Source organism: Micromonospora sp. NPDC049366, from assembly GCF_044466625.1.
GTDB lineage: Bacteria > Actinomycetota > Actinomycetes > Mycobacteriales > Micromonosporaceae > Micromonospora.
On the sequence record NZ_JBITMV010000010.1, the window covers coordinates 56980 to 235679 of the forward strand.

Annotated in this window: 167 protein-coding genes, 1 tRNA gene, 1 other RNA gene and 1 pseudogene (1 of these 170 running past the window's edge); 93 read left to right on the top strand and 77 right to left on the bottom strand. The window is 73.1% G+C overall.

All coding sequences use genetic code 11. The features are described from left to right. Positions 1-940, top strand: partial view of an iron uptake transporter deferrochelatase/peroxidase subunit gene (gene efeB, locus ACIBTV_RS16010; protein WP_396705469.1) — the 3' portion only. Its footprint begins 338 nt before the window's first position; the window shows 940 of its 1278 coding nt (coding positions 339-1278); its start codon lies off the left edge, out of view; it ends in the stop codon at positions 938-940. A gap of 27 nt (positions 941-967) precedes the next feature. Here the strand turns inward: efeB and ACIBTV_RS16015 are convergent, their stop codons facing one another. Continuing rightward, entirely contained in the window at positions 968-1999 is a 1032-nt protein-coding gene (locus ACIBTV_RS16015; RefSeq protein WP_396705470.1) for an RDD family protein, read from the bottom strand. Positions 2000-2040: 41 nt separating this feature from the next. Between ACIBTV_RS16015 and ACIBTV_RS16020 the strand changes: the two genes are divergently transcribed. Beyond that, positions 2041-3114, top strand: a complete 1074-nt coding sequence (locus tag ACIBTV_RS16020) for a stage II sporulation protein M (RefSeq protein ID WP_396705472.1) — start codon at positions 2041-2043, stop codon at positions 3112-3114. Here ACIBTV_RS16020 and ACIBTV_RS16025 read toward each other — a convergent pair. From ACIBTV_RS16025 to ACIBTV_RS16045, 5 genes are read right to left on the bottom strand one after another with little or no spacing between them, the layout of a single operon-like run. Beyond that, positions 3105-4415 carry a DUF58 domain-containing protein gene (locus tag ACIBTV_RS16025; RefSeq protein ID WP_396705474.1) on the bottom strand — a complete coding sequence of 437 codons (1311 nt, stop codon included), beginning with the start codon at positions 4413-4415 and terminating at the stop codon, positions 3105-3107. The genes ACIBTV_RS16020 and ACIBTV_RS16025 overlap by 10 nt on opposite strands. Beyond that, positions 4412-5404 carry an AAA family ATPase gene (locus ACIBTV_RS16030; RefSeq protein WP_396705476.1) on the bottom strand — a complete coding sequence of 331 codons (993 nt, stop codon included), beginning with the start codon at positions 5402-5404 and terminating at the stop codon, positions 4412-4414. Before ACIBTV_RS16030 ends, ACIBTV_RS16025 begins: the two co-directional genes overlap by 4 nt. Further along, on the bottom strand, positions 5401-6819 hold the full coding sequence (locus ACIBTV_RS16035; protein ID WP_396705478.1) for a DUF4350 domain-containing protein: 1419 nt from the start codon (positions 6817-6819) through the stop codon (positions 5401-5403). The genes ACIBTV_RS16030 and ACIBTV_RS16035 overlap by 4 nt, the downstream gene beginning before the upstream one ends. Further along, positions 6816-7472 (bottom strand): DUF4129 domain-containing protein, encoded by a 657-nt coding sequence (locus tag ACIBTV_RS16040; protein WP_396705480.1) that lies wholly within the window; start codon positions 7470-7472, stop codon positions 6816-6818. The genes ACIBTV_RS16035 and ACIBTV_RS16040 overlap by 4 nt, the downstream gene beginning before the upstream one ends. Then, positions 7469-8308 carry a hypothetical protein gene (locus ACIBTV_RS16045; protein WP_396705482.1) on the bottom strand — a complete coding sequence of 280 codons (840 nt, stop codon included), beginning with the start codon at positions 8306-8308 and terminating at the stop codon, positions 7469-7471. Before ACIBTV_RS16045 ends, ACIBTV_RS16040 begins: the two co-directional genes overlap by 4 nt. Positions 8309-8516: 208 nt before the next feature. Here ACIBTV_RS16045 and mtrA point away from each other — a divergent pair, with 208 nt between their 5' ends. The 5 genes from mtrA (at position 8517) to hpf (ending at position 14402) form a co-directional block, all read left to right on the top strand. Further along, positions 8517-9206: an MtrAB system response regulator MtrA gene (mtrA, locus tag ACIBTV_RS16050; protein ID WP_091591928.1), complete on the top strand. Its 690-nt coding sequence runs from the start codon at positions 8517-8519 to the stop codon at positions 9204-9206. 13 nt (positions 9207-9219) lie between these two features. Continuing rightward, the gene (gene mtrB, locus ACIBTV_RS16055) at positions 9220-10977 is read left to right on the top strand and encodes an MtrAB system histidine kinase MtrB (RefSeq protein WP_396705484.1); all 1758 of its coding nucleotides are present in this window, start codon (positions 9220-9222) and stop codon (positions 10975-10977) included. After that, on the top strand, positions 10974-12785 hold the full coding sequence (locus ACIBTV_RS16060) for an LpqB family beta-propeller domain-containing protein (protein ID WP_396705486.1): 1812 nt from the start codon (positions 10974-10976) through the stop codon (positions 12783-12785). The genes mtrB and ACIBTV_RS16060 overlap by 4 nt, the downstream gene beginning before the upstream one ends. 5 nt (positions 12786-12790) lie before the next feature. Then, a complete protein-coding gene (locus ACIBTV_RS16065) occupies positions 12791-13501 on the top strand; it encodes a ComF family protein (protein WP_396705488.1) in 711 nt (236 codons plus the stop codon). A gap of 250 nt (positions 13502-13751) precedes the next feature. Next, positions 13752-14402: a ribosome hibernation-promoting factor, HPF/YfiA family gene (gene hpf, locus ACIBTV_RS16070; protein WP_396705491.1), complete on the top strand. Its 651-nt coding sequence runs from the start codon at positions 13752-13754 to the stop codon at positions 14400-14402. Positions 14403-14483: 81 nt separating this feature from the next. Here the strand turns inward: hpf and ACIBTV_RS16075 are convergent, their stop codons facing one another. Continuing rightward, positions 14484-15593: a GNAT family N-acetyltransferase gene (locus tag ACIBTV_RS16075; protein ID WP_396705493.1), complete on the bottom strand. Its 1110-nt coding sequence runs from the start codon at positions 15591-15593 to the stop codon at positions 14484-14486. Next, positions 15590-16783, bottom strand: coding sequence for a GNAT family N-acetyltransferase (locus ACIBTV_RS16080; RefSeq protein WP_396705495.1), 1194 nt, complete (start codon positions 16781-16783; stop codon positions 15590-15592). Before ACIBTV_RS16080 ends, ACIBTV_RS16075 begins: the two co-directional genes overlap by 4 nt. 169 nt (positions 16784-16952) lie before the next feature. Here ACIBTV_RS16080 and secA point away from each other — a divergent pair, with 169 nt between their 5' ends. Continuing rightward, the gene (secA, locus tag ACIBTV_RS16085) at positions 16953-19877 is read left to right on the top strand and encodes a preprotein translocase subunit SecA (protein WP_396705497.1); all 2925 of its coding nucleotides are present in this window, start codon (positions 16953-16955) and stop codon (positions 19875-19877) included. 465 nt (positions 19878-20342) lie between these two features. Here the strand turns inward: secA and ACIBTV_RS16090 are convergent, their stop codons facing one another. Both ACIBTV_RS16090 and ACIBTV_RS16095 read right to left on the bottom strand, forming a co-directional pair. Continuing rightward, complete coding sequence (locus ACIBTV_RS16090; protein WP_396705499.1) at positions 20343-20939, bottom strand: Rv3235 family protein; 597 nt, start codon at positions 20937-20939, stop codon at positions 20343-20345. 100 nt (positions 20940-21039) lie between these two features. Then, on the bottom strand, positions 21040-21267 hold the full coding sequence (locus ACIBTV_RS16095; RefSeq protein WP_091591914.1) for a helix-turn-helix domain-containing protein: 228 nt from the start codon (positions 21265-21267) through the stop codon (positions 21040-21042). A gap of 216 nt (positions 21268-21483) precedes the next feature. On the opposite strand from ACIBTV_RS16095, the gene ACIBTV_RS16100 reads away from it, so the two are divergent. Further along, on the top strand, positions 21484-21993 hold the full coding sequence (locus ACIBTV_RS16100) for a DUF6912 family protein (protein WP_396705501.1): 510 nt from the start codon (positions 21484-21486) through the stop codon (positions 21991-21993). Between the two features lie 16 nt (positions 21994-22009). Here the strand turns inward: ACIBTV_RS16100 and ACIBTV_RS16105 are convergent, their stop codons facing one another. Further along, on the bottom strand, positions 22010-23107 hold the full coding sequence (locus ACIBTV_RS16105; RefSeq protein WP_396705503.1) for a hypothetical protein: 1098 nt from the start codon (positions 23105-23107) through the stop codon (positions 22010-22012). Between the two features lie 338 nt (positions 23108-23445). On the opposite strand from ACIBTV_RS16105, the gene pruA reads away from it, so the two are divergent. From pruA to ACIBTV_RS16150, 9 genes are all read left to right on the top strand, one after another. After that, positions 23446-25074 carry an L-glutamate gamma-semialdehyde dehydrogenase gene (pruA, locus tag ACIBTV_RS16110; RefSeq protein WP_396705505.1) on the top strand — a complete coding sequence of 543 codons (1629 nt, stop codon included), beginning with the start codon at positions 23446-23448 and terminating at the stop codon, positions 25072-25074. A gap of 211 nt (positions 25075-25285) precedes the next feature. After that, complete coding sequence (locus tag ACIBTV_RS16115; RefSeq protein ID WP_396705507.1) at positions 25286-25801, top strand: PadR family transcriptional regulator; 516 nt, start codon at positions 25286-25288, stop codon at positions 25799-25801. 121 nt (positions 25802-25922) lie between these two features. Further along, positions 25923-27044 carry a peptide chain release factor 2 gene (gene prfB / locus ACIBTV_RS16120; RefSeq protein WP_396705508.1) on the top strand — a complete coding sequence of 374 codons (1122 nt, stop codon included), beginning with the start codon at positions 25923-25925 and terminating at the stop codon, positions 27042-27044. Positions 27045-27162: 118 nt separating this feature from the next. Next, complete coding sequence (gene ftsE / locus ACIBTV_RS16125) at positions 27163-27843, top strand: cell division ATP-binding protein FtsE (protein WP_091591903.1); 681 nt, start codon at positions 27163-27165, stop codon at positions 27841-27843. A 67-nt stretch (positions 27844-27910) separates the two neighbouring features. Then, entirely contained in the window at positions 27911-28786 is an 876-nt protein-coding gene (gene ftsX, locus ACIBTV_RS16130; RefSeq protein ID WP_396705511.1) for a permease-like cell division protein FtsX, read from the top strand. A gap of 154 nt (positions 28787-28940) precedes the next feature. Continuing rightward, positions 28941-29420: an SsrA-binding protein SmpB gene (gene smpB / locus ACIBTV_RS16135; RefSeq protein ID WP_396705514.1), complete on the top strand. Its 480-nt coding sequence runs from the start codon at positions 28941-28943 to the stop codon at positions 29418-29420. A gap of 104 nt (positions 29421-29524) precedes the next feature. Next, positions 29525-29900, top strand: a transfer-messenger RNA (tmRNA) gene (gene ssrA / locus ACIBTV_RS16140). A gap of 191 nt (positions 29901-30091) precedes the next feature. Beyond that, a complete protein-coding gene (locus ACIBTV_RS16145) occupies positions 30092-30562 on the top strand; it encodes a hypothetical protein (protein WP_396705517.1) in 471 nt (156 codons plus the stop codon). A gap of 118 nt (positions 30563-30680) precedes the next feature. Next, complete coding sequence (locus ACIBTV_RS16150) at positions 30681-31646, top strand: hypothetical protein (protein WP_396705519.1); 966 nt, start codon at positions 30681-30683, stop codon at positions 31644-31646. A gap of 62 nt (positions 31647-31708) precedes the next feature. On the opposite strand, the gene mdlC is transcribed toward ACIBTV_RS16150, so the two are convergent. Continuing rightward, positions 31709-33304: a benzoylformate decarboxylase gene (gene mdlC / locus ACIBTV_RS16155; RefSeq protein ID WP_396705521.1), complete on the bottom strand. Its 1596-nt coding sequence runs from the start codon at positions 33302-33304 to the stop codon at positions 31709-31711. Positions 33305-33641: 337 nt separating this feature from the next. Between mdlC and ACIBTV_RS16160 the strand changes: the two genes are divergently transcribed. The 4 genes from ACIBTV_RS16160 to ACIBTV_RS16175 all read left to right on the top strand — a co-directional run bounded on the left by ACIBTV_RS16160 (position 33642) and on the right by ACIBTV_RS16175 (position 35696). Continuing rightward, positions 33642-34232, top strand: coding sequence for a YqgE/AlgH family protein (locus ACIBTV_RS16160; protein ID WP_396705522.1), 591 nt, complete (start codon positions 33642-33644; stop codon positions 34230-34232). Positions 34233-34346: 114 nt separating this feature from the next. Beyond that, a tRNA-Ala gene (locus ACIBTV_RS16165) sits at positions 34347-34419 on the top strand. A gap of 167 nt (positions 34420-34586) precedes the next feature. Further along, positions 34587-35081, top strand: coding sequence for an SRPBCC family protein (locus ACIBTV_RS16170; RefSeq protein WP_396705524.1), 495 nt, complete (start codon positions 34587-34589; stop codon positions 35079-35081). Positions 35082-35252: 171 nt separating this feature from the next. Next, positions 35253-35696 (top strand): heme-binding protein, encoded by a 444-nt coding sequence (locus ACIBTV_RS16175; RefSeq protein WP_396705526.1) that lies wholly within the window; start codon positions 35253-35255, stop codon positions 35694-35696. A 41-nt stretch (positions 35697-35737) separates the two neighbouring features. Here ACIBTV_RS16175 and ACIBTV_RS16180 read toward each other — a convergent pair whose 3' ends face one another. Together ACIBTV_RS16180 and ACIBTV_RS16185 are read right to left on the bottom strand one after the other, a co-directional pair. Continuing rightward, on the bottom strand, positions 35738-36199 hold the full coding sequence (locus ACIBTV_RS16180) for a GNAT family N-acetyltransferase (protein WP_396705528.1): 462 nt from the start codon (positions 36197-36199) through the stop codon (positions 35738-35740). 107 nt (positions 36200-36306) lie between these two features. Continuing rightward, the gene (locus tag ACIBTV_RS16185; protein ID WP_396705530.1) at positions 36307-37512 is read right to left on the bottom strand and encodes a low temperature requirement protein A; all 1206 of its coding nucleotides are present in this window, start codon (positions 37510-37512) and stop codon (positions 36307-36309) included. Between the two features lie 124 nt (positions 37513-37636). Between ACIBTV_RS16185 and ACIBTV_RS16190 the strand changes: the two genes are divergently transcribed. Next, entirely contained in the window at positions 37637-39472 is a 1836-nt protein-coding gene (locus tag ACIBTV_RS16190; RefSeq protein ID WP_396705531.1) for a glycoside hydrolase family 15 protein, read from the top strand. A 70-nt stretch (positions 39473-39542) separates the two neighbouring features. Here ACIBTV_RS16190 and ACIBTV_RS16195 read toward each other — a convergent pair whose 3' ends face one another. Beyond that, on the bottom strand, positions 39543-40397 hold the full coding sequence (locus ACIBTV_RS16195; RefSeq protein ID WP_396705533.1) for a helix-turn-helix transcriptional regulator: 855 nt from the start codon (positions 40395-40397) through the stop codon (positions 39543-39545). A 99-nt stretch (positions 40398-40496) separates the two neighbouring features. On the opposite strand from ACIBTV_RS16195, the gene ACIBTV_RS16200 reads away from it, so the two are divergent. Then, entirely contained in the window at positions 40497-41261 is a 765-nt protein-coding gene (locus ACIBTV_RS16200) for an SDR family oxidoreductase (protein ID WP_396705535.1), read from the top strand. A 39-nt stretch (positions 41262-41300) separates the two neighbouring features. Here the strand turns inward: ACIBTV_RS16200 and ACIBTV_RS16205 are convergent, their stop codons facing one another. Together ACIBTV_RS16205 and ACIBTV_RS16210 are read right to left on the bottom strand one after the other, a co-directional pair. Then, positions 41301-42092 (bottom strand): MBL fold metallo-hydrolase, encoded by a 792-nt coding sequence (locus tag ACIBTV_RS16205; RefSeq protein ID WP_396705537.1) that lies wholly within the window; start codon positions 42090-42092, stop codon positions 41301-41303. Positions 42093-42096: 4 nt separating this feature from the next. Continuing rightward, positions 42097-42891, bottom strand: coding sequence for an alpha/beta hydrolase (locus ACIBTV_RS16210; RefSeq protein ID WP_396705539.1), 795 nt, complete (start codon positions 42889-42891; stop codon positions 42097-42099). A 146-nt stretch (positions 42892-43037) separates the two neighbouring features. Here ACIBTV_RS16210 and ACIBTV_RS16215 point away from each other — a divergent pair, with 146 nt between their 5' ends. Beyond that, a complete protein-coding gene (locus ACIBTV_RS16215) occupies positions 43038-43601 on the top strand; it encodes a sigma-70 family RNA polymerase sigma factor (protein WP_396705541.1) in 564 nt (187 codons plus the stop codon). Next, a complete protein-coding gene (locus ACIBTV_RS16220; protein WP_396705542.1) occupies positions 43602-44216 on the top strand; it encodes a hypothetical protein in 615 nt (204 codons plus the stop codon). Positions 44217-44310: 94 nt separating this feature from the next. Here the strand turns inward: ACIBTV_RS16220 and ACIBTV_RS16225 are convergent, their stop codons facing one another. After that, positions 44311-44433 carry a 50S ribosomal protein L36 gene (locus ACIBTV_RS16225; protein WP_091591861.1) on the bottom strand — a complete coding sequence of 41 codons (123 nt, stop codon included), beginning with the start codon at positions 44431-44433 and terminating at the stop codon, positions 44311-44313. A 101-nt stretch (positions 44434-44534) separates the two neighbouring features. Beyond that, positions 44535-45530, bottom strand: a complete 996-nt coding sequence (gene mgrA, locus ACIBTV_RS16230; protein ID WP_396705544.1) for an L-glyceraldehyde 3-phosphate reductase — start codon at positions 45528-45530, stop codon at positions 44535-44537. Between the two features lie 97 nt (positions 45531-45627). Here mgrA and ACIBTV_RS16235 point away from each other — a divergent pair, with 97 nt between their 5' ends. The 4 genes from ACIBTV_RS16235 to ACIBTV_RS16250 all read left to right on the top strand — a co-directional run bounded on the left by ACIBTV_RS16235 (position 45628) and on the right by ACIBTV_RS16250 (position 50196). Next, positions 45628-46125 carry a hemerythrin domain-containing protein gene (locus ACIBTV_RS16235; RefSeq protein ID WP_396705546.1) on the top strand — a complete coding sequence of 166 codons (498 nt, stop codon included), beginning with the start codon at positions 45628-45630 and terminating at the stop codon, positions 46123-46125. Between the two features lie 50 nt (positions 46126-46175). Then, the gene (locus ACIBTV_RS16240; RefSeq protein ID WP_396705548.1) at positions 46176-47642 is read left to right on the top strand and encodes a magnesium chelatase; all 1467 of its coding nucleotides are present in this window, start codon (positions 46176-46178) and stop codon (positions 47640-47642) included. 2 nt (positions 47643-47644) lie between these two features. Beyond that, on the top strand, positions 47645-49597 hold the full coding sequence (locus ACIBTV_RS16245; RefSeq protein WP_396705550.1) for a VWA domain-containing protein: 1953 nt from the start codon (positions 47645-47647) through the stop codon (positions 49595-49597). Positions 49598-49731: 134 nt separating this feature from the next. Continuing rightward, complete coding sequence (locus tag ACIBTV_RS16250; protein ID WP_396705552.1) at positions 49732-50196, top strand: hypothetical protein; 465 nt, start codon at positions 49732-49734, stop codon at positions 50194-50196. A gap of 23 nt (positions 50197-50219) precedes the next feature. On the opposite strand, the gene ACIBTV_RS16255 is transcribed toward ACIBTV_RS16250, so the two are convergent. After that, complete coding sequence (locus tag ACIBTV_RS16255) at positions 50220-51215, bottom strand: GlxA family transcriptional regulator (protein WP_396705555.1); 996 nt, start codon at positions 51213-51215, stop codon at positions 50220-50222. A 52-nt stretch (positions 51216-51267) separates the two neighbouring features. Between ACIBTV_RS16255 and ACIBTV_RS16260 the strand changes: the two genes are divergently transcribed. After that, positions 51268-52575, top strand: coding sequence for an MFS transporter (locus tag ACIBTV_RS16260; protein WP_396705557.1), 1308 nt, complete (start codon positions 51268-51270; stop codon positions 52573-52575). Between the two features lie 6 nt (positions 52576-52581). On the opposite strand, the gene ACIBTV_RS16265 is transcribed toward ACIBTV_RS16260, so the two are convergent. The 3 genes from ACIBTV_RS16265 to ACIBTV_RS16275 form a co-directional block, all read right to left on the bottom strand. Further along, positions 52582-53310, bottom strand: coding sequence for an RICIN domain-containing protein (locus ACIBTV_RS16265; RefSeq protein WP_396705559.1), 729 nt, complete (start codon positions 53308-53310; stop codon positions 52582-52584). Between the two features lie 68 nt (positions 53311-53378). Next, the gene (locus ACIBTV_RS16270; protein ID WP_396705560.1) at positions 53379-53663 is read right to left on the bottom strand and encodes a DUF427 domain-containing protein; all 285 of its coding nucleotides are present in this window, start codon (positions 53661-53663) and stop codon (positions 53379-53381) included. Positions 53664-53753: 90 nt separating this feature from the next. Then, positions 53754-54224 carry an aminoacyl-tRNA deacylase gene (locus tag ACIBTV_RS16275; protein WP_396705562.1) on the bottom strand — a complete coding sequence of 157 codons (471 nt, stop codon included), beginning with the start codon at positions 54222-54224 and terminating at the stop codon, positions 53754-53756. 95 nt (positions 54225-54319) lie between these two features. On the opposite strand from ACIBTV_RS16275, the gene ACIBTV_RS16280 reads away from it, so the two are divergent. The 8 genes from ACIBTV_RS16280 to ACIBTV_RS16315 all read left to right on the top strand — a co-directional run bounded on the left by ACIBTV_RS16280 (position 54320) and on the right by ACIBTV_RS16315 (position 63168). Then, positions 54320-55720 carry an FAD-binding oxidoreductase gene (locus ACIBTV_RS16280; RefSeq protein ID WP_396705564.1) on the top strand — a complete coding sequence of 467 codons (1401 nt, stop codon included), beginning with the start codon at positions 54320-54322 and terminating at the stop codon, positions 55718-55720. Next, entirely contained in the window at positions 55717-57060 is a 1344-nt protein-coding gene (locus ACIBTV_RS16285; protein WP_396705566.1) for a class I SAM-dependent methyltransferase, read from the top strand. The genes ACIBTV_RS16280 and ACIBTV_RS16285 overlap by 4 nt, the downstream gene beginning before the upstream one ends. A gap of 94 nt (positions 57061-57154) precedes the next feature. Then, positions 57155-57712: a helix-turn-helix domain-containing protein gene (locus ACIBTV_RS16290; protein ID WP_396705568.1), complete on the top strand. Its 558-nt coding sequence runs from the start codon at positions 57155-57157 to the stop codon at positions 57710-57712. Beyond that, positions 57705-58586: an SRPBCC family protein gene (locus ACIBTV_RS16295; RefSeq protein WP_396705570.1), complete on the top strand. Its 882-nt coding sequence runs from the start codon at positions 57705-57707 to the stop codon at positions 58584-58586. The genes ACIBTV_RS16290 and ACIBTV_RS16295 overlap by 8 nt, the downstream gene beginning before the upstream one ends. 407 nt (positions 58587-58993) lie before the next feature. After that, positions 58994-59971, top strand: a complete 978-nt coding sequence (locus ACIBTV_RS16300; protein ID WP_396705572.1) for a CHRD domain-containing protein — start codon at positions 58994-58996, stop codon at positions 59969-59971. A gap of 110 nt (positions 59972-60081) precedes the next feature. Next, a complete protein-coding gene (locus ACIBTV_RS16305) occupies positions 60082-60315 on the top strand; it encodes a zinc-ribbon domain-containing protein (protein ID WP_396705574.1) in 234 nt (77 codons plus the stop codon). Between the two features lie 265 nt (positions 60316-60580). After that, positions 60581-61681 (top strand): hypothetical protein, encoded by a 1101-nt coding sequence (locus tag ACIBTV_RS16310; RefSeq protein ID WP_396705575.1) that lies wholly within the window; start codon positions 60581-60583, stop codon positions 61679-61681. Continuing rightward, complete coding sequence (locus tag ACIBTV_RS16315; RefSeq protein WP_396705577.1) at positions 61678-63168, top strand: hypothetical protein; 1491 nt, start codon at positions 61678-61680, stop codon at positions 63166-63168. Before ACIBTV_RS16310 ends, ACIBTV_RS16315 begins: the two co-directional genes overlap by 4 nt. A gap of 25 nt (positions 63169-63193) precedes the next feature. On the opposite strand, the gene ACIBTV_RS16320 is transcribed toward ACIBTV_RS16315, so the two are convergent. After that, positions 63194-64117, bottom strand: a complete 924-nt coding sequence (locus ACIBTV_RS16320; protein ID WP_396705579.1) for a S41 family peptidase — start codon at positions 64115-64117, stop codon at positions 63194-63196. A 96-nt stretch (positions 64118-64213) separates the two neighbouring features. On the opposite strand from ACIBTV_RS16320, the gene ACIBTV_RS16325 reads away from it, so the two are divergent. The 3 genes from ACIBTV_RS16325 (at position 64214) to ACIBTV_RS16335 (ending at position 68158) form a co-directional block, all read left to right on the top strand. Next, positions 64214-64768, top strand: a complete 555-nt coding sequence (locus ACIBTV_RS16325) for an ArsR/SmtB family transcription factor (RefSeq protein ID WP_396705581.1) — start codon at positions 64214-64216, stop codon at positions 64766-64768. Between the two features lie 160 nt (positions 64769-64928). Next, positions 64929-67349, top strand: coding sequence for a putative bifunctional diguanylate cyclase/phosphodiesterase (locus ACIBTV_RS16330; protein WP_396705583.1), 2421 nt, complete (start codon positions 64929-64931; stop codon positions 67347-67349). A 50-nt stretch (positions 67350-67399) separates the two neighbouring features. Then, on the top strand, positions 67400-68158 hold the full coding sequence (locus ACIBTV_RS16335) for a MerR family transcriptional regulator (protein ID WP_396705584.1): 759 nt from the start codon (positions 67400-67402) through the stop codon (positions 68156-68158). Between the two features lie 52 nt (positions 68159-68210). Here ACIBTV_RS16335 and ACIBTV_RS16340 read toward each other — a convergent pair whose 3' ends face one another. After that, positions 68211-69491, bottom strand: coding sequence for a serine hydrolase (locus ACIBTV_RS16340; protein ID WP_396705586.1), 1281 nt, complete (start codon positions 69489-69491; stop codon positions 68211-68213). Positions 69492-69651: 160 nt separating this feature from the next. On the opposite strand from ACIBTV_RS16340, the gene ACIBTV_RS16345 reads away from it, so the two are divergent. After that, positions 69652-69936: a putative quinol monooxygenase gene (locus tag ACIBTV_RS16345; RefSeq protein ID WP_396705588.1), complete on the top strand. Its 285-nt coding sequence runs from the start codon at positions 69652-69654 to the stop codon at positions 69934-69936. Between the two features lie 129 nt (positions 69937-70065). Here ACIBTV_RS16345 and ACIBTV_RS16350 read toward each other — a convergent pair whose 3' ends face one another. Continuing rightward, positions 70066-71616 carry a gluconokinase gene (locus ACIBTV_RS16350; RefSeq protein ID WP_396705590.1) on the bottom strand — a complete coding sequence of 517 codons (1551 nt, stop codon included), beginning with the start codon at positions 71614-71616 and terminating at the stop codon, positions 70066-70068. 448 nt (positions 71617-72064) lie between these two features. Between ACIBTV_RS16350 and ACIBTV_RS16355 the strand changes: the two genes are divergently transcribed. From ACIBTV_RS16355 to ACIBTV_RS16370, 4 genes are all read left to right on the top strand, one after another. Then, complete coding sequence (locus ACIBTV_RS16355) at positions 72065-73177, top strand: hypothetical protein (protein ID WP_396705592.1); 1113 nt, start codon at positions 72065-72067, stop codon at positions 73175-73177. A gap of 203 nt (positions 73178-73380) precedes the next feature. Beyond that, entirely contained in the window at positions 73381-74532 is a 1152-nt protein-coding gene (locus tag ACIBTV_RS16360; protein WP_396705594.1) for a hypothetical protein, read from the top strand. Positions 74533-74803: 271 nt separating this feature from the next. Continuing rightward, positions 74804-75289, top strand: coding sequence for a hypothetical protein (locus ACIBTV_RS16365; RefSeq protein WP_396705596.1), 486 nt, complete (start codon positions 74804-74806; stop codon positions 75287-75289). Between the two features lie 109 nt (positions 75290-75398). Beyond that, positions 75399-76715, top strand: coding sequence for a hypothetical protein (locus ACIBTV_RS16370; protein WP_396705598.1), 1317 nt, complete (start codon positions 75399-75401; stop codon positions 76713-76715). 421 nt (positions 76716-77136) lie between these two features. Here the strand turns inward: ACIBTV_RS16370 and ACIBTV_RS16375 are convergent, their stop codons facing one another. Then, positions 77137-77571 (bottom strand): VOC family protein, encoded by a 435-nt coding sequence (locus tag ACIBTV_RS16375; protein WP_396705600.1) that lies wholly within the window; start codon positions 77569-77571, stop codon positions 77137-77139. Positions 77572-77578: 7 nt separating this feature from the next. Continuing rightward, positions 77579-77947, bottom strand: a complete 369-nt coding sequence (locus ACIBTV_RS16380) for a VOC family protein (RefSeq protein ID WP_396705602.1) — start codon at positions 77945-77947, stop codon at positions 77579-77581. Positions 77948-78168: 221 nt separating this feature from the next. Between ACIBTV_RS16380 and ACIBTV_RS16385 the strand changes: the two genes are divergently transcribed. From ACIBTV_RS16385 to ACIBTV_RS16400, 4 genes are all read left to right on the top strand, one after another. Then, complete coding sequence (locus ACIBTV_RS16385) at positions 78169-79446, top strand: RNA polymerase sigma factor (RefSeq protein ID WP_396705604.1); 1278 nt, start codon at positions 78169-78171, stop codon at positions 79444-79446. A 77-nt stretch (positions 79447-79523) separates the two neighbouring features. Next, positions 79524-79895, top strand: coding sequence for a YciI family protein (locus ACIBTV_RS16390; RefSeq protein ID WP_396705606.1), 372 nt, complete (start codon positions 79524-79526; stop codon positions 79893-79895). Positions 79896-80100: 205 nt separating this feature from the next. Then, positions 80101-82245, top strand: coding sequence for an MMPL family transporter (locus ACIBTV_RS16395; protein WP_396705608.1), 2145 nt, complete (start codon positions 80101-80103; stop codon positions 82243-82245). Positions 82246-82301: 56 nt separating this feature from the next. Further along, positions 82302-82850, top strand: coding sequence for a hypothetical protein (locus tag ACIBTV_RS16400; RefSeq protein ID WP_396705610.1), 549 nt, complete (start codon positions 82302-82304; stop codon positions 82848-82850). A 16-nt stretch (positions 82851-82866) separates the two neighbouring features. Here the strand turns inward: ACIBTV_RS16400 and ACIBTV_RS16405 are convergent, their stop codons facing one another. The 5 genes from ACIBTV_RS16405 to ACIBTV_RS16425 all read right to left on the bottom strand — a co-directional run bounded on the left by ACIBTV_RS16405 (position 82867) and on the right by ACIBTV_RS16425 (position 89801). Beyond that, positions 82867-85941 carry a DUF3427 domain-containing protein gene (locus ACIBTV_RS16405; protein ID WP_396705612.1) on the bottom strand — a complete coding sequence of 1025 codons (3075 nt, stop codon included), beginning with the start codon at positions 85939-85941 and terminating at the stop codon, positions 82867-82869. A 76-nt stretch (positions 85942-86017) separates the two neighbouring features. Next, positions 86018-87097 carry a macro domain-containing protein gene (locus ACIBTV_RS16410; RefSeq protein ID WP_396705614.1) on the bottom strand — a complete coding sequence of 360 codons (1080 nt, stop codon included), beginning with the start codon at positions 87095-87097 and terminating at the stop codon, positions 86018-86020. After that, complete coding sequence (locus ACIBTV_RS16415; RefSeq protein ID WP_396705616.1) at positions 87094-87783, bottom strand: DUF4433 domain-containing protein; 690 nt, start codon at positions 87781-87783, stop codon at positions 87094-87096. Before ACIBTV_RS16415 ends, ACIBTV_RS16410 begins: the two co-directional genes overlap by 4 nt. Positions 87784-88038: 255 nt before the next feature. Next, complete coding sequence (locus ACIBTV_RS16420; protein WP_396705618.1) at positions 88039-88554, bottom strand: flavoprotein; 516 nt, start codon at positions 88552-88554, stop codon at positions 88039-88041. Continuing rightward, entirely contained in the window at positions 88551-89801 is a 1251-nt protein-coding gene (locus ACIBTV_RS16425; protein ID WP_396705620.1) for a helix-turn-helix transcriptional regulator, read from the bottom strand. The genes ACIBTV_RS16420 and ACIBTV_RS16425 overlap by 4 nt, the downstream gene beginning before the upstream one ends. Before the next feature lie 275 nt (positions 89802-90076). Between ACIBTV_RS16425 and ACIBTV_RS16430 the strand changes: the two genes are divergently transcribed. From ACIBTV_RS16430 to ACIBTV_RS16440, 3 genes are read left to right on the top strand one after another with little or no spacing between them, the layout of a single operon-like run. Next, a complete protein-coding gene (locus ACIBTV_RS16430) occupies positions 90077-90331 on the top strand; it encodes a hypothetical protein (protein ID WP_396705622.1) in 255 nt (84 codons plus the stop codon). Further along, positions 90328-90579 carry a DivIVA domain-containing protein gene (locus tag ACIBTV_RS16435; protein ID WP_396705624.1) on the top strand — a complete coding sequence of 84 codons (252 nt, stop codon included), beginning with the start codon at positions 90328-90330 and terminating at the stop codon, positions 90577-90579. Before ACIBTV_RS16430 ends, ACIBTV_RS16435 begins: the two co-directional genes overlap by 4 nt. After that, positions 90576-90839: a hypothetical protein gene (locus ACIBTV_RS16440; RefSeq protein WP_396705625.1), complete on the top strand. Its 264-nt coding sequence runs from the start codon at positions 90576-90578 to the stop codon at positions 90837-90839. Before ACIBTV_RS16435 ends, ACIBTV_RS16440 begins: the two co-directional genes overlap by 4 nt. A 528-nt stretch (positions 90840-91367) precedes the next feature. Here the strand turns inward: ACIBTV_RS16440 and ACIBTV_RS16445 are convergent. The 6 genes from ACIBTV_RS16445 to ACIBTV_RS16470 all read right to left on the bottom strand — a co-directional run bounded on the left by ACIBTV_RS16445 (position 91368) and on the right by ACIBTV_RS16470 (position 96314). After that, complete coding sequence (locus ACIBTV_RS16445; protein WP_396705627.1) at positions 91368-92555, bottom strand: hypothetical protein; 1188 nt, start codon at positions 92553-92555, stop codon at positions 91368-91370. Continuing rightward, positions 92542-93075, bottom strand: coding sequence for a SigE family RNA polymerase sigma factor (locus tag ACIBTV_RS16450; protein WP_396705630.1), 534 nt, complete (start codon positions 93073-93075; stop codon positions 92542-92544). The genes ACIBTV_RS16445 and ACIBTV_RS16450 overlap by 14 nt, the downstream gene beginning before the upstream one ends. Before the next feature lie 136 nt (positions 93076-93211). Then, positions 93212-93925: a DUF998 domain-containing protein gene (locus tag ACIBTV_RS16455; protein WP_396705632.1), complete on the bottom strand. Its 714-nt coding sequence runs from the start codon at positions 93923-93925 to the stop codon at positions 93212-93214. A 94-nt stretch (positions 93926-94019) separates the two neighbouring features. After that, positions 94020-94334 (bottom strand): GYD domain-containing protein, encoded by a 315-nt coding sequence (locus ACIBTV_RS16460; RefSeq protein WP_396705776.1) that lies wholly within the window; start codon positions 94332-94334, stop codon positions 94020-94022. A gap of 222 nt (positions 94335-94556) precedes the next feature. Continuing rightward, complete coding sequence (locus tag ACIBTV_RS16465; protein WP_396705634.1) at positions 94557-95714, bottom strand: low temperature requirement protein A; 1158 nt, start codon at positions 95712-95714, stop codon at positions 94557-94559. A gap of 96 nt (positions 95715-95810) precedes the next feature. Beyond that, entirely contained in the window at positions 95811-96314 is a 504-nt protein-coding gene (locus tag ACIBTV_RS16470; RefSeq protein ID WP_396705636.1) for a DUF6194 family protein, read from the bottom strand. A 101-nt stretch (positions 96315-96415) separates the two neighbouring features. Between ACIBTV_RS16470 and ACIBTV_RS16475 the strand changes: the two genes are divergently transcribed. The 6 genes from ACIBTV_RS16475 (at position 96416) to ACIBTV_RS16500 (ending at position 103822) form a co-directional block, all read left to right on the top strand. Then, positions 96416-97099 (top strand): TioE family transcriptional regulator, encoded by a 684-nt coding sequence (locus ACIBTV_RS16475; RefSeq protein ID WP_396705639.1) that lies wholly within the window; start codon positions 96416-96418, stop codon positions 97097-97099. Between the two features lie 83 nt (positions 97100-97182). Next, complete coding sequence (locus ACIBTV_RS16480) at positions 97183-98511, top strand: AAA domain-containing protein (protein WP_396705641.1); 1329 nt, start codon at positions 97183-97185, stop codon at positions 98509-98511. A gap of 115 nt (positions 98512-98626) precedes the next feature. After that, positions 98627-99154, top strand: a complete 528-nt coding sequence (locus ACIBTV_RS16485; RefSeq protein ID WP_396705643.1) for a DUF6244 family protein — start codon at positions 98627-98629, stop codon at positions 99152-99154. A gap of 167 nt (positions 99155-99321) precedes the next feature. Next, a complete protein-coding gene (locus tag ACIBTV_RS16490; protein ID WP_396705778.1) occupies positions 99322-99723 on the top strand; it encodes a hypothetical protein in 402 nt (133 codons plus the stop codon). Positions 99724-99738: 15 nt separating this feature from the next. Next, positions 99739-100200 carry a SitI3 family protein gene (locus ACIBTV_RS16495; protein ID WP_396705645.1) on the top strand — a complete coding sequence of 154 codons (462 nt, stop codon included), beginning with the start codon at positions 99739-99741 and terminating at the stop codon, positions 100198-100200. A gap of 265 nt (positions 100201-100465) precedes the next feature. Next, complete coding sequence (locus ACIBTV_RS16500) at positions 100466-103822, top strand: ATP-binding protein (RefSeq protein ID WP_396705647.1); 3357 nt, start codon at positions 100466-100468, stop codon at positions 103820-103822. A gap of 31 nt (positions 103823-103853) precedes the next feature. On the opposite strand, the gene ACIBTV_RS16505 is transcribed toward ACIBTV_RS16500, so the two are convergent. Genes ACIBTV_RS16505 through ACIBTV_RS16515 form a run of 3 tightly spaced genes read right to left on the bottom strand, consistent with a single transcriptional unit; the run spans position 103854 to position 106291 of the window. Beyond that, positions 103854-104708, bottom strand: coding sequence for an ABC transporter permease (locus tag ACIBTV_RS16505; protein ID WP_396705649.1), 855 nt, complete (start codon positions 104706-104708; stop codon positions 103854-103856). After that, positions 104705-105718: an ATP-binding cassette domain-containing protein gene (locus ACIBTV_RS16510; protein WP_396705651.1), complete on the bottom strand. Its 1014-nt coding sequence runs from the start codon at positions 105716-105718 to the stop codon at positions 104705-104707. The genes ACIBTV_RS16505 and ACIBTV_RS16510 overlap by 4 nt, the downstream gene beginning before the upstream one ends. An 18-nt stretch (positions 105719-105736) precedes the next feature. After that, positions 105737-106291 carry an NADPH-dependent FMN reductase gene (locus ACIBTV_RS16515; RefSeq protein WP_396705653.1) on the bottom strand — a complete coding sequence of 185 codons (555 nt, stop codon included), beginning with the start codon at positions 106289-106291 and terminating at the stop codon, positions 105737-105739. Between the two features lie 136 nt (positions 106292-106427). Between ACIBTV_RS16515 and ACIBTV_RS16520 the strand changes: the two genes are divergently transcribed. Continuing rightward, complete coding sequence (locus ACIBTV_RS16520; RefSeq protein WP_396705655.1) at positions 106428-107027, top strand: GNAT family N-acetyltransferase; 600 nt, start codon at positions 106428-106430, stop codon at positions 107025-107027. A 112-nt stretch (positions 107028-107139) separates the two neighbouring features. Here ACIBTV_RS16520 and ACIBTV_RS16525 read toward each other — a convergent pair whose 3' ends face one another. Both ACIBTV_RS16525 and ACIBTV_RS16530 read right to left on the bottom strand, forming a co-directional pair. Continuing rightward, on the bottom strand, positions 107140-107991 hold the full coding sequence (locus tag ACIBTV_RS16525; RefSeq protein ID WP_396705657.1) for an aldo/keto reductase: 852 nt from the start codon (positions 107989-107991) through the stop codon (positions 107140-107142). Positions 107992-108146: 155 nt separating this feature from the next. After that, positions 108147-108701: a DUF1697 domain-containing protein gene (locus ACIBTV_RS16530; RefSeq protein ID WP_396705659.1), complete on the bottom strand. Its 555-nt coding sequence runs from the start codon at positions 108699-108701 to the stop codon at positions 108147-108149. 86 nt (positions 108702-108787) lie between these two features. On the opposite strand from ACIBTV_RS16530, the gene ACIBTV_RS16535 reads away from it, so the two are divergent. Next, entirely contained in the window at positions 108788-109831 is a 1044-nt protein-coding gene (locus tag ACIBTV_RS16535; RefSeq protein ID WP_396705661.1) for a hypothetical protein, read from the top strand. 292 nt (positions 109832-110123) lie between these two features. Here ACIBTV_RS16535 and ACIBTV_RS16540 read toward each other — a convergent pair whose 3' ends face one another. The 3 genes from ACIBTV_RS16540 to ACIBTV_RS16550 are packed head-to-tail and all read right to left on the bottom strand — an operon-like array spanning position 110124 to position 112563. Further along, positions 110124-110873: a hypothetical protein gene (locus tag ACIBTV_RS16540; protein ID WP_396705663.1), complete on the bottom strand. Its 750-nt coding sequence runs from the start codon at positions 110871-110873 to the stop codon at positions 110124-110126. A gap of 2 nt (positions 110874-110875) precedes the next feature. Then, positions 110876-111670, bottom strand: a complete 795-nt coding sequence (locus ACIBTV_RS16545; RefSeq protein ID WP_396705665.1) for an ABC transporter permease — start codon at positions 111668-111670, stop codon at positions 110876-110878. Continuing rightward, positions 111667-112563, bottom strand: coding sequence for an ABC transporter ATP-binding protein (locus ACIBTV_RS16550; RefSeq protein ID WP_396705667.1), 897 nt, complete (start codon positions 112561-112563; stop codon positions 111667-111669). The genes ACIBTV_RS16545 and ACIBTV_RS16550 overlap by 4 nt, the downstream gene beginning before the upstream one ends. 133 nt (positions 112564-112696) lie before the next feature. On the opposite strand from ACIBTV_RS16550, the gene ACIBTV_RS16555 reads away from it, so the two are divergent. The 3 genes from ACIBTV_RS16555 (at position 112697) to ACIBTV_RS16565 (ending at position 115243) form a co-directional block, all read left to right on the top strand. Next, positions 112697-113947, top strand: a complete 1251-nt coding sequence (locus ACIBTV_RS16555) for a sensor histidine kinase (protein ID WP_396705669.1) — start codon at positions 112697-112699, stop codon at positions 113945-113947. Continuing rightward, the gene (locus ACIBTV_RS16560) at positions 113926-114627 is read left to right on the top strand and encodes a response regulator (protein WP_396705671.1); all 702 of its coding nucleotides are present in this window, start codon (positions 113926-113928) and stop codon (positions 114625-114627) included. The genes ACIBTV_RS16555 and ACIBTV_RS16560 overlap by 22 nt, the downstream gene beginning before the upstream one ends. A gap of 220 nt (positions 114628-114847) precedes the next feature. Next, positions 114848-115243, top strand: a complete 396-nt coding sequence (locus tag ACIBTV_RS16565) for a hypothetical protein (RefSeq protein WP_396705673.1) — start codon at positions 114848-114850, stop codon at positions 115241-115243. A 97-nt stretch (positions 115244-115340) separates the two neighbouring features. Here ACIBTV_RS16565 and ACIBTV_RS16570 read toward each other — a convergent pair whose 3' ends face one another. Next, complete coding sequence (locus ACIBTV_RS16570) at positions 115341-116129, bottom strand: D-Ala-D-Ala carboxypeptidase family metallohydrolase (protein ID WP_396705675.1); 789 nt, start codon at positions 116127-116129, stop codon at positions 115341-115343. Positions 116130-116437: 308 nt separating this feature from the next. Between ACIBTV_RS16570 and ACIBTV_RS16575 the strand changes: the two genes are divergently transcribed. Together ACIBTV_RS16575 and ACIBTV_RS16580 are read left to right on the top strand one after the other, a co-directional pair. After that, positions 116438-117079: a DUF6642 family protein gene (locus ACIBTV_RS16575; protein ID WP_396705677.1), complete on the top strand. Its 642-nt coding sequence runs from the start codon at positions 116438-116440 to the stop codon at positions 117077-117079. A 91-nt stretch (positions 117080-117170) separates the two neighbouring features. After that, a complete protein-coding gene (locus ACIBTV_RS16580) occupies positions 117171-117635 on the top strand; it encodes a PPOX class F420-dependent oxidoreductase (RefSeq protein WP_396705679.1) in 465 nt (154 codons plus the stop codon). A gap of 31 nt (positions 117636-117666) precedes the next feature. On the opposite strand, the gene ACIBTV_RS16585 is transcribed toward ACIBTV_RS16580, so the two are convergent. Continuing rightward, the gene (locus tag ACIBTV_RS16585) at positions 117667-118308 is read right to left on the bottom strand and encodes an NAD(P)-dependent oxidoreductase (RefSeq protein WP_396705681.1); all 642 of its coding nucleotides are present in this window, start codon (positions 118306-118308) and stop codon (positions 117667-117669) included. An 83-nt stretch (positions 118309-118391) separates the two neighbouring features. After that, on the bottom strand, positions 118392-119624 hold the full coding sequence (locus ACIBTV_RS16590; RefSeq protein WP_396705683.1) for a serine hydrolase domain-containing protein: 1233 nt from the start codon (positions 119622-119624) through the stop codon (positions 118392-118394). 74 nt (positions 119625-119698) lie between these two features. Between ACIBTV_RS16590 and ACIBTV_RS16595 the strand changes: the two genes are divergently transcribed. From ACIBTV_RS16595 to ACIBTV_RS16610, 4 genes are all read left to right on the top strand, one after another. Then, the gene (locus tag ACIBTV_RS16595) at positions 119699-120292 is read left to right on the top strand and encodes a pentapeptide repeat-containing protein (RefSeq protein ID WP_396705685.1); all 594 of its coding nucleotides are present in this window, start codon (positions 119699-119701) and stop codon (positions 120290-120292) included. A 298-nt stretch (positions 120293-120590) separates the two neighbouring features. Next, positions 120591-121442 (top strand): hypothetical protein, encoded by an 852-nt coding sequence (locus tag ACIBTV_RS16600; protein ID WP_396705687.1) that lies wholly within the window; start codon positions 120591-120593, stop codon positions 121440-121442. A gap of 138 nt (positions 121443-121580) precedes the next feature. Next, positions 121581-122018: a nitroreductase family deazaflavin-dependent oxidoreductase gene (locus ACIBTV_RS16605; RefSeq protein WP_396705689.1), complete on the top strand. Its 438-nt coding sequence runs from the start codon at positions 121581-121583 to the stop codon at positions 122016-122018. A 91-nt stretch (positions 122019-122109) separates the two neighbouring features. After that, positions 122110-122436, top strand: a complete 327-nt coding sequence (locus ACIBTV_RS16610; protein WP_396705691.1) for a hypothetical protein — start codon at positions 122110-122112, stop codon at positions 122434-122436. Between the two features lie 57 nt (positions 122437-122493). Here the strand turns inward: ACIBTV_RS16610 and dacB are convergent, their stop codons facing one another. Both dacB and ACIBTV_RS16620 read right to left on the bottom strand, forming a co-directional pair. Next, entirely contained in the window at positions 122494-124077 is a 1584-nt protein-coding gene (gene dacB / locus ACIBTV_RS16615; RefSeq protein ID WP_396705693.1) for a D-alanyl-D-alanine carboxypeptidase/D-alanyl-D-alanine-endopeptidase, read from the bottom strand. Positions 124078-124161: 84 nt separating this feature from the next. Continuing rightward, complete coding sequence (locus tag ACIBTV_RS16620; RefSeq protein WP_396705694.1) at positions 124162-124893, bottom strand: MIP/aquaporin family protein; 732 nt, start codon at positions 124891-124893, stop codon at positions 124162-124164. A gap of 124 nt (positions 124894-125017) precedes the next feature. Here ACIBTV_RS16620 and ACIBTV_RS16625 point away from each other — a divergent pair, with 124 nt between their 5' ends. Next, positions 125018-126091 carry an FAD-dependent oxidoreductase gene (locus tag ACIBTV_RS16625; RefSeq protein WP_396705696.1) on the top strand — a complete coding sequence of 358 codons (1074 nt, stop codon included), beginning with the start codon at positions 125018-125020 and terminating at the stop codon, positions 126089-126091. A gap of 186 nt (positions 126092-126277) precedes the next feature. Then, positions 126278-126559, top strand: a complete 282-nt coding sequence (locus ACIBTV_RS16630) for an adhesin (RefSeq protein WP_396705697.1) — start codon at positions 126278-126280, stop codon at positions 126557-126559. A gap of 6 nt (positions 126560-126565) precedes the next feature. On the opposite strand, the gene ACIBTV_RS16635 is transcribed toward ACIBTV_RS16630, so the two are convergent. The 4 genes from ACIBTV_RS16635 to ACIBTV_RS16650 all read right to left on the bottom strand — a co-directional run bounded on the left by ACIBTV_RS16635 (position 126566) and on the right by ACIBTV_RS16650 (position 130396). Further along, positions 126566-127660 (bottom strand): beta family protein, encoded by a 1095-nt coding sequence (locus ACIBTV_RS16635; RefSeq protein ID WP_396705699.1) that lies wholly within the window; start codon positions 127658-127660, stop codon positions 126566-126568. A 168-nt stretch (positions 127661-127828) separates the two neighbouring features. Continuing rightward, a complete protein-coding gene (locus ACIBTV_RS16640) occupies positions 127829-128344 on the bottom strand; it encodes a PepSY domain-containing protein (protein ID WP_396705701.1) in 516 nt (171 codons plus the stop codon). Positions 128345-128426: 82 nt separating this feature from the next. After that, positions 128427-129704, bottom strand: coding sequence for a sensor histidine kinase (locus ACIBTV_RS16645; protein ID WP_396705703.1), 1278 nt, complete (start codon positions 129702-129704; stop codon positions 128427-128429). After that, positions 129701-130396, bottom strand: coding sequence for a response regulator transcription factor (locus ACIBTV_RS16650; protein ID WP_396705704.1), 696 nt, complete (start codon positions 130394-130396; stop codon positions 129701-129703). Before ACIBTV_RS16650 ends, ACIBTV_RS16645 begins: the two co-directional genes overlap by 4 nt. Positions 130397-130498: 102 nt before the next feature. Between ACIBTV_RS16650 and ACIBTV_RS16655 the strand changes: the two genes are divergently transcribed. From ACIBTV_RS16655 to ACIBTV_RS16665, 3 genes are all read left to right on the top strand, one after another. After that, positions 130499-130981, top strand: a complete 483-nt coding sequence (locus ACIBTV_RS16655; protein ID WP_396705706.1) for a septum formation initiator — start codon at positions 130499-130501, stop codon at positions 130979-130981. Positions 130982-131289: 308 nt separating this feature from the next. Beyond that, positions 131290-131679 carry a cupin domain-containing protein gene (locus ACIBTV_RS16660; protein WP_396705708.1) on the top strand — a complete coding sequence of 130 codons (390 nt, stop codon included), beginning with the start codon at positions 131290-131292 and terminating at the stop codon, positions 131677-131679. Positions 131680-131752: 73 nt separating this feature from the next. After that, positions 131753-133549, top strand: coding sequence for a glycoside hydrolase family 15 protein (locus tag ACIBTV_RS16665; RefSeq protein WP_396705710.1), 1797 nt, complete (start codon positions 131753-131755; stop codon positions 133547-133549). A 90-nt stretch (positions 133550-133639) separates the two neighbouring features. Here ACIBTV_RS16665 and ACIBTV_RS16670 read toward each other — a convergent pair whose 3' ends face one another. Continuing rightward, the gene (locus ACIBTV_RS16670; protein WP_396705711.1) at positions 133640-134830 is read right to left on the bottom strand and encodes a threonine synthase; all 1191 of its coding nucleotides are present in this window, start codon (positions 134828-134830) and stop codon (positions 133640-133642) included. A gap of 14 nt (positions 134831-134844) precedes the next feature. After that, positions 134845-135897, bottom strand: coding sequence for a DNA polymerase ligase N-terminal domain-containing protein (locus ACIBTV_RS16675; protein WP_396705713.1), 1053 nt, complete (start codon positions 135895-135897; stop codon positions 134845-134847). Between the two features lie 95 nt (positions 135898-135992). On the opposite strand from ACIBTV_RS16675, the gene ACIBTV_RS16680 reads away from it, so the two are divergent. From ACIBTV_RS16680 to ACIBTV_RS16690, 3 genes are all read left to right on the top strand, one after another. Next, the gene (locus ACIBTV_RS16680) at positions 135993-136781 is read left to right on the top strand and encodes an aldo/keto reductase (protein WP_396705714.1); all 789 of its coding nucleotides are present in this window, start codon (positions 135993-135995) and stop codon (positions 136779-136781) included. Positions 136782-136910: 129 nt separating this feature from the next. Beyond that, positions 136911-137066 (top strand): hypothetical protein, encoded by a 156-nt coding sequence (locus ACIBTV_RS16685; RefSeq protein WP_396705716.1) that lies wholly within the window; start codon positions 136911-136913, stop codon positions 137064-137066. Continuing rightward, the gene (locus ACIBTV_RS16690; RefSeq protein WP_396705718.1) at positions 137066-138034 is read left to right on the top strand and encodes an N-acetylmuramoyl-L-alanine amidase; all 969 of its coding nucleotides are present in this window, start codon (positions 137066-137068) and stop codon (positions 138032-138034) included. Before ACIBTV_RS16685 ends, ACIBTV_RS16690 begins: the two co-directional genes overlap by 1 nt. Positions 138035-138087: 53 nt before the next feature. Here the strand turns inward: ACIBTV_RS16690 and ACIBTV_RS16695 are convergent, their stop codons facing one another. After that, complete coding sequence (locus tag ACIBTV_RS16695; RefSeq protein ID WP_396705720.1) at positions 138088-139200, bottom strand: cellulose binding domain-containing protein; 1113 nt, start codon at positions 139198-139200, stop codon at positions 138088-138090. A gap of 363 nt (positions 139201-139563) precedes the next feature. Between ACIBTV_RS16695 and ACIBTV_RS16700 the strand changes: the two genes are divergently transcribed. Continuing rightward, positions 139564-140670 carry an FAD-dependent monooxygenase gene (locus ACIBTV_RS16700; protein ID WP_396705722.1) on the top strand — a complete coding sequence of 369 codons (1107 nt, stop codon included), beginning with the start codon at positions 139564-139566 and terminating at the stop codon, positions 140668-140670. A 141-nt stretch (positions 140671-140811) separates the two neighbouring features. Beyond that, the gene (gene ctaD, locus ACIBTV_RS16705; protein WP_396705724.1) at positions 140812-142569 is read left to right on the top strand and encodes a cytochrome c oxidase subunit I; all 1758 of its coding nucleotides are present in this window, start codon (positions 140812-140814) and stop codon (positions 142567-142569) included. A 402-nt stretch (positions 142570-142971) separates the two neighbouring features. Here the strand turns inward: ctaD and ACIBTV_RS16710 are convergent, their stop codons facing one another. The 4 genes from ACIBTV_RS16710 to ACIBTV_RS16725 are packed head-to-tail and all read right to left on the bottom strand — an operon-like array spanning position 142972 to position 148866. Then, positions 142972-144219: an MFS transporter gene (locus ACIBTV_RS16710; RefSeq protein ID WP_396705726.1), complete on the bottom strand. Its 1248-nt coding sequence runs from the start codon at positions 144217-144219 to the stop codon at positions 142972-142974. Positions 144220-144259: 40 nt separating this feature from the next. Beyond that, positions 144260-144841 carry a nicotinamidase gene (locus tag ACIBTV_RS16715; protein ID WP_396705727.1) on the bottom strand — a complete coding sequence of 194 codons (582 nt, stop codon included), beginning with the start codon at positions 144839-144841 and terminating at the stop codon, positions 144260-144262. Positions 144842-144884: 43 nt separating this feature from the next. Further along, positions 144885-146171, bottom strand: a complete 1287-nt coding sequence (locus ACIBTV_RS16720) for a nicotinate phosphoribosyltransferase (protein WP_396705729.1) — start codon at positions 146169-146171, stop codon at positions 144885-144887. A gap of 16 nt (positions 146172-146187) precedes the next feature. Then, on the bottom strand, positions 146188-148866 hold the full coding sequence (locus ACIBTV_RS16725) for a LuxR C-terminal-related transcriptional regulator (protein ID WP_396705730.1): 2679 nt from the start codon (positions 148864-148866) through the stop codon (positions 146188-146190). Positions 148867-149098: 232 nt separating this feature from the next. On the opposite strand from ACIBTV_RS16725, the gene ACIBTV_RS16730 reads away from it, so the two are divergent. The 11 genes and pseudogenes from ACIBTV_RS16730 (at position 149099) to rdgB (ending at position 158592) form a co-directional block, all read left to right on the top strand. Then, positions 149099-150628 carry a hypothetical protein gene (locus ACIBTV_RS16730; RefSeq protein WP_396705732.1) on the top strand — a complete coding sequence of 510 codons (1530 nt, stop codon included), beginning with the start codon at positions 149099-149101 and terminating at the stop codon, positions 150626-150628. A 148-nt stretch (positions 150629-150776) separates the two neighbouring features. Continuing rightward, positions 150777-151067 (top strand): ATP-dependent Clp protease adapter ClpS, encoded by a 291-nt coding sequence (gene clpS / locus ACIBTV_RS16735; protein WP_091591611.1) that lies wholly within the window; start codon positions 150777-150779, stop codon positions 151065-151067. Between the two features lie 2 nt (positions 151068-151069). Continuing rightward, positions 151070-151570 (top strand): DUF2017 domain-containing protein, encoded by a 501-nt coding sequence (locus tag ACIBTV_RS16740; RefSeq protein ID WP_396705780.1) that lies wholly within the window; start codon positions 151070-151072, stop codon positions 151568-151570. A gap of 48 nt (positions 151571-151618) precedes the next feature. Then, positions 151619-152107 carry a Mov34/MPN/PAD-1 family protein gene (locus ACIBTV_RS16745; RefSeq protein WP_396705734.1) on the top strand — a complete coding sequence of 163 codons (489 nt, stop codon included), beginning with the start codon at positions 151619-151621 and terminating at the stop codon, positions 152105-152107. A 61-nt stretch (positions 152108-152168) separates the two neighbouring features. Then, positions 152169-152468 (top strand): annotated as a pseudogene (locus ACIBTV_RS16750) (MoaD family protein); the annotation flags it as partial. 160 nt (positions 152469-152628) lie between these two features. Then, positions 152629-153594 carry a PLP-dependent cysteine synthase family protein gene (locus ACIBTV_RS16755; protein ID WP_396705736.1) on the top strand — a complete coding sequence of 322 codons (966 nt, stop codon included), beginning with the start codon at positions 152629-152631 and terminating at the stop codon, positions 153592-153594. Between the two features lie 356 nt (positions 153595-153950). Continuing rightward, positions 153951-154691, top strand: a complete 741-nt coding sequence (locus ACIBTV_RS16760; protein ID WP_396705738.1) for an MBL fold metallo-hydrolase — start codon at positions 153951-153953, stop codon at positions 154689-154691. 125 nt (positions 154692-154816) lie between these two features. Continuing rightward, the gene (locus ACIBTV_RS16765; protein ID WP_396705740.1) at positions 154817-155962 is read left to right on the top strand and encodes a glycosyltransferase family 4 protein; all 1146 of its coding nucleotides are present in this window, start codon (positions 154817-154819) and stop codon (positions 155960-155962) included. Continuing rightward, the gene (locus tag ACIBTV_RS16770) at positions 155959-157143 is read left to right on the top strand and encodes a glycosyltransferase (protein WP_396705742.1); all 1185 of its coding nucleotides are present in this window, start codon (positions 155959-155961) and stop codon (positions 157141-157143) included. Before ACIBTV_RS16765 ends, ACIBTV_RS16770 begins: the two co-directional genes overlap by 4 nt. A gap of 109 nt (positions 157144-157252) precedes the next feature. After that, complete coding sequence (gene rph, locus ACIBTV_RS16775) at positions 157253-157978, top strand: ribonuclease PH (protein WP_396705743.1); 726 nt, start codon at positions 157253-157255, stop codon at positions 157976-157978. Beyond that, complete coding sequence (gene rdgB, locus ACIBTV_RS16780) at positions 157975-158592, top strand: RdgB/HAM1 family non-canonical purine NTP pyrophosphatase (protein WP_396705746.1); 618 nt, start codon at positions 157975-157977, stop codon at positions 158590-158592. The genes rph and rdgB overlap by 4 nt, the downstream gene beginning before the upstream one ends. A gap of 66 nt (positions 158593-158658) precedes the next feature. On the opposite strand, the gene hutH is transcribed toward rdgB, so the two are convergent. From hutH to ACIBTV_RS16810, 6 genes are all read right to left on the bottom strand, one after another. Further along, a complete protein-coding gene (gene hutH, locus ACIBTV_RS16785) occupies positions 158659-160194 on the bottom strand; it encodes a histidine ammonia-lyase (RefSeq protein ID WP_396705748.1) in 1536 nt (511 codons plus the stop codon). Beyond that, complete coding sequence (hutI, locus tag ACIBTV_RS16790) at positions 160191-161402, bottom strand: imidazolonepropionase (protein ID WP_396705782.1); 1212 nt, start codon at positions 161400-161402, stop codon at positions 160191-160193. The genes hutH and hutI overlap by 4 nt, the downstream gene beginning before the upstream one ends. A gap of 53 nt (positions 161403-161455) precedes the next feature. Continuing rightward, a complete protein-coding gene (locus tag ACIBTV_RS16795) occupies positions 161456-162814 on the bottom strand; it encodes a formimidoylglutamate deiminase (protein ID WP_396705750.1) in 1359 nt (452 codons plus the stop codon). Positions 162815-162908: 94 nt separating this feature from the next. Beyond that, on the bottom strand, positions 162909-164105 hold the full coding sequence (locus ACIBTV_RS16800; RefSeq protein ID WP_396705752.1) for an allantoate amidohydrolase: 1197 nt from the start codon (positions 164103-164105) through the stop codon (positions 162909-162911). Then, positions 164102-165757, bottom strand: a complete 1656-nt coding sequence (hutU, locus tag ACIBTV_RS16805; protein ID WP_396705753.1) for a urocanate hydratase — start codon at positions 165755-165757, stop codon at positions 164102-164104. The genes ACIBTV_RS16800 and hutU overlap by 4 nt, the downstream gene beginning before the upstream one ends. Before the next feature lie 13 nt (positions 165758-165770). Further along, positions 165771-166622: a MurR/RpiR family transcriptional regulator gene (locus tag ACIBTV_RS16810; protein ID WP_396705755.1), complete on the bottom strand. Its 852-nt coding sequence runs from the start codon at positions 166620-166622 to the stop codon at positions 165771-165773. Positions 166623-166805: 183 nt separating this feature from the next. On the opposite strand from ACIBTV_RS16810, the gene ACIBTV_RS16815 reads away from it, so the two are divergent. Further along, positions 166806-168089: a hypothetical protein gene (locus tag ACIBTV_RS16815; protein ID WP_396705757.1), complete on the top strand. Its 1284-nt coding sequence runs from the start codon at positions 166806-166808 to the stop codon at positions 168087-168089. Positions 168090-168197: 108 nt separating this feature from the next. On the opposite strand, the gene ACIBTV_RS16820 is transcribed toward ACIBTV_RS16815, so the two are convergent. From ACIBTV_RS16820 to ACIBTV_RS16855, 8 genes are all read right to left on the bottom strand, one after another. Next, positions 168198-170018 (bottom strand): hypothetical protein, encoded by a 1821-nt coding sequence (locus ACIBTV_RS16820; protein ID WP_396705759.1) that lies wholly within the window; start codon positions 170016-170018, stop codon positions 168198-168200. Positions 170019-170243: 225 nt separating this feature from the next. Next, positions 170244-171833: a DUF6541 family protein gene (locus tag ACIBTV_RS16825; RefSeq protein WP_396705761.1), complete on the bottom strand. Its 1590-nt coding sequence runs from the start codon at positions 171831-171833 to the stop codon at positions 170244-170246. 166 nt (positions 171834-171999) lie between these two features. Beyond that, positions 172000-172866 (bottom strand): glycosyltransferase family 2 protein, encoded by an 867-nt coding sequence (locus ACIBTV_RS16830; RefSeq protein WP_396705763.1) that lies wholly within the window; start codon positions 172864-172866, stop codon positions 172000-172002. Beyond that, on the bottom strand, positions 172866-173777 hold the full coding sequence (locus tag ACIBTV_RS16835) for a glycosyltransferase family 2 protein (RefSeq protein WP_396705765.1): 912 nt from the start codon (positions 173775-173777) through the stop codon (positions 172866-172868). The genes ACIBTV_RS16830 and ACIBTV_RS16835 overlap by 1 nt, the downstream gene beginning before the upstream one ends. Beyond that, complete coding sequence (locus ACIBTV_RS16840; protein WP_396705767.1) at positions 173765-175219, bottom strand: O-antigen polymerase; 1455 nt, start codon at positions 175217-175219, stop codon at positions 173765-173767. Before ACIBTV_RS16840 ends, ACIBTV_RS16835 begins: the two co-directional genes overlap by 13 nt. Next, positions 175216-176304, bottom strand: a complete 1089-nt coding sequence (locus tag ACIBTV_RS16845; protein WP_396705768.1) for a glycosyltransferase family 4 protein — start codon at positions 176302-176304, stop codon at positions 175216-175218. Before ACIBTV_RS16845 ends, ACIBTV_RS16840 begins: the two co-directional genes overlap by 4 nt. Beyond that, positions 176301-177143, bottom strand: a complete 843-nt coding sequence (locus ACIBTV_RS16850; protein ID WP_396705770.1) for a glycosyltransferase — start codon at positions 177141-177143, stop codon at positions 176301-176303. Before ACIBTV_RS16850 ends, ACIBTV_RS16845 begins: the two co-directional genes overlap by 4 nt. A 1-nt stretch (position 177144) precedes the next feature. Beyond that, entirely contained in the window at positions 177145-178314 is a 1170-nt protein-coding gene (locus tag ACIBTV_RS16855) for a hypothetical protein (RefSeq protein ID WP_396705772.1), read from the bottom strand. Between the last annotated feature and the right edge of the window lie 386 nt (positions 178315-178700).

The window sequence follows — 178700 nt, forward strand, 5'->3', positions numbered from 1 at the left end:
CGAGGCCCCGCCGGACGACACCGGCGAGGCGCTGGGGTTGCCCCCGTCGCAGCTCACCCTGACCATCGGCTTCGGGCCGACCCTGTTCCGCGACGCCGACGGCCGGGACCGGTTCGGCATCGCCGACCGCCGGCCGACCGCCCTCGCCGACCTGCCGCGCTTCCCCGGCGACGCGCTCCAGCCGCAGATCTCCGGCGGGGACCTGTGCGTCCAGGCTTGCGCCAACGATCCGCAGGTGGCGGTGCACGCCATCCGCAACCTGGCCCGACTCGGCATGGGCGTGGTCAGTGTCCGCTGGTCCCAGCTGGGCTTCGGCCGTACCTCGTCCACCTCGCGGGAGCAGGCCACCCCGCGCAACCTGTTCGGGTTCAAGGACGGCACGGCCAACCTGAAGGCCGAGGACGCCGACCTGCTGCGCGACCAGCTCTGGGTGCAGCCCGGTGACGGGGCGGACTGGATGACCGGCGGGACGTACCTGGTCACGCGCAAGATCCGAATGCTGATCGAGACGTGGGACCGGACCCCGCTCGGCGAGCAGGAGGAGATCGTCGGGCGGACCAAGGGCAGCGGCGCCCCGCTCGGGCAGGGCGACGAGTTCGACGAGCCGGACTTCGCGGCGCGCGGCGACGACGGCCGGCCCCGCATCCCCGAGCACGCGCACGTCACCCTCGCCCACCCCACCCGCAACGGCGGTGCCCGGCTGCTGCGCCGGGGCTACAACTTCGTGGACGGCTCGGACGGCCTGGGCCGGCTGGACGCCGGACTGTTCTTCATCGCCTACCAGCGAGACCCGCGCAAACAGTTCGTGCCGATCCAGACCCAGCTGGCCCGGCACGACGTCATGAACGAGTATCTGCGGCACGTCTCCAGCGGCCTCTTCGCCTGTCCGCCCGGCGTCCGCGACGGCGGCGACCACTGGGGGCGTTCGCTCTTCGGGTGAGCCGTCAGCCGGCCGGAGAGCGGGCGGTCACGCGTGTGGGCGTACCACCGGAGGGTCGGCCTCGCTCGGCGCCGCCGCCGGGCGCAGCAGCGGTGGGCCCGGCGGGGCCTGCGGGGACGGCGGCCGGGTCACGGCCGTGACCTCCGGAGCGGCCGGACGGATCGCCTCGACCGGCGGGGTGGGCGACAGCTCCGGCCACAGCGCCGCCGTGACCGCCCGGTCACGGTGGATGCGGTGCAGCGCCCGGCGGTGCCGCTCGCCGAGGACCGCGGCCAGGTAGACGGTGTCCGGGGCGGTCAGCGGCGGGGGTGGGGTGATCACCGCCGCCACCTCGGCCCACAGGCCGCGACCCAGCCGCGCGCGGGCGGGCTCGGCGAGCTGGTGGACGCGCGCCAGGTATTGCCGCGCGGCCAGGGCCAGGCCGTCGTCGAGCCGGCTGAGGTCCAGCGTGTACGCCCAGCCGACCAGCGGCGGCACCGCGGTCGGGACCGGTCGCCACAGCGCCGCCGCGCGGGTGTGGATGACCAGCGTGCCGGCGACCAGGTCACCGAGCCGCCGACCGCGCCGGTCGGTCAGCATCACCGTCACCCCGGCGACCCAGCTCAGCAGGGGCAGCACCAGGCCGGGCCACTCCACGGCGACCCCGACCAGGGCGCGGGTCAGCGACTGGCGCAGCCCGACCGGCCCGCCGTCGACGCTGACCACCCGCAACCCCACGGCCAGCTTGCCCGGGGTACGGCCGTCGTTGAACCGCTCCCAGAGGACCGGATAGCCGACCAGCACGAGGATCGTCGAGACCGTGGCCGTCGCGCCGTTGAGCGCCGCGTCGACCACGCCGATCGGCAGGGCGGAGAGAACCAGCCCGACCAGCATCGCCAACCCCAGCGCGACCATGAGCTGGCAGAGCACGTCCACCAGCAGGGCGAGCACCCGGGAGCCGAGGCGGGCGACCCGGACGTCCAACTCCACGGCCTCGCCGCTGACCAGCCCGGCGTCGCTCCAGGGGAGCGTACGGGCGGTCGGCCGGGTCGCTGCCGGCGACGGTGGTTGCGCGGTCACCCCGACAGTGAACACTATGATCGCCGGGACGGGGGTGGGGCGTGGATCTCGACGCGTACGTCGCGGAGCACGGCGGTCAGTGGCGGCGGCTCGAGCAGCTGTGCCGGCGCCGCCACCTCGACGCGGCCGAGATCGACGAGCTGGTCGCGCTCTACCAGCGGACGGCCACCCAGCTCTCCACGCTGCGCAGCCGGTCGCCGGATCCGGCGCTGGTCAGCCAGCTCTCCCACCTGGTGCTGCGGGCCCGGGCCCGGCTCACCGGTCGGCCCCGCGCGTCCGTGGCGACGGTCACCCGCTTCCTCCTGGTCGGCTTCCCCGGCGCCGTCTACCGGGCGTGGCCCTGGTGGTGCGGGGTGGCGAGCGGATTCACCCTGCTCAGCTTCTTCCTGATCTGGTTCGTCGCCGGCAACCCCGACACCGCCGCCGCGTTCATCGGCGAGGACGCCGCGGCCGATCTGGCGGAGTCGGGCTTCGCCGGCTACTACACCGAGTCCTCCGCACCCACGTTCGCGTTCCACCTCTGGACGCACAACGCGTGGGTCGCCGCCCAGTGCCTGGCCGCCGGCGTGCTGATCGTGCCGGTGCTCTACCTGCTGTGGCAGAACGCGCTCAACATCGGCGTGGTCGGCGGGGTGATGGTCTCCTACGACCGGGCGGACGTCTTCTTCGGACTGATCACCCCGCACGGGCTGCTGGAGCTGACCGGCGTCTTCGTGGCCGCCGGGGTGGGGCTGCGTACGGCGTGGGCGTGGATAGCGCCGCCGGTCGACCTGACGCGTGGGCAGGCGGTCGCCCGGGCGGGGCGGTCCGCGATCCTGGTCGCCCTGGGCCTGGTCGGACTCTTCGCGGTCTCCGCCCTGGTCGAGGCGTTCGTGACGCCGGCCCCGGTGCCGGTCGCGCTGCGCGTCGGCATCGGCGCCGGGGTCTGGCTGGCCTTCCTGGCGTACGTCCTGGTCCTGGGCCACCAGGCCACCCACCCGCCCACCCCCACCCCCGAACCGGCCTCTGACCCTGACCCCGTTGATCATGAAGTTATCGCCGCGACACCCGAGGTGGCGAGCGATGACTTCATGATCAACCCGGGTCCAGGGGCAGGGCGCGGGGGTCAGAGTTGAGCGTGGGACTTCAGGCGTAGGTAGGCGTCGGCGAGGGTCGTCGCCAGGGCGCCGGCCGGGGCGTCGACCACCGTGACCCCGTGCCGGCTCAGCGCGGCTCGGATCCGGTCCCGCTCGGCCAGCGCGCGCCAGCCGGCCGCCGCCGCGTACGCGTCCTCCACCCGGGCCGGGGTGCGGGTCGTCAACGCCGACAGCACCGGGTCGTGGGTCGCCGCGATCAGCACCCGGTGACGTGCCGCCAGCCGGGGCAGCACCGGCAGCAGCCCCTCACCGAGCGCGCCCGCCTCCAGGGCGGTGAAGAGCACCACCAGGCTGCGCTGCCGCTGCCGGCGCAGCACCTCACCGGCGATCAGCTCGAAGTCCGTCTCCACCATCGCCGGCTGGAGCGGGGCGAGCGCGTGCACCAGGCGGGGCAGCAGCGCCGGCCGACCGGTGCCGGTGACCGTGGCCCGGACCGCCGTGTCCGCGGCCAGCAGGTCGACCCGGTCACCCGCGCGGGAGGCCAGTGCGGTGAGCAGCAGCGCCGCGTCGATCGCCGTGTCCAGCCGGGGCTCGTCGCCGACACGTACGGCGGAGGTGCGCCCGGTGTCGAGCACGCACACGAGCCGCCGGTCCCGCTCCGGCCGCCACGTACGCACCAGCACGTCCGACTGCCGGGCGCTGGCCCGCCAGTCGATCGACCGGACGTCGTCGCCGACCACGTACTCGCGCAGCGTGTCGAACTCGGTGCCCTGCCCGCGCCCCCGGGTGACCTGGAGGCCGTCGATCACCCGCAGCCGGGCCAACTTCTCCGGCAGGTGCCGGCGGGAGTCGAAGCGGGGCAGCACTCGCAGCGTCCACGGTGGCGTGGCGGGCCGCCCGGCGCGCTGCCGGAACGCGAGCCGCAGCGGCCCGTAGGAGCGTACGGTCAGCGCGACGGCGGGCCGGTCACCCCGTCGGGTGGGGGTCAGCCGGCTGGGCAGCAGCACCGAGTCGCCCGGCTCGACGGTGAGCAGCCGCCGGGGCGGCGTGTCCGCGACGGCACCGGCCGACGGCACCCACGCGTCCCGCACCTGGGCGCGCAGCGTACGCCCGGAGGTGTTGGTGAGCCGGAGCGCGACGGTGGCGGTGCCGCCGAGCCGGACCGCACGGTCGCCCTCCCGGTCCGCGACGAGATCGCGGGGTGAGACGGCCAGCAGGCGGTCCACCAGCACCAGGGCCAGCACCGCGCCGGTCATCACCAGCACGCCGGCGAACGGCGACGGCCACAGCGGCAGGGTCAGCGCCCCGACCGCCAGCAGCAGCGCCGCCCGCCAGGTCATCGCGGCGTCGGCACGGTGGCGAGCACGGTGTCCAGCACCGCGTCGACCCCCACGCCCTCCAGTTCGACCTCGGGACGCAGCCGCAGCCGGTGCCGCAGGGTCGGGCGGGCCACCGCCTTCACGTCGTCCGGGATCACGTGGTCGCGGCCGGCCAGCCAGGCCCACGCCTTCGCGGTGCCGAGCAGGGCGGTGGCGCCGCGCGGCGAGGCGCCGAGCTCCAGGGCGGGGGTGCCACGGGTGGCCCGGCACAGGTCCACGATGTAGCCGAGGAGCGGCTCGGCCACGTGGACCCGGCCGACCGCCGCCCGGGCGGCGGCCAGGTCGGCCGCGCTCGCCACCGGCTGCACGCCGGCCGCCGTGAGGTCCCGCGGGTCGAAGCCGGCGTGGTGGGCGCGGAGCACACCCAGCTCCTCGTCCCGGTTGGGCAGCGGCACCGTGAGCTTGAGCAGGAACCGGTCCAGCTGCGCCTCGGGGAGCGGGTAGGTGCCCTCGTACTCGACCGGGTTCTGGGTGGCGGCGACGATGAACGGGTCGGGCAGCGGACGCCGGGCGCCCTCCACCGAGACCTGCCGCTCCTCCATCACCTCCAGCAGCGCCGACTGGGTCTTCGGCGGGGTCCGGTTGATCTCGTCGGCGAGCAGCAGGTTGGTGAAGACCGGGCCCTCGCGGAAGGTGAACGCGGCGGTGCGCGGGTCGAAGATCAGCGAGCCGGTGACGTCGCCGGGCATCAGGTCCGGGGTGAACTGCACCCGCTTGGAGTCCAGCTCCAGCGCGGTGGCCACGGTGCGGATGAGCAGCGTCTTCGCCACCCCCGGCACGCCCTCCAGCAGCACGTGCCCGCGGCAGAGTAGGGCGATCACCAGGCCGGTGACCACGGAGTCCTGGCCGACGACCGCCTTGCCGACCTCCGTCCGCAGCCGGTGCAGGGCGGCGCGGGCGTCGTCGGGGCCGGTGGTCGGCAGCTCGGTGGTTCCGGTGGGTCGGCTCACCGGGGTCCTCCTTCGGTCGGGTCGGTGCCGGGCGGTGCCTCCGCGACGGTACGGGTGATCCGGTCCAGCGCCCGGGCCAGGTCCAGGAGCTCCTGGTCGGTGGCCGGGTCGCCGCCGTACAGCAGCTCCTCGGTCGGCCCCGGGCCCTCGCCGGTGCGGGCCGCCACGGCGGCGGCCACCCGGTCGGGCGGGGCGTCGGCCGGCAGGTTCAGCCGAGGCAGCACGCGGGTGAGGGTGGCGGCGCGCAGCGTCCGGGCGGCCGGGCCGCGGGCACCCGCGCGCCGGTAGAGCTGGGCCCGACCGAGCACGGTCTCGGCGGATCGTACGGTCACCGGCAGTGGCTCCGGTGCGGGCGGCCCGAGCCGGCGGGCCCGCCACAGCGCGGCCAGCAGCAGGACCAGCACGAGCTGGGTCAGCAGCGCCCAGAACCAGAGCGGGAAGGCGTCCCAGAGCGGGTTCGGCGTGTCCCGGTCGGGCCTGTCCGCCGAGCTGCGGTCCCGGTCGCCCCGACCGGACGACCCGTCGGCGTTGGTCGGCGCGTCGGGCGTTCCGTCGCCGCCGTCCGACCGGCCGTCGTCGCCGGCACCGTCGTCGTCGCCCGGGCCGTCGGAGCCCGGCTGCTCGGCGGGCGTGTTGCCGCCGGGTCCCGGGACCGGGCGGCGAAGGTCGAGCCAGATGACCCGACCGCGTACGCCGAGCAGGCCCACGGCCAGCGGACGGTTGTCATGCTCGTCGATCCGGTCGTTGCGGAACGGGTCGTCCGCCCCGACGACGACGGTCTCGGACGAGCCGGCCAGCCGGGCCACGCCGGCGGAGAAGCAGAGGTCGACGGTCGGGGCGTCGGACGCGTACCGCTGGCGCTCCACCGCCGCCCGGCGGACCGTCTCCAGCTCGGGCAGCGGGCACGGCCGCCCGTCGGTCTGCGGGCCGACCGCGCGGGCCGCCCAACGCCGCTCCGCCCGGGTCAGCGGCAGCCCCACCCGGCTCAGCACCGGCCGGGACGGGTCCACCAGCACCAGCCGGGTGTTCGCGGGCAGCCCGTTGAGGGCGCCCACGACGTCCGGGTGCAGCTGGCCGGGCGCGGGCACGAAGAGGGTGGCCGGTCCCGCGCGGGTGGCCAGCAGGGCCTTCGTGTAGTCGGTCTCCCGCTGCACGGTCACGCCCCGCTCGCGCAGGGCCTCGGCCAGCCGGCTGCCGCCGTGCTCCCCGGTCTGGACGGGGGAGAGGTAGCCGGGGCTGCCCGGGTCGGCCCGGTCCACCGCCCGGGTGACCAGGCTGGTGACGATCAGCGTGGCGACCAGCCCGAACGGAATGACCAGCCGGTGCCAGCGCCGGCGCCGGGCCGGGCGGGCGACGGCGGGGCGGTCTGGACCGGGCGTGGCGCCCGCGCGGGCCGTCGGGGCTGCGGCGGTCACGGTCGGTCCTCCCGGCCTGCGGCCTGCTGCGGGACGACGACGGCCGGGGCGGGCGCCGGGCCGTCCGGTGTCGGGGCGGTCGGGTCGGCGAGCAGGCGGCGCAGGTCGGCGGCGAGGTCCCGCATCCGCTGGTCGTGGTTCGCGGAGGCGGGCCGCTGGGCATACCAGAGCTCCGCGAAGATCTCGCCGGCCGCGGCGACGGTCGGGCCGGTGGCCGGCCGGTTGCGCGCCGCGGTCGTGGCGACCTCGCGCACGGTGAGCCCGGGCTGCCGGGGGACCACCTGGTGGGCGACCAGCTCGGCGATCATGGCACGCAGTCGTTCCCGGACGGCCTCGGCGTAGCGGCCCTCGCCGGCGAGACGGTCGGCGAGGGAGAGGTATGCGGCGGCCGGCGCGGTCGGGGTGGGCGCCTCCGGCGCCGGGTCGGCCGGCGGAGCTGGCTCGGGCGCGGGCCGCCGGCGGCGGCGGAGCCGGGGGAGCCGGGGGCGGCGCAGCCGGAACCGGGGCAGGCGCCGCGGCACCCAGGCCGGAAACGTGTACCAGGCCAGCCCGGTCAGCGCAGCGGCCACCACCAGCAGCAGGGCGAGCAGCGGCAACGGGACGTGGTCGCCGAGCGCGGCGACGGTCTCGGTCCACCACCGGCTGAAGCTCATCGGTCCGCCGCCAGCAGCGCCGGGTCGGTGCCGGCCGGCACGCGGGAGAGCAGGATGTCCAGACCCTCGGTGCGCATCCGGGTCTCCAGGTGCAGCACCGCGTCGAGGCAGGCGAGCGCGGGATAGGCGACGGTGTTCACCGCGGCCCAGACCACCAGCGCGACCGGCACGTCGAAGGCGGGGCCGAGGAGGTCGAGGGCGGCCAACCCGAAGATCGCCCCGGACGCCAGCCCGACCCGCAGGATCCACCAGCTGAGGTAGCCGAGCAGCCGGACGAGACTGGCGCGCGCGCCGCCACGGACGGCCAGGCCGGCGGCGCGCGGCAGGGCACGGGAGGCCGGCGCCCGATCGACCACCAGCACCGGCACGATCGCGCCGAGCAGGGCGAAGCCCACGAACCAGGCCGGACCGAACAGCGCGGCGGTGAACATCACCGCACCGGCGACCAGCGCCAGCGCCAGCGTGGCGCCCCACCGCGCGGCGCCGGGTCGCAGCAGGTCGCGGGCCCGGGGCGTACGCCCGAGCAGGGCGGCTCCCGCGGCCCGGGCGGCCGGGTTGCCGAGCAGCGCGATGATCATCGCTTCGGTGGCCGCGCCGACGGCCAGCAGCAGCCAGTACGCGGCGAACCGCCCGTCGGCCAGCCACCAGATCGGCGGTGTGGTGTCGGCGGCCGCGCGCAGCGGCAGCAGCAGGAGTTGCTCGGCGGCGGCCAGCGCGGCGGCGAGCGGCACCAGCACCAGGGCGTGCTGGCGCAGCAGCAGGATGGCCGAGTCCAGCAGCTCGCCCACGGTGAGTGGGCGGCGCGGAAGCACGGCGACCGGGCCGGCGTCTGGCACGCGTACTCCTGGGGACGAGCGACGGTGGCGCCCGACGGCGCCCGCGGGGATCATGGTGTCACGCCCGACGCGCGTGGGTGGACCCCCAGGTGGGCGACGGCGCGCGATCGCCCGGCGGGACCGGCGGCTGTGGCAAGCTTGCCGGCGGCGGTACCGTGCCGGCTGAGGCCGGTCCCACAATTGTGAATGGGGATGGAAAATTAATCCCATGAGAGCCCGGGTACTGGTGGTCGACGACGACCCCGCGCTCGCCGAGATGCTCGGCATCGTGCTGCGCAGCGAAGGCTTCCTGCCGTCCTTCGTCGCCGACGGGGAACGAGCACTGGCCGCCTTCCGTGACAATCGACCAGACATCGTCCTACTCGACCTGATGCTGCCCGGAATGAGCGGTATCGACGTGGCCCGGGCCATCCGCGCCGAGTCCGGCGTGCCGATCGTCATGCTGACCGCGAAAAGCGACACGGTGGACGTGGTGCTCGGTCTGGAGTCCGGGGCCGACGACTACGTGGTCAAGCCCTTCAAGCCGAAGGAGCTGGTCGCCCGGATGCGGGCGCGGCTGCGGCGGGGCGAGGACGTGGCCCCCGAGATGCTGACCATCGGACCGCCCGGCAACCAGATCAGCATCGACGTCCCGGCCCACACCGTCAGCCGCGACGGCGAGGAGGTGAAGCTGACGCCGCTGGAGTTCGACCTGCTGGTCGCGCTCGCCCGCAAGCCGCGTCAGGTCTTCACCCGGGAGGTCCTGCTGGAGCAGGTCTGGGGCTACCGGCACGCGGCTGACACGCGGCTGGTCAACGTGCACGTGCAGCGGCTCCGGGCCAAGATCGAACCGGATCCGGAGCGGCCGGAAATCATCCTGACGGTGCGGGGCGTGGGCTACAAGGCGGGCACGGGCTAGCCTTGGTCGCACTGTGGCCTCCTCCCCGCTCCCGCGCCCCGAGACATCCCCCCGCCGGCCCGGTGCCGTGGGGGAGCTGTGGCGTGGGCTGCTCGGGCGGGTCGCCCGGCTGATCGCCGGCGTGCACCAGACCTGGCGCCGCTCGCTCCAGGTCCGGGTCGTCACCATCACGCTGGTCGCGTCCAGCCTGTTGGTGGGCGGGTTCGCCTACCTGATCGCCGACAAGATCACCAACATCCTGCTGGAGAACGCCAAGACCGACGTCCGGCTGCGGCTCAACAGCGGCGCCGACTACACCGCGAAGCAGGTCTACCTCTACGGCCAGCCGCAGGAGGCCCAGCTTCAGGAGACCATCGAGGGCACGGTCAACTACCTGGCCGGCGGCGACCCCCAGCAGACCAGCGGCGTGGTGGTGGCGATCACCGCCGCCCACCACGGCGAGATCCAGACCCGGACGGCGCCGGACGTCGACGTTGCGCCCCTGATCAGCCCGGAGCTGCGGGCGGCGGTCGCCGGCGGCAACGTGGCCAGCCAGATCGGCACCGGCCGGCTCACCGGCGACCGGACCAAATACCTGGTGTACGGCTCACCCGTGCCGACCCGGTTCGGCCAGATCGAGCTCTACTACCTCGTGCCGCTGGCCCGGCAGGACGCCACCGCCGCGGACGCCCGCGCCACCGTCGTGGCCACCGGCGCCGCCCTGGTGGTGCTGCTCGGCCTGCTCGCGGCCCTGGTCACCCGGCTCGTGGTGAACCCGGTGCGGGTGGCCGCCCGGACGGCCCAGCGGCTCTCCGCCGGCCTGCTCGACCAGCGGATGGTGGTCAACGGCGAGGATGACCTGGCGCTGCTGGCCGCCTCGTTCAACCAGATGGCCACCAACCTCCAACGGCAGATCATGCGGCTGGAGGAGATGTCCCGCCTGCAGCGGCGGTTCACCTCGGACGTGTCGCACGAGCTGCGTACGCCCCTGACGACCGTGCGGATGGCCGCCGACCTGATCTTCGCCGAGCGCGAGGAGTTCGACCCGGCGGTGGCCCGCAGTGCCGAGTTGCTCCAGGCCGAGCTGGACCGCTTCGAGGAGCTGCTCACCGACCTGCTGGAGATCAGCCGGTTCGACGCGGGCTTCGCCATGCTGGACGCCGAGCCGACCGACCTGGTGCCGGTGGTGCACCGGGTGGTGGAGCGGCTGGCCGGCCTGGCCGAACGGGTCGGCGTCCCGATCGAGCTGGACCTGCCCGACACCGAGGTGATCGCCGAGGTGGACCCGCGTCGGGTGGAGCGGGTGCTGCGCAACCTGGTCGGCAACGCCGTCGAGCACGGCGAGGGCCGGCCGGTGCTGATCACGCTGGGGATGGACGACACGGCGGTGGCGATCACCGTGCGCGATCACGGTGTGGGTCTGAAGCCGGGCGAGGAGAAGCTGGTGTTCAACCGGTTCTGGCGCGCGGATCCGTCCCGGGCCCGCCAGACCGGCGGCACCGGGCTCGGCCTGTCGATCAGCGTCGAGGACGCCCGGCTGCACGGTGGCTGGCTGGAGGCCTGGGGCGCGCCGGGGCAGGGCGCCCAGTTCCGACTCACGCTGCCCGTGCGGGCCGGCGACCGGCTGACCACCTCGCCGCTGCGCCTGGTGCCCGACGACGCCCGGCTGCCCTTCGGCGGTCCCCGCGACGGCGGGCCGCTGGCCATCGGTCCCGGCGTCGGCGGCACGCTGGCGATCATGTCGGGTCCGGCTGCGGACCTGCCGACCAGTCGGACGGAGGTGCGGTCGTGAGGCGACGACTGGTGGCCGGCGCCATCTGTGGCGCGCTGACCGTCGCCGCGTTCACCGGTTGCGGCATCCCGCAGCGCACGGACGTGCAGGTCGACGGTCGGCGGGAGACGGCGACCGAGTCGGGCTCGGTCGCGGGCTGGCGCAACGAGCCGCCGGCGCGTCCGGCCAGCGGCGCGGACGCGGAGGCGTTCGTCCGCAACTTCCTCTCCGCCGCGGCGGGCGAGCCGGACCGGGCGTACTACCGGGTCAAGCAGTTCGTCGCCCCCGAGCACCGGGGCAAGCTCCAGGAGAAGCAGGGCAGCGAGGTCGCGCTGACCGTGGTGCGGCCGTCGGACCGCCCGGCCTTCACCGGCAACAGCGACGGCACCACGACGGTGAGCATCGCCGTGCAGCAGGTCGGCCTGCTCCGGTCGAACGGCACCCTGGTCCCGCCCGTGTCGACCCAGGAGCGGTACGAGTTCCGGCTGCGCAGCGCCTCCCCGGACAGCCCGGGGGACGACGCCGGTGGCCTGTTCGTCCTCGACCCGCCGAACGTTCTGCTGCTCAGCGACATCGCGTTGCAGGACTACTACCGGAGCCAGTCGATCTACTTCTGGAACTCCGACCGCACCCGCCTGGTGCCGGACCAGCGCTACCTGCCGCTGGCCGTGCCCGACGAGCGCCGGCTCAACGAGGTGGTGAAGTGGCTGGTCGGTGGCCCGTCCGACTGGCTACGGCCGGGGGTGGTGGGGCTTCCGGACCGCACCGAGCTGATCAACAACGCCACCGGCGGGAACCGTCGGTGGGAGGTCAACCTGGACATGTCCGGTGACGACAAGGGGCGGATCGACCAGTTCGTCACGCAGCTCGCGTGGTCGCTGCCGGAGCTGGACGGCGAGCTGGAGCTGAAGATCCGCAACAACGCCCTGCCGGCGCAGGACCTCGCACAGCGGCGGGCGTCGCACAAGCTCTACGACCTGGTCGACGGGCCGCAGCGGTTCTGCGTGTACGAGGGCGTCATCCGCCCGCTCGACCTCGGCGGCGAGCCCAGCGGGCCGGTGCCGGTGCGCCCCGAGAACAACCGGGACGTGGTGTCGGCCGGGATGACCCGCACCAGCGAGCAGATCCTCGCCGCGCTGGTGGTGAGCGCGTCCGACGGTCGGCAGCGCCTCAACGTCGGCACCGGGGTCGGCCCCGTGGCGTCCTTCACCAAGGGCCCGGAGCACCGCAGCATCGGTCGTCCGGTCTGGCTGCGGGCCACCGACCCGCACCAGCCGCAGGGGCTGGTGGTGGCCGACGGCAAGCTCTACCGGTTCGACCAGAACGCGAAGATGAGCCAGGTCGTGCTCGACCTGCCGCCGGGCGAGGTGACCGCGGTCGCCGCGTCCCTCGACGGCCAGCGGATCGCCCTGATCGTCGGCGGCTCGCTCTACGTGGCGGCCGTCAACGTGGACGGTCAGGTCGCGGTCGGGCCGCCCCGCCGGGTGGCCACCTCGTTGACCGGGCTCTCCGCGGTGGACTGGGCGGGCGAGGACCGGCTCGTCGTGGCCGGCACGGCAGGCCGGCCGGCGATCTACGAGATCAGCGTGGACGGCGCCCTGCAGACCCCGCTGAAGGACGACGTGGGCGCCAAGGTGACGCACCTGTCGGCGTACCCCACCAACCGGACCATCAAGGTCCCCGTCGGCGCCTTCATGTACGAGGCGAACGGGGTCGCCTACCGCAGCAGCCCCATCGGGCGGATCGCGCGGGAGCAGGTCAGGGACGTGCCGGCGCCGCCGACCGGGGCGCAGTCCGCCGACGTGTCCGCGCCCTTCTTCCTCTTCTGACGCCGGTGGGTGGCCTCGGCGGGCTCTGGGCGGACCTCAACGACCTCGTGCTGCCCGCCGACTGCGCCGGTTGCCGGCGACGTCGGTCCGGCCTGCGGCACGGCGTCTGCCCGGAGTGCGTCGCCGCGCTCGACGCGCTGGTACCCCGGCCGGTCCGGCCCACCCCCGCCCCGCCGGGGCTGCCGCCCTGCTTCGCCCTCGGCCCGTACGCCGGCCCGCTGCGGGAGGCGCTGCTCGCGTACAAGGACCACGGTCGGCACGGGCTGGCTCGGCCGTTGGGCGCGCTCCTCGCCGAGGTCGTCGCCAACGCGGTCGGCCCGGACCGGCCGGTGGCGCTGGTGCCGGTGCCGGACACCGCGGCGGCGGCCCGCGCCCGCTACGGCGACCACCTCGGCCGGCTGGCCCGACACTGCGCGACGAGGCTGCGTGCGGCGGGTTGGTCGGTGCGCATCCTGCGACCGTTGCGGGCCCTGCCCCGGCCGGACTCGGTGACGCTGGACAGCGCGGGGCGTGCCGCCGCCGCGGAGGCGGCCTTCCGGCCCCGGTCGGCCCGACCCGGTCCGGACGCCGCCGGAGCCGACACCGTCGTCCTGCTCGACGACATCGTCACCACCGGGGTCACCCTGGCCGCCGCCAGCCGGGCGCTCGTCGCGACCGGTTGCGCACCCACGGTCACGGCGGTGCTCGCGGCGACGCAGAAACGAGTACCGGCGTAACCGTTCGTGTTTCCGATTCACCCGTTGGTGTATGAGCTGTGAAAAATCCTGGTCTCTTCTACGTACCTGGGGTGACGCCCCGGAGAACAGGAGTTAGCGTTCTGCTGTCGGGGGTAGGAGGTCTTTCCACCCGCCCCCGGCGGTGAAAGGAGGCGTAGCCGCACTGACCGGTCGACGCCGAGCGGGGCCCTCCCCCTGGGGCGAGCGACCGGGTTGCCGGATCGAGGACCGTCCGAACGAGGGAGGTCACGTGGACATCGTGGTCAAGGGCCGAAATGTCGAAGTGCCGGACCATTACCGGGTGCACGTAGCCGAGAAACTTGCCAAGATCGAACGCTACGACCACAAACTTATTCGAGTCGATGTCGAGCTGTTTCACGAGCGCAATCCGCGCCAGGCCGACCACTGCCAGCGGGTGGAGATCACCTGCGTCTCCCGTGGCCCGGTGATCCGGGCCGAGGCCTGCACGAACGACTTCTACAGCGCGCTCGACGCCGCCATCGCCAAGCTCGACACCCGGCTCCGCCGAGCGGCCGACCGCCGCCGCGTGCACCGGGGACGGCACGCGCCGCTCTCGGTCGCCGCGGCCACGGCGAGCCTGCCTGTCGCCGATTTGGGATCCGACCCGCTGGGCGTGCTCAGCGACGGTGCCGCCACCGCCACCGCCACCGCCACCGCCGTCGCGGAGCGGGTCGAGGAGGACGAGCACGACGACCAGCCCTGGCACATCGCGCGGGAGAAGGTGCACCCCGCCGAGCCGATGACCGTCGACGACGCCCTGTTCCAGATGGAACTGGTGGGCCACGACTTCTACCTGTTCCAGGACAAGGAGTCCGGCCGCCCCAGCGTCGTCTACCGGCGCCACGCCTACGACTACGGCATCATCTCGCTGGCCACCTGACCCGCGACGTCGCTCGGGGAGCCACGGTGACCACCGTGGCTCCCCGAGCCCGTCCCGGCGTCCGTCGCCGCACGGCCGCCCTCAGCGCAGCTCCTCCGGGAGCAGGCCGAAGACCAGGTCATCGGTCCGGGTGCCGGCCGGGCCGGGCAGCCGGCCGCGGAGCAACCCCTCGCGGCGGAAGCCGACCCGCTCCAGCACCCGGTGCGAGGCGACGTTGTCCGGGACGGTGCCGGCGGCGAGCCGGGCGAGCCCGGCCGGCCCGAACGCCCAGCCGGCGACGAGCCGCACGGCCCGGCTGGCGTACCCGCGCCCGCGCCACTGCGGCAGCAGCGCGTAGCCGACCGTGCCCTCCCCGGCGTGCGGGTCGCTGACCGAGAGGCCGCAACTGCCCGCCGGTGCGCCGGTCGCCGCGTCGAGGATGAGCATCCGGGCGATCCCGCCGACCAGCCAGCCGCTCTCCGACACCCGGCAGCGCCGCTCGACCGCCGCCCGCTCCGGCGGCACCGGCGGCGCCTGGTTCGCCACCACCTCCGGCCGGCTGTGCAGTTGGTACATCAGGTCCGCGTCCTCCGGGGCCAGCCGGCGCAGGGTCACCACCCCGTCGGTCAGCCGCCCGTCGGGCAGGTCCGGCAGCCGCCGCGCGGTGGGCCCGGGCGGGTCGCCGGCGACGCGGACCCAGGCCAGCAGGTCGTGCCGGTCACCGCCGCGCGACGAGCTGGCCGACCGGCGTACGCCCTCGTAGCGGAACCCGGCGGCGAGCGCGACCCGCTGGCTGGCCGTGTTCTCCTCGTGGGTGAGCAGTTCCAGCCTGATGGTTCCGGCGCTGAGGGCGTACCCGCTCAGGGCGCGGGTCGCGGCGACGGCGACCCCACGCCCCCGGGCCGCCGGGGTCACCCAGTAGCCGATCTCGGCCTGCCTACGGTAGGCGTTGGCGTGACTCAGCCCCACCGTGCCGAGCAGTCGGTCCGTGGCCGGGTCGGCGACCGCGTACGCGGCTCCGCCGGCGGCCCACGCCGCCGGGGCGTCCTCGGTGATCCACCGTCGGGCGTCCGACTCGGTGTACGGCGTGGGCAGGCCGGTGAGGAAGCGCTGGGTCAGCGGGTCGGCGCAGCCGACGGTCACGTCCGCGGCGTCCTCGGGACGGAACGGGCGCAGCCGCACCCCGTGGGACTCGATGACCTCGGGCGTCACGTCAGGTCCTCGGCGAGCAGGGCACCCACCCACGCGTCGAGCCGCTCGCCGCGGTGCGACAGCGCGCCCCGGGCCGTGCCCTCGAACCGGAAACCGGCCTTCTCCGCGGCGCGCCGGGAGGCGGTGTTGCCGACGTTGGCCCGCCACTCGATCCGGGCCAGACCGAGCGCGGTGAACCCCCACGCGCAGAGGGCGGTCAGCGCGGCCGGCAGGTAGCCCCGGCCCCGGAAGGCGGGGGCGGTCATGAAGCCGACGTCGGCGAGCAGCGGGTCTGCGGGGGAGAGCCGCAGGTCGATCGAGCCGGCGTAGCGGTCGTCCGGGTCGGTGAAGACGTAGGCGGCGCTCGTGCCGGCCGCCCAGGTGCCCCGGACGACGTCGAGGAAGTCCTCGGCGTCGGCCCGCGCGTACGGGTCGGGCACGGTGGTCCAGCGGATCGTGTCCGGGTCCTGGCAGGTCGCCACGATCGCGTCGAGGTCGCGCTCCTCCATGGGCCGCAGCCGCAGGTCGGTGACGTCCGAGGTGGCGGTCGTGAGGGCGTCGCCGGCGGGGCGGCGGGCGGTGGCGAAGAGGACGGGCTGGGGCCGGCCGAAGACGGCCGCCCGCAGGGCCTCGAGGGTGCCGGGCCCGGCGGGGCCGGGCTCGCCCGGGGCGGGCACCTCGCCCGGGAGCAGGGAGCCGATCCAGCCGTCGGGGCGGCCGTCCGGGGCCGGGTCGGCGAGCCGCAGCCGCCCCTCGACGCGGAACCCGGCGCGCAGCGCGACCAGCCGGGACGCGTGGTTGCCCACCTCCGCCTGCCAGATCAGGCGGCGCAGTTTGCGGGAGTCGAAGGCCCAGCGGGCGACCGCCCGGGCGGCCCGGGCGGTGACGCCGCGGCCGCGCGCCCAGGGAGCCGTCCAGTAGCCGATCTCCCCGGAGCCCGCCGCGGCGTCGATCGAGACCAGCCCGCAGGAGCCGAGCAGTTCTCCGGTCGCGGCGTCGCAGACCGCGAACGGCGCTCCCGTCCCCTCCGCCCAGGCCCGTCCGGAGATCTCCGTGACGAACCCGCTGGCGTGTTCGGGCAGGTAAGGCCGGGGCACGGTGGTCCAGCGCTGGATGTCCGGATCCTGGCAGGCACGGTGCACGGCCTCGGCGTCGGTGGCCCGCCAGGGGCGCAGCGACAGGCCGTCCTCGGCGATCTCGATGGGCTCCATTCGCAGCATGGTGCCCGACCGTTCGCCCACGGCGTAACCGGATAACCGCCTCTCCGCGTGTCGCCCGTGCCTTATGTCGGATTCCTCGCCCCGGTCCGCCGCCACCAGTGACCATCCCCCCGTGCGAGCGCCTACGATGGTTCGAGACCGTCTAGGGGAGCGTTGATCCGTGTCGATTCTGGAAAAGGTCCTCCGCGCGGGCGAGGGCCGTATGCTGCGTCGGCTCAAGGCCATCGCCGCCGCCGTCAACTCGATCGAGGACGACTACGTCAACCTCAGTGACGACGAGCTGAGCGCCATGACCGAGCAGTTCAAGGAGCGGCTGGCCGACGGGGAGACCCTCGACGACCTGCTGCCGGAGGCCTTCGCGGTGTGCCGGGAAGCGGCCGCCCGGGTGCTCGGGCAGCGTCCGTACGACGTCCAGGTGATGGGCGGCGCGGCGCTGCACTTCGGCAACATCGCCGAGATGAAGACCGGTGAGGGTAAGACGCTGACCTCGGTCATGCCGGTCTACCTGAACGCGCTCTCCGGCAAGGGCGTGCACGTCATCACGGTCAACGACTACCTGGCCCAGCGTGACGCCGCCTGGATGGGCCGGGTGCACGAGTTCCTCGGCCTCACCGTCGGCGTGGTCCTGCCCAACCGGCCGGCCGCCGAGCACCGGGCCGCCTACGAGTGCGACGTCACCTACGGCACCAACAACGAGTTTGGCTTCGACTACCTGCGTGACAACATGGCGTGGTCGAAGGACGAGTTGGTGCAGCGGGGCCACAACTTCGCGGTCGTCGACGAGGTCGACTCGATCCTGATCGACGAGGCCCGCACGCCGCTGATCATCTCCGGCCCGGCCGAGCACTCCGCCCGGTGGTACTCGGAGTTCGCGAGCGTCGTGGCCCGGCTCCAGCCCGGCAAGGACGGCGAGGGCGACTACGAGGTCGACCTGTCCAAGCGGACCGTGGCGGTCACCGAGCGCGGGGTGGCGAAGGTCGAGGACCGGCTGGGCATCGACAACCTCTACGAGTCGGTGAACACCCCCCTGGTCGGCTATTTGAACAACGCGATCAAGGCCAAGGAGCTCTACAAGCGCGACAAGGACTACATCGTCAGCGACGGTGAGGTCCTGATCGTCGACGAGTTCACCGGCCGCATCCTGCACGGGCGCCGCTACAACGAGGGCATGCACCAGGCGATCGAGGCCAAGGAGGGGGTGGAGATCAAGCAGGAGAACCAGACCCTGGCCACCATCACCCTCCAGAACTACTTCCGTCTCTACGAGAAGCTGTCCGGCATGACCGGTACGGCCCAGACCGAGGCCGGCGAGTTCAACAAGGTCTACAAGGTCGGCGTCGTGACCATCCCGACGCACCGGCCGATGGTCCGCCAGGACCGCCCGGACGTGATCTACAAGACCGAGAAGGCCAAGTTCAACGCCGTGGTGGAGGACATCGCCGAGCGGCACGAGCAGGGGCAGCCGGTGCTGGTCGGCACCGTCTCGGTGGAGAACTCCGAGATCCTCTCCCAGCTGCTGCGCCGCCGCGGCATTCCGCACTCGGTGCTCAACGCGAAGTTCCACGCTCGCGAGGCGGAGATCGTCGCGCAGGCCGGGCGCAAGGGCGCCGTCACCGTGGCCACCAACATGGCCGGCCGTGGTACCGACATCCTCCTCGGCGGTAACGCCGAGTTCCTCGCCGCCAACGAGCTGCGCCAGCGCGGCCTCGACCCGGCGGAGAACGAGGAGGAGTACGCCAAGGCGATGGAGGAGGTCCTGCCCAAGTGGAAGCAGGCCTGCGACGCCGAGGCGGAGGAGGTGGCCGCCGCCGGCGGTCTCTACGTGCTCGGCACCGAGCGGCACGAGTCGCGCCGGATCGACAACCAGCTGCGCGGCCGCTCCGGCCGGCAGGGTGACCCGGGCGAGTCCCGCTTCTACCTCTCGCTCCAGGACGAGCTGATGCGGCGCTTCCGCGCCGGCGCGGTCGAGGCGGTGATGGAGCGCTTCAACATCCCGGAGGACGTGCCCATCGAGTCGAAGATGGTCACTCGCCAGATCAAGAGCGCCCAGGCCCAGATCGAGGGCCAGAACGCCGAGATCCGCAAGAACGTCCTGAAGTACGACGAGGTGCTCAACAAGCAGCGCCAGGTGATCTACGCCGAGCGGCTGCGGGTGCTCAACGGCGAGGACCTGTCCGACCAGGTCCGCAACATGATCGACGACGTCGTCGGCGCGTACGTGCAGGGCGCCACCTCCGAGGGCTACGGCGAGGACTGGGATCTCGACCAGCTCTGGTCCAACCTCAAGCAGCTCTACCCGGTCGGTGTCACGGTCGAGGAGCTGGAGGAGGAGGCCGGGGGGTCGCGGGCCGGCATGGACGCCGACTTCCTGATCGCCCGCCTCAAGGAGGACGCGCACGCCGCGTACGACCGGCGCGAGGAGCAGCTCGGCGAGGAGGCCGTCCGGCAGCTGGAGCGGATGGTCCTGCTCCAGGTCATCGACCGGAAGTGGCGCGAGCACCTCTACGAGATGGACTACCTCCAGGAGGGCATCAGCCTCCGCGCCTACGCCCAGCGCGACCCGGTGGTGGAGTACCAGCGCGAGGGCTTCGACATGTTCGCCACCATGATGGACGGCATCAAGGAGGAGACGGTCGGCTTCCTCTACAACCTGGAGGTCCAGGTCGCGGAGCCGGAGCCGGAGGCCGAAGAGGTCCAGCTGCTGGACAAGCCGGTGGAGCTGCGGGCCAAGGGCCTCAACCGGGCCCCGCAGCAGCAGCCGCTGCAATACTCCGCGCCGGCCGTCGACGGCGAGGCGGGCCGGGGTGCGCCCACCCTGGCGCAGGCCGACCAGCAGGCTCCGGCGCTCGGCGTCGGGGGTCCGCAGCCGGCCGCTCCGGCCAGCCCCGGGCGCACCGCCCCGGCCGCGCCGCAGCGTCCCGCGAGCGGGATGAGCGGGCCGGCGGTCGCCGGCAACTCCGCTCGCCGCACCGCCGCCACCGGTCAGGTGGAGGCCGGGAACGGGCCGTCCCGCAACGCGCCGTGCCCCTGCGGCTCCGGCCGTAAGTACAAGCGCTGCCACGGCGCCCCGAACGGCGGCAACTGATCACTCGCCGCCGGCGGTGGGCCCGTCCCACCGCCACGCGGCCCTGACGAGCACGACGGCGTCGCCCGGAACGGGTTGGAGACCCGGGGCGTCCACCGACCGATCCAGGTGGACGCCCCGGGCGCTTTCGTTTCGACGTGCCCCGGTCCGCGGACCGGGGCACGTCGTGTTCCGTCCGGCGCACCAGGGCACGTTCCGGCCGGCGGATCGAGGCACGTTCCGGCCCGTGGACCGGGACACGTCGCGTCCCGGCCGGCGCTCGACGCCGGTCAAGGCCGACTCGTCGTCATGGAAATCTGGGTGTTCGCGGTCGGGTGACCACCCGACATCCGGGAACCCGAGTCGATCACCCCGGCCGGTGCCACCCCGCTCGGTGCCACCCCGGCCGGCGCCACCCCGCCCGGCGCCGCCTGGGCCGGCGCCACCTCGGCCCTGCGGCGTGGCTCCGCGACGCAGCCCGCCTGGTCACAGCACCCGTAGGGCGGTGCAGAGCCAGCGGCCCCGGCGGTGTTCCAGGCGCAGGGCCATCGCCCAGTGGCGTCCCGCCCCGGTCAGGACCACGGCGACCTCCACCGCGCCGGCACGGGGCTCACCGGCGCGCAGGCGGCGCAGCCGGACGGTCGGTCGGGTGGACCGGCGGCGGGTCGGGGCGGTGCGGGTGGTGGCGCGGGCCAGCTCCATCAGCAGGTCGTGTGCCCGGGCGGGGTCGAGCAGGGGCCGGAGCTGGGCCGGTGGCCGGTAGCCGTTGAGCACCTCCAGGCAGGTGCCGACGAACCGGTGGGCGGCCCGGGTCGCCTCCGGGGTGGCGGTCACCAGGGCGGCGCGGGGCAGCGGGGTGGTCGGGTGTCGGCCTGGGCCGGCGGGAACGGGCCGCAGCGCGGCGCGGCGGTCCGGTGGGCGGCCGGAGTCGGGTCGCCCGGTCGCGAAGAGGTTGAGCGCGAGCTGCCCCTGCGTCGGTGCCGGCCAGGCGGCGTCCTCGTCGAGGTAGGGCGGGTCGAGTGGTGGTGCCGGGCGCAGTCGGATGGGGGGCCGGGTCGGCCCGGGGCGACGGATGTCGGTCATCGACTGCTCCCCGATCTTGCGTTTGCCTTCGTTTACCTTTGACAGCTCTCATTCTCGGTCAGGTAACGTCACCGGTCAATGGCAGGACGCCCCGGCGGGGCTACTCGACGTCGCGCTCGGTGAGGGGGTTGCCGCGTACCCACTCGGCCGTCTCGTCGTACTTGCGCTGGATGTACTCCTCCAGGCGGGCGCGCTCGACGCGCCACTGGCCGCGTCCGCCGATCTTGATCGCGGGCAGTTCACCGCTGCGCACCATGTGGTAGACCTGCGAATCCGACACGTTCAGCTCGGCGGCCACGTCGGACAGCAGGAGGAACCTCGGCTCCACGGAAACTCCCTCGATTGGCATCGGTTGCCTCAGTTTGCCATCGTCCACCGTCACAACCCAGCGGGCGGCCGGTCGGCGACGGGGGCGAGCCTGCCGGACACACCGGCCCGGAACTTCCGCCGCCGGGACGCGAGGTGTATGACGGTCACGGCGTACGGCATGATCTGCGCCCGGGCCGGCGGACGCCGGTGGAGGACCTGAGCGGGGAGACGACCGGTGACCGACGAGCTTGTCCGGGTGTACGTGCCGGCGACCGTACCCATGCTGGCCCGGCTGCGCGACGAGGGCCTCACCGCCGCCGAGGCGCACGCGGTGACCCCGTCGCTACGCGAGTGGTACGCCGAGGGCGACGAGGAGGAGCTGGAGTACGTCGCCTTCACCCGCGCCGCCCAGGACGCGTTGCAGCTGCTCCGGGCCGATCCCGCGGCGCCCCGGCGGAGGGTCGTCGTCTCCGTCGACCTGGCGCCCTCGGCGGTCGGACGGCCGGACCAGGAGCTGGGGTCGAGCGCGGTGGCCCTGGCCGGCGCGGTGCCGCTGCGCGCCGTCGCCGCGATCCACGTGGACGGCGCCGAGGCGGTCGAGGACGTCTCCGCGGCGGCCGAGGTGGTGGTCGAGGCGCTCGCCGGCGACCCGGACGCGCAGTTCACCGTCGACGGCGCCGAGGACCACGAGTTGGAGTGGTACGACCCGACCGAGCTGGAGCTGCTGCTCCGCTCCGTCTCCTGACCCGTACGGCCCGGGCTCAGCCCGCCTCGTGCTCGGCGGGGGCGGGGTCGTCGTCGTGGCGGGTCGGGCCGAGCGTCCGGCCGAACGCGATCAGCGCGGTGAGCGCGCCGACGAAGAGCACCCAGATCCCGTTGTCGACCCGGGAGGTGCCGAGGCTGGTCTGGGCCACCGCGTCGGCCTCGCTCAGGGCGCTGGCCAGGTCGAGCAGCGAGCGCCCACCGACTCGGATGATGATCTCGGCCAGCAGCAGGAGCAGACCCGGGCCGGCGCCGGCCAGCAGGTACGCGGGCCAGCGCGGCGCGTTCGTGGCGCCCCGGGCGGCGGCGCGGCGTCGCGCCCAGGTCAGGTAGCCGAAGGCCAGCAGCCCGGCGACGAGACCGGCCAGCAGGGATTCGGTGCGGGAGACCCACTTGGCCGCGTCCACCATCGACTGCTGCGTGTCCCCGGCGCCGAACAGGTCGAACAGCGGGTCGCGGGCGCGGCTGAACGCGACCACGAACACGAGCGTGCCCAGCGCGGCGGCGACCACGGCACCGACCACGGGCGTGCTCCGGGCGCCGGCCACCGCGCCGCCGATGATCGCGGCGGCGGCCGTCGTGCCCGCGATGACGTTGGTGATCGAGTTGTCGGCGTAGGTGAGGTTGACGACGACCGCGGCGGCGAGCCCGATGAGCACGCCGGTGCCGGTCGCCGCGAGGAACCGCAGGGTGGCCCGCTCGCCGACCCGGCGACCGAGCAGGTCGACGCCGAAGACGGCCATGGCCGCGCCGGCGACCAGGGCGGCCGAGATCACACCCGGCAACGCGAAGGCGGAGAGGCTGATCGCGGTGATGCCGGCGGACGCGGAGTGGATCACCTCGCGGGTGGACCAGAGCATCGCGGCCAGCCAGGCCAGCGCGAGCAGGGCGAGCACCGCGACGGCCGGCGCGGACGCCGAGCGCCGGGCGGTGCCACCGAGGTCGTCGGTGTCGCCCGCGTCGTGCGCAGCCTCGTCGGCGGTAGCCGGCGCGTCGCCGGCCGTCGCGGCGGTCTCCGCCGACGTGGCGTCGTCGGTGTCGCCGACCACGGGCCGGTCCGGCTCCGCGGCGGTCGAGCCGCCGGGCTGCTTGGTCATCGTCTTCCCTTCGCGGGTCGGCACGTCACCGGCCATCCAGCCTAGCCGCCCGCGCTTCCCGTCCCCCGCACGCACCGGGCCGGACCCGGGGGCCGGCCACACCCCCGCCGACCCGGCCCGGGACCGGCCGCACCCCGGTCGATCCGTGCCGGTGCCGGGGTGCCGGACGAGGGCGTACGCCCGCACGGGGCGGTGGGGTGGTCACCGGCGCGTGGAACAATCTCGGCAGGTCCCGCCGCCGTGGCCGGTCATCCCGGGGTGGTGTGCGGCGTCCGGCCGTCCGGTCGGTGCCCGCGGGTCCGGTTCCGCCACCGCAGTCGAGATCGCCAGGAGCCTTCATGGACGCCGTCTTCTCCGTACCCGAGCCGCGCAACGAGCCGGTACGCACCTACGAGCCGGGCAGCGCCGACCGGGAGCGGCTCCAACGGAGGTTGACCGAGCTGGCCGCCGAGCGGATCGACCTGCCGATGACCATCGGCGGCGAGCAGCGGATGGCCGGCGGCGAGTCGATCAACGTGGTGCAGCCGCACAAGCACGCCCACGTGTTGGGTGTCACGGGCCACGCCACCCACGACGACGCCCGCGCGGCGGTGCGGGCGGCGAAGGAGGCGGCCCCGATGTGGCGGGCCCTGCCGTTCGAGGAGCGCGCGGCCATCTTCCTGCGCGCGGCCGAGCTGCTCTCCGGCCCGTGGCGCGACACCCTGAACGCCGCGACCATGCTCGGCCAGTCGAAGACGGCCGTGCAGGCGGAGATCGACTCGGCCTGCGAGTTCATCGACTTCCTGCGCTTCAACGTGTACTTCGCCCGCAAGCTGCTCGCCGAGCAGCCGCTGTCGTCGGCCGGCGTCTGGAACCGGTTCGACCACCGGCCGCTGGAGGGCTTCGTCTACGCGGTGACCCCGTTCAACTTCACCGCGATCGCCGGCAACCTGCCGTCGGCGCCGGCGCTGCTCGGCAACACGGTGGTGTGGAAGCCGGGCCCGACCCAGCAGTTCGCCGCGCACTTCACGATGCGGCTGTTCGAGGCGGCCGGCCTCCCGCCCGGTGTGATCAACATGGTCACCGGGCGCGGTGAGGAGGTCTCCGACGTGGTCCTCGCCGACCCGGACCTGGCCGGCATCCACTTCACCGGGTCGACCAAGGTCTTCCAGCATCTGTGGCGGACGGTCGGCGAGAACATCGCCCGCTACCGGGGCTACCCGCGCCTGGTCGGCGAGACCGGTGGCAAGGACTTCGTGGTCGCGCACACCAGCGCCGACGTGGACGCGCTGCACACCGCGCTGATCCGGGGCGCCTACGAGTACCAGGGCCAGAAGTGCTCGGCGGCCTCCCGGGCGTACATCCCGCGGTCGATCTGGGAGGGTGGCCTGCGCGACCGGCTGGCCGCCACGGCGGACTCGCTGGCGTACGGCGACGTGACCGACTTCCGTAACTTCGGCGGCGCGGTGATCGACGACAAGGCGTTCGCCCGGCACACCGCCGCGCTGGAGTTGATCTCCGGCGACGACACCTGCCGGGTGCTGGCCGGCGGCACCGCCGACGACTCGGTGGGGTACTTCGTGCGGCCGACGCTCTTCGAGTGCACCGACGCCGGGCACGAGACCTTCACCACGGAGTACTTCGGCCCGATCCTCGGCGTGCACGTGTTCGAGGACTCCCGCTTCGACGAGGTGGTCGCCCAGGCGGAGTCCATCGCCCCGTACGCGCTGACCGGGTCGATCTTCGCGACGGACCGTCAGGTGGTCGACGCGGTCGCGGAGAAGATGCGGTACGCGGCCGGCAACTTCTACGTCAACGACAAGCCGACCGGCGCGGTGGTCGGGCAGCAGCCGTTCGGCGGCGCCCGGGCCAGCGGCACCAACGACAAGGCCGGCTCCTGGCACAACCTGGTGCGGTGGACGTCGCCGCGGACGATCAAGGAGACGTTCGTCCCGCCGACCGACCACGCGTACCCGCACATGGGCTGACCGGCGCCGACCGGGGCTCTCGTCCCTCCCTCACCGGGGAGGGGGCGGGGGCCCCGGGTCGTGTCCGGGGTCCGGCGCGTCGGCCGCGACCCCCAGCCATCGATGGTCCTCAACGGACTGTCGTCGGCCGACAGTGCACATTGGAAGACCTGTCGGGTGGCAAACCGTGAAATCCTGGACGGCGCGACGGCAAAGTGGCAGCGTAATGCCCATGGCGGATTCCGGAGTCAACCCCACGGCGGCGGCCCTCCTCGGGCTGCTCCACGAGGGCCCGATGACAGGCGGCCAGCTGATGGCCGCCGCTGAGCGCAGATTGGCGCCGTACTGGTCGATGACCCGCAGCCAGGTCTACCGGGAGTTGCCGGTGCTGGCCGAGCGGGGCCTGGTCCGGATGGGGAAGCCCGGGCCGCGGCTGAGCCAGCCGTACGCGATCACCGCGTCCGGGAAACGGACATTCTCCAAGTGGCTGGCCGAAAACCCCGGCCGGGACACCATCCGGAACCCGATCGCCCTGCGCATGGCCTTCGGCCAGCTGCACTCGCCCAGCCAGCTGAAGAACCTCTACGCGTCGGCCAACGAGTACCACACCGAGGCCCTCGCGCAGGTCCGGGAGCAGGTCAAGAACGCCAAGAAGGAGGGCGAGACGTACGACGCCAGCGCCCTGGAGTTCGCCGTGGCCTACCACAAGGCGGCGCTGTCCTGGCTGAAGACCGCACCGGTCGGGTGATCTCCGACCGGTCCGTCCCCGGGGTCGCCCGCCATCGTGCCGGCGTCACCTGGGCGGTTTTCCGTCGGCGACCGCGGGCCTCGCACGCCCACCGCCGGCCCGCGCAGTAGTCTTGTCTGTCGTGACCGCTGCCGACTACGCCGAACAGCTCAAGGAACTCGACGCCACCCTGCGCAACATCGAGGCCGTGCTCGACCTTGATCGGCTGCGTGAGGACAAGGCCCGCCTCGAGGAGGCCGCTTCCGCCCCCGATCTCTGGGACGACCAGGCCAAGGCGCAGCAGGTGACTTCCCAGCTGTCGTACGTCAACGGCGAGATCGACAAGCTCGGCAGCCTCCGCTCCCGGCTGGACGACGCCCAGGTGCTGCTGGAGCTGGCCGAGGCGGAGTCCGACCCGGGCGTGCTCGGCGAGGTGGAGAGCGAGATCACCGGGCTGGCCAAGGCCATCCAGGAGATGGAGGTCCGCACGCTGCTCTCCGGCGAGTACGACTCCCGGGAGGCCCTGGTGGCCATCCGCGCCGGCGCCGGCGGTGTCGACGCGGCGGACTTCGCCGAGATGCTGCTGCGGATGTACCTGCGCTGGGCCGAGCGGCACGGCTACCCGACCGAGGTCTACGAGACCTCGTACGCGGAGGAGGCCGGCCTCAAGTCCGCCACCTTCACGGTCAAGGTGCCCTACGCCTACGGCACCCTCAGCGTCGAGTCGGGCACCCACCGACTGGTCCGGATCAGCCCGTTCGACAACCAGGGCCGCCGGCAGACCAGCTTCGCCGGCGTCGAGGTGCTGCCCGTGGTGGAGCAGACCGACCACATCGACATCCCCGAGAACGAGATGCGGATCGACGTCTACCGCTCCTCGGGCCCGGGTGGGCAGAGCGTCAACACCACCGACTCGGCGGTGCGGATCACGCACATCCCGACCGGCATCGTGGTGACCTGCCAGAACGAGAAGTCCCAGCTGCAGAACAAGGCGTCCGCGCTGCGGGTGCTCCAGGCCCGGCTGCTGGAGCGCAAGCGCCAGGAGGAGCAGGCCAAGCTCCAGGGTCTGAAGACCGACGCCGCCGGCTCGTGGGGCGACCAGATGCGGTCGTACGTCCTGCACCCGTATCAGATGGTGAAGGATCTCCGAACGGAGCAGGAGACCGGCAATCCGAGCGCGGTCTTCGACGGCGAGTTGGACAGCTTCATCGAAGCCGGAATCCGTTGGCGCAAGCAGCGGGAGCTTGCCGGCGACAGTGCGTGACGGTCCGCGGGCGGAGCGCGTCATCGATCTCGGCACAACCCACTAAATCGATGACGCGATCCGCTTCGGCGGGGCGTGGGACTTGGCTCTTCGGTTACACCGCGTAGACTCACCACCCGTGATTCAGCTTGAGCAAGTGACGAAGACGTACCCGAAGGCGTCCCGGCCTTCGCTCGACAACGTGTCCGTCTCCATCGACAAGGGCGAGTTCGTCTTCTTCATCGGGCCATCCGGCTCCGGCAAGTCCACGATCATCAAGATGCTGCTGCACGAGGTCAGCCCCAACAAGGGCCGCGTCGTCGTGAACGGCAAGGACGTCACATCGATGCGTTCGTGGAAGCGACCGCATTTCCGGCGTTCGATCGGCTGCGTCTTCCAGGACTTCCGGCTGCTGCCGAACCGCACCGCGTACGAGAACGTCGCGTTCGCCCTTGAGGTGATCGGCAAGACGAAGGCGGTCGCCCGCCGGGTCGTCCCCGAGGTGTTGGAGCTGGTCGGGCTCGGTGGCAAGGAGCACCGCTACCCGCACGAGCTCTCCGGTGGTGAGCAGCAGCGGGTGGCCGTCGCTCGGGCCTTCGTGAACCGTCCGCTGATCCTGCTGGCCGACGAGCCGACCGGAAACCTGGACCCGGACACGTCGATCGAGATCATGCGCCTGCTGGACCGGATCAACCGCACCGGCACGACCGTCGTGATGGTCACGCACGACTCCAACATCGTGAACCAGATGCGCCGCCGCGTCATCGAGATCGAGAGCGGCCGCATCGTGCGCGACCAGGCCCGCGGCGTCTACGGGTGAGCTGAACTCCACCCCGCCGCCTGACTGACGACGAACACCTCATGCCGGAGACCCGGAGGAAATCCCGATGCGCGTGAAATACGTCCTGTCCGAGGTACTGGTCGGACTGTGGCGCAACGTGACCATGACCATCGCGATGATCATCACGATGGCGGTCTCGCTGACCATGCTCGGCGCCAGCGGTCTCATGTACCGCCAGGTCGACGACATGAAGGACCTCTACTACAAGAACATCGAGGTCTCGATCTTCCTGACCCAGGAGGTGACCGAGCAGCAGCGCACCGACCTGGACGGCAAGCTGAAGAGCGACCCCCTGATCAAGGAGGTCCTGTACGTCAACAAGGACGAGGCGTACAAGCGCTTCAAGGAGATGTACCAGGACGCGCCCGACCTGGTGAACGCCGTGAAGCCGGACCAGCTGCCCGAGTCGTTCCGGTTGAAGCTGGTCAACCCCGAGCAGTACAAGAACATCTACGACCAGTACAAGGACTCCGAGGGGGTCGACGAGATCGTCGACCAGAGCCGGTTGCTGGACAAGATCTTCAACATCCTCACCGCCATCCAGAACATCGCACTGGCGGCCGCGATCGTGATGGCCATCGCGGCACTGCTGCTGGTCGCGAACACCATCCAGGTGGCCGCGTACAGCAAGCGGCGTGAGGTCGCGGTCATGAAACTCGTCGGCGCGTCGAACTGGTTCATCCAGGCGCCGTTCGTGCTGGAGGCTGTCGTCGCCGGCCTGATCGGCGCACTGCTCGGTCTGGTGGCGTTGATCCTCGCGAAGTATCTGCTCTTCGACGGCTCGCTCCAGGCGCTGCAGGGCCTGCTGTCCCCGGTCAGCTGGGGCGACATCCTGTTCGTCTTCCCGTTCATGGCCCTGATCGGTGGCCTGGTCAGCGCGGTCACCGCGTGGGTCACGCTCCGGTTCTACCTGCGGGTCTAGTCGCCGTACGGGTCGTCCCGGTCTCGTCGTCGGGGCCCTCCCGCGCCAGGAATAAACGGCGCGGGAGGGCCCTTGTCATTCGGGTAGCATGATCTCCGCCGTCCGGCCGGGTCGTCTCCGTCCGCCGGCGTATCCAGGAAGGGAGGTGGCGCCGATGCCACGGGAAAAGGGACGCAAGGTTGTCGCCTCCAACCGCAAGGCGCGGCACGACTACGCCATTCTCGACACGTACGAGGCGGGCATGGCGTTGACCGGCACCGAGGTCAAGTCGCTGCGCGCCGGCCGTGCCTCGCTGGTGGACGCCTTCGCGCAGGAGCGCGACGGTGAGCTCTACCTGCACGGCATGCACATCCCGGAGTACACGCAGGGCACCTGGACCAACCACGAGCCCCGGCGCACCCGGAAGTTGCTGCTGAAGCGTCTGGAGATCGACCGGCTGATCGGTAAGACCCGCGAGGGCGGCCACACGCTGGTCCCGTTGCAGGTCTACTTCGCCGACGGCTGGGCGAAGGTGGAGATCGCTCTCGCCAAGGGCAAGAAGTCGTACGACAAGCGCCAGGACCTCGCCAAGCGGGACGCGGAACGGGAGATCGCTCGGGTCAGCGGCCGGCGTGGCAAGGGAATGGATGACTGATTTGTCCTGTTGGCCGGGGTCGGCGTGCCGACCCGGGGCTCGGGATGAAACAGGTTGCGCCAAGCGTTAGTCTTGTCAGTGCCGCCAGATCGGCGGCCTGTCGAGGGGGTGACTGGTTTCGACTTCGTACGCAGCGACAGGGGAAGCGAGCCGAGGAAGCCGACGTCGTCTCGAGAATCGGTCGTCGGAAACCAATAAGCGCCAAGAACAATCGCGCTGACTTCGCTCTCGCCGCCTGAGGCGAGTAGTGAGTCTGTCGGCCTGGGAACGCCTTCGTCCCAGTTAGCCGGCATCAGCTAGAAGGCTGGCCAATCGGACCCGGTCGCGGGGTCCGTGCGGCGAGATCAATCAGCGACTGGGCCCGTCACACCAACTTGCTCGCGTGAGCGGTGGGGCCGAGTAGAGGCATAGCGAGCTGCGCTCGGAGAAGCCCTGACAAACCGGCGAAGGACCCGGGTTCGATTCCCGGCACCTCCACCACCTGACCTGTGCGCCCCGGTCCACCGGACCGGGGCGCACAGTCGTTCTCCCAGTCGTTCTCCCGGGACAGCAGTGACACGCGGGTCTGCTGGGGCCACTGGGACGGATGAGGCGCCCCGGGCACCTGGACAGTCGAGGGCCACGGGTTCACCATCGGCGTACGCGGTCTGACGCAGCGCGGGAGGTGTCCCATGGCCACCCAACCGATCCGGCAACCGTCCGCCGTTCCCGGGGCGCTCCGGCCGCCCGCCGCCCGCCCGCACCCGGTCACCCTCCTCGGTGACCTGCGGGTGCTCGACCGGGCGTTGGCCGCTGCGGCCGGGCAGCCGTGCTGGCGGCAGCGGGCGATGATCCGACTGACGCCGGTCCGGCGAGGCTTCGCCGCCCACGTACGGGCCACCGAGGGGCCGGGCGGCCTCTACGCCGAGTTGCTGGCGCAGGCGCCCCGGCTCGACCACGGGGTGCGTCTGCTGACCCGGGAACACGCCGTGATCGCCGCGATGGTCGCGGCCATCCAACGGGCCGTCGAGCTGCCCGACACGTCGGCGGACGAGCTGCGCGGACTCACCGCCCACCTGCTCGGCGCACTGGCGCGCCACCGGCAGCGCGGCGCCGACCTGCTCTGGCAGGCCTACGAGACCGACCTCGGCGGCGAGACCTGAGCCTCGCCGGCATCCGATCCGGCCGACGCCGACCGGTGGCCGGGGCGTGGCGGCAACCGTCGACCGGTGGGCCGGGCGCGCGGCGGAACCGCCGGCCGACGCCGCACGTCCTACCGCCATGCGTCGACCACTCGTCCTGCTGAGCCTGTCGCTGCTGATGCTGGCCGCCGGGTGCGCCCAGGCCGGCTCCACCCCCGCCGCTCCCGGCGGCGCCACCAGCCCGGACCACCGCTGGGAGGGGTTCTCGCAGCGGGCCACCGAGACCGCCGAGGCGTGGCGACCCGATCCGACGTGGACCCACGGGTACGTGCCGCTGGAGGGCCCCACCGTGCTGACCGGCGACCCGCGGTTCACGCCGGACACCGAGCTGGCGTACCAGGCCGGCTGGTACCGTGCGCAGGCCCCGCTGCCCGGTGGCCGCGAGGCCGACGGCACGATCCGCTTCCCGGACGGCACGCTGACCGTGCCGCTGGTGAGTGCCGCCGAGGCGTACCGGGGACTCGACCAGGGGGACCCGCCGCCGTGCGAGGAGGGCCCCCAGTCGCCGCCGCCCCGGACCAAGGGCGGTCCGATGATCGAGCCCGGACCGGACGGCTGGGTGACCGGTCCGCCGCAGTCCGCCTGCACCCCGCTGACCGTCACCGCCGTGCGGCTGGGGACCGCGCCCGTACGGACCAGTCGGGGTGAGGCGCAGGTGCCGGCGTGGCTGTTCACGGTGCGGGAGTTGGCGGCCCCGGTGGCCCGCGTGGCGGTGGCGCCGCAGGCGACCGAGGCCGCCCCGGAGCCCCGCACCCCGCAGCGCGGCGCCCCCGACGGCGTGGTCGGCGCACAGGACCTCCAAATGGTGGAGGGTCTCCGCGTCACCTACCGGCTGGGTGTGGGCGCCTGCGACACCGACATCACCCCGCTCGTGCAGGAGCGTGACGACGTCGTGGTCGTCGGTGGCGGGGTGACCCGGGCCAGCGGAATCTGCACCGAGCAGCTGAAGCTGGCACCGGTCACCGTCACGCTGAAAGCGCCGCTGGGCGCCCGCCCCCTGCTGGACGTGCTCACCGGCGCTCCGCTGCGGCTCGCGGCGCGGTGACGCCGGGTGCACCACCGGGGCGTGTGATCGCCGGTCGGCGGCGGCCGTGCCGGGCGTGCCGGTCAGAGGATCCGGGGCGGGTCGGTGCTGATCGGCACCGGCAGCACGGTCGGGCCGTCCGCCGCCAGCCCGTCGGCGAGCGCCTCACCGAGCTCGTCCGGCGTCTGCACCACGCGGGCGTCGCAGCCGTATCCCCGCGCCACGGCCGTGAGGTCCAGGCCCGGCAGGTCCAGGCCGGGCACGCCCGGCGTGTCCTTGAGCTCGGCGAACGCCTTGAGGATCGCGTACTGCTGGTTGACCGGCACCACGACGACCAGCGGCAGCCGCAGCCGCGCGGCCGTCCACAGCGCCTGCACCGAGTAGTGGAACGAGCCGTCACCGATCACCGCCACCACCGGGCGGCCCCGGCCGGTGTCCCGTTCGGCCAGCGCCACCCCGACGGCCGCCGGCAGGCCGTAGCCCAGCCCACCGCTGGCCATCGTGAAGTACGACGACGGCCGGGTGATCCGCAGCTGCCGGCGCAGGGCGGACAGGTTGGACGGACTCTCCTGCACCAGCACCCCGTCCGCCGGCCAGTGCCGGGCCAGCGCGGCGAACAACGCGTCGGCGCTCAGCGGTGTCGTGACCTCCGGCGGGGGCGGCGCGGGGCTCGGGTCCGGCGGCGGTCGGTCGGCGCGCGGCACGAGGTCGACCAGCGCGGCCAGGGCCAGCCCCGGGTCGGCGAGCACGCTGTCACCGACCGGTGCCCGGGCCACCTCGTCCGGGTCGTCGGTGACGTGCAGCAGCCGGGCCCCGTCGGGCAGGTACTCGCCCGGCACGTAGGGGTAGTAGCGGAAGACGGGCGCGCCCACCACGAGGATCGTGTCGTGGCCGCGCAGCGTGTCGGCGAGGGGGCCGATCGCGAACGGCAGCACCCCCCGGTAGTGCGGGTGGTCCTCCGGGAACCCGGCCCGCTCGGGCGCGGGGGCGGACCAGACCGGCGCGGCCAGCCGCTCGGCCAGCGCCGCCGCGAGCGGCCACGCGTCCGCACGGTCCACCGCCGCGCCGAACACCAGGGCCGGGTTGCGGCTGCCCGCCAGGAGGTCGGCGAAGCGTGCGAGCTGCTCCGGGTCCGGCGCGTAGCGGGTGGCCACCGAGCGCGGCGGCGGGGGCGGGTCGGCGGGCTGGGCCCAGTCGTCCAGGGGCAACGAGAGGAAGACCGGGCCGGCCGGTGGCTGCACCGCGGTCGCGTACGCCCGCAGCAGCGCGCCGGGGATGTCCTGCGCCCGGACGGGCTCGTAGGCCCACTTCACGTACGGCTGGGCGAACTCCGTCGCCCGGCGGCTGGTCAGCCGGGGTTCGAGCAGCAGCATCTCGCGGGCCTGCTGGCCGGCGGTGACGATGAGGGGGGTCTTGTTGTGCCAGGCGGTCACCAGGTTGCCCATGCCGTTGCCGGTGCCCGGCGCGGTGTGCAGGTTGACGTGCGCGGGGCGGCCGGTGGCCTGCGCGTACCCGTCGGCGATGGCGACCGCGGAGGCCTCGTGCAGCGCGAGCACGTAGTGGAAGTCGGCCGGGAACTCCTGGAGGAAGGGCTCCTCGGTGGAGCCGGGGTTGCCGAAGACGGTGGTCAGGCCGAGGCTGCGGAGCAGGTCGTACGTCGTCTCCCGGACAGTTGCCATCGCCACCTGCCTCCGTGTCGCGGGCGTGCTCGGCTCGCCGGAGACGGCGCGCCCCGACCCCTGCGAATCTATCGGGACAGGCCGGGCAGTTCGGGCTTTTCCCCGCCGTCCCCCGGTCGTGCGCGGCCGGACGCGGCCGGACGTGGACGGTCGGTGGCCGCGGATCGGCCGTCGGAACCATCGACGGTCCTTCATTTCGGCCGATCACCCGCCGCGCAGACCTTAGCCACCGACCCCGGCGCAAGCTATGGTGCCAGGCATGGCGTTGACAGCGCGGATCCCAATTGCCCGACGGGGCAACGGCTCCCGTGCGGAGCACGGGTGACAGGTGCGTGACATGCAGGGAGAGGGCCAGGCGATCGGCGGGCGGGCCATGGAGTCGATGACCGGACGGCTGCTGGTCGCGACTCCGGCTCTGAAGGACCCCAACTTCGACCGTACGGTGGTGCTGCTCGTCGCTCACGAGCCGGGCGGGGCACTCGGCGTGGTGCTCAACCGCGCCACCGAGGTGCCGGTCTCCGACGTCCTGGGCGACTGGGGCGACCTGGCCCGGCACCCGGCCGTGCTCTTCGAGGGCGGGCCCGTGCAGCCCGACTCGGCCATCTGCCTCGCCCGGATGCGGCAGCCGGTGACCCGGCTCAAAGGATTCCACCAGGTCTCCGGCGCGGTCGGCACGATCGACCTCTCGGTCGATCCGGAGCGGGTGCGGGAGAGCGTCGGCGGCATCCGGGTCTTCGCCGGCTACTCGGGCTGGGGCTCCGGGCAGCTGGAGAGCGAGATCGAGGAGGGCTCCTGGTTCGTGCTCGACGCGCTGCCCGGCGACGCCTTCGTCGACCGGCCCGACGACCTGTGGCCGATGGTGCTGCGCCGCCAGGGCGGGATGATGGCCGCCGTGGCCCACTTCCCGCCGGACGTGGCGCTGAACTGACGGCCGGAGTCCGAGTGGCCGGGGCCGGGGCGGGGGTGGGTACCCCGCGAGATGACCACGCCCGCCGACATGTGTATAGTTTCGCCAGTGCCCGGGCGACCGGGACAACCGCAAGGGGCCGTGGCGCAGCTGGTAGCGCACCACACTGGCAGTGTGGGGGTCAGGGGTTCGAGTCCCCTCGGCTCCACCCTTCGCGATAAGGGCGTTCGCCGGACACGGCGGACGCCCTTCGTCATTCCGGACAAGACGGTTCTCGGCCGGCTCGACGACGCGGACCTGGACGCCACCGAGATCGGCCAGTTTCGGTTGCTGCGGCACGCGCGCGGGTAGCACGTCGGCACTACGGTGGGCCGCGTGATCGTGCGTACGCGGTGGACCGTCCCGCACCCGCCGGAGGTGTTGTGGCCGGCGCTCTGCGACTCTCGCCTCGAACTCCAGCCCCGGTGCCCGGTGTTCTACCTGGGCACGCCCAGGCCGACGATGTGCCGCTTGCCCGACGGTGAGGGTGAGGTGGACGCGGCCCGGCAGTGTGTCTCGGAGCAGGGGGTGGTGCGGCAGCGGATCACCGTGTGGGAGCCACCGGCCCGGCTGGCGTTCCACATGGAGTCGACGGATCTCGGCTTCCACCGCTATGTCGACCAGTTGGCGGATCTGTTCGAGCTGACCCCCGCCGGTCGCGGCACACGGATCACCCGGACGACCACCGTGACCGTCCGAGGGCTCCGGCGCGCCGCGCTGTATCCCGCACTGTGGGTCGGGTTGAAGTCGGTGCACCGCTTCGTCTTCCGCAACTGGCAGAAGATGGCGCTCTCGCCGCCTCGCCCGGACGCGGCCGTCTCCCCTCGGTGAGCCGGCGGTTTCCGGGACGATCACGGCTGGTGCCTCAAGGCTGGTGGCGCGACCAGCTTCGACGCTCGCCGTTCCGCAGGCCGGCCCCGGATGGTGCGTGAACGCCTTCCTGGGCGGCATGTGGTCGTGCGGTATCGTCTCGCCGAAATTGGCGGACAACCGAATGAGAGCATGACAGTGCTCAAGCTGGAGCAAGCCAACAGGATCATCGCCGCTGCGATCGCCCACGGGCGGGCGATGAATCTCGATCCGCTGGCCGTCGCCGTGCTGGATGCCGGTGGCCACCTCCTCGCCTTCCAGCGCGAGGACGGAGCGGGTTTCGCGCGATTCCACCTGGCGCACGCGAAGGCGTGGGGAGCGTTGGGCATGGGCTTCGGCACCCGGGAGTTGATGGAGCGCGCGGAGAGTTTCCCGGCCTTCGTCATGGCCGCATCGGCTGCTACCGGCGGACGAATGATCCCTTCACCGGGCGGGGTGTTGATCCTCGACGCGAACGCGGCGGTGATCGGCGCGGTCGGCGCCTCCGGCGACGCCGGCGACAACGACGAAATCTGTGTGCTTGCCGGCATCGATGCCGTCGGCCTCGCGGCCCGCCCCGGAGCTGGTGAAGGTTAGCAACGGGGAAACCGCGGTTCTGCCCAGCTGGCGTGCCCTGACTAACCGCCTGGCTTCAGCAGCATCAGCTGGGGCTGCATCGCGAAACCGTGCCGCTGGTAGAGGTCGATCGCCAAGGCACGGGCGTGCACGGTGAGGTGCTCCAGTCCGAGTTCAGCCGCCCGGGTGGCGACGGCGTGTACGAGCTGCCCGCCGACGCCGTGGTGCCGCTCCGCGGCGAGTACGTAGACGCTCTGCAGGTCGCCGGAGCGCCGGTCGAAGGCGGCCGCGGACGGCACGCGATCGGTGATCGCCAGCCAGGCCATCCCGATGACGGCGTCGCCTCGGGCCGCGAGGAAACATTCGTGCCCGGGAGCGCTACGAGCCCACTCGGTGAGGTAGGCGATGTAATCCTCCCGGCTGCCCTGGGGTCGCTGATCCAGCTCCAGCAGCCATTGCCAGCGCAGTTCTGCGGCGGCCGGGAGGTCTGTTTCGGTGGCACGACGGATCTGGATCTCGCTCACGCGGCCATTGCTATCACGTGACCGGCCGAGGTCAGCGTGCCGGGTCGGCTGGTCCCGCAGGCCAGCTCGGTGATCCGGTGGCTTCCGGGACGAATGCGGCGGCTGCCTCAGGCCGGTGGTGCGACCTGCTTCGGCGCCCGCCGGTAGCCGCTCGCGGTGTCCCAGACGGCGATGCCGGCGAGGACGAGGGTCGCCGCGGCCAGCGTGACCTCGGGCCTCAGGTGGATCGCCGCGGGGGAGAGGGCGGCGAGGACGACGATGCCGACCGGCCGGGGCGGCGTTATCCGGCCGAAGATCACGTATTCGAAGCCGGCCCGTCCGGCCAGGAACAGGGCGGGGCCGCCGGTGATGCCCGCGATCCACGCGGCCGGTGTCATTTCGGTCGGATGGTCGATGGCCAGGGTGAAGCCGACGGCGGTCAGGATGCTGCCGGCGATCATGGCGATGTGCGCGTACGCGGACCACTGGCTGAGGCGGTGCGGGTTTCGGGACGCCGCGATGGCCGGGGCGAGCTGGGATCCGGCCTGGTAGATGTAGAGCCGCCACATGAGGGCGGCGCTGACGTACGACAGGGTGAGCACCAGGGTCCGGTCGAGGGTGAAGTTCTCGTAGCCGCTGGTGCTGAAGGTCAGGCCCATGATCAGGACTATCTCGCCGAGCGCGATGATGAAGACCTGTCGGTAGCGCTCGGCCAGGTGCGTCGCGATGATCTCGAGCACGGGCGTGTTCTGCTGACGCTTCCGCCAGGGGGTCGGCCAGCGCAGCGCGGCGGAGACATAGTCGATGGCCAGGGCGGCCAGCCATACGATGCCGCGCGCCCACCCGTCGAGGAAGGCGCCCGGGATCCAGAGTGCCGTCGAGATGGCGGCCCAGAACCAGGCGCGCGTCGCGTGCCGCAGCACGGCGGTGCCGCGCGCCACGCACACGACGAAGAGGAAGCGCGTCAGGTTGATGACCGTGAAGATCACGCCGAAGAAGAGCCCGTTGCCGTCGAATCCCTTCGGCACCTGGATGGCCATCAGCAGGATGCCGAACATGGCCACGAGGACGTACCACTGCACGGACGTGTTCTGCGGGTCGAACTGGTCGGTGAGCCAGGCGGTCAGGACCCAGAGCCACCACAGCGCGAGGAACAGCACCAGCGCTTCGAACCCGCCGGTCAGGGTGAGGTCGTCGATCAGGAGATGGGTGAGCTGGGTGAGGGCGAAGACATAGACCAGGTCGAAGAAGAGTTCGAGGAACGCGGGTTGTTTCGGCGCGTCCCGGGTCCGCAGGGGCGAGTGCGCCTGCGGGCGGTGATTCGTCGATGGCACGGGTTCCCCTGCTGAGCGGTCGCCTGGTGGTGCACTTTAGGTGCTTTTATGAGTTTGATCCAGGATCAGCCCATCGAATCGTCTTAAGCTGGGCATACCGCCTGAACGATGCGATGGAGGGCCGGTGGACTCGTACCCTGCCGTGGAGGCGCACGGTCTGATCGGAGACCTTCAGACGGCCGCGCTCGTGACCGACGACGGGGCCGTGGACTGGTTCTGCGCCCCCCGGTTCGACTCCCCGAGCATCTTCGCCGCCCTGCTGGACACGCGCCGGGGCGGCCACTTCCGGATCTCCCCGGACGGCGCCGACTACACCAGCAAGCAGCTGTACCTGCCCAGCACACCCATCCTGATCACCCGTTTCCTCACGCCGGACGGCGTGGGCGAGGTGATCGACTTCATGCCGGTGACGGGTGAGCAGGCCACCGACCGGCACCGCCTGGTCCGCATCGTGCAGGTGGTCCGGGGCACCATGCGGTTCCGCATCGACTGCCAGCCCCGCTTCGACTACGCCCGCGGGCGGCACGAGGTGGACATCCGGCCGGACGGGGTGGTCTTCCGCGGTGCGACCCTCACCGTGAACCTCAGCCCCATCCGAGGCGGCGGCCGGCTGTTCGAGGACGGCGAGGTCCGGCGCAGCGACGAGGGCGTCCACCTGGTCGGCACGCTGCACGAGGGCCAGGTGGGCGGCGTGATCCTGGAGACGGCCGGGGACACGCCGCGCGTCGTCACGCCCGACGAAGCCTGGGACCTGATGGACCAGACGCGCGACTACTGGCGGCAGTGGCTGGCGGATTACCGCTACGAGGGGCGGTGGCGGGAGGTCGTCGAACGGTCGGCGATCACGCTGAAGCTGATGACGTACGCCCCCAGCGGCGCGCTGGTGGCCGCGCCCACCGCCGGTCTGCCCGAGCAGGTCGGCGGGGAACGCAACTGGGACTACCGCTACGCCTGGATCCGCGACGCCTCCACCTCCGTGTTCGCGCTGCTCAGCGTGGGCTTCACCGAGGAGGCCCAGCGGTATCTGGGCTGGGTCGAGGACCGGGTCGTGGCGAGCGCGAACGAGGGCGTACCGCTGCAGATCATGTACCGCGTCGACGGGCGGCGGGACCTCACCGAGGAGGTGCTCGACCATCTGGAGGGCTACCGGGGGTCGGCCCCGGTGCGGATCGGCAACGACGCGGCCGGTCAGCTCCAGCTCGACATCTACGGTGAGGTCGTCCACGCCATCCACCGGGCCGCCGCCAACGGCATGCACGGCTCCCACGAGGGTTGGCGGAGCATGGTCCGGATCGTCGACTGGCTCTGTGACAACTGGGACCAGCCCGAGGACGGCATCTGGGAGACCCGGGGCGGCCGACAGGACTTCACCTACGGACGGCTGATGTCCTGGGTGGCGCTCGATCGCGGCATCCGCCTGGCCCGCCACAACGGCCGCCCGGCCGACACGGCGATGTGGATGCGCAACCGGGACGCGATCTACGACCAGATCATGTCCCAGGGGTACCACCGTGGACGTGGCGCGTTCGTGCAGCACTACCGGACCGACGTGCTGGACGCCTCGCTGCTGGTCATGCCGTCACTCGACTTCGTGTCGGCGACCGACCCGATGTGGGTGTCGACGCTGCGGGCCATGGAGGACGAACTCGTCTCCGACAGCCTCGTCTACCGCTACAACCCGGCCGCGTCACCCGACGGCCTGGCCGGTAGCGAGGGAACCTTCAGCATGTGCAGCTTCTGGTACGTGCGGGCACTGGCCGAGGCCGGCCGGCTGGACGAGGCTCGGCTGACCTTCGAGAAGATGCTCACCTACAGCAACCGGCTCGGCCTCTACTCCGAGGAGATCGCGCCCAACGGCGAGCAGATCGGCAACTACCCGCAGGCGTTCAGCCACCTGTCCCTCATCTCCGCCGCCCTTCAGCTCGACCATCTCATGGCCGGCCGGTCTCCCCGGTGGTAGCGGCCGGCCGGTGAGTCGCGGCCCGGGCCGCACTCGTCGCGTCCCGCCAGGTCGCGACCGGGGCCGTCACTCAGCCGGGGAGCAGGTCGCTGGGGAAGCGTTCGTGCCCCAGCACCCGGAGCAGCTGGAGCTTCTCGTGGCCCTCGCTGCGCGGCGGAGCGGTGAGCACCAGCAGCGCCTGGGACTGGTCCTCGGTGAACAGCGCCTGGCAGTCCAGCTCGATCGGCCCCAACTCCGGATGGATGAGCGTCTTGTGGTCGGCGAACCGTCGGCCGACCTCGTGCCGCTCCCACAGCTCGACGAACTCCGGGCTCGCCTTCCGCAGCGCCCGCACGAACTCGCCGGCCCGCGACTGCGGGCCCATCGACCCGTACGCGGCCCGCAGCGTCGCCACCAGGGCGCGGCTCTGCCGGTCGCGGTCGTCCTCCGGGTAGCGCAGCCGTTCGGTCGGGTCGGTGAACCACCGGTAGATCTCGCTGCGGGCCAGGCCGGTGTGGCCGGACTGGTCGCCGAACAGGGCCGCGGCCATCCGGTTCTGGACGAGCGTCTCGCCGAGGTTGGACAGGATCAGCGCCGGGGTGTCGTCGAGGCGGTCCAGCACCCGCAGCAGCGCGGGAGCGACGTGGGTGACGGCCGGCACGGCGGTGGGCGCGTTACGCCCGGCCACCTGGAACAGGTAGTCCCGTTCACCACCGGTCAGCCGCAGCGCCCGCGCGAGCGACGCGAGCATCTGCTCGCTCGGCTGCGGGCCGCGCTGCTGCTCCAGGCGGGTGTAGTAGTCGGTCGACATCGCGGCGAGCGAGGCGACCTCCTCCCGCTTCAGCCCTCGGGCCCGGCGGCGTGGGCCGGGTGCCAGCCCGACGTCCCCGGGTTGCAACGCCTCCCGGCGGCGACGCAGGAAATCGGCGAGCGCGGCGCGGTCCATGGCCCCAGTATCCGTCCGGTCGCGGCGTCAACCAGGGATCGCGGATCCCCCGATGGGCGCTCTCTTCCGCCGCCGCGGGCCCCGGCGCACCGTGGGGGCATGAACATCTCGGGAAACACCATCTTCATCCCCGGCTCGACGAGCGGGATCGGTCTCGCGCTCGCCCTGAAGCTGCACGAGCGGGGCAACCGGATCATCATCGGTGGTCGGCGCGCCGACCTGCTGCGGCAGCTCGCGGCGGAGCACCCGGGGATCGACACCGTGCAGATCGACACGGCGGACGCGGCGAGCATCGACGCCGCGGCCAAGGAGGTGCTGGAGCGGCACCCCGACCTCAACGTCCTGGTCACGATGGCGGGGATCATGCGGGCCGAGGACTGGCACCGGCCGGAGAGCTTCCTCGCGTCCGCCGAGTCCGTGGTCACCACGAACGTGCTCGGGCCGATCCGCCTGATCGCCGCGTTCGTCGAGCACCTGCAGACCCGGCCGGACGCCACGATCGTCACCGTCTCCTCGGGCCTCGCGTTCACCCCGCTGAAGGTCACCCCGAGCTACAACGCCTCGAAGGCCGCGATCCACATGCTCAGCGAGTCGCTGCGGCTGCAACTCGCGGACACGAGCGTGCAGGTGCTGGAACTGGTGCCCCCGTCGGTGCGGACGGCGCTGATGCCCGGCCAGGAGACCAACGAGGTCGCCATGCCGCTCGACGAGTTCGTCACGGAGGTGGTCGGCCTGATCGAGACGCAGCCGGACGCGAAGGAGATCCAGGTCGAGCGGGTGAAGTTCCTCCGTTACGGCGAGGCGCGCGGCGACTACGACCAGGTCGTCGCGGCCCTCAACCGCAGCGACCCGCACGGGAAGTAGTCCGCGCCTCCGGCGGCCGCCGGGACCGGGCCGGGCGGCTCAGAGGGCGTCGGGGAGCGTCACCGGGGTGCCGATCGGCAGCCAGCGCAGTGCCGACCGCACCTGCTCGGGTGCGGCGGCGAAGGCCCGCTCGACCGGCTCCCGGCCCTCCTGGAAGTGTCCCCAGCCCTCGTAGTGCACGGGCAGCACCGTCCGGGGGCGCAGCAGCCGGCACAGCTCGACGGCCTCCCGGGCGTTCAGGCTGTAGCGGACCGGCCCGGTGACGCCGAACCGGACCGCCCCGAGGTGCAGCAGCGCCGTCCGGACGACCAGCCGATCGGCCACCCGGCGTAGGCCGCCGTGCAGCACCGTGTCGCCGGTGATCCAGAACGCGTCGGGGTGGTCGGGCCGGCGCAGGGCGAAGCCGGTCACCGCCCCGGTGATGGCGCGGCTGAGCGGGGGGCCGTGCCGGGCCGGTGTCGCGGTGACCAGCAGCCGGCCGTCGTCGTACCCGATGGTGGCGGTCTGCCAGGGCGCGAGCCCGACGGCGTTGCCGCCCAGCCGACGGGCCGCGGCCCGGGTCGTGAGGACCACCCGGGCGGTCGGCAGCAGCGCGCGCCCCGCCGTGTCCAGGTTGTCGCCGTGCTGGTCGTGGGTGAGCAGCACGGCGTCGATCGGCGGCAGATCGCCGGCCGCCAACGCGGGGCCGGTGTTCTTGCGGGACGCCGACCCCCACCCGAACGTGTACCGCCGGCCCGGCGGGTCGAAGGTGGGGTCGGTCAGCAGCCGCAGCCCGTCGACCTCGATGAGCGTGGTCGGCCCGCCGACGTGGGTGATCCGGACGTCGGTCATAGGCCTACCGGGCGTGTGCGAGGGCCCAGGTGAGGACCTCGTCGGCGATCTGCTGCCAGCCCTGCTGCGCCGGGAGCAGGTGGGCGTAGCCCGGGTACACCTTGTGCCGGGTCACCGTGTCCGAGGTGTAGTGCTGGGCGTTGGCGCGCTGGACGCTCGGCGGCATCAGGTGGTCCTCACCGCCGGAGACGAACAGCAGCGGGGCCCGGCGGTCGTTGGTGTAGTCGACCCACGTGTCCTGGTGACCGGGTCGGACGTTCGCCAACAGGCTGCCCCAGAGGATCGAGGCCGAGGCCGGGATGTGGTAGCGCTCGTAGAGCGCGCGGGACTCCGGCTCGCTGAACGTGTTGGTGAACGCGTAGTGCCACTGCTGGTGCGTGAAGCCGATCGCCTTGTGCCGGTTGGCGGGATTGCGCAGGACCGGAAAGGTCGACTTCAACTGGGACAGGGGTGCCACCTTGACGCCCTCGGTGGGCGCCGAGTTGAGCGCCACGCCGGCCGCGCCGAGGCCGCGGTCGAGCAGGATCTGGGTGAACACGCCGCCGGCCGAGTGCCCGATCAGGACGGGCGGCGTGGGCAGGGCGCGGACCACCGACTCCAGGTGGCTTACGATCTCCGGCACGGTCACCCGCGCGATCGGGCTCGGGTCGGCGTTCAGCGCCTCGACCTCGACCTCGAACCCCGGGTACGCGGGCGCGAGCACCCGGTAGCCCTGCTGCTCGTAGTGCGTCTTCCAGTGCTCCCAGCTGCGGGGTGTCACCCAGAACCCGTGGATCAGAACGATCGTGTCGGCTGTCATCCGTCCTCCAGGGTGCCGCGAAGCGCACGGGCCGTTCCCAGTGTCGGTGACGCGGCCGGGTGTCCACGCGTGGATGACGAACCTTGGGATGACGCGTCCAACCCCATAGCGGACGAACGGCGCCGTTCGTGGGACCACCCACGCGGATGCCGAAGGTGACGCCGATCACAATCCGCTGGGTTGGTAAGTGTGTTGTCCGGCTCGGGCGTGGGGGAGGCGTGGAGCGAGAACGGAAGGAATTCGCGGCCTTTTACTCGGGTTGCCGTGACGACTGTTTGCGGGCTGTGGTCGCCGTCTCACGAGAGCCCGCCCTTGCGGAGGATCTTGTTGCGGAGGCCTTTTCCCGTGCCTGGGCGTCCTGGGCAAAGGTGCAACGGCATCCGGCGCCGGCGGCTTGGGTGGTCAGGACGGCTCTCAACCTCCGCGTTTCGTGGTGGCGCAGGCGCCGACGGGAGTCACCACTGGCAAACAGTGATGTCGTCGGTTCTTACGAGGCGACCGGCTCGCATGAGGGTTTGCTTGCCCTCGTTCGCGGCCTGCCGCGGCGACAACGCGAGGTGGTCCTGCTTCGGGTTTGGCTCGATTTGGACGCACGAACGACCGCCGAGGTGCTTGGGATTTCGGTTGGGACCGTTGGTGCTCATCTGTCTCGGGCAACCGCAGCTCTGCGCACTCATCTTATGAATTCAGATCTGGAGGAAGTGAGCTAGATGAACGACGAGCGGGTTGTCGAGGAACTGCGGCGGTCGGTCGCGGATGTGCGTATGACGCGGCCGCTTGACCGCATTGAGCACCGAGGTCGTCAGCGGCGTCGTAACCGAGGGCTGCTGGGTGCCGTCGGAGGTGGCGGTGCCGTCGTGGTCATCGCCGGGCTGGCGTTGGCCCTGCCGGCAGCGGCCCCTGCCCCGGAGGTGTCGACGGCTGGTGGACCGTCCGGCGGGGCGTCGCTGACGCCTGTGGCGTTCGAGGTGAAGCGTCAGGCGGATCAGACTGTTGAGCTGATCCTGCGCGATGAGGTGACTGATCCGCAGGCGCTGCGTGCGGCGCTCGCGTCTGCGGATGTGCCGGCGCAGGTCGAGATCGGTAAGCGCTGCACGCCGGTCGGCGCGGAACTGCCCGAAGCTGAGAAGGTCTACCGTACCGAGGTCGCCGCGCCTGGATACGAGTTCGCACTTGTTATCACCCCGAAGGCGATGCCGGCCGGCAGTGAGCTGATGTTCAGTATCTTCCGTCCGAATCCCGCGGCCAAGGGGCACAAGATGGACGCCGCGCTCGTCGCTCGGGGTGCTGACATGACGTGTGTGCCAATGCCGAGTCAAAAGTAGCCGGATCTCACCCCGTGCCCGGGTCGCCATAGGTCGCCATAACGGACGAACGGCGCCGTCGCGGGTGCGACGGCGCCGAACGGGAAACGAGAGGTCAGCCCTGGCGGCTCTTCCACTGGGGGTTGGCGCGGTTGACCACGACCACGCGGCCGCGACGGCGAACCACCACGGAGCCCGGCTTCTGCTTCAGCGACCTCAGGGAGCTGCGTACCTTCATGTCCTCATCTCCTCCGGCTCGGGTCCTGCCTCGTGCCGTACGCAGGAGAAAACGCCGACGCCCACCCGGTGATTCCCGGGTGGGCGTCGGCCGGGACACGGTCAGCCGAGGTGCTTGTCGATCTCGGTCAGCTCCTCGGCGGTGAAGTCGAGGTTGGCCAGCGCGGCGATGTTCGCCTCCAGCTGCCCGACGCTGCTCGCCCCGATGATGAGGCTGGTCATGCGCGGGTCGCGCAGCGCCCAGGCGAGCGCGAGCTGCGCCAGGGTCTGGCCGCGCCGCTCGGCGATCGCGCCCAGCGCGCGGATCGTCGACATCCGCTTCTCGTCGAGGTCGCTCTCGTTGAGGAAGACGCTCGTGCGGATCCGCGAGTCGGCCGGGATGCCGCCCAGGTAGCGGTCGGTCAGCAGGCCCTGCGCGAGCGGGCTGTAGGCGATGCAGCCGGCGCCGACCTCGGCCAGCGTGTCCAGCAGGCCGTCCGCCTCGGTCCAGCGGTTGAGCATCGAGTAGGACGGCTGGTTGATCAGCAGCGGGGTGCCCAGGTCCCGCAGGATCGCGGCGGCGCGGGCGGTCTGCTCGGAGTTGTAGTTGGAGATGCCCACGTAGAGCGCCTTGCCGGAGCGGACGATCGCGTCGAGCGCCCCCATCGTCTCCTCCAGCGGCGTCTCCGGGTCGAAGCGGTGGGAGTAGAAGACGTCGACGTAGTCCAGGCCCATCCGGCGCAGCGACTGGTCGAGCGAGGAGACCAGGTATTTGCGGGAGCCCCACTCGCCGTAGGGGCCGGGCCACATCAGGTAGCCGGCCTTGCTGGAGATGACCAACTCGTCGCGGTAGGGCCGCAGGTCGGTGGCGAGCAGCCGGCCGAAGTTCTCCTCCGCGGCGCCGGGCGGCGGCCCGTAGTTGTTGGCCAGGTCGAAGTGGGTGACGCCGAGGTCGAACGCACGGCGGACGATGTCCCGCTGCCGCTCGAACGGCCGGTCGGGGCCGAAGTTGTGCCACAGGCCGAGGGAGATGGCGGGCAGCCGCAGGCCGCTGCGCCCGCTGCGCCGGTAGGTCATGGTGTCGTAGCGGTCGTCCGCGGCGAGATACGTCACGATCATGAGCCTAGTAGTCGCCACTGACAGGCTGCTCAGGCGCGTGACCAAGTGCGCCCCCGGGGAGTTGACCCTCACGCCGGTACATCCGAGCGGGGGGACGATGGACGACATCACCGCCATGATCATGGACGACCACGCCGCGTTCCGGCGGGGCTTCGCCCGGCTGGACGACGCCCGCAGCGAGCAGGAGCTGCTGGCGATCTGGGACGCGCTCGCCCTGCACCTGGACATCCACGCGGAGGCCGAGGAGACGATCCTCTACCCGCACCTGGTGCGGCACGGTGACGACGGTGAGGCCGAGACCGCCGACGCGGTGGGCGACCACAACAAGATCCGCGACGCGATCGCCGAGTCGAAGCTGCACCCGGTCGGCTCCGACCAGTGGTGGGCGGCCGTCTGGCGGGCCCGCCGGGAGAACAGCGAGCACCTGGCCGAGGAGGAGGACGAGGCGCTGCCCGACTTCCGCCGGCACGCCGACACCGAGCTGCGGGCCGAGCTGGGCCGGCGGTGGCTGACCTTCTACGGCGAGCACAAGAACGGCCGGGACCTCGCGTTCGCAGACAAGGACCCGCAGCGGTACGTCCGCGAGCACCGCTGACCGCGGTCAACGCAGCGGCGTCACCGCCGTACCCGAGCTAGCGTGGGCGGGTGACTGCGCCCAACCCGGTTATCCCGGTCCCACCGGCCGACCTGCCCGGCACGCTCGGCGAGCTGAAGGCGGCCGGCCACCGTTACCGCACCGTCAAGCAGGAACTCCGCGACAACCTCCTGGCCCGCATGCGCGCCGGCGCCGACCGTTTCCCCGGCATCGTCGGCTACGACGACACCGTGCTGCCCGAGGTCGAGCGGGCGCTGCTCGCCGGGCACGACGTGGTGCTGCTCGGCGAGCGCGGCCAGGGCAAGACCCGACTGATCCGCTCGCTCGCCACGCTGCTGGACGAGTGGACCCCGGTCATCCCCGGCTCGGCGCTCAACGAGCACCCGATGCACCCGCTCACCCCGGCCTCCGTCGCCCAGGTCACCGAGGCCGGCGACGACCTGCCGATCGGCTGGCTGCACCGGTCGATGCGCTACGGCGAGAAGCTCGCCACCCCCGACACCAGCGTCGGCGACCTGATCGGTGACGTCGACCCGATCCGGATCGCCCAGGGGCGCACCCTCGGCGACCCGGAGACGATCCACTTCGGCCTGGTGCCGCGCACCAACCGGGGCATCTTCGCCGTCAACGAGCTGCCCGACCTGGCCGAGCGGATCCAGGTGGCCCTGCTCAACGTGCTGGAGGAGCGCGACATCCAGGTCCGGGGGTACCAGCTGCGGCTGCCGCTGGACCTGCTGCTGGTGGCCAGCGCCAACCCGGAGGACTACACCAACCGGGGCCGGATCATCACCCCGCTGAAGGACCGGTTCGGCGCGGAGATCCGCACCCACTACCCGGTCGACCTGGACCTGGAGCTGGCCCTGATCCGTCAGGAGGCGGACCTGGTCGCCGAGGTGCCGGAGCACGTCCTGGAGGTGCTGGCCCGGTTCGCCCGGGCGGTGCGGGAGTCACCGTCGGTGGACCCGCGCTCCGGCGTCTCCGCCCGGTTCGCCATCGCCGCCGCCGAGACGGTGGCCGCCGCCGCGCTGCGCCGCTCCGGTCTGCTGGCCGCCGGCTCCGCGTCCGGCACCGGCGACCCGGCGGTACGCCCCGAGGCCCCGGTGGCCCGGGTCGGTGACGCCGTGTCGGTGACCTCGACGCTGCGCGGCAAGGTCGAGTTCGAGAGCGGCGAGGAGGGGCGGGAGATCGAGGTCCTGGCCCACCTGCTGCGGACGGCCACCGCCGAGACGTTCCGGGCGCGGCTGGTCGGGCTGGACCTCTCCGGCTTCACCGAGCTGGTCGCGGAGGGCGCCGTCATCGAGACGGGCGAGCTGGTCGGCTCCGCGGACCTGCTGCGCCAGGTCGGCACCGTGCCCGGCCTCGCGAAGGTGCTGGACCGGCTCGGCATGGGCGACGCGCCCACCCCCGAGGAGGCGGCCGCCGGCGTCGAGTTCGTGCTGGAAGGTCTGCACCTGACGCGCCGGCTCGGCAAGGACGTCACCGACACCGGGCGCACCGTCTACGGCGGTCGGGGCTGAGCATGGCCGGCAACCGGTTCCGGTACGGGCAGTGGCGCGGCGGGCCGGACCCGCTGGCACCCCCGTACGACGTGCGTGCGGCGGTCGACGCGGTCGGCTCGGAGGTGCTGGCCGGCGGCAGCCTGCGGGAGGCGCTGCGGGACCTGCTGCGTCGGGGCCCCCAGGGGCGTGGCGGCCTCGACGAGCTGGCCGCCCGCGCCCGGCGGCTGCGCCGGGAGGCGCTGCGCCGGGGCGACCTGGACGGCGCCGTCACCCGGTCCCGCGCCCTGCTCGACCAGGCGCTCGCCGCCGAACGCGACGAGCTGCGCGGTCGGGACGACGACGCGGCGCGGTTCGCCGAGGCGGTGCTGGACAACCTGCCCCGCTCCACCGCCCGCGCGGTGCAGGAGCTGGCCGGCTACGAGTGGGCCAGCGACGAGGCGCGCCGCTCGTACCAGCAGATCCTCGACGGGCTGCGCGACGACGTGCTGGGCCAGCGGTTCGCCGGGCTGCGGGACGCCGTCCGCGCCTCCGCCGACCCGGCGGCGCAGCAGCGGCTGGCCGAGATGATGCGGGACCTGAACGGCCTGCTGGCGCGGCACGCCCGCGCGGAGGACACGACGGACGCGTTCGCCGAGTTCATGCGGCGACACGGCGAGTTCTTCCCGGAGCAGCCGGCGAACGTCGACGAGCTGGTCGACGTGCTGGCCCGGCGCTCGGCGGCCGGTGAGCGGCTGATGCGGTCGCTCTCCGACCGGCAGCGCGAGGAGCTGGCCGGGCTCATGCGGCAGTCGCTCGGCGACCGGCTGGCCGGCGAGCTGGCCGCGCTCGACGGCCACCTGCGCGCGCTCCGGCCCGACCTGCGCTGGGGCCGTGGCGAGCGGGTGCGGGGCGAGCAGCCGCTCGGCTACGGCGAGGCGGCCGGCGCGCTGGACGAGATCGCCGAGCTGGACGACCTGCTCGACCAGCTCGACCAGGAGCACCCCGGCGCGACCCTGGACGACGTCGACGTGGACGCGGTGGCCCGGACGCTGGGCCGCGACGCGGCCGACGACGTACGCCGGCTGCGGGAGCTGGAGCGGGAGCTGCGCCGGCAGGGCTGGGTGAGCCGCGACGCGGACGGCCTGACCCTGAGCCCGAAGGCGCTGCGCCGCCTCGGCGGCACCGCGCTGCGCCGGGTCTTCGCGGACCTGACCGCCGGGCCGCGCGGCCAGCACGACCTGCGCTCGGCGGGCGCCGCCGGCGAGGTCAGCGGCGGGTCGCGGCCCTGGGAGTACGGGGACGAGCAGCCGCTGGACGTCGTCCGCACCCTGACCAGGGCGGTGCGCCGCGCCGGGCCGCAGGTGCCGGTGCAGCTGGCGGTCGAGGACTTCGAGGTGGTGGAGACCGAGCGGCGGTCCTCGGCGGCGGTGGCGCTCTGCGTCGACCTGTCGTACTCGATGATCTCCCAGGGGCGGTGGGGGCCGATGAAACAGACCGCGCTCGCCCTGTCGCACCTGATGGCGACCCGGTTTCCGCAGGACGCGTTGCAGATCATCGGGTTCGGCCGGGAGGCTGTGCCGCTGAGCCAGCAGGAGCTGGCCGGCGTCGACCCGGACTTCGAGCAGGGCACCAACCTGCAGCACGCTCTGCGGCTGGCGGCCCGGCACCTGCGCCGGCACCCGGACGCCGAGCCGGTGGTCCTGGTGGTCACCGACGGCGAGCCGACCGCCCACCTGGACCCGGACGACGGTGAGCCGCTCTTCAACTGGCCGCCGCTGCCGGAGACGATCGAGGCGACGATCCGGGAGGTGGATCGGCTCGCCCGCTACGGGGCGACGCTGAACCTCTTCATGCTCGGCGATGATCCGGGGCTGCGCCGCTTCGTCGACGCGGTGGCCCGCCGCAGCAAGGGCCGGATGTTCACGCCGGACCCGGACGACCTCGGCGAGTACGTCGTCTCCGACTACCTGCGCTCCCGCCAACCCCGCCGCTGACCCCGAAGCGCGCCGCCGCCCGACCTGGGGTGCGTCGATCATGCAGTTGTGGTGCCGGACAGAGGGTGCACGTCTGGGTGAACCGGGCACCACACCTGCATGATCGACGGGGTGGGGCGGGGTTGACTGACTGAGTGGACAGCGGGAGGTTGCGCCAGACGTACGACGAGTTGCTCGCGGAGATCGACGCGGGTGGGTTCGGGCCGCCACCCGCGGGCCAGCTCAGCGCCGAGCAGATCGTCGCCCACCTGGCGGCCAACGACGAGCTGATGTGCGAGGCGAGCGAGGCGGTGCTGGCCGGGTCGCCGTTCGCCTACTACGACCTGGAGACGATCCACCGCCCGCAGGTCGACGCGCTGGTCGTCGAGTGCGGCGGGCTGGACGGGGTGGCCGCCCTGTTCCGGGCCACCAGCCAGAAGCTCTGCGCGCTGACCGACCGGCTCGGCCTGGCCGCGGAGACCCCGGTCGAGACCCACCTGCGCGAGGGCTACGACCTGAACGTCGACGACACGCTGCCCTGGGGCCGCACCCTGGACCTGCACACCACCGTCCACCTCCCCAAACACCTGGCCCAACTCCGTCTCCTCCGCCCCGCCTGAACCGAGAACCGCCCGATGTCGTATCAGGGGGTGGGGTGGCGGAAGGTTCGGCGGTAGGTGGACGGGGCCACGCCGAGGCGTACGTGGAGGTGCTGGCGCAGGGCCGACGCCGTGCCGAAGCCGGAGCGCCGCGCGACCTGGTCGATGCTCAGGTCGGTGCTCTCCAGCAGCAGTCGGGCGTGCTCGGTGCGCTGCTGCAGCAGCCACTGCGCCGGGCTGAGCCCGGTCTCGGAGCGGAACCGCCGGGTGAAGGTGCGCACGCTCATCCGCGACTGTTCGGCCAGGTCGCGCAGGCTGACCTGCTCGTGCAGCCGCTGCCGGGCCCACTCCCGGGCGGTGGCGGTGCTGGTGTCGGCCACCTTCGGCACCGGTCGCTCGATGTACTGGGCCTGCCCACCCTCCCGCCACGGGGGCACCACGCAGCGCCGGGCCGCCCGGTTGGCGACCTCGGTGCCGTGGTCGGCGCGGATCACGTGCAGGCAGAGGTCGATGCCGGCGGCCACCCCGGCGGAGGTGAGCACCCGATCGTCGTCGATGAAGAGCACGTCCGGGTCGAGGTCGACGCGGGGGTGCAGGCGGCGGAACCGGTCGGCGTACGCCCAGTGGGTGGTGGCCCGGCGCCCGGCGAGCAGGCCGGCGGCGGCGAGTACGAACGCGCTGGTGCAGATCGACATGATCCGCGCACCCCGGTCGTACGCGGCGCGCAGGGCGGCCGCCACCTCCCCGTCCAGCGTCCCGTCGGTCAGCGGGGGCCCCTCGTGGATGCCGGGGACGATCACGGTGTCCGCCGTCTCGATCAACTCCAGCCCGTGGTCGGGGAGGACCTGGTAGCCGGCGGTGCTGCGGACCGGCCGGCCGCCCGGGGTGCAGACGTCGACCGTGTAGAGCGACCGGCCGTGGGCGTCCCGGGCGGTGCTGAAGACCTGGGCGGGAGTGCCGAGGTCGAGGCCGACGACGTCGTCGAGGGCGAGGACCGCGATCCGGTGCGGCGAGAAGGTCATGGCCCAATTCTTGCGCATGGTGGCTTCCCGGCCACTCGTCGCGGGGCCCCCGGTTCCCGAGACTCGTAGCGTGACCCGTGTACGCCGCCCCCATCCCGCCTGGCTCGTCGCCGCCGTGGCCTTCGTCGCGCTGGTCGGCGCCGCCGGCTTCCGCGCGACTCCGTCGGTGCTGCTGCACCCGCTGCACGCCGAGTTCCGCTGGCCGCTGGCCACCATCTCCGCCGCCGTGTCGGTCAACCTGCTGCTCTACGGCCTGACCGCACCCTTCGCCGCCGCGCTGATGGACCGGTTCGGCATCCGGCGGGTCGTCGCCACCGCGCTGCTGCTGGTGGCCGCCGGCAGCGGACTGACCGTGTTCATGAACGCGAGCTGGCAGCTCATCCTCTGTTGGGGGGTGCTCGTCGGGCTGGGCACCGGCTCGATGGCGCTGGCCTTCGTGGCGACCGTCACCGGCCGCTGGTTCGTCCGGCGTCGGGGCCTGGTCACCGGTGTGCTCACCGCCGGCGGAGCGGCCGGTCAGCTGGTCTTCCTGCCGCTGCTCGCCCTCCTGGTGCGCGACCACGGCTGGCGGACCGCCGCGCTCGTCGTCGCCGGGTCCGCGCTGCTGGTCGTACCCCTGGTGGCCTGGCTGCTGCGCGAGCACCCGGCGGAGCTGGGGCTGCCGGCGTACGGCGCCACCGAGGTCGTTCCCGCGCCGACGCGGGCCGGCGGGGCGGCCTCCCGTGCGCTCGGCGCGCTGGCCCAGGCGGCCCGGACCCGCCCGTTCTGGCTGCTCGCCGGCGGCTTCGCGATCTGCGGCGCCACCACCAACGGCCTGGTCGGCACCCACTTCGTGCCCGCCGCGCACGACCACGGCATGGCGGAGACCACGGCGGCCGGCCTGCTGGCGCTCGTCGGCCTCTTCGACATCGTCGGCACCATCGCCTCCGGTTGGCTCACCGACCGGGTGGACAGCCGCCTGCTCCTGGGCGCCTACTACGCGCTGCGCGGCGCGTCGCTGCTGGTGCTGCCCGGTCTCTTCGCGGACTCCGCGCGGCCGAGCATGCTGGTGTTCATCATCTTCTACGGTCTAGACTGGGTGGCCACCGTGCCGCCGACCGTGGCGCTGTGCCGGGAGTACTTCGGCGACGCCGGAGCGGTCGTCTTCGGCTGGGTCTTCGCCTCGCACCAGCTCGGCGCGGCGCTGGCCGCCACCGGCGCGGGCCTGATCCGGGACCGCCTCGGTGACTACGCGCTCGCCTGGTACGTGGCGGGCGGGCTGTCGATCGCGGCGGCCGGGCTGTCGCTGCTGCTGCGCCGTCGCCGCCCCGACGTACCGGTGCCGGTGCTGGTCAGCGTCGGGCCGGTGGCCCGGAAGGCGTGGAGCTACCGCGGCTGAGGCGCCTCAGCCGAGGGTCCACTGCTGCTGCGGGACGGCGCCGTCGCACAGTTGCTGCCGCACCGAGTCACCGGCCTGGGCGCCGTCGGGTTGGCCGCACTTGCCGCTCTGGACGGCGACCAGCAGCAGCGGGCCGGTCCCGGTCGGCGCCAGCCGCCACTGCTGGTTGGGCTGGCCGTGGCAGGAGAACTGGAGGATCCGCGCACCGTCGTCCGGGCTGCCGCCCTCGACGTCGAGGCACTGCCCGTACGCGGCGTTGGTCAGCGTCACCACGTCCGCCGCCACGAGGCTGACCACCCACTGCTGCTCCGGGCCGCCCGAGCACGCGGCGAGCTGCGCCTCGGCCCTCTCGCCGTCGCCGTCCAGACCGAGGCAGAGCCCGGAGGTGACCGCCCGGAGCACCGTGGGGCCGCCGGGCTGCGCGGGCGAGGTGGGCGTCGGCGAGGGTGTGCTCGGTGACGGGCTCGGTGACGCCGTCGTGGCGCTCGGCGCCGGCTCGCCCGCCGCCGGCGAGGTCACCGGGCCGGTCGCCGAGGTGTCGACGGCCGCCGGCGTCGTCGGGCCGTCGCCGCCGCGGAACACGCCGGTGGCGAAGAGCACCCCCAGGAGTACGCCGACGAGCCCGAGCGCGAGCGCCACCCGCATCAGTGGGTCGCGGGGCAGGCCGGGGCGCGCCCGACGGGGGTTCCCGTAGACGGTGCCGGGCGGGTCTGGCTGGTCGGCCGGGACGGACATGCGGCCATCCTGTCCCACGCCGGTCATCCGGGGCCAGTCGCCTCCGCCCGCCGGGACGGCCGACGACGTCAGTCGACGACCCGTACGTCCTTCCAGAACGCCACCCGGTCGCGGACCATCTCCGCCTCCGGTTTCGGCTCCGGGTAGTACCAGACCGCGTCGGCGCTGGTCTGCCCGTCGTGTTCGAGGGTGTAGTACGAGGCGGTGCCCTTCCACGGGCACACCGTGTGGGTGTCCGACTCGCGGATCAGGTCGTCCCGGAGGGCTGAGCGGGGGAAGTAGTGGTTGCCCTCCACCAGCACGGTGTCGTCGCTCTCGGCGACGACCAGGTCGTTCCAGACGGCTCTCGGCATGCGACCCACGCTATGCCGGCCCGCGCCGCACGACCACCGGAAGTGGCGGGGCACGCCGCTCACCGTCGACCGGGGGCGTGGAACTCGGCCTCAGCGGCCCGGCTCGGGGTCGGTGACGTCGGCGACGGTCGCGCCGAGCACCTCCAACGCGGCGTCCGCGTCGACCGCGACGGCCACGCCGTGCTCCCCGGCGCCGAGGGTGATGGTCCGGCCGCGTACCCGCTCGTCGGCCACGACGGGCCAGGCCGTGGTGGCGCCGAACGGGGTGATGGTGCCGCGCTCGTAACCGGTGACGTCCTTCGCGGTCGCCGCGTCGGGCATCGAGAGGCGGTTCACGCCGAGCAGCGCGCGCAGCTTGGGCCAGGAGATGACCCGGCCGCCGGGGGTCAGCACGAAGAGGTGGTCGTCCGGGCCGCGCCGCACGACGATCGTCTTCACCACGTCCGGAATCTCGACGCCGCGCACCGTCGCCGCCTCCGAGAGGCTCGTCACGGGGCCGTGCCGGATCACCCGGTAGGGGAGCCCGGCGGCGTCGAGAGCGGTGATCGCGGCAGACGGCATGCCGGCACGGTAACCCCTTCGGACCTGGCCGGAAGTGTGAAAAGGCCAACGTGGACAACGGGTGCTCCGGGCAACGGGGAGCGTACAGTGATCACATGTGCGCCGTCCGTGTGGATCATGTACCGGTGGACCACGACAGTGCGGTGGAGCTGCTGCGACGGTCGTACGCGGCGGTGCCACCCGGGGAGAAGGTGCGGCTCGCCAAGCGCACCTCCAACCTGTTCCGGCCGCGCGCCGCGCCGCAGGCCCCGGGCCTGGACGTCAGCGGCCTGACCGGTGTGCTCCGGGTGGACCCGGGCGCCCGCACGGCCGACGTGCAGGGCATGTGCACGTACGAGGACCTGGTCGACGCGACCCTGCCGCACGGCCTGATGCCCCTGGTCGTGCCGCAGCTGCGCACGATCACGCTGGGCGGCGCGGTCACCGGGCTGGGCATCGAGTCGACCTCGTTCCGCAACGGCCTGCCCCACGAGTCGGTCACCGAGCTGGACGTGCTCACCGGCGCCGGCGAGATCGTCACCGCCCGACCCGACGGCGACCACGCCGACCTCTACGCGGCCTTCCCCAACTCGCTGGGCAGCCTCGGCTACGCCACCCGGCTGCGCATCGAGCTGCAACCGGTCCGCCGCTACGTGGCGCTGCGCAACATCCGGTTCACCCGGCTGGAGGAGCTGGTCGACGCGATCGCCGAGGTCACCGCAGTGCGGGCCTGGGCCGGGGTGCCGGTGGACGGGATGGACGGGGTGATGTTCAGCCCCGGCGAGGCCTACCTGGTCCTGGCCACCTTCACCGACGAGGGCGAGCGGCCCAGCGACTACACCGGACAGGACATCTACTACCGGTCCCTGCGCCGGCGCACCCGCGACACCCTGACCACGTACGACTATCTCTGGCGGTGGGACACCGACTGGTTCTGGTGTTCCGCGGCGTTCGGTGTGCAGCACCCGGTGGTCCGCCGGCTCTGGCCGGCGCGGTGGCGGCGCAGCGACGTCTACCACCGGTTGGTCCGGCTGGAGCACCGCTACGGTGTGGCCGCCCGGGTCGACCGCCTGCGCGGCCAGCCCGCCCGCGAGCGGGTCGTGCAGGACGTGGAGATCCCACTGGAGCGGACGGCCGACTTCCTGCGTTGGTTCGCGGGCGATGTCGGGATGGCCCCGGTCTGGCTCTGTCCACTGCGACTGCGTGAGCCGGCGGGTCCCGGCTCGGCCCGGTCCTGGCCGCTGTATCCGCTGCGGCCGGGGCAGGACTACGTCAACATCGGTTTCTGGGGGACCGTGCCGATGACCGAGGGCGCCGCCGACGGCGACGTCAACCGGTCGATCGAACGCACGGTGTCGGAGCTGGGTGGGCACAAGTCGCTCTACTCCGACGCCTACTACGACCGGGACTCCTTCGACCGGCTCTACGGCGGGTCCACGTGGCGCGCCGTGCGGGACCGGTACGACCCGGAGCACCGGTTCACGGGACTGTACGAGAAGGCGGTAGCACGAGCATGAGCCTGACCGACCGAGACCAGGGGGCGGCGAGCGTCCCCGGCACACCGCCGGCGGGGGGCCGGCGTCCCGTTCCGACCGTGGCGGACGTGGTCCGCACGGTGACGAGCGGCGACCTGCCGGTGCGGATCACCGGCTACGACGGCAGCGCCGTCGGCCCGGCCGACGCCGGGATCACCCTGTCCATCCGCACCGAACGCGGACTGTCCTACCTGCTCACCGCGCCCGGTGACCTGGGCATGGCCCGCGCCTACGTGAGCGGTGACCTGGCCCTGGAGGGCGTGCACCCGGGCGACCCGTACGAGGCGCTGCGGGTGCTCAAGGACGAGATGACGCTGCGCCTGCCGCCGCTGGCGGACGCGCTGTCGCTGGTGCGCGGGCTGGGTTGGGAGCGGCTGCGCCCGCCGCCGGCCCCGCCGCAGGAGGCGCAGCCGCGCTGGAAGCGGGTCATGAACGGGATGCGGCACTCCCGCACCCGGGACAGCTCCGCGATCTCCCACCACTACGACGTGTCGAACGCCTTCTACGAGAAGGTGTTGGGTCCGTCGATGACGTACACCTGCGCGGTCTTCCGGTCCCCGGACGACACCCTGGAGCAGGCCCAGGCGTCGAAGTACGACCTGGTCGCCGGCAAGCTGGCGCTCAAGCCCGGGATGCGGTTGCTCGACGTGGGCTGCGGCTGGGGCGGCATGGTCCGGCACGCGGCCCGCGAGTACGGCGTGAAGGCGCTCGGCGTGACCCTGTCGAAGGCGCAGGCCGAGTGGGCGCAGGCGGCGATCGAGCGGGAGGGGCTGACCGAGCTGGCGGAGGTGCGGCACCTGGACTACCGGGACGCGCCGCGCGAGCAGTTCGACGCCGTCTCCTCGATCGGCCTGACCGAGCACATCGGGGTGCGCAACTACCCGGCCTACTTCGGCTTCCTGCGGGATCGGCTGCGGCCGGGCGGTCGGCTGCTCAACCACTGCATCACCCGCGCGAACAACCGGGCGCCGCACCGCTCCGGGGCGTTCATCGACCGGTACGTCTTCCCGGACGGCGAGCTGGCCGGCCCGGGCCGGTTGATCAGCGAGGTACACGACGCGGGGTTGGAGGTGCACCACGAGGAGAACCTCCGCCAGCACTACGCGTTGACGCTGGCCGGCTGGTGCCGCAACCTCGTCGACAACTGGGACTTCTGCGTCTCGGAGGTCGGCCTGGGCACCGCACGGGTGTGGGGTCTGTACATGGCGGGCTCCCGGCTGGCGTTCGAGCGCAACGACATCCAGCTGCACCAGGTGCTGGCGACGCGCAACGAGCCGGACGGGGTCAACGGCTACCCGTTGCGTCCCGACTGGCTGCCCTGAGTCGCACCCGTCGACACGAAAGGCCGCGCGCGACGCGCGGCCTTTCGTCGAACCGATTGACAAACAAGTTTTGTACGTACAAACTGATTTTGCCATGAGAGACGTCCTGTACCTGGAGCAGATCGAGCAGGCCGAGACCCTGCTCAAGCCGCAGCGTGTCGAGATCCTGCGGCAGCTGGCCGAGCCCCGCACCTGCACCGAGGTCGCGGCCCGGCTGGAGCAGACCCCCCAGCGCGTCTACTACCACGTCAAGCAGCTGGTCGCGGCCGGTCTCGTCGACCTCGTCGCCGAGCGCAAGGTCCGGGGCATCACCGAGGGCATCTATCAGGCCGCCGCCCGGTCCTACTGGCTCTCGCCCCGGCTCGTGGGGCGCATCGGGCTGCGTCGGGCGCGCGACGAGCTGAGCCTCGGCTACCTGCTCGACCTGATGGAGGAGGTCCAGGCCGACATCGCCGCGCTCGACCGCGCCGCGCCCGAGCTTCCCTCGGTGGGCGTGTCGGGCGAGATCCGGGTGCCGGCGGAGCAACGCCAGCAGTTCCTGCACGACCTGCAGACCGCTCTGCAGGACCTGTTCACCCGCTACGGCGGCGCCGAGGGAGATGCCTTCAAGCTCGCCGTGGCCTGCTACCCGAAGGGGAACGACCGTGACTGAACCGATGAAGCTGAGCGCCCGTCTGGCGGCCCCGATCGAGGCCGTTCGCAGGGCGATCACCGACCCGACCGAGCTGCGCGTGTGGCTGGCCGAGCACGCCGAGGTCGAGCTGCCGCGACGGTACGAGTTCTGGGGCCGCTACACGCCCGACGGTGACGCGCCCCGCCAGCGGCTGCTGCACGCCGACGACGACACGGTGCGCTTCGCCTGGCTGCTCGACGGCGTGGAGACCACCGCCGAGTTCCAGTTGAGCGCCGACGGCCCCGCGGCGACGGTCATCACGGTGAGCCAGAGCCACTTCGACTTCGCCGAGGCGCTCAGCGGCACCGGCAGCATCCGGGGCGTGCTCCAGACCTTCTGGAGTCTGTCGATCGCCAACCTCGCCGCCCACCTGGAGGGCCGGGCGCAGCTGCCGAAGGTCGACTTCACCAGCGCGGAGCTGCGCGGCGAGCTGCTGATCGACGCGCCGACGGCCAAGGTCTACGAGTCGCTGACCGACTCGGAGCAGGCCAGCGCCTGGTTCGGCTACCCGATCGGCATCGAGCCCTGGGTCGGCGGCCGCTACGCGATGGGTGGCTTCGAGGCCGGCTACGCGGCCAAGGTCGTCGACCTTGACCCGGGCCGGAAGGTGTCGGTCGACTGGGGCCCGCCCGGGGTGACGACCTGGGAGCTGGCGGAGTCCGACGGGAAGACCAAGCTCACCTTCGTGCAGAGCGGCTTCGACGAGAGCAACCCGCCCTACGCGGCCTGGGCCGGCTCGGTGGCAGGCCTGGCCGAGCTGCGCCGTTACCACGAGATGGCGGACTGGCGGCCGATCTGGATCGCGGAGGAGGTGCCGGGCCTGGAGCCCGCTCCGGCGAGCGCCGCCGGCTGAGCCCGGCCGCTGAGCCGGGACCTGCCGGGGTCACCTGCCACCACTGGGGGGCCGCCTGCCCGCACCCGGCCCGATCCTGATCGTGCCAGACCCGAAGCGCCTGAACGCCGCCGTGCGGTCAGGCGCTTCGGCGTGTCCGGAGGCCGATCGGCGAGTCGGACACCCGTCATCGGGCGGGTCCGACCGGGCTGCGGCACCACTGAGGGTCGGATCAGGCAAGACGGCACCCATACCTCCTGAACATGGGACAATTTCACCATAGGGCGCGAATTGATCTGCGTACCGGAGAGTCCCATCGGGTGTCCCTCCGGCGCGTAGCGCCCTCGCGCGCCCGCATCCGCCGCGGCTGGACGAGTCCCGTCGCCGGTTCCGGGCTCGGAATGACATCTGAGAAGGGAGCAGCAGTGATGATGGGACGTACGCGGATCTGGGCCGTGACGGTCGCGGCCGGCGCGGCGGTGGCGGTCGGCGCCATCGGGACCGCCGCGATGGGCGACGGCAAGCACGACTCAGGCGACAAGCGCGAGTCGCACGACGAGCGCAACGGCGACTGGGGCGACTCCGGCGACTCGCGGCACGACAAGGACAGAAAGCTGAACCTGCGGGCGCAGCTGAGCGGCTACCAGGAGGACCCGCTCACGATCTCCACCCCGGGCAGCGGCCGGTTCGAGGCGCGGGTCGACGAGAAGCGCCAGGAGATCACCTACCGGCTGAGCTACGAAGACCTGAAGGACGTCGAGCAGGCGCACATCCACTTCGGTGGGCGGCACCAGAGCGGCGGGGTGGCGGTCTTCCTGTGCTCGAACATCAAGGACGGCAAGGGCGGCCCGTCGAAGGGCGTCCAGTCCTGCCCGCAGGCCCCGGCCACGATCAAGGGCACCATCAAGCCCGAGGACGTCGTCGGCCCGGCCGACCAGGGCATCGAGCCGAAGGAGTTCGACGAGCTCGTCGACGCGATCGAGGCCGGTGTCACCTACGTCAACGTGCACACCAAGAAGTACCCGAACGGCGAGATCCGCGGCCAGATCAAGGTCGAGGATGAGCGCGACGGCAAGCACGAGGACCGGAGCTGGGACGCCAGCGACAGCCGGGCCTGGGAGTCGGACGAAGAGGGCCGGCACGAGGACTCCGGCTGGGGCTCCGACAAGGGCGACGAGAGCTCGCACTGGGGTTCCGACAAGGGTGACGAGGGCTCGGACTGGGGCTCCGACAAGGGCGGCAAGGGCGACGAGGGCTCGGAGTGGGGCTCCGACAAGGGCGACAAGGGCGACGAGCGCTCGGAGTGGGGCTCCGACAAGGGTGACGAGAAGGGCTCTGACAGGGGCGACAAGGGCTCGGACAAGGGCGACGACCACGACGGTGGCTGGGCCGACGACGAGGCGTGATCCTCGACGGCATCCGACCGACTGAACGCCCGACCCGTCCGACGGGTCGGGCGTTCGGCCGTGGCGGGCAGAAAGGTGACCAACCGCGCCGGACGGGGTAATGCCCTGCGATGTTCTTCATCTTCGGGTTCCGCACGAAGGTCGACCGGTCCGGTGTGACGCAGCAGGTCTGCCGCAACTGCGGCAATTCGGCCGCGCAGGTGGTGACCCGTCGGCGGACGTCGTTCACCCTGTTCTTCGTACCGCTGGTTCCCGTCCGCACCCGGTACGTGCAGCAGTGCACCTACTGCGGCGCGGAGTACGCGATCCCGGCGACCGACGCCCGTCGCGTTTCGGTCGACTGAGGCCACGATGGCCCGCTTCCTGCGCTGGCTGATCGGCCGGCGACCGGCCGAGACTTCCCCTGTGCACACCGTCTCCCGGCCGCCGTGCACGCCCGGCCGCCGCCGATCGCGTCGGGTCCGCCGTCCGCTCGCCGGCTCGGCGCTGCCGCGCTGCCCCCGCAACCGCTCCACCGACCGGTAGTCGGGCGGGCCCGCGCGGGCGACTCCGAGCATGGCCGGCGCGGGGCGCGGCGGTGCGTGCGGTGTCGGCATATCCTGGCGGATCATGACGAGCAGCGAGCAGCGACTGGCCGCGATCCGGGGCGACGTGGCGCCCCGCCGGCACAACGCCCGGACGATCGCCGCGCTGACCGGCAATCCGGGCTGCACGCGCCGGGCCGTGCTCGACGGCGCCGGGGTGGACAAGCCGCGATTGGCCGAGCGGATCGGGTTCCCCGCCCGGTTCGGGCAGTCGCGGTTCGCCATCACCCGGGGCAACGCGTTCGAAGCGCAGGTCAAGGCCGATGGTGGGGCCGATTTGCTGCGGCTGGTCGCCGAGCGGCTGGGCGTCGAGCCCGGCGACCGGGCCGAGTGGACCGACCTGGACGGCGGCGCCGACCTGCCCGACCGGCACGCCCGCTCGCGGGAGCTGCTGACCGCCGCCGTGCCGACCGGGTCGGACCAGCCGGCGGCGCTCTTCGACCACCCGCTGCTCGGCCTGGACATCGCCGGCACCCGGGTGAACCTCGAACCGGACCTGGTCGCCGCCCGGCTCGCCGGCCGGTTCCACGTCGTGGAGGTCAAGTCGTTCCCGGTGATCGACGGGCAGGCCGACCCGGCGAAGGTGTCCGCCGCCGCGATCCAGTCCGCCGTCTACGTGCTGGCGTTGCGTGATCTGCTCGCCGACGCCGGCCACGATCCGGAGCTGGTGTCGCACGAGGTGGTGCTCGTGTGTCCCCGGGACTTCACCAACCAGCCGGTGGCCAGCCTGGTCGACGTGCGCAAACAGCTGCTCGTGCTGCGCCGTCAGCTCGCCCGCACGGCCCGGCTGGACGACCTGCTGGCCGCCGTGCCGCAGGACTTCACCGCCGACGTGACCGCCGACCCGGCGACGCTGATCGACGCGCTGTCGAAGGTGGCGGCGCGCTACGCGCCGGAGTGCCTGGCCGCCTGCGAACTGGCGTACTACTGCCGGCACGAGGCGCGCGGCCACACCGGGGCGTTGGGACGACCGGTGCGGGAAGCGCTCGGCGGGGTCGCCACCGTGGCGGAGGTGCTGGCGCTGGCCGACGGCGAGCGCGCCCCCGAGCCGGAGCAGACGGAGGCCGCCGCGCTGCTGCGCGCCGCCGCCCGGTTGCGCGCCGACGCCCTCGGCGTTCCCGCATGAGTACGCTGCGCGCGCTCGCCAAGGCCCGCGCGGTCGCCGCCGGGGTGGCCCAGCCGGTGGCCACCGTCCGGCACCTGCACCTGCACGAGCGGCCGCTGGTGCTGGTGCCGCTGGCGCTCGCGGGCGAGGCGAACGCGCCCCTCGCCGCGCTGGTCGGGTCGACGCCGGACGACGCCCGGTTGCTGGTCGTGCCGCAGCCGCGCAACCGCGACCAGCGCCACGGGTTCGCCGCCGAGCTGGCCGCGATCGTGCTGCCCCACCTGGACGCCCACCGGCAGGCGAGCGAGGCGGTGCCGGTGGACCGGGGCCGCGACGTCCGCCACCGGTACGTCGACGCGCCGCAGCTGCTGGTGCCCAACCCGGCGGGGATCACCTTCCTGCGGCTGCTCGGCCGCTCCACCCGGTTCCGCCGCGCCGACGGTGAGCACCCGGTGCACCCGTCGGTGCCGCTGCTCGGGCGGTGGCTGACCTTCTTCGCCGAGCGCGCCGAACACCCCGGGTCGTCGGCGCTGCTGGCGATGACCGACGCGCTGACCCTGCACTGGGCGACCGGGCAGAGCGCGGTGGAGGACCTGCACCTGCCGGCAGTGCTCGGCTGGCTCGACCCGCCGGCCGGGCTCACCGGCGCCGAGGCGGCGGCCCGGGCCGAGGATCCCGCGACGACGCCACCGGCCGGGCCGGCGACCGACCCCGACTTCGACAACCATCGGCTCGCGCCGGCCATGGCCGCGTACGCGGCGGCCGACGACGACCCGGCGGCCCGCGCCGAGGCGTACGCGGAGCTGGAACGCCTGCTGCGCGAGCAGCTCACGCCCACGTGGGAGCTGATGTGGCGCGGGGTGGGGTTGCTGCGGACCCTGCCGCCGGGCGCCCGGGTCGAGGGCCGGTGGGCCGGCGACCGGGACGCGTTCACCGCGCACGCGGAGCACGTCGACGCCGGTGGCGGGCCGCAGCCGCGCCGCGACGGTGCGGTGGCCGCGGCGGTGCGGCTGCACCGGCTGGAGCGGGCGCTGACCTCGTACGCGGTGCAGCGCGCCTATGACGATCCGCTGGTGATGGCGGAGCACCGGCTGACCGGTGAGGCGTTCGTCGGCGAGGTGACGCTGGCCGACCCGAAGCGGGTGGACGACAGCGGCAAGCGGCCGGTGCTGCGCCCCCGGGTCCAGTTGGTCACCACCGAGCCGGTGCTGGTGCCGGTCGGCGCGTCGCTGCAGTCGCCGGCCCGGCCGGGGCAGAAGGCCCGGGTGGTCTTCGTGACCCCGGGCGCGGACGGCAAGACGGAGGTGGTGCTGGAGCTGTCCGGCGGGATGGGCCGGGGGTTGACCGCACCGCCGGGCAGCGTGCCCGAGGTGGGGGAGCGGCTCTGCTACACGACGCTGTCGGACGCGTTCCTGCCGGCGGGCGCTTTCCCGACCCCGGAGGAGACCCCGTGGACGCACGGCGGCCCACCCGCCGACGAATCGTCTGCTCCGGTCCGGGACAGCTGAGCGATCCGCGGCGCCGGGCCGATGGTCACCTCGGTCGCGGGGCCGTCGCCGACTCGGGCCGGCGGGCCAGCACGGCGCGGTGCGCCACGGTGAGGGCGTCCGCGGCGGGTGTCTCGATGTCCGGGCGCACTCCGGTGCCCTCCCAGTTGGTGCCGCTGATGGGATGGACCGGCCGGGCTATCGGGATGGTGACCTCCAGATGGGCGTGTGCGCGGAAGCCGATCCTCGGGTGCGCGCCGCCGCCGGTGCGCTCGCCGACCACGGTGGCCCGGCCCGACTGCTGGAGGTCGTAGGCCAGCTCCTCGGCGCCGGAGAAGGTGCGACGGCTGGTGAGCACGTGGACGGGCTTGTCCGGAGCGTACCGGGGGACGGGCAGGTACGCGGCGCTCCACGACTGGCGGACCGGCTCGCCGGTGCGGTCGTACATGGTGTGCAGCAGGGTCGGCTCCTCGAACAGCCAGCCGCAGATCAGGGCGACCATGTCGGGGCTGCCTCCGACATTCTCGCGCAGGTCGAGCAGGAGCGCGTCGGTGTCGGCGCACAGCCGCAGCGCCGCCGCGAGGTGGTCACCGGCGAGCTGCGGCGGGAACAGGTGCGGCTGGATCTCCAGCAGGCCCACGTTGCCGTCGAGGCACCGCACCTGGGCGATCCCACCCATCGTGCTGGCGGAGAGTCGGATGATGCGCTCGTCGTCCGGATCCTGGTCGCGGTCGGGCAGCGGCTCGTCGTGGTGCTTGAGGCGCAGGTGGCGGTCGCCGTTGAGCGACTGGAGGTCGGTGGTGACCGTCTCGCCGAGGGTTCGGGGGTCCGGGGTGTCGGCGTAGCGGCCGGCGGCGAGCTGGTCGGCGAGCAGGACGGCCAGGCGACCGGCCACCTCCGGAAAGACGTAGTGCTCCTCGACGAGGTTCGCGGTTCGTTCGACGATTGCGGTGATCTCCGCCTGGCGCATCGTGCTCTCCTGCCTGTCGTCGCGAGCCGGGCTGGTGGTGGGAGCAGTAGAGCAGGCCGATTGACAAAGCGTCAAGAGAACTAGACGCTTTTGGTCGTGGCTACCGACATGCTCCCCGACCAGCCGCGCGACGAACAGCTGGAGATCACCAGCCCCGAACAGTTCAAGGCGCTGGGGCACCCGTTCCGTCACCGACTGCTGTTCGCGCTCGGCCAGTGGCCGGCCACGATCAGCCAGCTCGCGGCCTCGCTGGGCGCCGCCAAGGGCACCGTGGCGCACCACCTCGGGGTGCTGCGGGACGCCGGCATGGTGCGGGTGGTCCACACCCGACCGGTGCGCGGGGGCACCGAGCAGTACTACCAGCGCGTCGCCCGGCGGCTCCTCGTGTCCCCGGGCCACCCCGGCGCCACCGGCGCCATGCTCGGGGCGGTCGCCGAGGAGATCACCGCCGCCGACGACGAGCCGCTGCTCCTGCTGCGCCACCTGCGGCTGAGCGCCGCACAAGCCGAGCGGCTGCGCGCCGCCCTGCTCGACCTGGTGGAGGACACCGAGGACGCGGGCGCCGACGAACCGCGCCACGGCGTGCTGGTGAGCCTCTACCGGCAGGGCGCGAGGCCGTCGACCGACCCGGCCGCCGTGCCGTCGTCCTGAGCGCAGCGGCGGGCCGGCTGTCGGGGACGCGACGACCGGTGGGCAGGTATGCGCCCGCTCGGCCCTGGCGGGAGGGTCCGGAGCCTGGCTAGGCTTTCGGGGTTTCGAGGGGCCGGTCCGTGCCGTCGAGGTGCCCGCACGAGAGAGAGCCGGAGCGACCGTGTCGCCGCAGGACGTTGAGCAGGGCGCCGCACCGCGGGCCCCGGCGCCGCCCGTTCTCCCTCCGGGCCTCCTCGCGGCGGCGATCCCGTCGCCGCTGACCGTTCCCGTGCCGGTGGAGCAGCCCGCCGAGGACGGCCCGTCCGCCCCGGCTCCGGGCCGGCTGGTCCGGTTCGGCCTGTTCGCCGCCGCCGCCGCCGTCGTGGTCCTGGAGGCGATCTGGCTGGTCGCGTCGCTGCCCGGCGCGGCCCTGGCCAGCGACGTCGGCGCGATGCTCGTCGCCGCCGGTGCGGCGGCGGCCTGTGTGGCCGTGGCCCGTCGACACCCGGCGACGCTGCGCCGGTTCTGGCTGCTGCTGGCGGCGACCATGGCCCTGGCCGCAGCCGGTCGCGCACTGTGGGCGGTGCAGCGGCTCGGCGGGGGCGAGTTGCCGCACACCCCGCTGATCGGAGCGGTCTTCACCGCCGGCATTCTCACCGGCACCGTCGCGCTGCTCTGCTCGCTGACCGCGCCACGCACCACGGTCGGCCGGGCCCGCACCCTGCTGGACGGGGTGATCGTCGCGCTGGCCCTGGTCCCCATCGGCTGGGTGGTGGTCTTCCGGAACGTCGCCGCGGCCGACCTGGCCGATCCGGTCCGCACCCTCGGGCTGCTCTACCCGATGCTCGACCTGATGCAGCTCACCATCCTGGTGGCGGTGGCCGGCCCGGTCCGGCCGATGTGGCGGCCGATGACTCTCATCGCGGCGAGCCTGGGCACCCGCGCGCTGGCCGACACCGCGTACGTGTCGCTGGCCGTGCGCGGCGACTACTTCTCCGGGCACCCCGTCGACATCTGCTGGCCGCTCAGTTACCTGCTGATCGCCGTGGCCACCCGGTACCCGTCGCCGCGGCGCTGCCCGGAGGAGGACGCCACCACGGACGTGCCGCTGCCGCCGTGGTGGCGGGTCGCGCTGCCGTACCTGCCGGTCGGCGGCGCGATCGTGGCCGTGCTGCTGGCCCGTCAGCCGACCGGGCAGACCCCGCAGCTGATCTTCGGCGGGATGATGACGCTGCTCGCCGCGCTCGCGGTCCGGCAGGGGCTGGCCGCCAACGAGAACCTGTGGCTGGTGGTGCGGCTGCGGCGGCTCGCGTACACGGACCAGCTCACCGGCCTGCCCAACCGGTTGATGTTCACCCGCCGGCTCCGCGAGGCCCTGCGCGACGGCCGCCGGGTGGCCGTGCTGCTGCTCGACCTGGACGGGTTCAAGCAGGTCAACGACCGGTTCGGGCACGCCACCGGCGACACCCTGCTGACCGGGCTGGCCGCGCGGATGCAGGCCGCCGTCGACGACGACGGCATGATCGCCCGGCTGGGCGGGGACGAGTTCGCCGTGCTGGTCGACAGTGGACGGGCGGTCTCGCCCGAGCGGCTCGCCGAACGCCTGCTCGCCGCGCTGCAACCCTCCGACGGCGAGGAGGACGTCGGGGTGCACCCGTCGGCGAGCATCGGCATCGCCGTCTACGGCCCGCAGCACGCCACCCACACGGACCTGCTCCGCGACGCCGACATCGCCATGTACGCCGCGAAGGCCGCCGGGAAGTCCGCGTACCGCACGTGCACGCCCCTGCTGCGCGAGTCGGCGGTCTCCCGCGCGGAGCTGATCGCCGACCTGCGCCGGGCGGTCGACGAGCGGCAGCTGCGTCTGGAGTACCAGCCGATCGTGGACGTCGCCACGGGCGTGGTGCGCAGCGCCGAGGCGCTGGTGCGCTGGCACCACCCCCGGCTCGGGGTGCTGACCCCGGCGCGTTTCCTGTCGCTGGCCGAGGAGGCCGGGTTGATCCTGCCGATCGACCGGTGGGTGATCCACGAGGCGTGCCGGGCCGCCGCCGCCTGGCGGGTGGTCTCGCCGCAGGTGACGGTCGCGGTGAACATCTCCGCCGGGCATGTACGCCGGCCGGACCTGATCGCCACGGTCACCGCCGCCACGGCCGCCGCCGGGTTGGCGCCCCGGGCGCTCACCCTGGAGCTGACCGAGTCGGCGCTGATCGAGGGCAGCGAGGCGGTGCTGGAGCGGCTGGGGCAGCTGCGGGAGCTCGGCATCGGCATCGCCATCGACGACTTCGGCACCGGCTACTCCTCGCTGAGCTACCTGCACCGCATCCCGGCCACCGAGCTGAAGATCGACCGCTCGTTCGTGGCGCGGCTCGACTCGGCGGACGACCGGGCGCACGCCACGGTGGAGATGGTGGCGCGGCTGGCCGGCGCGTTCGACCTGACGGTGGTGGCCGAGGGCGTGGAGACCGACGCGCAGCACGAGGCGGTGACCGCGATCGGCTGCGCCCACGGCCAGGGCTGGCGCTACGGCCGCCCGGTCGGCCGCGAGGCGCTGCTGGCCCGGCTGACGCCGCTCGGCGTCGGCGACCCGCAGAATTGGCCTTGACCCTCACGTAACGGCAGGCCGGAGGCTGGTTTCCGGAAGGGAGGGAAACCATGGCGTACACGGTGGGCCGGGTGGCGAAGGTCGCCGGTGTGACGGTCCGGACGCTGCACCACTACGACGAGATCGGGTTGCTCTCGCCGAGCGGGCGCACCGCGGCCGGCTACCGCCGCTACGACGACGCGGACCTGGAGCGGTTGCAGCTCATCCGCTACTACCGGGAGCTGGGGTTCCCGTTGGAGGAGATCGCCGTGATCCTCGACGATCCGGCGGCCGACCCGGCGGCGCACCTGCGCCGCCAGCACGAGCTGCTGACCGTACGGGTCAAGCGGTTGCAGGAGATGGTCGCGGCGATCGAGTTCGCGATGGAGGCGAGGAAGGTGAACATCCGGCTGACCCCGGAGGAGCGGTTCGAGGTGTTCGGGGACTTCGACCCGGACGCGCACGCCGAGGAGGCGGAGCAGCGGTGGGGCGGGACCGACGCGTACCAGGAGTCGAACCGGCGGGCGTCTCGCTACGGCAAGGACGACTGGCTGCGGATCAAGGAGGAGAACGAGGACTGGGGCCGGCGGATCGTCGCGGTCCAGGCGTCCGGCGCGCCGGCGGACAGCCCGGAGGCGATGGAGTTGGCCGAGGAGCACCGGCAGATCATCAGCCGCTGGTTCTACGAGTGCTCGTACGAGATCCACACCGGTCTGGCCGACATGTACCTGGCCGACGAGCGGTTCACCGCGCACTACGAGGCGATGGCGCCCGGCCTGGCCGGGTACCTGAGCGAGGCGATCCACGCCAACGCCATCACCCGGGCGTGACCCGGTCGCCCGGTCCGGCGGGCCGCGCCGCGGCGCGGCCCGCCACCGGGGGTCACTCCTCGACGGGGCCGTCGTCGACGAGGTAGTCGTAGACGGTGCGGGCCAGCCGGCGTACGGTCTCGTCGCCGGTGGCGATCGGCCCGGAGGTCAGGAAGGCGACCGCGACCTGCGTGCCGGGGATGAGGTAGTAGCCGACGTCGTGGGAGGCGTCGGGCAGGTCGCCGGTCTTGTGGGCGACCGGCACGCCGGGCGGCAGCGCGGCCGGGATCTTGGTGTTCAGGGTCTGTTCGGCCATGAACCCGATCATCAGGTCCCGGGTGGCGGGGGTGAGGATCTGCGCGTCCCAGACCGCGCCGAGCAGGGCGACCACGTCGTCCGGGCTGGTGTAGTTCTCCTCGCCGCGCATGGCGGCCTCGGTGTCGAGCATCTTGCGGGCGAGGATGGTCTCGCGCTGGTTCATCGAGTCGATCAGGTCGTTGACCGGCGCGAAGCCGCCGAAGTAGTCGATGAGCACGTTCGCGGCCGTGTTGTCGCTGTACTTGATCATGTATTCGGCGAGTCGGTACAGGGTCACGACCTGCGGGAACGTCTCGTGCTGAAGCTCGCCGGTGCCGTCGACGACCTGGGCCGGGGTGACCAGCACGCCGTCGTCCAGCGACACCTGGCCGCAGTCCACCCGGCGCAGCAGCTCCACCAGGATCCACAGCTTGATCACGCTGGCCGCCTTCGGGCGGAACGTCCCGTTGACCGAGATCTGCTGGTCGCCGTACCGGCCCGAGAGGTCCCGCACGGCCACGCCGGCCGGGTTGGTGGTGGAGGCGTCCACGACCTGGCGCAGCTCCCCGGTCAGCGGCAGCAGCCGCCGGCCGGCGACCGGGTCGGTGGGCGGCTGCGGCTCGGTGACCACCTCGCCGACCAGCCCCTCCGGCTCCTCGCCGGGGCGGGTGACCTCCAGCAGGCCGCGGGTCCGGCCGACCAGCGGGATGTCGTAGGCGTAGGTCGTGTCATCGACGGTGACCTCGCCGCTGGCCACCCGGCCGCGGACCCGCATCCCGGGGTCGTCGATCCGCCCGGTGTCGCCGTCGCAGGCCCGGTAGCGCACGGTCCGCGCCGCGCTGTCGACGGAGAAGACCCCGCCGGGGAAGGCCATCCAGGCCAGGGTGCTGGCGGGCGGTCGCTCCGAGCCGGAGCCGGGTTCCGCGTCGCCCCCGTCGGCCGCCGCCGGCGCGGGGGCCAGCAGCGCGAGCGCGAGGCCCGCGGCGATCACCCGCATCGGCCGTACGCGGAGCGCCGCCCGCCAGGAAGATGAGCGCCTCTTGTCTGTTTTGTTCACGTTTGCACGATAAGAAACGGGCGGGGTCGTTGGTGCCGCTGACGCCGGTGTCACCCGTGCGGGGGTGACGTCGGCTTCAGCCCTGCGGGGATGGCGACCACCCGGAACCGTCACACCGGAGGAGTATCACGGTGTCACCGAACGACCACCGGAGGTCCACTTGATCATCGTCGCCGGCAGCCTCTACGTCGACCCGGACGGGCGGGACGCCTACCTGGCCAGCTGCCTCGACACCGTGCGGCAGGCGCGCTCGGCGCCCGGCTGCGTCGACTTCGCGATCAGCCCCGACCCGGTGGAGCCGGGGCGCGTCAACGTCTACGAGCGCTGGGAGTCCGACCAGCAACTGCTCGACTTCCGGGGCTCGGGGCCGAGCGAGGAGCAGACGGTGGAGATCCGCGGCGCCGAGGTGCACCGCTACCGCATCTCCGCCGTCGAGGCGCCCTGACGGCGCAGCGGCCGGGCGCAATGCCGCAGCGCGCCGGGCGCGACGGCCGCCGCAGACCTGCTGCCCTTCCGGGGCCGTCACGTGGCGAGCCTCCCGAGCGCCGCGCCTGCGCGTCGGGGCCGCCCCCGGTCAGCTGGGCGGCGGGGCGGACGCCGACTCCGGCGGCAGGCCCGGCGCCAGGCGGCGCAGCGACGTGAAGGTGGGCACCAGCGCGTCGTACAGCTCGGCGAAGAGCGGCAGCAGCGCGGCGTAGGTGGCCGCGGCGGCCGCGTCGGGTCGGACGGTCTCCTCGATCCGCACCAGGTCGGCGGCCACGTCGATCGACGGGATCAGGCCCAGCGCCTGCATGCCGAGCAGCGCGGCCCCGAAGCCGGAACCCTCCGGCCCGGTAGGGAAGCTCACCGGCATGCCCAGCACGTCCGCGAGCATCTGCCGCCACAGGCCACTGCGGGTGAACCCACCGCTGGCCCGGATCTCCCGGACCTCGTTGCCGGCGGCGCGGACCGAGGCCAGCACCAGCGCCAACTGCTGGCAGACCCCCTCCAGGGCGGCGCGGACCAGGTGCTCGCGTCGGTGCCCGCGGGTCAGCCCCACGTACGCCCCGCGGGGCAGCGCGCTCCAGTGGGGCGCGCGCTCGTTCAGCAGGTGCGGCAGCATGATGAGCCCGCCGGAGCCGACCGGCGCCCGGGCGGCCAGGGCGGTCAGCTCCCGCTCCGCGTGCGCGCCGAGATCCGGGGCGAGGGCGTCGCCGGCCCAGCGGAGCACGATGCCGCCGTTGTTGATGGCGCCGCCGACGACCCAGCGGCGCTCGGTCAGCGCGTAGCAGAAGACCCCGCCGAGCGGGTCGACGCCCGGGCGCTCCACCATGACCCGCATCGCCCCGCTGGTGCCGATGGAGCAGGCCATCACCCCGGGGCGCACCGCACCGAGCCCCAGGTTGGCCAGCGGGCCGTCGCCGGCACCGACGACCACCGGGGTGCGGGCCGGCAGGCCGGTCGCGGCGGCGGCCTGCGGCGTGATGCGAGGCAGCACGGCGGTGGTGTCGACCAGTGGGGGGAGTTGGCCGGCGCTGATCCCGGCGATGGCCAGGGCCTCGCTGTCCCAGCTCAGCTGGTGGATGTCCAGCAGGCCGCTGGCCGAGGCCAGCGAGTAGTCGGTCACCAGCGTCCCGCAGAGCCGCAGCAGCACCCAGTCCTTGATGCCGACCCAGCGGGCGACGCTTCCGAAGAGCCTTGGCTCCTGCTCGGCGAACCAGAGCAGTTTCGGCAGCGGAGCCATCGGGTGCACCGGGGTGCCGGTGCGGCGGTGCAGGGCCAGCCCGGAGGGGACCGCGCGCAGCCGCTCGGCCTGGCGGCTGGCGCGGGAGTCGGCCCAGGTGATCGACGGGGTGAGCGGGTTGCCGCCGCCGTCGAGGCCGATCAGGCTGTGCATCGCCGAGCCGAACGACAGCCCGGCGACGGGTCGGTCGAGTGCGGTCACCGTGGCGCGGATCGACCCGACGACCGCGTCGAGGATGTCCTGCGGGTGCTGCTCGGCGTACCCGGGTTGCGGCTCGTCCAGCCGGTAGCCGGCGGAGTGGCCGGCGAGCTGCCGACCGCGCGTGTCGTACGCGACGACCTTGACGCTGGTGGTGCCGATGTCGACGGCGACCACCACGGGGTCGCCGGCCGGGTCGGCCACCACGCTCACCCCCCTCGCCCGGCCCCGCAGGGGCGTGTCCCGCGTCTGCGGCTGACGTTACCGAGACAGCGCGTGCGTCGTACGGCGATCACGCGGCGCGTGACCGGCCGTGCCGAACGGAGCGGAATGGTGAGCGGCGAACAGCGTCGATTACCGTGTATGCGTTACATCGGGGCGCTCTCGGCCGCACTTTTTCACGGCGCGCACATTCCCACTAATCCGACGGATTGGCCAGTCGGGAATGCAGCGGACGCGGCGGGGACCTGCGGCGACCATTCGCCGTCATATGCTGCCCGATGGCTCCCTTCCCCTGTCAATAGACGGGCGCCGATTCTGCTCCGCGTGCTTCTCGGAGCGGGGGAAAGGACGGCGCCGGGCCGCCGCAGAATTGCGCCCACCGTCGGGGGGTCACGTGACCGTCGTCGTATTGCTAGACATCGATGGAATTGTGCGTGAACAGCAGAGCCTCATGGTCGAGGTCCGGTCCGATGACGGCCACCTCTCCGTCGCGATGGCCACGGTCCGGCGGGCCCTGCTCCGACTTGAGGCGACGACCGTCGACGGCATGTCGGCGGGACCGGCGTTCGTCTCGGCGCCGATCCCGGTGCCCGGCGCGCAACTGCTCATCGTGGACTTCGGCCGGCTCCCGGCCGAGCAGGTCCTCGCCGTGCCGGAGTTGCTGGTCCGGCGCCTGTACGACGCCGGGGTGTGCGACGCCACCGTCTCGGTGACCCGGCCCGGCCAGGTCGGCGCCGTCCGGGACTTCGGCCCGTCGGCCCGGTGTTACCTGCGTGGGCGGCTCGGCCCGCCGTTCAACGACGTGCCGGGCCCGCCGCCGTGGCCCCTGCTCGACGTCGCTCTGGAGTGGCTGCACGGCACGCGCCGCCCTGCCGAGGAGTTGAGCGCCCTCGTGCTCGGCCTTCAGGTGCCGTTGACCGCCGAGACGGCCCGCCCGGTCACCGCCGCCGTGCTCTCCACCCTGCCCACGGCGACCGCGCTGACCGTGCTCGCCGGTGACCTCACCGACCGGCTGGTGGCCGCGACGCTGGGCCGGGACCGGACGCTGCCGGCGGCGACGCTCACCGTGGCATCGGCCGACCCGCTCCTCGCCGACCTGCCCGGGCGGATGCGCGGGCTGCGTGATGTGCTTCGCGGGCACGCCTCCGCGTTGCTGTGGGCCGGGGTGGACGCCGAGCCGGACAGTGAGCGTGCGCTCTCCCCTCAGTGGTCGCAGCGACCCCCGGTCCCCGGGAGCCCGGTCACCCGGCGGCCGGGGGTGGAGTTGCTCGCCGACGTTCTCGTTCCCGACGCGATGTGGTTCCAGATCCTGTCCGCCGGGCACCTCGCCCGGCTCGGCGGTCTCCCACCCGGGGCGACGCCGCTGCCGCACGGTCGGGCGGAGCTGACCATCGGCGAGGCGGAGCAGTGGCTGCCCGGCCACCCCGACGCCGACGCGGTCCGGGCCGAGGGCCACGCGCTGCTGGCCGGCTGCCTGGTCAGCGCGGCGCAGGCGCGCCAGATGTCGGCCGCCCGGGCGTCCCGCTCCGCGCCTCCCCGGTGACCTGCGCACCAGCCGGTGGGGGAGGGCCGCCACCCTGATGCGACACGCCCGACGGGCATGATTCGGCGCGGCAATACCGCCCTATCGTCCAACTTGGTCCGCCGATCGGCCATTTCGTCCGTGCTGGCGTGTCCACGTCGGCCGCCGCCGGAGTTAACACGTGTGACACCCCGGTTGGTGGCCTGCGCGGCGAAGGAGTCGGCGTGGCAAAGACTGATTCGACGGGTTCCACATGGCGATACCGGTGGGCGCACCGGCAGAACGAGCGCCGACACCGGACGTACCGCAGCGCCGAGGCCGCCTGGCGGCGGCGCGACGACGAACTGCGACGGCTGCGCGCCCTCGCCGCCGACCTCCAGGGCTCCGCGGCGGCCGGCGTCGGCCTCCCGCTGGAACTGGCCCCCGACGAGGTGGTGCTCTGGGTCTGGCCGGCCGCGCAGCTGGTCGAGGTACGGCACACCGCCGTGCTGCCCGCGCCGGACCTCACCGTCCATCCGGAGGTCGCGCCGCCGCGTTCACGCCGACCCGACGGCGTCCGCGTCGCCGACGCCGGGACCGCCGTGATCACCAGCCGCCGTCTCGTGCTGCTCGGCGGTCGCGGCCGACGCGACTGGGCGTACGGGAAGATGACCGGCCTGGCCCACGACCCGGCGGCGCCGGTCACCCTGATCCAGGTCCTGGACCGTCGCCGCACCTCCGGGCTGATGCTGCCCGCCGACGCGGCGGCCGACTTCCGGTTCCGGCTGACCCTGGCGTTCGCCGACGCCATCGAGCAGCGTGCCACGGTGCTCGACCAGCTCGACGAGCTGATCGCGGAGCACGCCCAGCTGAAGCCGTTCCGGCCGGCGGTCGCGACGCCCGGGCAGGCCCGGCTCTCCGCGCTGGTGCCCGGTGGTCGGCGCACGGTGGCGATCGCGGCGACGCTGCCGCTGCTGGTGCCCGCCGCGCTCATCGAGTCCGGCCCGTCCGACCCGGCCGGGGAGCGGGCCGTGGCCGCCACGCCGGCGACCAACCCCAGCACGGTCCCGGCGCTGATCCGGCCGGCCACCTCGCCGTCGCCGTCCGAGCCCTCCGCGTCGCTCCCGACGAAGAAGCCGAAGACCACGGCGTCGCCGTCGTCCAGCGCCGAGCGGCGGTGCGGCGCCCCGGTCAACCCGATGGGGTACGACTTCTGCGGCGGCTACCGGATCCGCAAACCCGCCGCCGAGACCTGCGACCACTTCGACTGCGCGCAGGAGTTCTGGTCCGGGCGGGGCTACCTGGTGCAGTGCCGCGACGGGGTGGTCAGCCTGACCGGTGGCTCCCGGGAGGCGTGTGCCGGGCACCGCGGGGTGCGCCGTACCGTCTGGACCTGATCGAGGGCCCTGACCTCGCACCACGCGGTGGTGGTCACGCCGTCGGCACCGCGCCGCGTCTCGCCCGCGCGGGAAGCGCCGGTCCGCGTCTCGCTCGTGCGCCGAGCAGATCGTGAAGCGAGCCCGATGACTCTGCGGCATATTCATGCCGCAGAGTCATCGCCGTCGACGCGTCTCGGACCGGCGGCGGCGAGCCGTGGCCACCGTGATCCGCTTCATCTTGATCCGATTCCTACACGAATGGCGGTCTTTGTCCTAGATGATGATCGGCATGGAGATCCGCTCCGACGACGGTGCGCGGCTGAGGATCCGCCCGGTCGGCTACCAGCCGGGCGTCGAGCCGCCCGTCGATCCCGACGACGCGACGGCGTGGGACGACTGGCTGCTCATCGAGGCGGACGCCCGCACCGCCGACGGTCAGGCCTGGTCCCACTGCGAGCCCAGCCTCACCGTGGCCGAGGCCGGGATGCTCACCGACTGGCTGCGCTGGCACGCCGAGGCGGCATCGGGTGTCGCCGCTCCGTCGGCCGTGCTGCGCTTCACCGAGCCGAATCTGGCGTTCCACACCCGCGTCATCCGCCGTCGCCGGATCGAGCTGACCGTCGAGTTCTCCTACGAGTCGCTGCCCCCGTGGATGCGGCGCCCGCTGACCGCCGTCTACCGCCTGCCGCTGACCGTCTCGGCCGACCACCTGGCGGTCGCCGCTGAGCACTGGTCGCGGGAGGTTGAGGCGTACCCGCAGCGGGTGATCTCCTGAGCGGCTGAGCACCGCCCATCGGCGGGGCCAATTCTCTCTTATCGGGAACAAAGGGAAGCATCTATTCTCGGTGCGTGTCCTGTCCCGAACGCGGACTGTTGTACCGCGCGTGACCATCTCCTCACTCGAAACCGCTGCCCCGGCGACCACCCGACACGGCTGGCGGGTCACCTGGGCCGACCGCGAGAACGAACGGCGGCGCCGCGACCACCAGACCGCGCTCGACGCGTGGACCCGCCGCGCCGACGAACTGACCCGGCAGCGCATCGAGGCGGCGGGCTTCCTCGGCGCCGCCCAGCCACGGACCGGCCTGCCCGTGGAGCTCGACAGCGACGAACTCGTCTACCGCGTGCTGCCCGCCGCCGAGCTGGTGGAGGCCATCGCCCGGCACGTGCCGGGGCTGCCCCCGCCCGCGCTCACCGTCGGACCACCCGGCGCCACCGGACGCGCCCTGCCCCGCGGCCTGCGGGTCGTGGATGCCGGCCTCGCCGTCGTCACCAACCACCGCGTCGCCTTCGGGGGCCGCGAGCAGCAGCGCGAGTGGCGGTACGCCGACCTGCTCGGGCCCGCCCACCACCCCGACGTGCCGCTCACCCTGCTGCACACCGCCGCGGCGGCGCGGCTCGCCGGGCTGCTCGTGCCGGACACCACCGTCGCGAACACCCGCTTCTACCTGACCCTCGCCGTCGCCGCCGCCCGCGGTGAACGCGCCACCGTCGTCGCCGAACTCGACGCGCTCGCCGAGGCGCATCAGCGCCGCCGGCCCACCCCGCCGGCTCCGGCGCACCCGCACCACGCGCCGCTGACCGCCGTACGCCCCGAGCGCCGCGCGGTGGCCGCCACCGTCGCCATGCTGGCGTTCGTCAGCTTCAGCACCGCCGCAGGCGGCTCCGAGCAGGACCGACAGCGCTACGAGATCGGGGCGGGAGCCCTCGACACCCAGGGACCCTGGGCGATCGGGGCGGTCGTGCCGACCCTGCCGACCGAGCCGCTCACCTCGGGCGGCGGCGCGGTCACGCCGCCCGCCACCGGCCCGGTGCCGCCCGCCTCCCGGGGGGACACGCCCTCCCGGCCGACGGCTCCCGGAACGCCGGGGGGCACCACGCCGACCGACCGGGTGGAAACGCCGAACGGGGGCGGCGGATCCGACTCGGGCACGGCTCCCGCACCGGCCCCGACGACCGCACCGGCCCCCACGACCGCACCCGCGCCGCCCCCGGTCGAGGACACCACGCCGCCCGCGCCCGCGCCGACCCCCACCACGACGACCGCCCCCGCCCCCGCCCCGGCGCCGAGCAGCCCACCGCCGACCACCGCGCCCACCCCGACGACCCCGCCGTCGACCTCGAACCCGCGGCTGCTCACCATCTGCCTCGACCCGATCCAGCTGCCGCTGCTCGACCCGCTGCTCTGCCCCCGCGACTGACGTACCTCCGCCCGGTGCCGGTGCCGGTGCCGGTGCCGGTGCGTGTCGGTGTCGGTGCGTGTCGGTGTCGGTGTCGGTGTCGGGCCGCCACGAATTCGCCCCGAGGTGGCCCCGCCCACGGGACCCGAACCCCAACCCCGGACACCCGCCAAACCGGACATACGTCCCGCGCGGAGCGGTCGACGCGGACCACGCCCCCAGATCTTGGACGATTAGTGCCCCCATAGGGGCCACAACTCACCAAGATCTACCGGCGCCGGGCGCGCCCGGTGCTCGGTGCCCGTGCCCGGTGTCCGGCGCTCGGTGATCCGGGGCGTGATCCACACGGGATCAGCGATATCGCGGTATCCGGTCGCCCCGGACACCGCGATATCAGGGAATCGGAGTCGATCATTCCTCGATCAGCCCGGGTGGCGGTGGCTCAGTCGGGGGCGCCGAAGTCCGGGACGGTCACCGTGCCGTCCGCGGCGAGGGGGAGGCCCGGGTTCCAGGCGATCTCCCAGACGTGGCCGTCCGGGTCGGCGAAGCAGCCGGCGTAGCCGCCGTAGAAGGTCTCCCGGGCCGGCCGGGTCACCTTCGCGCCGGCCGCGCCGGCCGCCGCCAGCAGCGCGTCGACCTCGGCCCGGGAGCGGACGTTCTGTGCCAGCGTGAACCCGCCGAAGCCGCCGCCCGGATCGTCGACACCCGCGTCGGCGGCCAGCTTGTCCCGCCCCCACAGCACCAGCGCCAACCCGCCGGCCTGGAAGAAGACCGTCTCCTCGACCTCCTGGCCGCGCCAGCCCAGCCGCTCGTAGAAGGTGCGCGCCCGAGCCAGGTCGGTGACGCCGAGGGTGACGAGGCTGATCCGCTGCTCCATCAGCCGGTCACTCCGGCGTGTGGCAGACGGCCTCGACGTTGTTGCCGTCGAGGTCACGGACGAAGGCGCCGTAGTAGGCCGGGTGATATTCCGGCCATACGCGCGGGGCGTGCAGCACCTCCGCGCCGGCCGCCACGGCGGCGTCGTGGAACGCCCGCACGGCGGCCCGGCTGTCGGCGGTGAACGCCAGGTGCACCTCGCGGGCGTCGCCCGGGGTCACCGTCGGCCCCAGCCAGAAGTCGGGCCGTTCCCGGCCGTAGCCGATGGCGTCCGGGAACTCCAGCAGCCGTCGGCCGCCGAGCGGCGCGAGCACGGCGTCGTAGAACGCGGCGCTCGCGGCCACGTCGCGGACCTGGACGGACAGATGGTCGATCATCGCCGCTCCTCCTCGGGCACGTTGTCGCCCACGCTAGGCGGCCGGTGTGACAGACACCGGGAACGACAGGCGGCGCCACCCGACAGGCGGTGCTACGACGCCCCGACCATTCGCTTCGACGTCCGGTTCGCGCCGAAGTCCGGCGCCGCCTGACCGAGCGGCCTCGACGTCGGTGGGGGTGCGCTGGCGGACGCCCGGCCTGACCTGCTGTGATGTGCTTCGTGGGGGTGTTCGAGGTGCGGCGCACCGTCGAAACGGTGTGGCGGATGGAGGCCGGTCGGATCGTCGCCGGCATCGCCGGGATCGTCCGGGACGTCGGGCTGGCCGAGGAGTTGGCGCAGGACGCGATGGTCGCCGCCCTCGAACAGTGGCCGCGCGACGGCGTACCCACCAACCCCGGCGCGTGGTTGACGACAGTGGGCAGACGGCGGGCCGTCGACCTGGTCCGCCGCCAGCAGACCCGCGACCGGGTGGTGGACGCCCTCGGTCGTGACCTCGACGAGCACCACACCCCCGACTTCGACGCCGCCGTCGAGGACCGCATCGAGGACGACCTGCTGCGGCTGATCTTCGTCTCCTGCCACCCGGTGCTCTCCCCGATCGCGCGGGCCGCGCTCACCCTGCGGCTGCTCGGCGGCCTCACCACCGGCGAGATCGCCCGCGCCTTCCTCACCACCGAGTCGACCATCGGGCAGCGGATCACCCGCGCCAAGCAGACCCTCGCCGCGGCCAAGGTGCCGTTCGAGGTCCCCGAGCCGGCCGAACGCGCCGAACGCCTCGGGTCGGTGCTGGAGGTCGTCTACCTGATCTTCAACGAGGGGTACGCGGCCACCGCCGGCGACGACTGGATGCGCCCCGCCCTCGCGCAGGAGGCGCTGCGGCTGGCCCGACAGTTGCAGGGCCTCATGCCGGACGAACCCGAGGTGCACGGGCTCGCCGCGCTGCTGGAGATCCAGGCGTCGCGGACCCGCGCCCGCACCGGCCCCGACGGCGAGCCGATCCTCCTCAACGACCAGGACCGCAGTCGCTGGGACCAGCTGCTCATCCGCCGCGGCCTCGCCGCCCTCGACCGGGCCCGCACCGACCACCCCGGCCCGTACGCCGTCCAGGCCGAGATCGCCGCCTGCCACGCGCGGGCGCGTACGCCGGAGGAGACTGACTGGGCGCGGATCGCGACCCTCTATGCGGAGCTGGCCCGGCTGGTGCCCTCGCCCGTGGTGGAGTTGAACCGCGCGGTCGCGGTCGCCCAGGCCGACGGCCCCGCCGCCGGTCTGGAGCTGGCCCGGAAGCTGGCCGACGAGCCGGCGCTCGCCCAGTACCACCTGCTGCCCAGCGTGCTCGGCGACCTGCTCGCCAAGCTCGGGCGGCACGACGAGGCGCGGCGCGAGTTCGAACGCGCGGCGTCACTGGCCGGCAACGCGCGGGAGCGGGCACTGCTGCTCGACCGGGCCGCCGCGTGCGACCAGACGGGCCGTCGACAGCGGTCAGAAAAATCTTGAAACCGGATGTCGGATCCCGGCCGATCCGATCGACGCGTCAGTGAGAGCCACCGAGATCCTGGAGAGGAACCACCGAAATGCGCTACATGCTCATGCACAAGCTCGACGAGGACCAGCCCGGCACCTTCGACCCGAGCCCCGAGTTCATCGAGCGGATGGGTGCCTTCGTCGGCGAGGCCGCCAAGGCCGGCGTCCTCCTCGCCGGTGAGGGCCTGGAGAAGAGCAGCAAGGAGTCCGGGCGGATCACCGCCGAGAAGGGCAAGACCACCATCACCGACGGTCCGTTCACCGAGACCAAGGAGCTCATCGCCGGGTTCGCGCTGTTGGAGGTCCGGTCGAAGGACGAGGCGATGGAGTGGGCGAAGCGGTTCGTCGATCTCTTCATCGAGGCCGGCGTCGACGTCGAGGTCGACGTCCGCCGGGTCAACGAGTGGTCGGAGCCGGCCTGACGTACGCCAGGTGAGCGGGGCCGGTCCGACCGGACCGGCCCCCGTCCCCGCGGGCACCCGCGGCGGCCGAGCCCAAGTGTCCGAAAAGGGGCGACTTGCGACGGTAGGCTGCACAGCGGGTGGCGAAGACTGCCCGACGCGGTGACGGGCGGGTGCCCCTGGGCGGTCCGGGCCCAGACGTCGGTGCCGGACCCACGGGGGAAGCATGTTCGAGCGGCTGGGCAGGTTCGTCGTCGGCAAGGCGTGGTGGGTGATCGCCGGGTGGGTGATCGCGGCGGCCGCCATCATCGCCACCACACCGTCGTTGAGCGACATCACCTCCGCCGACCAGGAGAGCTTCCTGCCCCGCTCCTACGAGTCCGTGCGGGCCACCGAGCTCGGGCAGAAGGCGTTCCCACAGCAGGCCACGGCGACGGCGACCATCGTGGTCAAGCGCGCCGACGGGCAGAAGCTCACGCCGGCGGACGAGGCCAGGGTGGGTCAGCTCGCCCAGTCGCTCAAGGCCAGGAACATCCCGCACACGTCCGGCTACCTGACCGGCCCGCAGGCCGTGGCGCCCGACAAGTCGGTGCAGATCATCAGCGTCGGGCTCGACGCCCCCACCCCGGACGACCCGGCGCTGCTCGACGCCGTCCGCGACCTGCGGCGCGACCTCGGCCCGGAGCTGGCGAACAGTGGGCTGACCGCAGGCGTGGCCGGCGACGTGGCGAGCTTCGTCGACAACGAGGACACCTTCAACCAGGCCTTCGCCGTCGTCGGCATCGCCACCATCATCCTGATCATCGGACTGATCCTGATCATCTTCCGCAGCCCCATCGCCGCGGTGCTGCCCGTGGTGGTCGTCGGAGTCGTCCTGAGCATCACGACGGGTCTCGTCGCCGCCGCCGGCAAGGCCTTCGACCTCAGCGTCAGCCAGGACGTGCAGACGATCCTGCTGATCGTGCTCTTCGGCATCGGCACCGACTACATCCTGTTCCTGCTCTTCCGCTATCGGGAGCGGCTGCGCGCCGGCGACGACAAGCGCACCGCGATGATCATCTCCGTCCAGCGGGTCGGTGAGGTCATCACCTCGGCCGCCGGGGCGGTCATCGTCGCGTTCCTCGTGCTGCTCCTCGCCTCCCTGGGCTTCTTCGGCTCCCTCGGCCCGGCGCTCGCCATCGCCGTCGCCGTCATGCTGGTCACCTCACTCACCCTCATCCCGGCGGTCGTCTCGCTGCTCGGCCGGTACGTCTTCTGGCCCTCCAAGGCGTGGCAGCGCGCACCCAAGGCCACCGTGTCGCACCGGCTCGGCACCGCCATCGGACGCCGGCCGGCGCTCGTCGCGGCGGCCTCCGGCGCCCTCCTGGTCGCGCTCGCCGTCGGCGTGTTCGGCTACAAGGCCGACTACGACTTCAGCGCCGGCTTCCCCCAGGACACCGAGTCGGCGAAGGCCGCGAAGGACCTGCAACGCGGGTTCGCCGCCGGTGCGCTCGCCCCCACCGAGACCTACCTGACCACCACCAACGGGTCACCGCTGACCGAGCAGCAGATCACCGAATTCTCGGCCGCCGTAGCGAAAGCCCCCGGGGTGGGCCAGGCGCAGCCCCCGGAGCGCAGCACCGACCCGAGTGTCGCCCGGGTCAACCTGCTGCTCAACGAGAACCCGGTCTCCAACGAGGCGATCACCCTCGTCCGCGAGGACCTGCGGCGCGCCGTACACGCGGCGGCCCCACCCGGCACCCGGGCGCTGGTCGGCGGGACCACCGCGATCTTCGCGGACATCAACTCGGCCAACAACCGCGACCTGTCGGTGATCCTGCCCGTCGCGGCCGCCCTGATCGCGCTCATCCTCGCGCTGCTGCTGCGCAGCCTGGTCGCGCCCATCTACCTCGTGATCGCGGTGCTGCTCAACTTCGCCGCCACCCTCGGCGCCACCGTCTACCTCTTCCAAGGCATCCGGGGCGAACCCGGCGTCACCTTCCAGTTGCCGATCATCCTCTACCTCTTCGTGGTGGCGATCGGCACCGACTACAACATCCTGATGATCGCCCGACTCCGCGAGGAAGCACGGGCCGGCAACGAGCCACACCGGGCCGCCGCCATCGGCGTCGAACACGCCGGCCCGACCGTCGCGGCAGCAGGGTTGATCCTGGCCGGGACGTTCGCGGTGCTGCTGCTCGCGCCCATCTCGTTCCTGCAGCAGATGGGCTTCGCGGTGGCCATCGGCATCGTGCTGTCGGCCTTCGTCATGTCGATGTTCTTCGTTCCCGCCCTCACCGCGCTGATCGGACACAAGGCGTGGTGGCCGGGGCACGGCGACGCCCGGCCCGCCACCGGGCGGCACGCCCGAACCGCCGACCAGCCGGGATAGTGGGGGGCCCGCGTGGTCGTCCACGGTGGGGCTCAGACGGGCGTACGCTCGGTGCCGTGACGGTAGCGGCGCGTCGATACCGGTACGTCGGCCCGGCCGACGTGCGGGCGTCGGTCGGCGACTTCCCCGAGGGCGCGCCCATCCGATCACCGGCCGACCTCGACGCCTACCTGGCGGCCACCGACCCACGCGACCACGACGAGCCGTTCACCTACGTCATCGACCCCGGCGGCACCCTGCGGCTCGCGCCGAGACGCAGCGAACACGTCGCCTGCGCCGGCGGTGGCGAGGTCCTCGGCGCGGGCGAGATCGCCTTCACCGCCGAGCAGGACCGCTGGGTCGTGACCGAGGTCAGCAACCAGTCCACCGGCTACTGCCCCGACCCCGCCTCCTGGATGGCAGTGGCCGACGCCCTCGACCGTGCCGGTGTCGACCGTCCGGACGGGTTCACCGCGGCGGTCGTCTTCCGACGCTGCCTCGACTGCGGTGAACGCAACGTCGTCCGCGACGACGACTACGTCTGCGCGCTCTGCGGGGCGGAGCTGCCCGAGGACGTGGAACCCCGGCTGGCGGCCCAGCCGTCGACCGCCCAGCGTTCACCCTGACGACCGAACCGCGCAGTTAGGCGGCGATCGCTCGGGCGGCGGCGTAGAGGTCGGCGGGCAGCGGGTGCCGCATCCGCCACAGGATGCGCATCGGCCGGTCGCCAGTGTGCGACTCGTACGTCATGGGGCCGGCGTAGAGGTAGGCCGGCGCGCCCAGGTCACGGTCGGCGACCTTGGTCTCCCGGACGAACAGGTGCACCGTCGAACCGCGCTCGTCGTGATGGATGTAGCGCTGCCCGGTCGCCGAGGCAGTCGACGTGGTGCTCTGTGACTCCCACTGGAAGAGCGTGTCGGTGACGGCCCGGTCGGCGTACATGGTCGTGGGGGAGTAGTGCGCCTCCGACTTGACCAGGGTGACGAAGAAGAGGTCGGCCTGGGCGTCCGGCAGCCACTTCACGCCCTCGCGCAGCGATCCCGGGTTCGGCATACCGAACGCGGCGCACGCCTCGTTGCGGCTGTACCGGGCGTGCACCCGCAACGGCACATCCTTGAGGTCGACCGCCTCGGTGACCCGGTGGATGCGGTCCCGCAGCACCTGCGCCACCTGCCGCAGCTCGGCGCAGCGGGCCGGGTCGGCCCAGAGCCGCGCAAGCCGCTCGTCCCGCGAGGTCAGCGGTGCGTTCGGTCCCCACAGGTCGAAGTGCAGCAGGTCCCACAGGCGTCCCGCCTCGGGCCGCGCGCCGCCCGCGACCCGGGCCAGCAGGTCCAGCCGGTCGGGGTCGTCGAGGTGCAGCATCCGACCAAAGGCCCGGCTCAGCTCACGGTCATCCGGGCCGGGTGTCGAGGTGTCCAGGCCGGCGAGCCGGCGCAGCCCGGTCCATCCACCGACCCCAGCTGATCGGTAGACATCCTCGATCTCCAGGCCGCTCTCCCGCAGATACTCCGCCAGGCTCACGTCGCCGAGCTGCCGCAGCTCGGCGACGAGCCCCGGCTTCGACGTCGGCAGCGCCGACTTGAGGTTGGCGAGCACGATCTCCTTGGCGACCCGATCGAGCTGGACGTGGCAGCCGCTCGGCAGCGACGGGAAGTCTTCCTCGACCGCCTCCTTCACGGCCCGCCGGCTCACCCCGGTCAGCGCCCGCCAGCGCAGGTCGAAGCGGAAGTGGGCGTTCTGCCCGCCGATGAAGTCGAGCACCGTCAGGCAGGGCTTGTCGTCGTCCAGGCGCAGCCCGCGACCGAGCTGCTGAAGGAAGATGGTCGCGCTCTCCGTGGGCCGCAGCATGAGGATCGTGTCGACCATCGGCAGGTCGACGCCCTCGTTGAACAGGTCGACCGTGAAGAGGACGCGCAGCTTGCCGGCCTTGAAGTCCCGCAGCAAGGCCAGCCGGCCGGCGGGGTCGACCCGCGAGGTGACCGCCGCCGACGGTACGTCGTGCTTGGTGAACCAGTCCGCCATGAACTCGGCGTGCCCGATGCTCACGCAGAAACCCAACGCCCTTATCCGCGACACGTCGACCAGCTCCCGAGCGGCCCGCAGCACCGCCCGCGCCCGCGCATCGTTGCCGGTGTAGAGGTTGTCCAGCTCCGTCGGGTCGTACCCCTGCCCGCGCTTCCACCGCAGCTGCGACAGGTCCACGTCGTCGTGCAGTCCGAAATACTGGAATGGCGCGAGCAACTGCCGCTCCAACGCCTCCCACAGGTGCAGCTCCACGGCCGCGCGGCCGTCGAACCAGCGGCGTACGTCGCCGCCGTCGGCCCGGTCGGGGGTCGCCGTCAGCCCCAGCAAGACGCGTGGCCGCAGCCGGGTGAGGAGCTCGGCGTACGTGGGCGCCTCGGCGTGATGGAACTCGTCCACGATCACCATGTCGTACGCCTCGGGGTCGATCTCCCGCCGGTGCAGCGACTGGATGGAGGCGAAGACGTGCTTCCAGTGCTGCGGCTCGCGGCCACCGACCAGCGTCTCGCCGAAGCTGCCGTCGCCCATCACCTGACGGAACGTCGACAGGCTCTGCCGCAGGATCTGCTCCTGATGGGCGACGAAGAGTAGCGAGTCGACCGTGCCGGCACGGTGCAGCCGCCGGTAGTCCAGCGCCGCCACCACAGTCTTTCCGGTGCCGGTGGCCATGACGACGAGGTTCCGGTGCCGGCCGTGGACCTGCCGCTCGGCGTCCAGGTCGGCCAGGATCTCCGCCTGGTAGCCGTACGGCCGCACGTCCAGGCTGGCGATCTCGGTGGGCGTCTCGCCGGGGCGCTCCCCGCGCAGCGCGTGCCGCAACCGGTCGGCGTCCCGGGCCGGGTCGTACGCCTCGAACGCCGGGTCGTTCCAGTAGTCCTCGAAGGTCGCGGTGAACGTGTCGATGACGTACGGCTGCTCCAGGTTGGAGATGCGGACGTTCCACTCCACGCCGTCGATCAGGGCGGTCCTCGACAGGTTCGACGAGCCGACGTACGCCGTGCTGGTGCCGTTGTTGCGGCGGAACAGCCACGCCTTCGCGTGCAGCCGGGTGGTCCGGGTCTCGTACGACACCTTGATGTCGGCGCCCAACTCGGCGAGCCGGTCGAGGGCCCGCTGATCGGTCGCGCCGAGGTAGGTCGTGGTGATGACCCGGAGCCTTCCGCCCCGGGCGATCAGGTCCCGGATCGACGGCTCGACGACGCGCAGCCCGTACCACTTGATGAAGGCGCAGAGCAGATCCACCCGGTCCGCGGAGGCCATCTCGTGCGTGACCTCGTGCCCGATGCGCGGCTGATGCTTGCCGTTCACCAGGAGCGCCCCGGTGGAGAGCGGAGTGGTGGGCCGCGACGGGAAGACGGGCTGCGCGGGCGGGATGGGCGGAGCGGCGATCGCGTGCAGGAGGTGCTGGGCGTCGGCGATCTGATCCTGTGCGGTGGCTGCCTGCGGGCTGAGCGCTCCGATGGCCTCCGCCATCCGGTTCGCCAGGTCGACCTGGCGCTGAAGCCGGTCGTCACCACCGCCGACGGCGTGCAACGCGCGCTGGGCAAGGGCTGCGACGTGACGGGCGAGGGCATCGGGCGCGTCGGCGGGGTCGAGGTTTCCGCGCTGGATACGCGCCCCATCCACCGTGCCAAGCCGGTTGGCGAGATCGCTGGTAATGAGGTGCTCGTAGATGCCCCGTTCGAGATCCGTCACCGAGAAGCCTCGCCCATCCGCGTCACCACTCGCTGACCCCCATACCTGATGGGCTTGAGGCCCGTTGATAAAACCTTCACGCAGCATTCAACGCGGGTATTAGACCCGCTGACTGCAGACGGTCGTAGGCCAGCCGGATATGCGGAGCAGTGAAAAGGCGTGCTTTCCGGCCACTCCAATTACGAACTCGCTCGGTCAATTCGTCGAGATCGCTGGTGGGCGGATGCAGCGCGGCCGCGTAATGGACGGTTGCCAGTAGCTCAAGGCTGTAAGGGGCCTCGAAACCGTCGACCAGGCGCGTCAACTGGTCCAACACCTCGGACGGCGTCGAGTCATGAGCGGCGTGCCAGACTCTGACCGCCTCGGCAGCGCCGACGGTGAGTCGGATCGGCTGAAGCTCCTCGACCCGCGCTGACCGGTCGCCGAAGCCGGTGAGGTAATGCCCCTCCAGCCTGTCCAGGACGTGGTTGAGGTTCTCGGCATACGGGCCGTAGCGGCCGCGATTGAACTGCAGGCGTAGCGGCTGCCCAAGGACCTGCAGGAAGTAGGCGATCTTCTGGATCTCTAGAAGTGTGACGCCGTCGCGCGGCTCGAGCGCGCGTGCCCGTTCCAGATAACGATCTATGGCCTGCAGTAGGGTGGCCCGTCCGGAGGTCAGCGGAGGCTTCTCGGTCGCTACCGGCATGTCGGCCGGGTCCGGTGCCCCCTCCGGTGGAAAGAGCAGCACCCGCACATCGGGAAGCTCGGCGAAGGCCCGCTCGATAGCCGGCCGCACCTCGTTCCAGTCGAGCCCCCCGTTGCCGCAGCCCAGAGCGGGAACAGCCACCGACGTGATCTGCCGTTCGCGTACGACACGTACGAGATCGGCAAGACCAGCCTCAATGTCCGACAATCTCGAATCGGCTCGCCAATGGCCCTTGGTGGGGAAGTTGATTACGTATCTGCGAGGGCCGAGGCGGGCCGAGTCGAATACGAACACTCGGCCTAGGCGGACCTCGTTGCTGCCGCACGCGGCTCGGTAGGCGGCGTAGTTGGCCGGGTAGGCGCGCTTGAACTGCAGGGCGATGCCCTTGCCCATCACTCCGACCGTGTTCACGGTGTTGACCAGCGCGTCGGCGTCAGCGGTCAGCAGGTTCCCGTGACTCAAGATGATCATTGGCGCACCTCCCGCCGCTCGTAACCGTAGTACCAGTCCGGTCTGACACGAACGTACGGCTCGATCATGCCAGCGTCACGCAGGAGCTGCTTCACCTGCTCTTGCCGTTCGTCCGTCCGTACGGCGTAACCGATGACCAGGTTGAGGGGAAACTCACGATGCACCAGGAACTCGGCAGCCCGCCGGCGCATCCGATCCATGTCCTCGGGGATGTCCTTCCAGACTCTCGCTCGCAGCAGCGGCCAGTCGATGAGCGCGGCAAGATCATCGAGGCGGGCCGAGAAGCTTGTGAGTCCTACCGAACAGTTGCCGTCGCTCGCCACCCAGTCGAGCCCGGCGGCGTCAACCCGCTCTACCGAGCTCACGAGGTAGACGAGCGGATCGTCCCCTCCTGGGTAGCAACCCGGCTTTCCGTCACGGTGGTCGCACGCGATGCGATACATCATCGGGGACCGTGGCGCGAGGTAAAACGGCACGTAGTCGGCGACGACGCCGCCCGGCGTACAGGGAACAATCCGTTGCCGCCGGCGCGCCTTGATCTCTGCGGCACCCACGTTCGTTGCCAACTGCGAGCCCACGCCGCTGTCCGAGAACAACTTGCCGGCTTTCAGGATGCCCGGCAGGTTGTCGATGTGCGTGAAGTGCATGATCAGGGTCGGCTCCGGTCGACCGGCGTCGGTCACCATCGATAACGTCTGTCCTAAGAGACGGATGGATGCGGAGCCGAACGATAGTCAGCGAGTCAGGCACGCGGCGCCCGGAAAACGCCATCTGTCGCATGCCGGACAGCTTTCCTGTCGGTGTTCGGTGTGTGAGCCACTCGCGTGATCCTGTGAGTGGTCGGGGGTGTCGATCTCAGGCCGGTCGGGGATGTTGTGTACGTGTGGCTAGCTGGTCCGAGCCAAGTGCGCCGCGCGGGAGTGGCTTGGCATGTGATCGGGCTAGAGGTTTTTTATGGCAGTGAGAACGCTGGGCCAGGGTGCCTCTTCCCGGCCGGGTTCCTGGAGCTCTTTAGGCCGGGCGGCAAGGGCCACGCGACTCGTGCGAAGTGCGTCGATGCTGCGCTTGTATGCAGGGTGAGAGGTCAGGGCTCGCTTGACAAACGGTAGGAGGACTATCGGGAGACCAAGACCCAACGCCTCATTGAGGATGCCGAGGGCGACGTTGTCGCTGATGCCGAGTGCCCACTTGTTTATCGTGTTGAAGGTCGCTGGCGCGACCACTACGGCGTCCGCCTTGGGCAGCGCGTCTGGCTCGCCCGGCTGTCGCCACTCGTAACGGACCGGATAGCCAGTCTGCATGGCCAGGGCGTCCCGGTCGATCCAGGTCGCCGCTGTCGGTGTGGCGATCACGCAGACGGTCCAGCCGTCTGTCATCAGCAGGTCGACGAGTTCGTCGATCTGGAGTGCCGGGGGTGCGGCGCATACGACGAGGTACAGGACCTTCCCGTCGGTCATGTGATCAGCCCTGCCCGTACGGCCATCGGCCGTAGGCCGGGCGTCGCGGTTCGGCGTTCCTTTGACAGCAGGTCGAGCAGCAGGGCCCGTGCCTGGACGTTGGCGCCGAGCACCTCGGGCGCGACTCGTTCGGCTTCCAGCAGGTGAAGGACGGCGAGCGAGCTGCCGCCGCTGCCCATCGCGCATGCCTGCGCGAGGTCCAGGTGAACCTGCGCCCGTCGCCCGACCAGTGCGATGGGCAGCCGGGACGTGTCTAGTCGACTTCCAATCTCGACGGCACGTTCGGCGTTGCCAGCCGTGACGGCCGCAGACACCGAATGGATGGAGACGTTGGTTGGCCCGAACCCTGTCCACAATCGGTTCTGGTCGAATCCGAGATCCGCCGCGAGGGCCTGTGCCTGCGTGAGGTGACGCCCGGCCCGCTTCACTTCACCCTGCTGCGCCGCAATGATGGCGGCGAGGAGCAGGAGCGCGCCCTGCGCGGAGGTCAGATCCGGGTGGGGCGATGACCGCACCCGTCCCAGGTGGTCGATGCTGGCGCCGGTGATCGCCTCAGCCTCGGCGAGGCGATCCGGCAACCGGAGGAGGGCACACGCAGCTTGGTACGCGGCGACCGCTGCCAGCGCCTGGTCGTCGGCGAGTTGTGCCGAGGTGGCGGCGTGGTCGGCGGTGAGGAGTGCCGTCTCGCCGTCGCCGACCTTGCAGGCGATCTTCGACGCCGCGATGTATGCGGCGGCGAGCAGCTTGAAGCCGGTCGCCCGGTGGATTCCCGATCCAGCTTGGGTCAGCTCGGTTGCGGCTCGGAGGACGTCCGGGATGTGGCGCGAGGCGGGGACATAACTGGCTCGCTGGTATAGCCCGTGCACGCGGGCAACAGCCCGCCGCACGTCGGGCAGTGAGGCAGAGGGGCGCCCGGTGCCGTCGTTCGGCAGGTAGCGCGTGAGGAAGGCGCGCAGGCCGGTCAGCAACTCGGCGCGCGTTGCGGCTTGGGTATGGCCGGGGGTGTCTCCCATGCTGCTTCCTCGAGGTGTCGCGACGGAGACATCATCGAGGATCTCCTGAAGCTGGTCCAGCGGCACCTGGAGCGCTTCGGCGATCCGGACCCGATGCCACGGCTGAGGATCCGTCTCGGCGCGCTCCCATCGGACCACCGTTGAGCGATCTACACCGAGGGCGCTGGCGAATCGCTCCTGACTGAATCCCAGCATCTTGCGCCGCTGCACCAGCCGGTATCGCTTGAGGGCCACGCGTCCTCCTTCCGCCGGGGCCACTCTAGTGACTCTGCGTGGGATTCAAGGGACGCACAGTGCCTCATTAATGCCTCAAATGAGCCCAGCCAGCGCTGTGGTTCCTGCTCACTGTCCGTTCCAGAGTGAGGAGGCAGGCCCGGGGCGGGTGCTGGGCTCCGGTTGGTGCGGGCGCGCAGCCGTTCCAATCGACCCCGCCCGTCTCGGCGCCGCGAACAGCAGGAACGAGCGGCTTCGCCGAGTGAACAGGCGTAGCCGTCTGATGAAGGAGGGCCATGGACCCGATCGATGAGGTGCTGGGTGACCTGCCGCTGCCGCCGTACGTGACCGCCGAGGACGTCGGCTTCGCCATCAGGGCGGTCACCGTGCACGCCCCCGAGCAGTGGCCCGACGGGCAGCGCTGCCGCAACGACCGAGCCCGGCATCCGTGCCGGCTGCACCGGTGGGGTCGCCGGGTGTTGGACGAGCGTGGGCTCACCGATCGCCAGGTCCAACTGTTGATCGCCGAGCAGATGGCGCCGCGACCGTGATCTACCTGACCGGCGAGCGCCTGCACCCGCACGACCTCCGGTCCGCCGTCTTCGACACCCGGTGGCGGGGGCTCGACCCGGATCAGGTGCTCGACTACCTCCACCGGGTGGCCGATGAGCTCGAACGCCTGCACCGCGAGCTGACCACCGCGAACACGGAGGCCGAGCGCACCCGCCAGGCGCTGCGCCAGTGGCAGTCCCGCTACGGGAGCTGCCAGCATGCGCGCAACAGCAGGTGGCCGCGATGACCGCGCCGCGTTGGGTCATCCACCTGCCGACCACGCTGACCAGCCTCGACGGCGCGGTCGCCCTGGTCAGGGCGCTGCGTGACTCGCTCGGCCACGTCGACACCGTCGACTTCGGCGAGGCGACACTGAGCGAAGAGGACCGGCAGTTTCTGCGTACCCGAGTGTGGTGCGACGCCCGGCTCGACGGGGCCGGCCGCTGCCGGCGGCGCGACGGGCACACCGGCCCGTGCGGGGCCGCGGAGGACGCGGCCTCCCAGTAACCTCCGGGGATGCCCGACCCCATGATCGATGAGCTGTTGGCTGGATTCACGCCTGCTCAGCCGTACACCCGGGAGGCCGCCGCCAGCGCGCCACCGGCGCCTGGCGTGCACGTGGTCCTTGAGCGCGGCGCGGTCGTCTACGTCGGCCGCACCGGCAACCTGCGCAACCGTCTCCGGCAGCACCTGACCGGCAACCGGGACTCGTCGGTGCTGCACGACCAGGTCGGCCGACGTCTGGACACTCCCGCCAAGGCCGCGACGGCCGAGGAGATCGCCGGTTGGCTGGGCGGGTGCCAGTCCGCTGGCAGGAGACCGACAACCCGGAGGGTGCGAAGGAGGCGCTGGTCCTGGCCCTCAAGCCGCGGTTCAACCGGATGGTGCCCAAGCCGCGTCGCTGAACGGCGTGCGGCAAACGCCGTCGACCCTCGACAGCGCCCGAGGAGGGAGGGCTGTCGAGGGTCGAGGCCGTGCGGTCCACCCCGGGCGGGGACGCCGGAGAGGGATCGGGGCGGGCCGTCCGCGGGAGGGTCAGCCGACCCGCAGGGCGGTGGCGGCCTGCGGCCAGGTGCTGTCGTTGGTGACGTCGGCGAGGGTGATCCCCTTCAGGATCTTGGTCATCTCCGCGTCGGAGAGCCGCCCGTCGCTGTCCACCTGGATGGTGATCTTGCCGTCGGCGCTCCAGCGGTTGCAGAAGCCGTTGCCGCAGCGGGGCTCGCTCGGCGGCGTCTCGCCCTCCTCCAATGCCTGGTTGGAGTTGTCGTTGGGGCTGACGACGATCTGGAAGCTACCGGGCGGGTCCTCACCCTCGGGCCCGCCGTACGGTGCGGTCAGCCCCGTGGTGGGCAGGGCGGGGGAGGCGAAGATGGCGCCGCCGTAATTGCCGTCGCCGGCACTGGCGATGCCGTTCAGGCTGGCGTGGGCGTGCTGGCCGAGCGCGACGGCGTGGTAGCCGGCGGGCAGGTAGCCGACGGTGAACGGCACCCGGGCCGGTGCCGGGACGCGGGGCCGCAGCGCGGTCACCAGGGCGTGCAGGTCGGCGGGGTTGAGGTCGGCCGGCTCGGCGAAAGTGTCCGCGACGGCCCAGGCGTTGTCGGTGTACTCCCAGGCGAACGCCCGGTGCTGGTTCGCCCCGTAGGTGGGGCCGTCCTGCTCGATCGCCTGGCGTCCGTCGACGGTGAGCCGGTGGCCGGCGAACGTGCGGGCGTCGAAGGCGCCGGGGCGGTAGACGGTCAGGTAGGCGTAGAGCGAGTGCTTCTCCTTGCTCGCCTTCTTGGCCGCGATCGGGTCGCGTGGCCCCCGGCTGGCCTCGTCCGGGTCCACGGCGCGGTCGTTCGTGACCAGGCCGTCGATGTGCAGCGGCGCGATCTGGTACGCGGTCGACACGACGAGCGGGTCCTTCACGTGCAGCTTGCCAGCGTCGAACCGCTGGAACACGAAGCTGAACGGGTCGTCCGGGAACTCCCAGCCGGTGGCGGGGTTGAGGGCCGTCGTCACCGCGGCGGGACGCTCGACGACGCCGGGGTTCTCGGCCACGCCGGGCAGGCCGATGCCGGCCGCGGCGACGACACCGGTGACGGCGAACGCGGCGGAGGCCGTCGCCCACCCCGCCCGACGACGCCGCTGCACCTTCTGTCCGGCGGCCACGATCTCGTCGACCGTGTATCGCGGCGGCGGCGCGTCGGCCGTCGCCGTCTCCACGAGGTCAGGAACGTGCACTGGTCTTCTCCCGTTCTGGTGTGGTGGTGTCGTCACGCTGGTCTGCGGTCAGCACCTCGCGCAGCCGGCTGAGGCCGCGGGAGGTCTGACTCTTGGCGGTACCGATGTGCCAGCCGAGGACGCTGGCCGTCTCCTCCAGGCTCATCCCCAGGTAGTGCCGGCACACCACGGCGGCGCGCTGCCGCGGCGAGATGGCCCGCAGTGCGGCCCAGACCCGCAGCCGGTCGTCGACGCCCGACGCCGGGTCGCGCTGCGTCACGTCGGGCAGGGCGTCGCCGGCCGAGTGTTCGCGCCGCCAGGGGCGGCGCTTTTCGTCGATGGCGGCGCGGACGACCATCGTTCTCGCGTACAGGTCGGGTCGCTCCAGTCGCCGCCACCGCGGGTACAGCTTCGCGAGCGCCGTCGCCGTCGCGTCCTCCGCCGCGTGCCAGTCGCCGCAGGTGACGTACGCGAGTCTGCGCAGCACCGGCATCTGGACGGCGACGAACTCCCGGAAGGCTTCCTCGTCCTCGGCTTTCACGGCGGTAGAACGGGGCGGACCCCCGCGAATGTTGCCGCTGGTGGGAACTTTTCTTCCTGGCGTCCCCGGAGGGTGCCCGGTTTCACCGTCTCAGGGCACCCTCCGTCGAAATGTCGGGCGACCGCGGTCGACCCTGTCAACGTCGCGTGGGCGCCCCGGACACCTGACGGCGCAGGTGAACGGCGAGCAGGGTCAGCCAGAGCAGGCCGGTGATGATGGCGATCCGCTGGTAGAGCCCGGCGAGGTCGACCAGGCCGGCGGTCTGCGCGAAGCCGGTGCCGGCGAGGACGAAGCCGGCCAGGAAGACGAGACCGCTGAGGGCCGAGTAGATCGCCCAGCCGCGCCGCCGCTGCCCGGCGAACCTGCGGGTGAGGACGAAGAACGCGGCGGTCAACGCCGGGAACGCGACCAGTGCGGCGCCGTCGTGCAGGGTGCCGCTGGTGCTGTACGCGGTGGGCGCGTCCGGGGTGCCGGGTGGGTAGCCGCTGACCGGGTCGGTGGTGAAGGTGCCGGCGACGAGCAGGCCGACCGCCCAGACGCCGATGAGCAGGGGTCCCCAGGTCGACGCCCGGCCCGGCCGCAGCGCCCGCCGTGCCCCGACGGCGAAGAGCAGGGTGAGCAGGCCGCACAGGAGGAAGTTTGCCGTCTGCGTCCAGCCGTGGTCACCGAGGGCGAGCGAGCTGACCGGGTGCCGCAGCGGGTCGTAGTCGTCCCGGGTCGCGCCGTCGACGAGAAACGTCAGGACGAAGATCGGGCCGGCGACGATGCCGCAGCGGAGCAGGGCCCTCGTCCGGTCGGGTCGCGGGGCGGGTGGGGTGGCGGCGGGCAGGAGAGTGGTGGTCGTGGTCATCGCTGTGCTCCGCGGCATGATCAACCTGCCCCGACTCCCTGACGGGTTTCTCTCTCCAGGGTCCGGGCGAGAGCGCGGTGGGGTGGTCAGGTGGTCATCGGCCCGGCGGTTGATAGGCCGCCTGCTGCCGGGCCGCCTCGTCGACCTCCGCGCCGGTCAGCACCGGCACGACCCGGGTGTCGACACCACCGGCGGCCCGGATTGCGATGGCCAGCCCGGCTGCCGTGCGATGGTCCGCCAGTTCGCACAGCACGTACGTGTCGTGGTCGCCGAACCCGAAGTACATCGACTCCAGCCGCCCGCCGGCGGCCTCCACCAGCTTCCGGACCGCCTCGACCCGTTTCGTGCCGCCGTCCTTGACCAGCCCCTTGACCCCATCGATGGTGTAGGTCGACTTGAGCAGGAACATCGCCACCTGGACGTCACCTCCCGGACGGTGCGGCAACCGGCGTGCCGGCATGGACGTCGGGGCGTACCCGTCCGGCGGGCACCTAGTCCTGACGCACCCGGTCCGCGTCGCGGCGGGAAGGCGAGGAGTATCTCATCCGAGGTGTCGGGCGGGGCTCCTGCGTTGACGGACCGGTCGGCCAGTTCGGCGATCGGCAGCGCACGCTCATCCGCGCGGGCCGCGTCAGTAGCGGTGGGGCCCCAGGCGGGGGACGGCGGCCACGGCCAGGAGCACGGCGCTCGCGACGGCCCCGACGCCGATCGACGGCAGCCGCTGCAGCAGCGGTGCCGCCGCGACCAGCGTCAGCGCACCGGCCGGCAGTCGCCACAGCATCGTGCGGAACAGCTCGAACGCGTAGAGGGTGCGTCCGGTCAGGAAGACCACCGGGCCCGCGATCATGAGGGCCAACTCCTCGCGCGTCGTCTCGTTCATGGCTCCGACGACGATCGTCTCGCCGCCGGCGGCGGTCAGCACGATGCCCGCCACCATGATCAGGTGTGTGTACGCCACGACCAGGGCCTGGCGTCCCGGGTTGGTCGACCGCTCAAGCCCGCCCGCGAGGTCCTCGGCGCCGTACGCCACGTAGATGCGCCACATGGCCACCGCGTTCGCGAAGAGCAGGAGCAGCCCGGCCCCCGCCGTGGAGACGAAGCCACCCGCGGTGAACTTGAGCGCGCCGACCAGCAGGATCTCACCGAGCGCGACGATGAACATCTGCCGGTAACGCTCCGAGATGTGCTCGCCGATGATCCGCAGCTCTCGGGCAGGGATGCGGCCGAGTTTCGGCACCCAGTAGCCGAACAGCCCGGCCAGGTAGTCCAGGGTGATCGCCACCGCCCAGACCACCAGCCGGGCGGGGGCGGGCAGGAACGCGCCGCCCAGCCACAGGACACCGGTCGCGGCGAACCAGATCAGCACCCGCAGTGGACGTACGCGCAGCTCGTGGCCGCGTAACGCGGTCACGAGGAGCAGGCCGCGAAACAGGTGCAGACCGACGTACGCCCCGGCGAAGGCGAGACTGTCCAGACCCTCGAACGCCCGTACGGAGGCCATCGCCATGAGGTAGCCGCCGAGTAGGACGCCGATGACGATGAGCTGGACCAGCCCCTGCTCCGGGTCGTACCAGTCCGTCGTGTACGCGGTGACGGTCCACACCCACCAGACGGCGGCGAGCAGGACCAGCGTCTGCGCGGCGTTCACCAGGCTGAAATCGTCGAGCAGGCGCAGGGACAGCCGGGACAGCGCGACGATGAGCCCCAGGTCGAAGAGGAGCTCCAGGAAGGAGATCCGCGGGCGGTTCTCGCGGGGTCGCAGCACCCACCCCGCCCGCTTCCGCGCCACGTTCCTCCCGTTTCATCCGATTGACGCTCTTCTTCGTATCACGCCGGGCGGGAGCACGGGACCAACTCGGGAAGAGAGCGTGCCGGGCTCCAGCGCTCAGGGGGCCGACCGGTCGCGGGTCGACCGGCGGCGGTGGCGGTCCCGGGCCCTGCGGTGCGCGTACACGATGAGCCGCTCGACCTCGGCGAGGCTGCGGGGACCCGGGTTGAGCACCGACGCCCAGCCGGCCGTGCCGTAGAGCGGGTTGGGCAGCAGCTCGTCGAGCGCCGCGAAGTCGGTCGAGGCGCGGTGGTCCGCGCACCGTGCCGGCGGGTAGCCGACCACGCGCTCGAACTCCCGCCGGCCGAGGTCCAGGTTCAGCCGGAAGACGCCCGGCCGGTGCAGCCGGGACTCCTCGTCGTAGCCGGCCATGTCGCTCTCGCCGAGGGTGGCGAACGGCATCCGGCGATCCGGACCGACGTAGAAGAACCGCCAACCCCACGCCACCTCGGGGGCCCCGGACGCCTCGTCGGCCACGACCACGGCGACGTCGGGCAGCGCGCGAATCCGCTCGGCGAGGTCGTCGGCGGTCGGTGACGGGGGCACGGTGTCGAAAGCCATGACCTCAACCGTATCGTTGAACCAGCCTTTGATACTTCTGCCGATGACTGCGCCGGGGGGACCAGCTGAACCCTCAAACCGGAGGACGTGCCTACCGGCCCGTGGACCTCGCCCGCGAGCACGGCATCTCCACCCAGGCCGTCCGCAACTACGAGCGCGACGGCATCCTGCCGGCCGCCACCCGCACCCCCAGCGGCTACCGCACCTACACCGACCTGCACGCCGCGGCGCTGCGCGCCTACCTGGCGCTCGTCCCCGCGTACGGCTACGGGGCGGCCGCCGAGATCATGCGGGCGGCGACCCGCGGCGAGGTCGACGCGGCGCTGCGTGCCGTGGACCACGGGCACCTGCAGCTGCTGCGGGACCGGGAGACCCTCGACGCCGTCGAGACGACGATCGGCGTGCTCACCGCGGCGCCGCCCCGCGACCGACCCGACCGGCCGCTGACCGTCGGCGCCCTCGCCCACCGCCTCGCCGTGACGCCCGCGACCCTGCGCAAATGGGAACGGGCCGGCGTGCTGACCCCCGGCCGCGACCGGGTGAGCCGGCAACGCCTGTACGACCCGGACGACGTACGCGACGCCGAACTGGCCCACCTGCTGCGTCGGGGCGGCTACCTGCTCGATCACATCGCGACCGTCATGGCGCAGGTCCGCGCCGCGCAGGGGCCGGGGCCGCTGGTCGAGTCCCTCGCCGCGTGGCGGCAGCGGCTGGCCGCCCGCGGCCGCGCGATGCTCACGGCCGGCGGTCACCTCGCCGCCTACCTGACGGCCACCGGCCGCTGACCCGGCGGCGGTGTCGGAGGGTGCCGGTAGGGTGCCGGCAGCGTCGACGCGGCGCTCGCGCATCGGTGGAAAGGGGAGGGCGCGTGCTGGCTGAGCTGGAGTTGCCGCCCGCCGTCGAGGCCGAGCGGGTCATCACCGCCGTGCTGGCGGACGTGCGGTCCGGCGACCACCGCGGTGTCGTGGTCGACTCGCCGCCCGGGGCCGGCAAGTCGACCCTGGTCGTCCGCGCCGCCGTCGAGCTGGCCGCCGCCGACGAGCCGCTCATCATCATCGCGCAGACCAACGAGCAGGTCGACGACCTCATCGACCGGCTCGCCCGCAAGGCGCCCGAGCTGGCCATCGGCCGGCTCTCCGCGGCCGACTACCAGCCGTCGGAGCGGATCCGGGGCCATGCCACGGTCCGGGTCGCCGCGAAGGTCGCCGACCTGGGCAGCGCGGCCGTGCTCATCGGCACGGCGGCGAAGTGGGCCACGGTGACCGAGGGCTGCTGGCCGTGGGCGATCGTCGACGAGGCGTACCAGATGCGCTCGGACGCCCTGCTGCGCGTGGCCGGCAGGTTCGAACGGGCAATGTTCGTCGGCGACCCGGGGCAGCTCGACCCGTTCTCCACCGTCGACACGGCGCGCTGGACGGGCCTCGCCTGGGACCCGATGCAGTCGGCCGTGGCGGTGCTGCTGCGGCACAACCCCGAGCTGCCCGTCCACCGGCTGCCGGTGTCGTGGCGGCTGCCCGCGTCGGCCGCGCCGCTGGTGGCGTCGGCCTTCTACCCGTTCACCGGCTTCCGTGCCGGCACCGGCCCGGCCGACCGGGCGCTGACGCTGACCACCCCGGGCGGGGGCGGCGCGGCCGACGACGCGCTGGAGATGGCGGCGCGCACCGGCTGGGCGCTCTACGCGCTGCCGCAGCGGCAGACCCTCCGCACCGATGTGGAGGCCGCCGCGGCCTGCGCGACCCTCGCCATGCGGCTGCTGGAGCGCGGTGCGGTCGCCGCCTCCGAGCAGGCGCCGACCGGCGCGCCGGTGACCGCCGAGCGCATCGCGATCGGCGCCGCGCACCGCGACCAGGTCGCGGCCATCCGCGCGCAGCTCGGCGCGGCCGGCGCCGGCATCACCGTCGACACCGCCAACCGGCTCCAGGGCCGCGAGTACGACGTGACGATCGTCCTGCACCCGCTCTCCGGGCGGCGGGACGCGACGGCGTTCCACCTGGAGTCGGGGCGGCTGTGCGTGCTGGCCTCGCGGCACCGGCACGCCTGCGTGGTGGTGGCGCGCGACGGCATCGACGAGCTGCTCGACGCCCACCCGTCCACCGAGCCCGTGCACCTCGACGTGCCGGTCAAGTTCCCCGACGGCTGGGAGGCCAACCAGTCGACGATGACGCACCTGCGGGCACACCGCGTGGCCGTCGACTGACACCGTCCACGTGCTTGCCGCCGACGGCGGGCAGCGGCGGGTCGCCCGCTCGGAGCGCAGCCGGTAGGTTCGAGGCCCAGCAGTGCCCGCGCCGTCGATGGAGGTAGCCGACCCCGTGACCCAGGTCGAGACGATCGCCGGGGAACTCCAGGCCCTGCGCGCCGGCGCCGAACGGGCGCAGGGGCTGGCCGCCGCGGCGGACAACCAGGCCCAGGAGATCGCGCTGCGGGCGGCAGCCGCCGGCTTCACCGCCGTCGCGGCGGGCATGACCCGCGTACGCGCCGCGATCGGCGAGCTGCGCGGACGCCTCGGCGGCCTCCTCACCACGATCGACGAGGCGAGCAGGGCCAACTCCGCCGTGCCCCGCGAGGCCACACCGCAGGACACCATCACCGCCTTGACGCCCGTGCATCAGGGCATCGTCGGGGCCCGCGAGGCGTCGGTGGCGACCGGCACCCACATCGGTACGCTGCAGCGGCTCGTCACCACCGCCCTGCACGGCGGGCAACCGGGGCCGATGCTCCAGACGCTGGACGGCATCAAGCAGGTGCTGGCGCTGCTCGCGCAGCGGGCGGGCACCGCCGAGCAGACCGTCGAGGCGGCGATCGCCGCGGCCCGGCGGCTGGGGTCGGCGGGAAACTGACCGGGGCTGGCGGCACCCCACCGACCAGCCCACCCCCCGACATCGCCCCCATTCGCCGCGACGGAGGTGTCAGCGGCTCTCAACGCTTGTGGACGCGGGTGCCGACCGGTGTCTCCGGGGGTGTCCCGACCGGGCCGCGGACGCGAATCCGCGTGCGCGAGGACGAGTTGGTGCGGCGTTCGCTGGAGCTCGAGAACCAGTGCGCGGACGACGTGGCTCACCAGGGTTATCGGGTCCACCAGAACCCGGCGACACGGGAGGTGGCGTCGGCTCGGCTCGACACGGGTGACACGGGCGACCCGGACAAGGCACCGGACTTTCTCATCGAGGACCATGTCTTCGACTGCTATTCGCCCACCCAGAGCAGATCAGTGCGGGGAGTGTGGGATGCGGTGCGGGAGAAGGTTGAGGATGGACAGACTCAGCGTGTCGTGCTGAACCTCCACGACTGGCGGGGTGATGTCGCCGCCCTTCAGAGGCAGTTCGACGATTGGCCGGTGGCACGGTTGAAGGAATTGGTGGCGGTCACACGGGGCGGGGCGATCGTGCAGATCGTGCGACGAGACTGAGGAGAGGCGAGCGAGGTGTCGATTGATTTCCGCCTTACCGTGGCGGGGAATGTTCCCTTGGACGAGGTGGCGTCCTCGGTTGCGCCGGATGCTGTCGAAACTCGGACTCCCTCCGGCGGGCGCGCGTTCAAGGCGTCGCACAACGAGGAGTTCGGCTACGTCGTGGACATCACGTCGGGTGAGCACGGCTATGTCGAGGCGGAGGACGACGACGGCTCCCAGTGGACGTGGGAGCCGGAGCGCTACGTCAAGATCAGCTTCGCGATGCAGAAGGAGGAACTGGCCGACAAGGGCGTCCCGCACATGCTCGCCGCGGTGAGTCGGGTGCTGACCGAACGCCCTGAGGACGCGGCGCTGACGCTGAACAGCAACTGGTTGCTGCTCACTCGGCAGGGCGGCGACCTTCGTAAACACCAGCCCAGTTGGTGGAGCCACTACGGACTGGAAGGCTCGGAGATCGCTCCCCGGCTTGGCTGAGCGCGGTCGAAGTCGGCTGCTCGGTCGACGCACGTCGGGTACGAGTCGCCACTCGCGTCGCGGGCCTTGTCTCGGTGAGCGCGATGACTCAGCGTCATAGTTATGCCTCTCAGTCATAACCCTCACGAGCATAAGAGGCCCGCTGGCCGTGCGCGCGGTCCGCGACAACCGGCGGGACTCTGACGCCGGCGACCGGCGGACGGCGGGGAAGCGACACGTAGTCGTCACCCAGGGTGTCGGTGGGTTCCGCTACGGTCGGAGCGTCATGGACGCGCGGGCCGGCGAGGCGATCATCGGGCGGGATCATCCCGCGGGCGGGCTGCGCGCCGAGTTGGAACGCGTGATGACCAGTCACGGCGGTCTCGTCCTCGTCACCGGCGAGCCGGGCATCGGCAAGACGACCCTCGTCACCGCCGCCGCCCGGGAGGCCCGTCAGCGGGGTGCATTGGTGCTCGGCGGCGCCTGCTGGGATTCGGACAGCGCCCCCGGCTACTGGCCGTGGGTGCAGGTGCTGCGCCGCCTGCGTGGCTCCGCCGACGACTGGGCGATCGCCCAGGAGGTCGCCGAACCGGGTCTCGGCGTCCTGCTCGGTGAGGGCCAGCGCGGCGTGGGCGGACCGGACGGCGGTGAGCAGGACGAGCGCGGCGACCGGGAGGAGTTCGCCCTCCACGACGCGGTGACCACCGCCCTGGTGGCGATCTCGCAGCGCCGACCGGTGGTGGTGGTCATCGACGACCTGCACTGGGCCGATCCCGCGACGCTGCGGCTGCTGGAATTCGCCGCCCAGCACACGTGGTTCGAGCGGCTGCTGCTGATCGGCACCTACCGCGACGCCGAGGTCGAGGCCGGTGACCATCCGCTGCGCCCGCTGCTGATGCCGCTGCTGGCCAAGGCCACGACGCTCACCCTCACCGGCCTGTCCCGCGACGAGGTGGGCACGCTCATGCGGCGTACGGCCGGGCAGGAACCGGCCGCGGACCTCGTCGACGAGGTGCACCGGCGTACCGGCGGGAATCCGTTCTTCGTGGAGCAGACCGCCCGGCTGTGGCGGGCCGAGGGGGCGATCGGCACCATCGCTCCCGGCGTACGCGAAGCGGTCCGTCGCCGCCTCGCCCAGCTTCCCCGGGCGGTGGTCGAGGCGCTCAGCGTGGCCGCCGTGCTGGGCCGTGAGTTCCACCGGCAGGTCCTCGCGGCGTGCGCGGCGACGCCCGCCGCTCAGGTCGACCGGCTGCTCGACCGTGCGGTCACCGCCCGGCTGGTGGTGGCCCGCGGCGGGGGGCGGTTCGCCTTCGCCCACGACCTGGTGCGGGAGACGCTCTACGACGGTCTCGCCGACGACGACCGGCGCGCCCGGCACGCCGCCGTGGTGCGGGCGGTCGGCGGAGCCGCGGAGCTGACCGAGCGGCTGGTCCCGGCCGACCTGGCCCGCCACGCCTACCTGGCCGGGGCCGCCCTCGATCCGTCGCGCGTCACCGACCTGCTCGTCGGCGCCGCGCGGGACGCCGGCGGGCGGTTGGCCGTGGACGAGTCGGTGGTGCACTTCCGGCGGGCGTTGGAGGTCGTCCAGGACCCGACGCGCCGGGTGAAGATCACTCTTGAGTACGCCCAGATGCTGTTCCAGTCCGGTGCCTCCGCCGACGCTCGCCGACTGCTCGCCGACGCCGCGACGCTCGTGCTCACGCTCGACGAGCCGGTGATGCTGGCCCGGGTCGCGCTCACCGTTCACCAGCACGGGCAGACCAGCGCGGGGCTTCCCGCGAGGTCCGACGAGTTGCTGCGCGAGGCGTACCGGCGACTGATCGGCGACCCCGACGAGTCGCTGCCGGAACGCACCCTCGTCACCGATCTGATCACCGCCACCGAGACGGTGGCCCGCCGTGGCCAGGACGACGAGGCGCTCACCTTCACCCTCTGGGCCCGCCACGACGCCACCTGGGGGCTCGGCACCGCCGCCGACCGGGCGGCCATCACCGCGGAGATCCGGGAGGTGGCCCGGCGTACGGGCGACCGGGAGACCGAGATGTGGGCGACCTCGCTGCGCTGGGTCGCGCTGCTGGAGCTCGGCGACCCGCGCTACCTCGCCGAGTGGACGTCCTTCGTCGCCGACGGGCAGGCCAGCGACGTGGCGCGGCAGCGGATGGCGGCCGCCATCGACGGCGGCATCATCGCCGGGTTCCGTGGCGACTTCGCCCGGTCCGACGCGCACTTCGCCGTCCTGGACGACCTCGGGGAGACACCCGCCACCGACTTCGCCTTCCTCACCCACCACCTGCGCTGGGCCCGCCTGCTGCTGCAGGGCCGCTTCGAGGAGATAGCCGACTTCCTCGACGGCCTCGACGCCAGTGACCACCCCCACCTGGATCTGGTTCGCGCGATCACGGCGGCCGAGCGCGGCGACGGTGACACGGCGGTCCGGATCACCGCCGGCATCGAGGCGGCCGGCACCACGTACGCCCGGGCGGTCTCGCCGTTGTGGTTGCGCCTGCGCGCGCAGGCCGCCGCGGCGGCGGGCGACGATCAGCGCTGCGCGCAGGCTCAGGCCGAGCTGGCCCCACACCGTGGACAGTGGATGGTCGCGCTGTACGGCTGCGACATCGGCGGTCCCGTCGACCACTGGCTCGCGCTGCTGGACGCCGCCCAGGAACGCTGGGACGACGCCGTCGCCGGCTTCCAGGCCGCCCGGGACGCGGCCGACCGGCTGGGTGCCCGCCCCTGGTCCGTCCTCGCCCGCGCCGCGCTCACCGAAGCCCTGGTCCGCCGCGACCGGCCCGCCGACGCGGTCGTCGTGGCGACGCTGCGGGCCGAGACCCTACGGGACGCCGAGGCGCTCGGCATGCGGCAGGTGCTCGACCGGCTCGCCCTGACCACGCCCAGCCGAAGCGCGCACCTCGACGCCACGGGCCACACGTCCGCCGGCCGCGTCGGCGCCGACGCCGGCCGCGAGGCGGCGGTGATGACGACCGTTGCGCGCACCGCCGATGGGACGGGCGTCGCGGGCACTGTCGACGGGACGGCCGGTGCCACGACCACGACCCGGCCGGGTGCCGCTGCAGCGGTCGTCGCGCCGCCCACCGTGGCGTACGGGTTCCGGCGCGACGGGCCGGTCTGGGAGCTCGCCTACGCGGGCCTGGTCGTCCACCTGCCCGACGCCAAGGGCCTGCACGACCTGCACCTGCTGCTGTCCCGGCCGGGAAGTGACGTCCCTGCGGTCGAGTTGCTCGACCCGGCCGCCGGTCCGGAGCTGGTCGCCGCCCGCCGGTTGGGCGCCGATCCGGTGCTGGACGACGAGGCCAAGGCCCGCTACCGGCGACACCTGGACCGGCTGGACGACGAGATCGACCGGGCCGCCGCGCGTGACGACGGCCGGAAGGTGGCCGCCCTGGAGGCGGAGCGCACGGCGTTGCTCGACGAGCTACGGGCGGCGGCGGGGCTGGCCGGGCGCAGCCGTCGGCTCGGCGACGAGGCGGAGCGTGCCCGCAAGGCGGTGACCGCCCGGATTCGGGACACGCTGCGCAAGTTGGACGACCGCCATCCGGCGCTCGCCGCGCACCTGCGGGAGACGGTGTCGACCGGGAGTAGCTGCCGCTACCTCCCGGTCGAATCCCTGCCCTGGCGCCTCTGACCCCGGCCCCGGGCTCGGCGGCCGGAGCCGGTCAGCGGCGGTTGTAGCGGTACATCGTCAGGGTGCCGAAGACGACGACGAAGCCGGCGCTCCAGAGCAGCAGCCACATCATGTTGGACGGGTCGGACGAGCCGGCCATCGCGGCGCGGACCGACGCGACGAGGTGGGTGATCGGGTTGACCTTCACGAACGCCTGGAGCCAGCCGGGCATGGTGCTCGGCTCGACGAACACGTTGCTGAGGAAGGTCAGCGGGAACAGCACCATCATGCTTACGCCCATCACCGACTTCTCGCTGCGCAGCACCAGGCCGAAGAACGTCCAGACCCAGGAGAAGGCGAACGAGAAGACCACCAGCAGGCCGATGCCGGCGGCGACGCCGAGCACGCCGCCGTCGGGGCGGAAGCCCAGCACCAGCCCGACGCTGAGGATCACCACGGCCGCCAGGATGTAGCGCAGCACGTCGCCGAAGATCATGCCGACCAGGGCGGCCGGTCGCCAGACCGGCAGGGTCCGGAAGCGGTCGAAGATGCCCTTCTCGATGTCGGTGTTCAGCCCGACGCCGGTGTACATGGTGATCATGACGACGCTGGTGACCATGATGCCGGGCAGGAAGAACTGCAGGTAGTCGCGCGGGCTGTCGGCGAGGGCGCCGCCGAACAGGTACGTGAACATCAGCACCATGATGATCGGGAACGCGGTCACGTCGAAGAGCTGCTCGGGCACGTGCTTGATCTTCAGCAGGGCCCGCCAGCCGAAGGTGAACGACGCCGACAGGGCACTGGGCCTGGGTGGCCGCGCGCCGGGCGCGAGGACCGTCGCGAGCGCCTCGGTGGAGGGTACGTAGACGGACGGCGCCCGCTCCGTCGTGGTCGTGGTGTCGCTCATCGGGCTGCCTCCAGCTGCTCGTCCCGCTCGTCGGCCGGAACGGCGGGGTGGTCGGTCAGGGCCAGGAAGACCTCGTCCAGGCTGGGCTGGCCGAGGGAGAAGTTGTCGACGACGATGCCGGCGCGGGCCAGCTCGGCGAGAGCCCGCGCGGCCTGCTCGCCGGCGGCGAGGTCGCTGCCCTCGCCGCCGACCCGCGCGGTCAGGGCCACCGGGTCGGGTTCGAGCTGCACCGGCACGCCGAGCGCCGCCAGCAGCACCTTCTCCGCCTCGGGCCGCTGCCCCGCGTCCCGCAGTCGCAGGTGGACGGTGCCGGAGCCGACGGACGACTTCAGCTCACCGGGGGTGCCCTCCGCGATCACCCGGCCGTGGTCGACCACCGCGATCCGGCCGGCGAGCTGGTCCGCCTCGTCCAGGTACTGCGTGGTCAGCAGCACCGTGGTGCCGTGCGCCACCACCGCCCGTACGATCTCCCACACCTGGTTGCGGCTGCGCGGGTCGAGGCCGGTCGTCGGCTCGTCGAGGAACAGCAGGTCGGGAGTGTTCAGGATGCTCGCGGCGATGTCGATGCGCCGCCGCATGCCACCCGAGTACTTCTTTACCTGCCGGCCACCCGCCTCGGTCAGCCCGAACGCGGCCAGCAGCTGCTCGGCCCGGTCGCGGGCGGCCTGCTTGCGCAGCCCCAGTAGCCGGCCGAGCAGCACCAGGTTCTCGATGCCGGTCAGGTCCTCGTCGATGGACGCGTACTGGCCGGTGAGGCTGACCCGGGCCCGGACCTTGTCGGCCTCGGCCACCACGTCGTGGCCGAACACCTGGGCCCGCCCGCCGTCGGGCCGCAGCAGGGTGGCCAGCACCCGCACCGCGGTGGTCTTGCCGGCGCCGTTCGGGCCGAGCAGGCCGTAAACGGTGCCGGCGGGCACCCGCAGGTCCATCCCGGCCAGGGCCCGGGTCTCCCCGAACGACCGGGTGAGGCCCTCGGCCTCGATGGCCGGGCCGGTCGTGCGCTTACTCATGGTTGTCCTTCCTTCTCGTCAGGAGACGTACGGGCGCGCCGCGCGGCCCTCGCGCAACGCCAGGCCCCACCAGCGGAGCTGGTCGAGCAGGACGCGGGCGTCCTGGCGGAGCTGGTCGGCGTGCAGCGGCGTCGGTTCGCCGCAGAGCAGGTCGACGCCGACGACGTCGCGCACCGTCGTCGCGTGCAGCGCGGTGAAGACCGTGCGGAGCTGGTCCACCGCGTGCAGGCCGGTGGAGCGGCAGCCGTACGCGACGAAGCCGACCGGTTTGGCCTGCCACTCGTCGTACGCGTAGTCGATCGCCTGTTTCAACGAGGCCGGAAAGCTGTGGTTGTACTCGGGGGTGACCACGACGAACGCGTCCGCCCGGCGTACCTCGCCGACGAACGACCGGATGGCGTCGGTCGGCTCGGCGGGATAGGCGCCGGGGAAGTCGTACGCGGCGAGGTCGACCACGGTCACCGCCAGGTCGTCGCGCAGGCGTGCCTGGTCGACGAACCAGCCGGCGACCCGGTCGCCCATCCGGCCCTCACGGGTGCTGCCGATGATCACGGCGAGCCGCAACGGCGTCATGGTGCCCCCTCCCGGCCTCGGGTCTCACCCGGAAGGCGCGAGAAGCCGGCGCGCCGCCCGCTAGACCGGATCTGGCGGAGCGCGGATCGGGGGGAGCGCGCCGGGTCGACGCTCGTTGAAATGTCAGGGCAGTCCTGTGGACTGGACTGCGGGGGACCGGACCGAGGGGGTGGTCGGCGTGGCGGGCGTACGCATAAGGCCGTGGAGCGAGGACGATCTGGATCTGTTGCGGCAGCTCAACGCACCGGAGATCCGCGCGCACACCGGCGGGTCGGAGACCGCTGAGCAGGTGCTGGCGCGGCACGAGCGCTACGTGCGGTTCGACGCCGACGGCTGCATGTACGCCGTGGTGCTGCCGGACGGCGCGAAGGTGGGCAGCGTTGGCTACTGGGAGCGGGAGTGGCGCGGCGAGCACGTCTACGAGATGGGCTGGGCGGTGCTGCCCGCGTACCAGGGGCGGGGGCTGGCGACCGCCGCGGTGCGCGCGGTGGCCGACGTGGCCCGCGCCCGGCGGACGCACCGCTGGGCGCACGCCTACCCGTCGGTCGACAACCCGCCGTCGAACGCGGTCTGCCGCAAGGCCGGGTTCACGCTGGTCGGCGAGACCGAGTTCGAATACCCGCCGGGCCGGCTGATGATCTCGAACGACTGGCGTCTCGACCTGACCGTGCCGGCGGGGACGGGCCGACCGGCGCCCGACGCGGACGGGGCGGGGATGCGGGCACCCGCCTGCTGACGGGGCCGACGCCGGGGATGCCGTCCCCGCCCCGGCCGATCACCTACGTCGCCGAGCCCGGCTCGCCGACCCAGGCGGCCTTCCGTCGACTCGCCGGGCTCGTCACGTCACCTCAGGCCGGCAGGTAGTCGAAGGTGTCCGGGTCGGCGCCCTGCCGCCCGGCCGCGCCCCGGTCGAGCGAGGTGATCCGCTCCATCGTCGCGTCGTCGAGGGTGAAGTCGAAGATCTGGAAGTTCTCCTCGACGCGGGCCGGCGTGGTCGACTTGGGGAAGACGACGTCGCCGCGCTGCACGTGCCAGCGCAGCACCACCTGCGCCGGCGTACGACCGACCAGTTCGGCGATGTCGACGATCGTCGGGTCGTTGAGCACCTTGCCCTGCGCGATCGGCGACCACGCCTCGGTGAGGATGTTGTGCTCCCGGCCGTAGTCGCGCACCTGCTCGTTGCCGAAGTACGGGTGCACCTCGATCTGGTTCACCGCCGGCACCGCGTCGGCCTCGGCGGCCAGCCGCTCCAGGTGCGCCACCTGGAAGTTCGACACGCCGATCGAGCGGGCCCGCCCGTCGCGCTGGAACTCCTCCAGCGCCTTCCAGGTCGACACGAAGTCACCGTCGTACAGGGTGGGCAGCGGCCAGTGGATCAGGAACAGGTCGATGTAGTCCATCTTCAGCGCCGACAGCGTCGACTCGAACGCCTTGCGGGCGTCGTCCGGCCGGTGGAAGGCGTTGCTCAGCTTGCTGGTGACGAAGACCTCGCCGCGATCCAGCCCGGATTCACGGACCGCCTCGCCGACCTCCGCCTCGTTGCCGTACATCTGCGCGGTGTCGATGTGCCGGTAGCCGACCCGCAGCGCCGTGGTGACCGCCTCTGCGGTGTCCTTCGGCTCGATCTGGAAGACCCCGAAGCCGAGCTGCGGGATGGTGTTGCCGTCGTTCAGGTTGATGGTGGGGACCGTGTTCGCCACAGGGGCTCCTTCGCACGTCGTCCGGACGCCCGGCCCGGGAGCGCTTCCGCGCCGTCCGGGCCGGACCTGCCATCCCCGCCCCATACCCGCCGCGCGCGGACTCACGGACTCGCGGCCGGTGATCCGGGCCACAGGCGCCCGCCGGGTGATCACACCTATCGGGCGGGTTGGCGCCCGGCCGCCAGGTCGGCCAGCGCGCGCACCGAGCGCCAGTTGCGGGTGGTCGCCACCACCCCGAGCTTCTTCTCCAGGTACGCGTTGGTGAACTTCGACCGGCCGTACCCGCCCTTCGGGTAGTGCAGGTAGACCTCCCGCCCGGTGACGGTGAAGTTCACCTCCTCCCCGTCGGGCACGGTCAGCGCGTCCACGACGGCGGGCTTCGGGGTGCTGGCGAGGAACGCCACCAGCAGCTTCGTCGGGTCGTCCTCCCGCGCGGCGTAGGGGTTGCCGTCGGCGAGCGCGGCCAACTCCCGGGCGCTGCGCACCAGCACCGGGACGGTCAGGCCCAGGTCGTCGGCGAGCGCTCGCTCGAGGCCGGCGGCCAGCCGCCCGGCGTCCCGTACGTCGCTGGCGAACACCACGTTGCCGCTCTGCAGGTACGTCCGCGCGTCGGCGTGCCCGAGGTCGGTGACGATCCGGCGCAGGTCGGCCATGGCGAGCCGGGTGCTGCCGACGTTGACCCCGCGCAGCAGCGCGACGTAGACGGTCATGGCGCCTCCTCGACGGGCCGACTGCCGCCAGCCTAGGCGCCGGGCGGGGGTCAGCGCGCCGGGCGGGCGGCGGTTACCGTGCGGTGATGCGTTGCGCGCGCCTGCTCGGGCTGCTCCTCGCCACCGCCGCCGTCGTGCTGTGGGCGGTCAACATGACCGTGCTGCAACCGCTGACCGAGCCGATCGGCCCCTGGTCGGAGAGCCTTCCCGGCAACAACGCCTACTGGGCCCGCGACCTGCGGTTCGCCACGATCGTCGCGGTCGTGCTGGCGTTGGTGCTCGCCGGGCGCGGCGACCGGCGCTGGGTCGGGCCCGCCGTGCTGCTCGGCGGTGGCTGGGTCGCGGCCGACGTGGCGGTCGACCGTGCCGACCCGACCGGCGCTGGGCCGACCGTGCTGCTCGCCGTCGGCGGCTGCGCGGTGCTCGCCGCCCTGGTGCCGTTTCTGGTACGCCGCGCCGCACGACCGTCCGCCGCGGAGTCTCCGGTCGGCGGGGCGCACCGGCGGGTGTTGGCCGTCGCGGCCTGCGTGGCCGGGGTACTCACCCTGGTGGCCGCCGGGATCGAGTCGCCGACGGACCGGGAGCCGGAGCTGAACCCGTCGGCGTTCGCCACGGCCGCGCTGCTGGCTGTGGTGGCCCTCGGCTGCGCGGTGGCGGCGGCGCCCATCCCGACCTGGCCCCGGCGCTGGTCGGCTGTCGCCACGGCCACGGTGACGTTCCTCGCCATCGGCTGGGTACGCACCGTCTCCCCTGTGGACGGACGCCTGCTGCCTACGGTCCTCCTCGGCGGGGTGCTGCTCACCGGGCTCACCTTCGTGGCGTGGGACTGGCCGTACGGCCGGCCGGACTGGGGCCGGCATGCGCTCGCCGCGTTCGCGACGCTGGTCGGCCCGATGGCGATGCTGCTCGTGGCGGCCGTCGCGATGATGATGCTGCCCGTCGCGGCGCCGATCACCGCGCTGGCCGGCAACAGCCCGATCAACTCCGCCGACTCCGACGTCCTGCTCTCCCTGGCCGGGGTGCTCGCCGGCCTCGGGATGTCGGTGCTGCTCGCCTGGCCGCCGGCCCTGACCGGGCGACCCACCGCCCCCGCGTCCACGCCGACCGGGCCGGTCGGCCCGCAGGTTTGAGGGCGGGCGGCACCGGCCCGCTGCTTGCGCCCGCCTCGCCTCGCTCCGGGCGGGTCCCGCTCGATCGGGATGCCTCGGCCGAAGCGGATGTCCCGACAAGGCCGATGACTCAGAGGCATGTTTATGCCTCTGAGTCATGGCGTTTCCGAGGAATGCGTCGCCGGAGGGCCGCGTCGCCGCCGCCAGCCGCGTCGCCGCCGCCAGCCGCGTCGCCGGGGCCGCGACGCCGCCGAACGCGTCGCCGGAGGGCCGCGCCGCCGCCCGCCGCGAACCGCCCGCCGCGGTCAGCAGCTCAGCGCCGGTCGGTCTCGGGTTCGACGGCCGGCGTCGGATGCTCGGCGTCGGGGACGACGGCACGGGTGGTCAGGCGCCACTGCTGCCGGCGCTCCTCGTCCCGCACGACCACGCCGATCCGGCCCAGCTCGCGGCGCAGCTCCCGCGCGTCGTCGCGGCGGTCGTGGCTCACCGCGTCCTGGCGGGCGCGCAGCAGGGCGTCGGCGCCGACCGGCAGTCCCGGCAGCCCCGGGACCCACAGCCGGTACGCCGCCCGGTGCGGGTCCTCCTCCGCCCACGGCCAGCCGTGGCTCCGGAAGGCGGCGCGCAGCCGGTCCTGGGACAGGTCGGATCGTTCCCGGACCAGTTCGCCGCCGTCCGCGTCCAGCAGCACCAGGTCCCGGCCGTCGACGAGCACCACCCGGACGTCCCGGCGGGGGACCTCCCGCTGCCGCCCGTCGCGGCGCAGGCCGACCCGCTCGCGGTCCACCCGGACGATGAGCCGCTGGGCGGTGCCGGCGGAGGCGAGCAGCCCGCCGCCCAGCACCCCCAGCAGCGCGGCCCCGATCGTCAGCTCCGGTTGGGGCAGCCGGGACAGCGCCTCGAACAACCCCTGCATCGGCGCCCAGGGCAGGTCGGCGACCCAGCTTGCCGTCCGTCCCAGCAGGGCGCCGGCACCCGCGCCGAGCAGCGGGAACCCGCCCCACAGGACGACCAGTTCGCTCGCCCCGCCGCTGACCGTGGTACGCGTGCCCGGCGCGCCGTCCATCGTCAGGCCACCTCGCGGCGCAGCGTACGGACCAGCCCGGCGGCCAGCGGCACGGCCAGCCAGACCAGCAGCGACACGGCCAGCCGGCCCCACTGCTCACCGGTCAGGTCACCGCCGAACAGGGGCTCCATGGTCCGGCCGGTGTCCAACCAGCCGGCCGGACCCCGCAACGCGGGCACCACCTCGCCGAGGATCGACCAGACGGTGGGCAGCAGCAGGTAGCTCACGATCGCCAGCGGGGTGTTGAGCAGCAGCAGGCCGAAGCCGGCACCCATCAGCACGTTCGCCACCTGGAAGACGACGGCGTTCAGGAGCAGCGTCTCGTCGAACCGCCACTGACCTCCGTCGCCGATGGCACCGGCGACCAGCGTCCCGGCGGCGGCCACCGCCAGGCTCGCCAGCACCGAGGCGAGGGCCGCGAGCACCACGGTGACCAGCTTCGCGGCGACCACCCGCTCCCGGCGGGGCACCAGGGCGTACGTGACGAGCGCCGTGCGCTGGGACCACTCGGCGGTGATGGAGAGGATGCCCAGCACCGGCAGCAGCAGGCCCACCGGGAACAGCGACGGTACGAAGAACGTGGCGAACGTCTGGTCCGCCTCGTCGGCGTAGGCGAGTTGGAGCACCACGATCACGGCGGTGGTCAGCCCGATCGTGATGAGCAGCCAGAGCCCGGCCCGGGTGTCGGCGAGCTTGCGCAGCTCCACCCCGGTCAACCGGAGCAGGGACGGCGGGCGTACGCCCCGGTGGTGCTCGGGCGCGACGGTGGGCGCGCCGGTCGCGGCGGTCGTGGTCACTTCCCGGCCTCCTCGGTCGGTTCGGCGGCGGCGGTGAGGGTGAGGAAGAGCTGTTCCAGCCCGCCGTCGGCGGGGCGCAGCTCGGTCAGCACGACCCCGGCGGTCGCGGCGGCCTGCCCGACGGCCTCGCCGTCGGCGCGGACCAGCAGCCCGTCCGTGCCGTCGGTCGCGGCGAGGCCGGCGGCGTCCAGGGCGCGGCGCAGCGCCGCCCTGTCCCGGGCTCGCACGAGGGTGGCGCCACCGGCGAGCAGCTCGGTCTTGTCGCCCTGGGCCACGATCCGGCCGCCCCCGATCACCACCAGCCGGTCCGCGACCGCCTCCACCTCGCGCAGCAGGTGGGAGGAGAGCAGCACGGTGCCGCCCCGGTCGGCGAAGTCGCGCAGCAGCCCGCGCATCCAGAAGATCCCCTCCGGGTCGAGCCCGTTGGCGGGCTCGTCGAGGATCAGCACCCGCGGGTCGCCCAGCAGCGCCAGCGCCAGGCCGAGCCGCTGGCGCATACCCAACGAGTACGCCCGGACCCGCCGCCTGGTGGCCGCCCCGTCCAGCCCGACCAGGTCGAGCTTCGCGGCCACCGCCCGCCGGTCCACCCCCATCGTGTACGCGGCGACGGTCAGCGCCTCCCGTCCGCTGCGGCCGGCGTGCTGGGCCGAGGCGTCGAGCAGGACGCCGATCTCCCGGCCCGGGTTGGGCAGCTGCCGGTAGGGCCGCCCACTGATGGTGGCCCGGCCGGCGGTCGGCGGGGTGAGACCGCAGATCATCCGCAGGGTGGTGGACTTGCCCGCGCCGTTCGGCCCGAGGAACCCGGTGACCGTGCCGGGCTCACAGCGGAACGAGACGTCGTCGACGGCCGTGTGCCGGCCGTACCGTTTGCTGAGGTGCTCGACGCTGATCATGCCGGTGAGCCTGCCGGCGCCACCCGGTCGTCCGCTGCGGCCGGCGGTCGGCGCCCGCACCGACCTTGGTCTACGCCGGGGTCTCGACTTTGGTAGCTGGTTGGTGCCGGCACCGGCTGCCTAGCATGGGCGCGTGACCAGCGCCGCCGTGCCGGAGCACCCCTGGCTGCTGCCCGGGGCCATCGCCGTGCCGGTCGACCGGGAGCGGACCCATCCGCGCCGCACCACGCGTGACTGGATCGTCGACGTGGTGGCCTTCGTGTTCTGCCTCTGGTGGGTGGTCTTCGCCACGCTGGACGCCCTCACCCCGGCCCCCCAGCTCGCCGCCCGGCTGCCGTACGGCTGGATGATCGTCGCGGACGCGCTGGTCGGGCTGGTCTGCTGCGGGCTGCTCTGGGTGCGCCGGCGCTGGCCGCTCGGGCTGGCGGTGGCGACGCTGCCGCTGACCGCGTTCTCGATGGCGGCGGCCGCCCCGCTGGTGATCCTCTACTTCACCGTGGTGGTGCACCGGCGCACCGCGCACGCGCTGGCGATCACCGCGGCCGGGCTGGTCACCAACTTCGCCTTCGGCTACCTCCGCCCCGAGCCGACCATGCCCTACTGGGCGGCCACTGTCTGGGGCGTGGTGATCAGCGCGACCGTGCTGGCCTGGGGGATGTTCGTCCGGGCCCGCCGGCAGTTGGTGGTGTCGCTGCGGGAGCGCGCCGAGCGGGCCGAGGCGGAGCAGCAGTTGCGGGTGGCGCAGGCCCGGCAGGTGGAGCGCAACCGCATCGCCCGGGAGATGCACGACGTGCTGGCGCACCGGATCTCGCTGCTCAGCCTGCACGCGGGCGCGCTGGAGTTCCGCCCGGACGCGCCGCCGGAGGAGGTGGCGAAGGCGGCCGGGGTGATCCGGGGCAGCGCGCACGCGGCGTTGCAGGACCTGCGCGCGGTGATCGGGGTGCTGCGGGCCGACGGCGGCGGCGAGGAGGACCCGGAACGCCCCCAGCCCACCCTGGACGACCTGCCCGGCCTCATCGAGGAGTCCCGCGCGGCCGGGGTCCGGGTCAACGCCAGTGACCTGGTGGCCGCCCCGGCGGCGGTGCCGGCGGCGGTGGGGCGCAGCGCGTACCGGATCGTGCAGGAGGGGCTGACGAACGCCCGTAAGCACGCGCCGGGAGCCGTGGTGACCGTCGGGCTCGCCGGTGGGCCGGGTGCCGGACTCACGGTGGAGGTCCGCAACCGGTGGCCGGTCGGCGGGGTGGGCGCCCCGGAGCTGCCGGGCTCCGGCACCGGCCTGGTCGGCATCGCCGAGCGGGTCACCCTGGCCGGCGGGCGACTCGAACACGGGCGGGACGACTCCGGCGACTTCCGCCTGGCGGCGTGGCTGCCGTGGCCGGCGTGACCGCGTCGGGCGGCGGCGAGCCGGTGCGGGTGCTGATCGTCGACGACGACGCGCTGGTCCGGGCCGGTCTGTCGATGATCCTCGGCGGGGTGCCGGACCTGCGGGTCGTGGGGGAGGCCGCCGACGGGGGCGCGGTCCCGGCCGCGGTCGCCGCCGCCCGGCCGGACGTGGTGCTCATGGACATCCGGATGCCGAGGGTGGACGGGCTGGCCGCGACCGAGGCGCTGCGCGCGCAGCCGCACCCGCCCGAGGTGCTGGTGCTGACCACCTTCCACGCCGACGAGCAGGTGCTCCGGGCGCTGCGCGCCGGCGCGGCCGGCTTCCTGCTCAAGGACACCCCACCCGCGGAGATCGTCCAGGCGGTGCGCCGGGTCGCGGCGGGTGAGGCGACCCTCTCACCGGCGGTCACCCGGACGCTCATCGCGCACGTCACCGGCCCGGTGCCCGGGGGGCCCGACCCGCGCCGGGAACGCGCGCTGCGCCTGCTCGCCGGGCTCAGCGACCGCGAGCGGGAGGTGGCCGTGGCGCTCGGGCAGGGGCGGACCAACGCGGAGATCGCCACGGACCTGTACATGAGCGTGGCGACGGTCAAGGCGTACGTCTCGCGGCTGCTCACCCGGCTGGACCTGAACAACCGGGTGCAGGTGGCCCTGCTGGTGCACGACGCCGGCCTGGTCTGACATCGCTCGGCGCCCGACGGCGAGACACTCACCCCTGGTTGTTCCATTTTTGGAAGTATCGGCAGCGGGGCGACCACTGACGGGGTCCGCGTGCTGGCGCCGGAGGATCTGCTGGCCGCTTACCCCGATTGAACTTCTCGCCGTCGGTGGCCGTACCACTGCCCGAGGATGCGGGTGCGGCGGGCCCGCCGCACCGCTGCCGAACTGTGGGAGGTCTGCCGTGCGAGTTGGTGAGCAGTCGACGGATCCCATCGATCGGGTGCTGGGCGAGGTGCCGGTGCCGGCGTCGCTGACCCCGGAGGACGTGCGGTTGGCGGTCCGGGCGGTGGTGGTGCACACAGCCGAGGAGTGGCCGTCGGGGCCGGTGTGCCGCAACGACGGCGCGTCGTACCCGTGCCGGCTGCACCGCTGGGGGCGGCGGGTGCTGCTCGCCCACGGGCTCAACGACCGTCAGGTGGACGCGCTCATCCGACACGGCAACCCGTTCGTGCACGTGCCCTTCCCCTTCACCGCCACGGGTCCGGCGCGGCCGGCCGGCGTACGCCCGGTGGTGCGGGGCGGTGGCGCCGGCCGCCCGGCCCCCGCCACCGCCCCGCGCTGGCCCCGCGCGAGCTGACGGAGGTACGGCCGTCGGCGGCGCGCCCGGGAAGACGGCGCCGGCCCGGTGCGGGGTTCCCACCCGCACCGGGCCGGCGTCGGACCGGCTGCCCTGCTCAGTCGCTGCCGGAGCCGATTCCGCAGTCCGGCGCGGACCAGCTCCAGGTGTTGGAGCTGTCGTCCCGGTTGTTCTCCCGCCGCGAGTCGACGTGCACGTGGTCGTCGTGGTCGGGGTAGCCCGGCCCGTAGAGGCCGCTGAAGCCGTTGTTGCGGGCGGCACGGGCCACGGTGCAGAGCGACGAGGTGCGGGAGACGACGTCCGCCGCGTTGCCGTAGAGGTGCTGGCTGTCGGAGGCGCCGTCGACCTGGTCGTTGCACGCCCGGCTGCGGAAGCCGCTGCTGACGTAGAGCGGCTTGTCGCCGAGGCTGCGGCGCAGCGCCTCCAGCTTCCACATCGTGCGCAGCGCGTTCTGCCGGGTCTCGGCGGCCGGCAGCGGGCCCCCGCTCCACCCGCTACGGCCGCAGCCGTCGTCCATCTCGCTGTAGCTGAAGTGGCGTGGCGTGCAGTCGTCGTCCTGCAGTTCGTACAGCTTGGCGTAGGTTTGCGGGCCGGCGATGCCGTCGGCGCGCAGCCCGTACGCCTGCTGGAAGCGCTTGACCGCGGCGGCGGTCTTCGGCCCGTAGATCCCATCGTTCTCGACGATGTCCCGGTTGCCAGCCCAGCCGGCGACCCTGATCTGCAGCTGGCGGACATCCGTTCCGGACCGCCCCTGATAGAGGTTGCGGTTCCAGGTGTAGCAGCCGTCGGCGTGGGCCGCTGGCGCGGCGACCACCGCGGCGATCGCGGCGCCCGGCAGAGCCAGGGCGAAGGCGACGGCAGCCCGCTGCAAGGTGTTTACGCGCACAGAAGTCCTCCCGATAGGAGAGCGATTGGGGTGGCTTTCAGGACATCGCCCGGGACGTCCCGTGATTCCCACCCTCGCACCAGTCACTGCCATAGGTGGTGAATAACGAGAATTGTCCTCATGATTTCCGGTTGCTGAGTGGTCTCTGTGAATTCGGCTGATTTGCGAAACAGCCATTCCCCACGCAGCGCGGAAGGACGACGCGAAACGCACCGAACGTCGCGTACGGCCCCACTGAGGGTGATGTTCCCGGCCCCGACCGGGCCGGTAACGTCAGCGTCCGGGCTGGCGCACTGGCGGAGGTGGACGTGGCGCGGGGAGGCGTCTTCTGCGTCGAGGGGCAGTGGCACCGCGACCTGAACGAGCGCGGTTCGGTGCTGCCCACGCTCGAACTGCTCGAACGACTAGGCAAGATCAGATTCATCCACAAGGACGCGGCGACCCGGGACGAGCTCTTCTACTTCCTGGACCGCTGGCTGCTCAAGCAGTACGCCGACCACCGGGTCGGGTTCTTCGCCATGCACGGGGAACCGAGCCGGCTGCGCCTCACCGACTGGCACTCCGTCGACCTCGCCGACGTCGCCGAACTGATGGCCGGGCGGTGCGAGGGGCGGCGGCTCTACTTCGGCAGCTGTTCCGTGCTGCGCGCCTCCGACGCCGCGCTCCGCGAATTCCTCGACATCACCGGAGCGGCTCTGATCTGCGGTTTTACCCGCGATGTGGACTGGGTGGAATCGGCGGCGTTCGAAACGGTGCTCCTCGACGTGCTGGCCAACGGGCAGCGGCACAACGCGGCCGAACTGCGGATGGGGTCGGCGCACTGGGCGCCGCTCGCGTCGTATCTCGGCTTCCGGGTGATCTATGCCAACGGCCGCGCCTGGCGGCCCTCGGCCCGCCCCCGGGTGCCCGCCCAACCGGGCGCCGACCACGCCGCGCACCGCCCGCGCTGACCGTCGGCCACGCAGCGCACCCGACCCCGCCGACCCGTCGGACGCGGCGACCGTCGGTCGCGGCGACCGGTCGCCCTGGTAGAAACGAGACGTGGCACGCAGCATCGCGACGAACACCCGCGTCGACCGGGACGCCCTGGTCGAGTTCCTCCGCCCCCGGCACCGGGTGGTCCTGATGACCAAGCGGGCGGACGGTCGTCCCCAGGCGTCGCCGGTGACCGCCGGGGTCGACACGGCCGGGCGGCTGGTCATCTCCACCTATCCGGAGCGGGTGAAGGCGACCAACGTCCGCCGCGACCCGCGCGTGTCGGTGTGCGTGCTCTCCGATGAGTGGGACGGCCCCTGGGTGCAGGTCGACGGCACCGCCGAGGTGCTCGACCTCCCGGACGCCCTCGAACCGCTGGTCGAATACTTCCGCTGCATCTCCGGCGAGCACCCCGACTGGGACGAGTACCGGGCCGCGATGCTCCGGCAGGGCAAGTCGCTGATCCGGGTCACCATCGACCGGTGGGGGCCGATCGCCACCGGGGGATTCCCCGCCCGCCTCGCCGACTGATCACGCTGCCGTCCGCTCGGCCCCTGGCGCCTCAGTACGCCGCGGTGAAGCGCGTGTTCTCGTGCCGCGGGTTCTCGATCTCGTCGACGATCGCCACCGCCAGGTCCTCGTACGTGAGCACCGAGCGCCCCTGGTCGTCGGTCACCGGCTCGTCGGTGCCGGTGCGGTAGTGCCCGGTCCGCTCGCCCGGGTGGAACTCCAGCGGTGGCGGTGACACGTACGTCCAGGTCACCCCGTCGCCGCTGGTGCGGTAGTAGGCCAGCGCGGCGGCCTGTCCCCGGGCCGAGTCCCGGTACTCGGCCGGGAAGTCCGGCTCGTTCAGGAAGGGCGTGCCCTTCGGGGTGAGCAGCGTCGACCCGCCGCCCACGTGGATGATCCGCGGCGGGTCCGGCAGGTCGCGCAGCGTGGTGACCAGCGTCCGGGCCGCGTCCTGCCACAGGTCGTGCCCGTCGCCGCCGATGGCGACCACCATGACGTCCGCCTCCGGCGCCAACTCGCGTACGCTCCGCTCGCTGGTCGCGTCGCCGGTGACCACCCGCACCCCGGTCGGCAGGTACGAGGTGGCCTCCGGACGGCGTACGGCGGCGGTGACGCGGTGCCCCCGGTTGATCGCCTCGGCGGTGATCCGGGACCCCGCGGTGCCGCCCGCGCCGAACACGACGATGCTGCTCATGGCCGCCTCCCGCCGGACGTGAACCCCTTCCCCAGGCTATTGACCGGCCGGCCGGCGGGTGCCGTTACCCGCAGAACCCGCGCTCAGTCCACCAGCGCGGAGTAGACCAGTTGACGCAGTTGCGGCCGGATCGGGTAGGTGCTGGACGGCATCAGCTGGGTGAAGAAGAGCGCGGTGATCTCCTCGGCCGGGTCGACCCAGAACGCGGTACTCGCCACCCCACCCCAGTAGTACTCGCCGACGCTGCTCGGCACCCGGCTCGGGATCGGGTCGTCGACCACCGCGAAGCCCAGCCCGAAGCCGATGCCGTCGAGGGTGGTCTCGGCGAACCCGCCGGTCGAGAGGGTGCCGAGGTCCTGCCCGCCGGGCAGGTGGTTGCGGGTCATGAACCGCACGGTGCGCGGGCCGAGGACGCGCACACCGTCCAGCTCGCCGCCGCGCAGCAGCATCTGGGTGAACCGGTGGTAGTCGCCGGCGGTGGAGATCAGGCCACCGCCGCCGGAGAGCAGGGCCGGCTTGTCGTACGCCAGGGCGCCCAGCCGGTCGAAGCGGACCGCGCGGCCGGTGTGCGGGTCGGGCGCGTAGAGGGCGCCGAGCCGGGCGGCCTCGTCGCCGTCGACGTACCAGCGGGTGTCGGTCATGCCCAGCGGCCGGAAGATCCGGTCGGCGAAGAAGGCGTCGAGGCTCTGCCCGGAGACCACCTCGACGAGCCGGCCCAGCACGTCGGTGGCGACCGAGTAGCCCCAGGCCGTGCCGGGCTGGAAGAGCAGCGGAAGCTCCCCGAACGCCCGGCAGGCGGTGGCCAGGTCGACATCGGAGGGCGGGTAGAGGTCGTAGCCGGCCGCCCGGTAGAGACCGTCGACGACCGAGGTCTGCATGAAGCCGTACGTCAGGCCGGCGGTGTGGGTGAGCAGGTGCCACACCCGGATCGGCTCGACCGCCGGCACCGTGTACGGCTTGAGCGTCGACCCCTTGGAGTAGACCCGCAGGTCGGCGAACTCGGGGAGCCAGCGGCTGATCTCGTCGGTCAGCTCGAACCGGCCCTCCTCCCACAGGATCATGGCGGCGACCGAGGTGACCGGCTTGGTCATCGAGTAGATCCGCCACAGCGTGTCGGCCTCGACCGGCGCTCCGGCCTCGGCGTCACGCAGCCCGTACGTGGTCGAGTGGACCACTTCGCCGCGCCGGGTGACCACCGTCTGCCAGCCGGCGAGCCGGCCGTCGTCGACGTATCTGCCGAAGTGCTCGTCGATCCGCGCCAGCCGCGCCGGGTCGAAGCCGATCTGGTCCGGGTCGATGCTCCGCGCCACACTCACGTCGCCGAACCTACTCGCCGGTTCGGCCGTACCGGAAGGGTCAGACCGTCGGTGGTGCCCACTAGCCTGACCGGATGCCGGAGCTGACCGAGGACACGACCTTCCGCGACGAGGACTGGTACGCGGAGGATCTGGCCGACCGACGCTTCGTCCGCTGCGAGTTCTTTTGGGTCGACCTGACCGAGGCGGTCAGCCGCGGCGCGGTCTTCACCGAGTGCACCTTCGGCAACGTGCAGTTCAACGCCTCCCGGCACACCGACTCGGCGTTCACCCGCTGCACGTTCGCCCGGTGCAACCTCTTCGAGGCCGACTTCACCGGCTGCAAGCTGGTCGGCAGCACGTTCGAGCAGTGCGACCTGCGTCCGCTGGCCGTCTCCGGAGGCGACTGGTCCTTCGTCGGGTTGCCCGGCGCCGACCTTCGCGGCATACGCCTCACCGACGTCCGGATGCGCGAGGCCGACCTGACCGGGGCCGACCTGACCGGCGCAACGGTCACCGGGGTGGACCTCTCCGGCGCGCAGTTGCGCGGGTGCCGCCTGGGCGGGGCGGACCTGCGCGGCAGCGACCTGAGCGCGCTCGACCCGCTCTCCGTCGAGCGGGCCGGCGCGATCGTGGATCAGGAGCAGGCGGTGCTGATCGCCCGGGCGCTGGGTTTCGAGGTCGGCTGAGGGTCCGCGCGTCGGCGCACGCCTTTCCGTACCCGGCCCGCGATTCCGCTTCCGGTCGATGTCCGCTACCGTGCGCTGACGGACTGGACACGTCGACCGTCCGGTTTCCGGTGGGATCGAGCCATGCGCGGCGGGCGAGCCGTGCGGGTCACGCACGCCACCGGTCCGGAGGCGGCCGGTGTTATGTGGAGGGCCGGTGGCGGAGGAGGACTTCACCCGGACGGGCACGGATGCGTCCGGTCGGGGAGCCGGCCGTCGCACCGCCGCCACAGCCGCCCGACACCGGTCGAACACATCCGTGGCACGCCGGGCGCGCGCCGCCCTCGGGCGGTCGATCCGTCCGGGCGCGCCGCGGCGCTGGGTGCTCTCCGGGCTCGTGCTGCTGACCGGCCTCACCGGCCTGCTCGCGTACGTCGGGACCCGTCCCGGTTCCGAGCCGGAGCCGCCCGCCGGGGTGCCCGCGGAGGTCGGTCGTCCGACCGGCTATCCGGCGGTCGAGGCCAACCGGAGCGACCCCGGGCCGGCCGCCCCCGGTCTGCGGCCCCGGCAGCGCCCGCCGAGCCCGCCGCCCAGCCCGACCCCGAGCGCCCCCGCGTCCGCGTCCGCGTCGCCGCAGCTCAGCGTCAGCCAGCGGGACATCCCGGCGGAGGTCGACCTGACCGCCGCCGGTTCCCGGGACTGGGTGCACTGGGGGTTGCGGGGCAACTCGACGGTGCGCAAGCGGGGCGGGACCGGCGAGATCCTCGACCAGGGCGGGCGGGGCCGGCGCGGCAACTGGGACGGCAACCAGGAGGTCTTCAGCTGGCGGGACGGCGGGTCGGTGCGGTCGGCCCACGCCACCTCGACGGGGGTCTTCACCTGCGGCGCCGGCAACGGGTTCTCGCTGGCCGTCGCCGGCAGCGGTGAGCTCCGCACGGTGCGGCTCTACGCCGGGCTCTGGATGGCCCGCGGTCGGCTGGAGGTCCGCCTCTCGACCGGTGGTCCGGCCACGACCCTGCGCCTGGAGGACCCGCACACCAGCCGCAGCGCCGAGTTCACGATGCGGTTCCGCGCCCCCAAGGGGGCCCGGTTGCTGATCAGTTGGACCACCGAGGCGGTCTTCGGCCGGGGCTGCGGCAACGTCGGCCTGCAGGCTGTGGCGCTGCGCTGACCGGCCGGCGCCTCGGCGGTCCGCGTTCCCGCCTCCGCCGCGCGCGCTCCGCCGGCCCACGCGCTTCGGCGGGCCGACCCGGGCCCGCCGGAGTAGCGTGGGCGCGACGACCGCGAGCAGCCGAAGAGGAGCGTGCCGATGACCTCCAGCGAGCAGGTTTTGGACAGCCCGGCGGGTTGGGTCGCCGACCACATCCGCCGCTACCTGGACACGGACGGGGCCGACGGGCACGAATGGCGGCCCGGCGTCTTCACGCTGCTGCTGACCACTCGCGGCCGGCGCAGCGGCAAGCTGCGCCGCACCGCCCTCATCTACGGGCGCGACGGTGACGACTATCTGGTCGTCGCGTCGCAGGGCGGTGCCCCGGAGCATCCGGCGTGGTATCTCAACCTGCTCGCGAACCCGGAGGTGGACGTGCAGGTGGCCGGCGAGCGCTTCACCGCGCGGGCCCGCACCGCCACTGACCGGGAGCGGCCGGGGCTGTGGGCGACGATGGCGAAGATCTGGCCGGCGTACGACGACTACCAGACCAAGACCGACCGGGAGATCCCGGTGGTGGTGCTCGAACGGGTCTAGACGGCCGGGACAGTTTGTCCGTCGCGCTGCGTCCATGTCGGCGTAACTTTCTGCTGTCCCCGTCTGACCGTCCTGTGTGGAGGCACCGCAGATGAGCAGCAGCACCGTCCGCCGAGCCCGTCCCAGCACCCCGACCGGTGCGGGAGACCCGCCCGGCGACGTGCTCCGGGAGATCCCGCTGCCGCCGTACGTGACCGGCGAGGACGCCCAGTTCGCGGTGCGGGCGGTCGTGGTGCACGCGCCGCGGCGCTGGTCGGGCGGCACGGTCTGCCGCAACGACGCGAGCCCGCACCCGTGCCGGCTGCACCGCTGGGGCACCCGGGTGCTGGCGCTGCGTGGGTTGCGCGACGCCGAGATCGCCGCGCTCATCGAGCGCGGGGACCCGGCGGCGCCGGTGCCCACCCGGCCCGTCGCCTGACCGGGCGGTCCGCCGCCGGGTCCGCGTGGGCCGGGCCGCCCCGGCCCACGCGGCGGTTCAGCAGGCGATCGGCTTGACCCAGGAGCACTCCAACCCCTCCGGCCCGGCGGCGTCGGGCACCGCGGAAGGCGAGACGCGCGCCGCGGTCGTGCTCTTCTCGCTGTACGAGGCGAGCGCGACCGCGATCTGGTCCTCCAGCCCCTTCACCGAGGAGGTCAGGTAGTTGTTGAGCAGGATGGAGAACGCCAGCACCCGGCCGTCGGCGTCGGTCGCGTAGCCGGAGAGGCCGGAGGCCCCGGTGAGGCTGCCCGTCTTGGCGTGCACCTTCCCCGCCGCGGCGGTGCCCGCCATCCGGCTGCGCAGCGTGCCACCCACGAAGCGTCCGGCCTCGCCGGCGATCGGGAGCGCGGCGTACCAGGCGTCGAACCAGGGTTCGGCGCGCACGGCGGCGAGCAGGTCCACGAACTCGTCCGCCGCAACGAGGTTGCGCCGGGAGAGCCCGGAGCCGTCGCGCTGGCGCAGCGCGCCGGTGTCCACGCCGACGCGTGCGGCGTACCCGTTGATGGCCGAGAGCCCGGCGGACCAGGTGCCGGCGCCGGAGCGTACCCGGCCGATCTCCTTGGTCAGCACCTCGGCGTGGCCGTTGTTGGAGAGCTTGAGGAACGGCACCATCAGCTCGGCCAATGGCATGGAGTCGTGCCGGGCCACGGCGGTCGCGGCCGCGGGAGTGGCCCGGCCCAGCACCGTCTCGCCGAGAACGCGCACACCGTGGCGGCGCAGCGCCGCCCGGAACACGTCGGCCGCGTACCCGGTCGGCTCCCAGACCGGCACCCAGTCACTGGCCGGCTCGTCCCCGACGGCGATCTTTCCGGTGACCACGACGGTGTTGCCGCCGTGCTCGCGGGTGAAGGAGATCGACGTCTCCCCGTCGGCGACCGTCTCGGCGCGGTTCTCGAACCGCAGGTAGTCGGTCGGCGGGGTGGTGGTGATGACCGGCGGGGAGCCGGCGGTCCGCCCGGGGGCCGCGTGGACGATCACGGTGCCCGCGTCGTAGTCGGTGTCCGGCGCGACGGTGAGCGCGGAGACCTGCGCCGCGTAGTAGTACGGCTCGTCGTCCCACGTCCAGTCCGGCCCGAGCCGGTTGCGGTCGTAGCGGGTGTCGTCGGCCACCAGGTCGCCCGTCACGACCCGCACGCCCGCGGCCGCGACCTGCTTGGCGAGGCCGTCGTAGTCGTCGGCGAGCATGGTGGGGTCGCCGCCGCCGCGCAGGTAGAGGTCGCCGGCGAGCACGCCGCCGGCGCGTCGCTGGCCGCCGCCGAGCACGTCGGTGGTGAGGCGGTGGCCGGGCCCGAGCAGCGCCAGGGCGGCGGTGGAGGTGAGCAGCTTGGTGTTCGAGGCGGGCACCAGCCGGCGGTCGCCGTTGCGGTCGTAGAGCTTCTGACCCGTGGTGGTGTCGACGACGACCACTGAGGCCTGCGCCCCGGCCAGCCGCGCGTCGGCGAGGACCGCGTCGATGGTCGCGTGCAGCCGGGTGACCGCCGGTGGCGGTGCGTCGGCGGTGGCCCCGGAGGCGCCGACGGTGGCCGTGACGGCGACCAGCGCGACCAGCGCGAGCGACCGGGGGAAGAGACGTCGATGCATCCGCCGATGCTGTCATGGAGATTATCGCCAGGAAAGGGCTGGCACCGAAAGTTTTCGCCGCACCGCCCCGGAGTGGTGGCGGGATCAGGCCGACGGCACCGCCGGGCCCGGCCGCTCGGGCCGTTCCTCGCCACCCCAGTAGCGGCCGTCGCCACGGATGATCAGTGGCGCCACCAGCGCGGCGAGCGCCCCGCCGAGCAGCGGGAAGACGATGAACACCCACAGTTGGCGCAGCGCCACGCCGCCCTCGAAGAGCGCCGGGCCCAGAGACCGGGCCGGGTTCACCGAGGCGCCGGTCAGGGTGAGGCCGACCAGCTGCGTGGCGGCGAGCGCCAGACCGATCGCGACGCCGGAGACGGCCGCGTGATCGAGCCGGGCGCTCGCCACGAGCACGACCAGCACGAGCAGGAACGTCAGCACCAGCTCCAGCAGGGCCGCACCGCCCCGGTTGATGTGCGCGCCGTAGCCGTTGCTGCCGAGCGCACCGGTCTGGTCCACGACGTCACCCCATCGGGTGAGCACCCACAGCAGGAACGCCCCGAGGATGCCCCCGAGAAACTGCGCGACCCAGTACGCGACCGCCCCGACCAGCGAGATCTTGCCGGAGATCAGCACGCCGAGGGTGACAGCCGGGTTCACGTGACTGCCGGAGAGCGGACCGATGGTGTAGACGAGCGCGAGCAGGACGAGCCCGAAGGCGAGGGAGACCACCACCACGCCGCCCTGGACCCGCGCCGCGACCGCGCTGCCCACGCCGAAAAAGACCAGCAGGAAGGTGCCGATGAACTCGGCGACGTAGCGGCGGAAGTCTGTCATGGTGTCAGCTTATGGACAAAACAGCTGATGTCAGGGAAAAAGGCTAGCGAGCACCCGGGCAGGCTGTGATCGGGGTGACGGCGACAACGGGCACAGCCCTCGGGCCGTCGCTGTTGCACGGGACATGGACCCTCGCACCGTCGACGTGGTGGTCATCGGCGCCGGTCAGGCGGGCCTCTCCGTCGCGTACCACCTGCGCCGCACCGGCTTCGCCCCCGGCCCGGGGTTCGTCGTGCTGGACGCCGACGACGGCCCGGGCGGGGCGTGGCGGCACCGCTGGCCGACGCTGACCGTCGAGCGGGTCCACGGCTTCCACGAGTTGCCCGCGATGCCCTTCCCCGCGGCCGGCCCGCACGAGCAGGCCGCCCGGGTGGTGACCGACTACTTCGCCGCGTACGAGCGGGAGTTCGACCTGCCGGTGCGCCGCCCGGTCCGGGTGACGGCGGTCCACCCGCTGCCCGACGGCCGGCTGGACGTGCAGACCGACCAGGGCAGCTGGACCGCCCGCGCCCTGGTCAACGCCACCGGCACCTGGACCCGCCCCTTCTGGCCGCACTACCCCGGCCGGGCGTCGTTCCGGGGCCGCCAACTGCACACCGCCGACTACCGGGGGCCGGCCGAGTTCGCCGGCAAGCGGGTCGTCGTGGTCGGGGCCGGGACGTCCGCCGTCCAACTGCTCGGCGAGGTCTCCACCGTCGCCGCCGACGCGACCTGGGTGAGCCGCCGGCCGCCGGACTTCCGCGACGGCGAGTTCGGCCCGGAGCAGGGCCGTGCGGCCGTCGCCCTGGTCGAGGAGCGGGTACGCACGGGACGCCCGCCGACCAGCGTCGTCGGGGTCACCGGACTGCCGGTCACGGCCGAGGTGCGCCGCCTCCGCGAGCGGGGCGTGCTGAATCGTCTACCCATGTTCGACCGGATCACGCCGGACGGCGTCACCTGGGACGACGGTCGTTTCGTGCCCGCCGACATGATCCTCTGGTGCACCGGTTTCCGGGCCGCGCTCGATCATCTCGCCCCGCTGCGGCTGCGCGCTCCGGGCGGTGGCATCACCCTCGACGGCACCCGAGTGGTCGCCGACGAGCGGATCCACCTCGTCGGGTACGGGCCCTCGGCCAGCACGATCGGCGCCAACCGGGCCGGCCGCGCGGCGGCGCGGGAAATTCGCGATCTGCTCGCGCGGGACGCCGCTCTCGACTGACGGGCCTCTATTTGACGGATGGCCCGGCAGCGGGCACCGTAGGCGGTGAGGGGCCCCTTCTCGCTGCCCCGACGCGGTCGCGACGAGGTCGGGCCGCGACCACCTCCCACGTGCGCCCCGGACGCGGGCCATTCCCGGTCTGCGCCGTTCCGACCGCGATCCGAGAGAATCCACGAGGAGTTCCGCATGCTCACCATGACCGACAACGCCGTCCTGGTCATCCGTGACCTCGCCAACCAGCAGGACGTCGCCGAGGACGGTGGAGTGCGCATCGCCGCCGACGCCGACGCGGGTTCGCTCACCGTGGAGCTGGTCTCCGAGCCGGTCCAGGGCGACCAGGTGGTGGACAACCAGGGCGCGCGCATCTTCCTCGACGCCGACGCCGCCGAGATCCTCGGCGACGCCTCGGTCGACGCGACGGTCGACGACGAAGGCATCGTCCAGTTCGGGTTCACCGAGAAGCAGTAGGGCGCGTCAGCCGGCCCGCCGGCTCTCGCCGCCACGCGGCGGCCGGGTCGGCCGACCACCGGCCGACCCGGCCCGGCGCGGCCCGAGTGGGGCGTGCCGCGCCGGGTGCCGCAGCGCGGCCAGCACCTCCGCCAGGTGGTGGGAGGTGCCCCAGGCCGTCCAGCTGTTCACCGACCCCGCGCCCGCGACCCGTCGGGCACGGCGGAGGATCTCGTGGTCGCCCCAGGAGAACGACGCCCCGTCGGTGGGCCAGTGCGGGGCGGACACGATGGTGCGGCACAGGTCCGCGAACCGGTCGTCGCCCCGGCCGCCCCGCCGCGACCAGCGGTAGATCCACCACGCGCCGTCCGTGGTGTAGCAGAGCGTGAACAGCCGGTCGCCCGGCTGCCCGGCCCCCGGCAGCGCCGGGCCCACGCCGTAGTCTCCGTAGCCTGCGCCGAGGTCGGCCAGCCGCTGCCAGAGCAACCAGTCCCAGCGGTCCAACCGCACCGGCTCGTCGACCGCGAGCCGGTTCAGGGTGGGCGGCAGGCCGCCCGCCGCCACCGTCACCGTCCGCCAGGCGTGCCGCCGGGCCCAGTCCAGCAGCCGGCGTACCCGCGCCTCGGCCAGCCGGACGTCCGCCGGGCAGCACACGTCACCGGCGTCCACCAGCAGGTCACACTGCTCGGGAACCAGCGCGGTGCCGCGCCAGATCCGCTCGACCGCCGACGTCGTCGCGTCCGGGCCGCTCCGGTCCCGGCCGGCGCGCAACCGGATCACCGCCCGCCGCGCGTACGCCCGGGCGGTGACGCCGTGCGCGGCCAGCCGCCGGTCGCTCTCGGCGAGCCCGACGACCGGCACCAGCGGTACGCCCCAGCGGACCGGGTCGGTCTCCGGCGTGGCCGGCAGCGCGGACACGTCGACGGCCGGGAGCAGCTCGGCCGGTAATCGGGCCAGTGAGTCCACCATGGACCGGTCGACGACGGTGGCGTCGAGGACCGGCGCGATCAGCGCGGCGGCGGTGGCGTCGAGGTGGGCCAGGGCCTCCAACTCACCCCGTCGACAGGCGAGGACAGGGCGGTAGAGCGGTTCCGCCGCCCGGCCCTCGTGGGCGGGCACCATAGTTCAGGGTAGCCAGACATGTCGATCCGTTGACAGGCCCCGGCGGTTCGCATGCCCGACACCACCACCGCCGGTCGGGACCGGCGCCGACCCGCGGACGCGGCCGCCCCGGTCCTCCCGCTGGGGGAGGACCGGGGCGGAGTGCGCGCGGGCCGAGGGGTGGCCGGATCAGTCGTCGTCGTCCTTGTCGTCATCGTCGTCGCGGTCGCCGTGACGGTCATCGTCATCGTCGTCGGCCGCCTCCTGCTCGGCCCGCAGCACCGCGCCGCTGTCCCGGTCCACGTCGACGTCGTGCTCGGTGTTCCCGTTGATGATCTCCACGCTCCACACCGGGCGGCCGTGCTCCTGCTCGGCCTCGATCTCCACGATCTCTCCACCACCCACCCGGGCGAGCGCGATCTCGCCGGCCCGCTGCTGGTCCACCCGGTCACCGCCGGTGCCGGCGGGCGGGGCCGAGGTGCCACCGGTGGTCGGGGTGCCGCTCGGGGTGCCGGCGGTGGCGCTGTCGTCCGGGGTGGCGCGGTCCGTCGGGGTGGCCGTGTCGGTCGGGTCGACCGTCGCGGCGGCCAGGGTGGTGCCCCGGGCCCGGTCCCCGTCGGCGGCGGTGACCCCGACGGCCACTCCGGCCACGGCCAGGACGGCGGCGCCGCCGGCCGACGCCAGGAGGATCGCGCTGCGCTTCATGATGTCCACCTCTCCTCGGTTGTTGTCTCCGAGGATCGGCGGTGCGGGGATAGCACCGCGCTGTGCGGACGTTAAGGCGGGGCTAAGCCGTCGGCGGGCCCAACCGCAGCAGCACCTCGGCCCCGCCGTTCCCGCCGCCGCGCAGCTCCAGGCGGCCACCCGCGGCCTGCGCCGCTCGGCGGGCGATGTCCAGGCCGAGGCCCGTGGAGCCGGCCGCGCTCGCGCCCCGGCGGACGGCGTCGACCGGCATGCCCGGCCCCTGGTCGGCCACGGTCAGCACCACCTGGCCCTCGTCGCGGGCCAACCGGACGGTGAACGGGGTGCCGTCCGGCGTGTGCGCGAAGACGTTCCCGAGCAGGGCGTCCACCGCCGCGGCCAACTCGTCGCCGGGTACGCCGACCGGGAGCGGGCCGGGCGCGAGGTCCAGCGTCAGCGCGCGCCCGGTGTCCTCGGCGAGCACCGACCAGAAGGCGACCCGCTCGCCGACGATCTCGGCGGCGTCCGAGCCGGCCGGCCCCGCCTCCGGCGACCGTCGCCACCGGGCCTGCCGGATCAGACCCGTCACGGCCCGTTCCAGCCCGTCGACGGCGGCGGTGACCCGGGCCGCGTCCTGCGGGTCACGCAGCGACTCCGCCTCCAACCGCAGCGCGGTCAACGGGGTCCGCAGCCGGTGGGAGAGGTCCGCCACCTGCTCGCGTTCCTGCACCAGCAGCACCTGGATCCGGCCGGCGAGGTGGTTGAGCGCGCCGGCCACCTCGCGCAGCTCGGCCGGGCCGGACGGCGTGACCCGGGCGTCCAGCTCCGCGTTGGCCAGCCGGTGCGACACGGCCGACAGCGCGTCGATGGGGCGGACCAGGGTGCGGGCCAGCCGGTCGGCGACCAGCAGCCCGATCAGGACCAGCAGCAGGCCGAGCAGGGCGAGCACCAGCCAGGCCCGGGTCACCCCGGCGGTCAGCTCGGCCCGCGGCACCTCCACCCGGATCACGCCGGTGCCGTCCGACCGGCCCTGTACGGCGATGACGACCTCGCGTCCCGCCGCCGACTCGCCGGTGAGGCTCTGGCCGCGGGAGGCGAGGGCCACCGCCGCGGTACGCGGCACGGGCGCGCCGAGCACGGTGCCGTCGGGCAGGTAGACGCTCACCGGCCGGCCGGAGTCGGCAGCCAGCTGCTCGACGGTCAGCCGGATCGTCGCCGCGTCGGCGGTGCCCACGACGGGCACGAGGCTCTGCGCGTCGGCGGTGGCCCGGACGGTGGCGCGGTCCTCGGCGACGGTCCGCACGAGCAACGCCAGGGGCACCAGGAACGCGACGAGGGTGAGCACGCTGACGGCGGCCACCAGCAGGGCGAGTCGGGCCCTCACCCGGTCGCCCCCGGCGGGTCGAGGCGGACCCCGACGCCGCGCACGGTGTGCAGGTAGCGCGGTTCCTGAGCCGTCTCGCCGAGCTTGCGGCGCAGCCAGGACAGGTGCACGTCGACGGTCTTGTCGGCGCCGCCGTAGGGGATCTGCCACACCTCGGTGAGCAGTTCCCGCTTGGTGACGACCTGGCCGGGGCGGGCGGCGAGGTGGTGCAGCAGGTCGAACTCGCGCGGGGTCAACTCGACCGGCGCGCCGTCGAGCGTCACCTGCCGGGACCGGGGGTCGACGCGCAGCCCGCCAACGACGAGCGTCGGGTCGGGTGCGCCGGCGCCGGACGGCCCGCGGCGGAGCACCGCGCGGGCCCGGGCGTCGAGCTGCGCGGCCGTGAACGGCTTCACCACGTAGTCGTCGGCGCCCGCGTCGAGCACCCGGACGATCTCGGTCTCGTCGTCGCGGGCGGTGGCCACGATGACCGGCACCGCGCTGACCGCGCGCAGCATCCGCAGCAGCTCCCGACCGTCCAGATCGGGCAGACCCAGGTCGAGCACGACCAGGTCGGGCCGGTCGTCGAGGGCGTCGCGCAGCCCGGCCATCGCGGTCGAGGCGGCCGCCACCGCGTGCCCCCGCTCGCGCAGCGCCCGGATCAGCGGCGTCCGGATGGTGAGGTCGTCCTCGATGAGCAGCAGGCGGGCCACCCTCGCAGGTTAACCACTGACCGAGGCGGGCGGCAGCGCCGTTAACCGTCCCTTAGCGTCCCGCTGTGCCGGTGCCAACCTCCGGTCGGGCAGACTCGGTGGATGCCTCGCCGTTCGCTCCTCGTCGTCGCCGGGTGGCTGGCCACCGCCGCGGTGGCCACGCTGATCGGGGTGGGTGCGATCCGGTTGGTGGGGGAGAGCATCACCGGCACGCCGGGCGGGGTGCGCAGCGAGGAGGAGATCGCCCGCGCGCTGGAGGCCGACCCGGTGCCCCCGCCGAGCGCCCCGTCGACCGCCGCGCCGACGGCTGACGTTCCGTCCGCCTCCGGGTCCGCCCCGCCGGTGGCGTCGACCGGCGCGGGCGTCCGGCGGAGCTTCGCCACCGCCGGCGGCTCGGCGGTCGCCGAGTGCACCCCGCAGGGCGTACGGCTGGTGTCCTGGGCGCCCGCGCAGGGTTTCCGGGTGCGGGACGTCGACCGGGGGCCGGACGACGACGTGGAGGTCCGCTTCGAGGGGGCGGCGGGGGAGCACGAGTTGAAGGTGCGCTGCCTGGGTGGCGAGCCGGTCTCCGAGCCGGACGACTGACCGCGCTGCTTCGACCTGCGTGGCCCGTTCCACCTCGGTGCCGGCCTGACGCCGCAGGGCACGCCGACCTCGGCGCGGACGAGCGCACGGCGCCGCCCGACCTCGGTCGGAACGTCGCCGCGCTCTGGCCGTCTCCCACCAACGCAGCCGTACGGCGGTACGCCAGCGGGGACCTGGCTCGACCGGCCACAGTGCCGGTCGAAGTTGTCGATCCCCGCCCGACGCGGATCCAAACCTCCACCGAGTGGGGAATTCCACCATCTGACAGTCCCGGCGTGGCGCGGCGTCGCAACGGGTATGAGGCGGTCATGGAGCATTTCACGATCGCGACCGTCGCCGAGAAGAGCCCCGATTTCCGGCGGGTCCTGTGGACCGGGCAGAACACCCAGTTGGTGATCATGACCATTCCGCCGGGCGGCGAGATCGGCGAGGAGGTCCACGAGGGGATCGACCAGATCCTGACCTTCGTGAGTGGCACCGGCGAGGCCCGGGTCGCCGGTGAGAAGCGTGAGGTCGTCCAGGGCGACCTGGTGGTCGTACCGGCCGGCACGAAGCACAACTTCGTCAACACCGGCCCCAACCCGCTCGTGCTCTACACCGTCTACGGCCCCCCGGAGCACGCCGACCAGGCGGTGCACCACACCAAGCAGGAGGCGGACGCCGCCGAGGCCGCCGGCGAGGACGAACCGCCGCGCTGAGCCGCCGTCACGGACAACGGGTCGACCCGGCGTGGGTCGGTCTGTTCCGGCTCGTTGCGGGTACCCGCAGCGGGTGGAGCAGCCGGCGATCGCCGACTACGGATTCCTCTCCGACTGCCGCTCAGGCGCGCTGGTCAGCCGGGACGGGTCCGTCGACTGGTGGTGCCCGGCGCGGTTCGACGGCACCGCCGTCTTCGCCCGGCTGCTCAGCCCCCGCGCCGGCCACTACCGGCTGGCCCCGGTCGGCGCCGGCCGACCCGGCCACCGGGTCGAGCGGGAATACCTGCCGGACACGCTGGTGCTGCGGACCGTGCACCACACACCGGAGGGGAGCGTGGCGGTCACCGACGCGCTGGCCGCCGGAGACGGCGTACGCGGACACGACCTCGGGCTCAACTCGCCCGCCGTCCTGCTCCGGGAGGTGAAGGGGCTCAACGGACGGGTCCGCATGGCCCTGGACTTCACGCCGCGACCGGAGCACGGGCTGCTCACCCCGTACCTCCGCCAGCAGGCCGACGGCGAGGTGCTCGCCACCGCCGGCCCGACCACGCTGGTGCTGCGGGCCGGCGACCTGCCGCTGCGCGCGGGGGAGGACAGCGTCCGGGAGGAGTTCGAGGTCTCCGCCGGCCAGGTCGTCACCTTCGACCTGGCGTACGCGCCGGCCTACGGGGACCCGCCGGCCCGGCTCGACGCGTCGGCCGCGCTGCAGGAGACGACCTGGGCGTGGGAGTCGTTCCGCGAGACGCACCGGTACCCGGGCCGGTACCCCGACCTGGTCCGGCCCAGCGCGACGGTGCTGACCGGCCTCACGTACGGCCGCAGCGGGGCGGTCGCCGCCGCGCTGACCACGTCCCTGCCCGAACTGGTCGGCGGGGAGCGCAACTACGACTACCGCTACTCGTGGCTGCGCGACTTCGCGATGACCATGCGGGCACTGTGGGTGGCGGCCTGCCCGCACGAGACGTCCCGGCTCTTCGAGTGGGTGAGCCGGTCGATCGGGCGGATCGGCGACGACCCGGTGCCGGTCCTGTTCGGGTTGGAGGGGGAGCGGGACCTCAGCGAGCACACCTGCCCGCACCTGTCCGGCTACGCCGGCAGCGTGCCGGTGCGGATCGGCAACGACGCCTGGCGGCAGCGTCAGCTCGACGTGCCCGGCGAGGTCCTCTCCGCCATCTGGCGACTGCGGGACCACCTGGGCGGCACCTTCGACCACAAGCTGCGGGACATGGTGCTCGGGCTGACCGAGCAGGTGGCGAGCTCCTGGTGGCTGCCGGACCAGGGAATGTGGGAGACCCGGGAGGACGAGCGGCACTACGTGTCGTCCAAGGTGCTCTGCTGGGTGGCGATGGACAGCGCCGTGCGGCTGGCCGACCGGTTGGGGGAGCGCGCCGACCCGCGCCGGTGGGCCGCGGTCCGGGACGAGATCCGCGCGACCGTGCTGCGGGAGGCGTGGAACGATGAGATCGGGGCGTTCACCGGCGCGTTCGGCTCGGCCGAGCTGGACGCCTCGGCGCTCTTCCTCCCGGTGGTGCACTTCCTGTCGCCGAACAACCCACGGATGCGGTCGACCATCGAGGCCGTCCAGCGCGAGCTCGGCACCTCCGACGGCCTGATCCGGCGCTGGTCCACCGACCCGGCCGGCTTCGTGCTCTGCTCCTACTGGATGGTGGAGTGCCTGGCGATGGCCGGCGAGACGCGGCGCGCCGAGGAGCTGTTCACCCGGGTCTCCGGCCACGCGAACGACCTCGGGCTGCTCAGCGAGCAGATCGACCTGGCCACCGGGGCGCACCTCGGCAACACGCCGCAGGCGCTGTCGCACATCGGCCTGATCAACGCCGCCTGGCGACTCACCGACCCCGTCGGCCTGTGACGGCGGCCGGCGCGGTGGTTCCCGCCCGCGTGGCGGCCTCGTCAGCTCCCGCGCGGCTCGGCCGGCGAGGCGGGGCCCCGCTCGGGCCGGTCAGGTGAGCACCGGCACGCCGGAGACGTCGACCGTCTCCGGGTACTTCAGGCCCGCGCCGGTGTTGAGCACCACGACCCGCTCGCCGGCCCGGATCCAGCCGCCGGCCCGCAGCTGCCGGGCGGCGGTCAGGCACGCCGCGCCCTCCGGGCAGAGCAGCAGCCCTTCCCGGTCGGCGAAGTCCCGCAGGTCGGCCAGGATCTCCTCGTCGGTCACCGCCACGGCCGTGCCGGCGCTCTCCCGCAGGGCCGTCAGGATCAGCTCGTCACCGAGCGGGGACGGCACGGTGATGCCGAACGCCACGGTCTGCGCGTCGACCCAGGGCTGGGCGCGGTCCTCGCCGGCCGCGAACGCCCGCACGATCGGCGCGCAGCCGGTGGACTGCACCGCCACCAGCCGGGGCAGCTTGTCCTCCACCCAGCCCAGCTCGCGCAGCTCGTGCAGCGCCTTGTGGATGCCGATCAGGCCGACCCCACCGCCGGTCGGATAGATGATCACGTCGGGCACCTGCCACCCGAGCTGCTCGACGATCTCGTACCCCATGGTCTTCTTGCCTTCGAGCCGGTACGGCTCGCGCAGCGTGCCCGCGTCGAAGATCGCCCCGTCGGACGCGCCGACCAGCTCCGCGACCCGCCGGCCGGCGTCGCTGATCAGGCCGTCCACCAGGCTCAGGTCGGCGCCGGCGGCCACGCACTCGCGTCGGCAGATGGTCGGCGCGGAGAGCGGCATGACGATCGTCGCGCCCATGCCGGCCCGCGCCGCGTACGTCGCCCACGCCGCCCCGGCGTTGCCGTTGGTCGGCATGGCGATCCGTTCGACGCCCAGCTCGCGGGCGCGGCTGACGCCGACCGCGGCGCCCCGGGCCTTGAAGGAGCCGGTGGGGGTCAGACCCTCGTCCTTGACCATCAGGTCCGGGATGCCGATCTCCGCCCCGTAGCGCGGGGTGCGCAGCAGTGGCGTCCATCCCTCGCCGAGCGTGGTGACGTGCCGGGGGTCCGCGACCGGCAGCACCTCCCGGTAGCGCCACAGGTCGGCGGGGCGCAGCGGGAACTGCTCCGGGGTGACCGCCCGGGCGACCGCGGCCAGGTCGTAGCGGGCCAGCACCGGTGAGCCGCAGTCGCAGAGGTTCTGTGGGCGGTCCGCCGGGTGTTCCTTGCCGCAGCGGGGGCACTCCAGGTGGGTCAGGTACACGTCGATCCTCGCCGTCAGCTCGCGTCGATGCTCAACCAGCGCCGGCTGCGTCGGCCCGGCTCGTAGCCCGAGTCCAGCCGTTTCGCCACCACCCCGGGCAGCCCCTGCTCGCGGCCCGTGCGCAGCGCCTCGGCGCCGGTGCCGGGGAACCACGGCGGAGTCTGCCAGTGCGGACCGTTCAGCGCCAAGCCGTCGAGCAGTTCACGGCGCTGCGCGTACGGCAGGTCGACGCAGCTCGCACCCTCCAGCCAGAGCAGGTCGACGAGCAGGTACTGGGCGCCGGCGGGCACCCGAGCGCCCGCCTTGGGCGGCGCCGGACGTACCCGGCCCGCGCCGTCGATCCGCACCAGCACCCCGTCGAGGACCGCCTCGGTCGGTGCGAGGGTCTCGGCGAGGTCCCGCAGCCAGCCGTACGACCCGGTCACGTCCTCGTCGGTGGCGGAGAGCAGCCGCAGCCTTCCGCCCGAGACGTACGCGACCGCGCGGAAGCCGTCCCAGCGCAGCTCGTACCCCCAGTTGTCCTGGTCGCGGGGGAGCCGGGCGGCTGGCGTGGTGTGCATCGGTCGGACCAGCTCGGGCATGCTCGTCCAGCCCTCCGGCGGTGGGTCCGTGCGGCGGACCATCCAGTCCCGGCCGTCCCGGCCGCCGGTGGCGAAGAGCACGTACCGCCCGGAGGTGCGCTCCCCGTCGAGGACCACGATCACCTCGTCGTCGCGCCACTTCTCGGCGCGGTAGGTCCCCCGGTCGTGGATCCGCATGGCGCCGCCGCCGTATTCACCGGCCGGGATCTCGCCCGCGAAGTCCAGGTACTCCATCGGGTGATCCTCGGTGTGCACGGCGAGGTGGTTGCGGCCGGAGTCGCGGGGCAGGCCGCGCGGCACCGCCCAGGACGCGAGCACACCGTCCCGCTCCAGCCGCAGGTCCCAGTGCAGGCTGCGGGCGTGGTGCTGCTGGATGACGAACCGGGCCGCGCCGCGCCCACGGCGGCGTGCGGTCCGCTCCGGCACCGGCTCCGGGGTCCGGGCCGCGTCCCGTCTGCGTCGGTACTCGTCCAGCGGGTCCGCCACACCCGCATTCTCCGGCAACCGGGGCCGACCCGCTGGTGGCCCGGCCGGTCCCGTTCCGCCGCATGCCGGGGACGAGGAGGGGTAGAACGGTCGTCATGGACCACGAAGACCAGCCCACCGTCCTGCTCCCCGGCGAGGTCCGGATGCCCCTGCTCGGGTTCGGCACCTGGCAGGCGACCGGTAAGTCCGCGTACGACGCCGTGCTGGCGGCGCTCGACGCCGGTTACCGGCACATCGACACCGCCACGGTCTACGGCAACGAGGAGGAGGTCGGCCGGGCGGTGCGGGAGAGCGACCTGCGCCGGGAGGACCTCTTCATCACCACGAAGCTGCCGCCGAACCGGGTGGGCCGCGAGCGCGAGACCCTGGAGGCGAGCCTCGAGGCGCTCGGTACCGACCACGTGGACCTGTGGCTGATCCACTGGCCGCCGGCCGCACCGGGGGACAGCATCCCGCTGTGGCGGGAGCTGCTGGCCGCGCGGGACGAGAGCCTGACCCGGGCGATCGGGGTGAGCAACTACAGCACGCCGGAGATCGACGAGCTGATCCAGGCGACCGAGGAGAACCCGGCGGTCAACCAGATCAAGTGGAGCCCCTTCCTGTACGACCGGCAGCGGCACATCGAGCACCGGGACCGGGGTGTCGTGCTGGAGGGCTACAGCCCGTTCAAGACCAGTGACCTGTCCGACCCGGTGCTGAGCCGCATCGCGTCGGCGCACGGCGTCTCCCCGGCCCAGGTGGTCCTCCGTTGGCACATCGACCACGAGATCGTGGCGATCCCGAAGAGCGTCACGCCGGACCGGATCCGGGCCAACGCCGACATCTTCCGGTTCTCGCTGACGGCGGAGGAGATGCGCGACATCGACGCGCTCGGCACCGTCTGATCGGGCAATTTCCTTCATCCGGCGCCAAGGGATTGAAGGGTATCGACATCGACGCACGTGAGCGGGTAGCGTGCCCGCCATCACGTACGTCGATGCGTCTGATCCCCTCCGTCCGGCTGAAGGAGCGTCATGGCCACGTCCCGATCCGTCCGTCTGCGCCGCCGGGTCCTGCTCGGCGTCCCGGCCCTGCTGGCCGCCGCACTCACCGCCACCGCCGTCCGGCCCGCCCCGGCCGCCGCCGCGCCCCGGGCCGAGTGCCTGGCCGACCTGCTCGACGCCGCCTGATGGCCACCATCCCCTGGCTCGTCGACGTGCTGCGGGGCGCCGGCGTCCAGGTCGTGGTCGAGGGCGACTGGCTCAACCGGATGCGCCCCGGTGACTTCAACCCGATCGGCGTGCTCTGGCACCACACCGCCTCGACCTCCAGCGCCACCAACCCGCACCCGGCCCTGAACATCTGCATCAACGGTCGATCCGACCTCGCCGGGCCGCTCTGCCAGGCGCTGGTCGACTACCACGGCGTCTTCCACGTCATCTCCGCCGGCCGCTGCAACCACGCCGGTGTCAGCGGCGGCAGCGGACCGATCCCGGCCGGCGACGGCAACACCCTCATGATCGGGTGGGAGATCGACTACAACGGGGTCAGCCAGGAGATGACGGCGGCGCAGTACAACGCGTCGATCGTCGCCACGGCGGCCGTGCTCACCCGGCTCGGCCGGGACGCCAGCCACGCCCGGGGGCACCGGGAGACCAGCACCACCGGCAAGATCGACCCGTCGTTCATCGACCTGAACGTGATGCGGGCCGACGTCGCCGCTCGGATGGCCGGCGGCGGCACGGCCTGGTCGTCGGTCGTGGACAACACCACCACCACCGGCCGGTTCACCGCCAGCGGCAACTGGGGCGTCTCGTCGTACTCCGGCCAGCGCTACGGCGCCGACTACCGGTACGCCGACCCGGTCGCCGCGAGCGACCCGGCCTGGTACCGCTTCAACGTCCCCGCGGCCGGCAACTACCGCGTCGACGCCTGGTGGCCGGCCAACTCCGGCTACAACGGCGCGACGCCCTACATCGTCGCCACCAGCAGCGGCAACCGCACCGTCTACGTCGACCAGCGGGCGAACGGCGGGCAGTGGCGCACCCTCGGCACCTTCGCGCTGCCCGCCGGGGACGCCGACCGGGTGGCGGTCAGCCGGTGGAGTTCGGCCGCCGGCCTGGTCATCGCCGACGCGGTCCGGCTCACCCGGGTCTGACCCCGGGCCGCGCACGCGGGGTGCGGCGGTCACCGCCGCACCCCGCGTCCGGCTCAGGCGCGCGAGCAGGCCACGCCGTTGAGGGTGAAGGCGCTCGGCGAGGCGTACGCCCCGCTCAGCGTCCCCTGGTAGCCGAAGCTGGCCGTGCCGCCCGGGGCGATGGTGCCGTTGTAGCCCACGTTGCGTGCGGTCACCGCGGCGCCGCTCTGGTTCACCGTGGCGTTCCAGGCGTTCGTGACCTGCTGCCCGGCGGGCAGCGTGTACGCCAGCGTCCAGCCGTTGACCGGGCTCGTGCCGGTGTTGCGGATCTGCACGTCGGCGGTGAACCCGCCGCTCCAGGCGTTCGCCGTGTAGGTCACCGCGCAGCCCGTCCCGCCCGGCGGCGGGGTGGTCGGGGGTGTCGTGCCGCCGCCGTTCACCGTGGCCGAGAACGAGGTCACCGCCAGGCCCACGCCGCCCTGCCACGGCTCGAAGCCCGCCTGGATGCTGGTCAGGTACCAGGAGTTGGTGATCGCGCCGCGGTTGCGGACGTCGGCGATGAAGTCCAGCACGCTGAAGTTCAGGCTGCTGATCGGCGAGGGCGCCACGTACGAGATGACGTTGTTGGAGCCGTTGCTGCCCCGCCAGACCTCCCAGGTGCGGCCGGCGAGCGTGGCCGTGCCGACCGGTGAGCCGATGGGCTGGATGGAGCCCTGCCGGTTGAGCCAGATCATGATCTCCATCTGGTTCACCCCGTCGGTCTTCGGCGACGGGTCGAGCCAGATGTCGTACGAGGCGTTGTAGGTGGCGCCGCTGACGTACCGGTAGCTGATGCTGCTGGTCGCGCTGCTGATCTGGCTCACCTGGATCGGCAGGTTGGTGCCGGGTGAGCAGTTGGTGTAGTGGCAGCCGAAGAAGACCGACGGGTACGCCGTCGGCGCGCCGTTGGTGGGGTTGCTGCCGTTCTGGGTGGTGATCTCGAAGCCGGTGCCGGTGACGTTGATGCACTGCTGGGCGCTGGTGCCCCACCGGTTGTTCTGCACGACGTAGCGGTTGCCGATGACGGTCGAGCCGTACTGCTCGCAGATCAGGGTGTCGGCGGAGGCGCTCCCGCCGAGGGCCACGGCGACGATGGAACCGTTGACCAGCAGGCCGGCGGCCACCAGGGCCCGAAGTCGACGTTTCATGCTGCTCCTAGCGCTGTGGCGCTGCCCGGGCGCCGACGGTCGATGCGGGACGGTGAGTGGGGGCGGCCGATGCGACCGCCGACCACGGGAGCGCTCCCACGCTAGCTAATACATTTACATCCTTGAAACCCTTCCGCAACCGTGACCGGAAAATCGCCTCCCCGGCCGACCCCTTCGGCGCGGGGGTCCGCCACCCGACGGCGGTGAACCGCCCAGGTGACAGTCCTGTCCCGGCCGGGCGACACCCGCGCCGCGCCGAGGAGCGCGGCCGCCGGGGCTGATCGGCCCTGGTGTGCGCCGATTGCGCCGAGTAGTGTCTTGCATCCGACGCGTGCCGATCCCCTCCGGAGGCGTACCGCAACCATGGGTGGTTCACCCCTGCGCATCCTCGTCGTCGGCGCGGGCATCGCCGGCCTCGCCGTGGCCCGGGCGTTGCGGATGGCGGGCTTCCGTCCCGACGTCACCGACAAGCTCCCGCCGGGCGAGTCCCACGAGACCGGGCTCTACCTGCCCGGCAACGCCGCCCGCGCGCTGCGCCGGCTCGACCTCGACGGCCCCGTCCGCCCCCTCGGGCACGTCGTGCACCGGCAGCGCTTCCTCGACGCCGACGGCGCGCCGCTCTGCGAGGTCGACCTGGACGTGCTCTGGGCCGGCGTCGGCGAATGCCGGGCGCTGCCCCGGGCCGAACTGCACCGGGTGCTGCTCACCGGCGCCGGCGGGGCGGTGCGGCACGGCGCCGAGGTGCGCGCCCTCGACCTGCTCCCGGCCGGCGTCGGCGTGACGTTCGTCGACGGCACCAGCGCCGAGTACGACCTGGTCATCGGCGCGGACGGGCCCCGCTCGTCGGTGCGTACCCTCGCCGCGCTCGGCGGCCCACCCCGACCCGCGGGCCAGGTCGTCTACCGCACGGTGCTGCGCGACGGGCCGCCGGTCACCGAGTGGACCGCGCTGCTCGGCCAGCGCTCCGGGATCCTCGTGGTGCCGATCGGCGGCGGCCGGCTGCACTGCTACGCCGACGAGGCCGGCACCGAGGCGCCCGCCGACCCGGTGGCCCGGCTGCGCGAGCTCTTCGGCGCGTACGGGGGGCCGGTGCCCGAGGTGCTCGACGCGGTCGAGGGGGTGCACGTCGGCGTCACCGACGAGGTGGAGCTGGGCCGCTGGTACCGGGGACGGGTGCTGCTCGTCGGCGACGCCGCGCACGCCACCGCGCCCACCCTGTCCCAGGGTGCGGCGATGGCCCTGGAGGACGCCGTGGTGCTCGCCGAGTCACTGAAGGCGGCCGGCAGCGTCGAGGCGGCCCTCGTCGCGTACGAGAGTCGCCGCCGTCCGCGTACGCGATGGGTGCGGGACCGGACCAGGGACCGCAACCGGACCCGGGACGTTCCACCGGCGCTGCGCGACCCGCTGCTGCGCGGGCGCGGCGGCCGCATCTTCGGCGAGCACTACCGGCTGTTGCTCGGCCCGCTCTAGGTGTTCGTCGGCGCGGCCGATGATCGTAGCTGGCCACCCCACGCGGCAGGGCCACCTGCCGGGGACTATCCTCCTTGCGGATGACGGCCCGCTGAAAATCAACGCGTGCCGAGCGGGACAACCGAGAACCGGAGGCCACTCGTGACCACCGTCGCACCCAAGCCGGTCGTGACCCGGCCCTGGCCGGTCCGAGAGCCGGTCAAGGGGTCGGCCATCGCGCGGCTGCTGCGGACCACGGACGCGAAGCAGATCGGGATCATGTACATGGTCACCGCGTTCGCGTTCTTCATGATCGGTGGCCTGATGGCCCTGATCATGCGGGCCGAGCTGGCCCGGCCCGGGCTGCAGTTCCTGTCGCCCGAGCAGTACAACCAGCTGTTCACCATGCACGGCACGATCATGCTGCTGTTCTTCGCGACGCCGATCGTGTTCGCCTTCGCGAACTACATCGTGCCGATCCAGATCGGCGCGCCGGACGTCTCGTTCCCGCGGCTGAACAGCTTCGCCTACTGGCTGTACCTGTTCGGCGGCACCATGGCGACCGCCGGGTTCATCACCCCCGGTGGCGCGGCCGACTTCGGTTGGTTCGCGTACGCCCCGCTGAGCAGCGTGGAGCACTCCCCGGGCGTCGGCGCCAACATGTGGATCATGGGTCTGGCCATCTCCGGTCTGGGCACCATCCTCGGTGCGGTCAACATGATCACCACGGTCCTCACCCTGCGCGCCCCCGGCATGACCATGTTCCGGATGCCGATCTTCACCTGGAACATCCTGGTCACCAGCCTCCTGGTCATCCTGGTCTTCCCGCTGCTGGCCGCCGCGCTCTTCGCGCTCGCCGCGGACCGCATCCTCGGCGCCCACGTGTACGACCCCGCCACCGGCGGCCCGATGCTGTGGCAGCACCTCTTCTGGTTCTTCGGACACCCCGAGGTGTACATCGTCGCGCTGCCGTTCTTCGGCATCATCAGCGAGATCATCCCGGTCTTCTCCCGTAAGCCGATCTTCGGCTACAAGGGCCTGGTCGCCGCGACCCTCGCCATCGCCGCCCTGTCGATGAGCGTCTGGGCGCACCACATGTTCGCCACCGGCCAGGTGCTGCTGCCGTTCTTCAGCTTCCTGAGCTTCCTCATCGCCGTGCCCACCGGTATGAAGTTCTTCAACTGGATCGGCACGATGTGGCGGGGCCAGGTCAGCTTCGAGTCGCCCATGCTCTGGTCGATCGGCTTCCTGGTGACGTTCCTCTTCGGCGGTCTCACCGGTGTGCTGCTCGCCAGCCCGCCGCTGGACTTCCACGTCTCCGACTCGTACTTCGTGGTCGCGCACTTCCACTACGTGCTCTTCGGCACGATCGTGTTCGCGGTCTTCGCCGGCATCTACTTCTGGTTCCCGAAGATGTTCGGCCGGATGCTCGACGAGCGGCTCGCCAAGGTGCACTTCTGGCTGACCATGATCGGCTTCCACACCACGTTCCTGGTGCAGCACTGGCTCGGCAACGAGGGCATGCCCCGCCGGTACGCCGACTACCTGCCCAGCGACGGCTTCACCACGCTGAACATGGTCTCCACCATCGGCGCGTTCATCACCGGTATCTCCACGCTGCCGTTCATCTACAACTGCTGGAAGTCGTACAAGACCGGCCCGGTGGTCGAGGTCAATGACCCGTGGGGCCACGGCAACTCGCTCGAGTGGGCCACCAGCTGCCCGCCGCCGCTGCGCAACTTCGACCGGATGCCCCGCATCCGCTCCGAGCGGCCGGCCTTCGACGCGAAGTTCCCGGAGCTGGCCGCAGGCCAGACCCTCGCCGGGCCGCCCGAGGGTGGTGCCAAGCCGCTCACCAGCGAGTCCGACGGCGGCGCCAGCTACACCGAGGACACCGCCAGCAACATCGACCGGGCCTGACCGCCCGACCCGCACCGCGTACGACGGGCGTCACCCCTCAGGGGTGGCGCCCGTCGCCGTCGTACGGCCCCACCATGCGGCTGCGGGCTTGGGTCGGGTCGGCCGTGCGGCTCGGTTTCGCGGGCGTGATCCACTCGGGTTTCCGGATGGCGGCGTGTCCGGGTGGCTGGGACTCCCCGACTTCCAGGAACTCGAGCGATCACGCCCCGGAAATGGGGATGCCCCCCCGGCACCCGGCCCTCGGCACCGGCCCCGGGCCCCCGGCCCCGGCCCTCCGTTCCCGGGTCCCCCGGTCCCGGCCTCCCCGGCCTGCGGGCCCCGAGCCGGGTGGGTCCTGGGCTCCGCCCGGCTCGGGCCCGGCGGCCAGATGGGACCGGGGGTCGGGCTGGCTTCGGGTCCGGCTCAGCGGGTCGAGGTGGTGACCAGGTCCAGGTCAGGCTCGGCGGGGACGGTGGTGCCGGCGCGGCGGCGGCGTAGCTCCAGGGGGAGCACGGCGAGCGCCACGAGGGCGCCGATGGTGCCGGTCACCGCGAAGCCCCAGGCCGGCGCGGACGCGTCGATCACCGCGCCGGCCAGTGGGGCGCCGACCGCGATGCCGACGGTGACCGCGGAGCCGTGCAGGCCCATCGCCTCGCCGCGCGCCTCGGGCGGGGCGAGGCGGCTGACCGCGTCGGCGGTGGCGGCGATCGTGGGGGCGCAGAGCGCACCGGCGGGGATCATGGCGAGGCAGAGCAGCCACCAGTGTGCGCCGCCCAGCCCGACCGGGATGGTGCAGAGGCTCAGCGCGGCCATGAGGGCGAGCGGGGAGACCGGGCGGTGCGCCGCCCCGTACGCGAAGCCGCCGGCCAGCGAGGCGACCGCCCACATGGCGAGGACGGCGCCGGTCCAGCCGGCCTCGCCGCTCTCCCGCAGCACGGCGACGACGGCGACGTCGGTGCCGCCGAGCACCAGCGTGGCGGCGAGGCTCACCGCCAGCACGGCCAGCAGCCGGGGTGTCACCCATTCCCGGCGGGACACCCGGCGGGGCGGTGCCGTCGGGTCGGTCACGCCACTGGTGGGCGGGTTGAGCAGCCAGAACGCGATCCCGGCGGCGACGATCCCCGCGCCGACCAGGTAGAGGGTGGTGCGTGCCGAGATCGCGGTGACCAGCGCCACGGCCAGCGCCGGGCCCACCATGAACGACAGCTCCACCGACATCGAGTCGAGGGCGTACGCCGGGCGGCGCCGCTCCTCGGGCACCAGCGCGGCGACGGACTGGCGGACCACGGAGAAGATCGGCAGGGCGAGCGAGCCGGCGACGAAGGCGGCCGGCAGCAGCAGGAGGTACGACAGCGACGGTGCGGTGGACCAGAAGACCGCCTCGACGATGCCGGTGAGCAGGAGCACCGGCCGCAGCCCCCGGCGGTCGATGAGCCGGCCGAGCAGCGGGCCGCCGATCGCCGCGCCGACGGTGACGGCCGCGCCGACCAGCCCGGCCGCGCCGTAGCCGCGGCCGAGGTCCTGGACGACGTAGAACGTCAGGGTCACCCCGGTCGCGGTGAGCGGGATCCGCGCGAGCACGGCCACCAGCAGCAGCGACCGGAGACCGGGCAGTGCGAGCGTCTCGCGGTAAGGCTTCAGGTTCACGATGGTCCGTACCTCCCGCGCCATCCTCGGCGTCGGGTGTGACAACCGCCAACCGATTACCGGGTCATGCGGCCCTGATCACAGGTGCGCCGTCGAGGGTGACCCCGGCGCCCGCCAGGGATCGCAGCGCCAGGTCGGTGGTGTCCGCGGCGACCCCGGCGGTCAGGTCCAGGAGCACGGTGGTGGCGAAGCCCTCCCGCGCGGCGTCCAGGGCGGTCGCCCGTACGCAGTGGTCGGTGGCGATGCCGACCAGGTCGACCCGGTCGACGCCGTGGCGGCGCAGCCAGTCGGCGAGGCACTCGCCGTCGGCGGCGTGCCCCTCGAAGCCGGAGTACGCGGCCGCGTGCTCGCCCTTGTGGAAGATCTCCTCGACCCGTCCGGTGTCGAGGTCGGGGTGGAACTCGGAGCCGGCGGTGCCGACGACGCAGTGCCGGGGCCAGCTGTCGACGAAGTCGGGCTGGTCGGCGAAGTGCCCGCCCGGGTCGACGTGGTAGTCCTTGGTCGCGACGACGTGGTCCCACCGGCCCGGTTCGGCGGCGAGCAGACGGGTGATGCCGGCCGCCACGTCGGCGCCGCCGCCGACCGCCAGGGACCCGCCCTCGCAGAAGTCGTTCTGCACGTCCACGATGATCAGCGCACTGCCCATCGGTGCTCCCTTCCTCACGCCCCGGTCCGGGACCAGGCCACGTTCACGCCGAGGGTACGACGGTGACCGGGATGGCCGGGTCGCCCGCGGACAGCTTCAACCCTTCCCAGGGAATGGAGATCAGGCACTGCCGCAGGTGCTCCCGCGACTCGTCCAGCGTCGGCAGCTCGGCCGCCTCGCCGCCCACCACGTACGAGCGCTGGAGCAGCCGGTCGTTGGGCTGCCGGTCCGGCACGCCCTGCGGGACGATGATCTCCTCGGTGGCGGTCCCGGTCGGCTTGTGCCGCCGGACCGCGATCTTGCGCCCGCCGATGGTCGCCTTGTGCTCGGACCGCTTCACCACCGGCCGGCCGTCGACCTCGACGAGTTTGTAGACGAGACCGACGGTGGGTGCGCCGGAGCCGGTGACGACGGCCGTACCGGCGCCGTACATGTCGACCGGCTCGGCGGCGAGGGCGGCGATGGCGTACTCGTCCAGGTCGCCGGACACGATGATCTTCGTCTCGGTGGCGCCGAGCGAGTCGAGCAGCTCCCGGGACTGCTGGGCGATCACCGCGAGGTCACCGGAGTCGATCCGGACGGCGCGCAGGTCGGGGCCCGCCACCGCGATGGCGTTGCGGATGCCCTGGCTGATGTCGTACGTGTCGACGAGCAGCGTCGTGTCCTTGCCCAGCGTGGCGACCTGTGACGCGAACGCGGTCCGCTCGTCGTCGTGCAGCAGCGTGAACGCGTGCGCGGCGGTGCCGGCGGTGGGGATGCCGTAGCGGCGACCCGCCTCCAGGTTGGAGGTGAAACCGAAGCCGGCCAGGTAGGCGGCGCGGGCGGCGGCCACCGCGGCGCCCTCGTGGGCGCGGCGCGAGCCCATTTCGATCAGGGTGCGCCCGCGGGCGGCGGTGACCATCCGGGCGGCGGCCGCGGCGACGGCGCTGTCGTGGTTGAGGACGGAGAGCACCAGGGTCTCCAACACCACGCACTCGGCGAAGGTGCCGGAGACGGTGAGGACCGGTGAGTTGGGGAAGAAGAGCTCACCCTCGGCGTACCCGTCGATGTCGCCGGTGAAGCGGTAGTCCCGCAGCCAGGCCGCGGCCGGCTCGTCGACGACCCCCCGGCGGAGCAGGAAGTCCACCTCGGCCTCGTCGAAGCGGAAGTCCCGGATCAGCTCGATCAGGCGTCCGGTGCCGGCGACCACCCCGTAGCGTCGGCCGCTCGGCAGGCGGCGGCTGAACACCTCGAACACGCAGCGACGGTCCGCCGTGCCGTCCCGCAGGGCGGCGCTGACCATCGTCAGCTCGTAGTGATCGGTCAGCAGCGCGGGGCGAAGGGTGCTCACGGCCTCAGCCTAGAGTTCACCCGTCGTCCCCGTCCTCGTGGCCCGGGATCGCCCGCAGCGCGGCCCGCAGCTCCGCCCGGCCGGTGACGCCGAGCTTGGCGTAGATCCGCTGGAGGTGGTTCTCCACCGTGCGGGCGGAGAGGAAGAGACGGTCCGCGATCGCCCGGCTGGTGACCCCCTCGGCGGCGAGCCGGGCCACCTGCCACTCCCGCTCGGACAGCACCGGGGTCCCGGCGCGCAGGGCCGGCGTGCGGACCACGTCACATCGTGCGAGCAGCGCGGCGAGCCGTTCCCGGGCCTCGGCGGCCGCCGCCGGCCGCTCCGCCCGCAGCCGGTGCAGGGCGGTCGCGGCCGCCTCGGCGGCGTAGACGTGCAGCTCCAGGGCCGCGAAGTCGTCGGCCACCCGCAGCAGGTCGGCCGGCGAGCCGGAGACGGCGGCCCGGGCGTGCCGGGCCAGCAGCGGCGGCAGGTTCCCGTCGACCCGCTCGGAGAGCTCGGCGAGGCGCTGGGCCACCGTGCGGCGGCTGCCGTCGGAGCAGGTCGGCCCGATGAGCGCCCCCGCCTGGTCCAGCCGCACCAGGTCGTGCAGGACATGCACCTCATGGCCGGCGAATCCGTCCGCGCGCAGCCGGTCGACCAGCTCGGTGAGCTGCTTCACCGCCCCCGGCAGGTCGCCGGACGCGGCGAGCGCCGCCCCGCGTGCCTGCTCCAGCCACGGGTAGAGCACCGCCATGCCGGGGGCCTGGGTCCGGTCGGCCTCGGCCATCGCCTCAGCGGCCTGCGTCGCGTCACCGCGCAGGGCCGCCGCCTGGGCCCGCTCCGCCTGCGCCAGGCCGGCGTAGACCCGGCTGGTGGCCAGCACCGCGCACGCGCCGAGGCTCGTACGCAGCGCGGCGTCGCTCTGGCCGCGCAGCCGCGCCGCGTACGCCTGGAGGATCGCCAGGTAGCCGGTGCCCAGCCGGAAGTCGCCGGCGCCGGCCAGGTCGGCGAACTCGTCGGCGACGATCGCGTCGATGCCGGCCAGGTCGCCGGCGAGGGTGAGTCGGGTGCCCCGGGCCAGCTCCAGGGCGAGTTGGAGGTACGGCATGTCGGGCCGCCACCGGGCCGCCTCGGAGTGGACCTGGGCGATCGCGGTGCCGCTGCGCTGCAGCTGCCCCTGGGCCGCCTGCAGGTAGGCGATGGTGCTGCGGGCCAGCTCGCGGGCGGCGACGCTGGCCGCGGGGCGGTCCAGCACGCCCTGGCTGAGCCGCAGCGCGGTGGTGGTGTCGAGCCGGTGCAGCCGCATGATCGCCTCGAACGCCCGGACGCGGGCCCGGTCGGCTGAGTCGGTCAGGTCGGCGATCCGCGCCGCGATCTCCTCCACCGTGGACTCGCGGCTCAGGCCCCAGTAGGTGACCATGCCACGGACGGTCAGCCACCGGCTCAGGCGCCGCCCGTCGCCGGTGCCGGGGGAGACCGCGTCGAGGACCTCGATCGCCTCCTCCGGCCGGTCGGCGAACATGAGGATGGTCGCCAGCAGCTCCGCCGCGTCGAAGCCGCCGCCGGCGTCGAGCGCCGCGCGGGCCAGCCGCGTCGCCAGGGGTACGTCGTAGCGGCTGAACGCCTGCACGGCCGCGCCGAGCAGCAGCGTCGCGTCCTGGGCGGTGCCCGAGTCGAGCCGCCACACCGCCACCCGGAGCAGGTCGTCGCGGCGTCGGGTGCCGACCCGTTCCAGCAGCTCGGCGAGGTGCGCCTGCAGCCGGCGGGTGCGGCTGACCGGGCAGCGGCGGCGCATCACCTCGCCGTAGAGGGGGTGCGCCAGCCGGACGTTGGTCCGCCGGTCGTGCTGGAGCACCGTGATCAGCCCGCGTTCCTCGGCCATCTCGACGTCGGCCCGGTCGACGGCCTGGTTGAGCAGGTGCAGGCCGAGCGGCTCACCGAACGCGACCAGCTCGACCACCGCCCGCACGCCGGGGGTCAGCTGACCGATGCGGGTGTCGATCAGGTCGGTCAGGTCGGGGGCCAGCTCGAGGCGGCCGGTCCACTTCCAGATCCCGTACGTGCGGGTCAGCTCCTCGCTACCGGAGGCGGCGTGCACCAGCTCGCGCAGCAGCAGCGGGTTGCCGGCGGAGAGCCGACCCAGCCGGTCGGCGGAGCCGGCGTCGACCGGGCCGTCGAGGATGGCGGCGAGCAGCCCGGCGGTCTCCGCGGGCGCCATCGGGCTCAGCTCGGCGTGGTCGACGAGGTCGTCGGTCCAGAGTGCCCGGATCGGCAGTGGAATCTGCTCGCCGTTGCGGAAGGTGCCGATCACGGTGGCGTTCTCGGCCCGGGCCACGAGGTGCACGAGCGCGGCCGACGGCGGGTCCAGCAGGTGTGCGTCGTCGATCGCGAGGACGATGCGCCGCCCGGCCGCCTGCTGCTGGAGCACCTCCAGGGCCCAGCGCAGGATGCCCGCGGGGGACAACCCCTGTGGCTGCTCGGCCGGGAGCACCTGCACCAGACCGCCGAAGGGGAGTGCCGCGGTGGTGGCGCTCGCGGCGATGGACCAGATCGCGTAGCGGTCGGTCGGCAGTGCCGACACGCCCTCGCGCAGCAGCCGGCTCTTGCCGATGCCCGCGTTTCCGCTGAAGAAGAGCCCTCGCCCCTCGGTGCTGGTCACCGCCGACAACAGACGGTTGAGCTCATCCGTGCGGCCGACGAACTTCCACCGACTCATCCGGGCAGCATATCCATCGAGTTCGGTCCGCGCGCACTCCGTCACGCAGCGAAGTTGAGTAATCTGACGATTACTGGTGAGTATCCGATGTGTTCCGCCAGGGCCCTCGGTCGCTCGTAGTCTTCCGGCATCCGGATCGCTCCACCGGATATTCCACATGGCCGGTTGCCGCCGGTCTCGCACGTCACGGGAGGCCGCCCTCATGCAACCGGGTCAGCTCCCCTCCGTCGACATGTCCGGCGACCAGCCGGGGCCGAGCGACATGCCCCGTTGCGCGCCCCTGCCCACCCGGCTCGGGGTGAGCGACCCGGGGCCGGACGAATCGCTCGGCGTGCTCACCGTCGGGCCGGCCGACGCCGGTCGCCGCGCCGTGCTCGCCACCCTGCTCGACCTCGACCCGGCCCTGCTCGGTGTGCCCGACGGCAGTTGGCTGGTGCTGCGGCACGCGACGACGCCCAGCCGCGCGGCCTACGTGCCGGGCTACCGGCAGCCGCACGCCTACGGCGCGGACCGCGGCGCCGCCGGCCCCGCGCTGGCCCGCCCGCCGCGCCGGGTCGAGCTGGGTCTGCCCGAGCCGCTGCTGCGGCACTTCGCCCTGGTCGACACCCCCGACACCGGCGCGCTCGGCGTGGCCGGCGCCCGCGTGCTGATCGAGGCGGCCGGCCGGGCCGGGTGCCTGCTCTTCGTGATCGCCGCCGACCAGACGTTCACCGCCGCGGAGCTCACCCTGCTCGCCGAGCTCGCCGGGACCCCGGTCTCGATCTGCTTCGCGGTCACGCCCGGCTCGACCGGCTGGGCCGGGCCCGACAGCGCGGCGCGTACGGAGGACGCGGGGGCGTCCGTCCCGCCGTCCGGGGCCGGGTCCCCCTCACCCGGTCCCACGGTCGACCCGATCACCGTGACGGTGGAGGCGCACCGCGCCGCCCTGCTCGCCGCGGTCCCCACGCTCGCCGACGCGCGCTGGTTCGCGCCGCACCGCATCGACGACGCGGCCGACCTCCGCCGCGCCCTGGTCGGCTGGGCCGTCGACGAGGGCCTGCGGCGGGCCAGTTCCGACCCACCGGTCCTGCCCGGCGAGCACGGCCGGGTGCCCGTGGTCGCCGACCCGGGCGACTGGTCGGAGCTGCTCGACCGGCTGACCCGCTCCTGCGCCCAGCGGATCCGTCAGCACCTCGCGCTGGAGCTGGCCAACATCCATCTCCGCGCGGTCCAGGAGATCGTCTTCGGGGTGGGCTGCGCCGGGCTGCCCCAGCTGCTCGACCGGGAGATGGAGGCCCTGTCGCTGCTGGCCACCGCCCAGTGCGACCAGGCCGTCCGGGGCATCATCGAGGAGGCCTCGTCCCGCGTCGTGGGGTCGCCGCTGCCCGAAGGGGTCTACCGGCGGGTCTCCCACGCGATGCGCTGGGGGTTGACCGAGGAACGTTCCGGCCGGGAGCTCGACCGGGTGCTCCTCGTCACCAGCACGGCCGGCGTGGCCGGGCTGACCGGCGACGGAGCCGTCGACGCGGTCGCCGGCTACCCGGGCACCGCCCGCGCCGAGGTTCTCCCACCGGTCGCCGTCGCCCTCTCCGGCGGCTGCTGGCAGCACTGGCGGAGCCCGGGCAACAACGACCCCAACGGCGCGCGGGCCTGGGCCCAGCAAGCGCTGCGCGAGGTCGAGCTGGAGCTGTCCCGGGAGATCTCGCGGCGGTTCGAGGTGATCCGTCTCTCCCTGGGCGTGGTGCTCTCCGATGCGGTCGACCACGGCATCCTGCTCGCCTGAGGGCGTCCCGATCGTCCGGCCCGCCGGGCCCGCCCGCCCACCCCTCGGGCGCGGTCCCGGCGGGCCCGGCACGCCCCACGCCCGAGATCCGCGGCCGGACGGCGTTCCGGTTCCTCGGATTCCGGAGACCGGTGGCACGATGGGGGGCATGGCGGCTCCGCAGGTTGCACCGGTCGAGACGCCGGCCACCGAAGAGGTGCCGGTCTCGGACCGGCAATGGGTGACGATCGTGTGGGACGACCCGGTCAACCTGATGACGTACGTGACCTGGGTCTTCCAGAAGCTCTTCGGCTACAGCCGGGAGAAGGCCGAGAAGCTGATGCTGGACGTGCACCACAAGGGCCGCGCCGTCGTCTCCACCGGCGCCCGGGAGCGGATGGAGCACGACGCGTCGCAGCTGCACGCGTACGGGCTGTGGGCGACGGTGGACCGCTCGTGAGCATGTTCCGCCGCCAGGCAGGCCGTTACGTCGCCAGCTTCGCCGTCGACGAGGCGCGGGTGCTGCGCAAGGTCGCCGGTGAGGTGGTCGGTCTGCTGACCGACGGCTTCGACCACACCGACCCGGTGGTCGGCCGGCTCTTCCCCGACGCCTACCCGGACGACCCGGCGGGCACCGCCGAGTTCCGCCGCTACACCGAGGGCGACCTCAAGACCGCCAAGATCGACCAGGCCGGGGCGATCCTCGCCGCGCTGCCCGACGAGTCCGGCGGCGAGGTGCGGCTGGACGCGGAGGCCGCCGAGGCGTGGCTGCGCGCGTTGAACGACGCCCGCCTGGCGATGGGCGTCCGGCTGGAGATCAAGGACGGCACCGACCTCGGTGAGGAGCTGGACGACGCGGTCGCGGAGGATCCGACCTCCAGCCGGGTGTTCCAACTGTCGGTCTACGCGTATCTCGGCTATCTCCAGGAGTCCCTGCTCAACGCGCTGATCGACGAGGCGTGACCGCGACCACTTCGCCGTCGGCGCGGGGCAGGCGTTAGTCTGGGACCCGTGCTGAGCATCGACCGGTCGATCGTCGACGCGATCGTCGCCCACGCGCGCCGGGACCACCCGGACGAGGCGTGCGGCGTGGTCGCCGGCCCGGTCGGCAGCGACACCCCGACGCGGCACATCCCGATGGACAACGCCGCGCGTTCCATGACGTTCTACGAGTTCGACTCGATGGAGCAGCTGCGGGTGTGGCGCGAGATGGACGACCGGGACGAGGAGCCCGTCGTCATCTATCACTCGCACACCGCCACCGAGGCCTACCCGTCGCGCACCGACGTCTCCTTCGCGGGTGAGCCGGGCGCGCACTACCTGCTCGTCTCCACGCGGGAGCCCGACACCGAGGAGATCCGCTCCTTCCGGATCGTGGACGGTGTGGTGACCGAGGAGCCGGTGCGGATCGTGGAGGCGGCGGTGGACCCGCACGCCGTCCAGTCCTACATGTTCGGGCAGAGCCCGACGACGGTCGACTACGAGTGTTCCGGCCGCTGACCCCACGCCGTCAACACCGTCCACCCGTCATCGAGGCATTCCCGACAAGGAGCACGACATCATGGCCATCGAGGTTCGCATCCCCACCATCCTGCGCAGCTACACCGGCGGCGCGAAGGTCGTCGAAGGCAGCGGCGACACCCTGGGCGACCTGCTCACCGACCTGGACTCCCGGCACGGCGGCCTGCGGGCCCGGCTGGTGACCGACGCGGGCGCGCTGCACCGCTTCGTCAACGTCTACGTCAACGACGAGGACGTCCGGTTCCTCGGCGCGCTGGACGCCAAGCTCAGCGACGGCGACAGCGTCACCATCCTCCCGGCCGTCGCCGGCGGCGCGTTCGGCTTCGCGGCGGCAGCCGCGATCGGCCAGCACGGCGCGGCGGCAGCCGCGGTCGGCCAGCCTGGCGCCGGGACGGCGCTGGGCCAGCAGGGCGCCGGGACGGCGCCGGGCCAGCACGGCGCGGCGGCGGCCGCGGTCGGTCACCGGGCCGCGCCCGTCACCGTTCGCTGAGGCGGCCGCCATGGCGCGGTACGACAGCCTGCTGGACGCCTGCGGCGGCACGCCCCTGGTGGGTCTGCCGCGGCTCTCGCCGACGGTGCCCGACGGGGCGCCGCCGGTGCGGCTGTGGGCGAAGCTGGAGGACCGGAACCCGACCGGCAGCATCAAGGACCGGGCGGCCCTGTTCATGGTCCGGGCGGCCGAGGAGGCCGGCCGGCTCCGCGCCGGTGACACGATCCTGGAGCCGACCAGCGGCAACACCGGCATCTCGCTGGCGATGGTGGCGAAGCTGCGGGGCTACCGGCTGGTCTGCGTGATGCCGGAGAACGTGTCGACCGAGCGGGTCCAGCTTCTCCGGATGTACGGCGCGGAGATCATCTTCTCGCCGGCCGCCGGTGGGTCGAACCAGGCGGTCGCCACCGCGAAGCAGATCGCCGCGGAGCACCCCGACTGGGTGATGCTCTACCAGTACGGCAACGAGGCGAACGCCCGGGCGCACTACGAGACGACCGGGCCGGAGCTGCTGCACGACCTGCCGACGATCACGCACTTCGTGGCGGGTCTGGGCACCACGGGCACGCTGATGGGCACCGGTCGCTACCTGCGGGAGAAGGTCGACGGCATCCAGGTCGTCGCCGCGGAGCCGCGCTACGGCGAGCTGGTCTACGGGCTGCGCAACATCGACGAGGGCTACGTGCCGGAGCTGTACGACGCGTCGGTGTTGTCGAGACGGTTCTCGGTGGGCACCCGCGACGCCGTCCTGCGTACCCGACAGCTGGTCGAGGTGGAGGGGATCTTCGCGGGTTTCTCCACCGGCGCCATCCTGCACGCCGCGCTGGCGGTGGCGCACGAGGCGGTGCGGGACGGCCGCCGGGCCGACGTGGCGTTCGTCGTCGCCGACGGCGGCTGGAAGTACCTCTCCACCGGGGCGTACGGCGGCACGCTGGCCGACGCCGAGGAGGCCCTGGAGGGGCAGCTCTGGGCCTGAGCCCGGACATCGCACGGCCGGACCGGGCCGGGGTCACCGACGCTGTCGGGGCTCCGGCCCGGTCCGTTCACGCTGGTCGTGGTCGCCCCGCGCCCGTCTCATCCGGCGCGGTCGGCGGTGGACGGCGGCGGCAGGGTGCGCCACGGGGAGTGACGACGGGCACCCGGCCGACCGGCCCCACGGGCCTCGGCCGCCCGGCCGACGGGGGTGTCACGTTGGTGACAACTTCCAGCGGATGATTCTTGCCGTCCCGTGCGTCAGCGTAGGCTGCCGAGCGTGACGTACGCGTCGGTAGAGATCATGTGCCGAGCGATCACCGGCGGAGCGACTACGGATCGTGACGGCGAGACGACCCGATGCGACTGACCGTCCTCGGCTGCGCGGGCAGTTTCCCCGGCCCGGAGTCCCCCTGCTCGGCCTATCTCGTCGAGGCCGACGGCTTCCGGCTGCTGGTCGACTTCGGCCCTGGCTCGCTGTCCAGCCTCCAGCGCTACGCGGGCCTGCACGCACCCGACGCGATCCTCCTCAGCCACCTGCACTGCGACCACATCCTGGACGCCGTGTCGTACGTGGTGGTCCGCCGATACGCCCCGGACGGCCCCTACCCGGTCCTGCCGGTCTACGCCCCGTCCGGCGCGCCGGACCGCCTGTCGGCGGCCTACGGCGACGGCGCGATGGACGACGTCTACCAGTTCTACGGCCTGCAGCCCGGCACCTTCCCCATCGGCCCGTTCACGGTCACCGTCGACCGGGTCAACCACCCCATCGAGACGTACGGGGTGCGGTTGGAGCACGAGGGCCGGGTGCTCTGCTACTCCTCCGACACCGCGCCCTGCGACGCGCTGCTGCGGCTGGCGCAGGACGCCGACGTGTTCCTGTGCGAGGCGAGCTACCTCGACGGTGTGGATAACCCGCCGGACCTGCACCTCACCGGCCGCGAGGCGGGCGAGGCGGCGACGAAGGCGGGCGTGGGCCGGCTGCTGCTCACCCACCTCGTGCCCGCCTGGGGCAGCGAGGCGCACACCGTCGAGTCGGCGGCCGCCGCGTACGCCGGCCCGATCGAGGTGGTCCGGCCCGGCGCGAGCTACGAGGTCTGACGACCCACCGGTCCCCGCCGCCGCGACGGGGTGGCGCGCGGGGCGCGCCCGGTCTTGCCGCAGTGTTCGCCGACCGGTCAGCGGCCGGTCGTCTGCTGCACCCGTGACACCCGCACGGTGTGGGCATGCGGATCGCCATCGTGACCGAGTCGTTCCCCCCGGACGTGAACGGCGTCGCGCACTCCGTCGTCCGGACGGCCGAACACCTGGTCGCCCGTGGCCACCAGCCGGTGGTCATCGCACCGGCGCCGCCCGGAGCGGCCGGGCACGACAGCGACGCGTTCCCCTATCCGGTGATCCGGATCCCCAGCGTGCCGCTGCCCCGCTACCAGGGCTTCCGGCTGGGGGTGCCGACCACCACCCGGCTGGCCGGCGAGTTGCTGGGCCGCGCACCGGACGTGGTGCACCTGGCCAGCCCGTTCATCCTCGGCGGCCGTGCCGCCACCCTCGCCGCCCGGCACGGCCTGCCCACGGTGGCGGTCTACCAGACCGACGTGGCGTCGTACGCCCGCGCGTACCGGGTCGGTTGGGGCGAGGCGGCCGCCTGGCGGCGACTGCGCGAGATCCACAACTCGGCGGGCCGGACGCTCGCCCCGTCCACCCGGGCCGCCGCGGATCTGATCGCCAACGGGGTGCAGCGGATCTGGCTGTGGGGGCGGGGCGTGGACGCGGACCGGTTCCAGCCGGCGAAGCGGTCCGCGTCGCTGCGGGCCCGTCTCGCCCCGAACGGCGAGCTGCTGGTCGGCTACGTCGGGCGGCTGGCACCGGAGAAGCGGGTCGACCTGCTGGCCGCGGCGTCCCGGCTGCCCGGCGTGCGGGTCGTGGTGGCCGGCGACGGCCCGGCCCGCCGGCAGCTGGCGCGGGCCCTGCCCGAGGTCACCTTCCTCGGCGTGCAGCACGGCGAGGACCTGGCCCGGCTCTACGCCAGCCTGGACGTCTTCGTGCACACCGGCCCGCACGAGACCTTCGGCCAGACCGTGCAGGAGGCGCTGGCCAGCGGCGTGCCGGTGGTGGCGCCCGCCGCGGGCGGCCCGCTGGACCTGGTGGACTCGGGCGTGAACGGGCTGCTCGTGCCGCCGGAGGACGCGGACGCGCTCGCCGCCGCGGTGGCCGAGCTGGCGGCGGACGAGTCGCGGCGCGCCGCGTACGGGCGGGCGGCCCGGGCCGCGGTGCAGCGGCGCAGCTGGGCCGCGGTCGGTGACGAGCTGATCGGGCACTACGAGGCGGTGCGCGCCGCGGCGCCGGCCGTCGGCCTGCCCGCCGCCTCATGACCGTTCCCGGGTGCCAGCAGAGCCCGACCAGCGGCACGGCCGGTGGCGGGCTGCGGATCGTGCGCCTGGCGAACTTCGTGACCGCCCGGTCGGGTGGGCTGCGGACCGCGCTGCGCCACCTCGGCGAGGGCTACGCCGCGGCCGGACACGAGCCGGTGCTCGTCGTTCCGGGCCGGCGTGACGGCGACGAGCGGCACCCCTGGGGTCGGGTCGTGACGCTGGCCGCGCCGCGGCTGCCGTACAGCGGGGGTTACCGGATGCTGGTGGGGCGGCGGCGGGTGGCCCGGCTGCTGACCGCGCTGGCCCCGGACCGGCTGGAGGTCTCCGATCGGTTCACGCTGCGCTGGACCGGCGCCTGGGCTCGCGTCCACGGCGTACCGGCGGTGATGGTCTCGCACGAGTCGCTGACCGGGCTGCTCGGCCAGTGGGGGGTGCCGGGCGCGCTGCGCCGGCCGCTCGCCGACCGGCTGAACCGGCGCAGCGCGCTGGCGTACGACCGGATCGTCTGCACGACCCGGTGGGCGGCGGAGGAGTTCGCGCGAATCGGCGCGGGCAACGTGGACCTGGCCCCGCTCGGCGTCGACCTGGACACCTTCGGGCCGGGCCGCGCCGACCCGGCGCTGCGGGCCCGCTACGCCGAACCCGGCGAGCTGCTGCTGGTGCACTGTGCCCGGTTGTCCCACGAGAAGCGGCCCGAGCTGGCCGTCGACGCGCTGGCCGCGCTCGGCCGGTCCGGCGTCCGCGCGGTGCTGGTGATGGCCGGGGACGGGCCGATGCGGCCGGCGCTGGTCCGGCGGGCCGCGGGGCTGCCGGTCACCTTCACCGGTTTCCTGCCCGACCGGAGCGCCGTCGCCGCGCTGCTGGCCACCGCCGACGTGGTGCTCGCCCCCGGCCCGGTGGAGACGTTCGGGCTGGCCGGGCTGGAGGCGCTCGCCAGCGGCACGCCCGTGGTGGTCAACGCGGCGAGCGCGCTGCCCGAGGTGGTCGGCCGCGCCGGGCTCGCCGCGTACGGCTCCGGGGAGTCCCTCGCCGAGGCGGTGACCCGGCTGGTCGCCCGCCCGGAGGCGCAGCGGCGGCGGGCCGCGCGGACCCGCGCGGAGGAGTTCGGCTGGCCGGCGGCGGTGGCCGGGTTCCTCCGCGTCCACGACGCGGCGCCGGTGCGCCAGACGGCCCCGGCCTGAGGACCGACCCGACGCGGGACCGGACCGACGCCGAGCCCGGACCGACGCCGGGGCCGGCGGGTGGGACACCAGCGCGCGGGTGGATCACCGGACCGCATAGGGTGCAGGCATGGCGCGACCCGACGGGCGACAGCCCGACCAACTCCGGCCGGTGACCCTGACCCGAGGCTGGAGCACCCATCCGGAGGGCTCGGTGCTCGTCGAGTTCGGCGCGACCCGGGTGCTCTGCACGGCCAGCGTGACCGAGGGGGTGCCCCGCTGGCGCAAGGGCTCCGGCCTCGGCTGGGTCACCGCCGAGTACGCGATGCTGCCCCGGGCCACCAACACCCGCTCCGACCGGGAGAGCGTGAAGGGGCGGGTCGGTGGGCGTACCCACGAGATCTCCCGGCTGATCGGCCGCAGCCTGCGCGCCTGCATCGACCTGAAGGCGCTCGGCGAGAACTCGATCGTGCTCGACTGCGACGTGCTCCAGGCCGACGGCGGCACCCGCACCGCGGCGATCACTGGCGCGTACGTGGCGCTCCACGACGCGGTGACCTGGCTGGGGCAGCGCAAGGCGCTGGCCGGCAAGCCGGAGGCCGTGATGCACCGGTCCGTGGCGGCGGTCAGCGTCGGGATCATCGCGGGCGAGCCGCGCCTGGACCTCTGCTACGAGGAGGACGTGGCCGCCGAGGTCGACATGAACGTGGTGTGCACCGGCACCGGCGAGTTCGTCGAGGTGCAGGGCACCGGTGAGGCGGGCGTGTTCGCCCGCGAACAGCTCGACGCCCTGCTCGACCTGGGCGTGCTGGGCTGCGCGGAACTGGCCGAAGCTCAGCGGAAGGCTCTCTCATGAACAAGGTGCTGCTCGCCACCCGCAACCGTAAGAAGCTGGTGGAGCTCCAGCGGATCCTCGACGGCGCGCTCGGCGCGCACCGGGTCGCCCTGCTCGGCCTGGACGACGTCGAGGAGTATCCGGAGCTGCCGGAGAGTGGCCTCACCTTCGGTGAGAACGCGCTGATCAAGGCGCGCGAGGGGTTCCGCCGCACCGGCCTGCCCACCGTCGCCGACGACTCGGGGCTGGCCGTCGACGCGTTGAACGGGATGCCCGGCGTGTTCAGCGCCCGGTGGGCCGGTTCGCACGGCGACGACCACGCCAACCTGCAGCTGGTGCTGGACCAGATCGCCGACCTGCCGGACGAGAACCGGGGCGCGTCGTTCGTCTGCACCGTCGCCCTGGTGCTGCCCGGCGGCAAGGAGCACCTGGTCGACGGGCGGCAGTCGGGCCGGCTGCTGCGTGCCCCGCGCGGTGACGGTGGCTTCGGCTACGACCCGATCTTCCTGGGCGACGGGCAGACCCGGACCAACGCCGAGCTGACGCCGGAGGAGAAGGACGCGGTCAGCCACCGTGGCAAGGCGCTGCGCGAGCTGGCCAAGCTGATCGCGAAGGTCCTGCCACCCGCCGTCTGACCGACCCGCACGCGACGCGGCGGCCGTCCCCGACCGGGGGCGGCCGCTGATGTGCGTCAGGATGGCTCAGCCGAGCGGGCCGACCTCCCGCTCGATCGCGGCGCGCAGCTCCGGGCCGCGGACGACGTCGCGCGCGGCCTCCATGAGGGGGGCGAGGTAGACGTCCGGGCCCGGTTCGCCGGCGATGCCGCCGAGCGCGGCGACCGCGGCGCGACCGGCCGGCGACGGGATCAGCGGGGCGCGCAGCTGAAGGCCGCGTACCGCCGCCAGCAGCTCCACCGCGAGCACGCTGGTCAGGTTGTCCAGCACGGTCCGCAGCTTCTTCGTCGCCGCCCAGCCCATCGACACGTGGTCCTCCTGCATGCCGCTGGTGGGCAGCGAGTCCACGGACGCGGGCGCGGCGAGCCGGCGGTTCTCCGCGACGATCCCGGCCGCGGTGTACTGGGCGATCATCAGCCCGGAGTTGACCCCGGCGTCGGGGGAGAGGAACGCCGGCAGGTCGCGGGAGCGGGTGACGTCCAGCAGGCGGTCGACGCGCCGCTCGGCGATCGCCCCCACCTCGGCGGCGGCGATCGCGAGGAAGTCGGCGGCGAAGCCGAGCGGGGCGCCGTGGAAGTTGCCGGTCGACTCGACCCGGCCGTCCGGCAGCACCACCGGGTTGTCCACCACCGAGACCAGCTCCCGGGACGCCACCGTCCGGGCGAACTCCCACGTGTCCCGGGCCGCGCCGGCGACCTGCGGCGCGCAGCGCATCGAGTACGCGTCCTGCACGGCGTGCGCCAGGTCGTCGCGGTGCGAGTCCATCACCCGCGAGTCCTGCAGCAGGCGGTGGATGTTCGCCGCCGAGACGGCCTGCCCGGGGTGCGGCCGGATGGCGTGCAGCTCGGGCAGGAACGGCCGCTCCGAGCCGAGCATCGCCTCGATGGCCAGGGCCGCCGTCACGTCCGCCATGGCGAACAGGTGGGCCGCGTCGTGCAGGGCGAGCAGCAGCATCCCGAGCATGCCGTCGGTGCCGTTGATCAACGCCAGCCCCTCCTTGGCGGCCAGCTCGATCGGGGCCAGCCCGGCCTGGCGCAGCGCGTCGGCCGCCTCGACCCGTTCGCCGGCCGGGCCGAGCACCCAGCCCTCGCCGAGCAGCACCAGCGCGCAGTGCGCCAGCGGCGCCAGGTCGCCGGACGCGCCGAGCGAGCCGTGCTCCGGCACCCACGGGGTGATGTCGTGGTTGAGCAGGTCGACCAGGGCCTCCGCGACCAGCGGGCGGACCCCGGAGCGGCCCAGCGCCAGCGAGCGGACCCGCAGCAGCATCATCGCCCGGACCACCTCGCGCGGCATCGGCGCGCCCACCCCGGCCGCGTGCGAGCGGATCAGCGCGTGCTGCAACTCGGCCCGGCGCTCCGGCGCGACGAACGTGTTGGCCAGCGCGCCGAAGCCGGTGGAGACGCCGTAGACGGGACGGCCGGCGGCCTCGATGCCGTCCACGATCGCCCGGCTGGCCGCCATGGCGTCCACCGCCGACGGGTCGAGCACCACCTTGGCGGTGCCGCGGGCGACGGCGAGCACGTCGGCGGGGGAGATCCCGCTGGGCTGGATGGTGACGCTCATGGCATGACTCCGTTGTGCAGGACGTGGCGGATCAGTGGAACACCGGGCCGGTAGGCCAGGTGCAGGTGGGACGGCGCGTCGAGGACGATCAGGTCGGCCCGGGCGCCGGGACGCAGCACACCGACGTCGTCGCGGCGCAGCGCCCGCGCGCCCCCGGCGGTCGCGGCCCAGACCGCCTCCGCCGGGGTCATCCGCATCTCGCGTACGGCGAGGGCGATGCAGAACGGCATCGACGAGGTGTACGACGAGCCGGGGTTGCAGTCGGTGGCCAACGCGACGGTGACACCGGCGTCGAGCAGCCGCCGCGCGTCCGGGTAGGGCGAGCGGGTGGAGAACTCGGCGCCGGGCAGCAGCGTGGCGACGGTGGTCGTCTCCGGGCCCGACACCCAGTCCGTCGTGGTCGACGCCAACGCGTCGACGTCGGCGTCGGACAGGTGGGTGCAGTGGTCGACGCTGGCCGCGCCCAGCTCGACGCCGAGCTGCACCCCCGGCCCGGGGCCGAGCTGGTTGGCGTGGACGCGTACGCCCAGCCCGACGGCCTGCCCGCAGGCGAGGATGGCCCGGGCGTGGTCGACGTCGAAGGCGCCCCGCTCGCAGAACACGTCGATCCAGCGGGCGTACGGGGCGGCGGCGGCCAGCATCGGACCGCACACCATGCCCACGTAGTCGTCGGGGCGGTCGGCGTACTCGGCGGGGACGACGTGCGCCCCGAGGAACGTGGTGTCCTCGGTGAACTCGGCGGCGATCCGCAGCGAGCGGGCCTCGTCGGCGACGGTGAGGCCGTACCCGCTCTTGATCTCGATGGTGGTGGTGCCCTGCCGCAGCGCCTCGCCGCGCAGCCGCGCGACGGTGGCCCGCAGCTCGTCGTCGGGGGCGGCGCGGGTGGCGCCGACCGTCGTGCGGATGCCCCCGCCGGTGTACGGCTGACCGGCCATCCGGGCGGCGAACTCGGCGGCCCGGTCACCGGCGAAGACCAGGTGGGCGTGGCTGTCCACGAAACCGGGCAGGACGGCGGCGCCGTCGGCGTCGATGCGTCGGTCGGCGGCCGGCGCGTCCCGGGCCGGCCCGACCCAGGCGACCTGCCCGTCCTCGACCAGCACGGCGGCGTTGCGGCGCAGACCCAGCGGCCCGCCCGCGCCGGTGCCGGGCACGTTGGTGACCAGCTCGCCGATGTTGGTCACCAGCAGGCTGCCGGTGTCCCGGGGGATGCGCCGGGTCGGGCCGCCGGGCCGCGCCGCAGGGGTGGGGAAGAGGTCGGTGGTCACGACGTCACCTCCCCGATGGCGGCGGCCAGCTCGGCCGGAACGTCCACGGCGCGGTGCCGGCCGTCGGCCACCACCGTCCGACCGTCCACCACGACGGTGGTGACGTCGGCGGCGCCGGCGGCGAAGAACACCCCGACCGGGGGTACGCCGGCCGTGCGGGCGCTGTCGAGCCGTACGGTGACCAGGTCGGCGCGGGCACCCACGGCGAGCCGGCCGGCGTCGGTCCAGCCCAGCGCGGTGTGGCCGGCGACGGACGCGGCCTTCAGCAGCTCCGCCCCGGTGAAGTGGCCGCGTCGGCGGGTCCGCAGCCGCTCGTCCAACTCCACCGCCCGGGCCTCCTCGAAGAGGTCGACCACGGCGTGGCTGTCGCTGCCCAGGCTGAGCGGGATGCCCGCGTCGGCCATCCGGCGGGCCGGGCCGATCCCGTCCGCAAGGTCGCGCTCGGTGGTGGGGCAGAGGCAGACGACGGTACGGCTGTCGCCGAGCAGGGTCAGGTCGCCGCTGGTCGGGTGGGTGGCGTGGACGGCGGTGGTGGTGGCGCCCAGCGCCTCCCGGTCGGCGAGCAGCCGGGTGGGGGTGCAGCCGTGCACCGCCCGGCAGGCGTCGTTCTCGGCGGGCTGCTCGGAGAGGTGGACGTGCAGCGGTGCGTCCCGCTCCCGCGCCCACCGCGCGACCGTGCTGATCTGCTCGGCCGGCACGGCCCGGACGGAGTGCACCGCCGCGCCGACCCGGGCGTGCCCACCGGCCGGGGTGAACGCGGCGGCCCGCTCGCCCCACCGCACGGCGTCACCGTCGCCGAAGCGCAGCTGCGTCCCCGCCAACGGACGGCCGTCCACGGACGCGGTCAGGTAGGCGGCGTCGAGCACGGTGATCCGGATGCCGGCCTGGGCGGCGGCCTCCACCAGGGCGGCGCTCATCGCGTTCGGGTCGTCGTACGGCTTCCCGCCCGGCCCGTGGTGCAGGTAGTGGAACTCGCCCACGCAGGTGACGCCGGCCAGCGCCATCTCGGCGTAGACGGCCCGGGCCAGGGCCAGGTACGAGTCCGGGTCGAGGCGTTCCGCGACCGCGTACATCTGCTCGCGCCAGGTCCAGAAGTCGCCCCGGCCGCCGTGGGTGCGCCCACGCAGCGCCCGGTGGAAGGCGTGCGAGTGCGCGTTGGCGAGCCCCGGCAGGGTCAGCCCGGGCAGCCGGATCGCGTCGGTGAGCACCTCGACCCCGGTGGTGGGCGCGTCGCCGCCGGCCAGCGGGGTCACCGTGGTGAACCGGCCGTCCTCCGCCTCGATCAGCACGTCGGCGGTCGGCTCGTCCCGGTCGGGCAGCCACGCGTACTCGGCGAGCCAGCGGGTCGCGGTCATGCCGTCGGCTCCCTGTCGAGCTGAGTCGTCTGCGTCATCACCCGATCATCGTGGGCCCGGACCGCCCGGCCCGGCACGTCGACCGGTGCGGCGGTCAGCACGCCAACTCCTCGATCACCCGGGCGAGGGCGGCCACCCCGGCGGCGCAGTCCTCGTCGGTCGCCGACTCGGCCGGCGAGTGCGAGACACCGGTCGGGTTGCGGACGAAGAGCATCGCGGTCGGCAGGTACGCCGCGAGCACCCCGGCGTCGTGCCCGGCGCCGGTGGGCAGCACCGGCGCCGTGAGCAGCGCGGCGAGCCGATCGGCCAGCCCGCCGTCGAAGGCGACCAGCGGGGTGGCCGACTCCTCGGTGACCGTCAGGCTGGTGCCGTCGCGGCGGGCCCGCTCGGTCGCCTTGTCGCGTACCGCGTCGACCAGACCGGCCAGGGTCTCCGGCTCGGCGGCCCGGGCGTCGAGCCAGCCGGTCACCCGCGACGGGATCGCGTTGGTCGCGTTCGGCTCCACCGACACCCGACCCACGGTGGCGTGCGCGCCGCGCAGCCGCGCCTCCTTGTTCGCCGCCAGCACGGTGAACGCGTACGTCAGCATCGGGTCGCGGCGGTCGGCCATGCGGGTGGTGCCCGCGTGGTTGCCCTCGCCGGTTACGTCGAAGCGCCACCGGCCGTGCGGCCAGATGGCGCTGGCGACGGCGACCGGCGCGGCGGTGTCGGCCAGCGCGCGGCCCTGCTCGACGTGCAGCTCCACGAAGCACCGGAACCGCTCCAGCAACTCCGGCCGGGCGCCGGCCGGCGGGTGGCCCAGCGCGGTGGCGAAGTCGATCCCGTCGGTGTCCCGCAGCGTCGCCGCCCGCTCCGGCGCCAGCGCCCCGGTCAGCAGCCGCGACCCGAGGCACGGTACGCCGAACCGGGCGCCCTCCTCCTCCACGAACGCGCCGATCGCGACGGGCCGGACCGGCGTGACGCCCGCGGCCCGCAGCTCGTCGACCGCGAGGAACGCGCTGACGATGCCGAGCGGCCCGTCGTACGCCCCGCCGTGCGGCACCGAGTCGAAGTGGCTGCCGGTCAGCACCGCGTCGCCCGCCTCCGGGTCACCCCACCAGGCGAAGAGGTTGCCGTTGCCGTCCTCGGTGACCGGCAGCCCGCGCCGCCGCGCCTGCTCCCGGTACCAGTCGCGCAGCCGCAGCTCCGGCTCGGTCAGCGCGTAGCGCAGGTAGCCGCCGCTGTCGGCGTTCCGCCCGACCGGCGCGATCTCGTTCCACAGCGCCCGGAACCGCTCGGCGAGGTCGGTCACGCCGGGCCCTCCGCCATCGGGACGCGGACGCCGGTGCGCTCGGCGACCTCGCGGGCGGTGTCGTAGCCGGCGTCGACGTGCCGGATGACCCCCATCGCCGGATCGTTGGTGAGCACCCGCTCGATCTTCTGGCCGGCGAGGGCGCTGCCGTCGGCGACGCAGACCTGACCGGCGTGCAACGACCGGCCCATGCCCACCCCGCCGCCGTGGTGGATGGACACCCAGGACGCGCCGCTGGCGGTGTTGACCAGCGCGTTGAGCAGCGGCCAGTCGGCGATCGCGTCGGAGCCGTCGGCCATCCCCTCGGTCTCCCGGTAGGGGCTGGCGACGCTGCCGGTGTCCAGGTGGTCGCGGCCGATCACGAGCGGCGCGGACAGCTCGCCGGAGGCGACCATCTCGTTGAACCGCACGCCCGCTTTGTCCCGCTCGCCGTAGCCGAGCCAGCAGATCCGCGCCGGCAGGCCCTGGAAAGCGACCCGCTCGCCGGCCATCCGGATCCACCGGGCGAGCGACTCGTTCTCCGGGAACAGGTCGAGGATCGCCCGGTCGGTGGCGGCGATGTCGGCCGGGTCGCCGGAGAGCGCCGCCCACCGGAACGGGCCCTTGCCCTCGCAGAACAGCGGCCGGATGTACGCCGGCACGAAGCCGGGGAAGTCGAAGGCGCGCTCGTAGCCGGCCAGCTTCGCCTCGCCGCGGATCGAGTTGCCGTAGTCGAAGACCTCGGCGCCGGCGTCGAGGAAGCCGACCATCGCGGCGACGTGCCGGGCCATCGACGCGCGGGCGCGGTCGGTGAACTCGGCCGGCTTGGCCGCCGCGTAGTCCCGGGCCTCGTCCAGTTCGACCCCGACCGGCAGGTACGACAGCGGGTCGTGCGCGCTGGTCTGGTCGGTGACGATGTCGATCTCGACGCCGCGCACCAGCAGCTCGGGGAAGACGACGGCCGCGTTGCCGACCACGCCGACCGACAGCGCCCGCCGGTCCCGCTTCGCGGCGAGCACCCGCTCGACGGCGTCGTCCAGCGAGTCGGCGACCTCGTCCAGGTAGCGGTCGCGGACCCGGCGCTCCAGCCGGGTGCGGTCCACGTCCACGATCAGGCAGGCGCCCCCGTTCATGGTGACCGCGAGGGGCTGGGCCCCGCCCATGCCGCCGCAGCCGGCGGTCAGCGTCAGCGTGCCGGCGAGCGTGCCGCCGAACCGCTTCTCGGCGACCGCCGCGAACGTCTCGTAGGTGCCCTGGAGGATCCCCTGGGTGCCGATGTAGATCCACGACCCGGCGGTCATCTGCCCGTACATGGTCAGGCCGAGCTGTTCGAGGCGGCGGAACTCCGGCCAGGTGGCCCAGTCGCCGACCAGGTTCGAGTTGGCCAGCAGCACCCGGGGCGCCCACTCGTGGGTGCGCAGCACGCCGACCGGGCGGCCCGACTGCACCAGCATCGTCTCGTCGTCGCGCAGGTCGGTGAGGGTACGCACCAGCGCGTGGTAGGACGGCCAGTCCCGGGCGGCCTTGCCGGTGCCGCCGTAGACCACCAGGTCCTCGGGCCGCTCGGCCACCTCCGGGTCCAGGTTGTTCATCAGCATCCGCAGCGCGGCCTCCTGCGGCCAGCCGCGGGCGGTGCGCTCGGCGCCACGGGCGGCGCGGACCGGGTGGGACATCTCGGTTCTCCTCTCAGCCGAGGAACAGCTGTCGGCGGGCGGCGGACGCCTCGAACGCCTCCAGCCGGCGCTGGGTGTCGGCCGGGGCGGCGTCGCAGATCGCTTGGAGCAGCACCATGGCCAGGGCCATCGGGGCGGTGTGCAGGTCGAAGACCAGGTCGGTGCCGACGGCCGCGGGCAGCAGCACGTCGGCGTGCTCGGTGGCCGGGCTGACCGGCGAGTCGGTGATCGCCACGACGGTGAGCCCGGCGGCCCGGGCCTCGCGCAGCGCGTCCAGCGTCTCCCGGGGATAGCGGGGGAGCACGAAGGCCAGCAGCGCGCCCGCCCCGGCCGCCGCGGCCTGTTCGAGGCGGTCGGTGAGCAGGCTGCCGCCGTCGTCGAGGACCCGCACGTCCGGGTGCACCTTGGCGGCGAAGTAGGCGAAGTAGGCGGCCAATGGCGCGGCGGCGCGCAGGCCGAGCACCGGTAGCGGGCGGCTGGCGGCGAGCACCCGCCCGGTCTCGGCGATCCGGTCCCGGTCGGCGAGCTGCCCCGCCAGCCGGTCGAGGTTGTCGATCTCGGCGCGTACGGCCTGCTGGAGCTCGTTGCCGGCGTCGGCCGCGCCGTCCGGTCCGCCGGCGGTCAGCTCGCGGAGCCGGCGGCGCAGCGCGGGGTAGCCGTCGTGGCCGAGCGCCACGGCGAACCGGGTCACCGACGGCTGGCTGACCCCGGCCAGCTCGGCGACCTCGGCCGCCGACAGGTAGGCCACCGTCGGGCCGTGCTGCACCAGGCAGTGCGCGATGCGCCGCTGGGTGGGGGTGAGCCGCACGCCGTGGAACAGGTCGAGCACCCGCTCGGCCGGCTCGGCGACGACTTCTTCATTCATGTTGTGACTCTATGCATAAAAACTTTCAGAGGACAAGACCGGCCGCCCGCCCGCGTGCCCACTCGTCGGTATGTCGCTCGGCCGACCGGCGGGCAGCCCAGGTAGCGCGGGCTCTGTAGGATCCGCAAGGCGGTTGAGCTAAGGAGTGGCATGCAGCCCGAGAGCCCATACAGGTACACCCACATGTTGGGCGCGTGTCAGGTCGGCAAGGCCTGGGCCGCGGTTGATGGGCAGGGCCGGTTCGCGACCGTGGCCGTGTTGGACGGTGTGGCCGCGTCCGACCAGCGGTGGCGGGACGCCTTCGCCAACGCGGTGAACGCGCTGGCCCAGGCCGACGGTGGGCACACCTTCGCCGCCTCCGACTTCTCGGCGGCCCACCCCTGGGTGGCCTACACGGCCGAGCAGGGCCACGCCCCGCAGCGGCTGTTCCAGAGCCTCGGCCTCGACTACCAGCCGGTGCCCGACCTCCCGATCTCCGCGCCGCCGGTCTCCGGCGCGGGCGCCGCGGTGCCGCAGCAGGTCAGTGGCCCACCGCAGCAGGTCAGCGGTCCACCGCGGCCGGCGTCCGGGGTGCCCGAGCTGGTCTCCGAGATGCCGCAGCTCCCGTGGGCCGTGCACACGACACCGGTCTCCGGGCAGCCCGCCCCGACGACGCCGCAGCCGGTGTCCGGGGCGCCCACCTCGCCCACCCCGACCTACTCGGCGCCGTCGGCCACCGAGGTTCCGCAGCCGGTCTCCGCCGCCCCGCAGTCCCCGGCGTACGGCGACGCGGCTGGTGGCATCCCGCCGTACGACCCGTTCGCCTCCACCGGCCGGCGGATCGCTCCGGTGCGACGGGAGCCGAAGCGTCGCCCCTGGCCCCTTCTCGTCGGCGCGCTGGCCCTCGCCCTGGTCGCCGGCACCGCCGGCTTCTTCGTGGGGCGCAGCGGCGGCGCCGGGGAGAACGCCTCGCCGGAGCCGTCCGCCAGCGCCTCCCTCCTGCCCTTCGAGGCGACGCAGCTCTCGATGAACAGGGGAAAGTTCGAAGGCCCGCTGGCGCCGCTCGCCGAGCCCTGGCTGAGCCAGGTCGGCGGCTGCGCGGCCTACGACGAGGTCGGCGCCCCCAAACTCCCGAAGGACGAGAAGCAGCACGTCTTCTGCCAGTACGGCGGCGCGTTCCTGCACTTCGTCCTCTACCCGGAGAAGGAGCCGAAGGACGCGGCGCGTCTGGTCCGTCAACAGCTCAACCTCTCCGGCGGATCGCTGGCGGCGGGGCTGCGGGCCGCCACGCGAACCGACGGAGTGGTGAGCGGCTCACCCGGGAGCTACATCGAGTACGCCTTCAAGCTCGCGGACGGCCGGGCGATGTGCGGCATCTGGTGGGACCGGGACGACACCTTCGGTGCCTTCTATGTGGAGGCGCTCTGCGAGGCCGGGATCAACGGCAACTGGGACGCCCTGCGCGACCTCTGGCGCCGCGGCAGCTGATCGTTCACGTCCCCGCGCCACCGGCACACGGGCCACAGAAGACACAGGGAGAGGGGTGCGACCACGCACCCCTCTCCCTGTGTGTAATGCCGCCCACCGGAGGACGACTCACCCCACGGTGACGACCTGGAATTCGATCGTGCCGGCCCGGTTGAACGTGAGCTGCCCGTAGCGGAAGGCGTCGAACGGCTTCTGCCAGGCCACCGCCGCCGGGAACGAGACCAGCAGCGGCCCGCCCGCCAGTGCCTCCGGCAGTCGGAAGGTGCCGTCGTCGGTGCCGACCTGGATCGGTGACCAGTCCTTCAGCACGAGGTGTGCCACCGACGCGGCGAGCGAACTCGGATCCGGTGAGTACCGCGCGACGAGGATCTCGTTGTCGCCGACCTGCGGCACCGCCACGGGCGTACCCGCCTGCACGTGCTCCGTCCGTAGCGTCTGCGGCGCTGAGCAGCGGTCCGGCCCGTGGTGGAGCACCGACCACCGATCGGCACGGGCGCCCACGCGGTAGTTGCAGGCCAGCGCGAGCAGGTAGCGGGGGGTGTCCCAGCGGATGTTGCGGTTGTCGATGCCGGTCGTCGACTCGTGCAGCACGACCTGGTCGGCCGGGGCCTCGACCAGGGCCTTTGCGTTCAACTCGTCCAGGTAGGGCGTGTACGCCGAGAACGACTGGAAGACGGGAACCGGTCGCCAGTCCAGCGAGTACGCCCACGGAAGGGTCAGCTCCGTCGGGTCGACGTGCACAGGGCGGTTCCGTAGTTCGCCGAGGACGCTCTCCGGCACCCCGTACGTGTCACGGGCGCGCGCCTTGCTCGCCTCCACCGCGGTCAACCGGTAGTCGTTGTTGACCAACAGCTCCACGCCCGTCCGCCACTGGTTGCGCGCCAGGAACGGGTCGTAGTTCGGAAGACTGCTGGGCACCATGACGAGTGCCACGGCGGCGGCCGCCAGCACGATCGCGGCACGGCGGTGCCAGGCGACCAGGCCGACCAGCAGGAACCCCGCCACGAGGAAGAAGGAGATCTCGTGGGCGGGGTCGTGCCGGGTGAACCCGTGCTTGAACCCGAACTCGACCGAGACGGCCGCGACCGCGACGACACCCACCGCGGCGACGGTTCGGTGGCGCCACGCCGTGCGGAGCGCGAGGAATCCGATGACGAGAGCCAGGAACCCAGCGAGCAGGTACCCGAACACGAACTCGCCCTGCTCGATCGACAGCGCCTCCTGGTAACCGCTGGATATCTCCCGAGAGCCCTGGACCCACGGCGCGATGTCGGCGATCCGCTGGCCCGCGGCGAGCCAGAGCACCAGGAACGTCACCACGAACGTCGCCAGGAACGCCCCGAGGCTCGCGACGGTGAACGTCAGCGAGTCCCGGCGCAGCGAGCCGACGGCCAGCGCGACGAGCCCCGCCAGCGCCAGCAGAACCACGCCCTCGGAGAACTTGACCTGGAGCAGCAGCGTGCCGACGGCGGCCATGAGCACCGTGGGCAGAAGGTCCCGCCGGCTGTGCGTACGCCTGATGCTCCTGGCGCGTAACACCAGCAGCGCGTACAGGAGGCCGGCGTAGACGAGGCGCCCACCCGGCCCGGCGGGCGCGCTGGCGACAGCGACGGCGAACGCGACCGGCCCGGCGACCGCGGCCGACCACCGGAGTCGGACACAGAGGTAGATCGCCCAGTAGATGGCGACGACCGCGGCGATCCCGAACAGGAAGCCCAGGACCGCCTGCGGCCTGCTCACGTGCTGTGGCCAGTCGAGGAAACCCCACGGGCCGTAGTTGAAGACGATGTCCTTGCCGAAGCGCAGGTCCTGGGTGGCCGCGAAGCCGATGCCCGCCTGCCAACTGGGATCGAACCCCGGCGACGGCAGCAACGTCGACGGAACGCCCGCCACCAGGACCGTGAGTCCCAGCCACGCCAGCGCCGCCATGCCCGGTGTCCGCCGCAGGGCCCGCTCCCCCGAGCCACGGCCGATCCATTGCCTCGTCCCGACAACGGTCCTCGGCTCGACCGGGACCCTCGGCGTGTCGACCTCCGCTACGGTGGTCGCCACAGCCGGGGCAACCGCCTGACTGCCCTGTTCAGCTGTCTGCACTTGTCCGCCCGTGAATTGTTTTCTGATCAGCGGCGACATCGTACCGACAGCGGACGGCTCTCACCGTTCGCTGATCAGGACGACAGGTTCGACTCCATCGGTGACCTGCTCCACCCGAAAGTCGGCGAGAACCGACCGCCAGGCCTCCGCCTCCGCCCCGACGACGTACGAGCGGATCAGCCAGATGCGCGCGCCGCCGCGTTGCACCGCGAGCTCCAGGGCCCGGTCGAGGGCGGCGCGGATGCTCGCCGCGTCGACGCTCGGCACCCCCACGACGTCGGGGCGGGTCGGCATGTCGACCCACCAGCCGACCGTGTTGCCGTACGGGGCGTGCAGGCTGAGCTCGTCTCCCCCGGAGTAGAACGCGAAGCCGTACCAGGCGAGGTGGCTGACGACGACGACGTCGTGGGTCGAGCGATGCTTCGCCACGTACTCGGTCGCCGACCGGACGTCCGTCACCGGCGTGTAGCGGAGTTGCGGACCGTCCTCGTCGGACCGGTACCAGTGGCTGTTGTTGACCGCGAACACCCCGACGAGGACCGCGCAGATCGTCGCGGTGACAACTGTCGGTGGTGTGCGGGGAAGCGCGTGGCGGACGAGGCCTACCAGCGCGCTCACCAGGCCGGTGACCCCGATGCCGCCCACCGCTGCCCCCGTGACGAGGAGGAAGTGTGACGTGCGGGGATCCAGCAGCGGGTAGACCCGGAGAACGCCCAGCACCGTCGCCGTGATCGGCAGCAGGAGCACCGCGGTCGCCGAGCCGGTGCGACCACGCAGCATGAGGGTCAACGCCCCGGCGACGAAGAGCACGACGAGGGTCAGCGCTGGCACACCGAGCAGCGGGGTGAGGACGTCGGCCCGCTCCGCGATGTAGTCCGGTAGCTCGCCCGCCTCGGGAAAGCTGGAGTCCCAGAACTGCTGCATCGTTTCGCTCCGCGCCTGCGCCGAGAACCCGAAGTAGACGGCGGCGACAATCGTCGCGGCACCGAGCCCGGCCACCGTCACCTCGAGGAGTTGCGACGGCCGACGCCGGATCGCGGTGGCCAGCAGCAAGCCCGCGAAGACGCAGACGGCGGCGACGGCGGTGAGGTGGCTGAGCAGCATCCCGATGCCGGTCGCGGCCGCGAGCACGCCGAGCCGCCCGCGCGACATCGTGCGCTCGGTCCAGCACGTCAAGGCCAGCAGGCCGAGCGTCACCGCCGCGTCGGCGGTGTACTGCTTCAGGTCGTGGCGGACCTGCTGGGCGGGCAGGAGCAGAACCGCCGCCCCGGAGACCAGACCCGCCACGATGCCGAGTCGACGTGTCCGCCAATCAACGAGGCGGCCGAGGGCGTACGCCACGCCCACCGAGAGCCCGTGGAAGGCGAGTGGTACGACCCGCAGGTACTCGGGATCGGGGACGAGCCGCAGCAGAAGGCTCCAACCGATCGGGGTCGAGGCGGTCGTCACCGCCAGGTCGCCGAGCGGGAACCGCACCGAGAGCGCGACCCATGACTCGTCCAGCCAGTACGGAGCCGTGAGCATTCCCTTGAGGTCGTGCAGGATCGGGATGAAGCTCAGCAGAACGGCGACGGCGATCCAGTCCGCGAGGGTGGGCCGGCCGCCCGCGGAGGGCGCCGACGAGTCGCGTCGGTCGGCCTTCCTGGGCATGAGCCGGCCGATCATCCGGCGGCGGACGCGGGTGTGCCACGGCGGTTCTTCGGACCACAGCCAGGCGTCGTAGGCGGTGAGCCCCGGGCGCGGTTGCCGTGGCCCGCTACCCGGAACGCCGGCTCGATGCACCGGACGTCCGTCTTCCGAGCCGGCGTGCCGCTGGTCAGCCGCCCGCCGTGCCGACGTGGGCACCGGCTCCCCCCGCTCGGACGGCTGGCAGGTCCGACACCGGCGATCCGATCCGCTGCGCCGCCTGCCGGTGCCGGCGGGCGGCCGGCGGCAGCCCGACCAGGAACTCGGGGAACATGCCGAAGAACGTGCGGGCGCTCTGCACCTCCAGGGTGTGCGCCCGCGACCAGCGGAACGAGTTCGTCGCACGACCCCAGTGGTGGGTCCACCGGACGTCGCCGAGCAGAGCGACCGGCATTCCGTGACGCCACGCCCGTAGGCCGAGTTCGTGGTCCTCGTAGTAGAGGAAGAACCGCTCGTTCCATCCGCCCATCGCGGCGAAATCGGCCGTCCGCGCGGCGACCGCGGCGCCCATCACCCAGGCCACCCAGATCGCGGTGCCGGGCTCGGCCGTCAGACGGTACGAGCTGTGCAGCCGGGACAACGGCCAGACCTTGCGGTTGCCCAGCTTCGCGGTGGCGTACGGCAAGCCGCGGCCGTTCGCCTGGGGCGTGCCGTCGGAGGAGAGCAGCTGCGGCGCCGCCAGACCCCCGTGTACGTCGAGGTGCCGCCGCAGCACGTCCAGGCCACCGTCCGAGGGGATTTCCAGGTCCGGGTTGGCGAAGAGGACGTACTCGCCGGCCGCCTCACGCAGGGCGACGTTGTTCGCCCGGGAGAAGCCCACGTTCTCCGGCAGCCGGATCACCCGGGCGCCAAGCTCCTCCGCGGTCCGCACGGAGTCGTCGGACGAGGCGTTGTCCACGACGATCCACTCGTACGGCTTGTCACCCTGCCAGCACCGGCGGAGCGTGTCCGCCGAGTTGTAGGTGACCGTCACGACACTCCACAGATGTCCCGTCATCACGCTCTCCGACCCTTGAGATAGCTGAACAGCGATCCGAAACCGAACCGTGCGCCCCGCCACTGCCGGCGGGCGGCGGGCCCTTGGCGCAGGCCGTGTCCCAGACCGCGCAGGAACGGTCGCAGCAGACCTTGCCGCACGCGGCGAGCGGCGAGCGCGAGGTGCGCCAGCGCGAGCACCGGTATCGCGACGAGCATCAGCGGCCAGGTGAAGGTGCGGGCCGCCACGAGGAGCCGGTTGCGGGCCAGCAGGAAGGCGCGGAACCCCTGAAGCTTGTTGTCGCCCTCGACGCTGTGGCCGCCCGCGTGCGGGAGCACGAGATCCAACTCGCGGGTCCGCAGACCCGATGCGTAGAGTCGGAAGGCGAGGTCGGCGTCCTCACCCCAGGCGAACAGGTGCTCGTAGAACCCGCCGAACCGGCGGAACAGGTCGGTGGGGAAGACCGCGGCGCCGCCAGACGGGCCCAGGGGCGCCCGCGACACCGTCGACGCCCGGTCGATGAAGAGCGAGATCGGGTTCAGGTCGATGCCGACGTACTCGCCGCCGTGCATGGCCAGACCCACCGCGATCGGGCGGTCGGGGTCTTCGGCGATCGCGGCCAGGATGCGGGTCAGCGCGTCGTCAGGCAGCCAGACGTCCGGGTTGAGCAGGAGGACGTGGCTCGTCGTCACGCCCGCCACCGCGCGGTTGCAGCCGGCGGCGAAGCCCGGGTTGGACGAGTCCGGCAGGTACGCGTACCGGTCGTCGTCGAGGCAGTCGCCGATGACCTTCTCGCACCCGTCCTCCGGCCAGTTGTCGGCGAAGACGAACCGCACCGGCAGGTCAGCGGCGCTACGTACCCAGGTCGGCACGGTCTCGGCGAGCATCTCGCCGGACCGGTAGAGCACCGTGACGATCGTCAGCGTTTCCATGCGAGCATCACCGGCTTCAGGGGATTGCTGATCGTCCCGGACGAGTTGCTGATCAGGCTGAACGCGATGAGCCCCGGCACCAGGGACAACCAGAAGGGCTGGATGACCGGGTAGAGCTCATAGACCCCGAACGTGGCGTAGTAGATGAGGAACGCTCGTCCCAGGTGGTGCGCCGGGCTTCGGGTCCGACCGAGGCGGCGTTCGAAGAAGCCGACGCCGAGGCCGAGCACGGCCAGGTAGATTCCCGCACCGACGGGACCGAAGTCCATCAACGGCACGGCCACGAACGTGGCGGTGTTCATGTAGAAGGGCAGGCTGAGCTCGGCGGTGATCTTGTAGAGGTCAACCGGTCCCAGGAGTCGTTCACCCACCGAACCGGCGAAGGTCAGCGAGTAGCGCCCCCACGCGGGGTCGTGCTCCTCCCGGTGCTCCCACAGCCGCCCGAAGGTCTCCACCGACGAGCTGAGCGACAGGTCCAACGACCCGACGCTGCTGTAGAGGGCGCTGTTGCCGTACTGGGCCCGGAACTGGTCCTCGAACGTGCCCGTGCCGGCCATGGTCCGCTGTCCGCCGAGGTAGACCGCCGCGCCGACCGCACCCAGCCCGATGAGGATCACGACCACCGCGGCGACCCGCCGGTTCTTGCTGCTCATGGCAGTCTCGCGCCGGGTGGAGAGCGCGGCGACGAGCGCCGGGACGATGCCGACCAGGACCGAGTTCTTGCTGGCTCCGAGCGCGGCGCCGAACGTGAAGACCACGACCAGCAGGAGATAGCGCCAGCGACCCTCCGAACTGCCGTTGAGCACGCGCAGCAGCGATACCGCCATGCCCAGGGTCCACGCCTCCGCCAGCAGGCCGACGTAGATGTTCGAGTTGCGCCCCAGCTCCGCCCGGGCAACGTCCGGGTTGTCGGCGAACAGGGGCGGCAGCGTACCGCCGAACTTCAGCAGCCCACCGATGACGGCGACGGCCAGCACGACCAGCAGGAACGTCATCAGGCGGTGGTCCGGGGGCCACCGCAACGTCGGCCGGCTGGCCGCTCCGGCCGGCGCGCCCGAGCGCAGGTACTGCGGCGTCGGCCGGACCCACCACAGCGCGGGGGCCTTGGTGGGCTCGGTCGCGGGCGGCTGGCCCCGGTCGGCCAGCAGCCGCCCGGCGTACCAGGCGGCGAGAAAGCAGGCGACGAAGACGCCGAGCACCGGAATGACGGCGCGGCCCGCGGGGGAGTCGTACGGGCCGGGAACGTTGATCACCGCGAGGAAGACCAGCGACCAGGCGGCCGAGCAGATGCCGAGCCAGAAGTGCGACCGCACGGCGATGAGCGCGACGGCGGCGAATGCCGCTGCGACGCCGGCAGCGGGATCGATCAGGTAGACGGGCACGACCACGGCCACCGCCGCGACCCAGAGTCCGATGGTGAGGTAGCTGCGGGGGATGCTCATCCTGCGTTCCTTGAGAGGAGTGACCGGTAGAGGCTCTGCCATCGCTCTACACACCGGTCGAAGGCGTACTCCTTCGCGTACCAGTCCGCGATCATGTGCCGCTGCTCCGGGGCCGCCCCGCTGAGGGCGTGGCGGATCGTGGTCGCGATCGGCGCTGGGGCAAGGTCGCTCTGGAACGCCAGGGTGCCCGTGGCATGCCGGGTGACCTCGGCCAGTCCACCGGCGCCCGTGTGGACCACCGGCACGCCCAGCGACAGCGCCTCCAGCGCGCTGAGCCCGAACGACTCGACCCGGGACGGCACCACCAGGCAGTCGATCTGCCGCAGGAAGTCGGCCGCGACGACCCGACCGACGAGTTCGAGGTTGGGCCGGGCGGCGATCGGTAGCGAGCCCGCACCGGCGATCCTGAAGTCCGCCTCCGGCACGTGCGAGGCGATCTCGGCCAGCAGGTCCGCGCCCTTCTCCTTCTCCAGCCGGCCCAGGTAACCGACCACCGGCCGGCGGGTGGAACCGGGCGCGGGCAGGGGCTTCGGGCTGGGCCAGGTGGCCGGCAGAGGGTTCGGGATGAGGTGCACGTTGCGGACCCGGCCACGGCCACGCAGCTCCGCCGCCTCGAACTCGGAGACCGCCACCGTCGCGTGCGGGCGGAGGCGGCGCATGGCCAGGTCCAGCGAGATGTTGGACTGGATCGCGGCCTTCTGCTGGAACGACTCGGCGGTGTCGCGGTACTGCCAGAGGCTGTTGTGCAACGTCACCACGAGTGGGGTGCGGTCCATACTCAGCGCGGCCCGCGCGTGCATCGCCGCCGACAGCAGGTGGGCGCACACCACGTCCGGTTTCACCTCGCGGACCAGGCGACGGATCTCCCGGGCGTACGAGAGGTCGATCCGGCTCGTCGCGCTGAGCCCGACCCAGGGGACATCGGCCTCCCGCAACGCCCAGCCCACCTCGTCGTCGGACGTGGCGGCGACCACCTCGACGCCCGTCCGGGCGTGCGCGGGGATGAGCTCGGTCAGGATGCGTTCCGCGCCGCCGAGCTGTCGCCGTCCGGAGCCGCCGGTGGTGCAGAGGAACAGCACCTTCATGACGCGCGAAGCCCCTCGACGGCGCCGCGCGCGATCGCCCGCCGGACCGGGTTCGCGCCGACCGCCGCCCGCCACACGGTGCCGCAGACGTACGCGGTGGCGGCGAAACGCCCGCTCATGTCCCGGCTCGCCCGGATGAACTCGCGGGTGCGCCGCTGCGAGATCTCCGCCTCGGACCAGCGGCGCTTCGCGGTCGCGTCATCCTCGTGCATGATCACGGCCTCCGGCACGTACGCCAGCCGCAGGCCGCGCTGACGCACCGCCCAGCACAGCCGCATGTCCTCGGAGTAGAAGAACGACGTCTCGTCGACACCACCGATGGCGTCGAAGGTGCTCCGGCGCAGCGCGACGAACGGCCCGGTCAGCCAGTCCGCCTCGGTGGGCGGTGCCACGATCCGCAGGCTCGGCACGACCAGGCTCAGCCCGGTGGCGTGGGCGAGCCCGACCTTCGCGGTCAGGAAGCGCCCGCCCTCCGTCTGCGGTACGCCGTCGGGTGTGACGACGGCGGGGAACGCCGCGCCCACCTGCGGATCCTCGAGGACGGCGAGCAGCCGCTCCACGGCGCCCTCGTGCACGATGATGTCGTTGTTCGACAGGATGACGTTCGCCCGGCTGGTGTGCCGCACGCCGAGGTTCATGCCCCTGGCGTAGCCGAGGTTCGAGCCCGACTGGACGTACGCGACGCCCTGTTCCGCGCAGAACTTGCTCAACGCCTGCTGAATGCTCTCGGAGCTGCCGTTGTCGACGACGACGATCTCGGCCGCGCGGGGGAGCGACAGGACGCACGCCCGGGTCCGCTCAAAGTCCTCCCAGGCGAGGACCACAATCGAGACATCCATGTCACACCGTCCCAGAACTCGGCGGCTGCGCTCGTCGCAGGCTCGCTCGCGAGGCAAAAGCGTGTACGGCGTAGGCGAGGGTCGAGGCGAGCGCCGCCCCGATCACGCCCGCCCAGGGGATGATCGCGAAGTACGCGGGAATCGCGACCGCCACGGTGACGAGGGCCACGACCGTGGTCGCCTTCTCGCCCCGCCTCTTCAACAGCAGGGCGCTCCAGCTCTTGCCGGCCGCCGTGGCGAGCGAGCCGGGCAGCAGCACCAGACCGAGCAGCCACGCGTGCCGGTACTCCGGCTGCAGGAAGCCCAGCACGGCCAGACCGCCGACGGCGGCCAGGGCGATCGGCAAGGCCGCCGTGACGACGGACCGGGTGGGGTCCGGCCCGTTCGCGCCGTCCCGGTCGGCCAGGATCCGCTGCGCCCGCACCACGGCGCCGGCCTGCGCGAACTCCAGCGCCGCGACGGCCAGCGAGTAGACGCCGAGCGGCCCGGCGCCGACGAACCGGGCCACCAGGATCTGGTTGAACCGGAGCGTCATCATCTGCGCGAAGATGCCGAGGTGCAGGTTCCCGACCGCGGTCAGGTCGGCGCGGTAATCCGGCCCGGTGGCCATCGGCGCGGGCAGCGAACCGGCCCGGCGGACCATTCTCAGCACCAGGCCGCAGACGGCCAGCGCGCTGATCCACTGGACCACCAGCCAGACCTCGCTCCACAGCCCACCGTCGAGGCGCCCGGCGAAGTAGAGCGCGACGTAACCGCCGACCAGCACGGCGCCGCTGGCCGCGCGCATCGCGTAGACGACCAGGAAGTTCTTCTGCCGCAGCGCGATCGACGACACCGTGTTGAAGACCGTCAGTCCCGCCGCCGACCCCACGCCGATCAGGTAGCTGCCGACGCCGGCCACGGCGGTGAGCAGGCCGGCGGCGACGGCCGAGAGCAGCACGGACGCGCCGAGTATCGCGAGGAGCCACGTCCGACCCCGCGACACGACCCAACCGGCCGGGCGGGAGATCAGGAAGGTGTCCAGCGACAGCCCGCCGATGGCCGCGCCGAGCGTCGCGCTCACCATGTTGGCGCTGAGTTCGCCGCGTTCCGCCGGGGGCAGGGTCACCGACACCACGGCGGCCAGGCCAGTGAGGCCGAGGGCGGCGAGGTAGAGGCGTTCGGGTGCCACGAGCCGGCGGAGCAGGCCCGACGTCCGGGATGCGGGTGTTCGGGTTGTGCCGGTTTCTGAAGACGGCTGAGCAGCGTCGTCCAGCGAAACGCCTCTCACTCGTCTCCCCCAAACGGTGCGGCATGGCGCGACGAGCCAACGCCGCTGGCACTTTCTACCTGAACGATCGGCCACCCGCAATCGCCCTGCGGGCCCTACCTGCGCCCCGAAGTGGGACCGTCGGTCACCGCACGGTCAACCCAGGTCCGTACGCCCCAATGGGTGCCCCGGGTGGCACCCACCCACCGCTAGACTTCCGGACCCGTGAGGATCCTCGTCACCGGCGGAGCCGGGTTTATCGGGTCGGAGTACGTGCGGCTGCTGTTGGGCAAGCCCCTGGGCAGCGC

Excerpts from the sequence above, each read along its gene's own strand:
- ACIBTV_RS16025 (WP_396705474.1), bottom strand. The coding sequence starts at position 4,415 with ATGACCTGGCGGGCGGCGCTGCTGCTGGCGGTCGGGGCGCTGACCCTG.
- ACIBTV_RS16040 (WP_396705480.1), bottom strand. The coding sequence starts at position 7,472 with ATGAGCTTCAGCCGGTGGTGGACCGAGACCGTCGCCGCGCTCGGCGAC.
- mtrA (WP_091591928.1), top strand. The coding sequence starts at position 8,517 with ATGAGAGCCCGGGTACTGGTGGTCGACGACGACCCCGCGCTCGCCGAG.
- ACIBTV_RS16080 (WP_396705495.1), bottom strand. The coding sequence starts at position 16,783 with ATGGAGCCCATCGAGATCGCCGAGGACGGCCTGTCGCTGCGCCCCTGG.
- ACIBTV_RS16090 (WP_396705499.1), bottom strand. The coding sequence starts at position 20,939 with ATGACCGACATCCGTCGCCCCGGGCCGACCCGGCCCCCCATCCGACTG.
- ACIBTV_RS16105 (WP_396705503.1), bottom strand. The coding sequence starts at position 23,107 with ATGACCAAGCAGCCCGGCGGCTCGACCGCCGCGGAGCCGGACCGGCCC.
- pruA (WP_396705505.1), top strand. The coding sequence starts at position 23,446 with ATGGACGCCGTCTTCTCCGTACCCGAGCCGCGCAACGAGCCGGTACGC.
- ACIBTV_RS16115 (WP_396705507.1), top strand. The coding sequence starts at position 25,286 with ATGGCGGATTCCGGAGTCAACCCCACGGCGGCGGCCCTCCTCGGGCTG.
- ftsX (WP_396705511.1), top strand. The coding sequence starts at position 27,911 with ATGCGCGTGAAATACGTCCTGTCCGAGGTACTGGTCGGACTGTGGCGC.
- smpB (WP_396705514.1), top strand. The coding sequence starts at position 28,941 with ATGCCACGGGAAAAGGGACGCAAGGTTGTCGCCTCCAACCGCAAGGCG.
- ACIBTV_RS16145 (WP_396705517.1), top strand. The coding sequence starts at position 30,092 with ATGGCCACCCAACCGATCCGGCAACCGTCCGCCGTTCCCGGGGCGCTC.
- ACIBTV_RS16150 (WP_396705519.1), top strand. The coding sequence starts at position 30,681 with ATGCGTCGACCACTCGTCCTGCTGAGCCTGTCGCTGCTGATGCTGGCC.
- mdlC (WP_396705521.1), bottom strand. The coding sequence starts at position 33,304 with ATGGCAACTGTCCGGGAGACGACGTACGACCTGCTCCGCAGCCTCGGC.
- ACIBTV_RS16160 (WP_396705522.1), top strand. The coding sequence starts at position 33,642 with ATGCAGGGAGAGGGCCAGGCGATCGGCGGGCGGGCCATGGAGTCGATG.
- ACIBTV_RS16175 (WP_396705526.1), top strand. The coding sequence starts at position 35,253 with ATGACAGTGCTCAAGCTGGAGCAAGCCAACAGGATCATCGCCGCTGCG.
- ACIBTV_RS16195 (WP_396705533.1), bottom strand. The coding sequence starts at position 40,397 with ATGGACCGCGCCGCGCTCGCCGATTTCCTGCGTCGCCGCCGGGAGGCG.
- ACIBTV_RS16200 (WP_396705535.1), top strand. The coding sequence starts at position 40,497 with ATGAACATCTCGGGAAACACCATCTTCATCCCCGGCTCGACGAGCGGG.
- ACIBTV_RS16205 (WP_396705537.1), bottom strand. The coding sequence starts at position 42,092 with ATGACCGACGTCCGGATCACCCACGTCGGCGGGCCGACCACGCTCATC.
- ACIBTV_RS16210 (WP_396705539.1), bottom strand. The coding sequence starts at position 42,891 with ATGACAGCCGACACGATCGTTCTGATCCACGGGTTCTGGGTGACACCC.
- ACIBTV_RS16215 (WP_396705541.1), top strand. The coding sequence starts at position 43,038 with ATGCCGAAGGTGACGCCGATCACAATCCGCTGGGTTGGTAAGTGTGTT.
- ACIBTV_RS16220 (WP_396705542.1), top strand. The coding sequence starts at position 43,602 with ATGAACGACGAGCGGGTTGTCGAGGAACTGCGGCGGTCGGTCGCGGAT.
- ACIBTV_RS16225 (WP_091591861.1), bottom strand. The coding sequence starts at position 44,433 with ATGAAGGTACGCAGCTCCCTGAGGTCGCTGAAGCAGAAGCCGGGCTCC.
- mgrA (WP_396705544.1), bottom strand. The coding sequence starts at position 45,530 with ATGATCGTGACGTATCTCGCCGCGGACGACCGCTACGACACCATGACC.
- ACIBTV_RS16235 (WP_396705546.1), top strand. The coding sequence starts at position 45,628 with ATGGACGACATCACCGCCATGATCATGGACGACCACGCCGCGTTCCGG.
- ACIBTV_RS16245 (WP_396705550.1), top strand. The coding sequence starts at position 47,645 with ATGGCCGGCAACCGGTTCCGGTACGGGCAGTGGCGCGGCGGGCCGGAC.
- ACIBTV_RS16255 (WP_396705555.1), bottom strand. The coding sequence starts at position 51,215 with ATGCGCAAGAATTGGGCCATGACCTTCTCGCCGCACCGGATCGCGGTC.
- ACIBTV_RS16265 (WP_396705559.1), bottom strand. The coding sequence starts at position 53,310 with ATGTCCGTCCCGGCCGACCAGCCAGACCCGCCCGGCACCGTCTACGGG.
- ACIBTV_RS16270 (WP_396705560.1), bottom strand. The coding sequence starts at position 53,663 with ATGCCGAGAGCCGTCTGGAACGACCTGGTCGTCGCCGAGAGCGACGAC.
- ACIBTV_RS16275 (WP_396705562.1), bottom strand. The coding sequence starts at position 54,224 with ATGCCGTCTGCCGCGATCACCGCTCTCGACGCCGCCGGGCTCCCCTAC.
- ACIBTV_RS16280 (WP_396705564.1), top strand. The coding sequence starts at position 54,320 with ATGTGCGCCGTCCGTGTGGATCATGTACCGGTGGACCACGACAGTGCG.
- ACIBTV_RS16285 (WP_396705566.1), top strand. The coding sequence starts at position 55,717 with ATGAGCCTGACCGACCGAGACCAGGGGGCGGCGAGCGTCCCCGGCACA.
- ACIBTV_RS16290 (WP_396705568.1), top strand. The coding sequence starts at position 57,155 with ATGAGAGACGTCCTGTACCTGGAGCAGATCGAGCAGGCCGAGACCCTG.
- ACIBTV_RS16300 (WP_396705572.1), top strand. The coding sequence starts at position 58,994 with ATGATGGGACGTACGCGGATCTGGGCCGTGACGGTCGCGGCCGGCGCG.
- ACIBTV_RS16305 (WP_396705574.1), top strand. The coding sequence starts at position 60,082 with ATGTTCTTCATCTTCGGGTTCCGCACGAAGGTCGACCGGTCCGGTGTG.
- ACIBTV_RS16310 (WP_396705575.1), top strand. The coding sequence starts at position 60,581 with ATGACGAGCAGCGAGCAGCGACTGGCCGCGATCCGGGGCGACGTGGCG.
- ACIBTV_RS16315 (WP_396705577.1), top strand. The coding sequence starts at position 61,678 with ATGAGTACGCTGCGCGCGCTCGCCAAGGCCCGCGCGGTCGCCGCCGGG.
- ACIBTV_RS16320 (WP_396705579.1), bottom strand. The coding sequence starts at position 64,117 with ATGCGCCAGGCGGAGATCACCGCAATCGTCGAACGAACCGCGAACCTC.
- ACIBTV_RS16335 (WP_396705584.1), top strand. The coding sequence starts at position 67,400 with ATGGCGTACACGGTGGGCCGGGTGGCGAAGGTCGCCGGTGTGACGGTC.
- ACIBTV_RS16365 (WP_396705596.1), top strand. The coding sequence starts at position 74,804 with ATGGAGATCCGCTCCGACGACGGTGCGCGGCTGAGGATCCGCCCGGTC.
- ACIBTV_RS16375 (WP_396705600.1), bottom strand. The coding sequence starts at position 77,571 with ATGGAGCAGCGGATCAGCCTCGTCACCCTCGGCGTCACCGACCTGGCT.
- ACIBTV_RS16380 (WP_396705602.1), bottom strand. The coding sequence starts at position 77,947 with ATGATCGACCATCTGTCCGTCCAGGTCCGCGACGTGGCCGCGAGCGCC.
- ACIBTV_RS16390 (WP_396705606.1), top strand. The coding sequence starts at position 79,524 with ATGCGCTACATGCTCATGCACAAGCTCGACGAGGACCAGCCCGGCACC.
- ACIBTV_RS16395 (WP_396705608.1), top strand. The coding sequence starts at position 80,101 with ATGTTCGAGCGGCTGGGCAGGTTCGTCGTCGGCAAGGCGTGGTGGGTG.
- ACIBTV_RS16410 (WP_396705614.1), bottom strand. The coding sequence starts at position 87,097 with ATGATCATCTTGAGTCACGGGAACCTGCTGACCGCTGACGCCGACGCG.
- ACIBTV_RS16415 (WP_396705616.1), bottom strand. The coding sequence starts at position 87,783 with ATGGTGACCGACGCCGGTCGACCGGAGCCGACCCTGATCATGCACTTC.
- ACIBTV_RS16420 (WP_396705618.1), bottom strand. The coding sequence starts at position 88,554 with ATGACCGACGGGAAGGTCCTGTACCTCGTCGTATGCGCCGCACCCCCG.
- ACIBTV_RS16430 (WP_396705622.1), top strand. The coding sequence starts at position 90,077 with ATGGACCCGATCGATGAGGTGCTGGGTGACCTGCCGCTGCCGCCGTAC.
- ACIBTV_RS16440 (WP_396705625.1), top strand. The coding sequence starts at position 90,576 with ATGACCGCGCCGCGTTGGGTCATCCACCTGCCGACCACGCTGACCAGC.
- ACIBTV_RS16455 (WP_396705632.1), bottom strand. The coding sequence starts at position 93,925 with ATGACCACGACCACCACTCTCCTGCCCGCCGCCACCCCACCCGCCCCG.
- ACIBTV_RS16460 (WP_396705776.1), bottom strand. The coding sequence starts at position 94,334 with ATGTTCCTGCTCAAGTCGACCTACACCATCGATGGGGTCAAGGGGCTG.
- ACIBTV_RS16470 (WP_396705636.1), bottom strand. The coding sequence starts at position 96,314 with ATGGCTTTCGACACCGTGCCCCCGTCACCGACCGCCGACGACCTCGCC.
- ACIBTV_RS16500 (WP_396705647.1), top strand. The coding sequence starts at position 100,466 with ATGGACGCGCGGGCCGGCGAGGCGATCATCGGGCGGGATCATCCCGCG.
- ACIBTV_RS16505 (WP_396705649.1), bottom strand. The coding sequence starts at position 104,708 with ATGAGCGACACCACGACCACGACGGAGCGGGCGCCGTCCGTCTACGTA.
- ACIBTV_RS16510 (WP_396705651.1), bottom strand. The coding sequence starts at position 105,718 with ATGAGTAAGCGCACGACCGGCCCGGCCATCGAGGCCGAGGGCCTCACC.
- ACIBTV_RS16515 (WP_396705653.1), bottom strand. The coding sequence starts at position 106,291 with ATGACGCCGTTGCGGCTCGCCGTGATCATCGGCAGCACCCGTGAGGGC.
- ACIBTV_RS16530 (WP_396705659.1), bottom strand. The coding sequence starts at position 108,701 with ATGACCGTCTACGTCGCGCTGCTGCGCGGGGTCAACGTCGGCAGCACC.
- ACIBTV_RS16535 (WP_396705661.1), top strand. The coding sequence starts at position 108,788 with ATGCGTTGCGCGCGCCTGCTCGGGCTGCTCCTCGCCACCGCCGCCGTC.
- ACIBTV_RS16540 (WP_396705663.1), bottom strand. The coding sequence starts at position 110,873 with ATGGACGGCGCGCCGGGCACGCGTACCACGGTCAGCGGCGGGGCGAGC.
- ACIBTV_RS16550 (WP_396705667.1), bottom strand. The coding sequence starts at position 112,563 with ATGATCAGCGTCGAGCACCTCAGCAAACGGTACGGCCGGCACACGGCC.
- ACIBTV_RS16585 (WP_396705681.1), bottom strand. The coding sequence starts at position 118,308 with ATGAGCAGCATCGTCGTGTTCGGCGCGGGCGGCACCGCGGGGTCCCGG.
- ACIBTV_RS16595 (WP_396705685.1), top strand. The coding sequence starts at position 119,699 with ATGCCGGAGCTGACCGAGGACACGACCTTCCGCGACGAGGACTGGTAC.
- ACIBTV_RS16605 (WP_396705689.1), top strand. The coding sequence starts at position 121,581 with ATGACCTCCAGCGAGCAGGTTTTGGACAGCCCGGCGGGTTGGGTCGCC.
- ACIBTV_RS16610 (WP_396705691.1), top strand. The coding sequence starts at position 122,110 with ATGAGCAGCAGCACCGTCCGCCGAGCCCGTCCCAGCACCCCGACCGGT.
- dacB (WP_396705693.1), bottom strand. The coding sequence starts at position 124,077 with ATGCATCGACGTCTCTTCCCCCGGTCGCTCGCGCTGGTCGCGCTGGTC.
- ACIBTV_RS16620 (WP_396705694.1), bottom strand. The coding sequence starts at position 124,893 with ATGACAGACTTCCGCCGCTACGTCGCCGAGTTCATCGGCACCTTCCTG.
- ACIBTV_RS16625 (WP_396705696.1), top strand. The coding sequence starts at position 125,018 with ATGGACCCTCGCACCGTCGACGTGGTGGTCATCGGCGCCGGTCAGGCG.
- ACIBTV_RS16630 (WP_396705697.1), top strand. The coding sequence starts at position 126,278 with ATGCTCACCATGACCGACAACGCCGTCCTGGTCATCCGTGACCTCGCC.
- ACIBTV_RS16635 (WP_396705699.1), bottom strand. The coding sequence starts at position 127,660 with ATGGTGCCCGCCCACGAGGGCCGGGCGGCGGAACCGCTCTACCGCCCT.
- ACIBTV_RS16640 (WP_396705701.1), bottom strand. The coding sequence starts at position 128,344 with ATGAAGCGCAGCGCGATCCTCCTGGCGTCGGCCGGCGGCGCCGCCGTC.
- ACIBTV_RS16655 (WP_396705706.1), top strand. The coding sequence starts at position 130,499 with ATGCCTCGCCGTTCGCTCCTCGTCGTCGCCGGGTGGCTGGCCACCGCC.
- ACIBTV_RS16660 (WP_396705708.1), top strand. The coding sequence starts at position 131,290 with ATGGAGCATTTCACGATCGCGACCGTCGCCGAGAAGAGCCCCGATTTC.
- ACIBTV_RS16680 (WP_396705714.1), top strand. The coding sequence starts at position 135,993 with ATGGACCACGAAGACCAGCCCACCGTCCTGCTCCCCGGCGAGGTCCGG.
- ACIBTV_RS16685 (WP_396705716.1), top strand. The coding sequence starts at position 136,911 with ATGGCCACGTCCCGATCCGTCCGTCTGCGCCGCCGGGTCCTGCTCGGC.
- ACIBTV_RS16690 (WP_396705718.1), top strand. The coding sequence starts at position 137,066 with ATGGCCACCATCCCCTGGCTCGTCGACGTGCTGCGGGGCGCCGGCGTC.
- ACIBTV_RS16695 (WP_396705720.1), bottom strand. The coding sequence starts at position 139,200 with ATGAAACGTCGACTTCGGGCCCTGGTGGCCGCCGGCCTGCTGGTCAAC.
- ACIBTV_RS16700 (WP_396705722.1), top strand. The coding sequence starts at position 139,564 with ATGGGTGGTTCACCCCTGCGCATCCTCGTCGTCGGCGCGGGCATCGCC.
- ACIBTV_RS16710 (WP_396705726.1), bottom strand. The coding sequence starts at position 144,219 with ATGGCGCGGGAGGTACGGACCATCGTGAACCTGAAGCCTTACCGCGAG.
- ACIBTV_RS16715 (WP_396705727.1), bottom strand. The coding sequence starts at position 144,841 with ATGGGCAGTGCGCTGATCATCGTGGACGTGCAGAACGACTTCTGCGAG.
- ACIBTV_RS16725 (WP_396705730.1), bottom strand. The coding sequence starts at position 148,866 with ATGAGTCGGTGGAAGTTCGTCGGCCGCACGGATGAGCTCAACCGTCTG.
- ACIBTV_RS16730 (WP_396705732.1), top strand. The coding sequence starts at position 149,099 with ATGTCCGGCGACCAGCCGGGGCCGAGCGACATGCCCCGTTGCGCGCCC.
- clpS (WP_091591611.1), top strand. The coding sequence starts at position 150,777 with ATGGCGGCTCCGCAGGTTGCACCGGTCGAGACGCCGGCCACCGAAGAG.
- ACIBTV_RS16740 (WP_396705780.1), top strand. The coding sequence starts at position 151,070 with ATGTTCCGCCGCCAGGCAGGCCGTTACGTCGCCAGCTTCGCCGTCGAC.
- ACIBTV_RS16755 (WP_396705736.1), top strand. The coding sequence starts at position 152,629 with ATGGCGCGGTACGACAGCCTGCTGGACGCCTGCGGCGGCACGCCCCTG.
- ACIBTV_RS16760 (WP_396705738.1), top strand. The coding sequence starts at position 153,951 with ATGCGACTGACCGTCCTCGGCTGCGCGGGCAGTTTCCCCGGCCCGGAG.
- ACIBTV_RS16765 (WP_396705740.1), top strand. The coding sequence starts at position 154,817 with ATGCGGATCGCCATCGTGACCGAGTCGTTCCCCCCGGACGTGAACGGC.
- ACIBTV_RS16770 (WP_396705742.1), top strand. The coding sequence starts at position 155,959 with ATGACCGTTCCCGGGTGCCAGCAGAGCCCGACCAGCGGCACGGCCGGT.
- rph (WP_396705743.1), top strand. The coding sequence starts at position 157,253 with ATGGCGCGACCCGACGGGCGACAGCCCGACCAACTCCGGCCGGTGACC.
- rdgB (WP_396705746.1), top strand. The coding sequence starts at position 157,975 with ATGAACAAGGTGCTGCTCGCCACCCGCAACCGTAAGAAGCTGGTGGAG.
- hutH (WP_396705748.1), bottom strand. The coding sequence starts at position 160,194 with ATGAGCGTCACCATCCAGCCCAGCGGGATCTCCCCCGCCGACGTGCTC.
- ACIBTV_RS16795 (WP_396705750.1), bottom strand. The coding sequence starts at position 162,814 with ATGACCGCGACCCGCTGGCTCGCCGAGTACGCGTGGCTGCCCGACCGG.
- hutU (WP_396705753.1), bottom strand. The coding sequence starts at position 165,757 with ATGTCCCACCCGGTCCGCGCCGCCCGTGGCGCCGAGCGCACCGCCCGC.
- ACIBTV_RS16810 (WP_396705755.1), bottom strand. The coding sequence starts at position 166,622 with ATGAATGAAGAAGTCGTCGCCGAGCCGGCCGAGCGGGTGCTCGACCTG.
- ACIBTV_RS16815 (WP_396705757.1), top strand. The coding sequence starts at position 166,806 with ATGTTGGGCGCGTGTCAGGTCGGCAAGGCCTGGGCCGCGGTTGATGGG.
- ACIBTV_RS16820 (WP_396705759.1), bottom strand. The coding sequence starts at position 170,018 with ATGGCGGCGCTGGCGTGGCTGGGACTCACGGTCCTGGTGGCGGGCGTT.
- ACIBTV_RS16825 (WP_396705761.1), bottom strand. The coding sequence starts at position 171,833 with ATGCCCAGGAAGGCCGACCGACGCGACTCGTCGGCGCCCTCCGCGGGC.
- ACIBTV_RS16830 (WP_396705763.1), bottom strand. The coding sequence starts at position 172,866 with ATGACGGGACATCTGTGGAGTGTCGTGACGGTCACCTACAACTCGGCG.
- ACIBTV_RS16835 (WP_396705765.1), bottom strand. The coding sequence starts at position 173,777 with ATGGAAACGCTGACGATCGTCACGGTGCTCTACCGGTCCGGCGAGATG.
- ACIBTV_RS16840 (WP_396705767.1), bottom strand. The coding sequence starts at position 175,219 with ATGAGCATCCCCCGCAGCTACCTCACCATCGGACTCTGGGTCGCGGCG.
- ACIBTV_RS16845 (WP_396705768.1), bottom strand. The coding sequence starts at position 176,304 with ATGAAGGTGCTGTTCCTCTGCACCACCGGCGGCTCCGGACGGCGACAG.
- ACIBTV_RS16850 (WP_396705770.1), bottom strand. The coding sequence starts at position 177,143 with ATGGATGTCTCGATTGTGGTCCTCGCCTGGGAGGACTTTGAGCGGACC.